This window comes from Ruegeria sp. BG10 (assembly GCF_056538575.1).
This window is the reverse complement of sequence record NZ_JBQFTI010000002.1, coordinates 230,687-461,372: the sequence shown is the minus strand read 5'-3', so window position 1 is coordinate 461,372 and position 230,686 is coordinate 230,687. Positions and strand designations below refer to the sequence as shown.

Below are 230,686 nucleotides of genomic sequence, written 5' to 3'. Positions count from 1 at the left end.
GCAATTTGGGCCGGCTCACTGTCCCGGGGTGCGATTTGACCAATCCCCTCAATCGCCAGATCCAAGTCGGAACGCTTAGGTGGTCGAATCCTTTGCCCTGACCTAAAGTTACCTGGCGAACAGGACAGGGGAGACCAAACATACCCAACCCCGAAAACGTCGATCCGAAACGCATTCGAGACCAGCTTGAGCGCGTTCTCGAAAGCGATTACTTCGTGCACGGGGAACGCCACGGCAGGTTTTTGCGTTACATCGTCGAGGCGGCGATTGAAAACCGGACAAAAGACCTGGGCCAATACAGCATTGGTATCGACGTTTTTGATCGGAGCCAGGAATTCAACCCGACCTCGGATTCCATTGTCCGGGTCGAGGCAGGGCGGCTTCGCTCCAAGCTTGCCGAATATTATGCAACGACCGGCGCAGACGATCCGATCGTCATCGATCTGCCGCGCGGCGGGTACGAACCGGTGTTTTCCCGGCGTGTCGATAAGGCTGACGCCCCGGATGCGCGCCCTGATCGGCTGTCAGACAGCAGCCCGCCGCGTCGGACAGCGGTCTACCTGGCCGCAGCTGTACTGGCCTGCGGGGCGGCTTTGGCGCTTTGGTTTGTATTTGCCACTACCAGCGGCCCTGTCCTGACGCCGCGCGACGCCGGCGGCAAAATCTCAATCGCCGTTCTGCCCTTTGACAACATGAGCACCGATCCAAGCCAGGACTATTTCAGCGATGGGATTTCGGAAGACATCATAACGGATCTGTCCGTAATCTCAGACCTGCGCGTGATCGCGCGGCATTCGACCTTTGTTTACAAGGGCAGGCCCGTCAGTATCAGTAAAATCGGCGATGACCTGAACGTCCATTATGTTCTGGAAGGTAGCGTTCGCCGACAAGGGGAGAGGCTCAGAATAACGGCCCAGCTGATCGATGTTGCAACCCAGGCGCATGTCTGGGCCGCGCGGTTTGATCGCGACCTGTCGGATGTTTTCAAAGTTCAGGACGAGGTGACCTCGCAGATTGTATCAGCGCTGGAAGTGGTGCTGTCCGACACCGAGGCCGAGCGGCTGATCCACAGAAACACGGCAAGCGTCGAAGCGTACGACCTCTACCTGCGGGGGCAGGAACGTTTCTGGCATCTGGATGCGACGGGCGTGAACGAAGCCGTCGCGTTGTTTCAGGCCGCCATTGATGCAGACCCGGACTTTGCCGAAGCCTATGCCTGGAAAGCCCGCGCACTGACATTCGCCTTTCTGGGCGGCATAATCCCGTCAGAACACGCCCCGGTCGACAAAGCCAATGCGCTGGCCAAGAAGGCCATCAGCATAGATCAGGGACTGCCAATGGCGCATGCCAACCTTGCATGGGCACTCAGGTGGCAGGGTGATCTGCAAGGCGCAGCCGAGGTCGTCAATAAGGCGATCCGGCTTGATCCGAACGCGGCGGATGCGCTGCTGTGGAAATCCATGATCCTGTCTGCGGCCGGGGACGGCGACGGGGCGCTGAAAGCCATCGACCGGGCAATCGCGCTCAACCCGAATTACAGCGTAACCTACACGCTTGCACTTGGCAGGGCCTATATCGCGCTGGGAGATTACGAAACCGCCCTGTCGCATTTTCAGCGCACCGTTGCCCGCAATTCGAAATTCCTGCCCGGGCGCATTCATCTGGCCTTCGCCCTGGAACGGCTCGGCAAGAGCCAGGCCGCAAAGGCTGCGTTCTTGGAAATTGACGCCGAATTTCCTGCATACCGACAAAGCCCCAGCTACAGGTTCTTTCTGTCCGAGTGGCCGGACGATGGCTGAGCCAACGGAATTGATCGCAGCCCCTCGGGTACCAAGACGCTTTACGCAGCTTCCTCAATCCCGATATACCCATGCGCAAACAGCAGGCAGGCAGGATCATGGCAGCAGAAGATTTGGGTTTCTCGTATAAGCGCCTTAAAGGAGGCGACCTGAAAATAACGCATCACGGGAAGCCGGCAACAACCCTCAGGGGCGAAAAGGCTGACTGGTTTCTGGAAGACATGGAGTCCATGGACTTTGCGTCTCAGCAACAGGAGATGGCCCGCATCACGGGAAATTACCGCCGGGGCAATGAACGCCTGGCAAAATCCCATCCCCGCAACAGGTAGCCGCGTGCGGCGGCGAGTTCCGGTACGAGTCACGAAGTTGAAATCGTCCGGGATCCGGGCGCGTTGGTTTGGCCGCGCAAGAACTTCTATTAACATAATCATCCTTATGGGTTACATTGGTCCTCAGCTGTTGCCCCTAAAGCGGACCTGCATCTAAATCCCAATAAGGCACGTCGCGCCCGATACGTCCCACGATGAAATCCAGAAAAGCCCGCACTTTCGCCGGCATGTGCTTTCGCTCGGGGAAGACGGCGTAAAGCGCCTGTTCAGGCAGGCGATAGTCGGGCAGCACCCTGACCAAACGGCCACTGGTCAGGTGGGCCCCGGCGATAAAGGTCGGCAGGCGACCGATGCCGAGCCCGTCAAGAAGCGCGGTGCACAGGGCTTCGCTGTTGTTCACGCGCAGAACACCGGATGTCTGAACGCGCACGTCACCCGCGGGACCGGCCAAGCGCCATTCCGAGGGGTCACGCGAATAGGCGTAGTGAAGGCAGGTGTGCGTCAGAAGATCCTCGGGTGTTTCTGGCGTTCCGGACTGCGCAAGATAATCCGGCGAAGCGACAATCACGCTGTGGATCGGGGCGAGTCTGCGCGCGATCAGGGCCGAGTCCGGTAGCGTGCCTGCGCGCAAGGCCACGTCGATGCCCCCTTCGACGAGATCGACAAATTTGTCATCCATCGTCAGATCAATTCTGATCCCCGGATATTGCCTGAGGAATGCAGCAATCAGAGGCGCAACATGCAGCTGTCCAAAGGACATGGGTGTACTGAGCCGTAGTAATCCAACCGGTTGCCCCTGCAACGCCGCAACCGCGTCTTCGGCGTCCTGCGCTGCGCCAAGCGCCTGCGCCGCATGGGCCAGATAGATTTCGCCCGCCTCGGTAAGGGAAATGGACCGCGTCGACCGATGAAAAAGCTGCGTTCCCAGATGGGCCTCCAGCACGCCGATCCGCTTGCTGACCGCTGATTTCGTCAGACCCAGATGCCGGGCGGCGGCTGCGAACCCGCCATGGTCCGCCACAGCAACAAAAACGGGGATAGCGCCAATTTCAGTCATGTTTAAGTTCCTTTGGGCGAGTTTTTCTCGCCTATAAGTTTCCGTATCACACGATTATCATCGAAATAGAAGGTAAATAGGTTGTGGGCATGTCCTGTTAATGCCGGAGGCTGACATGCCCAAGATGCTCATCAACGGAATACTGCGTGATAAACCGCCGGCCTCGGACGGCCGTTTTCACCGCCTGCAAAGCCCATTCAGGAGCCACATCAGCGCGCAGCCGGGCGCCCCATTCCCGAATACGGCGGGCCGGTATCACCTGTACTTATCCAAAGCCTGCCCCTGGTGTCACGGCGTCGATCTGGTTCTGACTTTGAAGGCCCTGCGCGATGCGTTCAGCATCACCTGGATGGACCCGATCATGTCGGAAAACGGCTGGGTCATCGACCAGACCCTGTTCAACGACCAAAGCGGCGTCGAGCGCACCCGCTTCCTTTACGAAGTCTATCAGCACGCCAAGCCGGACTACACGGGTCCGATTAGCGTGCCTGTGCTGCTGGACAAGGTGACGGGCCGGATCGTCAGCACCGAATCGGCCGAGATCATGCGCATGTTTCAGACGGCGTTTCCCGATGCTGCGGGACCCGATCTTCGCCCGTCCCATCTTTGCGACGAAATCGACCGGATCGCCGAACAAATTCAGTCACCGATCCGCGAAGGCGTCTATCGCGCCGGGTTTGCAACCAGCCAGATCGCGTATGGCGAGGCCGTAACGGCGCTCTTTGCCTGCCTCGACGCGATTGAAGAAACGCTTGGCCAACGCCGGTTTCTGGCTGGAGACGTGCTGACAGAGGTTGACCTGAAGCTGTTTCCGACACTTCTGCGGTTTGACCCGGTCTATGTGACCCACTTCAAGACCGACTACAAACGCATCAGCGACTATGTTGCCCTGTCCCGCTATCTGGCCGACATCATGCGGTTGCCGGGCGTGGCTGACGCTGTGGACATGGCCCATATCCGTCAGCACTACTTCCTCAGCCATCGGCACATCAACCCCAGCGGAATTATCCCGATCGGCCCGGCTTCTCTGCGCTTAACCGATGTGCCGGAAATGGGGGCCGCGTGATGCCTGATATTGTCAGAAGATCCCCTGTATCAGCGCTGATCATGGCCATCGGTGTCCTGGTGGGGGTCAGTTTCACTTTGTCCAAATTCGTCTCGATGGCGGGAATATCAGCTCTGACCGCGTTGTTCTGGCAGGTTTTGCTGGCAAGCATCGCGCTGTTGGCGTTGTGTTTGCTGTCGAAGAAGCGTGTGGCGCTCAACACGCGGCACATTCCCTATTATGTCGGTGCCGGAGTTTTCGGTGTCAGCGGCCCCGCACTGATCGGGTTTCTGGTGCTGGAGCACGTGAGCCTTGGGTTCTATTCCGCCCTCGTCACGCTGTCACCGCTGTTTACCTTTGCGATAGCGGCACTGATCGCGCGCAGGATGCTGCCGTTGCATCGCCTGGTTGGTATTCTGATCGGCCTTGCCGGGGTCAGCCTTGCCACCATGGGTGGGTTTGACCTGTCGGGTGTCGAGCCGGCGTGGATTGCCCTGTCGCTTTTGGGGCCCTTGTTTCTGGCCTGCGGCAACGTCTTTCGTAGCTATGCCTACCCGCCCGGCGGCGATCCGTTGGGGCTGGCGACCGGAACGCTTCTGTCACAGCTGTTGCTGATTTCCGCCCTGCTACTGGGACGCGGCAGCACAATCAGCGACGTCTCGGTGCCCCCTGCCCTGCTTGGCGCAATTTTCGGCATCGGATCCATCACCGCGCTCAGCTATGCGCTGACCTTCGAAGTTCAGCGGCGCACGGATGGCGTTGGGTTCGCGCAGGTCGGCTATTTTGCCACGCTTTCCGGCATCGCAATCGGGGCAATTGTCTTTCGCGAACCTCTTGGCCTTGGGCTGCTGGGGTCCCTCGCAATCCTGTTCCTTGGGCTTGCCGTCACCAACCGTCACCTGAAACTCCCGCCGGTCCTGCACCGACGGTCACAGGCCAACCAGACTTAGACCCACCGATAACTTTCAAACAGAAAAGGAAACCAAAACATGCAAATCACGGCCCCCACCACAGCGGCCCACGCGCCCCGGATCGCGTCCCTTTATACCGCTGTTGACGCGCTGGACGAAGCCGGCGTTGTCGAGCATGTCACCGAAGACGTTCAATTCCAGCTTGGCAATTTCGAACAGATTGACGGGCGCGCAGCCGTGCAAGCCGCGAACGCGGGGTTCTTTGCCACGATCCTGGGTATGCAACATACCATCACCGGCATCTGGTCCAGCGGCGATACCGCGTTCTGCGACGGCACCGTTCACTACACGCGCAAGGACCAAAGCACGCACGACGTGCGCTTTGCTGCACGGTTCAACTTTCGCGAGGACAGGATCGCGGATTACCGGGTGTATGTGGATATCTCGGGTCTTTGATGCCTGTGATCAGGGCGGTGCGCTTTGCCTGCCGCTCTGGCCGACACGGGCAGAAACAGCCATAATTGCGATCCAGCTTCGGAAGAGGGTTCGATGACCGATCGCAGCATTCTGGAACAGCTCATGTCGATGTCCGACGACGTCTGGGACCGGCACACCAACCCGTGGAGCGGCTGGAGCCGCCTGAGCATCCCGCCCCTGTTCGTTCTGGCCGTCTGGAGCCGGGTTTGGCTGGGCTGGTGGTGCCTTGTTCCGATCGTTGTTGTTGTCTTTTGGACTTGGTGGAACCCGCGCGCCTTCCGCAAAACGGGCAACCCGGATAACTGGATGTCCAAAGGTGTACTTGGGGAACGGATCTGGCTTGCGCGGGCGAAATCGCCGATCCCTGCAAGGCACCGCCAGATGCCTCTTGTTCTGGCCGCAGTCAGCGCGGTCGGTATCGGCCCCTTGGTCTGGGGGCTTTGGCAGCTTCAATTCTGGCCGACGCTTCTGGGGTTGCTGCTGGTTATGGGTGGCAAGCTGTGGTTTCTGGACCGCATGGTCCGGTTGTTTGAAGACACCCGGGCGGAGGGCAAGGTAAATAGCAGCGCAGCCCGACAAAAACAGAAAGCAGGAGCATCAGATACCCCTGCCATTCCGGGTCCGCCGGGACACGCTTAAGCTTGTGGCCCCCCATGCGCCGAGGACCGCTGCGACAGCCCCAAAGACATCAAGGACACACCGGCGAATATCAGGTTCAGGCCGGCAAGAACCCCCAGCAGAACAAGGGACGAGCCATTGACGATACCGGTCAGGATCAGCCCGCCAAGCAGGATGGCCATCGCGCCGGACGCAATCATCAGCGCCATGGGCCGTTCCTGACGCGACCGAATGGCAATTACTATCCGCAACACACCTTCGGCCAGAAAAACCGCGCCAAGCGCAAGGGTCAGTGCCAGAACGCCGCCGAACGGATCAAGCAACAGAAAAAGCCCCGCAAGCGCGTTCAGAACACCGATGGCCAACAGCCAGAAGAACCCTTTCCACGCCTTTTCCGCAAATGCCTGAATCGCTGTGACGATGCCTCCGCCCAGCAGGGCCACGCCGACAAAGGCTTCGACGGCCAGCGTGGACATCAGCGGGAAGGCTACGGTGCACAGCCCGACACAGAGCATGGCGACGCCGAGCACGATCAGCCAGACTGGTCGAGGCTGCCAACCGGCGGCCTCTTCCATGAGCGCGGGATTCGGCACGGTTTCATTAACTGAATCAGTCATGTCGACCTCCGGGATCAGGGTCAGGCGACCGACTTGTCGAGATGATCGCGATAGGCGGCAACGGCGGCGTGCAGGGCCTCCCAATGGTTCTTCGCCTGATCATGCGCGTCCGTCACGGCGTCTTCGCCTTCTTGCTGGATGCGGTCGGCAAGTTCGGTGACCTTGTCTTTTGCTTCCTGCAGGTCGGATTTCAGCTTTGTCACCTGTTCCTGGGTCCACTTGTCGGTCGCGTCGCCCGCGTCCCTGACCTTCTGTTCGAACGATTTCAGCTCGTCCTCGACACGGGAATAGTCGTCTTTGGCTTTCTGTACGAATTCGGAAAATTTTGTCATGGTTCAGTCCTTTCATGGGTCATGTGTTTGCTGGGCCCGTTTGAGCGCCATGACCCGGACCCTCGCAAATCCCCGGCCCGCGTCCGAGTGAGTCACGGTTAAACCGCCGCGCTGTCTTGTGACGCGGCCCGTCATCGGACAAAGTTGAGCGACGGAGGGAAACATGCTTGCCGAAGTAAGCTCTGCCATAGATCCGCGCGCTATTCAGGAACAGCTGAAGCGCGTCCTCGTCAGTCCGCATTTCGCGGATACCACGCGCCTGAACCGCTTTCTGTCGCATATTGTCGGCGAAGCGCTGGCGGGCCGGTCCGAGACGCTGAAAGGCTATGCAATCGGCATTGACGTTTTCGACAAGCCCGAGGATTTCGACCCCACCTTCGACACGATCGTTCGGGTTCAGGCCAATAAAATGCGCAGCCGGCTGGATCTCTATTACGCTCAGGAAGGGCGCGAGGACCCGGTGAGGATCCATATTCCCAAGGGGTCCTACGCCCCGGTTTTTGAGATCGCGTTTGACCCCGAACGCCGGACCGATGCCGAAACGCCCCCGGCGGCAACCGGACGGGTCGCGGTGGCCGTGATGCCCTTTGACAACCTGAGCGGAGACCCGTCGCAGGAATACCTGGCCGACGGGTTCACCGAGGAAATCATCTCGGCCATCGCCCGGTTTCGCGAGGTGAGCGTGCTGTCCCGGCACGTCACCTTTCGCTTTCGCGGGCGCGGCCGCGATCCGCGCGCGGTCGGAAGCGAACTGGATGTTCAGTATCTGGTCGAAGGCAGCGTGCGCCATTGGGACAACAAGCTGCGCGTGACCGCCCAGTTGATAGATGCAGATACCGGCCAACAGGTTTCCGCGGACACGTATGACCGCGACCTGAGCGCGGACAGCCTGTTTGAAATTCAGGACGACATTGCCGCGCGGATCGCCACGGAAATCGCGGAACCCCATGGCGTGATCCACCGAACGGGTGCCGTGCAACGCAGGGCGCAGACGCACACGATGGACGCCTATCAGTGCCGGTTGCTGGCCACCGAATATTGGCGTGAGCCTACGGCTGAAAAACACAAGAAGGTCCGCGACCTGCTGGAGCGCGCCGTTGAGATTGATCCCGAATATGCCGGAGCCTGGGGGATGCTCGCGATTGTCTACGGCGACGAAGTGCGCGGCGGGTTCAATTTTCGCAAGTCCCCCCCGCCCTTCGATCGTGCGCTTGAGGCTGCGCAGCGTTCAGTCGCTCTGGATCCGCTGAATGCCACCGGCCAACACGCATTGTTTCTGACCCATTTTCATCGCGGCGAGTTCGAAAGCTTTGAAGAAGCGGCAGAAAAAGCCTTGCGCGCCAATCCGAACTATCCGGACATGTTGGCCGATCTGGCGGCCTGCTTTGCCCTGCGCGGCGATCTGGAACAGGCCGCGAGACTGAGCGCCCGGGCGATCGAGCTGAGCCCCAACCCGCCCGGCTGGTACCACGCAGGCACGTTCCTGATCTGTTTCATGAACGGTGACTACAGCGGTGCGCGGTCAGCGGCGCGCAAGGTCGGTGGTGGCATGTGGAATGGCTCTGAAGTGCTTGAGCTTATGTGCGTCCCCTACACGGAACCGGACGCTGACCTGGGTTCAACCCTGTCGGCCTTGAAGACCAACATTCCCGATGTAGACCGGTTTATCCGAACACTCTACGCGATCTGGCATGTGCCATCGGACATCTCACAGAAAATGACCGAGGCGCTGCGCAGAACCGGGGCGTTGGACTGAGGTCCGGCCGTCACGGATTTAACGGTGACTCACTCTGCCCGTTCCACCGCTGTGCCGTAGGAAGGTCCTGACATTGCAGCAAAACCCGGAAACGACCCATGTTAACTCTGCCTCAGCGCCTTGATCTGATGAAACTTGCGACGGATATCGCAAAAACCAAGGCCGGCTGGTCCGAAGACAAGCCGGCCAAACTGGAAGAAGAGATCCTGTCCATTTATGAGCGGCTCAGGCCAAGCGTCGAAAGCGGCAGCGCCTTTGAGAACACCAGCATGTCCGATGTGAAAACCGCGGTTGATGTCGCCTCGACCATCGACGGTTTTCTGGAATAGCCTGTCCTTCTTTTCTATCCCAATGGATGCCGCATCGCATCAGGATGTTGCGTGTTCGCTTGCCGTCCGGGGGCGGCAGGACATCAGGATCAGGACCAGAAATGACAGGTTCAGAACGACGTTGAAGGGTGCGCCCACCAGAACAGAGCCTGAGCTGTCGACGCAAAACCAGGACCATGCCGCAATCTGTGCGGTCCTGGCCGCGGCCACCGCCGAAACCGGGGCAACATAGGTTCCCAGCGCCCACTGCATCCCCCCCAAGCCTACCGTAAGGCCGCCGGAGATGACCAGCAACAAGGGCGACGGAACCGTCAGTTCCGAGGGAACGTCGTGAATTGGCCAATACGCAATTTGCAGAAAGATATGCGCGACGGGGTGCAGGAACGGCAGCGCCGCCAGCGCAAGAAGCACCCCGGTCGCGACAAGAACACCGCCAGATATCCGCATCGCGGACTGTTGTTGGGTCATGATCGTCTCCTTTCGATATGCGTCCTTCATGCGACGCGCGGCGGATGCAAATCAATTACCTCAGAGGTAAGTGATTTCTGTCCGGTCTCTTGCTAAGCTCGGTCCATGACACCCTACCCCGGCATGCTGAAAGAGTGGCGAAAGCGACGCAGGATGAGCCAGCTGGACCTTGCGGTCGAAGCCGAAGTCAGCGCGCGCCATATCTCGTTTCTTGAAACAGGGCGGTCCCGGCCCAGCCCGGACATGATCCTTCACCTGTCCGAGGTCATGAACGTTCCGGTCGATACCCGCAATCAGATGATGCGCGCCGAAGGGTTTGCGCCACGTTTTGCGGCAACGCCGATTGATGACGCGGCGATGTCGCCAATCCGGGACGCGGTCGAATGGACGCTTCGGCAACATAACCCTTACCCGGGAATGGTGCTGGACCGGCTCTGGACGGTTGTAATGCTCAACAGCGGTGCGCAAAGGCTGTTCAAGCCGCTGGGGATCGGCGAGGGGCAAAGCCTGCTGGAACTGGTGACCAGCCCGCTGATGGCTGAACTTGTCGAAAACTGGCCCGAGGTCGCGCATCACACGATGTTGCGTCTTCGCGCCGAAAGCGCCAATGCGGGCGGTATACCCGAACTGGATGCGGCGGCGCGCGCGTTGTCGCAACAGGGACACGCCCGCAGTGACGCGGTGATCGGGCCGACAATTTCAACGATCTACCGGTTTGGGGGTCAGCGGCTTTCCCTGTTTGGAACCATTGCGCAATTCAGTACGGTCACGGATGTCACGCTGGACGATATGAAGATTGAACTGTTTTTTCCGGCCGACGACCAAAGTGCAAAATTCCTGCATGACCTTGCGCACGCGGCTGCCAATTAGAGGCTGGTCTGGCCAGTGCCCCCCACAACATACCGGCAAACACCGCGCAATCCTGACATCACCAGGGTTCGGCAAACAGCCCTGCAAAAGCAATCTGGACGCCGGTCAATTATTCCCTTAGAACCTTACACGTTAACTTGTCCCCAAAAGGACCAATCTCATGGTGTTCCCGTCGCAGGGCTGAGCAGCCCCTCTTCCTTCCGAGCATAAAGCTCCTTACCGCGACTTTTTCGCCGGACCTTGTCCGGCAGGTGACCCATGACAGACCAAATCCTGATTTCGCAGGCGCCCACCCGCGCCGAGTTCATGCCGCTGATCCGGCTGGCCGTTCCGCTGATGGTCGGGCTGGCCGCCGCGCTTTTGATTGGTGTCGTAGATACGGCGATGATTTCTCCGCTCGGGACGGTCCCGCTGGCGGCGGCAGGCGTGACCACAGCCGTTCTGATCATCCTGATTTCCGCCCTCTGGGGCGTGATCACCGCAATTTCCGTTCAGATCAGCCAGGCCGAAGGCGCGCGCGATGCCGCGCGGGTTGCGCTGGCGTTGCGCAGCGGGTTGTTGTTGTGCCTTCTGGGCGGCGGCGGCGCGACATTGGTGATGATGGCACTCTATCCGCTGCTGGGTCCTTTGGGACAACCCAAGGAGGTTCTGGCAATCCTGCTGCCGTACTGGATGTCGATGGCGATCTGGATCGTGCCTTTTACGCTGTTTTTTGGCCTGAAGGCTTTGTTCGACGCCGTCGGACGGCCCTGGACGGCTGTGGCGCTGTCGTATCTGGGGGTCCTGTTCAACGTACCCGCAAACTATGCCTTCATTCACATCCTTGATCTTGGAATTCTGGGCGCGGGTCTGGCCAGCATACTCTCACAATGTACGTCGCTGGTTGCCGGGATTTATGTGCTGATGCGCGCGCCCGGGCTTGCCGCCTTTCGTCAGCGGGTGACAGTTGCCTGGGCGGATGTCTGGTCACAGGCCAAGGACGCCCTGCCGCTCTGTCTTGGATACGCTGGTGAGGGCGGGGCCTACGCTGTGGTGGGCTTGATGATGGGCTGGTTGGGGGCCGAGGCGCTGGCCGCCCATCAGATCGTCAACGCGCTTGCGGGGCTGGCCTATATGATCCCGCTTGGCATGGCGGGCGCGGCCTCGATCCGTGTCGGTCTTGCGGTCGGCGCAGGAAGTCAGGAGAGGCTCAGACCGATCCTGAAGGCGTCTTTTGTGATGGTCACGCTCTGGCAGGCGGTTGCCGCCATCGTCTTCATTACCGCTGGCCGTGTGATGGCGGAAACCATGTCGGATGATCCGGCCGTCATTGACCTTGCGGTCACGCTGTTTTTCATCGTGGCACTGCTGCAGGTCGCAGATGGCGTTCAGGGCACCGCGCTGGGTGCGCTCAGGGGGATGTCGGACATGAATCTGCCGACGATCATTACCCTGACAGCCTATTGGCCGCTTGCTTTGCCGGCCAGCTATGCGCTGGGATTCCTTTTTGATCTCGGAGCGGTCGGCGTCTGGATTGGCTATACTCTGGGTCTGGTGGCAGCGGCGATCGCCCTGCCCCTGCGGTTCTGGGCGCTGACACGGCCCTGAGTTTGGAGGCGGTGGTTTCGTTCCGCAAAGACCGCCTTGAAACTTTTGTGCCGACTTCGGCCGGCGAAGACGGCAACCCTCAAAATCTTTCGGACCGGATCTCAAAGGACCCAGCATAGGCCAAGAGCATTCGCACTGATAATGTGTCGATAAGTTCCGAGCGCGTCTATCGCCTGATGCCAGGCCAGAGCTAGGATATCGGCCTCGCCGGCTACATCCCGGAACTGGCCGCCGAGTCGTCGATTTTGCCAACGGAGCTGTACGAATTTGCCTGTCATTTTCACGCGATTTAAAGAAAGAACCCGCGCAGAACTGAAGGCAGCGCAAAACATACCTCTGGAGTAGAATGGTGAAAGGCGACATGGGTGGTACCAAAATATTTTCGCCTGCATGTCACACATCGCCCCTCTGCCGCGTCCTGTATTCAAACACCACAGAAACAGGAGCTATGCATGCAACCCCGTCTCAATCATTTCGCCGTTGCCCCGCAACTATTACAACCGATGCTCGATATGGAAGAAACCCTGAAAAAGTCGGGCCTGGAACACAGCCTGATCGAGCTTGTCAAACTGCGCGTGTCGCAGATCAACAGCTGCGCTTTTTGCATCCATATGCACACCCATGACGCCCGGGCGCATGGCGAGAGCGAGGACAGGATGCACCTTTTGAATGCATGGCGCGAGTCGTCGCTTTATTCCGAGCGTGAACGCGCCGCGCTGGTCTGGGCGGAAACCCTGACCCGCATCGCGGATGAAGGGGCCCCGGATGACGCTTATCAGGCAATTTCGGCGCAGTTCTCGGACCCGGAAAAGGTTGCATTGACGCTGGTCATCACTGCGATCAACGCCTGGAATCGCATTGCCATCGGCTTTGCCATCCCACATCCTGCCACAAAGGAGGCCTCTGCCGCGTGAACACCAAGACCCCCGATCTTGAGGACCTGACTTTTGTCGATCTGCAACCGCGCCTGTTCGCGGTTGCCTATCGGATGCTGGGAGCCGTCAGTGATGCCGAAGACGTGGTGCAGGACGCATTTCTGCGCTGGCAGCGGGTTGATCAGGGTCAGGTCAAAGATCCCGTCGGGTATCTGATCCGGGTCACGACCCGTCTGTGTCTGGATCACCTGCGGGCCGCCCGGTCCCGGCGCGAGACCTATCCCGGAGAATGGCTGCCGGAGCCGTTGATGACCGACGACGCCACGGAACGGCTGGACCGCGACGTTTCGGTGGCGCTGCTGCTGGCACTGGAACGTCTGACCCCGCTCGAACGGGCGGCTTTTCTGCTTCATGACGTGTTCGAACATTCCTATGGCGAACTGGCGCAAGCCCTGGATCGCGGGCCTGACACCTGCCGGCAACTAGTCAGCCGCGCCCGCAAACACGTACAGCGCAACAAGCCGCGCGCACCGGTGGAACCAGACCGTGGCGAAGCCCTGACCCGGGCCTTTTTTGTCGCATCCAAAAGCGGTGACACAGCCGCACTGACCCAAATGCTGGCGCAGGATGTTGAATTGTATACGGACGGCGGAGGTAAGGTGCCGGCGACACTCAACCCGATATTCGGCCGCGACAAGGTGATCCGGCTGTTTCAGGGGCTGGCCCGCAAGCGGTCAGATAAACGCATCCGGCCCTGGCAGTTCTGCCGGCTGAATGGCTTACCTGCCGTATTGAGTCTGGAACCGGGGGACATTCTGCAGGCCACATCGCTGGACATCGACCACGGACAGATCACAGCGATCTACAGCATCCGCAATCCGGACAAAACGCGCCATCTGGCCGGAATTCTGCCAGAATACCCATGAAACACGCCGCTGTGTATTAGCCATATGCAGATCGCACGCGGACCGGGCGACGTCAGCATCACTCCGCTGGCAGCGCCTCTTGCAGAACAGTGCCCGCGGCACCGCTTGGCAATGTGGTGCCGAAGATACGGCTCAGCGTGACGGCAACGTCAATTGTGGCAACCCGGTCATGAACGCGGCGCGGTGTGATCCCGGGACCCGAGAACAGGATAGGCACATGGGTGTCGTACCGCCAGGGCGAGCCATGCATGACCGCCACCGCGCCCTGATCCAGCAGGAACGCATAAGGGGACTGAACCACATAGATATCGCCGGACCGGCCCGGGTGAAGGTTGTTTTTGATTGGGGTCTCGAAAAAGCTGCCAGCCTGATCCGCAAGCGGGTCGCGCGGCATCGCCATTGCAATGCCCGACCGGGCCATCAGGCTTTCGGCCACCAGTGTTTCGATGTCCCGTAGGTCCGCCCCGGCCAGTGCAATGGCTTCATGATCCAGATAGATATAGGGGCGAAAAAAGGCTTTGATCGCCTTTTCCACGCCGAACTGCTCCGCCAGTTCCTGATTAAGTTCTTCCAGCAACACCGAGGGCTGATTGCGCGCGCTTTCAAAACCCTGATCGATCATGAACTCGGCAAATTCGGGCATTCCGTGATCGGCGGACAGCACATAAAGCACGTTTTCCGCCCCAATTTCGGTATCCATGAAGGCAAAGAACTCCGCAAGGGTCCGGTCCAGCGCGCGCACCATCTCTTCGTTTTCCAGGCTGGAAGGGCCAAAGAAATGGTTGGTCGCATCCACACCCGAAAAGCTGACGCTGAGATAGTCGGGATACGCGCCCTGCCCCAGACTTTCTGCCAGAACCGCCTCTTTGGCCAGCGATGCAACCAGTTGGTCGCCCAGAGGCGACAGTAGGACCTGCGTGTAATACAGCCCATCCTCGGGAGCGCCATAGGGATGCGGGAAGGTCCGGCCAAATCCCTTCAGATCCGCCTCATAAGGGCGGTCATCATTGTCGGCCAGAAGATAGCTTTCCACCGGGTCTGCCAGTTCCCAACTGGTGCCGATGGCCGCGTCCGCGGGCCGGACCACGTTCCAGTTCGCCACCCATTCAGGGTAGGCGTCGTAATAATAGGCACTGGTTTCAAACGCCCCGGTCGCAGCCGACATCCAGAACGCCTTGCCGAAATGCCCGGCCATGGACACTGCGGACCGGTCCTTGCCGGAAAGAGCAATGATCTTGGACCGGCCATTGTTTGACTTATAAAGCTCGTCGCCAAAAGTGGTCACCAACAGGTTGCGCGGCGACCGTCCACCCGCTTCAGCTGCGGCCTGCGCCGGGTCGGTCTGGTCCACTTCTCCGGCAAATCCCTGCACCGGCAACAGGGGGTAATCGGGGTCTTCGATATTGTATCCGATCCGGCCGGATTCGCGGTTGTACCACGCATTGCCGATCATCCCGTGTACCGACGGATGCGCCCCGGTGGCCAGCGTTGCATGGCCGACGATGGTTTCGGTATTGGCGTGAAGATGGTGGGCATCCGTATACCAGACACCGCCATCCATCATCCGCCGAAAACCGTCCGGTCCGAAGCTGGACCCGTAGCGTGAAAGAAGATCGCCGCGCAGTCCATCTACCGTGATCTGCACGATCAACCGGATGTCCGCAGGCCCCTCGGCGCGTGCCTGTAAGGGCGATTGGGCCATCGCAGCGGCAAGCAGGGCAAAAGCCGTAACAAGTCGTGTCATGAATTCCCCTTCCCTTTTCCCCCATAGGCCACCGCGGGTATCAATCCGCCCAGCCCAACCGAAACAGCATGTGCGTCCCTTCAAACCCCTTCAATTGAACGTCGACCGGATCGTCGAAGTCAAATCCGCGGTTGGTCCCCGCCATCAGGCGCGTGATGTCCGACAGGCGGATTTCATCCGGGGCAGCCGCGCTGGTGACGCGGGCGGCCTTGTTCACCACATGGCCGAAAAAGTCGTCTTCCGTCTGGACCACATCGCCGCTGTGGATACCGATCCGCAGCGACAGCGGCGGTTCGTGAACCTCGGCCGCGTTTTGTTGCTGGATCATCAGTGCGGCCGTCAGGGCAGCGTGGGCCGACGAAAAGGTCGACATCGTGCCGTCCCCGAGGGATTTGACAAAAACCCCTCCGGCATCGGTCACGATACGCTCAACCAGCGCCAGATGCCGTCTGACGGTTGCCGCCCAGCTCTGATCACCCATCGCGTCGGCCAACGCGGACGAGCCGACGATATCGCTGAACATGACCGAAGCCATGCCCTCCTTTTGGCCGATCGTGAAATTTTCGCGTGCCGCCCGGACCAGAGCATCCATCGCGGTTTGTTCGATCCCCATCTTCTCGATATTGGGCATGGCATTCGAGCCATGAAACTGAATCATCCGCCACATTCCGTCCTCGATCACCAGAACGAAAGTGAAGCGGCACGGAACCAGTTTGCCGTTACTGTGAAACCTCAGGTTGGCAAGGCAATGCGCCCATCCCACCTCGCCCAGCTCGAAGGCGCGCAGACTGGACTCCTCCCAATCGAATTCGGGAATTTCACGCGCATGGGCTGCAAACCCGTCGCGCAGAACCTTACCCCACCAGGTCTCGCCCTCGGCGCTGCCCTGATAACAAAGGTGCTCAGAGGTCGACAGCATGTTGGTCAGAGTCCGGCCGTCCTTGCGCCGCATCGCTTCGTTCCATCGGCGAACGACGGCAACCAGTTCGGGCGACGCGGTGGGTATGTTTGCCATTACTGTATCGGCCTGCCAGTTCTCAAATCCCGGTCTCCTTTCAGGTGGAAACTGCAATGCGGTCCATATGCCAACGAAGATGCTAAGTAGACCAACACTGCCCGCCCCGTTCGGACCGATCAAGTCAGGCGTGCGCTTTGACGGGCTGACAAGGCCTGAATTCAAATGGAACGACCGCTGCGCGCCCGTCCGCGTTTATACAAAGAAGATGGTGAGGCCGCCAAACGCGCCGTTCCTGACAACCAAATCCCGGGTGTTTCGGCGGCGAACTTAGGGCGGGCAAAAACGTGAAGCTTGTCCACGCAGTTCGCCCGCCGCATTTGATGCAATGCCACGCGGTTTGGAATTACCCCGTCAATTCAGGAAAGATCGTCGACACGCGCGTCTGGCGCACTTCGTTTGACGGACTCGATCCCGTTATCCCGCCCTGATGTGCTGGTATAGCTTTCGCTGGTGCCGATGACCTGACCGTTGCTGGCCTTCAGGTTGAACATATGACCACCGGATTTGGTTTCCTTGCGCTCATACCTGTCATCATTCGGCGCATTGTTCTTGACCGACTCAATGCCGTTCGTGGCTCCTGCTTTCTGCGCATATCCTTCGCTGGCCAGAATGGTTTCACCATTTCCGGCTTTCAGGCGAAACCGAAACTCACCGGCCTTGTCTTTGTATATTTCGAACTTCGCGGCCATAAGACGCCATCTCCTCTGTTCTACTATCGGTTTTTCCAAAGACGTTCCTATAATTGCGCAAATGTCTCAAGAAAAAAGATGAATCCAGTGTTCAACTGGCGGCACCCCGAAGCCTTCAGCCCGCGTCCGAGGGCGTCAGATTTCCAGTGCCGCCTCGCGTTTCAGGCAGCCTGCGGCAAAATCGACAAACGCGCGAACCTTTGCGGACACCATCCGCCCTTCGTGGTGCACGATGTGAACCGGCGCCGGGGGCGGTTCGCAGGTGGCGAGAACAGCCCGCAGACGCCCGTCAGCCAGATACGGTGCGACTTGATAGGACAACAGTCGCGCCAGACCCTGACCCCGAAGCGCCATTTCGATCACCGCATCATTGGTGTTCATGCTGATCCGTGGAAGAACGCGCACAGATACCAGCTTGCCCTGCTTCTGAAACTGCCACTGGCCCGACGGTGACAGGGCTTGCGAGTTGATCAGGGCGTGCCGGTTCAGGTCTTCCGGGCATTCGGGTTCGCCGGCCTGCTCCAGATATTCGGGTGCGGCAAATACAACTTGTCTGACCAAACCGCAGCGCACCGCCATAAGGCCGGAATCCGCAAGCGGACCTATCCTGACGCCAACATCAACGCCCTCGTCTATCAGGTTGACAACCCGGTCCACGTATAGCGTTCTCGCCTCGATGCTTGGATGCTGCGCCAGAAACTCGGCCAGAATTGGCGTGATGAACATCTTGCCAAACAGAACAGACGCAGTGAGGTTAAGCAGCCCTTTGGGTTCCTTATATGTCCCGAGTGCCGCGCTTTCCGCCTGTTCCAGATCAACGAGAATGCGCTTGGCATCTTCCAAAAATCTGCGCCCGCTCTCGGTCAGCATGACAGACCGCGTTGTTCGCACGAACAACCGAACGCCCAGATCACTCTCCAGCATCGAGATGGTGCGCGTCACGGACGGCGGCGACATGTTCAGATTGCGCGCCGCGACGGCAAAGCCACCCAGATCGGCCACTTTCGAAAAGACCAGAAGCGCGTGAAATTTGTCCATGCCATTATTCCAAATACTTGAATAATAAATTCACCTTTATCATCATTCCGCCAATTTGTGAAACGGCCTATGTTGCAGCAGACGGCAGCGAACACGCCACCAAGGCACAAAACGCCTGCGGGATTTGGGAGAAATGCAATGAACGTAAACAAACCCATCGGCCGAAACGTGACCGTTCAGATCGTGCACGGATTTGTGGACAACGGACAGGGTGGCAATCCTGCCGGGGTCGTTCTGGATGCCGACGGCTTGACCGAGGCGCAGATGCTGAAGGTCGCGTCACAGGTTGGCCTGTCCGAAACCGCCTTTGTCTCGCAATCCGCGACCGAGGGCTTTAAGCTGGATTTCTTCACCCCGAACCGGAGGATCGCCCATTGCGGTCACGCGACCATCGCGGCGTTTTCGCATCTGGATGCGCTCGGTCGCATTCCCGAACCCGAAACTTCTAAAGAAACCGTGGATGGACCCCGGCGGATCAAGATGAAGGATGGCGCCGCGTTTATGGAACAGTTGGCCCCCAAATATGAACCGCCTGAGGACTGGGCCGCCAAAGGTGTTGGGCTGCAGGACATATTGGGATCACTGGGTTTGTCCACAGATGACCTGGACCCTGACCTGCCGCCGGTGCTGGTCAATACCGGCAACAGTTTTGTCGTGATCGGAGTGGCCGACAGGGAAATCCTGGCTTCGATCAATCCCGATTTCGACCGGATCACCGAGATCAGCGACCGCCTGGACCTGATCGGATACTATGTATTCACAACGGCCCAATGCACCGACGGGCGCGATGCCACCACGCGAATGTTTGCCCCCGATACGCGATTCAGGAAGAGGCCGCGACGGGAATGGCAGCGGGACCGTTGGCCTGTGTGCTGCATGACCTAGGCCACCGCCGGCAAAGTGAATTTCTGATAGAACAGGGCGTGTTCATGGCCCCCCCTCGCCCAGTTTGATTCAGGTGGAACTGGAGCTTCAGGACGGCGCAATTGCCGGCCTGATGGCCGGCGGGCATGGCAAAGTCATGCGATCCTTTCAATTGTCGGTGTGACTAAAACTGCGTTTGGGGCGACATCACAAAACACGGATGCCGCCCCAAATTGAAAACAATTGCAGATTGTCGAGGCAATTCACACACCGGACCGGATGGCGGTAAACTGCCGGAGAAAACGTAGGCGCTGGAACTAGGCCTGTGACTTCAGCAGATCCCGAATTTCCGCAAGTAGCTCTTCGGTGCCGGGACCTTTGGGTTCTTCAGGCGCCTCTTCTTCCTTCTTCATGGCGGCGTCCTTAATGCGGTTGACGGACTTGACCAGCATGAACACCACCCAGGCAATGATCAAAAAGTTGATAACCGCCATGATAAAGGCACCATAGGCGAATACGGACGCACCGGATTCCCGCGCTGCTTCCAATGACGCTCCTTCGGGAACGTCACCCGCAAGCACCGCATAATTGTTGGTAAAATCCACGCCGCCGGACACCAGTCCGATTATGGGGTTGATCAGATCTCCGACCAGCGAGGTTACAATGGCGGTAAAGGCCGCGCCGATGATAATGCCGACGGCCATGTCCATGACATTGCCCTTGGCGATGAAATCCTTGAATTCGTTCAGCATGCGTAATTCTCCCTCGATTTACTTTTTCATTGGTTCGTTATCTTTCGAATTTCCGTCAATATAGCGCGAAATCAGAGATGTGTAACGTCTGAGAAACAATGGGTTTCTGCCCGGCGGGAGTGGACACCCCTGCCCCATTGGTTAGTTTTACCAAATTCCCGGTCCGGGCGAGTGACGCTCGCGGCAATGGGCAAGAACTCGCCTGTACAATAGACGAGCCGTCTTCCGGACCCGCTGACCCACGTCGACCTTCCTTTGTTTCTTTTCCCGACAAATTCACCGCATCCCTCTTTACAAACCGACCAGCGGTCTCTAACTACCGACTTCCGGTCTGTTATCGGCGGATTTGCTGCGGCCGACCGGGTTTGACTGTGTTCTCCTGCCGTGAACCGCCCATCTTTTGCGCATCAGCCTCTCTACGAACACCACCCCGAGGAGTGTCCAACTGCGCCTGACAGAAAAGGATTGAATCATGCTTCGTGAAACCATTCGCGCACCGCGCCTGATCCTTGCATTTGGCACCTTCAACTTTGGTCGGGTAAGGCTGTGGCCGGCATCGGGCCGAACGGCGAGAGACCCCAAGATCACCGCCAACCTGCCCGACCACCTGCACCGTGACGTCGGCCTGATCGCGCCGGCCCCAGAAGATCGCGAACTATGGTGGAGGTACTAATTCCCTCGGTCCAGCCGTACTGGCGTCGACCAAATACGGGAAAATAAAGCCCGGCCAGAGTTTCGGCTCTGGCCGGTTGCCGCCTAACCTTCCGGCGGAGAAGCAGGAGGTTCCGTCGCCATCGTGACCTCTACCGCTTCGGGCCATCCGAAGTTTGTCGTGCCATCCGGCAAGCCCAGAATACGGTCGAGGGTTAGGAACTGCATGTCGATGGCGGCCTGCAGTTTTTTTGCGGCATGGTCCGCCGCATCGGTGCCCCGCGCGTCAATCGCCCTGATCAGCGCAAGATCCAGGAAGGTGCTCAGAAACAGGATCAGTTCAACGGCGGTATCAACATCGGCGACGATAAACGTCCCGTCATCACAGCCTTTCTGAACTATTTTGGTCAGCACAGGCGTCGCGCCCGCCCTGACCCGGCGCTTGAACTGTTCCATCAGGACCAGGTTCTTGTCCTGATTCATGACCCGGAAAAACTCGACCTGACCCGGGTAATCATGTTCGCGCAGATAGTTCGCCCGCAGGTGTATAAAGTTGAAAAGCAGATCCAGTGCCGAGGACGTCTCATCAGCGGCGACAACCGTCACCTGCGACAAGACAGCTTCGGCCATTCCATCCAAAACACCGAACAGCAACTCGTCCTTGGACTTGAAGTGATGGTAGAACCCGCCTTTCGACACGCTGGCCAGGTCAAGTACATCCTGAATGGTTGTATCCTCGAAGCCTTTGGAAAAGAACAGCATTTGCGCGCAACCAAGCAACTGACCGCGCCGTTCTTCGGGTTGCATGTTCTTGCGCTTCGTAGTTTTCATCCATTTTCCTCTTGAAAACCGACCGACAGTCTGTAAATACAGACCCACGGTCGGTTTATACTCCGACTCACCGGGCAGGGCAACGCAATTCCCCTGCCGACCCGATTAATACGACGCGCTGACGCAGCCCGAAACCGTAGGCACCACGCTTTACGGACCTGGTCGGGTTGTGTCCACCAGACAGGATGGAATGCCATGTATGCGCTTGCTTTTGGACCCGTTTCACCGTCGCAATTGCGGCGCATGTCGCGGCTGAACGGGCTGCGGGACCTGCTGCAGCTTATGCGCGCAGGATCGCTGAAACAGGTCGAAGTTTCGCATGCGGTGACCTCGGTAAAGGTGCAGCGGCGTGCCTGACTGCCATTCTCACTCCATGCCCCATTGACCAAAACACAACTCTCAAAATTTGTGGAAAACCCATGAAACGGAACAGAATACCTACGGTGGCGGCCAATGTCGAAGCCGCCGAAATCAACCCTTTGCACCATCGTGCGGACCAACCGGTCCGGACCTGTTTCCGGCACATGGGCAGGATGGTCGCGGCGCTTGCCTGCGGTGCCGCGCTGAGCGGATGCGCCGCCAACATGGCCGCGACCGGCAGCAACGGGCCAGACCTGAACGTTGTGGGGCAAGAGACCACCCGTCTGAACGTCGAACGCAGCCTGGGTTCACCCGAAAAGCTGCAGCAACAGGCCAACGGAGATTGGGTGGCGGTCTATGAGGTCGAACCCAGGACGAAGCCAAGCCTGGCACGCGCAGCGGGTCACGGAACGCTTGATCTGTTTACCTTCGGGCTTTGGGAAGTTGTTGGTGGCCCTGCGGAAATGGCACATGCGCGAAGGGTGCTGGTTACCGCCAGATATGATCAGGCGGGAAACCTGCTTCAGATGACCAGCAAACCGAAGCCCATCCTCTGATCGGAACCCCGTGAAGTTGGCGGCTCGCAACGGAACCACTGACACCCTCGACCCTTGAACACTACCGCTGGCACGTCACGTACGGCCAGCGCACGGATACCCTTTGTCCACAAACAAGAAAGCGAATGAAAACAATGAAAACGATCACGGTGATCATACTGGCTGCGATGGCGCCGTCTCTGGCCCTTGCAGATGAAAGCTGGACAGGGTTCAACGCAGGGATGCAGCTGTCGTCCATAGATGTCTCTCAACGCGATGACGACAACGGAAACGCGTCGCTGGGCCTTCATGTGGGATATCTTCACGATTTCAGTGGTTACGTGTTTGGTGGCGAGCTGACCTATGACGCGGGTGCCGAGCTTGACGCCAGTAACGAAACCGAGAAGGTGGACACCGTCCGCCTGAAATTCAAAGGCGGCCACGTGATTGGCAGAACCTACCTGTACGGGGTGATCGGTTACGCAAGAATCGACGGCGGCTCGATAGATGAGGGCGGGTATTCCGCAGGTATCGGTGCCACCTTCCGCGCAACGGACAGGATACTGCTGGGGCTGGAATACCTGCGGGACACCTACGACTCATCCGATGATGTCGTAACCGCCGACTCTGTTGCGTTACGGGCGACTTACCGGTTTTGACCCTGATTGCATGATGGTGAGGAAAGGGAACGGAGGACCCGCGCCCTTCCCTTGCGGCGACAGAATGCGCCACGCGCCCCCTTTATTCAGCCGCGATTGCACCGGTTTCGCAGGTTTCTTCAACCATCCTTTCCCATGTGAGGTTGCCCCGATAGCGCCAGGACAGCCTGCCGTCGCCATCCATTGCAATCAGATGCAACCAATTGTTGTCAAACAACGCGCGCACGAAGGGGTGGCGTTTCAGGATGTCGGACATTGCCTGATGCGGCGCTTCGATAATGACCGAAAGACGCAGCGGGTCGTGCTGAAACCCGTCGCCGTCATGAACGGATTGCCAAGGCAGACCGGGGCGCGGGGCTCCGTTGTTGCCTTCCAGCACGCCGATGCCGCCGACGACGTTGTGCAGCAGCTTGTTGCCCCCGCCCCAAAGGTCCGGGGCCACGGTCGATCCGTAATATTGCAGGCTGATCCAGCTGGCGACGACCACCGGAGCCGTCATTATCAGTTCGAGAACGCCGAAGTCTTCATCGCAATGCCAATCGTAGTCGTGCAGGAACGCCTGACCTGACAGGCTGGCCCCGTGCGTCCGATGGCGCGGGGCCGCCACGAAAGCCCGGCACCCTGCAAGACCCCATTCCGGGCGGGTTTCGGCCCAGTTCCGCGCGCGCCGGGCGATGTCCGATGCGGCGTCGGCGCGCGGCAGGCGTCCCGCGCGTTCCGCACGCGCCAACCTCCCCGCGGCATCCAGCCAGGACTTCAGCCGGGCAAGATCCGGCGTGGGCCGATCTTGCGGCAGGTCCTGATCGTATAGGGTGATCCGGTCGGTCGTCGTGTGGTGCATCGCGGGCAGAAAAACCGTGTCTTCCGGGATCGTGATCCCGTGTTCCTGCAACCCTTTCCGCACCTCGCCGTCATTCAGCAAACCGGCCAGCAGACGTGCGTTCACGTCGCCTGCATGGCCGCCACAGGCCCCGCATTGCAACGCACTCTCATGCGGGTTGTTTGTCACATCCGCACCATGCCCGGCGAGCAGCACGACCGGAGCGAAGTTTTTGGTCAGAGACATCGCTGTCAGAATGGACCGGGCCATTCCGATGCGTGTCGCAAGATCGACATCCATATCCAGTTGCGGCGCGGGGTCGGTACCGGTCGTTCCGCCCAACCCCAACGCATCCCGGACAAGTTTGCCGGCATAGACCGGTCCCGTCGCTTCGACAAAGGCAAAGGAGGAAACGGCCGCCTGCTTGAACCGTCCCCATGCGCGCCTGACGCGGGCCGCGTATCGACGGTCAAGATCGGCTATTACCGGTTCAGCTGCCTGCGAGGTCACCCCCGGCTGCAACAGCACCGGACCGCGCAGTTCCACCATGTCCGAGCCTGCGGCCCGATGCGCGCTGGCAAGGCCAAAGAACCCGGCGAAACCGATGGTTTCGATGGTGCTGTCCTGTGTCTCAAGCGCGCGGCGGAAAATCTCGGACCGCACATCGATGCAAAAGGCGGCTTGCAGGGCCGTGCGCCCATTGGCCCCTCGCGGTGCGACCTGCGCCAACTTCTGAGACAATCGGCGCTGTTGCGCGCGTTCAGCGGCCTCTTGCAGTACAGCATCGATCACCAGATCAGGTGATGGCGCAAGGGGGGATTCATGGGTTGCGACCACATCGGCCCAACGCGTCGCGATCTGATCGCGATACAGGTGGAAAAGCGCCTCGTCGAATACCATGCGAATGGCCAAAAGCTCGGTCACCGTATTGTCCTGTTCACCACCCAGCTCGGCCTGCCATTGCAGGTAGCGTGCGTATTGCGCCCATCCTCCCATCGTGATCAGCCAGCGGTGGAATGCCGTTGTCGCACCCCTGGCGGTCAGCCCCAACGCCTCTGACGCGCGTCCCAGCGCCCGCCAATGCGACCGGCTGGTGGCGGCGACAAACGCGCCGAAGCCGGCCAGCCCGTGGATTTCCGGGGTCAGATCGCGCGATGCGAACTCGCGCCAGGACGCAAACGCGCCACCAGCGCGCGCCGGTTGCCACAGGGCCTGACCCTGATCGAAATGGCTGGCGGCCCATTGCCCGATCCGGTCTTCGATCAGCCCCGGCCAGTCGACACCCGACACCTCGGCGGCCAGTTCAGCCACCGTAGGCAAGGCGCGGGGTTGGTCCGCTTCGGCACACACCGCAGCTTGGATCGCGGCAAGGTCCGGAATATTGAACTTTCCCTTCAGCGCTGACAGCGCACCCAGAATGTCGGCGTCGGTGATTTCACCGGCGTCCAGCTGTTGCGCCCAATCGGCCCGCGCCGGCATGATCCGCGCGCCCGCGACCCTTGCAAGGCGCGCGGCCGCAACCGGTAACGGCTCGGCGGTCTGACCGAGGAAGGGGTTGACGGCAACACTTGACGCCAGCGGGAACATCGGCGGGATGGCAAGGGCCGCTTCTCTGGCCACGGTCACCAGTTCCAGAAGAGGCGCGGGGTAGGATTCGAGTTTTGCAAACATCAGATAATTCCTTTCAGGCTTCAGACCGTTTGGACCAACCGCCCAGAAGCCTGTCGAAAACCGCATTGGCATAAAGACCGTTGGACAGGTGAACCCGCAAACCCGCCGCCGCCGGATGCTGCGCCCAAAGCGGGAAGGTCGCCTGCGCCACGGCAACGATGCCAAAGCTGAGCAAGGCAAGGAGGATCAGCGCCCATTCCAGCGCCCCGGGGGCCGGGGTCGCCGGCAGCGTTCCCGCAGTGATCTGTTGCGCGCTGATCTGAAGCACGAAATAGCTGACCGAGGTCACCAATGCGTAGAGCACGGTGCGTTGCGTCAACTGGCGCGGCGCGGCATCGGCAAATCCCTGCGCCAGCAGGTACGCGACGCCAAAGATCAGGATCACCCCAAGCGCGATGGCCTGTACCGACTTTCCGTCAAAACCCAGCACAAGACCAACCAGCGCATAGATCACGATGGCCGTGGCAAAGGCCTTCAGAACATTGCCCGCACTGGGGACGGCAATCGGTCCGGGCCTTCGGATGGCCGCGACCTGTCTGACCGCCTCGCCGGAACTGAGAAAGGCATGCGCCTTGTAGAGCGAATGCGCAACGATGTGCAGCAGTGCCAGCGGGAACAGGGCCAGACCGCATTGCATCACCATGAACGCCATCTGCGCGATGGTGGACCATGCCAGCGAGGTCTTGATCGCAGGCTGTGTCAGCATGACCAGCCCCCCGAACAGTGCCGTGAACCCGCCCAGAATGACCAGAATGGCCATGACGCCCGGTGCCGCCAGCATCACATCGGCAAACCGGATCAGAAGAAATCCCCCGGCATTGATGACACCGGCATGCAGCTGCGCGGATACCGGCGTTGGTGCCTCCATCACTTCGGTCAGCCAGCCATGTACCGGAAACTGCGCCGAGGCCAAGACTGCCGCAAGGGCGAGGCACCCGGCGGCCCCCATCCATTGCCAATCAGGTTCGGCGGCGGCAAGGATGGTGTGGATGTCGGTGGTGCCGGTGGCCGCGATCAGCAACAGGCCCGCGCCGGCCAGCGCTGCTTCGCTCAGGCGTGCCACGACGGCCTTTTTACGTGCCGCCCGCCGTGCCGTCGCGCGATCGGGATAGAACAGCAGCAACCGGTGCAGGGCCAGGCTGGTCGCGATCCAGGCCGCCAGCAGCTGGATCAGATTGCCGGACATCACCAAAAGCAGAACCGAAGCGAGCGTCGCCGCCATCCAGCCGGTGATCATCCCCTGCCTGTCCTCACCATCCATATAGGTCGCCGCGTAACGCAGCACGATCCAGCCAATGAAGCTGACCAGAACCAGCATGACGGCACTGACCGCGTCCAGCCTGACGGAAAGCCCAACCCCCGAGAACCCGATCAGACCCGATGTGCCCGGACCATGAAGAACCATCAGAACAGCAGACGCCGCAGCGACCAAAAAGGCCGCAAGAGCAGCCGCTTCCGTCAACCTCGGAATGCGGCCCGGTCGCTTACCCGGGCGGCGCGCCGCGAGCAGAGCGGCCGCGATCAGGAACAGTGGGCTGAGAAAGGGCAGATAGAGGTAATACATGATAGTGTTTCCTTGGTCATGCGGGCAAACGCCGCTGAACCGTCAGTTAGGACAGAAACAATGCCATTAAAAATTCATTGTTATTCAGTAATCGTTCTAGTAATTGAAACGATATGCCGCTCAACTATCATCACCTGCGCTATTTCTGGGCTGTCGCGCATGACGGAAACCTGACGCGTACAGCGCAGCGTCTGAACCTGTCACAATCGGCATTGTCGGTGCAGATCAAGCAACTGGAAGAACGGCTGGGTCACGCGCTGTTCGAACGCCGCGGCCGACAGTTGTATCTGACCGAGGCGGGGCGCATCACACTTGACCACGCAGATGCGATATTTTCCACCGGTCAGGAGCTTGTTGCCACGTTGAATGAATCGGTGCGGAACCGAAAGGCGCTGCGCGTGGGGGCTCTTGCCACCCTGTCGCGCAACTTTCAGATCGGTTTCCTGCGCCCAATTCTGTCACGCCTGGATGTCGAGGTGATCCTGCGTTCCGGCAGCCCCACCGAACTGCTGGAGGGTCTGGAGACACTGAACCTCGACCTCGCTCTGATGAACCGCCTGCCACCGGATGACAGCCTGACGCCATATGAGACGCATCAGATCGCCGAGCAGGCCGTCAGCATTGTCGGAACACCACGGCGCCTCGACCCCGACCTTTCGGTCAAGGAACTTTTAAGCACGCAACCCTTCGTGCTGCCCACAACCGACAGCAGCGTGCGCACGGCTTTCGACGCGATGGCGAGCCGGCTTTCCGAACGGCCGCAGATTGCGGCCGAAGTGGATGACATGGCGATGATGCGGCTTTTGGCGCGGGAAGATATCGGGCTGGCGCTGGTTGCGCCGATTGTGGTGACTGACGAACTGACCTCCGGCCGGCTGGTCGAGGCGAAGGAACATCCCAAGATCAAGGAAACCTTTTACGCTGTAACCTTGCGGCGGCGCTTTCCCAACCCTTTGGTCCGGGACCTGCTGTCGCTCAGCCAGGATCCGGCGTTCATGACCTGAGCAGGTGCCATGAGGGCCTTGGATATTGCGTTGCGGATATGCTTTGTTGTCCGCGGCAACGACCATACCGCAGCCAATTTCGTTCACTGTCCAAAAACAGGATTGATCCGGACATGAGCCATCACCCGATCCTCTGGAGTTTTCGCCGCTGCCCCTATGCGATGCGGGCGCGCCTGGCCATCCTCAGCGCCGGGGTCAGGGTGGAATTGCGGGAAGTTGTGCTCCGAGACAAACCGCACGCCTTTCTGCAAACCTCTCAGACCGGCACAGTGCCCGCGCTGCGCCTGCCGGATCAAGTTTTGGACGAAAGCCTGGACATCATGATCTGGGCGCTGGAACTGAACGACCCGCAACAGCTTTTGAACATGCCGGACGAAGGCTGGGACCTGATTGCCACCAATGACGGGCCCTTCAAAGAGGCGCTGGATCATACCAAATATGCCACGCGTTACCCGGATCTGGACACCGAATCCGAGCGCGCAAAGGCCGCCGAGCATTTGTTCCGGCTGGACAGTCACCTGCAGGGCAAAACCTGGCTGTTCGGAGAGCGGACGACTTTGGCCGACCTCGCACTGTTGCCGTTTGTGCGCCAGTTTGCCCATATCGACAGAGCGTGGTTCGACGCGCAGGACTGGCCAAACCTGATAGCCTGGCTGGATCGGTTTCTGGACAGCGACGCATTCGGGCGGGTCATGGGCAAATATGCACGCTGGGCGGAAGGCGACTCTCAAATCTGGTTCGGCAACCGCTAAACGCGCAAGGTGCCCTGCCCCGACCCTGAGGTGGCGAGCCCAAACCCAGGGTCTGGATCAAGGCAGACCAGGTAAAGTCAGCTCACCAGTCAGGTGATGTGGTAGCCCGGCGTCGATTGCGAGATGTTGTTCTCTTCGTCCGTCATCTCGACCGCGATACCGTCGAACAGCGGCGTGCTGAGGTATCGTTCGCCGGTGTCAGGCAGCATGCACAACACGGCAGAGCCCGCCTCGGCCTGTTCGGCGACGCCAATCGCAATCGCGAAGGTGGCACCACCGGAAACACCCGTCAAAATCCCCTCCTGACTTGCCAGTTTCCGGGCCCATTCAATCCCGGTCGGACCTGACACAGGGATCAGTTCATCGAAATAATCCTCGTCAATCGCCTCCTGCAAAACCGCGGGGATAAAGTCCGGCGTCCAACCCTGAATCACATGCGGCTCGAACGCCGGGTGGCTGGACAGCGGATCGTCATCCGCGCCCCGGTCGGTGGCAACACCGCTCGCGACGAGCTGTGCGTTGGCGGGTTCAGACAGGATGATGCGAGTATCCGGACGCTTGTTTCGCAGAACGCGGGTGACGCCAGTCACCGTTCCGCCCGTTCCATACCCGGTAACAAAGTAGTCCAGCCGCCGACCGTCGAAGTCACTCAGGATTTCCTGCGCCGTCGTTGAGGCGTGGATTTCCGCATTGGCCGGCGTTTCAAACTGGCGCGCCAGGAACCACCCATGTTGCTCGGCCAGTTCAACGGCCTTGCGATACATCCCAAAACCCTTTTCGGCCTTGGGGGTCAAGATAACCTTGGCCCCCATCATCCGCATCAGCTGACGGCGTTCGGTGGAAAAGCTTTCGGCCATGGTCACCACCAACGGATACCCCTTTTGCGCGCAGACCATTGCCAGCCCGATTCCGGTGTTGCCGCTTGTGGCTTCGACAACGGTCTGACCCGGTTTCAGCGCACCGCTGCGTTCGGCCGCTTCGATGATATTGACGGCCAGACGATCCTTGACCGAACCGGCCGGATTGAACGCCTCAAATTTTACGAAGAGATCGACATCCTTCGGCCCCAGATTATTGACGCGGATCGCAGGTGTGTTTCCGATTGTGTCGAGAACACTGTCAAAGATGCGGCCATTTCCCGATGTGGTTCTGAGTTTCTGGTCGGTCATTGGATTTCCTTACCTTGTCGAACAATCGCAACGGTCACATGTCCGGCGACGCGCCAGCCATACGAGGTCTCATCCGCCATCTTTAACACGCGCCCACGATAAAGTCGTGATCGCCTTTACCGCTGGCATCTGTGCCGAAACCACCTTTGAATTGTTTGCCTGGATCAATCTTAGAAACCCTGCGCCTTTCAAGTTTCCGCAACATCGGAAACCAGATCGGGATTGCTGGTTGCAACTGTGTCTACCTACTAGTAGGTTGTTGCCTGACACATGATTCTTAACGGAGGTTCCTCAATGAAAATCTATGATGTCGAAGGGTTCCCGAATCCTGCTCGCATTCGCATTGCGCTGGCCGAAAAAGGCGCGTCGGATCAGGTTGAATTCGTCCCCGTGGACGTGATGGGCGGCGAACATCGCAGCCCCGAGTTCAAAGCCAAAAACCCCGACGCAGTAGTGCCATGTCTCGAACTGGCCGATGGCTCGCACATTTCCCAATGCAACGCGATAACCGAATATATCGACGCAGTGTTCGACGGCCCGTCCCTGACCGGTGAAACAGCCAGAGCGCGCGCGGAAATCTCGATGATGAACCTGCGCGCCGAAAACGGTCTGCTGAATGCGGTCGGGGCCTATTTCCACCATGCCACCCCTGGTCTGGGTCCGGATCTGGAAACCTTTCAATGTGCGGAATGGGGCCAAAAACAGAAAGAGGTCGCCGGCGAGACAATGGTCTATCTGGACACGGTGCTGGCAGAAAACGAATATCTGGCGGGTAACGATTTCTCGATGGCGGACATCACAGCGTTTGCCGGGCTGATTTTCGCCGATTTCGCCAAGGTTGAAATTCCGCCGAACCTGACGAACCTTCTTGCATGGCAGGAAAAAATGTCCGCCCGTCCATCGATTGCCGCGTGACCAAGCCCGTGCCGCCACCGCCGAAAAGGAAATAAACCCATGGAACTCAACTCGGACTTTTCCGCCCGCGTCGTCGTCCACTCGGACCAATTGGAATGGCAGGCCTCGCCCATGAAGGGCGTGGACCGGCGCATGCTGGACCGAATTGGCGGCGAGGTGGCGCGCGCCACCACCATTGTGCGCTATGCGCCCGGCAGCCAGTTTTCGGCCCACACCCATACAGGCGGTGAGGAATTCATTGTGCTGGACGGCGTTTTTCAGGACGAGCACGGGGATTTCCCGGCGGGCACCTATGTGCGCAATCCACCGACCACACAACATACCCCCGGATCAGAGCCGGGCTGCACAATTTTCGTCAAGCTTTGGCAGTTCGACATGGAGGACCGCACCCAGTTCCGCAAGAACATGGCGGATGAACTTGCCGACCCGGTGAACGGTGTCGCGACCGCGACTCTGCACAAAGACGCGCGCGAGATCGTCAGCTACAGCCACATCGATCCGAAGGCGGCGTTTACATCGGATGCCGTGGGCGGCATCGAACTTCTGGTCATCGACGGGTCGATCACGACCGGGGATGACGATCTGGCCAGAAACGACTGGTTGCGTCTGCCCGAAGGGGAACCGCTGTCCGCCACCGCCGGACCCGAGGGCGCCAAGGTCTGGATGAAAACGGGCCACCTGCCCTTTGCGCAACCGCCGGCGGTCTAGCGGATGTCGGACCGAATTGTATCTGCTATTCAGGACGCGAAAGCGATCGGCAGCCGGAATATGCTCATCAAGTATATGCGCAGCAGCGGATTTGGGACAACCGCCTGATCTTTGCCGGAACCGAGGTTGCGGAACACTTTGGCGGCTTTGTTGAGGGGGCATTGGAGGCGGCGGATTACGCCCTGGCGCTGATCCGGAATGATAAGGGTTGAACGACAATGACGACCGACACCAAAACCGCCCTGCTGGATGTTGCCGAACGCGCGGCGCGGGCACAGGGGTTTGACGGGTTCAGCTATGCTGATCTGGCGCAGGCAGTCGGCATCCGCAAAGCTTCGATTCATTATCATTTTCCTACCAAGGCCGACCTGTCCGCTGCGCTGATGGATCGATATCACGCCGCCCTTGAAAGCGAATGCAACCGTATTGAGGCCGTCTCTGAAACCGGGGCTGAACGTCTGCGGGCCTTGATCGCTGTCTACCGGGACGCCCTCAACAACGGCAAAACGCTGTGCCTGTGCGTGTCACTGATCAGCAGCCGTGAAAGCCTGTCACACATGGTGATCGAAAAGATCAAAGCCTTCCGTGCGATGATGATCGGTCAGATCGAGGCGATATTCGAACAGGGCAAACAGGATCAGTCCATCGCAGGCGTGACGCTCCCTGCGTCCGAGGCACGGGCGGCGCTGGCCTTGCTGGAGGGGGCGCAACTGACGGCACGGGCTGAAGAGGACAGCGAAGTTTTCGACGCGGCGGTGGAGGTTATGAAATCCCGCTGTTGACGCGGTGCCTGAGGGATCGGATCGTTACCGGTGTGCAGTCAACGCGCATCTTTGCAACATGGAGGTATTCTAATGTCCAAAGTCATTCTGATCACCGGCACGTCGACGGGTCTGGGCATTCAGATCGCGGTGCAGGCTGCGCAGGCCGGCCACAGCGTATATGCCACCATGCGCAACCTGTCCAAGCGCGGCGCGCTCGACGCCGCCGCCAGCGAAGCCAACGTGACGCTCAACGTCCTTGATCTGGACGTTCAGGACAGTGACAGCGTGAACGCGGCGGTTGACCGGATCATTTCGGCCGAGGGACGCATCGACACGCTGATCAACAATGCCGGTGCCGGTTTTGTGCGCACGACAGAACAGGCCAGCGAGGCGGACATCGCCTGGGTCATGGATGTGAATTTCATGGGCGTGGCCCGCTGCACCAAGGCGGTGATGCCTCATATGCGCCAGGCGCGCGCCGGGCATGTGATAACAATCTCATCGGTTGGCGGGTTGGTCGGCCAGCCGTTTAATGAGGTCTACTGCGCCGCGAAATTTGCGGTCGAAGGATATACCGAGGCTTTGGCCTGTTATGTGACACCGAATTTCGGCATCAACTTTACCGCTGTCGAGCCGGGCGGGATTCAATCGGATTTTGCCGCCAATGTCATGAAACATGTCGAGGCGACCGGTGGGATGCTGGACGACGAATACCTGCCCATTCTTCAGAAATATGTCGGTGGCGCGCAGAGCCGGATGGGCGGAGGTGATATCTACCAGACCGCCGAACAGGTGGCCGCCGTTGTCATGAGCGTGGTCGATGCCGCCGACCCGCCCATTCGCCTGCGCACGTCCAATTGGGCCGAGGATTTCACGAAGTTGAAAACCCAACTGGACCCTGATGGCAAAAAACAGCAGGCCGCGGTCATCGAGCAGTTTCTCAGCTGACCGGTCTTACCCTGAACACGGCCTGCAGGAGTTTCGAATGCGCTTCCTTGCCCTGGTCCTGCTATCCGGCCTGACAGCGTTCGCCGCAGCAGCGCAGACCGAGGTTGAACTGGAGCTTGTTCTGCTGGCGGACGCCTCCTCCAGCATCAAGGGCGATGAGTTCGAATTGCAGATCAACGGGTATTCAAACGCGTTCCGGGACCCCGAAGTCATTGAGGCCGTCCGGAACCTTGGCGGAAACGGCATCGCGGTCACTTTCATTCAGTGGAGCGCACAGTTTCAGCAATTCGACATCGTTCCATGGCGCCGCGTTCACGACACGTCCAGCGCACAGGAATTCGCGTCGGCAATAGAATCGCAGGCCCGGCAGGTCGTCAGCTTTGGAACTGCAACCGGCAGCGCCCTTATCTACGGGTTTCAAAGCATGGGTGCCAATGGCTTTTCCGGAAAACGTCGGGTGATCGACGTCACCTCGGATGAGCGTTCAAATTCCGGCCCGCATCCCCGCTCTGTCCGCAGGGACCTTGTGGCCGCCGGTGTGACGATCAACGGGCTGGCTATACTCGATGACGCTCAGGATCTGGAAACCTATTTTCGAGAGTCCGTGATCGGTGGGCCGGGTAACTTCGTGCTGGTCGTCGATTCTTACGCAGACTTTGCCTGGGCCATTCGGCTCAAGCTGGAACGCGAGATTTCCGGCACGCCCCTGTTTTGACAACCTTTTTCGCGCGCGGTTCCGCGACTTGACCGATTCGCGGCCAACCCACCAACAAATCTCCAGAGCACGCGCTTTGTCGCCCATGCGAAGAATAACACTTGATCTTTGCACATACATTCTCATCCTATGAGATATCGTCTCATAAATATGACGGATTCTCGTCACGATGCACCTTGAGCGCCTGATAACCATTCTCGAAGTCATCGCCGTCGTCGGGCGGCCGGTAACTGCGGGCGAGGTTCAGGCGGCCAGCGGTCTTCCGAAACCCACCTGCTACCGGCTGGTGCAGACATTGCTGGATCAGGGGCTGGTCGAAGACCCGAATGGCGATGGGCGATATGTGATCGGCGACCGGTTGATCCGCATAGCGCTGCTCGGAAAGTCCGATGTTGATGTCAGGCGAGTCTCGGCGCCCTTGCTGAAGGCCGCGGCCACCACGTTCAACGAGACTGTGTTTCTGGCACGCTTCCGGGAAAGCAGGATCGAGATCATCCATGTCGAAACACCCGAGGATCCGGGTCGCGCATTCATCCATCCCGGTATCGGCGAACGCCCGATGCACGCCTGCTCTTGCTCAAAGGCGATTGCCGCCTTTGCCGAACCCAGCTTCCGGGATACGATTTTGAACGGTACGCTCAGGGCGTTTACGGAGCACACGAAAACCACGCGTGAGGAGCTGGAGGCCGAGTTCAGCCGGATACAGGCCCAGGGATATGCCGATTGCGATCAGGAGATCGACATCGGCATCTCAAGCGTTGCCGCGCCTGTCGCAGTTGGCAGGATCGGAGTGACATTCAGCGTCGGGGCCGTCGGCCCGGTGCGGCGTTTTGGAACCGAATACAGAAAGGAAATCGGCACCCAGCTGAAGGAACTGGCGACCAAGGTCAGCGGGGCCATACAACTTTGCAACGTCGGGAACGTGTAGGAGAGACATCTTTGCGACGCTTGCAGGCGCGCCCCAGGGAGGTGGGGCAAAATCACTTTAGGGAGGAATGCAATGAATTTACGACCAGATCCGACGTTTCACGCGTCGCCCAAACTGGCAATGGAAGCGCCGGTCGAGAACTTTGCCTTCACCGTGATGCTGGGCAAGGACGCCAGCCACCACGACGGGCTGGCCGTTATCGACCTGCGCCCTGATTCCGATACCAGGGGCCAGATCGTGCACACGGTCATGACCCCCACAACCGGCGACGAGTTTCACCATTTCGGCTGGAATGCATGTTCGTCATCCCTGTCCCCGTTGTCAGGCCACGCGTTTCTGGAACGCCGCTATCTGATCGTGCCGGGCATCCGGTCGAGCCGGGTCTACATTTTTGACGTCAAGGACCCGCTGCAGGCCAAGATCCACAAGATCATCGAACCCGAAGAAGTTTTCGCAAAGACCGGGTATTCCCGCCCCCACACGATCCACTGTGGCCCTGAGGGTATTTATGTGTCCACGCTGGGCGGGCGCGGACCGGACGGGACTGACGGCCCTCCGGGCATTTTCATCATGGATTGCGAAAGCTTCGAGATCATCGGCCAGTACGAAATGGACCGGGGCAAACAAGACAAGCATTACGATTTCTGGTGGAACCTGCCGCAGGACTACATGGTCAGTTCGGAATGGGGCTTGCCGCCACAATTCGAAAACGGCGTGGTACCCGAGGATCTGCTCAGCAACAAATACGGTCACTCAATCCATTTCTGGGACCTGCGCGCGCGCAAGAACATCCAGACCATAGACTTCGGTGACAACTACCAGATGGCGCTGGAGATCCGCCCGGCGCACGACCCGACCAAATCCTACGGGTTCTGTGGCGTCGTCGTCGATACCACCAATCTGCAGGGCGCGATCTTTACATGGTGGCGCGACAATGACGGCAAATGGCAGTCGAAAAAGGTCATCACAATCGACCCGCGCCCCGAAGATCCGGAAAACCTGCCAGAGTTGCTCAAGGGGTTCAGCGCGGTGCCGCCGCTGGTGACGGATATCGACCTGAGCCTCGACGACAAATACCTTTACGTCGCCTGCTGGGGTCTGGGCGAGATGCACCAGTATGACGTTTCGGACCCGTTCAACCCGGTACTGAATGGCAAGGTTGAACTGGGAGGCATCGCGCGTGAGACCAAACACCCCAACGGCGAAGACTTCGTCTATGGCCCGCAAATGGTCGAGATCAGCCGTGACGGCAAGCGGGTCTACTGGACAAACTCGCTGTACTCGAACTGGGACAACCAGTTCTACCCGCATCAGGAAGGCGGGCAAATGGTGATGGCCAATGTCGGTGAAGACGGCAGCTTCGCGCTGGACCCCGATTTCTACATCAACTTCCCCGAAGGCACCCGCGCCCACCAGATCCGTCTGGAGGGAGGTGACTGCTCGACCGACAGTTTCTGCTATCCTTCGGTCTGACACGTGATGGACGGACTGTCCCTGACGGCCCTTTGGTGGGCCGTCATTTTTTCTGGGTTCTATCACGGCATCAATCCCGGCATGGGATGGCCGCTGGCCGTATCCGCCGCTCTGATGGAACGCAGGCCGGCGGCCATGGTCAGGGCGCTGGCAATGCTGGCGCTGGGGCATTTTCTGGCGATGATCGGCATCCTGTTGCCGTTCTCGATGATGATCCTTCTGGTCGAGCGCGAGGCAGAAATCCGGCTGGGGGCAGGTTTCATAGTTGTCGCCATGGGCGTCTATCTGCTGATCAACCGCAAACACCCCAGAATACTGGCCCGCATCCACCCGGCGCGGCTGGTCCTGTGGTCGTTTCTTGCGGCCATGGCGCACGGGGCCGGGCTGATGCTGGTGCCGATCTATCTTGGAATTTGCGGCGTACTGACGCCGGACGGTGTCGCCGCCACGGGACACGCCGCGGCGCAGACCCTGATGAACAGCGATGTCATGACCGCGTTCCGCGTCGCTGCCGTTCACACGCTGGCCATGACAGCCGCCGGTGCCGTCATCGCAGTGGTCGTCTACCACTGGCTGGGGCTGAAGTTCATCTCGAAAAGCTGGTTCAATCTGGATGTAGTCTGGGCGCTCAGCCTGATCATCGTCGGAGGATTCGGCATGTATTCCGCCTATACCGGGCACTGACCCCACACGACGGGCCATGCGCCTTTTGCCGGAAGCAGAAGATCAACCGGGTTCAGGAGGCAAGCAGGCTCGAAAGTTTTTTTGCCCCATCCTGCAAAACACTCAGAAACTGCATCAGACTGCGTAAATCGTGGCGCTGGGTCGGCGCATGCACGGATAGCGTGGCGACCAGCCTGTCTTGCCCGTCGACGACCGGAACCGCGATCGCCGTCATCCCGGGCATGAATTCCTCGTCATCTGTCGAATGGCCAACTTGTGCAATGCGCCCGATTTCGTCGCGTAGCGCTGATGGATCGGTCAGGGTGCGCTCGGTATGGGCGTGCAGCCTGCGCGCCGACAGATACCCGCTCAGCGTTTGCGGGCGCAGCGTCGACAGATACATCTTACCGCTTGCCGTACAGTGAAAGGGGACCTGCGTGCCTATGGGCAACTGAATCCGCAGCGGCCACTTGGTTTCCACGCGGTCGAGATAGATCATGCCTTCGCGGTCCGGAATGGCCAGGTTGCACGTCTCTCCGATTTCATCCGCGACGCCACGCAGGATCGCAAGGCGCGCAGTGCGCAGATGTTCCGAAGACACGGTATCAACGGACAGCTTGCGCAGGCGCGGGCCGGGACCATAGGACCGCCCGTCCAGATCGCGTTGCAGGAACCCTTCGGCCTCAGCGGTTTGCAGCAGACGATGGACCGTGGGCTTTGCTAAACCCAACGCATCAATCAGGTCGGACGGTTTTACAGCGACCCCGCGCTTGGCGACCTCTTCCAGGATCAGCAACAGGCGCAGGTTTGTTGGTATCTGAGTTTCTTTGACTGATGCGTCCGTATGGGCCATCCCGCTACATTCTAGCTGTTTGGCAGCAGGATCAAGGCCAGATCAGGAACCAGTGACACCAAAATCCAAACCGACAGCAGCGCAGCCAGATACGGCACGGTATAGCGCAGCAGACGGAAATAGGGCACGCCGGTCACACCCGATGCCACATACAGATTCAGGCCGTAAGGTGGCGTGATGAACCCGATCGATGCACCAACAAGGAAGATCACCGAGAAATGGATCGGATCAACCCCGACCGAGGCCGCAATCGGCGCAAGGATCGGCGCAAGGATGATTGTCACCGGCAGGCTCTCTAACACCATACCCGAGAAAAAGACGATCACCATTGATGTAAACAGCACCGCATAATACCCGCCCATCGACGTCACGAAATCTCCGATTGTCTGCTGGGCGCCCAGCAGCGACAGGATCTGCTGCATCACAACGGATATTGCGATCAGAGGCGCAAGAATACCGGTGATCTGGGCCGAGCGGATGACAATCGACGGTATCTCCGGGATCGTGAATCCTTCGACAACCAGCATTTCGGCATAGCTCTTGTCCGTAGGCAAAATGTCATCCCGCGCACCCATGATCCGGTTGATGGGATAGCTGACAAGCCCTGCGATGACGCAGAACCCAACAGTCACGCCTGCGGCCTCGGTCGGAGAGAACTTGCCCGTATAGATACCCCAAAGCACCAGCCCGATGGCGAAAAAGCCAAGCCACGCCCCAAAAGCGGTTTTCAGGATGCGGTTCAACTGCAGCGGGATCAGATGGCCCCAGCCATTCATGCGGCAAATGACCCAGCAGGCAAACTGCATGCCGAAAACCATCAGCGCACCGGGCAAAATACCCGCGACGAACAGTTCGGAAATAGGCAGGTTCATCAGGAAGCCGTAAACGATGAAGATAATCGAAGGCGGGATGATGATCCCGACGGTACCGCCGGCAGCGGCGGTCGCCGCGCTGAACCGTTCGTCATAGCCGCCCTTGACCATTTCAGGGTGCAGCATCGACCCGATGGTGGCCGTGGTGGCAGAGTTCGACCCCGAGATCGCCGCAAACAGGCCACAGGCCCCCAGCGAGGCCATCGCCAGCCCGCCGCGAATCCAGCCCAGACAGGCATAGGCAAAGTCGCTCAGACGGCGCGCGATGCCCGACTTGTTGATCAGGTCCCCGGTCAGAATGAACAGCGGCATCGCCAGCAGCGCGAAACCCTTGTTGAAGACGTTCAGCAGTTCAGCGCCCATGTTGTCCAGCGTCAGGCCCAGAACGAACGAGCAGCCAATGACCCAATAGCCGATGACCAGCAGCACAGGTACGCCCAGCATGAACAGGAACGTCACACCCAGCGAAATCAATGTAACCAGCGTTCCGTCTGCCATCAGTCTGCCCCTATCACGGCCTGCTGGATCAGCGGCTCTCCGGTTTTCCAGTTGTGCAGGTCGTCTGCCAGATTCTGAAACACGCGCCCGACCATCAGAAAGAAGGACAGCGGCGCCGCCAACAGGAACCACCACTGCATGATATTGTCGGTCCCCAGCACGATCTGGAAATTCGATGCCGACAGGGCCACTAGCCGCGTTGTCGTGACGATGACAATGACAGCAAAGATGAACCACAGCACTGCATCCAGGATCAGGCAGGCCAACTGCCCGCCACGCGGCATCGAAGTGCGGAATTCGCTGAAACTCAGATGGGTGCGAAGGCGAACGTTATATGAAGCGCCAAACCAGGCCATCACCATGAACAGAAGCGGAGGAATGGTAGTGGACCAGGGTTCCTGATCATTGAAGACAAAACGGTCGATCACGCCCCAGAAGATGATCAGAGCAATCGCCAGATACGAATACACCATGACCGAGCGTTCCAGATGCCGCTCGATCAACGGCACCTTGCGATAGATCAGCATGACCAGAAGACCGCCAAGCGCGGCGACAACAGTGCCAACAACCCATGCGGCGTCGGACTCCAATGCCAGTTGAATTTCAAATGAATCCTGGCTGAGCAACGCGCTGAAGATCGCGCCGATATCGGCCCAAAATGACATGAATCCCGTCCTCCCAGTCGGTGTTCTTGGTGAACCGGCCCACGCGGGGCCGGTTCGTTTTGTTTATCAGGCCTGACCCATCCACCAGCGGCGCGGCTCGACGTTTTCCGGCAGGGTATCTGCCGGAATTTCCCGCGCAATATCATAGATTTCCTGATACGTGTCGATGCCGCCAGCCCATTTGTTAAGCCGCTCGCGCCACTGTGCCCAGGGCTCGGGGTTGAAGTTCGGGGCGCACATCTCTTCGGCCAGCTTGATCTGATCGTCCGCCAGGAAGGCCGGCCGCACACCGTTTTCGGCAAAGATCGTGCCCGGCAGTTGCGGATCCGAGAAACCGACCGTATTCAGCAGCGCCGCTTCGTTGGCACCCTGAATCAAGGCCTGCGTGAAGTAGGACGACTCCATGACCGCATCCTGCAACTCGCCACCAAGGCTGTCGAAGACCTTGGCCGACATTGAGGTATGTTCAGTGCCACAGAAGAATTTCAGGTTCACCGATTGCGACACCACCGGCGACATGTTGGCATAAGCCACGGCAGACGCCCAGGTTTCGGCACCGTCAATCAGACCGGTTTTAAGCGCGTCCAGCGTTTCTTCCCACGCGACCGGAACCGGGTTCAGGTTCAGCAACTGCATGGCGATACGACCAAGCTGCGTGCCCGTCACGCGGTTTTTGGTGCCGAAGAGCTCTTCCAGTTTGGTCACAGTGGGTTTGTCGGCAAAGGTCGACCCCATTTGCAGACCGCGCAGTTCGCAATGCGTAAACAGGAATTTTAGACCGTGCCGCTTTTCCAACGGCTCTCGCAGAATCCGCTGGCTCGCGGGGCTGTAGAAGAAATGATACTGCGCCGCGCGGCTTGGGAACATGTAGGCATAGTCCAGCACGTTCAGATAGGGCGCGCCACCGGCCGAGTTCTGGGTCGAGGCGGCATAGATATCGACGATTCCCTGCTGAGTCTTCTCAACACAGCTCAGCTGACCGCAGATTTGGTTGTCGCCGATGAACTCGATGCGAATCTCACCGTCTGTCCGTTCTTCCAGGTCGCGGGCGAATTCGATGGCCCCTGCCCGTTCGATCAGCAGGTTGCGTGTATTGAACCCCGATGCGCCGAATTTCAGAGTGTGCTTCGGCTCTTTCGAAAATCTCTTTTCATACGTTGATTCAGCGGCTTGCGCCAGATTTGCCAGGCTCATCGCACCACCAAATCCACCCGCCGCCAGCAGAGTTGAACTCATGCCATAGCGCCCGGCGACGCGGAAAAAATCCCGCCGCGAAATCCCGCTTAGTTTTCGACCGATCTCCATTGCTTTCCTCCCAGTTCGCTATTATTGAGACGTTTTGTATCAAAAAAAGCTAGTATAGTTCGAGCAATTTGCATAGGTTTTTTTTACAAATCGCGGAAGGAGACCGTCATGGAGGTAGATTATGCAGTCGTCGGAGCCGGTTCATCGGGCTGTGTCATTGCTAATCGACTGAGCGCGGACCCCAACACTTCGGTGGCCTTGGTTGAGGCAGGCGGCCGCGACACCAACCCATGGATTCACATCCCCGTCGGGTATTTTAAAACCATGCATAACCCGTCGGTCGATTGGTGCTATCGCACCGAACCCGACCTCGGCTTGAACGGGCGTTCAATCGACTGGCCGCGCGGCAAGGTTCTGGGCGGGTCCTCTTCCCTGAACGGCCTTCTGTACGTGCGCGGCCAGAAAGAGGATTATGACCGCTGGCGGCAGATGGGCAATGTCGGCTGGGGCTGGGACGATGTGCTGCCCCTGTTCAAACGCAGCGAAGATCAGGAACGCGGCGAAGACGATTTTCACGGTGTCGGCGGCCCGCTTTCCGTTTCCAACATGCGCATTCAACGCCCGATCTGCGACGCGTGGGTCGCAGCGGCGCAGGCGGCAGGCTATCCGTTCAACCCCGATTACAACGGGGCAAATCAGGAAGGTGTGGGTTACTTTCAGCTGACCACACGAAACGGCCGCCGATGCAGTGCGGCGGTTGCCTATCTCAAACCGATCCGCAACCGGCAGAACCTGATTATCATAACGCACGCGCTGGTGACCCGGATTGAGCTGGACGGCAAACAGGCCACAGGGGTCGTCTATCGCGACCGCTCGGGCGAGCAGAAGACGATCCGCGTCCGGCGCGAGATCATCCTGTCGGGCGGTGCAATAAACTCGCCGCAGATTCTGATGTTGTCGGGAATCGGCGACCCCGATCACCTGAAAGACAACGGCATCGAACCGCGCCATGCCCTGCCCGGCGTAGGGAAAGGGTTGCAGGACCATCTGCAGGCCCGTCTTGTCTTTAAATGCAACGAACCAACGCTGAATGACGAAGTGCGCAGCCTGTTCAATCAGGCAAAGATCGCCCTGAAATACGCGCTGTTCCGCGCCGGTCCGATGACGATGGCAGCCAGCCTTGCGACCGGTTTTCTCAAGACCCGCCCCGAAATGGAAACCCCGGATATTCAGTTCCACGTCCAGCCCTGGTCGGCCGACAGCCCCGGCGAAGGCGTGCACCCGTTTTCGGCCTTCACAATGTCCGTGTGCCAACTGCGCCCGGAAAGCCGCGGCGAGCTGCGCCTGAACGGGCCGGACCCGTCCCGATATGTCAGAATTTTTCCCAACTACCTGTCGACCGAGACCGATTGCCGGACCATCGTCGACGGCGTGAACATCGCACGGGATATCGCACGGCATAATCCGCTTGCCTCCAAGATTTCCGAGGAGTTCCGGCCCAGTGCCGAACTGTCCTGCTCTGATTACGAGGGCACGCTGGACTGGGCGCGATCAAACTCCGTTTCGATCTACCACCCCACCGGAACATGTGCGATGGGCACGTCCGATGCCGCTGTTGTCGATCCCGGCCTGAAAGTGATCGGCATCAACGGCCTGCGGGTTGCCGATTGCTCGATCATGCCTGAGATCGTCAGCGGGAACACCAATGCGCCCGCGATCATGATTGGGGAAAAGGCGAGCGATCTGGTTCTGGCAAAACCCTGATTACAGGTGACCGCGTTCGCCACTCCGGTAATCCGCCGGCTTGACGGCCCTCGCCCGGCAGGCTTGTCTTCGCCCGACGGCGCCAGGATGCGTCGAATCGATCATCACCAACAAGGGCAACACAATGGGGTTCCGGCTGTTGAGAATGTGCGCCGCAGGCGTCGCTGTCCTTGTTTTGATTTTCGCCGTGACCTGGGTGATTTTCATGCCCACAAAAACCATGCGCGGTGTCTGGGCAGCCCCGGCATACGGGCAGATCCTTCGCATATCGGGACTGCGCGCCGAGCTTTACCGGGTGACATCTGTCAGCTGCTTTCGCGAGCTTACATTCCCCGCCCATCTTGGTCTGGTTCAGCTATTGGCCGGGGCGACCCTGAAGCTGGAAGGAGGAACTCTGGCCCTTCGCGTGGATGGCGCGCTGGAACCCATCAATCATGACCGCGCCGATTTTCCGCGCCCGTGCGAAAATCCCGACCATTCAGACGGCGGGGCACGGCACACGTTCGATGTTTTCTGGACAGCGATGGCCGAACATTATCCGTTTTTCGACCTGCACGGGGTCAACTGGCCTGATCGGCGTTCGTTGGCACCCAAGGCGGATGACATCAGTGATGCCGAACTGGCGGCGATACTTGTCGCGGCCACGCAGGGTCTGGATGACGGCCATGTGCAACTGACCATGGGGGCAGAAGGGTTTCATTCCCCAGAACGTTCCCCCGGATGGTTGCAGGAATACCCCGGCCTCAACCGCCACGCGCTGTGGGACGTGGCCGCGGATACGATTGGGGTGGACTTGACGAATGTCGAAGGCACCCCGTTCTGGTACGGGCTTCGCGCGGACGGCATTGGCTATGTTCAGATCAGAGAGATGGAAGTGCAGACGCGCCCGGGACAGACGCTTGGCGATGTTGCATCAAAGGCAATGGAGTTGATTGCCGAACAGTTTGAAACTGCCGGGTCGGTTATCGTGGACGTGCGGTACAATCCCGGGGGATCAGACAGCGCCGCAATGGCTATTGCCGGGCATTTCGCCGCCTCGCCCACCGCCGCGTTTCACAAAGCCGTCTGGACACCGCAGGGACTTACAGAGCCGTTCGATTATGTTCTGACGCCCGCGCCAGACCGCCGTTTAAAGCAGCCGGTCGTTCTTTTGACCAGCGAGCTGACCGGAAGCGGGGCTGAGATATTCACCCTCGCGATGCGCAACCTGCCACAGGTCACGACCATGGGCGGCCGGACATCCGGTGGGTTGTCCGACATCCTGGAATTCACCTTGCCGAATGGATGGACGCTTGGCCTGTCTTTTCAGGAATACCGTTCAGCGGACGGCGACCTGTTTGAAGGCACGGGCATCCCGCCGGATAAGGGGATCGCGACGGATGGCGCCAAGCTGCTGGCCGGGCAGGACAGGGTTCTGGCCGCCGCAATCGGGTTGTTTGAATAAGTTTCACCTTTTGGCGGGTGAACTCCGCCTCCGGATCCCACGTTCGAATTTCCATTCAGAAGACGGGCAGGAACAACCTAACGGACCCAAGACAACCCGGAACCTTGGAGCGACTGTCTTCACAATGCTCGTTTCCCAATCGGTTCACACGATGGTGCAATCTGGCATGCCCGGATCGCTGGGCTGGATCATGCAGGAACGCGCATTGACCATCCAAACCCGTCCGAATTTTCGCAATAAAACAGCACGCTTCCGCCGATCCCAGATAAGAACTTTACTCCGCGTCAATTCAGGCGCACACTTATCAAGCGAGTCTCTCAGCCAGCCCCTACCCCTGGGAGTTTTTCAAAGTGTCGCAGGTCCAGGAAGCCTCACCGCTGAGTGCTGCGGTGGATTACACGATTGCCGCTGACAGGTTTTCCGGGGCAGCGTCAGTCAGCGTGACACTGGATCTTCCGTCCTCCAGAAACGGTTTTGGGCCTGCTCTGTCCCTGATTTACGGGTCGGCGCGGCGGCAGGGTATTTTTGGACGCGGCTGGTCACTGGGCGGCTTGCCGGTCATCGGCGTTGATACTTCAGAAGGGTTGCCAGCCTATGACGGGCGGGACGGGTTTGCATCCTCGGTCGCAGGATCACTGGTGCGCGAGCGGGACGGCGCGGGCAATCCGGTGCGCCGAACCGACGGCGGATTCGTGGTCGAGCGGTTCCGGGCGCGTAATGACAGCGTTCGGATGCGCTTTGAAAAATGGACCGAGACAGCCACAGGCGATGTGCACTGGCGCTCACGCGATACCGGCAATGTCCTGACGATTTATGGCCGGTCCGGTGCCGCCCGAGTGGCCGACCCGGATACGCCCGGACGGGTCTACCAGTGGTTGCCTGAAATCACCGCCAATGGTCGCGGCGACGCGCTGGACTATGAATATGCCGCCGAGGACAGCCGCAATCGGGATAACAGCCGCGTCTACGAAGCAGACCGACCCACGGGTGCGCAACGTCACCCCAAACGCCTGCGCTGGGGCAATGCGGTCCCGGTTGCCGATGCCGCCGCGACGGACCCGAATGCAATCGACTGGGCCTTCACCGCCGTGTTTGACTTTGGCGACCATGATCCTGTTGCACCCGGGGTTGCACCTGACGGTGCCTGGCCGGCCCGCCCCGACCCGTTTTCCAATGGGGCAGCCGGATTCGAGTTGCGCACCTGGCGGTTGTGCCGCCGGCTGCTTGTATTTCACCGGTTTGATGCGCTGGGACCGGACCCGGTCCTGACCCGCGCGATTGAGTTGAATTATGATGAACGCACCGATGGCACCCGGCTGATCTCGGTCACGAAAACCGGGTACCGGGGCACAGGTCCCGCGCGCGAGGAGCGATCCGTTCCGCCATTGACGTTCGCCTATACGCAACCCGATCTGGCCGAAGTATTCACCCCAGTCACGGCAGAACTTCAGGCCACCGCCCCCGAGGGCGTCGCCCCAGCCGGGGCGCGTTTGGTGGATCTTTATGGCGAGGGTCTGCCGGGCATTCTGCATGAGGACCGCACCGGCTGGAATTTTCAGCGCAATCTGGGCGGCGGTCGCTTTGCCGCGCCGCGCAGCCTCCAGGCCCGTCCGGCCCACAGCCTTGCCGCGGTATCTATTGGTGATTTCGACGGCGACGGGTCGATGGACGCCGTCGTCATGTCGGGTCAGGGTGCCGGGCATTACCGCTTTGACACCGAGACAGACAGTTGGAGCGCCTTTCACCCGTTCGAGGCAATGCCGGCCGAGGCCGCGCTTGGCGGCGGCGAGCGGCTGGATCTGACCGGCGACGGGCGCTCGGATCTGGTACGCCGGACGGATAACGGCCTCAGGATATACGAATCCCGCGGCGCACAGGGGTTCGCGCCCCGGTCGAAAGACGTGCATCTGGCCGCCAGTTCGGCCCGGGGGCCCGGCGGCGCGCCGCCTTTGCAGACGGACACGGAAACGGATTTCCTGTTTGCCGATATGACGGGCGATGGCTTGTCCGATCACGTGATGGTTCGGGACGGATCCGTCGTCTATTGGCCCGGGCTTGGGCACGGCCGGTTCGGGGCACCGGTCACGATGGAGAATGCGCCACGGACGTCGACGCAGGGGCGTTTCGCAATCGACAGGGTTCTGTTTGCGGATCTGACCGGAAGCGGAACCGCCGATCTGATCCATATCGGCGCGGGCGAAATCAGCATCTTTTACAATGAATCCGGAAACCGGTTTTCCCAGCCCCGTGTCCTGAGCGGCCTGCCCATGATCGACACCACCGGAGTCCTCGACATCCGCGATGTGCAGGGCAACGGGCGGCTGTCACTGGTGTGGGCCGAAAAACGGGCGGGACGCATTGCCAGTTATCAATCCCTTGCTTTGTCGGGACCCGTTCCGCCGGGCCTGATGCAAACGATTGAGAACGGCATGGGCCGGCGTGAAAGCGTGACCTATGGCAACTCGGCCGCGCATTACCTGCGCGATCAGGGCTCTGCCCGCCGCTGGACCACCGCCCTGCCCCGGCATGTGGCTACGGTCGACAGTATCGCGCGGGAAGATCTGATCACCGGCCTTACGGTCGACACGCGGCTGGAATACCGCAACGGTGCGTTCGACGGGCGGCAACGCGTGTTCGCAGGTTTTGGCGAAGTTGATGCGATTGACGCCGAATACCTTGAGGACGCATCAACCGGGATGGTTGCAACCGCCCCGCTTCTGACCCGTGCGTTTTTTGATCACGGGACAGGTCAGGATGTCCGCGACCGGTTCTGGCAGGGCGACAGCGAAGCGATTTCGTTGGACGTTCATACGCTTGACGCCAGTGGCATCGTGGTGCCGCTGGATTCGGACAGCGCCCTTGATGCAAGAACCGCGCTGCGCGGGCGCGAGGTTCGGACCGAACTGTTCGCGATGACGGAAGCCGGGCCGGAACCGGCTCCGATCGTTGTGGAACAGAAGGGGTATGTTGTCCGGATCGAACAGGCGGCAGGGCCAGCGGGCAGCGACAGCATCCGGCATCCTTTGGACAGGGTGGCGTTTTCCGTGATCGACCGCGAATCCGCCCGGTCGCTCTACGAGCGCGTCGCGGACGATCCGCGCGTTTCTCATGACATAGTTTTGGACAGCGATGCGCACGGTGCCATGCAACTGGCCGCGCAGATATCCTATCCACGCCGTTCGGGCCACGCGCGCGAGGACCCCGGGCAGAATCGACTGGGCTGCCTGATCAAACGGGTTGAAATGGCCCACGACACGGATACCGATCTATGGGCTTTGAATCGGCCGGTGTCGCAAGAGGAATTTGCCATAACCGGGCTTTCGGCCCCGGGTCGCGGTTGGTTCCTGTTTGACGAGATTGCGCCCATCGTAAACGGCGCGCTTGTGTCACCGCTGAACCACGACGCCGCGCCAGTGCCCGGACGGGCCATCCGCACCAGCCGGTCCCGCTGGATATATGTGAGCGCAAATGGTGTTGATCCCGCCCCCTTGGGTGATGCCGCGCACCCCGCGCGTTTGCACCATACGGAAACCGCCTGTTTTACGGATGCCTTCGCTTCGAACCATTTCGGAGCCGGGATCAGCGCCCGGCTGCCGGGTCTGGGGTACAGCTTTGACGACGGCTATTGGTGGAACGCGTCCGAAGTCCAGCTTTATCATGCCGCCGACCGGTTTTTCCTGCCTGCGGGACACCGGCTGTCGGACGGGCGCTCAGTCGATATCGCCTATGATGTCTCTGCCTTCTATCCCACTCGTGTTACGGACGCATTTGGCGCAATCGCTACAACGGAAATCGACTATGTCTCCCTTGCGCCCCGGCGCACCGAAAGCCCGACAGGCGCGTGGACGGAGACCGCCTATGATCCTTTGGGCCTTCCCGTGCGAGCCAGCCATGGCGGAACCGTGCTGGATGCGGGTGGCATCGAACAACCGTGGGGGTTCGACCCTCTGGCACCGGGGGCGGCCCCAACCTTTGCCGCGACAATAGCGGACCCGGACGCTGCACTGGCGGCGCAGAGCCAGATCCTCGCCCATGACATCGACGCGTTCCAGCGCGATGGCAGCCCGCCCGCCGTCCTGAGCGTTTTGGCTTCCGATCTTGCGCATGATGGCACCGGCGGCACCCAGACCGGAGGGCACGCTGCGGTCGAAGTGACCTATTTCGACGGGTTCGGCCAGAGCGCCCTGTCCAAGATCCGCGCCGAAGCCGGAGACGCGTTCTTCCGCGACGGAACAGGGGCGTTGTCCCTTGCCCCGGATGGCGCACCGGCGACACGACCTGCGGCGACGCGCTGGCGAAGCTCTGGCTGGTCGCGGCGAAATGCCAAGGGCGAGCCAATCGAAAGCTTTGAACCCTATTTTGGCGAAGGCCCGGACTACGAAGATGATGACGCCCTGCGCACCCATGGCCGCGCCACGCACCGCTTTTACGATGCGGCGGGGCGTCTGGCGCAGACCCTGCTGCCCGGCGGTACGGTCGAACGGGTGGATCACGGCGCATGGGTCGAACGTTTCTACGACGCCAACGATACGGTTGCGACCTCGGCCTGGCGTCTTTCGCGGGGAATCCTGCCCATTGGCGATCCGGACCGGCATGCGCTGGATGTCACCCTGCCCCATGCGGACACACCGGTTGAACGCATCTTCGACAGTGAAGGACGGCAGGTGCGGGTCCGCGAGGCGGACGGGCTGGGCGGGGTGCATGAAACCCGGTCAATCCTGCTGGAAACCGGTGAAAGCGCGCGTGACATTGATGCCCGGGGCATCGAGTCGGCCCGGCATGTCTATGACATGGCAGGCCGGAAAGTCGTCGAATGGTCCGCCGATGCCGGAGAGACGCGCGTGCTGTTCGATGCCCGCGACAACCCGGTGGAAACCATAACACCGGGAAACATCACGCGAACCACCGAATATGACGCGCTGGACCGCCCGCTGTTCGTTACCGTCGATACCGGTGCGGGTGTGCGCCGGATCGAAGGGATCGACTATGCCGACGATCCCGCCGATGTGGATGCCATCGGGCGCAACCTTTACGGGTTGGCGGTCGAGACGCGCGACGAGGGCGGTCGGCACCGCATTCTTGATGCCCTGCCCACCGGTCAGGTCAACCGTACCGCCTGGGAACTGGTGTCCGACCCGGTCGCGGATGTGGACTGGACCGGCGGGGTGGCGCTGGATGGTGAATTCTTTGAGATTTCCGCGCGCCACGACGGACAGGGTCGGCAGGTGCAGCTGCGTAACGCTGATGGGTCCGTGGTGCGCACGGCCTATTCCGAAGGCGGCGCGATTGCCCGGCTCAGCGTTGAAACAACAGACGGGCAGGTCAGCGAGACTCAGGTTCTGAGCAACGTCCGACTTTCCATTTATGGCGAGCGGGAGCGGGTCGAATACGGCAATGGCGTCACTGTCGCGCGGGAATTCGACGGCGGAACGCGGCTGGTCCGGCGCATCCACGCAACCCGGTCTGCCGCCGGGGGCCGGCCACCTGTGCTTCAGGATCTTCGCCTGACCTATGATCCGGTCGGCAATGTCACCGGCAGTGCCGATCTGGCGCACAGCACCGGCACAAGGGCCGTGTTCTCGGCCACGGCCGGCGCGGATGCGGCGCGCAGCTATACTTACGATGCGCAATACCGCCTAACCCGGGCCGAAGGGCGCGCGCATGGCGCCCTGACGGCAAACCCGGGGCCAAGACCCGTATTGCCGCTGTCGGACGGAACCGGCACCGAACGCTTTGCGCAGACCTATTCCTACGACGCAGCCGGAAATCTGACGCGCCTGCGCCATGTCGGGACAATCGCCAATTTCACCACCGATTTCTGGATCGACCCCGCCAGCAACCGGTCCCGTGCGACAACGCGTCCCGATGGTACGCCCGTCAGCCCGGCTGCTGCCGCCGCCGAGTTCGGTGCGGGCGGGGAACTGCTGGTGGTCGATCATCTGCAAAGCCTCAGCTGGCGGCACGATCAGCGGTTGCGCCGCGTCGTCATCATTGACCGCAGCGCCCAGTCGCAACCCGATGATGACGAGATTTATCTGTATGACGGTGGCGGCACACGCCTGCGCAAGATCACCCGCAGGATGCTGGGTGACGGCAGTGTTGAGCGGATCGAGGTGACCTATCTGGGCGGGGCAGAGCGTCGCAGGATTTATCGCGGCAACACTCTGATCCTGGAACGGCTGGTCACCCGCCTGTCAGATGGTATATCCGAGTTTGCCGAACTGCATCGCTGGACCATCGATTCAACCGCCCGCGAAACCGCTGACCCCAACGCCGTCCGGCTGCGCTATACGTTGAGCGATCATTTAGGGTCGGCAACCCTTCGGCTGGATGAGGCCGCGCGGGTCGTTAGCTATGAAGAATTCATGCCCTATGGGCAGACCGCCTTTGCCGCAGCCGACAGCGCCCGCGAAACCGCGTTGAAGGCCTATGGCTTCATTCAGCGCGAACAGGACGGGACAACAGGGTTCCACCATATCGGACAGCGCTATTATGCAAGCTGGCTCTGTCGATGGATCTCGCCCGATCCCGGAGGCGCGATTGATGGCCTCAACCTGTATATTTATGCGCGCTCCAACCCGGTTTCGCATTTTGACCGATCGGGGCTGCAGACAACGCGCACCCGTCGCGGGCGGCGCATCGCGGCTCCGGCACGGCCCGATCCCCCGGTCGTGACCGCAGCGCTTGGACGACAATCGGCGGCGGTTCAGCTGAAATACGCGATGGGGCAGATCACCTGGTATATCGACAGCGAAGGTGCGGTTCATTTCGGAACCCGTGCCGATCTGGAAAGAATTGTCTCGCGCGATCAGGCCAATGGGGCCGATATCCTTGTGCTGGGTGCGGCCGGTCGCAGGGGCGAAGGCGACGGCGGCGAAGGGGGTCAGGCGGGCGGCGGCGATCCCGAGGCACCGACCGGCGATCCGGCAAGCGACACACCGGATGCGCCGCCCGACCCCGGCGGCGGAACCGGAAGTGCACAGGCCGACGGCACCGGAACCGATACAGATACCGACACGCCCCCATCGGACACCGGCGGGCAGGACGGGGGTTCTGACACCGGAACCAGCCCTGATGGAACCGGTGAGAACGAACTTGGTGCCGAGGATGGCGATCCCGACGGCACCGGGACGGTGCAGGGCTCGGACCAGCAGGGCCCCGGCGGTGGCGGCGATTCCGAAGACCCCAACGCCTTGGGCCGCGGCGACACAGGCGCGGGCCGCGGTGGTGGAACCGGTGATCCGCAAAGCCACGGCACCGGCCACGAAGACAGCCCCGCACATCGCGAAGGCGGCACCGGTCGCGGCACCGGAACCGAACCGGGCGGGACCGAGGGCGGTACTGCGACCGAGGGCGGCGGCACCAATCCCGACGCGACCGGAACAAACCCCGATGCAACCGGCACCGCACCCGGCGGCGCCGAAGGCGGGACCGGAACTGAACCGGGCGGCGGCCCCGGGGGCGGACCCGGCGGAGGCGAGGGCGGTGGCCCCGGGGGCGGCAGCGAAGGCAGCGCCTCGGGCGACCCCGACGGATCCGCGCCAGCCGGCGAGGAAGGCGGCGGATCCGGTGGCAACGGTGGCGACCGCAGCGCCCCGCCCGGCGACGCGCCGCCCGAAAATTCGGGTGGACAGAACGGCAACCGCGGCTCGGGTAATCCGGGCAGCAACCGGCCGCCGGATCAGGAAGGTCCGGGCAGCGGCGATGGTCCCGGCGGTCAGGAGCCCGCAACGGTGATGGACCACGTCGTGCGGGCCGCCGGTTGGTGGCACCTTGAATTCGGATCGGACGAACCCGGCGAATCCGGCGGCATCCCGGGCGGAATGGGCAGCCTGAATCTGGGGTCCTGGGGTCAGGCGGCCTTTCTGGCGCTGACCGTCGTCGACATCGTGTTGACGGTGGCATCCTTCGGCAGTCTGGCCGCGCTCAAGGTCAGTCTGAAACTGGCGCTCAAGGCGGGCATGCGGGCACTGGCATCAGCAGGCCGCCGGGCCATGGCTGCGCTCAGCCTCAAGAATCTGCGCCAATTGGCAATGCGCACGGGATTGCGGTCCGGCATCAACTGGAACCCCTTCCGCAGCCGGATGCTGCGCGAGTTCTTTCCACAGGTGGCCAGCCGGCTTTCGCCGGGCGCGTATCGCATCGACATCATCCCGCGACTCTGGTCGATGGTCAAAAGCAAGGTCGTGAACTGGCGCGCATTCTCCAGCCCCACGGGCAGTCGTATCTGGACTTCGGCAGAAACCGTTGCCCATTCCCACGTGGACGACCTTGTCCGGCATCTGGACAACATGCCCGGAAACGGGGTGATCAATGTTCTGACAGGCCGGCACGGCACGCCGGCAGGGTTCGATCTGGCGCAGCGCGAGATGAAATTCTTTGTGGATGACCTCGTCAATCTGCCGTCCAGCGCACGCATTGATGTCCACGACGTCACGCGCCTGACCGACAGCCAGCTGACGGCAATTCTGGAACATTCTGACGACGTTGTACTTGCTTGGTGCCATTCGGAAAGCACGCGCCGCGTTCTGCGGGCGCTGGGGCTGAATTTCCGGGGCGGCGCACCGTTTTAAATCTCTGCCGGTCGGCGCGCGCCCGGCGGATCATCACTCCGGCGACAACAGCGCCGGAATATTGGGGGCAAATCGTGAGTTGCGTGACCCTTACCCAATTCACCGGCCCACGCCACAGCGGCCATTCGCTGCGGTGCTTTTCGTTCAGTGCCCGGATTTCGGCGGCTGAACCTGATTTCCAGACGGAGGACACCTCATGCCCGATCCCATCCTAGATCTTAAGAACCTTCGTACGCTGGCCGGACTTCGCGACCGCACGCTGCACGAGTCGAAGGATGAAAAAACGGTAATTGCCGCATTGGCGGGGATCCGGCTCAACGGGCTGTTGCAGGCCATGACAGACGCGACACCCGGGCATGAGGACGCCGTTCGCGATGCGCTGAAAAAAATGAAGCCCAAAGACCTAGCAAACAGCACCCCCGAAAAGATTGCGCGCACCGTTCTGGATACCGTGGGCCTTGAGGAGGAAGCGCGGGCAAGGGCCGAATCCGTCTTGCTGGACGGTGGCAGGCTGGCTGGTGTGTTCGGCCCCGAAATCACCGATCCCGCGGCTGTGGCGATTGCCGATCTGCCGGAACTAAAGGCCGAGATCGCGCGCGCCAACGTTGCGAAACTGACCGGCATTGCCGGGCTGCGCGACGGCGCGGCAAAGGCGCTTGTGGCGGCCGTGCCGAACAGCGAATTGCTGACCGATCAGCGGGTGGGCACGCTGGTCATCGATCAGGCGCTGACGCAGGCGGAAGGCGAACGGATCGGATTGGTGGCCGGAATGGCCAAGGTTCTGGGCGATGACACCGACGCCGTGGAACGGGTGATCGGAACCGACTATTCCGCACTGCGCGGGCGGATCAAGAAACTGACGGATGTTCTGCGCGTTGAGGACAAAGAACTTGCCAAATCCGTGGACCCGAAACTGGCCGCCAGCGACCGGGCCGAAGCGGTTGCCCGCGCCCAGTCGATCAAGGTCAGGATCGAAGAGAGATACCCCACCGAAGGTCTGGCGGCGCGGCTAAAGACCCCGCCCACCGACCAGCTACGGCAGGCATATGGCAGCGTACGCGCGCTGCTCAAGGACGATCCCGCGGCGCTGGACACCACACCTCCCGGCGCGGACGAGGCCACCGCCAGGGGGCTGTCGGAGGTCCGCGCGATGGTCAACGCGTATCCCGGTCTTGGCATGCGCGAGATCGTGGCACAGGGCGCGGCGGTTCAGTCGACGGTAACCAAACTGAATCAAAGGGTTGCCGTATTCGAGGACTTTGCCAAAACCAACGACTCGATTGACCTGCGCAGCATGGATTTCACGCCCGGTTCGAAAGACATGAAGACGCTGGAATTCGGCACCATGTCAGCCGCCGATCAGGATGCTGTTGTCGGCGTTCTGAAAGCACGCGCGCGGACCCTGAGTGTCGGCGGGTCGGTCCGCACCAGTGCCGCGCTGATGAAAAGCGGTCTGCATTCCGGGCTGAACATTGCGGACATGCACACCGACGAGCTTGTTGCCAAGGCAGGCGTTACCGATGCCGAGGCGAGCATCATCATCTCGTCAGCCCGCGACATGCGGCTGGGCGTCAGCAACATTGTCGGAGCCCTGGCCGATGAATTGCGGTGGGAACGGCCTGACTGGACCTGGATCGGACCGCTTCTGGAAGATGTCACCGACGGCCTGAAGGACCTGCCGGGATATGCCGACCTGTTTGGCGATCAAAGCTATTGCGACTGCGCGCATTGTGACTCGATCCTTAGCCCCGCAGCTTATTTCGTGGACCTGATGACCTTTGTAGATGAGAAGGTCACTCAAAAGGAATTCACCGGCGCCAAGACGGATCACGCCCTGAAGCTGCAGAACCGGCGGCCCGACCTTTGGACGGTTCCGCTGACCTGCGACGCCACACATGATCTCGTTCCGACGCTGGAAATCATCAACGAGATACTCGAGGCCGCAATCGCCACACGTGCGGATGCCACCATCAGTGGTACCGACATTCCGGCCATACTGGACAAGGTCTATGGCGATCTTCTGCCCACAGCGATCCGATCCTTCGTGACGCCCTTCGACCGCCGTGTCGCTTCGGCCGACCTCAATCTCAGGGATTTCGATACGGACCGCGCGGAAATCGTGCTGCTGACGGACCCGGATGCCGGTCCGGCGGCCAGAAACAGCGCCGCCCTCGGCCTGTCGGTTGCGTCCTACGAGATGATTACGACGCGCCGCAGCCAATGGGCCTATCTGCGCGCGCTCTACCGCAACAGCTTCCCCAGATCGGGCAATACCGCCGATCCCTTCGACGTACAGGAGCTGCTGCCCGTCATGGAAGTCGACCGGGAAACGCTGGGTGCGATGATCGAGACGGACTTTGTGCAGGGCAGCGACAATATTCGCATCGTGGCGCAGAAACGGTCGATAGACAGTGTTCAGAACGACATAGAACGCGTGACCGGCATGACCCGGGATGCGCTGGACCGGATGCACCGGTTCTGGCGGCTGGCGCGCGCGGTCGGCTGGCATCCGCGCACGCTGGGGGTCGTTCTGGAACGGCTTGGCGGAACACTGAACGATGCAACGCTGTCACGCATCGTGGCAATCGCGCGGCTGGGTCAAAGCCTCGGCCTGGATACCGATGAAGTCCTGTCCTTGTCGGGTCCAATTCCAACAGATCCGGTCGGACCGGACCCCGACGAGCCGGGTTTGATGGACCGGCTGTTCAACGGCGCGGCCGCCGGCGTTGGTGCGGCCCCCTTCCCGGCCCCGGCGCTGCGCTTTGTGCATCCGGCGCTGCGCGACGATGCCGCGCTGCCGGAAACCGGCCCGAATGCCGGCGTCTTTGTCTCACAGCGTCTGCGGGTCGCCTTTGGCATTTCGGATGAAGACCTTCTGGAACTGATCCTGATGCTTGCAACGGACCTTGGTATCGACCCCGAGGCCGCAGCCGAGGAGGACCGCGGGTTTCTGCTGTCCGGCGATGCGCTGAGCCTGCTCTATCGTCACGCGTTGCTGGCGGATGCGCTGCGGCTGAGTTTCGGCGAGCTTTGGCTTGCCATTCGCATCGCCACAGGCGGCAGCGCCGTGACCAACGCTGCGGAATTGTTGCAGCTTGTGATCCTTCACGAACGGTTCGGCCAGCTTTCCGTCGATCTCGAAGTGGCGGCGGCCCTGATGGGGTTGCTGGATGATCCGGTCGAAGACGGGTTGTTCGCCGATGCGGACGTCCTTGCGCTTGACGTAACCGACCAGATCGCCACCGAAGAGCGCACGATCTTCGCCCCCACGGTCTTTGCCTTCCTCGACGGCGTAAGCGAAGACCAGTCGCGCGCCATCGTCGCGGCAAACCCGGCGTTGTTCGACGCAGCGCCGCGCGACATGCTACGGCTGGCCGCTGATGTGGGATTGGCACCTGCCATCGCCGCGCCTGCGGGCGGTTTCCCCAGCGGCATTGCCGAGGCGGACCTTCAGGGTGTGCTTGACCCCTACAATCTGCGCCTTGTCATCCCTGAAGTCACAGCCGCCGCACTGGACATGACCACCGAAAAGCTGAACGCAATATCGACGCTGACCGGTGCGGACATCGTCGCGCAAGCCGTGATTGACGGTATCATTGTGTCGGACCACATTCCGCTTAGGGATGCGGTAGCCCCGATGGTCCGGGCGCTGGCCGCGTTCCAGCACGAGGCTCTGACCGCGGATCGCGTGGTCTTTGCCGATGCCAACCGCGGACTGTTTGATCTGGCCGATCCGGTCGCGCCTTATTCGCGCGACGCCATCCTGTCGCTTGCGGCCTATCTGGACGCGCTGCTGGACGATGACGATCTGCCGGATCATGCCGAGACGGTTGAAACGGTTCTGCTCGCCCATACGCCAGCCGGTGGTTTCGCGGCCGCCGATACAGAACAGTTTGCACGCGCAGCCGGGGGCGATGTCGCTACGATCCGCGTGTTCGAGGCCGGGGCCGACCTGCCGGCAAACGCCCTTGGTGCGCTGGACCGGTTGCGCCGGATCGTCTCATTCGCCGATGACCGCGGCCTAGCCGCCGACGCCATTGCGCTGCTGTCTTCGCCCGATCCCGTAGCACTGGGTGAAGCCGCCGAAAGCCTGAAGGCCGCACTGCAACTGCGGCTGGTCGACGCCGAAAGCTTTAGCAAAGCAATGGAGGTGCACGAGGACGCCCTGCGCGGGCGGCGGCGGGACGCGTTGACCGACTATATCATCCGCGACAGCAACGGTCGGTTCGAGGACCGCGGCGACCTTTACAACTACTACCTGATCGACCCCGATATGGAAGGCTGCGCCCGCACCTCGCGCGTGGTTTCAGCGATCGGATCGCTGCAAAGCTATGTGCATCGGGTGGTACTGAACCTTGAACAGGACAGGCGCGACCCGGATGCGGGCAACCATGTCCATGTCAGCCCAACCCGCATTCCCGCCGATGAATGGGAATGGCGCAAGAATTACCGGGTCTGGGAAGCAAATCGGAAGGTCTTTTTGTGGCCCGAGAATTACATGCTGCCGGAATTGCGCGACAACAAGACGCCGCAGTTCGAGGAACTGGAAAAAACACTTCTGCAGCAGGACATTACCGAACAAACGGTGCTGGATGCCTATGCCACCTATCTTCGTGGTTTCGAAGAGGTTGCCGGCCTGCGGATCGCCGGGGCCTATCACGAACATGTCTGGAGCGACGGGCGCGATGTGCTGCACATGTTCGGGTGCACGTCTGATGACCCGCCAACTTACTACTACTGGACCGTCGAGAACCTGACCTTTTCGAAGCTCAGGGATGACCGGCGCGTTTCCTATTCGGCCCGGCAAAAGCTGGGAATCGCCATCCCTGTGCGCGACGTGTCGCCCATCATCTACAACAACCGGCTGCACGTCTTCTGGCTGGAGGTCAGCACCAACCCCTGGACCCGCGTCCGCGACGGCGAAAACGAGTTCCGGGGCTATAAACACACGCTGCGCCCGCGCTTCTCCTTCCTTAAACTGGATGGCACCTGGAGCACGCCACAAACCATCGAACTGAAGGGCCGCTACTTCACGATGCACGATCAGGGCGTCCTTTTCGAAGGCGTGTACGAACGCGGGACATCCTGGGACGTACCGGCCTGGACGGATGATTTCTCGACCAGCCATACCGAGGCCCAGGACGGGCACACGCTGGTAACGCCGGCCTGGAACAAGGTATATCCGGGCCTTCGGGATGGTGACCTGTACCTCAGCGTGGGCGGGCATCATGTTCCCTACCGCATCGATATGTTCGAACGCATCGGCTATCCGCCGACCGAGGCCGAGCGCAATGGGCTGAACATCTACTGGAACCAGGACCCGACGATCATGCACATCGCCGGGTCTCGCAACGCGCGGCGCATCTATGAACAATCGGTTGAGGGGAGCGCCTTCTGGTTGCCCGGTTCGACGGCCGCAAGACAGGATTTCACCACTGCGCGGTGGAATTTCGAAAGCAATATCTATGGCTTGTCCTACAGTCAGGGCAGTGTGGATGTGGCGGATGATTCCTGGAACCTCGACTCCAGCGATCTTGGCGCCTCGGTGGCCCGGGTCAACGATGAGGAACCGCATGTGGTGGTTCCCGTGTCGGACTGGGGCTTTCCCGCCGCGTTGGTCCAGAAGGATTCGGATGTCAGCTTCTTTCACTGGTCCTTTGACTGGTCCGGGCGCCCATACGAGGCGCGGCGGCTGGGAACGACCGTGCTGGGTGACCTGAGCCGGACGCTGTTCTATGGCGGGGTCGATGGTCTTCTGGACAAGAAAGCACAGGCGGATTACGCCGAGAAATCCCACCTGATCACCAGCGCAAACAACCGCACGCGCGTGGTCGGGCCGACCACGCGTCTGGATTTCACCGGGCCGCTTGGGGTCTATTTCCGCGAGCTCTTCTTTCACATCCCCGCCCTTCTGGCCGCGCATCAGAACAGCCGGGGGGATTTTGCCGCCGCACAGGGATGGTATCAGACGATTTTTGATCCCACCGCCAAGTTCGACAGCGGCGTGGACCTTGGCAGCCTGTCGGACTCTGCCCGGTTACAGGCCGAACGGGATCGTGTCTGGCAGTACTACGAGTTTCAGGGCGTCGCACCGCCAAGCCTGCGCGCCATTCTCACGGACGAGGACGCACAGGAGGCGTATCGCAAGGACCCGTTCAATCCCTATGCGATCGGACGGCTCAGATTGTCGGCGTTCCAGAAAAACATCGTCATGCGCTACTGCGACAACATTCTGGACTGGGCGGACGGCCTGTTCCGGCAATTCACGCGTGAAACGGTGGACGAGGCCCATATCCTTTACGATCTGGTCCGTCAGATTCTGGGGCCGCGCCCCGCGGATGCAGGCGATTGTGGCGAGGGCATCGTGCGTCCCCGTACCTACGAACGCATCAAACCGCATATGGAAAAGGGACAGGACTTCCTGATCGAAGTCGAAAACTGGATCATCCCGAACCGGCCCTACTGGGTCGGCTCCAATGATCTTGTCATCGCGAACCGCACTTATGTGAACTACGAAAGATCCGATTCACTGGGGGCCGAACTGCGCGGCAAGGTCGAATCCGCCGCCAATCTGGATATGCGCTTTGACCAATCGCGGCCCCCGCTGGCGGCAGACAAGGTCGAAATGGCCAGCCTGGGCGCGACCGAACTGATGCTGGGCGACGACAAGACGGTCGCCAACCTGCCGGATTCCGCAACCGCCAAGCCCGCACCCAAGGCCGTGTCGGCCCATGTCGCAGAGGCGCAGCGGTTCGAATTTGCGGTTGCCACCGATGGCCGCCCCGGACAGCAGCTTGACTGGAAACGGACCGGGCGCGTCGATGCCGAACGCGCCAACCTTCGCTATATCGGGGGCGGCGGGCGCAACGGCCGCGTCTGGGGGCGCATACGGCCCGACCGGTTTACCTGGCACGTCGTGCGCCAGGTCGGTCCCGTCTTTTGCATCCCGCGCAACAAGGACCTGCTGGAGCTTTGGAACCGGGTCGAAGACCGGCTCTACAAGATCCACAATTGCCGCAATATCGAGGGCGAGCGCGTCGATCTGGCCCTGTTCGCGCCCGAGATTGACCCCATGGCGCTGGTTCGCGCCCGCGCGGCCGGGCTGAGCCTGAGCGACATTCTGGGCGCGTCCGCGGGCAACCTGCCCCCCTACCGCTTTACCTATCTGGTCGCCAAGGCGCGCGACTATGTGGGTCTGGTTCAGGGGTTTGGCTCCAAGCTTCAGTCGGCGCTGGAAAAACGCGATGCCGAGGAACTGGCCAAGCTGAGGCTGACGCAGGCGATCAACATGCAGAACCTGGTGACAAAGATCCGTGAAAACGAGGTCAAGATCGCCAAGGAAAGCCTGGCAGAGCTGGAAAAACGCAAAGAGATGTTCGAATACCGCGAAAGCCATTTCCAGCAAAAGATCGACGATGATCTGCTGCCCTGGGATCGGGCTGAACAGGTCCTGACCCATGGTGCCGGCGTCAGCAAAATTCTGGCGGCCATTTTGAACGGAACCTCGGGCATTCTGCACCTGATTCCGCAGCTCGGATCGCCGTTTGCGATGAAATATGGCGGTCAGGAACTGGGCCTGTCGGGCGAGAAATGGGCCAAGGTGTTCAAGGACACCGGCGATCTGCTGATGATCGCCGCCAAATCTGCATCGCTTGAGGCCAAATACGCCAAACTGCGCAAGGAGTGGAAGCACGGGCTCAAGCTTGAAGGCTTTGAACTCAAGCAGATCGAAAAGCGTATCAAGGCCGCGAAAATCCGTGTCGAGATTACCGAAAAGGCGTTGTCGAACCATAAGCAGGCGATTGAAGATCAGGAAGAACTGCTTGAATTCTACGAATCCAAATTCGCCGGCGAGGCGCTGTATTCCTGGATGGCGTCCACGCTCCAGACCATCTTCCGGCAGGCCTTCAACGCGGCCATGTCGATGGCGCGGCTGGCGGAACAGGCCTATCGCTTTGAACGACCCAGCGATCAGGCGCAGCTGCTGGAGCTGACATATTGGGAGCCCGGCCAGGCTGGGCTGCTGTCAGGTGAAAAACTGGCCATCGACCTGATCGAGATGGAAAAACGCTATCTCGAAACCAACTACAGGACGCTGGAAATCACTCAGCCCTTCTCGTTGAACCAGCTGAATCCGGCTGCTTTGATGGCGTTGCGCGAAGACGGCGAATGTGAATTCACCGTACCCGAGCTTGCCTTTGACCTGCTATATCCCGGCCAGTACCGCCGGCGTATCCGGTCGGCGCGCCTGTCGGTCGCCTGTGTCACGGGGCCGTATGTCAACATTCCGGTGACGCTGACGCTGACCGGGGCAAAAATACGGGTCGAGCCAACGCTTGACGGCGCAGCCGGGCTGTCGGATTCAGTGCTGCGCCACACGGTGCAGATTGCAACCAGTACCGCACAGAATGACTCGGGCACGTTCGACTTCAGCTTCTCGGACCCGCGCTATATGCCGTTCGAAGGGGCCGGGGCCGTGGACAGCACATGGAAGCTGACCCTGCCCAAGACCTTTGCGCCGTTCGACTATGACACGATAACGGATGTCGTGCTGCACTTGTCCTACACCGCCGAGAACGACGGTGTCCTGCGGGAACGGGTCGAAGCCGAAAACGCCGCCCTCGAAGGGGCGCTGATCGGTGTGCTCGAAAACACGGGCCTGCCACGGGCTTACAGTCTGCGACAGGAGTTTGGCACTGCGTTCCATCAACTGACCACCGGGCCTGCGAATGTGGACGCGGTCGTCACCCTGGACGAACGCGCCTTGCCCTTCCCGCTGCGCGGACGCGACCTTGCGATAGACCGGGCGCTGCTGCTTCTCAAGCCGTCCGAAGGGCGCAATGCGACCGGCACGGAACTGACGGTGAACGGCACGGTGCTGTCGGGCTTTGCCGCAACGCCGGAATTCCCGGGCTATGTCCTGACGGACGCAACCGGCGCTCTGGCCGCGGGGATCACCGGGGATCACACGATCGCCGTGACCGATGCCGGCGACCTCGGCCCCGGTACGGCACCTGCGGCGCTGGCCGAAAACGCGCTGGAAGACATTGTCGTTTATGTGGAACTGACGCTCGACTGATCAGAGGTTTCGCTGAACCAAAAGGAACAAGGACCGGTTGGGTGGATGAAGCCCAACCGGACCGATGCAAGATGTTGGACGTCATTTGTAGCCCGCCCACGCCGCGCCACTGGCGGATGGACATGGGGACTGCCCCCTTTGACCATCGGTTTCGACAAGCCACCCCGAAATAAACGAAGAACCCGCAAGCCAGACACCTCACCATATCTGAGGCCCATATTGCATCTGGCTTGCAACGCAGCGAAAGTCCGGCTGAACCGAGAGGTAGGGGAAACGCTGTGAACATCATGTGCCTGAACGGTTGGGGCGGAAAACTCCACAAACAGTTGTTGCCGTATCTGAAGGAAACCGCCCCGGACATTCTCTGCCTTCAGGAGGTGGTGCACAGCCCGGCATCGGACAAGGATTGGCTGACATACAGGGACGGCGATCACGTCCTGGCTCAGCGTGCGAACCTCTTCCGGGACGTTTGTCATGCCTTGCCCGAACATGAGGCTGTATTTTGCCCGGCGGCGCAGGGCGAATTGTGGGACGAAGATCAACCGATCCCGTCACAATGGGGATTGGCGACTTTCGTTCATCGCTCGTTTCCGATCATCGGACAGGTGCAGGGGTTCGTGCACAAGGACTATTCTCCGGGCGGTTATGGCGATCACCCGCGATCCAGAACGGCGCATGGCGTTCGGGTGTATGACCACGCCCGAACCCGGTTCGTGAGCGTGACGCATATGCATGGTCTGCGCGACCTGAACGGCAAGATGGACACGCCGGAACGTACCGCGCAGGCGCACAGGTTGCTCAGAATCTCCAATCAGGTGTCCCAGCCGGGTGATCTTCGGGTCATTTGCGGTGATTTCAATGTCGCGCCGGGCAGCGAGACCTTAAGGCTCTTGGCCGAGGCCGGGTTCTCTGAGCTGGTAACCGGTCGCGATTTTACCGGCACGCGAAACTCGCATTACAAGAAGCCAGGCAAGTTTGCCGACTACATGCTCATTGATCAGAAAGAAGCTGTCCTCGGATTCGATGTGATCAGCGATCCCGAGGTTTCGGACCACTGCCCGCTTGTTCTGGAGATTTAGCCCGGATCGGGGCTTGGGCATCACAGACCGCCACATTGTCGGCCGCTGATGCTGCGCGGGCCTTCATCCATGGTCAGTTCAGCAAAGCGAGCACCTGTGCTGCTATCGCATCCTTCTCGGCGTCGCTCGGGGACAGGATACCGCGAATGGAGAGGCCGCTGTCTATCGTCACCAGCAATTGCGCAAGCACCTGCACGACCCGGTCGGCCGGTAACTCTCCGTTTTCCTGCGCGGCGATCAGGTTTTTCAGGAACAACTCGCCGGCCTGATCCATGACCTTGCGCGCCGCATCAAAGGCAGCCGGGCTGACGACATTCTGTTCGGTCAGCGTGTTGATCATGAAACAGCCGTGGTAATCATCTCCGTAGCTCAACGCCTTGAAATAATTACGGATATTGTCCAAACCCAGCGGTTCGGCATCCAGCGTCGCCCGGTACGCCACAAGCGTTTGTTCCAGATACAGATCCAGCGCTTCGCGAAACAGGCCGTCCTTGCCGCCAAATTCTCCGTAAAGGCCAAAGCGGTTGACCCCCGTGACCTCTACCAGTTCGGCGAGATGTGTGCCCTCGAATCCTTTCGCCCAGAACAACGCCATCGCGTTTTCCAGAACCTTGTCGCGGTCGTAACTCTTGTGCCTGCCCATGATCTGAATATGGGCCATCGGCTGTCGACGTGCAAGTTTTATCACGCATCGTTCAGAAAAATCTTGACGGCATCCGCGCCGCCGTGATTTATCACCTATCGTTCAGAAAAGGAGATTCCCATGTTCAAAACCCTTGCAATGACCGCTGCGCTGGCTGTGGCGGGCCTGAGCGCCCAGGCGCAAGACAGCACAATTCTGGAGATCGCGTGGTTCAAACTGCACCCCGGTACCGATGAGACCCGCATGCTTGACGGGGCGCAGCATGTGCAGGATCACTTCCTGCCAAGGTTCGACGGCCGGCTCTATCGCGAGCTTATGGTGGATGATCAGGGCAGTTACTGGATCGACTCGATCCATTGGCGCTCGGTTGGCGACTTTGCCAAGGCGGCCGCCGAAATCCTGACCGATCCGGACGGTGCACCGATCATGGAACTGATCGACCCGTCCACAATGGCATGGTTCCACGCCGACCGGGTGCGCCACTGGAAGACGACGGACATCCCTCAGGGCAACGGGTTCACGGAAATCCACGTCTTTCGGCTGGTTGCACCGGGATCAGAGCTTGAATACCTGACGCCAACTACGGACGAAGCGTTCCTGTCCGCTGCCGACTCGGTCCAGCACGTCATCGCGGCCCAACCCGGCTTTGCCGACCGCGAGCTTTTCCAGACGGCGGATGGCTGGTGGATCGATATGACCCACTGGCAGTCGCGCGCCGATGCCGAGGCGGCCGAGGGCGCCCTGGTGGCCGACATGGCTGACCCGCAATCGCCGGCGATGCAATTCATTGCCCAGATCGATCCGAAAAGCCTGAAAACCTTCAAAATGAACCAGAAACGCGTCTGGTGACACTATGGAAAGCCTGCAAACGCGGGCTTTCCCATCCGGGCATCGGCCGACCCCGCGCCCTGCCTTACCGACATTCCAGACCCGAACTTACCGGCCCTTTCAGAGACGCTGCAAAGTTGACCCTGGGGCGGAATTGAACAAACATCGAAATGGCACCCAACCCAAACGCGGCGAGGATGGCCAACTGATACGATTATTCATCATTGCCCTTGCGGTCACCATACTGAATACGATGCCAATCTGGCTGGCCGAACTGGCGGTCAAAAGCGGGATTTCCGAGGTTGCTGCCGGCCTTTTGGCCAGCGTTGTCCTACTATCCGCCGCGTTCGGATGTGCGATTGGTGCCGAAACCGAAAATGTGACATTGCCAAGAACCGCAGCACTTGTTGCCTTCGCAGGCATTGCAGGCGCGGCGACGGTTCATGCAATCGCAGCAGCAGCGCTTTTTATCGGAGCTGGAATCGTCGGCCTGTCGCTGGGTATTGTTTTGGCCTTGCCCTTGTCGCGCAGTTTCAGCGCGACAAAACTATTGCGACTGATCAGCAATGGCATGGCCATCGGCTGTGCCGCCTCATTCCTTCTGCTGGCGGGGATTCACGCAATCGAAACGCCGTTGCTGCCCCTGATGGCGCTTCTGGCGGCGGTTCAGGCGGTCCTGTTGCTGCGGCACCTGCCGTTGGCAAAGAAACAAGAGGCCCGGCACTTTGACTGGAAGCAGGATCTGAGCCTGCTGCCATTCTTTGTCTGCATGGGTGCCTACTGGGCCTTTCTGGAGATCTATTCGGTCGAGCAAAACCTGGGCAGCCTCAGCGCCTGGCTGGCGGGCAGCCTGCTGCTGTCGGCATTGGGATCGTTTCTTGCCGGAACCCTTCCCGAGCGGCTGAACCTGCGTGCCCGAATTCTTGGTCTGCTGCTGGCCGCGCTTGCGGGCGGTCTGACCTATTTGTCTAGTAGCGAGATGTTGATTGGCGTGACGATCCTGATCAACGCCTTTGGCCTGTTCCTGCTATTTCCGCTTTATCTGGACCGTACGGACGCGCCAGCGGCGGGTATGGCCCGCTATCTTCTGGGGTTCGCGATGGGTGGCGGGATCGGGGGGCTTGCAATCGCTTTCGGTGGTTATCCGGCGTTGGCCGCCGCGGTCGCCATCTCGGGTCTGATCGCCCTGCCCGCTTTGATGCGCCTGCAACCTAAGACGGATATTCCGGGATTCTGAGCCCGGCTTTGCGCCAGCCGCGAACGGCCATCTCGCCGTGTTCCGGCGTGATTCCTGTCAATGCAAGCTCGTCATAGGCGACCTCTTCGAAGACAGGAAACATCTCTCGCATGATTGCCGCGGCGGCCTCGGCTTTTTCTGTGTCGCCCAATTCGCCGTGAAGCCATGCCAGATGCGCCTGATACCAGAAAAACTCGGGCATGGGGACCTTCTCAATCTCGACCAGCGCAGCTTCGGTGAAGCCTTGCGATGCATAAAGCCAGCAGCGGGCATAGTGATACCAGCCGGGGTGGACCGGGCTCAGGTCCATCGCACGGTCCAACAATTCCACTGCGCGGTCATATTCGCCCAGAAACAGGTGGCAGGAGCCGATCTCGGCCAGAACATCACAATGACCGGAATTCAGTTCCAGCGCCCGATCTGCAGCGGCACGAAACCCGGCAACATCCATTTGATAGAACAGCGTCAGCGCCAATGTCATAAGGGCAAAGGCGTTCAGCCCATCGCAATCCACCGCCCGGCGCGCGGCCTCTGCCGACAGGTCCAGAGCATCAACTTCGGGACGCTGATTGATATGATAGCGGTACTCTTCCAACAACAGCATGGCATAAGCAGCCCACCCGTCGGACGATTGGGCATCAATGGCCAGCGCGTCCTTCAGCCGGTCCCGGATATCTGCGTGAAGGGAATGGTTGTAGGACCTGTAATATTCATAAAACTGCGCAACCAGTATGTATGTGTCCCAGGAATGGGTGCGCCCGTCAGGAACCGAGCGCGCGGCCTGCTTGGCCATCAATCCGTGGCGGCTGCCCAGCCTGCCAGCGATGAGGGCCGCGATGTCCTGCTGAATGTCGAACAGGCTCTCGGGCCCGCCACCCCGATCAAACTGTTCTGTTGCGACCAGCCGGCCGCCCCGGGCTTCGGTCACCTGCACGGTAACCCGCAATTGGTTCTGCGACCTTCGAATGCTGCCTTCGACGACATGCGTGACTGCATATCGTTCCGACATCTCCATATTCGGAACCCTCTCGGCAGCCAGTTGTGCGGTTGTGCGATGCGACAGCAGAGTCAACTCGCGAAACCGGGACAGGTTCGTGATCGTGTCTTCGGTCAGACCTTCAGCCAGAAACGCGTCATCGGGGTTCGAACCAAGACTTCGGAATGGCAGAACGGCAAGAACAATTCCGTCCGACGGCGGCGCGGATGTGGCAGTGTTTCTGGCGTTGTCGATATCCGCGACAAAGCGGAACCCTTTGCCATGTATCGTACGGATCGTGTGCTGATCCCGCCCCGTGTCGCCAACGGCCTGCCGCGCCTCTTTCATCGCCGTCGATAGCGTGGCGTCGGTGATGAACCGGCCCTGCCACACCTGTTCGACCAACTCGTCCTTCAGAACCACCCGGTCGCGGTTTGCGATGAGGAATTCCAGAATTTCCAGGGTCTGGGGCGTCAGGCTTTTGCGATCCGCGCCGCACGATATCTGAAAGAGGTCGGTATCGATTACACAGTCATTGAACGCGTATTTCATGGCCCGGAACCGATCATGCTTGAAACAATTCTCGTTTGAAACAAACCTAACCCTCATGCTTTCTCAGGAAAAGCTCAGATGCGGCTAAAGGTTCGAAACCGCCGCGCTGCTATTCCCGTTTCATTCCAAACGGCCCGCCTGCGGCCCAGAAACAGGAGAATAGCAATGAAGTATCGCAATGCCCTGCCCCAGTTGAACGGGACCCAGATGCTGGCCGATGGTGGCCTGGAAACCACCCTTGTCTTTCATGACGGGATCGACCTGCCGCTGTTTGCCGCCTTTAAGGCGCTGGATAGTCAGGACGGCATCGACGCCATCGACCGGTATATGCGCGGGTTTGCCGAACTGGCGGTACAAAACCGCCGCGGGTTTGTCATGGACACCCCGACCTGGCGCGCCAGCCCCCGGTGGGCGGCCGAGCTGGGGGTGGACCGCGATCAGCTGGGGGAAGTGCACCGCGAGGTCATCGCGACGCTGGTCGAGATGCGCAAGAATCACGAGACGCCGGAATCGCCCTTTGTGATCAACGGGGTGATTGGACCGCACAGCGACGGCTATGCCCCGACCGAAATTCTGAGCGCGGCAGAGGCCGAAACCTATCACCGGACACAGGTGAACTGGTTTGCCGGGATGGGCGCGGACATGGTCTCGGCCATCACAATGACCTATGTCGATGAGGCCATCGGTATCGTGCGCGCCGCGCAGGAAGCCGACATTCCGGTGGTGATTTCATTCACTGTCGAGACCGACGGTCGCCTGCCTTCGGGTCAGGGCCTGCGCTCGGCCATTGAACAGGTCGATACTGCCACAAACGGCGCTGCGGCGTATTTCATGATCAATTGCGCGCATCCAGACCACTTCCGGCCCGTGCTGGAACAGGGTGGTGACTGGACCGCGCGGATCATGGGAGTGCGGGCAAACGCGTCACGCCTGTCCCATGCCGAGCTGGATGCGGCTGAGGAACTGGATGACGGAAACCCGCAGGAATTCGGCGAGCTTCATCAGGAACTCGGGCGGCTTTTGCCCAATCTGACCGTTATCGGCGGGTGCTGCGGCACCGACCACCGTCATGTCGAACACGTCTGCAAGGCAGCCCGGCAACCCGCCGCAGAAACCGTCTGACCGCCAGGTCGGACACGCAAGTCCGGGCCCCCTAGCCCGCAAACCATCGCGGCACACCAAAGGTTCGGTGAAACCTGGTGAGAGGGGGGCCCGGGCAATTTCGGCGCAATCGCGCCAATTTAAGGAGAGAAAAATGTCCATTGATCGAAATTCCTTTTTCAGAGCCCACGGCGTCCCGATTCCACGTGATTGCAGCTGCATGTCGCTGGAACCGCAGCACGGGTTCAACGGCCCGGTTCGAAAACTGATCAGCCTGTGTGCGCAGTTGTTCAGAGCCCTCATTCGCAAATACCGGCTGCGGCGGGATATCCAGCACGTCAACAAGTTGGACAAAAGACTGCTGATGGACATCGGCCTTGAGCCGGACCGGTTCGTCGACGCCTTGCGCTATGGGCGCGACTTCAATTGGAAGGGCTGAGACGACAACACTGTCTTGCCGCTGCAAAGCAGTGGCAAGAATCCTGAAGGGCGTGCTTTGTATTTCCGAAGCACGCCCAATCTTTTCAGCCGCGACAATTTTCTGGCCGGCACTTCACCCTTGCTAAGAGCCAAAAAGTTGCAAGCCGATTAGATCGCGGACCCAAGGATTTCGGCTCAATACCGGTCAGTGAGCGCCAAAATTGCCCAAAAAATGTTCAAAAACTCTCGGGTCAGCAGGGCTGACGCAGCGTCGCTCCCCGCCGCCAAGGAAAATACTCAGGTTCAGGTCTTTGATTTCGCTCGGTTCCTTCGGATCAACGGAAATCCCGGCCCTTTGGGTCTTTGACAGACCGTTGTCTGATATGATCAGTTACTCGGGCAGCACGCCCGCAATGACCACACAGGAATTCTGAAATCGAAAATTTAAACCGCTTTGACTGGCTACACGCGCCCTATGACCATTCGGGGAATGGGGTCGTTGTTACGACGTGGTGCAGGCGCATTCGTCCGCAGGGCCAAGACTGGAAAAAGCGGAACGTTACCTGCAGTGGCGGCAGAACACACAGCACCCGGGGACGATGATGAACAGATTCTGAGAATGTGAAATCCCTGTCCGACCGAGAAGGCGCAGCCTTCACAACCAATCGCCCCCGAACTCTTTCTAAAAAAGTCGACAATGAAATCAGAAATCCTCAAACACCTCACTTACTCGCTTGGCAAGGACGCCGAGCACGCTTCGACCTATGACTGGCGGATGGCCCTTTCGCTGACTTTGCGGGACCGTATCGTCGACTCGTGGTTCGAAAGCACACGCGCGACATACCAGTCCGGGGCGAAACGCGTCTATTACCTTTCGATGGAATTCCTGATCGGCCGCATGATCGAGGATATGGCCGCCAATCTAGCGCTGACAGATGACATCCGGGCTGCTCTGGACGAGTTGGGTCAGGACGCAGATGTCATTTTCCACGATGAACCGGATGCCGCGTTGGGCAACGGTGGGCTGGGCCGGCTGGCGGCCTGTTTCATGGATTCGCTCGCAACGCTGGGCATTCCCGCGATCGGCTACGGAATCCGGTATGAGCACGGGCTGTTTGAACAGAGCTTTTTAGAAGGACGGCAGATCGAAGGTGCGGAATCCTGGCTGAGACAGCGGTTCGCTTGGGAGTTTGAACGCCCCGAAGTGCGCTACAGGATCGCGTTCGGCGGGTATGTCGATCACAATGGCGGCAAGGCCGAATGGCACCCGTCTGATACCGTTGTCGCGCAGGCGTTTGATGTTCCGGTTGTTGGCTGGCAGGGCAAATGGGGCAACACCCTTCGTCTGTGGTCGGCACAGCCGGAAAACGACTTCGATCTGGAAAGCTTCAACAAGGGCGATTACCTGGCGGCCAGCCGGTCCGAAGCGTTGGCGCGGACAATCTCGCGGGTTCTCTATCCCGACGACACGACCGAAGCAGGCAAGGAACTGCGGCTGAAGCAGGAATATTTCTTTACCGCCGCCTCGATCAACGATCTGGTTCGCCGGTTCCTGACAGACCACGATGACATCCGTGAATTGCCAAATGCCGTCGCCATCCAGTTGAACGACACCCATCCCGCCATCGCCGGGCCGGAACTGGTGCGGATTCTGGCTGACGATCATGGCCTGCCGCTGGATGCGGCGATCTCGCTTGCACGAAACTGTCTGGGTTACACCAACCACACGCTGTTGCCCGAAGCGCTGGAAAGATGGCACGAGGGGCTTCTGGGCCGCGTCCTGCCCCGGCATCTGGAGATCATCCGGGTCATCGACGACATGCAACAGCAGGAATTTCCCGGCAGCCCGCGCATCCTGCACCACGGCGAGGTCAGAATGGGAGAGCTGGCGTTCATCATGGCCCATAAGGTCAACGGCGTCTCGGCGCTGCACACCGATCTGGTGAAAGAAACGGTGTTTGCCGATCTGCACCGCATTCACCCCTCGCGAATCGTCAACCAGACCAACGGCATCACGCCGCGGCGATGGCTGCATACGTCCAACCCCGCCCTGTCGGACCTGATCACACGGGAAATCGGCGACGGCTGGGTTGCGGATCTTGAACAGTTGAAACAACTGAAGGATCGCGCCGGAGATCAGGCGTTTCTGACGGATTTCCGCGCAGCCAAACGGCACAACAAGGAACAGCTTGCAGGCTGGATTTCTGAGAAATGCGGGGTTTCCGTCGACCCGGACGCCATGTTCGATGTGCAAATCAAACGTATTCACGAATACAAGCGCCAGTTCATGAATATTCTGGAAACCATCGCGCTTTGGAATGAGATGCGGGATGAGCCGAACAGGGACTGGACCCCACGCGTGAAAATCTTTGGTGGCAAGGCCGCGCCGGGCTATCACGTGGCCAAGCGGATCGTGCACCTGATCAATGACGTGGCGAAGGTCATCAATGCCGACCCTGCCACCGCTGACCTGCTCAAGGTGGTGTTCCCGCCGAACTACAACGTGACCATGGCGGAACAGCTGATCCCGGCTGCCGATCTGTCCGAACAGATTTCAACCGCTGGTAAAGAAGCGTCCGGCACCGGAAACATGAAATTCGCCCTGAACGGCGCTTTGACGATCGGCACTCTGGACGGGGCCAACGTCGAAATTCGCGAGCATGTCGGGGCGGACAACTTCTTTCTGTTCGGCCTGACCGCATCGGAAGTCATGGAGCGGCGCACCCAGCATGAATACGCGCGCCGGGCGATTGCCTCCAGCCCGCGGCTGCAGCGGGTGCTGGGCCAGATATTTGACGGCAGGTTCTCTCCGGAAGAGCCGGGGCGCTATCATTCGCTGATCGGAACGCTGTACGACCATGACTATTTTCTGGTGACATGCGACTTTGACAGTTACTTTGAAGAACAGCGCCGGGCCGATGCGGCCTATCGCGACACCGACCGCTGGACTGCGATGGCCTTGCAAAACACGGCCAGCATGGGATGGTTTTCGTCGGACCGGACGATCAAAGGATATGCGCGCGACATCTGGCATGCCGAAAGCGCCGAAACCTTGGCTTTGGGGAAAACAGCATGAACACCGAACTGATCCCTCGTGACACGGTACTGGCTATTGCCGGCGGCGCGCACGGGGATCCGTTCTCGGTTCTTGGGATGCACAGCGTCGATGGGCGTTTGTCGATCCGGTGTTTTCATCCTGAGGCGGACACTGTCGAGGTACTGGATCAAAAGACCGGGCGCAAACTGTGCGCCCTGTCGCGGGTTGAACCCGAAGACGGCGGCGTGTTTGCCGGAACTGTTCCGCGCCGGAAAAAAAGGTTCTCTTACATTCTGCGCCTGACCCGTGGCGACGATACCTGGACCGTGCAGGACCCGTATGCGTTCGGGTCATATCTGGGCGAGATTGACGAATACCTTCTGGGCGAAGGCACGCATGGGCAGCTTTGGCGCGCCCTGGGTGCGCATGTCGTCGACCACGGCGGTTCGGACGGCGTTCATTTTGCCGTTTGGGCACCCAACGCGCGGCGGGTGTCGGTGGTGGGCGATTTCAATGGCTGGGACGGGCGGCGGCACGTGATGCGCCGACGGGGCCAGACAGGGGTACATGAGATATTCCTGCCCGATCTCGGCGAAGGTACAGTCTATAAATACGAGATCGTGGGCGACAACGGTCAGCTTCTTCCGCAAAAGGCCGACCCGGTCGGGTTCGGCGCCGAGATGCCGCCCAAGACGGCCTCGGTGGTGCGCGATCTGAAAGGCTATCAATGGGGTGACGACGCATGGATGTCGTCACGCAAGGGGCGGCATGGGGTCGATCAGCCGATGTCCGTTTATGAAGTGCATCTGGAAAGCTGGCGGCGTGTGCCGGAAGAAGGTGGGCGCGCCCTGTCCTACCGCGAACTTGCGGATGTTTTGGTTGGGTACGTCCGTGACATGGGATTCACCCATATCGAGCTGACGCCGATCTCGGAATACCCGTTTGGCGGCTCGTGGGGATATCAACCCATCGGCCTATTCGCGCCGACCGCCCGTTTTGGCCCGCCCGAAGATTTTCGCGCATTTGTGGACGCGTGCCATCAGGCTGATCTGGGCCTCATCATTGATTGGGTTCCGGGCCATTTCCCGACGGATCAGCACGGTCTGGGGCGGTTCGACGGCACCGCGCTTTATGAACATTTCGATCCCAAGGAAGGTTTTCACCCGGACTGGAACACGCTGGTCTATAATTACGGCCGGTCAGAAGTGGCCAACTACCTGACTGCCAATGCAAAATTCTGGATGGAAGAGTACCACATCGACGGGTTGCGGGTGGATGCGGTCGCCTCGATGCTTTACCGCGACTACTCGCGCAAAGAGGGCGAGTGGGTGCCCAATGTCCATGGCGGCCGGGAAAACCTTGAGGCAATAAGCTTCCTGCAGCGCATGAACGAGGCGGTTTATGCCGCCTATCCCGACGCCATGACCATTGCCGAGGAATCGACCGCATTTCCCGGCGTTTGCGGCATGACCTCTGACGGCGGTCTGGGGTTCGGGTTCAAATGGAACATGGGCTGGATGAACGACACCCTGCGTTACATGGCTGAAGACCCGGTGCACCGGAAATACCATCACGACAAAATGACTTTTGGTCTGCATTATGCGTTCTCCGAGAACTTCGTCCTGCCGCTCAGCCATGACGAGGTTGTGCATGGCAAGGGGTCGTTACTGGACAGAATGCCGGGCGACGACTGGCAGCGCTTTGCCAATCTGCGGGCCTATTACGGGTTCATGTGGGGACATCCCGGCAAAAAGCTTTTGTTCATGGGGGGTGAGATTGCGCAGGCCTCGGAATGGAACCACGAACAAAGCCTCGACTGGCACTTGTTGGAACACGGCCCGCACGAGGGCGTGCAACGGCTGGTGCGGGATCTGAACGCGCTCTACCGTGCGACGCCGGCGCTATACGAGAAAGACTGTCAGGCCGACGGGTTCCAATGGATTGACGGCGGCAATGCCGATGAATCGGTGTTTTCGTGGGTGCGCTATGGCACTGACGAAAGCAAACCGATCCTTGCCGTGGCGAACTTCACGCCTGTACCCAGAACCGGTTATCGGATCGGAGTACCCGCGCCAGGGTTCTGGGCCGAGCGGCTGAACACGGATTCCATGTTTTATGGCGGCAGCAATCAGGGCAACGGGGACGGCGTGACGTCCGAGCCCGTTCCGGCGCATGGCTGCGATCACTCGATCGCCTTGACCGTGCCGCCGCTGGCCACCGTATTCTTTGAGCTACGATAAGAATAATTGAAAGGCTTCATTGGGAGGGGACATTATGGAACGAGACCGTTACCGACTGGCACAGCAAACGATGGCTTACGTCCTTGCTGGTGGTCGAGGAAGTCGCCTCAAGGAAATGACGGATGTGCGGGCCAAGCCGGCCGTGTATTTCGGCGGCAAGACCCGGATCATAGATTTCGCTTTGTCCAACGCAGTGAATTCGGGCATCCGGCGGATCGGCGTCGCCACGCAATACAAGGCGCACAGCCTGATCCGGCACCTGCAACGGGGCTGGAGTTTCTTTCGCGCCGAGCGCAATGAATCGCTCGATATACTGCCCGCGTCACAGCAGCTCGATGAAGAGAACTGGTACAAAGGCACCGCCGATGCGGTGACTCAGAACATCAACATTCTGCGCGGCTACGGTCCGAAATACATTCTCGTCCTGGCCGGTGATCATGTCTACAAGCAGGACTATTCCCACATGATCGAACAGCATGTCCGGTCCGGGGCCAAGGTAACGGTTGGATGTGTCGAAGTACCCCGGGAAGAGGCCAAGGGGTTTGGCGTGATGGCCGTGGACGAAACCGACAAGATCCTGGATTTCGTCGAAAAGCCGGCCGACCCGCCGGCAATGCCCGGCAATCCGGATCAGTCGCTGGCCAGCATGGGGATTTACGTATTCGAAGCGGAGTATCTCTACAGCATCCTCGAAAAAGACGCCTTGAACGCGGAGTCCAGCCACGATTTCGGCAAGGACATTATCCCGGACATCGTGGCCGAAGGCGGCGCGATGGCGCATCCCTTCAGCCGCTCCTGCGTCATGTCGGGTCTGGAGGACGAGCCATACTGGCGCGACGTCGGAACGATTGACGCCTATTGGCAGGCGAATATCGACCTGACCGATTTCAAACCCGGGCTCGACATCTATGCCACCGACTGGCCGATCTGGACCTATTCCGAACTGACCCCGCCGGCTAAGTTCATCCACAACGAAGAAGGCCGGCGCGGTCAGGCGGTGTCGTCAATGGTGTCCGGTGCCTGCATCGTCTCCGGTTCGTCGCTCTATCGGTGTTTGTTGTTCACCGGCGTTAAAACACATTCCTTTTCGCAGCTTGAAGGTGCGGTCGCGCTGCCTTACTGCGAGGTCGGGCGTCGCGCCTACCTGAAAAACGTTGTCATCGACCGTGGCGTCAAGATACCACCCGGGCTCATTGTCGGCGAAGATCCCGAACTGGACGCCAAACGGTTCCGGCGTACCGAAGGCGGCATTTGCCTGATCACACAGGCCATGATCGATCGATTGGAAATGTGACATGAAGATACTGATGGTTGCGTCGGAATGCGCACCATTCATCAAGACCGGCGGACTTGCGGATGTTGTTGGCGCGCTGCCAACGGTCTTGGCTGAACACGGGGTGGAATGCCGCACGCTATTGCCGGCCTACCCTTCTTTGCAGCCGCTGCTGTCCAAGGGGCGTCAGATCGCCAGTTTTGACGATCTGCCGGGCGGATACGGGCAGGTGGTGCATGTAACGGCCGAGGGCCTTGATCTGTTACTGCTGGATGCCCCGCAGCTGTTTGACCGCCCCGGTGGACCCTATTCAGGACCGGACGGGGCGGATTGGTCCGACAATCACCAGCGCTTTGGCGCGCTTGCCCAAGCCGCGGCGCGGATCGCGGTGAACGGGTCGGGAGATTGGGTCCCGGATATCGTTCACGCGCATGACTGGCAGGCGGCCCTGGTTCCGGTCTATCTGAAACAGGCTGGTCACAAGGTACCGAAATCGGTCCTGACGATTCACAACATCGCCTTTCAGGGCTTATTCTCGCCCCACGTCATGGGCGATTTGGGATTACGAGGGGATTGGTATCATCCCGATGGGCTGGAATATCACGGCGCGCTGGGATTTCTTAAGGGCGGCCTTATGTTTGCCGACCGGATCACGACCGTCAGCCCAACCTACGCCAGCGAGATCCTGACCTCGGAATATGGCATGGGGCTTGAAGGCGTCCTGCGGGCGCGATCCACCGTCTTGTCCGGCATCCTGAACGGCATAGACACCGGCGTCTGGGACCCGGCCAGCGATCCCACATTGGCGCGCACCTATAATGCCCGCAGTCTGGCGCGCAAATCTGAGAACCGCGCCGGGATTGCGGCCCGACTTGGTCTGGCCAGCGACAGTTCCGGCCCCTTGTTTTGCGTGATCAGCCGTCTGACCCGGCAAAAGGGGCTGGACGCGCTGGCCGGCGCGATCCCGCACATCGTCAAGCGCGGCGGTCAGCTCGCGGTGCTGGGCACCGGCGAGGCCGACCTGCAAGGCGCCTTTGCGGGCGCCGCCAAGGAATACCCTGGTCAGGTTGGCGCCCTGATCGACTATGACGAAGGGTTCGCCCATCTTTTACAGGGCGGCAGCGACGCCATCCTGATCCCGTCGCGGTTCGAGCCGTGCGGCCTGACCCAGCTTTATGGCCTGCGTTACGGCACCCTGCCCGTGGTTGCCCGCACCGGCGGGTTGGCCGATACCGTGATTGACGCAAATGCTGCCGCAATGGATATGGAATGTGCCACCGGATTTGTGTTTGACCGCGTGACTGCCGACGGCATCACGGCGGCACTTGACCGGGTGTTCGACGCCTATGCCGACACAAAGACCTGGCAGACGATGCAACGCGCGGCGATGCGACAGCCTGTCGGGTGGGACCGGTCTGCATCCGCCTATGCGCACCTGTATAATGAGCTGTGCGCATGAAGGATATGGGCCGTAAGGACATGGCGATCAGGCCGGGAAACCCGGCGCGCTTGGGCGCGCATTTCGATGGCGAGGGCACAAATTTCGCCCTGTTCTCAGAACATGCGTCCCGCGTGAATCTGTGCCTCTTTTCCGATGACGGGAAAACCGAATTGGAGCGGCTGCCACTGCCGGAAAGAAACGGCGCGGTCTGGCACGGCTATGTTCCCGGCCTGAAACCCGGAGCCTTGTACGGTTATCGGGTCGACGGCCCCTTTGCGCCCGAGCGGGGGCATCGGTTCAACGCGAACAAACTGCTGCTCGACCCCTATACCCGAGAGTTCTTTGGCGGCTTCACTCATCATCGCGATGCGCTGGGATACCTGCCCGACTCCCCATATGGCGACCTGTCATTCAACGAGGCCGACAGTGCGCCACATGTTCCGAAATCCGTTGTTTCGCACCCCGACAGCTTTGTGCCTGACGCGGTTACGCTGGGCCGCGGCTGGGACGGAACGTTCATCTATGAAACCCACCTGAAAGGCCTGACCAGACAACACCCCGACATTCCGGAGCATTTGCGCGGCACCTATGACGGGCTGGCATCGCAACCTGTTCTCGATCACCTGAACCACCTTGGTGTCACGGCAGTTGAGATCATGCCGGTCCAGGCATTCACCTCCGAGGGTGCCCTGAACGCGCGTTCGCTGAAAAACTACTGGGGCTACAACTCCATCGGTTTCTTTGCGCCCGACCCGCGATACTTCGGGCCGTCGGGTGTGTTTGGTTTCCGGGCGATGGTCGACCGGTTTCACAAAGCCGGCATCGAAGTCATTCTGGACGTCGTCTACAACCACACCGCTGAAGGTGATCATCTGGGTCCGACCCTGAGCTTCAGGGGCATCGACAATGCCTCATACTATCTGCTGCTCGACGGTCAGCCCCGCTATTATGTGAATGACACCGGCACGGGAAACACTCTGAAGGTCAGCCATCCTTTCGTGCTGCGTCTGGTGATGGACAGCCTGCGTTTCTGGGTACAGGCAATGGGTGTGGACGGGTTCCGTTTCGACCTTGCGACCACGTTGGCGCGCGAAGTGCACGGGTTCGAGGCCAACGGCGGGTTTCTGGATGCTCTGCGACAGGACCCGGTGCTGGCAGGCGTGAAGCTGATCGCAGAGCCCTGGGATATCGGACCGGGCGGCTATCAGCTGGGGCGCTTTCCGCCGGAATTTGTCGAATGGAACGACCGTTTTCGCGATACCGTGCGAAAATTCTGGCGCGGCGACGGGCACTCGGCACAGGATATGGGCTCGGCCCTGCTAGGATCGGCGGACTTGTTCGACACAAAGGGGCGTCAGGCATGGTCATCCGTGAACTTTGCGGCGTCGCATGACGGATTCACGCTGGCCGACACGACACGTTACCTGCACCGCCACAACATCGCCAACGGCGAAGACAACCGGGACGGTCACCACAGCAACTACAGCGATAATTTCGGCGTCGAGGGCGACAGCGATGATCCCGACATCATCACCGCACGCCGCCAGCGGATCCGGAACATGCTTGCAACGGTCATGCTGTCACAGGGCACCCCGATGCTGCTGGCTGGTGACGAGGGTGGCAACTCGCAGAACGGCAACAACAATGCCTATTGTCAGGATAACCCGACAAGCTGGATCGACTGGGAGGAGATGGATCAGGACCTGGTCGACTTTACTGCGGCGCTGTCACGGTTCCGCGCCGGCCATCCGGCGCTGCGGCAGAACCGCTTTCTGCACGGGGCCGAACGGGCGGACGGCAAACCGGACGTCGAATGGCGGGCGATGGACGGATCGGCGCTGAACTGGCGCGACCCGAGCTTGTCCAGCCTTTGCCTGATCCTGCGCGGATGTGCCGAAAGCGCAGCGGGGGACGCTTTGTCGGACGTGGTGCTTCTGGCGTTCAACCGTGAAGCTCAGGCGCTGGACCTCACGCTGCCGTCGGCGGGGGACAGGCAATGGCAGCAGGAGATCGACACCTCGTCAGACTTGCAGCAAACCCAATCGATCACGACGTCAACGACCAGGATTGCGGCCAATTCGGTCGCGGCCTTTGTTCTGGCCTAGCGCCCGCCATGACATTGACTTCGGACGATAAGCTCAGGCTCCTCGCGCAGGAGTGGGGCATTCACCTGGAATATGACGGCTGGAGCGGGCATCGTCAGGTCAGTGAGCCGCCGACGCTGCGGGCGCTGCTGACCGCATTGGGCATCCCGACCGACACCGACGCCGCAATCACGGAGGCGCTGCACGCGCGACAGGCGTTCGTCGCGGCCAGACACCTGCCCGGTGAACAGGTGGTGCAGGCAGGCGCACCGGTGGACATTCCAGTTCCGGTTTCCTGTGAGTGGCTTGTCCTCGACACGGATGACAACGAGGTGGAGGCGGGGCGCAGCGACGCCCGGATCACACTTCAGGCGTTGCCCGTCGGATACTTCACACTGGTGGTCAAATGCGCGGACTGGACCGAGGAGGTCTTTATCCTCAGCCGTCCTGCGGCGGCACCGGACATCGCCACGCTGGCCGGAACCCAATCAGCCTGGGGGGTGTCGGGCGCGCTTTATGCTCTGCGGTCATCTTTGAATGGCGGGCTGGGAAATTACTCCGATCTTGCTACTGCCATGTCGGCGTTGGGCCGCGCCGGGGCGCGGTATTTCGGGGTCAACCCGATTCACGCACTGGGCTGGGCAGCCGATGACACGATCAGTCCCTATTCGCCCAGCCATCGCGGTTTCCTGAATATCGACCACATCGCCACCGAAGATGGGTTTGGCCCGACACCCGAAGGTGCATTGGTGGATTATCCGGCCTTCCGCGCGCGTCATCGCCGGGCGCTTGAGGCGGAATTTGCGGGATTCAAGCAAAACGCGACTGCATCCAACACCATCTCTTTTCAGTCTTTCTGCGAAAGAGAAGGGGCAGAGCTTGCCCACTTTGCACGCTTCGAGACCACCAGCGAAATCTACGGCAGCGACTTCCGGGATTGGCCAGACCACCTCAGGGAGCCCAACGGACCCGGGTCTGATCCGCGGGATGTGTTTCACAAGTGGCTGCAATGGCGGGCGGACACGCAGATCGAATCCGCCCAGAAAACTGCACGCGAAAACGGCATGGCTTTTGGGCTCTATCTCGACCTTGCGGTCGGTGCACGGCCGGGCGGCGCCGAGGTCTGGATGCATCAGGACATCGTTGCCGAAGGCGTATCGATCGGCGCCCCGCCGGATCATCTGAGCCCCGGCGGACAGTCCTGGACCCTGGCCGCCTATGCGCCCAACAAGCTCAGCCGCAATCGGTATCAGCCGATCCGGGCACTGCTGGGGAAACTGATGGCGCGGGCGGGCATCGTCCGGATCGACCACGTGCTTGGCCTCATGCGCAGCTTCTGGGTGCCGGATGATGGCAGCCCCGGTGGGTATGTGACCCAACCCTTTGACTCACTTCTTGCCGTGGTGGCCATCGAAGCATGGCGCAATCGCTGCCTTGTCGTGGGCGAGGATCTGGGCCTCGTCCCGCCCGGTTTCCGCGAGCGGCTCAACGGTTCGGGCCTCTACAGCTATGCCGTATGGCAATACGAGGCAGAGACCGACGGGGCGCTGCGGCCCGCGCAGCACATGCGGCCGTTCAGCATGACGTGTTTCGGCACCCATGACACACCAACGATCAAAGGTTTCTGGCGTGGTCGGGACATCGAGTGGTGGCGCGAGCTTGGCTGGTTGTCTGTCGACAGAGCCAATGGAAGCCATGGCAACCGCGCGCAGCAGCGCAACAGCCTGCGCACACATTGCAATATACCGCCCGACGCAACCCAGAATGACATTCGCAACGCAATCCACGCGGGCCTTGCGCAAAGCCCCGCCGCCCTGGCGACGGTACAACTGGATGATGTATTCGGCTGCGAAGACTCGCAGAACCTGCCAGGCACCGTGGACGAACACCCGAACTGGCGGCGACTGCTGCCTGTGGCCGTTGATGACTTTGCCACCTCACCCGCTATTGTGAAAACATGCGCGCTGATGGCGACAGCGCGGGGAGCCCCTTTGCCTGAGATCAGCAAGGAACCAGACACATGCCTCACGTGACTCAATCATGTACGCCTTTCCCGGGGCAAAAACCGGGCACCTCCGGCCTGAGAAAGAAGACACGGGTCTTTATGGAGCCCGGTTATCTGGAAACCTTCGTTCAGTCAGTTTTCAATGCCATTGGCGGGGCGTCGGGCAAAACCTTCGTTGTGGGTGGCGACGGGCGGTTCTTCAATGCCGAGGCGATCCAGACCATCCTGCGCATGGCCGCCGCCAACGGCGCGTCCCACGTGATCGTCGGCCAGGGCGGGCTGCTGTCGACACCGGCGGCATCGAACCTCATTCGTCAGCGAGGTGCGGATGGCGGGCTCATACTGTCGGCAAGCCACAACCCCGGTGGGATCGATGCCGATTTCGGGCTGAAATACAACACGTCCAATGGTGGCCCCGCCCCCGAAGGACTGACGGAAAAGCTGTACGCCGAAACTCAGCGTATTGCCGAATACCAGACGCTTGATACCGGGGATATCGATCTGGAACAGATCGGAACATCCAATCTGAATGGCATGGTTGTCGAAATTGTCGATCCGGTGGCGGACTACGCCGCCCTGATGCGGCAACTGTTTGATTTCGACCGGATCCGGGCGCTGCTTTCCGGTGGATTTTCCCTGCGCTTTGACGCGATGCACGCGGTAACCGGGCCTTATGCGAAAGTGATCCTTGAGGATGAACTGGGCGCCCCCGCAGGGTCGGTGATCAACGCGGTGCCATCGGTCGATTTCGGCAAGGGGCATCCCGATCCGAACCCGATCTGGGCAAAACCGCTGGTGGATCTGGTGATGTCGCCGGACGGCCCCGATTTCGCCGCCGCCTCAGATGGGGACGGCGACCGCAACATGATCCTCGGGCGGGGCATCTACGTGACACCTTCCGACAGTCTGGCGGTGCTTGCAGCCAATGCCCACCTTGCTCCGGGGTATGATCGGGGTCTCGCCGGCGTGGCGCGATCCATGCCCACAAGCACAGCCGTGGACCGTGTCGCCGAAGCGCTGAGCATCGAATGTTTCGAAACGCCCACCGGGTGGAAGTTTTTTGGCAACCTTCTGGACGCGGGGCGTATAACGCTGTGCGGTGAGGAAAGCGCCGGGACCGGCTCGGATCACGTACGCGAGAAAGACGGCCTGTGGGCGGTACTGCTGTGGCTGAACATTCTGGCAGCGCGCAACACATCTGTTCTTGAAATTTTGCAGGATCACTGGCGGACCTACGGGCGCAACTACTATTCCCGGCATGATTATGAGGCGGTGGAAAGCGCGAAGGCGGCGCAGATGATGGACGAACTGACAGCGCGGTTGCCCGATCTTCCGGGTACCGTCGTGGGCGGATATGTCGTCGCATCGGCAGACCAGTTTTCCTACCACGATCCGGTGGATGGATCGGTCAGCAGCAACCAGGGCGTCCGCCTGCAGTTCGAAGACGGAAGTCGCGGCGTGCTGCGCCTGTCAGGCACCGGAACCGACAACGCAACGATCCGCGTTTACCTTGAGCGCTACGTGCCCAAAGACGGCGCACTGGACATCGAAACGCAATCGGCCTTGCAGGGCGTCGCAGAGGCAATCGCGGAGATATCGAGGCTCCGCGAAATCTGTGAGAGGCAAGCTCCGGACGTTATGACCTGAATCGGCCTGCGGGCAGGGCAATCAAGAGTTTGGCACCGGCCTTGTGCCGCCAGCTACACGCCCAATTCTCGGATATCTTCAGAAAAGGGTCTGACGCCGCGGCGCCGACGAGGTTCCAACTATGAACTCCGACTCCACGAGATGTTGCTCGTGTTCTGCGTCCGGCGTTCGAATCCTGCGGATCAGAGTTTCGGCGGCAAGATTGCCGGCCTCGCGTACCGAAGACCGCGTTGCGGTGAAAAACGGCGGGTTTCCGTCGTTAGCCATATAGTAAAGATCGTCGTCATGCGTCACCACAGATACATCGACCCCAATCTTCAGGCCGGCGGCATCGATCGCGCGGCGCACACCCCAGGCAATTATAACCGAAGAGGTCAGAAAGGCTGTCGGCGGGTCAGAAAGGCTGAGCATTTTCGACGCTGCGCTGAACCCGTACCCTTCCGTCATCTCGTCACTTGTATGCAGGTCCGGGTCGACGGCAAAGCCGTTGAGACGCAGGACTTCTTCATACCCCGCGCGCCGGCTTGAGGCGAAACTCAGCACTTCGCGCCCGTTGATCAGACCAATGCGCTGATGCCCGAATTCAACAAGATGTTCCGTTGCGCGCCGAAAACATTTGCGGTTCTCGATATCCACCCAGCTGTAGGGTTGCGAAACTTCGGACACCCGACCGTGGACCACAAACGGAAGGCCGATATCGCTGAGCAGCGCAATCCGGGAATCGTTGGCAACGGGCCAGTGCACAATGACACCGTCAACGGTTCCCCGCGTTTTCAGGGCGCGGAACACATCGCCCAGAAAATCGTCTTCGACCAGCGACAGGTTCATGTCAAAACCTTCGCGGGCGTAGACTTCATTCGCGCCCACCAGAAAATCTCCGAACACCGGATTCAGCGTTTCGCGTTTGTTCGAGATGGACACGATATGGCCAATCGCGTTGGCGCGACCGGTGGCCAGACCGATGGCGCGGGCGTTGGGTCTGTAGTTATAACGCGCCGCCGCCGCAAGGACGCGTTCCCGGGTCGAAGAACCGACTTCGGGGTAACCGTTCAGCGCCCGGCTGACGGTTGCTTGCGATAGATTCAGTCGCTTCGCCAGGTCTTTTAAGTTCATATTCCTTTAGCCACCACGCTCGGACCCGACGGGTCCGGGTCATGTGTATCAATTTCAGTTGCAACGGAGTTTGACAGAATCGTCTGCATCCGTCACGTTTGAAACAATGAAAGCGCTTTAAATGGCCTGTCACGGCACAAAACGACAGTCCGTGCGATCATGCTAGGGAGGAAAAAATGAGAAGACTGTTGGGTTGCAGCGTTGCTGCAATGGCATTAACGGCGTCCAGCGCAGTTGCAGAACAGGTAACGGTCTTCGGCCCGTGGCTGGGGCCTGATCAGGAAAATGTCGAGGCCGTTCTCAGCGCCTTTGCAGAAGCATCTGGTCACGATGTCCGCTATGTGGGTTCGGACAGCCTGGAGCAACAAATTCTTGTCGACGCCGAGGCCGGATCGGCACCAAATGTCACTGTATTCCCGCAGCCGGGTCTGGCCGCTGATATGGCAAGCCGCGGATTCCTTACGCCGCTGGCCGAAGGCACCGGTGACTGGATTCGCGACAATTACGCGGCGGGTCAGTCCTGGGTCGATCTGGGCACCTATGCGGATGCCGACGGCAACGATCAGCTCTATGGCTTTTTCTACAAGGTCGATGTGAAATCCCTGGTCTGGTACCTGCCCGAGAACTTCGAGGACGCCGGGTACGAAGTGCCAGAGACCATGGAAGAGCTGAAGGCGCTGACTGACCAGATTGTAGCCGATGGCGAAACGCCATGGTGCATCGGTCTGGGTTCGGGCGGCGCCACCGGTTGGCCGGCAACCGACTGGGTCGAAGATATGCTGCTGCGCACGCAGACACCTGACGTTTATGATGGCTGGGTGGACAATTCGATCCCGTTCGACGACCCGAGAATCATCGCCGCCATTGAAGAATTCGGCGCCTTTGCCCGCAATGACGACTACGTGGCCGGCGGGGCCGGCGTTGTGGCTTCGACCGACTTCCGCGACAGCCCCAAGGGCCTGTTCGACAGCCCGCCGCAGTGCTACATGCATCGCCAGGCATCTTTCATCCCGTCGTTCTTCCCGGAAGGGACGATTGTCGGCGAGGACGCGGATTTCTTCTATTTCCCGGCCTATGCGGACAAGGACCTCGGAAAACCGGTACTGGGCGCGGGCACGCTTTGGGCGATCACCAGCGAAAATCAGGCCGCGCATGATCTGATCAAGTTCCTGCAGGAGCCCGAAGCGCATGAGATCTGGATGGCCCGCAAAGGGTTCCTGACGCCGCATAAGGGCGTCAACCCGGACGCCTTCAGCGATCCCACGCTGCGCAAGATGAACGATATCCTGCTGGGCGCGACCACCTTCCGCTTTGATGGCTCGGACCTGATGCCCGGCGGCGTTGGCGGCGGAACGTTCTGGACAGGCATGGTCGACTATGCCGGTGGCGAAGATGCCACGGCGGTCGCACGTGAAATCCAGTCCAGCTGGGACGCTCTGAAATAACAATGCCGGACCCGGGCCACCCTGGTCCGGGTTCCATTCGCACATTCCTGGCGCCTGATGTGCCTCAAAAGACCGGGATCAGTCTCGGTCCAGCAATGGGAATCCTGCCATGCATCCTTCTCTTCAAGGTTTGATTACAATCATTGTCGGTGTTGGTGGGTGTATCGGGTATTACTATTTCTCGAACCAGTTTCTGGATAAGGTCCTGTTCCCCGCCAAGGGTCCCAATGCGGGGCGCAATATCAATCGGGCCAACAGGATAAGACCCTGGCTGTTTCTCTTCCCGGCAATGTTCGCGCTTGGCCTGTATCTTGCCTATCCGGTGGTGGAAACGCTCCGCCTGAGCCTGACGGATCGCAGTCAGGGCGGTGCCTTTGTTGGATTGGCAAATTACAACCAGATGTTCAGCGAAGCGAAGTTCTGGGAAGCCATGCGCAACAACATGCTTTGGCTGATCGTAGTGCCCGCGGCGTCGACGGCTTTCGGCCTTCTGGCCGCGCAGCTAACCGACCGTATCAAGTGGGGCAGCATCGCCAAGTCACTGATCTTCATGCCGATGGCGATCTCATTCGTAGGGGCATCGGTGATCTTCAAGCTCATCTACGACATCCGGCCGATTGAATCGAACCAGATCGGCGTTCTGAACGCGGTATGGCTTCAGTTCAACGGAGGGGTCGGATCCTTCCTGCTTCTGAAGCTTGTACCGGGGCTGATGGTGCTGAGCATTGCGGGCATTTTGCTCTATGCCGGCTGGGTCCTGTATCAGCTGATACGACAGGGCAGCGGCGACAATTCCTCATCAGGTTTCCTGTCGACCATACGGTTTGCGGGCATTGTCGTGGTGGGTTATTTCGCGGTTCGCGCGCTGGTGCTGGTCGTAAACATCTTCAGCGCCGATTTGCCCTATGGCCAGCCCCAGACCTGGCTGACAATTCCGTTCTTCAACAACTTCTTCCTGATGGTTGTGCTGATCTGGATTCAGACGGGTTTTGCCATGGTGATCCTGTCTGCCGCGCTGCGCGGCATTCCAGAAGAGACCATTGAGGCCGCGATCATTGACGGGGCCAACCCGTTTCAGGTCTTCTTCTCGATCAAGATACCGCAGATCATGGGCACCATCGTCGTGGTCTGGACAACCATCACGCTGGTCGTTCTCAAGGTTTTCGATATCGTCTTTGCGATGACCAACGGCCAGTGGGAAACGCAGGTTCTGGCCAATTACATGTTCGATAAACTGTTCCGCGCAAATGACTGGGGCGTCGGCTCGGCCAGTGCGATCATCATCATGCTGCTGGTCTCGCCGATCCTTGTCTGGAACGTTCACAACGCACGCAAGGAGATGAGCTGATGGACGGCATGGCAGGAACCAAATCGTCCCTCACATGGGCGGTGCATATTTCAGTTGTCCTACTGGTGGCTCTGTGGTTGTTCCCGACCGTTGGGCTTCTGGTGTCATCCTTCCGGACTGCCGATCAGATCACCAGTTCGGGTTGGTGGAACGCGATGTTCCCGGCCCAGCAGACCTTGCAGATGCGCACGGGTGGTCGGGATGCCGCCACCCAGCAGGACGGGCTGTATGTGGTTGAAGGCAACCTGCTGACCGACGCCGAAGATGGCCCCGGAACCGAAGTGACCCTGTCCAGATACGGCGTGTCCTCGCGTGATGTTTCGGCCTATGAGATCGGTGAAAAGGCCGAGTTCGGCGAAGAAACCATGGTTCTGAACGCAGATGGCAGCTATCGCTATACCAGTGTCGAGGAACCCGGACGCCGCGGCCAGCGTGTGTTCATCCAGGCCGAGGTGCCACCCGAATTCACGCTCGAAAACTACAACCAGATCCTGTTCAGCGGTTCCAGCACGGACAGCATGGCCAAGGCGTTCTTCAACACGCTGACGGTGACGATCCCCGCAACGATCATTCCGATCGTGGTCGCGGCCTTTGCGGCCTATGCGCTGGCCTGGATGCAGTTTCCCGGCCGGGCACTGCTGATCGCCTGCGTTGTGGGCCTGCTGGTTGTGCCCCTGCAACTGGCGCTGATTCCGTTGCTGAAGCTGCATCTGGGGATCGGCATCGGCAAGGGATATCTTGGCACCTGGCTGGCGCATACCGCGTTTGGCATGCCGCTGGCGGTCTATCTGCTGCGCAACTACATGGTTGGGCTGCCGCGCGACATCATCGAAAACGCCAAGGTCGACGGAGCGACGGATTTTCAGATTTTCGTGAAAATTATCCTCCCCCTGTCGTTCCCGGCCTTGGCGTCCTTTGCGATTTTCCAGTTCCTGTGGACGTGGAATGACCTGCTGGTTGCCAAGGTGTTCCTGATCGACGCCACCGGTGAGACAACTGTGATGACCAACCAGATTGTCGAGCTTCTGGGCACGCGTGGCGGAAACTGGGAAATTCTGGCAACCGCTGCGTTTGTTTCGATCGCCGTACCCTTGTTGGTTTTCTTTGCGATGCAGCGATATCTTGTTCGTGGCCTGCTGGCCGGTTCGGTGAAGTGACCCTGACATGCACGGATCAGTCTCCCCCTCCCCTCAGATCGAAAGCCGGATCGACCCGGACTGGTGGCGCGGCGCGGTGATCTATCAGATCTACCCGCGCAGCTTTCAGGATTCCAACAATGACGGCATTGGCGATCTGCCGGGGATCATCCACCGGCTGCCCTATATCGCGGAACTCGGCGTCGACGCGATCTGGATTTCGCCGTTCTTCCGGTCGCCGATGCTGGATTTCGGGTATGACGTCACCGACTACCGCGACATCGACCCCATGTTCGGAACTCTGGGTGATTTCGGCGCGTTGGTTGAACGGGCGCATCAGCTTGGCCTGAAGGTTCTGATCGACCTCGTGCTCAGCCACACCTCAGACCAACACCCCTGGTTCGCCGAGAGCCGCACCGACCGCGATAACCCGAAATCGGACTGGTATGTCTGGGCAGACCCGAAACCGGACGGCTCGCCCCCCAACAACTGGCTCAGCATTTTCGGCGGTTCCGCCTGGGAATGGGACGGCCAGAGGATGCAGTATTACCTGCACAATTTCCTCAAAGAACAGCCGGACCTGAATTTCCACTGCCCGGATGTGCAGCAAGCATTGCTGTACATCGTGCGTTACTGGCTTGATCACGGGGTCGACGGGTTCCGTCTGGACACCGTGAACTTCTACGTTCACGACGCACAGCTGCGCGACAATCCGGCCCTTCGGCCGGACCAGCGCAACGATGAGACCGCCCCGGCGGTCAACCCCTACAACTTCCAGGATCATCTTTACGACAAGACCCAGCCAGAGAACCTGGAATTCCTGCGCCGTTTCCGGGCATTGCTGGATGAATACCCCGCAGCGACATCCGTAGGCGAAGTCGGCGAGAGCCATCGCGGCACGCAGGTGCAGGCGGACTATACGTCCGGCGGTGACAAACTGCATATGTGCTACGATTTTTCGTTTCTGGCCAACGCGCACCCGTCTGGATCGCGGGTTGCCCATGTGCTGGAACACCTCGACGAGGTTGGCCCGGACAGCTGGGCGTGCTGGGCCTTTTCCAACCACGATGTCGTGCGTCACAAATCACGCTGGAATCTGACCGATCCGGCCTATCGCGCCTATCTTGCGCTGCTATGTTCCATCAAAGGGTCGGTCTGCCTGTATCAGGGCGAAGAGCTTGGCCTGAACGAGGCTTATGTCGGGTTCGAAGACCTGCAGGACCCCTACGGTATCCGCTTTTGGCCCAAGTTCCGCGGGCGCGACGGCTGCCGCACGCCGATTCCCTGGCGCCGGACCACCCCCAATGGCGGATTTTCGGATGCACGCCCATGGTTGCCGGTTGCTGTCGAACATACCGAACGGTCGGTCACGGTTCAGGAAGACGATCCGAACAGCACACTGAACTATTACAGGTCGGTACTGGCCTTCCGCGCGCAACACCGGGCTCTGGCCAAAGGGCAGTATGAACCGGTCGCTGCACGGGACGATTTCCTCAGCTTCATCCGAAGCACAGACGACGAACGCATCTTTTGTGCCTTTAACCTTAGCGACAGCGAACAAGCAACGGACTTGCCGGGTGAAGACTGGGCGACGATCGCGGATGCGCCCTGCGCCCCGCAAGACGTGTCCGGCCGCACCGTGACCCTGGGTCCGTGGCAAGCCCTGTTCGCCAAGGCAGCAGTGACTTCCAAGGGGAGAGCAAATGGCTGAAATCAAACTAACCGACGTCCAAAAGGTTTACAGCGGCAAGGTCCATGTGCTGCACGATATCAACCTGGATATTAAAAAAGGTGAGCTGATCGTTTTTGTCGGCCCTTCCGGCTGCGGGAAGTCCACTCTGCTCAGGATGATTGCGGGGCTTGAAACCATCACAAGCGGAACGCTTGAGATCGACGGTCAGGTCGTCAACGACGTTCCCCCGGCGCAGCGCGGTATTGCGATGGTGTTTCAGTCCTACGCGCTCTACCCTCATATGACAGTGCGCGACAATATGTCGTTTGCCCTGAAGCTGGCCAAGAAAACCCCGGAAGAGATCGACGCCGCGGTCACCAATGCGGCGCGTATTCTGCAACTTGAACCGTTTCTTGACCGTCTGCCCAAGGCGCTGTCAGGTGGTCAGAGACAACGGGTCGCCATTGGCCGCTCGATCGTTCGGGACCCCAAGGTCTATCTGTTCGATGAACCGCTTTCGAACCTGGATGCGGCGCTGCGGGTTGCGACCCGTATCGAGATTGCTCAGCTCAAGGAATCCATGCCCGACAGCACGATGATCTACGTCACGCATGATCAGGTTGAGGCGATGACGCTTGCCTCGCGCATTGTTGTTCTGACGGTTGGCGAAGGGATCGGACAAGTTGGCACACCGCTGGAGCTTTATGAAAGGCCGGAAAACGAGTTTGTTGCGCAGTTCATCGGGTCCCCTGCCATGAACCTGTTGCCGGGCGAAATCACCGCGACGGGCGAACAAACAACGATCCGGATGGAAGGCGGCGGAACCGCTGTCTCAGCGGCGCCATCAACCGAGGCGCTTATGGGACGGAAGGTCAATGTCGGCGTTCGGCCCGAGGATCTGGTTGAGACAACCGGTGATTACATATTCGAAGGCAAGGTGAATATCACCGAGGCGCTGGGTGAAGTTACTCTGCTGTATTTCGAAAGCACCGGCGACAGGGACCCGCTGATCGGAAAACTGACCGGCATCCACCAGGATCGGGGCAAAACCCTGCGGATGACGGCTGAGCCGGAGAAGGTGCAGGTCTTTTTGGACGGACGCTCGCTGTATTACATGTAATCGCGCCGGCGTCTCTGACGGCATGCGATACTCCAGTGCCAGCCCGTTCGTCATGGCCTCAATTGCCGGCGGTGAACGGGTCGCACGGGGGTGAATGTTCCATCAAGGTCGGGTTCGTTATCCTGACGTCACGGACGAAATCGGACAAAACCGCCATGTTCCGGATTACCTAAGACCAATTTGAAGCTGCCCCAATGCCACGAAACAAGGTCCACAACGCCTCTGACGACATAGGCGAAACGCTTTTTGACCTGCGCTATCAGCGCAGCCAAGATGACTTGTGGCCGATGCTGGAGCGGCTTTACGGCCATCGCGACGACTTTGACCAATTCCGGAAGGCGCTGGACAGATTGCTCCGCAGAGCCTGGAAAAACCGCCCTGAAGACTTGCGTATGCTTGATCTGAAACGGGATCTGGAACCGGATTGGTTTCAACGTCAGGACATGGCGGGATACGTCTTTTATATTGACCGCTTCTGCGGTCACTTTCGCGACGTCTCAGGCAAGCTGGATTATCTAAGCGACCTCGGCATCAATTACGTGCATTTCATGCCCTGCCTGAAACCGCGCAAGGGCGACAATGACGGTGGCTATTCTGTTCAGGATTATCGCGCGATCAATCCCGCCTTTGGTACGATGGAGGATTTTGAAAGCGCAGCCCGCGCCTGCCGCGCGCGTGGGATCAGTGTCTGCATCGACATGGTGTTGAACCACACCGCAAAGGAACACGCCTGGGCCAAAAAAGCGCGCAAGGGTGATGCGAAATATTCGGACTACTACCTGATGTTTTCCGATGACACGCTGCCGAAACAGTACGAACAGTCACTGGTCGAAGTCTTCCCGGATGGCGCGTCCGGCAATTTCACCTGGTATGACGATTGCCAAAAATGGGTCTGGACCACGTTCAACGAACACCAATGGGACCTGAACTGGGCCAACCCGCAGGTTTTTCTGGAGATGACGGACATCATGCTGTCACTGGCCAATCGCGGGGTCGATATCCTGCGATTTGATGCGGTTGCGTTCATGTGGAAGCGCATGGGCACGCGTTGTCAGTCTGAACCCGAATGCCATGTACTGCTGCATGCGCTGCGCGCCGCCAGCCGGATCGTCGCGCCATCGGTCATTCATCTGGAAGAAGCCATTGTCAGCCCTGCTGAGATGTTGCCCTATCTCGGGCGCGGTGAGCACGATGGCAAGGAAGGCAACCTGGCCTACCACAACTCGCTTATGGTGCAGTTCTGGTCATCGCTTGCGTCCCGGGACACAAGGCTGATAACCCATGTGCTTGATACGCATTTCCCCAAGACGCTTACAAACGCCACCTACGCGACCTATCTGCGTTGCCACGACGATATCGGCTGGGCTGTGACGGATGAAGATGCCGCAGCGGTCGGGCTCGGCGGTCAGCCGCACCGGGCCTTTTTGTCGGACTTTTTTGAGGGCGTGTTTCCCGGAAGCTTTGCCAAAGGTGAACTGTTCCAATTCAACCCCGATACCGGCGACAAGCGGATCAGTGGCACCTGTGCGTCGCTGGCCGGGTTGGAACGCGCCATGGAATCCGGTGACGGCCCAACAATCGACCGCGCGATCGACCGGATACTGATGGGTCACGCGATTATCGCCAGCTATGGCGGCATTCCCCTGATTTATATGGGCGATGAAATCGCGTTACTGAACGACTGGAGCTATCGCGACGATCCCGCAAATGCGCATGACAGCCGCTGGCTGCACCGGCCCATGATGGACTGGGATCGTGCGGGCACAGCGCAGACTGAACCGGATGGCGTGCCGGGTCGTGTCTATTCCGGGATACGGGAAATTCTGGACCGCCGTGCCGGAACAAAGGAGTTTCATGCCGCCAACCCGACAGAAATTCTGAACACGGGCACATCCGCTTTGTTCACATTTGCCAGACGGTCACCGATCGGCAGCGTTGTCTGCGCCTTCAATTTTTCCGAAAACGCGGTCGAAATGCCGGTGTCCTGGCTTCGCCAGCAAGGCGCATCCGGTCTGCATGACCTGCTATCCGATACAGCGATCAACCCCGTTGATGGGCGCATTACCTTGCCGCCTTACGCACGTCTCTGGCTTCGTTGAAGCGCTTCGTCAAACCTGACACATTCAGATCGACAGCAGCAAGGAAACAGACGGGAATGCGATAAGCAATGCCAGACGAAGGATGTCGGCCACCCAAAACGGCAGAATCCCCGCAAACATCGTCCGGATCGGGATATCCGGCAGGATCGTCCGCAGTACGAATACGTTCAGTCCGATGGGTGGCGAAATCAGGCTGATCTCGGTCACGACAACTACGATGATCCCGAACCAGATGGCCACTGCCTCGGGGCTCGACAACAGGCCGTCTCCGAAATCCAACGCCATGATCATCGGAAAGAAGATCGGCACCGTCAGCAGGATCATCGACAGGCTTTCCAGAAATGCGCCCAGCAGAATGTAGATCAGGACCAGCACAAACATCACGACAAAGGCATTGACGTTCAGGGACTGCACAAAGCTCAGGATCGCGTCGGGCAGGCCCGCAAAGCTGACAAAGTTGGAAAACACCTCGGCCCCGATGACAATCGCGAAGATCATGGCGGTGGGCCGGACCGTATCGATACCCACCTGAATGAGGTCGGGGAACCTCAAACCTCCCATGCCAATGGCGATCAGCAGAGAAAGGAAGGCACCCACAGCAGCGGCTTCGGACGGGGTAAAGAACCCGCCATAGATACCGATCATGATCAGGGCAAACAGCCCGACCACCGCACAGACCCCGACGATATCCCGCGCTGTCAGTGGATTATCGTCGGAACCCGCAGGTGCCAGTTCGGGCTTTACCTTTACCGCCGCAAAAACCGCCGCCATGTAAAGCAGCACGCCCAACAGCCCGGGAAGCAATCCTGCCAGGAACAGCTTGGCAATATCCGCTTCGGTGATGATGCCGTAAATGATCAAGATGACCGAAGGCGGGATCAGAATGCCCAATGTCCCGCCGGCCGCGATGGACCCTGTCGCAAGGCTGTCGGCGTAGCCGACCTTGCGCATGGATGGCATGGCCACCTTTGACATTGTGGCAGCGGTGGCAAGCGACGATCCGCAAACCGCGCTGAACCCTCCGCAGGCCACCACCGTCGCCATTGCCAGACCGCCGTGCAGATTGCGCAGCAGTCGTTGCGCGGCGGCGAACAGGGAATGGCTGACACCCGATGCAGTCAGCAGGTTTCCCATGAGAATGAACAACGGAATGACCGACAGGGTGAACGAGAGGACCGTGTCAAAGGTTGTATTGCCCAATAGGGTAAAACTCGCCTTCCAGCTGCGCAGCAGGGCAAACCCGACCGTACCGACGCAGATCATGGCAAATGCAATTGGCACCCGCGCCAGAACCAGCAGAAACAGGACGGCGATACCCAAAAGTGAGGCGATCATTCATCAGAGCCTTTGAAAAACGCAACCGCCGCGGCAAAGACCGATACGGTGCAGGCCGCAGAAACGAGGAATGCAACCAGATAGACAGGGATGGATAGAGAGTTCGTCACCGTGCCCCGCTTCTGCAGCTTTGCGGCGTGTTCCCAGACCTCCCACGCCATGGCTACAAACGTGCCGGCCACGATGACGAAACCAACGAGAACCAGAACTCTGGACATCAGCGCGCGGGACGGCAGCGTGAGGAGATCGACTGTCACATGTTCGTTGGAAGCGGTGGTCAGGGGCATGGCCAGAAACACCAGAACAGCAAGACCGATTTCCGTCAGCTCAAACGCGCCTTTTATCGGGCTGTTGAAAACATAGCGCGCTACCACATCAGCGGATGTCAGCAGCATCATCGCCAGCAGGACCACCACAGAGCCGACGGCCATGGCGCGGAACAGCATCACGCTTTTGCGCGGACGGGTCGCCGTGTCCTGCTGGCGCATGACGGTTCAGTTTCCGGCCTGAGCGCGCATTTCCTTCAGCGCAGCCGTCCCGTCAAACCCGGTGGCGGCCACCGCTTCGGCCCAGGCCGCTTCGTGCTTGTCCGCGAAACCGCGAATGGTGTCGAGAACCGCATCCGGCGCTTCGTAAACCTCGACCTGGCTTTCGGCCACATATTCGGCGCCCACGGCATCTGCTGCATCCCAGGTCCTGCCGGCAAGCGCGGCAAAGGCTTCACCGGATACGGCTTCAATCGCCGCCTTGTCAGCGTCCGAGATATCGTCCCAGCGGTCTTCATTCATGATCAGGAACCAGGACGTGTTATACATGCCGCCCGGAATACGCATCGTGTGGGTCACGTGATCTGTAAGCTTGAACGCCTTCAACGCTTCCATCGGGAAAGTGACGCCGTCGATGACGCCGGTGGACAATTTCTCGAACACCTGACCGGGGCCCATGAACTGTGTGGTGATGCCCAGATCTGTTGACAGATCTGCAATATACCCGCCCGGGGTACGAATTTTCAGACCGGCGAAATCGTCGGCAGTTTCGATCTTGCGCTGGTTATTATGGAACATGCCCGGCCCGTGAACGAACAGGCCAAGCAGCTTGGCGCCTTCGTGTTCAGCCTGTGCATCCAGATCCCCGGCATAAACGTTCCAATATGCCACAGACGTGTTTTCCGCCGAGTCCCCCAGAAACGAAAACTGCCCGATCCGCGAGCGCAGGAACCGGTCGTCGCGGGTAAAGGAATGCAACCCATAGGTAATATCCGCGACCCCATCCACGGCCAGATCATAATGCGCCGGGGGCGGGCCAAGCGGTTTGGGAAGAATACGCACGGTCACCCGGTCCTCGGTGGCTTCGGCGACGGAATCGGCCCATGGCTGGATGACGTTCGCAACGACCGGATGCTGCGGCGGCAACCATGAAGACAAGACAAACTCTTCGGCTGATGCGACCGAAACGGTCAACCCGGTGCTTATCAGCGTGGCTGTCAGAAGTCCGCCGATCTTGGTTCCAGTGATCATGTCATTCTCCTCCCCAGAGATAGCAGTGCCCAGATTGCAACTAGTTACTATCGAAACTATATTGCAAGTATTGGTTTCATGTGCAACGATGTCAACTAAAATCACGACAGCCTTTGCCATCCGCATTTGTGGTTGGTGGGAGATACCGCATGGGACAAAAGTCGAAGATTGAAACCTACGAACCAGCCAAACCGGCCGAGCTTGATCTGAACAGTTTCTTTCCCTATCAGCTGCGCCGGACCTACGCCGCCGTGAACGACCTGGTACGTGCCATCCACCAGGACAAGTTTGATCTCAGCTCAGCCGAATGGCGGGTTCTGGCAATTCTGGTGCGCGACCGGAAGATCACCAACCGCGAAATCGTCGCTGCCGCGACCATCGACAAAGTTGCCGTCAGCCGCGCCGTGGGAAAACTGGAAAGCCGGCACTTGCTTGAACGGCACCCAAACCCCGACGACGGCCGAAGCGAACTGCTTACGCCATCGCAAAAAGGGCTGGACCTGTACAAGGCGATGTCCCCCCATCTGGCCGCACTGGAAGAGCAGATCCTTGGCGCATTAGCACCGGATGAGCGAAAGACACTGACGAAGATGCTGGGCAAGCTTGAGCAGGGCGCGCGTGCGCAACGGTGACTTGGGGCAGATGGATATAGTCCGTGTGCCAAAATGCAGGCTGTCCGCAGGATAAATTCCCGCCCCGAACGATCCCTCGGTTCCGACATAGGTGCTTAGTGGACCCGGAGTGTTCTTAATTTTGCAACAGAGTCGGCGAATAAACTGCGGTTCCAGTTCTTTTCGGGAATTTGAAGGCTTTACGCGTATATTCCTGTGCTTAGAAAAGTAAGAACCATATTTGATGAGTTTAGTGAGTAAGGCATGGGACAACCAGCCCCGGTGGCTGTGACTTCAGGATGACAGAACAAGCGCTGAAATTTGACCGGAGCGGATCGCTATGATTTCTGCCAGCGACCGGGACGCCACATTGATACCTGATCCGTGTATGGAGTGCGGCGGATGAACCGGCATTTCTCGCGAAATGTGGCCTGGATCACCGGATCCAGCCTGGTCGAGAACCTGACCGGGATTTTCGTCTTTATTCTGGTGGCCCGGATCATTGGTGCCGAGGCTTTTGGCATCGTCATGATGGCCTTCGCCTTTGTATTCATTGGCGAGGTTCTGGTTCGCGACACCATGACCGAGGCGATCATCGAGCGTCACACGATCGAGGAAGGGCGGCTTGAAGGCACATTCGTCGCCCTCATGTTTGTCTCGCTTGCCATTGTCGGCCTGTTGATCCTGTTTTCGCCGGCGATCGCCGCGCTATACGGCCAACCAAAGGTTGCCGGTTTGCTGACAGCTGCAAGTCCGGCGATCCTGTTTCTGGGCGCTGGCGGAGTATCCAGCGCCATCCTCAGACGCAACCACGATTTCCGGATCATCGCAATTCGCAACGCGGTGGCCGTTGTGGCGGGCGGCATTGTGTGCATCACGCTGGCGGTCAATGGCTTCGGAGCCTGGAGCCTGGTCGGGCAGCGATTGGTGCAGCTTGGCGTCAACTCGGCGATCTCGATTGTCGCCGCGGGCTGGTTGCCCAAGCGGATTCCGACACGCGCCGATCTCGCGCTTGTGCACGGGCTGGGCCCAAACACGCTTGTCCTGCGGACATCCTCACTGGTCATCGTCCACACACCGACCATCGCACTGGGCCTGACAACCGGCCCCGTCGCGGTCGGTCTTTATTCCTTCGCGTTTCGGCTGGTGGAGTTGTTGACGACACTGGTTTCGTTTCCGCTGAAAGGCGTCGCACAGTCGAGCTTTGCGGAACTGCGCCGCCAAACGGGTGACACGGCGCGCTTCCTGCTCAACGTGTCCCAGATCGCGGCGCTGATTGCTTTTGTGGCCTTTGCCGGGCTGGCCGTGGTCGCAAAACCCGGCGTTCTGCTGACTGTCGGTCCGGACTGGACCGGTGCCGGACAGATCCTTCCGCTGATGTGCCTTATGGGGGCAGTGAATGCGCTTGTCGCCATACAAGAGGCCTATTTGCTGGCCCATGGCAAACTTTCGCGGTTTCTGGTTGCCGCAGGGATCGAGGTCGCGGTTGGTTTCGCCCTGATTGGTGTCGCGGCGCAGTTCGGTTTGTTTGCCGTCGCGGTCGCTGCCACGACCCGAGCCGTAATCGCGTTTCCGATACGTTCGAATGTAGCGCTGGCGACCGAGGCCATCGGGTGGCGGCGTTATCTGGCGAAGCTGGTCGCACCCTTGCTGATCTCTGCCGCAATGGCTTTGGTCGTGCTTGTGTGGCAACAGCTGGTCGGTGGGTCCTTGGGCGTTGCGGCGCTGTTTTTCAGTTCCATCGGCATCGGAGGATTGGCGTTCTTTGCCCTGATGCCCGTCGCCATGCCCGGCTCCATTTCCCAAGCGTTGCGGATGATCCGTGGCGAGACGTAAGCCAAGGAACCGCCACTAGGCCAATGTGGCAATCCGGTGCGCGTTGGCCATGACTGACAGGGTGATTGTGCTGGCCGGGATCGCCGGCATGACTGAGGCATCGACCACATATGTCCTGGTGGCGCCGTGCGGCCGTCCGAGTGTGTCGGTGTCGCCCAGCCCGGGATTATTCTTCATGGGCAGGGTCGCGCCGCAATGAAAGCTTGAACCCGGCAGGCCGATCTGACCCGCCTTGGTAATTGCGATCAACCCTGCGGGCCGCAGGTATCTTGCCATTGCGCGCCGGATTTGGCCAACCCGTTTTCCAAAGTCCTCTGCCTCTTCGACCTCTGCGCTCAGACGTCGCTCAGGATCGCCTGGCGCGGGCCGCAGGTGAATTTTGGCACAGTGGTCCGAGTGCAGGAAGCTCTGCACGACAATCAAACGACGCGCGACGCGGTCGAATACCGGCCGCAACAGGCCAATGCCATGCCCATATTTGTTGAACATTTCGCGCGCGTAGAAGTCATTCCAGCCGTAAAGCTGCGAGTGTATGGTCCAGGGGGATATCGCCTGGTCGCGCAGTTCCACAAACGCTAGCGCCAATGTGTGATGGGGTCCGGACCCGATATTTCCCGCCCCCCAGGTCGCCAGATGAGGTGTGAACATATGCCGGCTGTCGCGGAGAACCACGCCGCGCCCCGCCAGTTCGCCATTGCTTTCAAACATAAGCCGCGCGGTTTCGAGCACGCCGGTCGCGACAAAGACGCGCGCGCCTGAAATCGGCGAACGCCCGTCCGCGATATCCAGTGTTACGCCGTCTGCGCCTTCGCGAATTCGAACGACTTCGGCTTGTTGGTATGCAATCCGGCCTTCCCGCAGGTGGGCGGCCATTTTAGCCGAACTGTTGAAAATCTGACCGTAGGGGCAGCCGTACAGGCAAAGCCCGCAAGCGCGGCAATCGGGTCCGGCCGCCTGACGCGCGGGACCCGGCCAGTACTGTGCTCCGCCCGGTGTGGTTTTCGGTTTCAGGCGGCGCAACAGCGTCCTGGCCTGTCGCGTGGCGGGTAACAGATGCGCAAGCGGCAGGTCGCCCGAGGCCAGAATGTCGTCGAATGAGGCCGCGCTGCCGGCAACAGACACCAGCGACGCGACCTCGGCATAATGTGGTTTCAGATCGGTCGCGGTGACGGGCCAACCCGCCAGATCATCAGGAGCCCAGGGCAAAACTGCCGACCCCCACACATTGCTCAGGCCGCCAAAAGCCCGCGACGACTGCAACACCACATCAGGGTTTTCGGGAAACACCACTTCGTCCCGCGCGCGCAGCGCAAAGCGTGATCCGAAACGCGCCGCACTGTCGGTGATATCAAGCTGACGGGCACGGAGTTCAGTCAGCGTGCCCTGATCCCAGCCTTCCGGTTCCGTCGCACCCAGAGTATCGCGGAGCGCGGCGCGGTTCGGTTCAAGCTTCCGACCCGCATCCACAACGGTTACTTTCCGGCCCCTCGCCAACAGACCCTCAACCGTTGCCAGCGCCGAGGGACCAGACCCAATAACAATATCGGTCAGCCCCTCCGTCATGGATACCGTCCATGCGGGCCGTTCCCGTCATCAAAAATGCGCTTCGTTTCCAATGGTTGGCGCCTGTCTCAAAAGTCCGGACCAGATTGTAGATCGGATACCATATGTCAACCGCCTGACTCCGGCCGCATCGGCAGGTGGCGGTTGGGGATGGGAGGTGTTGCATATTGTCGGAATTGCCGGCCCCTGTCTGGAAACATTTTGCCAATCTACGTGCCATTGTTCACTTTGCAGAGCACGTGCGAAGGCGCTTTCCCCTGCGCCTTGCAACGCTGTGCGACCTGTGAAAGTGATGTAGATACGCAGCGATTACCCGCGCGCAGTTCTGATACGGCCGGAGAAAATCCCATGACGACCGAACAGTCGCAAAATGGTGACCAGCCACCTCTGTCGGTTCTTCAGATCGGCACGCAGTTCAACCTTGGCGGCATCCCAAGGCACATGCTGGCGCTGACTCAGACATTGCGCGAACTTGGACATAACATCACGCTGTCGGGCAACGCAGGCGTCTGGTACGGGGGTGATGACGACGACGGCTTTCTGCAACTTCCAATACGCTATGTGGCCAGCGAGGGGGGGGGCATCCCCGCGCGACTGAAACACCTTGCTCATTCGGTTCTTGGATTGCGCCGATGGCTTGGGCGGAACCGCGTCGATCTCATCCACGCGCATGAATCGGCACCTGCGTTGGTTTCGCTGATGGCCCGCACAGGACGGCGCATTCCTGTTGTGGTGACCTATCACGGCTCCGAGCCCGAACGCGTGAAGACGTTTTCCCGCGTTGCCAGGCACTGCGATCTGGTGATCACGCCCAGCCATGCCTCGGCGCGGGACCTGATCGAGATCGGTGGAATCCCCGCAGCACAGGTTCAGGTCCTCGGCCTCGGCGTCAAACCGGCACCGGTGGATTCGGCCGAAGCGATTGCCGCCGTGCGGCAGAAATATCTTGGCGACGGCGAAAAGCTTATCGTGACCGTGGCGCGCCAGTCGCACCAGAAGGGCATCGATATCCTGATCGAATGTGTCGCTCGCATGAAAGACAGCCATCCGGGTTACCGGTTCCTGCTTGTCGGTGATGGACCACTGGAAGAAACCTACAAGGCGCTGGCGGCGGAAAAAGGCGTGCTCAGCCATCTGACCTTTGCGGGCCGCACCGAACAAGTGCATCTCCACGTGCGCGCGGCGGATGTGTTCGCCCTGACCTCGCGCTACGAGGCGCTGCCCTTTGTCATTCCCGAAGCCTTTCAGACCGGAACCCCGGTCGTAGCGACCGCCTGTTCGGGGGTTGTCGAACTGGTCGATGACAGCGTCGGGCGTGTTGTGCCCGTCGGTGATGTGGCCGCGATCTGCAATGCGCTTCATTCGGTTCTTGCGGATGAGGCCGCGCTAGAGCAGATGGGGGCCGCCGCTCTGGAAAGAAGCCGCGAGGACAGGTTCAACCCGGATTGGGTCCACCAGCAATTTATCGACACATATCGAAGGCTGGCCGCGAACCGCTAGCTCAGGTGGTTCGGTCCGCTATTTGTAATAAGCGGCCACGTCTTTCATCCGGTCCTGTATATCGGCACCGCGCGTAAGACCCAGCTCAGCTTTGGCCCGGGATACGTCGATTTCACCGGACGAGGTGTAAAGTTCGAACAGGAAACGATCGGGAAACTGCTCGGCTGTGCCGCTTTGACGATACTTGCGGAGCTTCCGCCCGACCATGTCGATGGTGTCGTTTCCGACGATTGTTCGCAGTTTCGAGCTCACGCGGGCCGCAAGGCTCGGCCCCTGATCGACCGGCCCATTGACCTGCGGCGGAAGCCGGGCCTCCATTTCGGCGAAGGGCCGCGTTTCCACCGTTCCGGTGCCAAGCGCACTCGACAGCGCCCGGTAGTAATCTGGCCAGGTGATCGGTGATGGATCGGAAATCAGATAGGCGCGAACCCCAGGTTTCTCTATAGCACCCGCGTTCACGGCCGCCCTGGCCAGATCGTCCACGTGGACAAGATGGCACAGGCCAAAGGGGCGCCCGGCCGGATGATCCGCAGGCGCATCCGGAACAAGGATCGGCCCGGATCTGAGGCGTTCGACGACGGCCTCGCTCCACATCCGGCTGCCTGGCCCGTAGACAAGCGTGGGGCGCAGCAGGGTTGCGGATGCCAGTTGCCCGTTATGGACGGCCTCGGCAATCAGGTTTTCCATGGCAATCTTGGCACCACGATAGCTCGAACCAATGTCCGGCGCGGTTATCGGAGCATCCTCGACAAGCGCTCCGGAAGGCCAGCCATCATGGACGACAACCGAGCTTGCGTGTACAAGATTGCGCACACCTGCCTCGGCAATTGCGTCCAGAAAACTGCGAAAGGCCGACAGGTTATCCAATCCCGAAGCGCGCAAATCATAGGCAAGGTGAAACACCGTGTTGACGTCCTTCAGCGCCGATCCCGGGCTGCTGATGGAGCCCCGCGAAACCTCAACCCCAAGCTGCGAAAGCGCGCCGGTGCCCGGGCTTCGCGCCAGCGCACGTGTGCTGGCCCCGGATTTTATCAGGCATCGCACAACCGCGCGGCCGATGAAGCCGCTCGCGCCGGTCACCAGAACCGGCGCGTCGCCCTGCGGCCATTTGGACGTGCTATTTGCGTCTTGCTCGGTCATTGTCGGCCCTTTCCGGTCAGCCCCTTCCGGCAACTGAGCCCCACTGCCGCGCCCGATGCAAGGAAAACCGGCAAGCTTCATCGCTGCTTGGCGTGTGTTTGGCCCGGCGGATGCCCCGATTTCGGGTTACAGAGTTCTTTGCAAGTTTCGCGTTCCGCTTATCCTGCGTGACGGGAGAAATTGGTATTGCGGACTTACTGCGTTCACTTTATGTTCTGCTCAGGTAACAGTCGGACACGTATTAATGACAAAGATTGCGGTATTGCTGACACAGGGATTTGCAGACTGGGAATACGCGTTGATCGGCGGAGCCGGCAGGTCTTTTTACGACCTGGATGTTCAATATTTCTCTCCCGACACCGGAGAAGTCAGTTCAATGGGCGGGCTGCGCGCCTTCGTATCTCAGGATCTGGATGCGCTGTCAGGCTGGAAACCGGATGTGGTCGTGGTTGTTGGCGGCACGATCTGGGAAACCGCGGAAGCACCAGAAATCGGCCCCCTTCTCGCCGGGCTGCATGAGGGCGGCGCAGCGGTTGGCGGGATCTGCGCCGGGACGCTGGCTGTGGCTCGCGCGGGGCTACTGAACGACGTTCAACATACCTCGAACGCAGCTGATTTTCTGATCCAAAACGTTGAGGACTATCAGGGCGCTTCCCGGTATCAGGACAGCGCATCGGCGGTCTCTGCCGGCCGGGTCATTACGGCACCGGGCACCGCACCCGTGAGTTTCACTGCGGCCGTGCTGGAGGCGGCAGGTGTCCCGGATGAGGCGATTGCGAAGTTCAGGGGCGCCTTGTCCGCTGAACACGGGTAGACTGCGAACAGCAAGTTCGCGCCGCGCCCAAGGGGTTGGGTTTCTCTCACATCACTACTGTCAAAACAAATACTCTCAATCAGGGGTTGAGCACTGACGGCAAGCGTGCAATGCTCCTACCTATCTGTTTCCACAGTGTTTTTTGTATTGCGCGCAGCTTATGAGATTAAAATCGGTATAACCCGAACATATGCGCCATTACGTTCATAGTTTTGACTGGGTGCGGTTTGGAATGACGCGATTTAGTGGCCGGCTTACGGGCAAATTCAGCGGGCTTTGCCGAAAGAGGTTTGAACATTGCCTAAGCATCGCACTGGCCGCGTCATTCTGCGTTGTGCATCCTGCGCAGGCTCAGAACAGTTGCGGGTATCCAGGCGGGGCCGCACCCCGACAGGTTGAAACCGTCGCTCTAGGTCCGCCCGGTTCGGGCAGTTTCCACGGAGGCGGCGGGTTGGATACGGTCGCGCTGGACGGGCCGACCCATCTGGTTGCCGGACGCGGGCGTCTGGAATCGGTCGAGCGGATTGACGTGGAAAACGGACAGTTTGACACGGTGGTGGTGCTGGGCGATCTGCTGAAAACGGCCGATGAAGGCGAAGTGGATGTGCGCGCCGACTGGTTCGACATCGTCATCGTTGATCCAAGGCTGCAATGGGAACGTACCCCAAGCGAGTCCTTTGCCGATGAATTGCTTAAAACCCGGATCGACGGCATCCACTTGCAAGTCCGGGTTCCGATCGGAACCTATGTCTTAACGGGAAGAGACAAACCTGCCCTTGTCGCAACCTCGAGCCCGGCCGGAGACTTCGTCTGGGCCCCGAGCATGGTTGCCAGTTCGCAACCCAAAACGCTCAACGCGGGGCCGCAGGAGGTCACGCTGCGGTGGGCAGAGGCCGGGATCGCGCAGCCAGACCTGTCTGCTTTTCAAACCGGGGTAAGGCGGGTCAATCTGGACCTGCAGAATGACGCTGCCAATATCGTCGAAATTTCAACGGCTCAATTGTACAGCCGGGATATCGACGAAATTCATCTGAAAACGGATGCCATCGACCGCGTTTTTGTGTCTGATCCGCAGTGCTGGACGCGTCAGGGCCATACGGATACCGATCTTGCCCGGCTGAGCTCCGAACACGACAGCGGTCGATCCGCCGAGATACACCTGTCCCGATTCCATTTGTCCCGCAACAGTTACGGACGAAACCGGCACGGGCGCGCTGAAAACCCCGGTGTCTGGCACCTGAGCCGTGACGCGCAAAAGGCACTGGATGCGATCGACTTGCGAAATGGCGGGAAGGACTTCCTTATTCTGCGCAATGATGGGCGGTTGCGGCGCGCCACAACCGCCCTGATCTTTGGCGACCCCGGCGACGAAGTATGGCTGGACGGCACGGCGGGCTGGTCGATTGGGTTCGACGATCTTGGGCTGACCGCGCGGCTACCGGCCGATTTCCGGAACGCCCCGCTTATAATCGGCGTCAATCCCGGGGTTGTCTTGCGACAGATGCCTACGCCGGCTTTTCTGGGCAACCCGGCGCTGCTCGACCTTTCCCACTATCCGGGTTCCAGGAACGAATCCGATTTATCCAAAACGCTTTACGTCACGCGGGGCGGCTATGTCGGGTTTTCGGCTGAACAGTTTGCCAACCGGCAACTGATCGACCTGACCAATGGGGCCCAGAACATATTGCGGCTGCACCCGGATGATCTGGCCAAGGCCGCGTCCAGCGTTGAGATTCAGGGCGATTCCGATTTGGACATCCTGTTTGCCGGGGAAATGCCCGCGCCCGAAATTCAGGCCGACGGCACCTACGTCTGGCGACTGACCCGCAACGGCGCCACCCAGACCATCACCTCTAAACTGCTGAATGTTATAAGATAAAACCAGGTTTCAGGGATTTTCACCATGTTCCAAGACCCAGACACCGCGACTGACCAAAAGGCCGGCGGGATTGGCCGGATCACCCTGGCGGCCTGTGCCGCCCTGATGCTATCGGTCAGCGGATCACCGGCACAGGAGCAGGATGACCTGTCCGCCTTTGCCAACCGGCTGTCCCCGGACATACTGAAACAGTTGGGGCGGGCAAAAGGGCAATACCTGCAACAGGCGGCGACGCAGATCTACTCCTACGCCCCGGACGGCGTATTGACCAAAGACGCAATCGACATCGTCGAACAACAGCACGCCGCCAAGGCCCGGGCCAATCATCTGACGGCCATTCTGGGGCATGACCTGAACGGGGATTTCCGGATTTCGCAGGACGAAATCCAAAAACAGGCCCATCTGATCAACCAGCACACAAAAGGTCAGCTTGCACTGGCCTTCGCGGGGTTCGACGCCGATGGCGACGACATTCTGACCGCGGCAGAGCTGAGCGCCTTTTTCGACAGTCTGGGCACAAACCGCTTTCGCCGGGAGCAGCTGGATCAGTATCTGGCTTTCGATTTCAACGAGGACGGTCAGGTAGACGTCGCCGAAATCTCGATGGTGGCCAACGCGATCAACCCGGACGTTCTGGAAGTATCTGCCAAAAGGAAAACGTCGCGAAAGAATGCGATCACGGCCAGGTGCCTGGCTCCGGCAGTGCCAAGCGGGCATGACGTCGTGCTGGTGTCGGGATATCAGGGGCCGGCCACGTCCAACATTGCCTTAAACGGGCAGGACAGCACGACAACGGTTGCCCCAATCATCGTGGAACCGGGCGACACGCCGCTTTATGTGTTTGCCGTCGCGCGCGGCCCTATCGTCTGGAAATTCGAAGGTGCCACAGATCGGATCAAGCAGATCGTGGTTCAGCCCGGCAACCACGCGGCCGGACCCGGGGCGGCGGTTCACGGTGTGGATGCCAAGGCTGTCACCTTTGTCGCGCCGCGCAGTTGTGTGGGCAAATACACCAGCAAGACAGGGCCGGAACTAAATGCCCTGACCAAAGAGCTTTCGGCAAAGCTGTCGACCCGGGTCGCGTACCCGGTCGCGACCTACACGCTGGATCATGTTCAGATTCCGTCTGGCATTCCGGCCGAGGACCGGCAAGCGGGCGCCGGACGGCCTTACCGGACACCGGTGGACATTTCCGTTGGGTCGAACCGGTACCGTTTGGACGTGACGGGCATGGTCGCGCTGGACGCCGAAGGCAACCCGAAATCCGAACCCGGCCCTGAGCGCCAGACCATTCGTGAGATGATCCGCTTTTTCCGCGGCGGGTTGACGCCTTTTTCCGCAGAAGAACTGATCGCGCCCGCCAAAGTTGAACCCTATGACGTGCTGCCGGATCAGGCTGGCCTGCTGCAACTGATCGCTGATGGCAAACTCCAGGTCCTGCCGAACAGAACCTACCGTATTGTTGCGAACATTCCCCGGTATCCTGCGGGGCTGACCGGCTCACATCTGGTGACCTTTGTGGTTGCCGAAGGGGTGCAACTGCCGCCGGGACGCCCCGGCCATTCCTCGGTTATCCTTGAGGAAACCGGCACCTGCATTATCGGTGCAAGATGCTGAAACGGCTCAAAGGTGGTTAGAGCAAACCCTGCTTTGGAACCGGCGGGGTCAAAACCTGCAAAGGCTTTGTCCCCCGCCGGAGTTCAATAGGACACTTTCAGGGTGTCCCCATCGATCACAAATTTCGGGCTGGCGTGATGTATCTCGTTCGCCTCGAACGCGTTTGCGTCCAGATCGGCCATATTCGGGGCCTGCAGAACGGGATATTCCACACCCGGCTCGAAACTGTGTCCTTTGGGGAAAGTAAAGAACATCCGCACCGGCGACAGTTTGATTTCCAGCGCTTCTGCAACGGTCAGAGTGGTGGGGTCCGTTCCCAACTGGATATTCACCACACCATTGGTCAGGTCCAGTTGGCCAATGCGCAGCCCGCCCTTGTGATCGCTGACGTCCAGCGTGCCGTTGCCGAACAGGCGGATCTTCGCGGTTCCACCGGAGGAGCTGTCAGAAAACTGAATTTGCCCCCCTGCCCCGCCATGGGTTCCGCCATAGGCAATCAGCGTAGCATTGCCCGCCGTTCCGGTATCCGTAAAGGACGTGTATCCGCCCTGTTGTTCCGGCGTATCGCTGCCCAGATTGAAAATCGTGGCATTCCCGGCGGTTGGCGGTTGGTTTGGCGCGCCGGTGCCGTATGAGGATTCGAAGACTGTAAACCCTCCTGCCTGCCCCGGATGGTTCCAGATGGTCGCGTTGTCAGCGCTGGAAAAGAAGGCGTTCGGCGGCTTGATCGAAAAGATCGTGTGACCGGCGGTCGAGGCGCTGTTCAGGGCGCTGCCGAAGTTCAGGATTTTCGCGCTGCCCGCGGTGGCATAGCCAAAGCGGGCGGTGAATTCGGTATGTCCGCCGCCGCCGGGGCTGTCCTTAGTAGCACCGTAATTGATGTATGTTCCCTCACCCCCCGAGGCGCCCGCGTTCTCCATTTCCGGGAAATTGGGGTTGTTGTTAAAGCTTGTCACGCCGCCATGCGCGCCGTCGATCGTGGCCGGATAATTGTAAAATAACCCCTGACCGCCCGTCGCCGCGCCGTCAAAGGCGACATCCCCGCCATTGGCCCCTTTCCAGTCGGCATTCACCGCCGCTCCGCCGTGATTGAGATACGTGCCCTGTGCCGCCGAGGAATAGTCATAGAACTGGGTATTGCCACCATCGCCGCCCGGCACCGTTCCGCCACGATTGATGAAGGTCGCGCGATCGGCCGAGGCTGCCTGATGAAACACCGCATTCGCGAAAGTATCCCCGTCACTGCCCAGCGTACCGAAGATCGAGAATGTGGCGGTTCCGGCGCGTGCACGCTCGCTGAACTTGACGGTGCCACCAAGGGTGCTCTGACTATTTGGGGGGCGCGCTTTGCCGGTTCTCAGGATAAAATAAGCCGCCCCTGCGCTGGCATCGTCGTGAAAGGCGATGGTGCCACCGCCATAGGTCGTCTCCAGGTCGGGCGGACCTGCGTAAAAGCTGACCGGTCCCTCGCCTGCCGAGGCCGAACCGGTGAATTTAAGCTGCGGCTGATTGTAAGTGCCGAAAGATGCCACGACAAAGCTCTGCGTGTTGAGCGAGCGGTTCACGATGCCCGCGCCGGTGATGGTCAGGGCAGGCTGCTTGCCCAGATCCCGCACAGTGAAGGAATAGGGTGCGGCGGTTTCGGCAAACTCGATTTGTTCGATCTCAGCCGCGGACTCGGCTGCGAAAGTGATCGTTGTCCGGGATGAGGCGTCGAACAGGGCACCGTTGTCGGGAACCTGTCCCGCGTCCCAGTTTTCCGCCGCGTTCCACTGATCAGATTGCGGATTGGCCTTCCAGCGAGATGTCGTCACGATCCGTCCCCTTCCGAAATTGAAGTTTCAGCCGTCGATCCGGCTTTCTAATGATCATCGCGCGCGCCCTTACCCGACGCGAGGGCGCAGGCGCGATGCCTTAAATGTCAAACAGGCGCTGGAATGTTGCCGTGTAGGCCGCCGAAGCACCGTCCAGCACCGGCGCGCCGTGACCGCAGAACACATGCCTGTATTCCAGCATCGCAAGGCGACGGAAATCCTCGGCACCGGGTTCCGCGACCTGTCTCCAGACCGGGCCGACATTCGCCGGGGTGAAAAAACCCATCCCGGTCATCATCTCGGCAGAGTCGTTGCTGAAAAACTCATCCGGCGCCAGATAGTTTTGCAAGGCATCGCAGGCGATCAGCACTCCGCCATCGCGGTCCAGCCGGAAAATGCATTCGGGCGTCTTTGTGGTTTTGAAGGTGAACAGTTCGGCCCCGGACACCGGCAGCGGGCCGCCTTCAACAAGCTCTTTGTCCATCGGCACACCGTCCTGCCCGGCACCGGGCTGCGCCCAATAGGTCGCGCCGAATGTGTCGCGGTAAAAGGCGTCATCGGCACCGTGCAACCCGCCCACCTGCACCACATTTGTGATCCGACCGAGGGCCTCCAGCGCCTTCAGCCCGTCCTCGGACAAGCGCACCGCATTGAACAGCGTCAGCTGATCACCCTCACGCAGGACAGTCATGTTGCGGCTGAACTGCCAGTCGATTTCGTTGAAATGCATCTCGCGCGTGCCGGTGACGAAAAAGATGTCCTGCAATGGTTCCGAAATGGCACCATGTGGTGCCGCAGCCAAATGCTGGGCGTCCGAAAGACTCATAATATTTCCCCCAAAAAATACGCTATCCTAGCCTTTTTTCCGCAGGCAGGGAAGTATAGTCGAACTGTCCCACATAGGCGTACTCGTCGTCGAAAGCGTGCAGATAGGTGTTCAGACAATCGCGCTGATCCGGGCGCAGGCGGCCAGCCAGAACATCCGCAAGACGTTCCGATCCGTCGCTTGTGTCCAGACGTTTCAGCAGGAACAGCGTCACTTCCTTGCCACCGAACCAGTCCTTGCCGATGGATTGGGCCGCGCGGGCGCCGGACATGTCAAACACCGATCCCGCAAGCGCCGTCAGATGCGGCGCCAGCCTGGTATGGTCCAGGCGCAGGCCGGTCGGCGCGGGTTCGAAGGGGGCCAAATTCGGGGGGCGCAGGACAGGCCGCGCGTCCAACTCGGCGATATAGGCGGGGTCCAGCCCAGCGTCGATGGCACCACGGGTCAGAATGTTCAGATACCGCCGGGTCGGCCGGCAGGCATCGTTCACGAACTCCGGCAAGCCGACATAGGCCAGCGCCCTTTCCGCGCCCTGCACGGTGTCAACCGTGACCTCGACCCGGTCGTAGCCGACGCCATAAGCTTCCATCTTGTCCAGCGCCGCAAGGTCGCTTTCGTCGCAGCAATGCAGAACCCCCAGCACCCGATCGCCGGGCGCGCCGGTGCGTTGGATATTCCCGACCCCGCCTTCGTGACGAAAGAAATGTTCGACATTGAATGCCAGCCGCCACCCGCTCAGCGCCGCCGCGCGCGACGCGGACGGGATGACCCCCTTGGCCCTCAATGAAGTAAAATTCATATTTGAGCCGTATCCAAAATACTTAATCAAGGCTATGCTCTGAACCGGACCCGCTTTGCGCAATATGGCAGCCTGCGGGGTCCGAGTCATAGTTTAATTAATTGGTGCATTTGAAGCTTGCGAAAAGGTAGTTTCTGCCTTGAATGCTGAAATAGCCGGATATCAGATCGAACAACAGATCGAGGCCTTCTACTCGAGCACGCTTTTCCGTGCCCGCAACAGCCGGAACGGACAGCCGGCGATCCTCAAGACCCTTTCCGCCGAATTTCCCGATACCCGCGACGCGAAACGGTTGGAGCGGGAATACTGGCTGCTGACCGAGTTCGGGGAAGGCGACGGAGTTCTGCCGGTCTCGGGCATCCATTTCCGCCGCAACGGAACCCCGGTCATGATCAGCCCGGCGACCGGCTGGCCGCTGTCGCATTTCCTGCGCGAAAAGCGCGCGGCCACCTGGCCGCTGGACAGGATCCTCGGCATCGTCATCGACCTGACCACCGCGCTGAGCGCCGTCCATGACCGCAACATGGTGCACAAGAACGTGGCCCCGCAGAACATCCTGCTCGATGACTCCGACTGGAGCATCCGGCTGATGAATTTCGAAATTGCCGCGGCGCTGACGCGCGAACATCAGGGCCGGGTCGCCTCGAAACTGGTCGAGGGCCATCTGCCCTATATCTCGCCCGAGCAGACCGCGCGGATTTCGCATGATGTCGACTACCGGTCCGATTTCTATTCGCTGGGCGTCGTATTTTTCGAGTTGCTGTTCGGCCACCTGCCTTTCACCGCAGAAACCCAGCTGGAATGGGTGCATGCCCATATCGCCAAACTGCCGTCCATCCCCGACGACGCCGGGGCGCATGTGCCCGCGCCCGTCATCCAGATCGTGCTGCGTCTGCTCGCCAAGGACCCCGAGGACCGCTATCAAAGCTCATATGGGCTGCTGCATGATTTGCGGCATTGTCACCGGCAATTGGCCGACACCGGGCGGGTCGCACCGTTCGAGATCGCGCAGCGCGACATTTCCGAAACGTTTCGCGTCCCGCAACTGTTGCTGGGTCGTGATGCGGAGCTGGCTTTCCTGACCGGACTTCTTCGCAATGTCGAACGCGGACCGACCGAGCTGTGCCTGATTTCCGGCAGTTCGGGCGTCGGAAAATCCGCTCTGGTGGACGCGCTCAACAAGCCGGTCACTCAGGCCCGGGGGTTTTTCCTGCGCGGCAAGTTCGATCAGTTCGAACGCGCCAAACCCTATAGCGGCATCGCCGCCGCCTTTTCCGGGCTGGTACAGGAATTGCTGGCCGAACCGCCCGACCGGCTGGCCATGTGGAAGAAAACCATCCTGGACGCGCTGGGGCGGAACGCGCAGGTCATGCTGGAAATCCTGCCGGGGCTGGAGCAGATCACCGGACCTCAGCCCCCGGTCCCGGCATTACCGCCGACTGAGGCGCAGAACCGGTTGCAACTGACGTTCCTGAGCTTTGTCAGACGGCTGGCCAGTGCCGATCATCCGCTGGTACTGTATCTCGACGATCTGCAATGGGCCGATGCGCCGACGCTGAACCTTGTGCAGAAACTGGCGACAGCGCGGGATGTCGGCCATTTGTTCATTCTGGGCGCCTACCGGGACAACGAAGTTGACGGCAATCACCTGCTCAGCCTGATGCGCAACGATGTCACCAAGCTTCGCGAGGTGCACGATCTGTCACTGCCACCGCTTGCTCTGCCCGTGGTGAACCAGATCGTTGCCCGCACCTTCCGTACCGACGAACAGGAAACGCAAAAGCTGAGCGCCGAGCTGTATCGGACAACCGAAGGCAACCCGTTCTTTGTCAAAGAGCTTTTGCAGTCCCTCTTCGATGACGACATGATCCGGTTCGACCGGGCGCGCGGCCGGTGGCAATGGGATCTGGCCGCGATCAGCCGGGCCGAGATCGGCGACAACATCGTCGATTTTCTTGTCGGCAACCTGAACAAACTGCCCGAGGACACCAAGGACACGCTGCGCATGGCGGCCTGCATCGGGCACGAGTTCGACATGGCCAAACTGTCGGTGATCCATCAGCGCTCCAAGGAACAGCTTGGGCTGACGCTGATGAGCGCACTTGCAAGCAATATCATCTTGCCGCTGGACGACAGCTATCAGCTTTTTGATCAGATCGCCGCCCAGACCGCCGGCAAGGCCGACGCCACGATGAATCCGCGCTATCGGTTTCAGCACGACCGGCTGCATCAGGCCGCTTATGAGCTGATCGACGCGGCCGACAAGCAACCGGTGCACCTGTCGATCGGCAGGCTGCTGCAGAAAGAGGTCACCGACGAACCACCCGAGGAACGCGCGGTCAAGATCGTCCGCCACCTGAACGAGGCGCAGGACCTGATCCGGGAGCGGCAAGACAAATGCGAACTGGCGCGCCTGAACCTGACCGCGGCGCGTGTGGCCCATGACGCCTCATCCTATCATGTGGCGCTAAACTATCTGCGCGTGGCCCGGTCGCTATTGCCCGAACATCCATGGCGCGACGCCTATGACCTGACAAAGGCGCTGTCTTCGCTATATGCGCAAACCGCTTATCTGAACGGGCTGCATGCCAAGGCCGATGCCGAGATTTCCGACGCCCTGGACAACCTTTGGACTCCGCTAGAAAAGGCGCGGGCTCTGTCGATGCGAACCCGGCATTATTCGACGCTGGGCCGCATGCGGGAGTCCATCGATGCGGCCCTCGAAGGGCTGGCCCTGCTGGGGATCAGGTTCACGGCGGATGTGTCGCAGGCCGAACTGGACGCCGAGATCGCCGAGATATCGACCAACCTTGGCGGCCGTCAAATCGCCGATCTGATCCACGCCAACCGCATGACCGACGACAAGATGACCACGGCGATCGGATTATTGATGGAAATCTTTCCCGCCGCATTCCTGTCGGGCGCGGGAAATCTGTTCCGCCTGCTGGTCCTGAAATCGGTCAATCTGTCGCTGAAATACGGAAACTCGGCCGAGACGGCCTTTGCCTATTCTTCTTACGGAATGTTGCTCTGCGGTGGCATGAACCGCCCGGCCGAGGCGCTGGAGTTTGGCAAGCTCGCGCTGGCGATGAACGAAACCTATGACGACATCGCGCTGAAATCCCGCATCCTCTACGTCTATACGATGTTCATCCATCACTGGAGCCATCACTGGACGACCATGACCGACTGGTTCAAACGCGGGCTTGAGGCCGGGTATCAGTCCGGCGATCTGCTGTATCTGGCCTATAACGCACAGGACTGCATCATCTGGGACCCGCGGCTGGATCTGGAAACCGCGATTGCCGAACAGACCCGGTATCTGATGATCGTGAAAGACTGCAACTATGCCGACAGCTACGATTCCGGCAGCCTGTTCCTGCAGATGCTGCAGAACTTTGCGGGCAACACGCGGGACATGTTCTCATTGACCGATGAGGCGTTTGATGAGGAAGCCTGTCTGCTGCGGATGCAGGACCGCAAATTCATGACCGGAGTGGCGAATTACCATATCTACAAAGCCGAAGTGCACTGCATGTATCGCGATTTTCAGGGCGCCCTGCCGCATGTGACCGCGCAGGAACAAATGATGGACAGCGTCATGTCCCTGCCGCAATCCGCCCGGTTTCGGTTCATCGCCTTTCTGACCTATGCCGCGATGTATGAGGCCAGCCCCGAGCCGGGGATTTGGCAAAAAATGACCCCACACGCGGATCAGATGGCCAGTTGGGCGCAGCACTGCCCCGAGAATTTCCAACATCTCAACCTGGCCATACAGGCCGAAATGGCACGGCTGCGCGGCAATAGCGTGGCGGCTTTCTCGGATTTCACCAAGGCAATCTCCAGCGCCGGGGCAAACGGCTTCACCCGCGATCAGGCAATGATCCATGAACTGTGCGCCGTGGCCTTCCAGCAGATCGGACAGACCCTTGCGGCCCAGGCTCATATCAACGCCGCCCGCCACCTGTATGGCCTGTGGGGCGCCAGGCGGAAGGTCGGGCAACTTGACAGTCAGAACCCGACGGTTTTGCCTGGTGCACCTGACGGGCAAGCCGGTGGGGACCGCGAGGATAACCAGTCAGCCTTCGCCATCTCGCACAGTGCGCTGGACCTGCAGGCCGTCATGAATGCGGCCCGCGCGATCTCGGGTGAAATCGTGCTGGACAACCTGCTGTCGCGCACCATGCAGATATTGCTGGAAAGCACTGGCGCGCAGCGCGGCGTTTTCCTCAGCCAGAATGACGGCGATTTGTGGGTCGAGGTTGAATGTATCGCCGAGCCAGGCGGTCTGACCACGCGGGACGACCGGTTCCAACCGGGGCCGGACACAGTGCCGCTGTCGGTGGTCAACTATGTGTCGCGCACCCGCAAGCCGCTGGTTTTGGACGACGCATCGGCGCTGCCGCGCTACAATTCTGATCCTTATGTAGCCCAAAACGGCACCCGGTCTGTCATGTGCGTGCCGATCATCCGGTCGGACCAGTTTGCCGGCATTGCCTATCTGGAAAACGGTCTTGCGGCCGGCGCCTTCCCCGAAGCCCGGGTTTCGATTGCCGAATTGCTGGCGGCGCAGGCGTCAATCTCAATCGAAAACGCCAAGCTTTACGACGGGCTGGAACAAAAGGTCGAACAGCGTACCGCCGAGCTGAGTCAGAAGACCAACGCGCTGGAAGCCGTCGCCAACCAACTGTCAAAATATCTGTCGCCGCAGGTCTACCGTTCGATCTTTGACCGCGAGAAAGAGGTCAGGCTGACCTCGGAACGCAAACTGCTGACGATCTTCTTCTCGGACCTTGTCGGATTCACCGAACTGGCCGAGCGGATGACCTCGGAAGAACTGAAGTCGCTGCTCAATCACTACCTGTCTGAAATGTCCGAAGTGGCGCTGTCCTTCGGGGCCACCATCGACAAATATGTCGGCGATGCGATTGTCATCTTTTTCGGCGACCCGGAAACCCGGGGGTCGGACAATGACGCGATCGCCTGCGCCGAAATGGCAATTGCAATGCGCGACCGGCTATCGGCGTTGCGCAGGGAATGGCGCGACGCCGGTATCGAAAACCCGCTGGAATGCCGCATCGGTATTCATACCGGGTACTGCACCGTTGGGAACTTTGGCAGCGAGACGCGGATGGATTACACAATCATCGGACGCGCTGTGAACCAGGCCTCGCGACTTGAAAACGCAGCGCGCACCGGCGGCATTCTGATTTCGCAGGATACCTATGACAGGATCAAATCCCGCATCGACTGCGTCCCTTGCGGGGCGATCGACCTGCGCGGCATCGCCGAGCCAGTCCAGACCTATGAAATCCGCGGTGTGAAGCACGATGCGGCGAGCGACACGGAACCCGAATAAGGTGACCGGGAAGCAGACGGCGTTTCGTCACCCATCTTGGGGATGCTTCATGCTGTTCTTAGGCCCCGGCGGCGGCCCGATTTTGCAGCTGCAAGGTGCATTATCCGCCCCTTCGCACCGCTCCATCGCCTGATCGAACGTATATTTCGGGTGCGGCGGCGGCCCGGCGCAATAGAACAGATCCATCTGAGCCAGGGCGCACATGACCTGCGCGTCCCGCGTGTCGGCGGGTTTGGGCGGGCCGGTGCCGTCCGTGTTGCCGAACCACCGTTTGCAGGCCCGCGCCCTTGCCTCCTCTGGCTCGATATCCGGGGTCTGAGCGTATTCATACAGAAACGAGGCGGCCACCAGATCCTGCGCTTCATACATGCGGATATCGGGAATTTTCCTGGCGTGGTCGGTGCATTTTCCGGTCACACCAGCCGCGATCATGTGATTGGCGATCATATAGGGCGTCTCGCGCGGGTCGTCGGGGGACAGCCGCACCTTGCCCACTTGCAATACCGGTGTTTCCGGGGTGCCGTTCTTATCCGTGGGCATGTCATCCTTGAACGCCACCCGGAACCAGCCGGGCGCCTGCGGGTCGTAAAGCGGCGAACCGCAGACCAGCAAAGGCAACGTATGGCGCTGGCCGGTGGCGTTGGGCCCGTTCAGATACAGGCCCAGCATCGTGCGGATATAGGCGCGTTCAGGCGGACCATCGAAAAACCCCGAGGCCATCATGATCGGAAAATAGTCGTTGGGATACTCGCTCTGCCCCGCGCCGGGGGCGGCGATGGGATTCACGTCCACGATGGTCCGGTAGAAACTTACCTCATCGGCGGGAATGCCACTGGCGCGCAGCACCGTGTCCCAGCGGTGCATGGTCATGCATTTCAGGAATGTGCCCTGCTGCAAAACCTGCCATGGCGGGTAGTGCATCAACAGCAACCCCCTCTGCCCCATCACGTTCAGCCCCAGCGGTGGAAACAGATGCCATTTGCACAGACCGTCATCCTTGTCATTGTTGACGGGATAGCCCGCCATCGGGTTCCAGACCCCAAGCTCCTGCAACAGCGCCTTGCCCACAAGCGCCTTGCCCGCCGCACCGGGCGCCAGCAGCTTTTGGTGATGTTCCCCAAACTGCGCCAGCGCCGCCTCCGGCGCGTCCGCCGTGAGCGAGACCCAATACTGCCCTTCGGACCGGGTGACCGCGACCTTGGCCGCCGCGAAACCGTCCGCCTCAAGCGAGTTCCGGGTGTAATGGGCGATGACGCTTGCGCGGTCGGTCAGCCCGACATCGCGATTTGCCAGATCCGCGGGCGGAAACAACTCGTCCAACAGATCGGTTGCGCCCAAGGAATAGGAATGGCGTGCCACCCGATCAGCCCCCGGACCCTTCGGGCGGAAAGTTCTTGTCATATGGCGGGGTGAATGCCGGTTTGTCCGAGCGCGGTTCTTCCAGTTCAAAGACCGACTCGAAGGTCGGCGCCATCTGCACCCGGTCGCCAAGCCCCCAGCGGGCCCGCGGGATGCCGTACCATTCCAGCACGGTCGACAATAGCGAGGTGCCCTCGTAAGGGGTCGGCTGACCGCTGCGGAACACGGTGTTGGCCTTGACGTGTGGCGAGACCACGATTGTCGGCACGCGCGGCCCAAGCACATCGTATTTGAACCCGTCGTTTTCATCCTGCGGCCAGGCGGGCTGTGCGGCGGGCGTGGCTTCGTGATCGTAGAGGCCACCGCCCTTGCTGAAGGTGATCACCAGTGCGGTTTTGTGCCATTGCGGCCCGTTGCACAGCGCTTCGTATATCTGGTTCAGCGTCCGTTCGCCGGGCACCATGTCCCCGGACGCGCCGGGGTGGTACGAGGTCGCCCCGGTCGGCGCGATCCAGGCCGGTTCGACAAACGAGAACTTCGGCAGCATCCCCGCCTTGGCATCCGCGATGAACGCGTTCAGCGTCTGCACATACTCGTACTTGCTCGCATCCACGCTGGGCAGTTGGTTGCGCATGTACAGATGGTAGGTGAAGACTTGTTTCTCCCACTCGACCGAGTAGTAGATTTTCCAGTCATTGTGGCCGTTGTTCTGCAGGACCTTCCAGATTGGCTGCCGCAGGGGTTGGTCGGCATATTGGGTATATTGCGGCTCGCCCTCGCAATTCACCGTGATGTTGTAGTTTGATCCCGACAGGGCAAATCCGCGATTGGCCACTGTTCCGCCCGGCATCGGCGAGAACCAGTAATCGCTGACCGCAAAATGCTCTGCCAAACCGTTCAGAACCGGCAGCTGGGTCGGACTGAAGGACACCATCGCCTCGGGGCTGACGTTGTTCGACACGAACCCGCCCATATCCGGAACCGCACCGCTCTCATAAGCTGAAAATCCGCCGCTGTATTGCTGATCTATGCAGTCGGCCGTGGCGTGGAACGGATCGATCTTTGGCGAGGACAGCACGATATCGGCGCTCAACTCACCTTTGTTGTACTGATGCACGGCGTAGTTTTCACCGTCATAACTGTTGGTATGGGAATAAGAATTCGCCTTGAAAGGCGGTTCCGCATTCACATAGTTCAGATGCGGCGCGTCCGCCTCGTAAAGCCAGCCCAGAACGCTGTCCATTGTCCGGCTTTCCAGCATATAGACGACCACATGTTCGATGTTCGAACGCATGAAATCCATCGTGCCCGGCACCGCCGCCCGCGCGGCATCAACCGGAACCTCGGTCTGCACAGGGGTCAGATCGCCGGTAACGTCAAAACCCTGGGGCAGCGTGCCGGATTTCAGCGGACCGACAAGGGGGTCGGACCGAAACGGGTCAAAGCCCCACAGCCGGTAGCTGCTGTCGCTCGTGGCAATATCCAGAATGAATTCACCCAGCGCGATCAGCCGGTGAGAGGCGTCCATATCCGCGCGTTCGCCCTCGGATATCGTGGGCAGCGCCAACGGGTGCCAGTTCTGCGGGTCAAAATTCCACACGCGGTATTTCGAGTGGGCCGGAATCCACTCCAGCACGTAATTGCCCATCGGCAGCAGCTCGCTGCCTTCTCCGATCTCGGCAAAGGCATCCTGCGGACCCATTGCGTTCGGCAGCGGATCAGGGGGTTTCACCGGGCTGGGTGCCGGGTCGAAATTCCACAGCATATAGGTTCCGCGGGCCGCGGTCGGCATATAGGCCATGACATATCCGGTCATCGGCACAAGCTGCACGATATCCGTGTCGCTCGCGTCCCAAGTGTAATGACCGAAATACTGCCAGAACTTCGTTTTCTTCCACTTGCCCGACTGCAAGGGCGCCACGTTCAGCGGGTCGGGCAGCGTTGGATCGAACCTGAATAGGTCATAGGCAACATGGGGTTTATGCGCGTCCTGTAGCGGCGCCAGATCGTAGGCGAACATATAGCCCCCCACCGGGCACAGCTTTTTTCCCGCGGCAAATGATGCCCCCGGCTCCAGCTCCATTGGCTGAAACAGGTCCGGCAGATCCGAATTCATCCGCCAAAGCGCATAACTGTCGCCCTGGGCATTGTGGCTGATGACATAAGTTGGGGCTGCGTTTGCGATAAGGTCCTTCTCGGTCATGGTCCGTCCAATCGATACAAGGTTAAAACTTTAAAAATTGAGATTTGGGAAACGATTTGTTGACCAATGTGCAACAAACGGCAGTTCACAAAAAGAAAAATTGCAATACGTGCACGCACCTCAAATCTGCCCGCCGTGGTGCAAGCCGCCGGATTCGCAAGGATGGTTCGCATTGCCCAACCGTCGAAAAACCGCGGCGCTCACGTCGTCAGCGGCGCTCTTTTGTTTGCGCAACTTTGGTAACCAGCGACACCTGTCGCGTGGAATATTGGCACGCAAACAACAGCTTGCCGATTATCTGTCCTTGCAGAGCTGATCGACATATCCGGGACTCAGAGCCGAGCAGGCCCGCAGGCGACACCACCCCTTGCCGACCCGCGCACAGCAGCGCCTGTACTCCTTCTGAGCCCACCGCCAAATTGACCGTGACCCGCACAACCAGACTCTGGAATCGAGGTCACGACGCCGAGAAATCGCAGAGAATCACCTTTCAGAGGTTTCGTCTTGGGTCCGTTCAGAAATGTGGCCGCCACCTAAACGTCGAGACCATTTGCCTTTCCGAAATCGGTGTAAAAGGACGCACTGCGACACCTGGCCAGCGTATCCTCATCTGCGCTCTTCGGATCGCCTCCGGGACTCAGGACACCTGTGCCTTCGATGAACCGGTTCACCAGATTGAAGACACCACAAACCTGGATTGCGTCAAACAGCGCGGTTTCCGACCACCCCGCCTCATAGATCGCAAGCGCGTCGGCTTCGGTTATTCGGGTTGGTGTCAGAGTCAGTTTCTCAACATATGCAAGAACCGGCTTCAGCTTTGGCGGAACCGGCGCGGTTTCCCGGTCCTCCATCAGTGCTTCAATCGTCTCGACATCAATTCCGTATGCCCGGGCAAAGACGGTGTGTGCGTTGTGGCAGTAATCGCAGGCATTCAGCCCCGAGACATAGGCCGCAATGAGTTCACGTTCTCCAACCGAGAGGTCGCTTTCACCTCTCATCACCAGACTTTCATACTCACACCAGGGGCCGAGCTTGTCCGGAAAAGCCTGAAAGACACTTCCCAGAGTCGCATCCCTCGGCAAGGAAGGGAACAGACGCTTCATTCAATGTTCTCCCCAAATGATCGGAGGACCAATCTCGTCATTTTGACGAAAGTAAATTGTTCCGCGCAACCCTGATAATCGCATCCAAAGCCTACGCTTTACTTCGATGCGGCCCGGTTCATGCCTCATCAGGTCAAAGTTGGTGCTGAACAGACCAAAGTCGCGCACAGTAATTTCGGAACGCTGCTTGATCATAGCCAGCGCCATTCAGACCGCGAAGGATGAGATGCCTCCGGCGAAGGAGGCAAGGATCGGTGCGACCAGCGCAAATCCGGCGCGCAGGATTTCTCCGGCCCCTTCCTTCAGCCCGTGCGATGCCTTCCAGCCTTCGACATCGAAGCTGTCGTCGCTCTTTACGCCGCGGCCAGCGATCCGCGACAGTTTCTTGACCCTGCCGTCCAGAATCAGGGCCACCGGAAGGTAGAAGCTCAGCATCAGCAGGCAGAAATAGGTTCCGGTGAACAAGGCCGACGCGGTCACAAGCGCAGTGTAGTCAGCCTTGGCGGACTCGGCGATCAGGGGTAAAGGCCAGTACATCCAGCTTGAGGCAAAAAACATGCCAAAGGTTAGGATCAGACTGGTCAGGTACAATTGCTGCCGCATCTGATGCAGGTTTCTGCCCAGTTGATCGGCGGTATCTTCAACGGTTTCGCCGTCGCCGGACGCCAGACACAGGATCATGCCCGCAATCAACGCGCCAACCGCAAGCCCGGCAAGGGCGTTGATGATGTCCAGCACCCGCCTGAACATGGTAAATACCGGTATGTCCCCGCAGCGCCCCAACAGCCAGTAATCGTCAGGCGACAGACAGCCCGGTAGCGTCCCTTTGGACAAGGCCGTTTCGAAAACCTCCTTGCCGACCTGATGATAAATCCGGGGCGTGCTTGCCATTGCGTATTGCTGGATCGTCGGCAACAGGGCCAGGGCAAACACGGCCAAGGTGGTGGCAATGGCGGCAAGTCTGGTGTTTCGGTCGGTTAGGCGCATCAGGTTCCTGACAAGAACCGCGACGGCCAGAATAGCAAGCGCTGCAAAAAACCACGATGCCGCCAGAAACCGAAAACGTCCGACGGCTTCCAGCCAGATGTCTTCGTCCTGAAGTATCTCAAGCGGTACGTCCAGGTCTTTGGCGATCAGGTGCGTTTGCATGATTTCGTGAATAGCGAAGATCAGCACCGGTAACAGCGCGATCGTGAAATAACGCAGTTCTACTCGACGGTTAGACACGCCTGACCTCTTGCGCTGCTGATGTTCCCTGTATTTTCCCTAGCATAAATAGGGGCCATCGGCATCGGTCCGGCAGCATACTCTCTGGATCCTGCGGCAATTTGGGATCAGGCCGGGTATGTCCGACACGACGTTCCGGCATGGGTCATTTGCTGTCTCCCGGCGGTATTCTTCTGAATTCAGCCGTCTTGTGATAGGGTTACGCAAGCCCACAGGCGTCGCGACGCCTGGCACGGAATGGCCGGAAACGGTGCACATACGCCCGAAGATGAAGCCTCTGACCAGTCAGAGGCTCTCATTCTCTATACGCGCAGTCGCGGGAGTGCAGAGCAGACCGAAACCGGGAATCCCGCAGCAAAAGACAGCCGGGCTGGTGCTTGGTTTGCGGAATTGCTGATGTCGCTGACCAAAACCTCGGTCGCCTTTTTTCTGGCCTATCTGCTGGTTCAAAGCGTCGAGCTTGATCTGAAACGCGACCGGTTCACGGCTGATGCGGCGGACAAGCTCAAAACTTATGTTATCGATCTGAACAGCCCGGAACTGGAAAACGACGCTGAAAAGTCCAAGGCAACAGCACTTGCACTTGGCGGGTTCGGAAGCGTTGCGGCCTATCCGCTTGTGCAATTCATCGATCACGGCAACGAATTTCAGATCGGTTGGGGAAAGCTTGGGCTGGAACAGGCCGGACTGATCACAAATGACGCCACCTGCGACGTCATCGTGCGGGTCATTGACGACCCGACCGAGACTTTCAAATGGCGCACGCGCAAAGCGGTGGCTGAAATTGCAGGCACAGTGGGATGTCGCGACGCGGTGGACCCGCTGACGCGACTGAGCGCGGGTTTGCCGGGTGCTGGCGTGCCGTCGGGCGCGCAGCCGGATTTCGAGACGGCGATCCGGACAGCGCTGACGCAGATCGAAAGAGCCAATCAGAGGGCGCAACCATGGTGGAAATTTTGGTGACCCAAATAACCGATGCGTGCCGCTTGTGGCTGACCAGAGCTGCCTTTGCCGCTGCGGTCTGTCTTGCGTCGCAGGCGCAGGCCGAGCTTCAGGGCTGTCCGGACGCGACCGCGCCGAATGACAAGTTGCTGATTGGCTCGATGGATCTTGTCAGTTCGATCAGCGAACGGAAGAGGCGCGCATTGCTTGCCGCCTTCGAAATGCATTTCGACAAAGCCGATGCGTCGCTGGGGTCGCTTGCCAAGGTCATCTATTGCCCGCAACGGCAGATGCGGGACCCTAACAATTACGACGCAAGCGTGACCGGGGTGCTCAATGACGAAAGGGTGCTGCTTGAGGTCGGGGCCCGCGTCAGCGGCGGTGACATCATCGTGGCCTATGTCGTTGTACCGCTCCGCCACTACGAATACCACAATGCCCGCCCGCCCCGCATGCCCGGCTATCACGAAGCCCTGTACGAACAGACGCAGATCGATGCCGGGTTGGCGGAGTTGTTTCGCGGTAATGCCGAATTGCGCCTTCTGGCCGCGCTGGCGCTTGGTCTCAGGCATGAAAAGGTGGCCGAGGCGTCCCAGACGCAGGAGCGCAAGACGATGCTGCTGCGCGCGCGCGGCTTTTATTGCGACGCGATCGGTACACTCGACGCTGCGCGGCCCAGGCCGGATTTTCTGGGTTTGGATCAGGATGAATGGGAGGCGCTTGGCGATTTCGCACATAACGGTGCGGATCGGGTCTATCAACAGACGGTTGCCGAATTTGGCGATCAGAGCACACTTCCAATTCTTCAGGAAATTCGTGGTGGTGACGGTACGGACAGCGGCGTTTGCGTGGATCTGCTTCCCTCTCAGACTGACGGCGTTGGAGGTCAGTGATGAAACACCCAACCGATGTACTCAGGACAGTTTTGGCAGCGGTTTTCCTTTGTGGGCCGAGCGTCCTGCCCGGATTACGGCAGGCCGAAGCAGGCGGCTTTACCGCATGTGACAACCCCTACATCTTTGACGGGTCCGCCGCGAATATCGTGCCGCTGGAATATCTTGCAACCGCGGCCGAAACAACCTCATCCGATGGCAACCGGCTGGAAAGGTTGCAGAAAACGGCGCAGCGGTTTTCGTGGCTGTTCAAGCTGGACAGCTGGCACCAGCCGACCTATGGCAGTCTGGGCGTGGTCGCGCATATGTTTCTGGAGCGGCGCTGTGACCCTGACGAGGTTCTCGGCATGCTGCTGACCGAGGGCGCGTCACAGCCGCTGCGTACGGATCAGATCCTTGTCTTCCTGCAAGGGCGGATCTTCATCGAAGACGAACAGATTTTCGTGCAATCCAGGCTCAGAGGGTTTCGCCGCCACTCACCCCAATACGAGTTTCTGCAGCCAATGCCGCGGAACTTTGCGGAAGAAACCCTGCAGATGCCCCTTGCACGGTCTGATCGGAGATTGTCTCTCACAGTACCAGTGCTGGACGTGACCTTTGCGCCGCGCGTTATTTCGGCAGAGCTATTCGACAGCATCGACAGCGCGTTTCTGGAGGCCAGCCGGGTCTTTGCCGAGCCGGATCTAAATGCGTCCAGCGAAGAGTTGGTGTTCGAACCAGAGCGGCCAAGGGCGTTCAGCGTGCGGATCACAAACGAACCGGGCTGGATCGAGGTGACGGATATGATGGGTGGGTATCCCGATCACGGCTTTATCCGGGCGAACCCGGACGCCTCCCGGATGTTTCACAACAGCCTGCCCGAGCTTGACTTTCTGAATGGGACCCTGGGGTTCCTGCGGCTCAGGCAGGTTCAGGAATCGATCGAGTATCCGCCAGTGCCCGGACAGGCTCCGTTACAGGCCATGGCGGCGTTCAGGCGCTTTCTGGATAATGAACTGACCGGTGACGAGCCGGAACTGCGTGCGCTGGCGCATGGGTTGACCGGGTTTATTGCGGCGTCGGAACTGGAGGACTGGTCCGCGGCGCGCAAATCATTTCTGCGCGCGGCTGAGCTGACGCCGACAGATACCCACTATCGCAATGCTCTTGGTGTGGCAGACGCGATGCTGTGCTGTTCCGGGGATGCGCTTCCCCCCTATCGCGACCCGGCAAGGTGGTTCGCAGATGCGCTTTCGGTCGATCCGGAAAACGGTGAAGCCCTGGGTAATCTGTTACAATTCCTCGAATTTCTGACCTCTGCAGAACGCACGCCCCAGGGGATCGACACTTCAAACCTGCCGAAAGCGCTGGATGTGGTGCGAAAGGTCGCTGAACAGAACCCAGACCTTCTCCGTAACGACCATCGGTAACGGCTTTGTTGCAAAGTTCTGAACGCACCAGATTGTCTTGCCGTGTTGGTCCACTGCTCGGTAGAGACAAACCCACGCGCCTTTCACCTTTTTGTAAGTCTCGTCCATTCTCCACGATCGGTCGCATGGCCCATTCCGTCAACGCGCTGCTTCAGAGATTGCAGTATGGCACGCCAAACCGAGCATAGACAAAGAACGCGAACAGGATCACATTCTTCGGATATTGTGTGCCCTCGAAGGAAGTCACGAGCGGGCCTCCAACTGGTTAATACCGGGGCTCAGTCGCCCGCAAACCTTGGGACCGTCAATTGCAAAAGTTTGCTACAGAGCCATTGGTGACACAGCCCTCAGATGAGCGATACCTGGCCCAGTTCATAATGAGCCGTTTGACGGAATCAGGGCCGGATGGTACCATTTCACCATATTTTTTAGTCCTAATTCTTTTACGCGCAGACTTGATCTGCGCGCGTTCAAGTTGATGAGTGACAGCAATTTTCGAAGGCTGGCCCCAACAAATCGAAGTGACCTCAAACATCTGGCAGGTCTCGTGATACTGATACTTTAGTGTCGGCCAAACGGAAACCGGACAGTGTCGCTCGTTATTCAGGACCTCAGTTTCAGAGGAGCAACTGGTAATGGCGAATTCCAAATCGACGAAACCAAAGACACGAAAACCAGGTAAAAAGGGCTCGGGCGGTTCCGGTGGTGGGAACGGCCGGGGATATGGCGGCGGCGGTGGTGATGATGAACCAATCGGTGAAGTGCCTGAAAACCTCGATGTCCACGAAGCCTTTTTGAAACATCGGCTCGAAGGGGGTGAAAAGCCCTCCTCACAGGCCTATGCCCGTGCTGCCCAGCAATTCAAAAAACTTCCGGGTGCCATCCGTGGCAAGCCTGCTTTCATTCCTCCCGCACCTCCCAAGGACGAAGAGGAAGATAGCGGTGATACCAGCGGCGGAGCGGAGGGCAAGAAATGATACCGGGAACAGTTTGGAAACCCATCGGCCCGAGCCCGATCACGGGCGGGCGCGAAGATAACGGTCTGATCACATCGATTGCGACGCATCCCAGCGATCCGGATATCGTCTATGTCGGCACTGCCGACGGGGGCGTCTGGAAAACCGGTGACGGCGGTGACAACTGGCTGGCCCTTTTTGACGAAGAGCTGTGCCTGGCGATCGGAGAGCCAAATTGCGTGGCCATCGATCCGGGGGACACCGATGTGATCTATGTCGGCACAAGCACGAGAGGTGCGGTCTCGGTTCAGCAGAGGGTCGGCATTTTCAAATCTTCTGACGGTGGGTCGAGCTGGATACTGCTCGGTTCGGGTTACCCCGAGGGCAACGATGGTAACGCAGATGATTTCGCGAACCGCAATGTCAATTCGATCATCGTTGATCCGGCAAACTCGCAGATCCTCTATGCCGCAACGAACCGTGGTGTCTGGGTCTCGAATGATGGCGGCCAGAACTGGGTTCAGGGTACCGGGACCGCGAATTTCGACGCCCGCTCGCTGGAGCTGGACACCACCTCACCGGCCGGTGCACGCATACTTTATACGGGCATGAGCCGTCAGGGCGTATTCCAATCCACCGATGGCGGTGCAAACTGGGCACCGATTATGACGGCAGCCACCCCGGCGGTAGCGGCCGTTCTGGGTGGCGGTGTGGTAATGGGTCAGGTCCTTGCGCGGCTTGCGCCACCGGCGTCGCCGCCCGCAGCGGGTGGTATTCAGGTGATCTATGCCGTCATTGCGCATAACGTTCGCGGCTCCAACCCCGATCCGATCGGTCTGTTCATGAGCACGGACCAAGGCGCGACATGGACTCAGCAGGCCGCAGCGGGCGCTGCCGCCGCAACGACCTTTGCGGGCTATTGTATGACGCTTGCGGTTGATCCGGCCTCGCCCGGGGATGGTGCCAACGACATCTTGTACTGGGGCACGCAAAACCAGGTTCGCTCGGCTGATTCCGGTGCAAATTTCTCCAATGTCTCGAACGGACTGCATGCCGATACCCATGCCTGGGGCTTTTATCAGCCGCCAGCGCCGGCGACGACCACGATCTATTGCGGCAATGACGGCGGTATTTTCCGTTCGACGGATGATGGTGCCTCCTGGACAGCTTTGAATTCCGGCGGCTTCCAAACGACGCTGATCTACAACATGGACATCAAACCCGGAGCCACGGGCGACGTGACCGTCGCGGGCTTTCAGGACAATGGGCACAAGCGCACCGACGGCGCGCTTGGGTGGACATCAATCGGTGGGGCCGATGGCTGGGACATCGTCTATGACGGTGTGACCGCAGATCGCATGCTGTTCACGCGCAACGGCGGCAACCCCGCCACTCGGGTGCGCCGATCAACCGATGATGGCGGCAGCAACAACGATGTGACGCCGTGGGCAGCAGGCAGCGCCGAAGACGCCTTTTATTTGGCCAGCCTTGCGGCCGATCCTGGCAATGACGGGATCTTTTACGTCGCGAGCAACGCAAATATCTGGCAGAGCCTCGATGGCGGCGTCACCTGGCGTACGATCTTTCCGATTGCCTCGGGCTTTATTACGCCACGGATCGCTGTGTCGCCGACCAACGGCAACAACGTGGTCGTTTCCGCCGGTGGGCAGGTCTTTGTGTCGACCAACGCCATGGCGGCGACGGTTGGCCTTCCGAATGGCGTCACTTTCGCCAATATCACACGGAACCTGCCGGGTCGAAATGTCACCCGGTCGGCCTTTGATCCCAACGATGAGACGGCGATCTTCAGTGTGCTTGGCGGTTTCGCTACGGTTGGCGCGCCTGGCCACGTTTTTCGCACAACGATTGGCGGCACCCAATGGGCCGATATATCGCCCGACGTAAACGTGCCGTTCGGCGCCATTGCACTGGACGGGGACGAGACACCGTCGACAATCTATGCAGGCTGCGACCTGGGCGTGCTGCGCTCGGTGGATCGGGGCAATACTTGGTACGTGCTGGATGACCTGCATTTCCCCAACGCTCCGGTGACCGATATCGTTGTCGGGCGCGGATCAAACGTGTTGCGTGCGGCAACCTATGGGCGTGGCGTCTTCGAATTTGCCGCGCCCGAAGGTCCGGTCATTGCCGTAAACCTCGAAGACAGGTTCGAGTTTGGAACAGTCTGCGAAGGCCCGGTGTCGCTGACGTTGCAGGTGTTCAATGTCGGCACCGACGACCTGATCATAAAAAGCGTGCAGCGTATCCTTGGCTCGACCGCGTTCAGCATCGAAGCCTTCCCATCGACGCCCCTGTCGATCGCTCCCGGAGGAGAGGTTGATTTCACGCTGACCTATACGCCTTCGGCGCCAGGCGCAGCGGATCTGGCAACCATCCGGATCGCAAGCAACGACGCGGAGTCGCCAACCGTGGATCTGCTTGCAAGCGGCGAAGGCGGCACTGCGACAGCCGAGCTGTCGATTGCCGATAGCGGCGATTTTGGTGAGGTTTGCGTTGGCAAGTTCCGCGATCAGGGACTTGTGATCAACAATTCCGGCCTCTGCCCGCTTCTGATTAGCGGTATTGTGTCTTCTTCGCCGGTATTCTTTGTGCCCAACACTGTGTCCTTCCCCCTGAAGATCGCGCCTGGTGCCAGCATGGTATTGCCGCTGCGCTATCAGCCAACGGCGTTCGGCAGTGACCTGGCGGTGATCACGGTCAGCAGCAACGATCTGGATAGCCCGGCGCAGCTTGAAGTTTGCGGAACAGCGCCGCCTCCGCGGCTGGTCCTGTCCTTCGCCGATGATGGTGATTTCGGAAAAGTATGTGTTGATCATTTTAGCGACAAGCCGTTGGTGCTGTCCAACAGCGGCAAATGCCCGCTGACGATCACTGCAATCTCGTCGAATTCGGCAGAATTCATCGTGCCACAGGTCCTGACCTTCCCGATCGTCATTGCTTCGGGGGCTGCTGTGCCGGTGACCATTCGGTTCCAGCCGACCTCTTTCGGCGCGAAAGCAGGTACGATCACGGTGGTCAGCGACGACCCGATGAGCCCGGCAAACATCGATCTCACCGGGTTGGCCCCAAGTGGTAAGCTGAAGATCACCGGAACGGGGTGCTTCGGCGGAGTCGAACTGGGAACGCACGCCCTGACCACTTTTGCCATCTGCAACACCGGCGATTGCGATCTTCATGTGACCAAGGTGGGCTTCAAGCAACCCAGCCGCTGCGAAGAACTCTCTCACTGTGATAGTTGCGGATGCGATTGTGATTGCGGGTGTGACTGTGGATGCCAGGACGACGGTAATGACAAACACAGCAAGAAAAAGCGGCACTGCGACCAGAAGTGTCTCAACTTCAAGATCGTCAGCAATCCGTTCCCGGCGACGGTCAAGCCCGGCTCTTGTCTGGATCTGATCGTGAAATACACGCCGACCTGCAACAACTCAGCTTGTTGCAAGCTTGTGGTCAAGACTGACGATCCAGACAACAAAAAGGTATCGATCTTTGTAACCGGTCACTTGAAACGCACATTGCACTCGGCCCTGAAGTGTTGGGCCGGGCAAGAGTTGAGTGACATGATCAAGGCGGGGAAATCCTGTTGACTAATCGCCGACCGATCACCCGTTTCCAAGGCACAATGCCGATGAAGCACCAGCGTCCCAGTTGTGGGTCGCTGCTTACTCTATCGCCCGGGCTCGCGGTGCTTCTTTCGGCCTTTCTGGTTGGGGCAGTTGTCGCCATGTTGATCATGAGCGTATTTATCCTGGCAATCATAATATTGGTTCTGGGTTTGTGCGCCTTCGGATTTGGCAGGCGTTTGCTTGTTCGCCGTCGCAGTCCGACCCGGCGGTCACTTCACGACACAGGCCGAGGTTAATTTTGTTGCCGGGAAGCAAGGTCACGACCGGTGGGTCGGCGCTTGTGGCTCTGTTCCTCGCCGACCTAATAGTGCGGACAAGTTATCAGATCGGCAAAGCGCCAGTGCTGCCTGTCTTTGCGCATGGTCTTGGTGCCTCGCCATTGCTGCTGGGCGCCATCATATCGGTATCGACCGCAACCGGGCTGTTCATTAAGCCGATTTTCGGGTTGCTGTCGGATTATCGCGGTCGGTGGATCTGGTTGCTAACAGGAACTGCTCTTTTCACAGTTATCCCGTGCCTCTATCTGTTTGTCGAACACCCCTCTGACCTGTTTGTTTTGCGGCTTGTGCACGGGCTCGCGACCGCGATCTATGGTCCGGTGACCATGGCCTATGTCGCCGCCTGGCGAAGCGAAAAAGCGGCCGAAGCCTTTGGCTGGTTCGGGCTGGCTCGCACCGCGGCCTACATCCTTGGCCCGCTTATCGGTGGTGTCGCGTTAACGTTCGCCGCGCCGGAAATGATCTATGCCGCAACCTGTTTTCTTTCAGCATTGGCGTTCATTCCTACGCTGCATCTGAAAAATGCGGATCACGTCGCAAGCCCCGGAAAATGGTCGCTGACCGGCGCGTTGCATTCCATCGCGTCCAGCCGCCCCCTCATCGTCCTGGCTTTGATCGAGGGCACGACATACGTTGCGATCTATGCTGTCAGGGCGTTCATGCCGGTTATGGCTCTTGTGGCCGGTCACCAGCCTATTGCGATTGGCACATTCCTCGCGATTCAGGAGATTGCAAATGCATTGCTACGCCCGCCGATGGGCCGGCTCGCCGATCGGACCCGTCCGGTTTTGCCGCTTCTGCTCGGTCTCGGAGCCCTCGCCGCAGGGTTGTTGGTGCTGTCGGCTATAGGCCCGACGCGTTTTGCAATGCTGACGGCAGCGATTTTCATCGGCGCAGGTCAGGGCGCGTTCGGCCCGGCGACGTTGTCGCTTGTCGCGGGCGCAACACCGTCGCAGCACCTCGGCCTGGCCTTCGGCAGCATCGGCGCGATCCGGAACGCGGGCAAGATCGCCGGCCCTATCGTGGCCGGTGCGCTGGTCAGCACCACGTCCTTTCAGGCTTCGTTCGCAAGCATCGCAGCGATCCCTTTGATGATTGCATTGTGGATTCTGTGTCTATCCCGAACCTCTTTGGTGCTCCATGCCAAAGCCGTGCGCTTCGAACGGGTGGAGGCACAACGGGGGAGGCGTTAGGTGGCCTTGTCAGGTTCCTTTCGTCCCCCATGACTGTGTCTCGAAATCAAAAATCACGCAAAACTCCTGTCAAAGTCGTCACATCAACAACGACAACCTGCGCCGTTTCACAATGAACCGCCTTCGACCGAAACATTTGAAGGCAGTTCTGATTTAGATGCGCGCCGAAAGCAAAACCCCGCCAACTGCACCCTCTGCGCCCTGCCGAAATTCAGAAATACGCCCATATGTGGTACCTTAGGGCATTCGATTTCACGCATTGGGAGAGGTAAATTGGCAGATCGCACAGTTACCCGTGCTGCCCGCAACGCTGACGGCAACATAATCGCAATCGGAAACCCATCCTCGGACTGGCAACAGCGCGACGCAAAATGGGCCATTCAGGACATTCTTGAGGACCGGCACCGCTACCTCATCGAATCCGCCACGGGTGTTATGCGGCCCATACAGGTGGTGAACGACCCCGACGGGCTGTATTTGCGTTCGCAGGCCGATACCACGGAAGAAAACAATCTCGACAATATCGAAGAGCTCGACCTCTCACCGTGGGAGGTTGCGCTCGACAGCACCGAGATTTTCGCGATCCATGCCGCTCTGGTCCCGCATGGTCACGAAGGGCAGGTGCTGATGATGGGCGGGGACGAGCATGACCCCAGCATGGCCGAGAATGACGATTTCCTGAACACCCGCATCTATGACGTGCGCAATAATCGCATAATCAGCATCAACTCGCCCGAAGCGGATGTGTTCTGCTGCGGCCATGCCTTTCTGGCGGATGGCCGTTTGCTGGTCGGCGGCGGGACCGAACACTGGAACCTCAGGCCGACCCCGCCGGATGACGAAGGCGAGGGCGGGATGCCGGACCCCGACCCGCATGTCGACATGCACGGGCAGCCGCGCGATCACTGGAGCGGCGCAATCGAATGCGCAATTTACAACAATGACGGAACCTGGACCGCAGCGGCGGACATGTTGTTCCAACCCGATCAGGATCAGGAGCGCGGCGGCGGGCGCTGGTATCCCACACTGCTGACATTGCCGGACGGGCGCGTGCTTGCCGTTGGCGGGCATCCGCGCCTTTCCGATGGCCGCCACGGCGCCTGGCTGCCCGAGACATACGATCCCGCCGATGACAGCTGGACCTATCAGCCCGGCCATTGGATTTACGTCAACTGGCAGGATGTCCCGGTCGAACGCGAAGACCCCGAAGGTGACGACGAACTGGGCGAACCGATCCTCGATGTGGACGGCAATCTGATCGAACTCTTCGAATTTCCCGAAGGGCAGACACGCCCGGTTGTGGAAACCGAAAACGGACCGGTGCAAGATCCCAACAGACGGTGGAATTACCTGTACTATCCGCGCATGTTTGTCGTCCCCGAAGGCCGAGTGTTCATGGCCTCGCCGAATGACGGCAACTGCCGCTGGTATGACATTGAAACCGGTCTGCCCACCGGTCCGGTCATCGACGGGCCCACCCACGGGGGCGCATATGCCGAAACCAACCACACTGCGGTGCTGCTGCCGCTTCTGCCGGATGAAGACGGCAACTACGCCGCGCATGTTCTGTTCATGGGAAATTCCGGGCCCCGTCGCCTCAGTATGGGCACCAGCGACGCCACCGAAGCTCCTGCATGGCAGGAGACACCGCCGCGTGACTGGCCCGATATCCCGCCACCCGAATGGCCGCAGATCCCGCCCAAACGCCGGCACGGCATCGCCACGCTGCTGCCGACCGGCCAGGTTCTGTTTTCGGGTGGGATCAATGAGAATGCGGATGCCGGCCTGCCCGATACTGCTGCGGTTCACGCAGCCGAAATTTACACGCCCGGGATCGACTGGGACACGGGGCGCATCACTTTTGAGGACGAAAATTGGGTCACGACGGCCGAGGCGAGCATTACCCGCAACTACCATTCCGTGGCGCTCCTGCTGCCCAACGGCCGGGTGATGACGGCCGGGTCGAACATCAACGGCAGCTCGGGCGGGGATTCGGTCAAAGAGTTCGCGCTCGAAACCTACACACCTCCCTGGTTCCACAGCACCTCCCGGCCCGAAATCCTGCAAGCGCCGGGAACGATCGGCTACGGCGACTCCTTCTCGGTCCACTGCACGCGTGCCGACCGGATTGAACGCGTGGCGCTGATGCGCTGCGGCTCTGTCACTCATGCCTGGGACGGCGACCAGCGCTATGTCGGGCTGGAATTCAGCCGGGGCGATGACGAACTGACTGTCACCGCGCCGCCCAATGGAGCAGTGGCGCCCCCGGGGCCCTATATGCTCTGGGTGATCGCCGAAGGCGGCCCCGACTCAGCCGGCCTGCCCTGCGCCCTGGCGCCGTTTGTTTTGCTGTCTTGAGGGTTCCGTGTTTTTGTCTCACCTCCCCTCCTTGGTGGCTACGATGTGCCAGAAACCTTCCCTTATCAAACCGACCTAAACTGTCACATCGGCGCTGACGTCAGACGTGTTCCGGAGCCTGCGCCAGTACCGCACCTGTCTTCTCCATTAAGCCCGGAACGAGTTGCAGATCAAAGCTGAGACCGCGCCGACCAGCTTCCTGCAACCCGCCCAAAAGAAGCGGATCGTCCAGTAGAGAATTAGTGCCGGTCTTCGCATCCTCTCCGAGTGCGCGGCCGACGATCTGGCGCACGCCGCGTACCGTTGGAAGGGCCTGAAACGCGTCAAGCTGAGCGGACAGGTCAACCGAGGTCAGATCACAGAACGCAACCTGCGCCATCGGCCAGTCCGGGTTGGCATCGGCGACGGACTGAACCCATCTGACTTCGTCCAGACCGTTTTCGGCCCCCACCTGAATGTGGACTGAGGCGTGGACTCCGCAAGGCGCGGCTTCGGACCGGAATTCGTTGTGCAGGTAATTCCGCTGAATTGGCGTCGGGTCGCCAAAGAACCTTTCCACTCCGCGTGCCATCAGCCACCGATAGTGCACTGCCTCAAGGTCACAAAGGTGGTGATGCGCGTCGATCCAGCCGATCATGTCCGCGGCACCTTCGCCATGCGCCCCAGAATATCGACACCCTGTTGCTTCCAGAAATGCAGCAGGTCGATAAAGATCCAGTTTTCGGCCAGCTTGTCACCCTCGCGTCGATAGATGTCGATCACACGGAATTCACCGGCCTTGTCGGTGGCGGGCATGCCCATGAACCCGCCGGTGGGCCGCGCCTTGAAATTCGGCCAGCCAAAAAAGCCGCCATAGTGACCCTCCGCCATGCGGCAAATGTGCTTGGTCTTTGAACGGTCCACGAATGATGCGCGGAACGGGCCTGAGTGCTGCTTTGCATAGCGCTCGATCGTATAGGTCGCACCAATCCCTGCTGGTCCCCACCAGATCATGTCTTCGCACCACGTCCGGCGCAATTCGTCCTCAAGGCTCAGGCCGCTGTTCCACTGGCCGATATCAGATATCATGGCATTAATCGTGCTGAGGGTATTCTCGCCTTCTTCGGCGGGTTGCGGGCCGAACATCAATCCGTCATGCGTCATCGGTCCGGGTTGAACCAGATGGGCGGCGGTCTGGGGAGGGAAGGGCTGCAGCCCGGCCTGCATCATGAGATGAGGGATGTCGAAATACATCGCTGTCTCGGTGATCTTGCCGTTCTCGACCTTGTTGAATTCGCAATAGCGCAGAAGCGCCATCTTCCCTGTTGGGGCGATACCCAGCCATGCATTGTCGAACAGGCCCATGAGATGCCCCATCGAAACAACCCAGATCGAACTGAATCCGTCCATCTCGTTTTCGCCAGCCATGAAAACGTCCATCCGACGTTGCAGGTGCTGTAGGCTTTGCTTCAGTGGGTGCCAAAATTTCTGCGCCACATCTTCAATGCCTTGCTTCTCATCAAATGGATGAAACCCACGCCACAGGTAGTCTTCTACGCAGAACTCAGACATGGCGTCGGCGACATCCGATTCTTCAGCGTTGCCTAGTGCCTTGTAGTACTCAAGAACGACTTCTTTTTCGGTCTGATAGGGCATTATCTTTTTCTTTCAGTGTCTTACCTTCTACATTGGCGAAGTTGTAGAGCGGCCGGGACTGCTATTGCATGCGCATGCAAAAAAAAGCTTGCCAGATGTTTCTTTTGCTGTCTATGCTTTTTGCAAACGTATGCACGGCGACCCACAGGGAGGGACTCAATGGCCGAGATTCAACTTCGCAACGTTGGAAAGCGCTGGGGTTCATTTGTCGGGGTCGACAATTTCGATCTGACAATTTCCGACAAAGAGTTTCTGGTTCTTCTTGGTCCGTCAGGCTGTGGCAAAACAACGACCATGCGCATGATCGCCGGTCTGGAAGACGCCAGCGAGGGTGACATTCTGATCGATGGCGCCCGAGTAAATGACATGGAGCCCAAAGACCGCGACGTCGCGATGGTGTTCCAGTCATACGCCCTGTACCCCAACATGAACGTCTACGAGAACATTCGCTTTCCGCTTAAAGTTCGCGGTATTGACCCTGCCACCCATGACGAAAAAGTACGGCGCGCTTCGGCCATGGTCGAGCTGGATGACTTTCTACACCGCAAACCGGCGGAATTGTCAGGTGGTCAGCGTCAGAGGGTTGCACTGGCGCGTGCCATTGTGCGGGAACCGAACGTGTTCTTAATGGACGAACCGCTGTCAAATCTTGACGCTAAGCTGCGTGTCTCAACGCGCGCGCAGATTAAAAATCTCAGCCACGAACTTGCGGTCACCACCATTTACGTGACCCATGACCAGATCGAGGCAATGACCCTGGCGGATCGCGTGGTGATCATGAAACAGGGGGTGGTTCAGCAGGTCGGCTCTCCGACCGATATTTACGACGAACCCGCAAACACATTTGTGGCCAGCTTCATTGGAAACCCGGCAATGAACCTTGTTGATGGAGAGGTTCAGGGTGGCGTGTTCCGGGCCCAAAGCACCGAGGTGCACGGGCTGAATGCTCCGGACGGTCCTATTACACTGGGCTTTCGCGCCGAGGATGCCAATGTCGTGGAAAGTGGTGGCGAGATCAATGCACCGATCTATACGCAAGAGCTGTTGGGCGACAGTACCATGGTCTCGGTTCGGATCGGTGGTGCGCTGGTCTCGGTTAAGGCCGACAAGACCTATCGGGCCGAAATCGACGACAAGGTTTCGATCCATATCCATACCGATCACTGCCACTTGTTTGATGCACAAACAGGCGCGCGCTTGAATGGCTAAACGTTAAAATCCGTACCCGTCACATCGGGTTCAAACAAGGGTGCAGACTTCGAAGATGCACCCAAACATCCAGGGAGGAATACTTATGTTTCTAAAGAGAATCGCATTGGCTGGCTCGATGGCCGCCTTTGCCGCGAGCGCAGGATATGCCTGTGAAATCGACGGTCGGGTTAATATTGTTGGTAACGAATTTGCGGCCATTCAGGCCGTCGCGGCCGGTGCCAAGGAATGCACCGGGGCATCAGTAGAATCTAACCTGACATCGGAGCACCAAACCATCAACGTGGCTGGTTTGTCCGGAAACCCGTCTGAGTATACAAGTGCCATCATCGCCAACAGCTCGATAGTGGCGCTGATGAATGAAGACGTCATTCGCCCGCTAAACGATCTTGTGGAACAACATGGTCAGGACCTGCAGCCAGGACAGCTGATCAAAATTGGCGACAATATTATGGCCATCGCGTTCATGGCCAATGCGCAGCACCTGATGTACCGCAAGGATGTTCTGGAGCAGGCTGGTGTTGAAGTGCCAACCACGTATGAGGAACTGCTCGAAGTGGCTAGCGCTATACGCGAGCAAGGGATCATGCAAAATCCGGTGGGCGGCGCCTACGCATCGGGTTGGAATCTGGCACAAGAATTCAACAATATGTTCCTTGGCTATGGTGGCCAGCACTTCAAGCCCGGCACGGCCGAACCCAACGTGAATTCTGAAGCCGGCGTAAACGCGCTGAACATGATGAAAGCGTTGTCGGAATACATGAATCCCGACTTCCTGACCCATGACTCGAACGCAACCAACGCTGAATACCGCGCGGGTAACGTTGCAATTATGAACATGTGGGGGTCGCGTGCGTCACAGCAGACCACCACCGAGGGCGTGTTGCAAGAGGTGATCGACGGTCACGCAATTGGCGCACCGCTGACAGTTGGTGGCGGGGATACCCCGGCATCGACCCTGTGGTGGGACGGCTGGACTGTCGGAAAAAACATCTCGGATGAAGAGGCCGAGGCCACATTCATCGCCATGAAACACGGTATCCGCCCGGACATGTTGAACGATGAGACCACGCCGCTAGCGGTTTGGCTGATCGAAGGCTACGAGCCCGCTGCAGATGCCGAAGGCGTTTTTGCCGCAGCCAAAATGGGCACACCCGCTTATCCGATGCTGCCCTACATGGGTCTGATGCACAGCGCGCTTGGCAACGAACTTGCGGACTTCATGCAAGGCAAGGAAAGCGCGGAACAGGCACTTGCCGATGTCGAGGCCGCCTATCGCGCGGCTGCCATCGAGCAAGGCTACTTGCAATAAGAAACCCATTGCGCGGGCGCCTTTAATATTCGCCCGCGCAAACCCACTTACGCGAGGATTGCAACATGCGCCATAAGACATTCCTTTGGTTCTTCCTGCCCACAGGACTCGCGATGCTGCTGTTCATCGCTATGCCAATTGTCTCGGTGGTGACTCAATCGATCTTCGCGCCCCACCCGGCCGTTCTGTTAGAGGTCGAAAACTGCACCCCGCTTATCGGATGCACAACTGAGACCACTGTTGATCAAGAGGCCACTGCAGCGCTTCGCGCCGAGCAACCTTTGGGCAGGTTTGTGGGATTGGACATTTACTTTAACCGAGGCCATCTGGCGATACAGGAAATCGGTCAAATCTGGACCACGAATGAAACATGGGGCGGCTTTTTCACCGAGCTTGGCAATCTGCCGTTCTACCGGGCGATGGCATTTACGCTGACCTTCGTGGCCGTCGTGACACCGCTCACTATTGTTTTGGGGTTGGTGATTGCTCTGGCGGTCAATTCTCTGCACAGGCAACTCAAAGGTCTGATGATCTTTTTCTCTCTTCTGCCCATGATCGTGACCCCGCTGATCGGTTCGCTCATCCTGTTTTGGATGATTGACAGTCGCGGCGTAATCGGCAACGCCCTTGTATATTTGGCCGGAGATCCGAATTTCAGCCTAAAGGCGTCAACGGGGCTGATGTGGGTGGCACTGATGGTTTATGGTGTATGGCACGCTGCTCCTTTTGCCTTTGTCGTGTTCTATGCCGGGCTGCAAACGTTGCCTCGAGACCAGATAGAGGCCGCTCAGATCGACGGGGCTACGCGCTGGCAGCAAGTTAAATTCGTGGTTGTTCCCCATCTCATGCCACTGGTCACATTTGTTGCGCTGATCCAGTTGATGGACAATTTCAAGGTGTTTGAACCGATCATCGGGTTCAGCGCACAGGCACATGCGCAATCGCTCAGCACGTTCATCTTCTACGATCTCGGCGGCGAGACCCGACAGCTTTCATCCGCAGCCGCTACCTCTGTGATCACGATAATCGGGGTCGCCATTCTTCTGTCGCCCGTGCTTGTCCGCACCTGGCGCGATTTCAAAGGAGCACGATAATATGGCTAGCCGCGCACAAAGAATGCCCAAAAGTCTCCGGATCGCCTCGTCCCTGTTCGTGCTCCTTTGGTTTATACTCGCCGCCTTCCCGTTTCTCTGGACGGTCTGGGGATCCTTCAAGGTCGAGTTGGATTTCTTCTCGATTGCCGACTGGACCAACACCCTGACCGGCGCCCGGACCGAAGCTGTTTATGGCTCTCCGTTCACGACGACCGGGTATGAAGGCGCGTGGATTAAGGAAGAATTCTGGCGCAATGTTCTCAACACCGGGATCGTCTGTTTCTTTGTTGTTACTATCTCACTGACCATCGGCACGCTGGGGGGCTATGCCCTGTCGCGGTCAACTTACAACTACACGTTCTGGCTTTTGATCACTGCATTGATTTTCCGCGCAATGCCGCCGATCACCTTGGTCTCGGGCTATCTGCTGCCCTTCTTCGAATGGAATGTCTGGGGGGTTCTTCCGACCACGATCATCGTTCTCGTGGCGATCAATCAGCCATTCACATTGTGGATGCTGCATTCCTTCTTCAAGAACATCCCCAGTGAGCTGGACGAAAGCGCCAAGGTCGATGGCTGCAACCAGTTTCAGGCATTTCGTCGCGTGATCATTCCAGTGATGTGGCCGGGTGTGATCACCACCGGGCTGTTTTCATTCCTGCTGGCCTATAACGACTTTGCCGTGGGCGCGATGCTGCTGTCCGAAAGCAACCGAACCATGGTGCCCGCTATTGCCGCATTCCTCGGTACAACGCAGACCGAAGGCAACGTGATGTTTGCTGTTGCAGCCGTGGTTTCGGCCACCGTTCCACTGTTCATTCTGGTGATGTTCTTCCAGCGTCAGATTGTGGGCGGCCTGACCGCCGGGGCTGTGAAAGGCTGACACGAATGGGACGTACACATGCTCACTCCGTATCTGCGCATGTGCGCGCAGCCAGCCTGAACTTGGCTGCGTGCCGGGCCCGGCGGCCGGGACGAATTCCATTTGCTTTGATGCGCGCGGGTCTGTTCGGGGCGCTTCTCCGCAGACGCCCCGAACAGACCCGATAGAGACAGAGACAATGGAAATCCTCGACCGTACACCCTTTCTGAAATTCACGGGCGCACAACGTCATCCTGGCAACTTTCGGCCGGCCTTTGACGCCTTCTTCGCCCCCGGTGCACGCGTCAACGTGGTGCATCCTTTCAACGAGGTCGCGGGTGGACTCGGGCTGCACAATCATGTCATCGCCCCGCTCGGTGCTTCCTTCGACGGGCTTTTTCGGCGCGACGATATCGTCTTGGCCGGCGAATTTAACGGACAGGGCTGGATCAGCGCAACCGGCTATTTCGTTGGTCGCTTCTCGCGTGACTGGCTAGGCATCCGCGCCACAGGCGAACTTGCCTATCTGCGTTTCGGCGAGTTCCACCGCATGCAGGATGGCAAGGCGGTGGAGAGTTATATCTTCTTCGACATCCCAGAGCTGATGCTGGCCGCTGGGCAATGGCCGATCACCGACAGCCCAGGCAAGACCCGTGGCTTCACTGGCATGAGTCATGGCCCAGCCAGCCAAGATGGCATCTTGACCATCCCGCAAGAACCTGCCGAGGGCGCCAAGAGCTATCATATAGTCACAGAAATGCTGGCCGGGCTTGCCACCGAGAACGAGGCCTGGCGCCCCTACTGGCATGAAAACATGGTCTGGTATGGCCCCGGTGCCTTCGGTTCTTTCGTCGGCCTCGAGAGTTTTGCCAGCTTCCAGGTGCCATTCGAAGCCGCCTTCGAGGGCTGGTCCGGAGGTAGTGCGGGCAACGGCATGACTGCACATTTCACCCGATACGGCGAAGGCCACTACGTGTGCTCGGGTGGCTGGCCTTCATTGACTGGCGTCCAGGTGAAACCCTTCCTCGACCAGCCCGCAAGCGGCAAACGCGTCTTCATGCGGGTCTGTGACTGGTGGCGCCGCGAGGGCGATCTGCTGGTCGAAAACTGGGTTTTTGTCGACATCCCGCATGTGCTGTTGCAACTGGGTTACGACCTTTTTGCCGAAATAGCTGAGCAACCCGCATGAGTTGTTCCGCCAGACATAACGCCGTTGCGCGCCATCCGGCGCTCAACCGGATGCCAAGGGATTTTCTGACGGCCGATTGACCCTCCCAGTCCACACAGAAAGTCCCTTGGTAGCCATAAAAGGAAGAGAGATATGAAGGGCTCCCGCCCAGAACAGGCCGTGCTGACACGTGACACGGACATGAGCAAAACCGATGAGACCTGCGCGGTAATCGAAGCGATGGTCGACGGTCTGAACGACCACCGTATCGACGATATTGGTGAGTTTTTCTCGGAAGGGTTCCGCTGGCTGGGCAATCAGGGCTGCGGTACCAAGACCGGGTTGAAAGAGTTTCAGGAAAACTGGCAACGCCCGTTTCAGGCCGCCTTTTCGGATAAGACCTGCATCGACGAAGCGCGCCTCTACATGGGCGAATGGGCTGCGGCTTTTGGCCGGCAAGAGGCAACCCATTCCGGTGAATTCCTGGGCATCGCCCCGACCGGAAAGCGGGTCGAGATCCGCTATATGGATTTCTGGAAAGTCGTCGACGGCAAGATCATCGACAATTGGGTGAATGTCGATTTCGCCCACGTCGCCGCGCAGCTTGGCGTTGATCTGTTCAATGGCGAAGGCTGGGAAGCATTCGACCGGGGAGAGAAAACTCCGCCCCGGCCCGACAATTGAGGATAAGGACAATGGCAATTGATTATCTGAAACACGGCAAACCCGAAGCCGATCGGGCCGAAGATGACGCGAAGACCCGCGCCGTTGTCGAGGCGACGCTGAAGGATATCGAAACCCGCGGTGACGCGGCAGTGCGCGAGCTGTCGGAGAAATTCGACAGCTACTCGCCTGAGAGTTTCCGCCTGAGCCAACAGCAGATCGACGACCTGATCGCGTCGCTGACCGAACGCGAGCTAGCCGATATCAAATTCGCCCAGAAGCAGGTGATGAACTTCGCGCAGGCGCAGCGCAACTCAATGCTGGATATCGAAGTTGAAACGATGCCCGGTGTGATTTTGGGTCACAAGAACATTCCGGTGCAGTCGGTGGGCTGCTATGTGCCGGGCGGCAAGTTTCCAATGGTGGCTTCGGCTCATATGTCGGTCGCAACCGCAAAGGTCGCAGGTGTGCCGCGCATCATCGCCTGCACCCCGCCGTTTCAGGGCAAGCCGAACGCGGCCGTGATCGCAGCGATGCATCTGGGCGGTGCGCATGAGATCTATGTTATGGGTGGGATCCAGGCCATCGGCGCCATGGCGATTGGTACGGAAACCATCGACCCGGTCCACATGCTGGTTGGCCCCGGCAACGCCTTTGTGGCCGAGGCCAAGCGCCAGCTCTTCGGCCGAGTCGGCATCGACCTGTTCGCCGGTCCGACCGAGACCATGGTCATCGCCGACGAAACCGCTGCCGATGCCGAGCTTTGCGCGACCGATCTGCTGGGTCAGGCAGAACATGGCTATAACAGCCCCTGTGTTTTGGTCACCAATTCGCGCAATCTGGCCGAGGAAACACTGAGCGAGATTGATCGTATTCTCGGTATCCTACCCACCGCCGGCACCGCGAAGGTCAGCTGGGAAGAATATGGTGAGATCATCGTCTGCGACAGCTATGATGAGATGCTGCACGTGGCCGATGATATAGCGTCTGAGCATGTTCAGGTCATGACAGACCGCGATGACTGGTTTCTGGAAAACATGACCTGCTACGGCGCGTTGTTTCTTGGGCCACGCACCAACGTAGCCAATGGCGACAAGGTGATCGGCACCAACCACACCCTGCCAACCAAAAAGGCCGGGCGTTATACCGGCGGGCTCTGGGTGGGCAAGTTCCTGAAAACGCACAGCTATCAGAAAGTCGTCACTGATGAGGCTGCGACGATGGTCGGCGAATACGGCTCGCGCCTGTGCATGCTGGAAGGTTTTGTCGGCCATGCCGAGCAATGCAACATCCGCGTCCGGCGTTATGGGGGCATCAACGTTCCCTACGGCGAAGGCGCGACTTATCGCGAGACAGCGGAAGCGCCCTCATGACCGCCACATAGCTTGCGCCCGGGATCGCCAGGGCGTTGCGAAATTTGAAAGAGAAGCAGATAACACAATGCGAGATTTCGCAATGGACACACATTCTACTCACAAGGCCCTGATCGGGCCCTTGCGCGAGGCCATGTACAACTTTGACGAGAGCGGCGTCCGCGCCGCGTTGCAGGCGGTGATTGCGCCCGATGCCGTCATCCATATGCCGCATCCATTCGGCGACCTGACCGGGCCGCAGGAACTCTACGACACCTGCTACGCACCGCTTTCAAAATCCATGCCTGATTTGGAACGCCGGGATTGGATCGTGATGGGCGGGGTTACGGAACATGGCAATGACTGGATCGGCTGTGGCGGCCATTACGTTGGGACCTTCGTGACCCCCTGGCTGGACATCCCGCCGACCGGGCATCTGACCCATTTGCGGTTCCACGAATTCTACCGCTTCGAAAATGACAAAATTGTCGAGATCCAGACGCTTTGGGACATTCCCGAAGTGATGATGCAGGCCGGGGCATGGCCGATGGCCCCGTCGCTAGGGCTGGAATTTTGCATTCCCGGCCCGGCGACGCTGGACGGCATCGTGCCCGGGCCTTGGGATGAGGCGAATTCAATGGCCTCGTGTACCCATATCGTCGATATGCTGAACCATCTGAAGAAACACCCCAGTCAAGGTGGGCCCGAAGTGATGGAGATGGAGAAATTCTGGCATCCGCGCATGAACTGGTACGGCCCTGCGGGGATTGGAACGGGGCGCGGCATCGCGGGCTTCCGCAACTGGCACCAGATACCCTTTTTGAACGGTATGCCCGACCGCGGAAAATACGTGGACGAGATCACCTATCACTTCTTTGGCGATGGCGACTATGCCGCTGTGACCGGTTGGCCCGACATGATCCAGACCGTAACGCATGATGGCTGGATGGGCATTGCACCCTCGGGCAGGCGGATCACCATGCGCAGCCTTGATTTCTGGCGATTGGAAAACGGGTTGATCCGTGAAAACTGGGTCATGGTCGATCTGCTGGACGCCTACCGGCAACTGGGCGTAGATGTCTTTGCCCGCCTGCGCGAGTTCAACAAGGCACGTGTTCCGGGCACAATTCCGTTCCCGGTCGGCGAGGTCTGATATGCCCCAATTCCCCAGCACACCCAGTTTCGACCTGAGCGGCAAGCGCGCGTTGGTTGCCGGAGCCTCGTCCGGCATCGGTATGGCCTGCGCCGTGGCGCTGGCGGAACATGGCGCTGTGGTCACTCTGGCAGCGCGACGTACCGGCGCGCTGCAGGACATCGCACAGGATATGTCGGCGCGGGGCTGGTTGGCAGAGGTTCTGGAACTGGATGTCTCGGACGTGGCGGCAACAACTGAAGCCGTGGCACAGAATGGGCCATTCGATATTCTGCTGAACTCCGCCGGGCTTGCCCGCCATAGCAAGGCCGTGGATACGCGACCGGATGATTTTGACGCGGTTATGGGAGTTAATGTCAAAGGGGCTTATTTCCTGACCCAGGCCGTTGCCAAGGGCCTGCTCGACGCCGGTCGCCCCGGATCGCTGATCAATATCTCCAGTCAGATGGGCCATGTCGGCGGTCGCGAACGCGCCGTGTACTGCGCATCGAAATTCGCGGTTGAAGGGTTCTCAAAAGCGATGGCGCTGGAATTCGGTCCTTCGAGGATCCGGGTCAACACGATCTGCCCCACCTTCATCCTGACGGATCTGACAAAGTCGACTTTCGACGATCCCGACAAGCGGGCCTGGATCCTGGACAAGATCAAACTTGGTCGCCCGGGAGAGATTGAAGACATCATGGGGGCCGTCGTTTACCTGGCCTCGGATGCGTCGGCGTTGGTGACTGGTACGGCATTGATGGTGGACGGAGGTTGGACGGCAGACTGATGGCGACAAACAAGGTTACATCCATGGAAGTTGCCCGCCTCGCAGGGGTCAGCCAATCCGCGGTCAGTCGCGTTTTCACGCCTGGTGCATCGGCGTCCAAGAAAACCGTGGAAAAGGTGCGCAAGGCCGCCAAAGAACTGGGCTACCGCCCAAACGTTCTGGCCCGAGCCGTGGTGTCCGGGAAAAGCCGGATCATCGGCCTCGTCGTGGCTTACCTGAACAACCAGTTCTACCCCGAAGCGCTGGAAAAGCTGACGAACGCTTTGCAGGAGCGTGGATACCACGTGCTGATCTTCATGGCCTCACATCAGGCTGGCAACATTGACAGTGTCGTCGAGGAAATACTCGATTTTCAGGTCGACGGAATCATCGCTGCTTCGGTGGCTTTGTCGTCGGATCTGTCCGACCGCTGCCGAACCGCAGGTGTGCCGATGGTGCTGTTCAACCGGGCGCAAGACGACACAGCAATGTCGGCGGTCACATCCGACAACGTCGCCGGAGGACGAAAGGCCGCCGAATTCCTATTGGCCGGAGGGCATAGGAAGATCGGATATATTGCCGGATGGGAAGGCGCCTCCACCCAGCGTGACCGCGAAACGGGCTTCGTTGCGGCCTTGCAGGAGGCCGGTGTTAACCTGCACGCCCGCGGCGTCGGAAATTTTGTGGCCGAAGAAGCCCGGCAAGCCACGCTAAAGATGTTCGATTCCGACCCGCCCGATGCCGTTTTTGTCGCCAATGATCACATGGCCATTTCCGTGATGGATACTTTACGGTTCGAATTGGGGTTGTCTGTTCCGGGCGATGTTTCGGTCATCGGGTATGACGATGTGACCGTCGCCTCATGGCCAGCCTACAACCTGACCACAATTCGACAGCCCGCCAACCGTATGGTCGCGGAAACGGTGGATATTCTGCTCAGCAAGATTGAGGACTCCGATGCTGGACCGCGCAGGGTCGAAATTGACGGACCGCTAATTGTTCGCGGCTCGGCCCGCATACCTGAAGGATGGAAGACATGAAGGGATTTGATCCCAAATTCAAAGATTTCCCCGACTATATCATCGGGATCACCAAAGAGATTTGGGAGGATCGCGGCATTGCCACCCTGCACCACTATTATGCGCCGGATATCGTGGTGCGTTCGCCCGGTTCAGTTGTGGTCGGCAATCAGGGGGTTATCGCCGCCACGATGGCGACTTTGGCCGAGTTTCCGGATCGAACATTGCTTGGCGAGGATGTGATCTGGTCGGGCACACCGGAAGAGGGCATGCTGTCGTCGCACCGCCTGCTGTCCACGGCAACGCATTTGGGCGACGGAGTTTATGGCAAGGCGACCGGCAAAAAGCTGGTCTATCGCATCCTCGCCGACTGCCATGCCATCAACAACCAGATCAACGATGAATGGCTGATCCGCGACCAGAGTGCGATTGTCCGGCAGATGGGCTGGGAACCCAAGGAATATGCCCGTGACCTGATCGCGCGAGAAGGCGGGCCTGACGCCTGTGTTCAGCCCTACACGCCCGCAAACGATCAGCCTGGTCCTTATAAAGGCCATGGCAATGACAACGAATGGGGCCAGAAATACGCTGACATCCTGACCCGGATCATGAATGCCGATATGGGTGTAATCGAGGAAGAGTATGACCGCGCCGTCCTGTCGGAATATCCCGGTGGCACCACAGGGCATAGCTGGGGGCCGGTGGATCGGTTCTGGATGGGGCTGCGCGCGTCTTTCCCGAACGCAGAATTCAAAATTCAGCACCAGATTGGCCGCGACGATCCGATGATGCCGCCGCGCGCCGCAATCCGCTGGACGCTGCATGGCAAGCATGACGGCTGGGGTGTCTTCGGCGTGCCGACCGGTGCCGAGGTTTTTGTGCTGGGTATCAGCCAGGCCGAGTTCGGTCCTTGGGGTCTGCGCAAGGAATACACCCTGTTTGACGAAACCTCGATCTGGAAACAGATTCTGCTAAAAACCGGCGATCTCTAAAATGTCGCGCCCTGTCTCAAATCTGGATGCCGGGCAGGCGTTGCGGCGGTTCCACGCCCACCGCGCCAGCCTGCGCGCCCGGCGGCTGAACAATCGCCCGCCGGGCCTTGGGGATTGATCCGATCAAACCTCAAAGCAAAAGGAAGAAAGAAATGAGCACAATTCAAAGCCGCATCGTCCGTTATGGCGAACTGAAGCCCTGCAAAACCGCTTTCATCGACGCGCACACACCGGGCTCGGACCAGAAAGAGAACTTTACCATCATTGGCGGCGGCGTCAGCGAAAGCCCTGATCAGCACGTCCACATCACCGACAAGATCGGGTTCAACATCGGCGCAGCAGGGCAACCGCCGAAATGCCGTAACTCGCTGCATAGCCACACCACCGCCGAGGTGTTCTTTGTCGCCAAGGGGCGCTGGCGGTTCTTCTGGGGCCGTTACGGGACCGCAGGTGAGTTCATCGCCGAAGAAGGGGACATCTTCAACATCCCAACCGGCATCTTCCGCGGGTTCGAGAACGTGGGCCAGGACTATGGCATGATCATGTCGATGCTGGGTGGCGATGACGCGGGTGGCGGTGTGACCTGGGCTCCGCAGGTCATTCAGGACGCGCAGGCCCATGGGCTGGTGCTGGGCAATAACGGCGTACTTTATGACAGCAAAAAGGGCGAAGAACTGCCGCACAACGTGCAGCCCATGCCATTGCTGACCGAGGAGGAGCTGAAAGCGTATCCCGAAGTTCCCGTTGATGGGGTGATAGGCAAATATGTCGCCCGCTACTGGGACCTGATGGCGTTGTCGGCGGACAAGCCGGCGATTGTGATCGGCGAAAATGGTCTGATCAAGGACAAGCCCGGTTTCGAGGTTGATTTCCTTACACGCGGTTCGGCCGTGACTGAACAGGTCGAGGCTGTAAAACCCGTGGTTCTGATGCCGGCCAGCGGCCATTGGCGCATCAAGATCAATGAGGTCGAAACCACCCTTTCCAACGGTGATACCGCACTGGTTCTGCCCGGTGAGAGCTACAGCGCCGAGCCGTCGATGACCGGGCAAGCGGGTTTGTACCGGATCACTGCCACCGACGACCCGGCAGGCGCGACCTGGACAGGTGCATAACACCAAATTTACGTGTCCCGGTTTCGATCGGGGCGCGGTCAACACATCCTGCATCGGATATCCGGTCCGGTGCAGGAACAAGACTTGAAGGGAGATAAAGACATGACCCGCATTTTAACCACTCACGTGGGAAGCCTGCCGCGCAGTCAGGAGGTCGTTGACTTCATCTTCGCGCGCGAGCGGGAGGAGCCGTTCGATCAGGCTGCATTTGATGCCTGCATGACCGCTGCCGTGTCTGAGACAGTGCGAAAACAGACCGAGGCCGGGGTTGATATCGTCTCGGACGGTGAGACCTCAAAAATCTCCTATGCCACTTATGTGAAGGACCGCTATACCGGCTTTGCCGGTGACAGCCCGCGTAACGCGCCGGCGGACCTCAAGATGTTTCCGGGCTTTCTGCAACGTTTGGCGGATGACGGCGGAACGCCGCAATACGCGCGGCCCATGTGCGTGGGCGAGGTGCGCTCGAAAGGGCAGGGCGAATTGCAGATGGACATAGACAATCTCAAGGCCGCGATGGCCGACCACGGGGTCCAACGCGGATTTATGAACGCCGCCAGTCCCGGGGTGATTTCCCTCTTTCTGCAAAATGATTTCTACCCAACGCGTGAGGCCTATTTGGCCGCGCTGGCCGACGCGATGAAAGAAGAATATGAGACCATCGTTGGTGCGGGTCTGGATTTGCAGCTGGATTGCCCGGATCTTGCCTTGTCGCGCCACATGCTGTTCACCGATCTGTCCGACGATGAGTTCGTGAAAATCGCCGACATGCATGTCGAGGCGCTGAACCACGCGTTGAAGGATGTGCCCGCGAACAAGGTGCGCGTTCACATTTGCTGGGGCAATTACGAGGGTCCGCATTGCTGTGATATCGGCATGGACAAGGTGTTTCCTACGCTGATGTCCACCAAATCTCGCTATATTTTGTTCGAAACTTCGAACCCGCGACACGCGCATGAATGGACGGTGTTCCGGGATCGCAAGGAAGAAATTCCGGATGACAAGGTACTGGTTCCCGGCGTGGTCGACACCACGACCAATTTTGTCGAACACCCGGAATTGATAGCGCAGCGTGTTGAGCGGTTTACGAACATCGTCGGCACCGAACGTGTTATCGCCGGATCAGATTGCGGCTTTGGCACCTTTGCCGGCTTTGGTGCGGTAGATCCGGACATCGCCTATGCCAAGTTGGGCGCGCTTGCCGAAGGGGCTGCCCTGGTCAAATGACGCCGCTTATCCTCCTGCCCGGAATGATGTGCGATGCGCGGTTGTTCACCCCGCAGATCGACGCTATGTCAGGCAAGTACCCGATCCTGTGCGCACCAATCGGAGGCCATGAAACGATGCAGGCGCTGGCGGCCGATGTGTTGGCCTATGCGCCCGAACGCTTTGCTCTGGCGGGGCTCTCAATGGGTGGTATCGTGGGGATGGAAATCCTGCGTCAGGCCCCGGACCGTGTGGCTGGTCTGGCGTTGATGGACACGAACCCGCTTGCTGAATTGGGCGAGGTCAAAGCCAGGCGCGGCCCTCAGATCGATGCGGTCGGACGTGGCAACCTACGCAAGGTCATGGCAGAAGAGATGAAACCGAACTACCTGACCGACGGCCCACGTCGCGCCGCCATTCTGGATTTGTGCATGGATATGGCCATGGATCTTGGGCCGGAGGTTTTCATCAATCAGTCCAAAGCTCTGCGTGATCGCCCTGATCAGAGCAATACCCTGCGGGACTTTACCGGCGCGGCACTGGTTCTGTGTGGGCGCGACGATGCACTGTGCCCCGTCTCAAGGCATGAATTGATGCACGATCTGATGCCGCAGAGCCGGTTGGAGATCGTCGAAAACGCCGGCCATCTGCCGACTCTGGAACAACCGCAACAAACCACGGCGGCTCTGGCCCGCTGGCTGGAGACGATATGAAACAATCCCTGCTGGACCTGCTGAAAAAGGTCGACACGCCGACTGTTTGCAACGCAATCGAAGTCGCCCAGGGCAAGCGCGGGTTCAATGATTTTACCCGGGGTACAATGCTGTGCTCTGATCCCGATGCGGGCGCGATGGTGGGACATGCCCGTACCGCGAAGATTGCTGCCGTGAACCCGCCGACCGAGGCACCTGACGTGATCCGAGCGCGCCGTATGGATTACTATCGACACATGGCCGAAGGCACAGGTCCGGCCGTGACCGTGGTGGAAGACACGGATTACCCCGACTGCATAGGCGCCTATTGGGGTGAGATCAATACGACCGTCCACAAGGGCTTTGGCATCAGCGGCGCGCTGACCAATGGCGTGATGCGGGACCTCGACGACCTGCCGGACGGATTCCCGGTGGTGGCCGGATCTGTCGGGCCAAGCCACGGGTTCGTGCACGTGAAAGAGGTTGGAACTCCGGTGACAATCTTCGGCCTGTCGATTAAGGACGGTGACCTTTTGCATGCCGACCGGCATGGCGCTCTGGTGATCCCGCCCGAGGTGGTAAACGAGCTTGAACAGGCGATCGTCAAGCTGCTTGAAACCGAAAAATTGATCCTGGATCCCGCCCGCGCGTCAGGGTTCGATATCGACACCTTTGAAAAAGCATGGGCGGCGTTCGAAGCCGCGCGCACATAGAGGCAAGAGGCGGCGTAACGGGAAAAGTAGATCGGTCGAGACTCGGTATTCTGGAAGCGGTTTCGCTTGGACGCAAGGTCCGTGCCAGTTTCGTCTCGACGTAAAGATCGAATGCGACCCGGTTCATTCGGCCATCAAGCACCAAAAGCCCTCTGAGTTCATCAACACGCAAGCTTTCAATAAAGTTCTGCGTCGTTTAGTGACCGAAGGGCGCATCCGCCTGCCAGGGTCAGGATTCATACCCAGTATATTATAGTTGCGACAAGTGCGATTGCTGATAGGAAGCCTTTTTGGGTACCTGTCGTATCGGGTTGCGCCGTGCCGCCAGTCCTTCAGCATTCCGAACACAATCTCGATGCGGTTGCGGCGCTTGAATCTGCGCTTGTCGTTTTTGACCGGTGTTTTACGCTGCTTTTGGCCGGGGATGCGGGCGCGTATCCCTTTGTCTTTCAACGCATCTCGGAACCCGTCTGGTGGTAGCGAAGAGGCTGAGCGGACGACCTCGTCTATCACAGATAGCGTGCAGTTTAGTATTCATGCCGACCTTGGATTGACCGATCAGGCCTCCACACCCCCCTTTTCGCGGCCATAATGGTCGCACTGCTGTGCGCCTTGAGAAAGGTCGCGTCAATCATGATCGTCTTCCGTTCGCCGTGCTTGGTAGTCAGGCCGGTCAATATCCGGGCGGAGTACCTTTCTCGTTCCAACGCTTCCACCGGCTGTAGAACGTCTTGTGTGGTCCGTATTCCCTGGGAAGGTTTCGCCAGCGCAACCCATTGCGATTGACAAAGATAATCCCGCTCAACACCCGTTTATCACAAACCCGAGGCATGCCATGCGACTTCGGGAAGAAAGGGGCGAGCTTCGCGAACTAATCGTCGGCTAGCCAATAATGGGCTCTCATGTCACGGCACCGGTTTGGGAGCCGAGAATCACGCAGCGAAGCAAAATCAATGCATCCCGACCCTAATTGAGTGAGACCAGTCAAATACAAACCCAATCCGGTCATACGCTTTGAAGACTATTCAATGTTGCAATGAGAGTTTGTTAAGCAATCAAGGAATAAATTCAACCGCCGACCTTCGGAGGCGCTTTTCCGCACGATTGCTGCCATGGTGGTAGAAAACCTTGCAACCTTACAATTTATTACTCGAACCAGATCGGTTTCCAGGAAGGGACGGGCTGTGTGGGTTGGCAAGAACCCGAGATAGCGGCCCGACAATATCAGAAGGGCCAATGCCTCTTCATTTTGCACAAAGGCGGACTTTCGCAACTTTAACTTTTGATGCACCGCCATGTTGGGCGAGTTGATACTCAGCCCCGCAAATGAGTGGCGTCTCAGCTCTTTGATGTTGAACTCATAGTTTTGGTGTTCAAACAGCTCATGACCCCGGCCACAAAACAGCAGCATATCTTCTGTATAGAGATGCGTGTAAGTCAACATCGGTGATTGACGATGTAGAGGTACAATTCCCAGGTTATAACCGCCGTTTATGACACCTTCTTCAATAATGTTTGGCGGTTCCATCGAAATGTCCAGCGTGACGCCCGGCGCCTTGTCGCGGAACATTTGAATTGCGCCATATACATTTGCCATCGGGTTCGAAGAAGAATGATCGAAGAAAGCGATCTTAAGCTTGCCAGTCAGTTCCGTTCGCGCTTCAGCGATCTGTTCCTGAAACTTGTCGATGGAGGCAAAAAGGATCTCCGATGATTCAAGGACATGCTGCCCGTCAGACGTAAGTGAAAATCCCGCCGGGCCTCGGTGACACAGTTTCAGTTTTAAACGGGTTTCCAGGTCGGAAATGTGTTTGCTGATTGTTGAGCGGCCAATGTTCAGCTCGAATTCGGCAGCGGTGAAACCACCGCACGCCACAACAGTCTTGAAGATATTCAGGAGCCGAATATCTGCGTCAGATACCCGATGTAAGGCATGTTTCTTGGCCATGTTAAAGTTTCCAATTTATCGAACCATGGGTCAATAACTTTGTATTAACTGCGACCTTTCCGCAAACTATAACCCGTACAATGATCGGCGTCCGTAAGCGACACGGCAGCCGGGGCATTTCTGCCAAGGCTAAGAAAAACAAAGGGAGAACCTATTCATGAAAATGTTCAAAACACTATCGGCTGCGACAGTTGCGGCGTCGGTTGCCGCGTTGACATTCGCGGCTCCGGCATTTGCGAAGAACTTCAAGATCGCGGTTGGCGACAGCGGCGGCTCCAGCCAGGAAGCAACCGGTTTGGGTTTCAAAAATGCCCTTGAAGAACTGTCGGGCGGAAAGCATACAGCGACATTGTTCCTAAACGGCCAGCTTGGCTCGGAGCAAGACACTGTCAACGATGCGGCCATCGGTACGCTGGATATGTCGCTGCTGGCAATCAACAATGTGACACCGTTCTCGCCCACCGTCGGCGTTTTCACCCTGCCTTACGTTATTCTTAGCCTGGAAGATGCAGAAACGCTGACCCAGGGTCCTATTGGCCAGGAACTGACCGAGAACACCATCAATGACGCGGGTGTTCGTATCATCGCCTGGACCTATACTGGGTTCCGCCGCCTCACGAACTCAAAGAAGCCGGTCAAATCGGTTGCGGATCTTGAAGGTCTGGTCATACGCGTTCCCAAGAACGAGATCATGATCGACACATACAAGGCCTGGGGCATCAGCCCGACGCCGATGGCATGGTCGGAAACCTTTGCCGGTCTGCAAACTAAAGTTGTGGATGGTCAGGACAACCCCTACACCACCATCAACGCGATGAAGTTCTACGAAGTACAGAAGTACGTCACGAATATTCGTTACATCTTCTCGATCGAACCGCTGATCATTTCCGAGCAGGTGTTCCAAGACCTGTCACCCGAGGATCAGGCCATCGTACTGGAAGCCGGTAAGGCAGCCACCGCAGCGTCGGCCCAGTTCCTGCGCGACAAGGAAGCTGAGATCAAGCAAATCCTGCTCGACAAGGGGATGCAGATCGATGATCCGGAGAATAACGAACAAGAGTTCATCGACCTGGCAACCGCAGCCGTATGGCCGAAGTTTTACGATAGCATCGGCGGCGTCGAAAAGCTGAACGAAGTGTTGGCCGCTATTGGTCGCGACCCTGTCTCGGAATAATCTTCCGGTAGCAACAAATGGAAAGCGCCTTTGGGCGCTTTCCTCAAAACAGCGAGGGGCCAATGACAAAATTCTGGGGTATACTCAATAATATAGAAAGCTACATTTGCCGCACTCTCCTTGCGCTGTTTGTCTGCCTTCTGTTCTTGCAGGTCGTCGTCCGAACTCTCTTCAATTTTTCCTTTTCCTGGGTCGAAGAGCTTTCGGTCTATATGTTTGTCTGGTTCGTCTTCTTCGGGGCCAGCTACGCGGCCAAAATGAATGCCCATAACCGGGTAACATTCCAGTTCAAATTCCTGCCACCGCGTGCGATCAAGTTCATCGAAGCATTCGCGGATCTTTTCTGGCTGTTTTTCAACGTCTACTTCATCTACCTGGCGATTGATTTCATCTTCAACAGAATGAACCGTTTCCAGTCTTCTCAGACATTGGGGTTCCATCTCAGCTGGGTCTATATCGTTCTGCCCATCGCCTTCACGCTGATGACGATCCGCATCCTTCAGGTGAACTACAAAAAGATCATCCTTGATGAGGATCTGGCCGATCCCGATGCTATCGACCTTGATGAAGTGCGCGCCGAAACCGGCGCCACCGAAATCGATCTCGACTCAATTACTCAAGATCAGGAGAAGAAATAGTGGGATCCGAAATCGTACTCCTCCTGTTTGGAGCATTTTTGCTGCTGCTGTTTATCGGCGCACCGATCACAGTTGCTCTGGGTGTCTCAACCCTGCTCACATTCCTTTACCTGGGCGAAAACCCGATCAAATTCGTCCAGATCGCCTTCACTTCCGTGGGATCGTTCCCGTTGATGGCCTTGCCGGCCTTCATTCTGGCTGGGGCGTTAATGGAAGCCTCAGGTCTTTCCCGAAGGCTGATAAATGTCGCGGAGAGCTTTGCCGGCCCTTTCACTGGCGGCATGTCAGCCGCAACCGTCTTCGCCTGCCTGTTCTTTGGCGCGATCTCGGGTTCGGGCCCGGCGACAACGGCCGCCGTAGGCATGCTCATGATACCGGCGATGATCGAACGCGGTTATAGCCGCAGCTTTTCATCTGCAATCACCGCATCGTCGGGTGGACTGGGTATCGTGATCCCGCCTTCAATCCCGTTGATCATCTTCGGAATTGCGGCTTTGGGTATGCCTGCACCACCCGAAGCGGTAGCCGAACATGGTCAGTTCCAGACCGTTTCGATCCCGAAACTGTTTATCGCCGGGTTCATGCCCGCCTTCCTGATCGCAGGCAGCCTGCTGACTATGAACTATTTTCTAGCCAGGAAACGCGGCTACAGAGGTTCAGCCGAAGGATGGTCTGTGCGTGAGATTTGGTGCGAAATGTACAGAGGTTTCTGGGCCCTCATGGCTCCGGTCGTGATCCTCGGCGGTATCTATTCCGGGTTCTTCACGCCAACCGAAGCCGCGATCGTTGCGATTTTCTATACTTTGGTTGTCGGCGCGTTCATCTACCGCGAACTGACATGGGAGAAGCTGTTCACCTCGTTGGAAACCACCACCTGGCTGACCGGGCGTGTTCTGCTGATCATGTTCACTGCCACCGTGTTTGGCCGCCTTTTGGTTGAAAACCAGATCCCGGCGGTGATCGCGGATGGCATGCTGTCGATCACTGACAACATTTATGTGATTTGGACATTGGTCATTTTCTTCCTGCTCTTCGTTGGCATGTTCATGGAGACACTGGCCACCATCCTGATCCTGGTGCCGGTGATGCTGCCGGTGGCTTACAGCATGGGGATCGATCCGATTCACTTTGGTGTCGTTATGGTCTGTACCCTGGGTATCGGCTTTCAAACGCCGCCGCTTGGTGAGAACCTGTTTATCGCATCGGGTATATCCAACATCTCAATAGAACGGATATCGGTGGCGGCCCTGCCTTTTGCCGCCATCAACACAGTCGCGATTTTCATCATTGCGTTCTTCCCGGAGATCGCGCTGTGGTTGCCACGCGTGATGGGCTACTGATCGTTGGAACGGAAAGGATTTCCTAATGCTACCTGAAATCAAAGATATTCTGTTCGCAACTGACTTGTCCCGGAACTCTGACAACGCGCTGCGCTACGCCCTGTCGATTGCGCGCGCCCATGGAGCAAAAGTTCACGTCTTGCACGTGACCGAACCTCTGTCACAGGACGCCATCGTCACGCTGCAGATGTTCTTGCAGGATGATGAATCCCGCGCGAAGGCAATCGGCGAAAGGCATAATTCAGTGAAGCAGTTGCTTAAGAAAAATCAGAAGGACTTTTTAAGCTCACTGTCTGACGACGACAAGGATGCCTATCAAGCCGTTGGATCAGTCGAGCTGGTTGACGGCCATTCCGCTGAAATGATCTTGCAGCGCGCAATGGAACTGCAATGTCAGCTGATTGTGATGGGTACCCACGAACAAGGCACCGGCCACACGTTTATCGGGACTGTTGTAAAACGGGTTCTCAGGCGATCAACGATCCCAACGCTGGTCGTGCCCAACAGCAAGTAATGATACCACCCTCCCTGTTGGAACTTATGGCGGCCTCGTGCCGCCATTTTTTGACACGTTCTTTCAGTTGTGCCGGAAAGGATGATGCCGTGAAACTTGCCCGGTGGAGCGTTTCAAACAACAGTCAGTCTTGCAAAATGCAGCACCTGTTGAAACGGGGCTGTTCTTCCCCTTTCATCGCACAGAAAGCGGACGGAGGTTAACTGAATAGTCGTTGATTTTAAATCTTTCGGGCTTCAGCCTTCTCACTGACGATCTCAAGTATTCTGTTTCTTTGAATTTTCCCCGACGGTCCCTTCGGAAGATCCAGCAAGATATGAACTTTGTCGGGCGACTTGAAATGGCCCAAGTGGGTCTGGCAAATCTCCGACAAGTCCTGAGAAGTCAACTCGGAACCTTCTCGAATTTTGACAGCGGCTTCAACAGTTTCACCGTAGCTGTCGCAGGGACGTGCGAAAGCTGCGGCTTCGACAACGTCGGGATGAGAATAAAGCGCCTCGTCAATTTCGCGCGGCGCAATATTTTCACCACCCTTGATGATTAGCTCTTTCAGCCGCCCGGTGACGAACACGTATCCGTCCTCATCCATCCGTGCCAGATCGCCTGTTCGCAACCATCCGTCGGAGCTAAACGTGCCTGCGGTGGCGTCGGGGTTATTGAGGTATTCCAGCATCACATTCGGTCCGCGAATGACCAGTTCGCCTTCCGTTCCGTGCGGAACAGGGCGCAGGTTCGCGTCGAAAATGGCTGCCTCGTTTCCGTAAGGGATGCCAGGGGACCCAATCTTGCGAACGCCCGGAGGCAGGGGATTGGACAGGATTTGTGCTGCGGTTTCGGTCAATCCCATCGTTTCCACGATGGCAATTTCGAAACGGTCTTCGAAGGCCCGCTGCACGTCCGGTGCCAATGCCGAAGATGCGGAGCGACCAAAACGCACGCGCTGGCAGACATGGGCATCCGGCGTGGCATCCGAGTGCAGCAAGTGAGAAATGATGGTTGGTACAACCGAAAACCAGGTCGCCTGAACCTTACCCAGATTGTCCCAGAACCGGCTGGCAGAAAATCGTTCGCACATGGCCAACGATCCCCCGGACACAAGCGTGCCCATAACTGTCACGCACAGCCCGTTGATGTGATAAATCGGCAATACGCAAAACCCGCGATCAACCTCGGTCAACTCGTGCGCTACTGTTGTCGTCCAGCCACCTGCCAGCAGGCTGGAATGCGTGTGGACCACACCCTTGGGGCGACCGGTCGTTCCCGACGTGTACATCAACAGCGCATGGCTATTGGACGAGATGTTATGCAGTTCACCTTCGGCATCAGCCGCATCAGTAACTTGCAACCGGGTGATGTTGTTGGGATCGGCTGTGCGTTCGAACAATTCCGTTTGTCCGGAATGCACAAAACCGTAGCGAGCACCACTGTGTTCCAACGCATAGGCGACGGCGCTGTCGCCCGCGACAAGGTTAATCATCGTTGCGCGAAATCCGCCGTAGAGAACGCCGAACAAAACCTCAAGCGCCTCACGGCAATTGGGGTAGAGGATCGCAACGCTTTCGCCTTTTGCCACACCCTTTCCGGTTAACATGACCGCAACACGGCGGGCCGTCTCGCGCAGTTCTCGCCAGCTCAGATCCGGCGCCCCGTCCGGGAAAACGAACCCGGTTCCCCCCTGACTTGCTCGGTGATCCAGCCAGTCGCGGACGGTTCCTGTGGGCGGATCCATCATTGGCCGGCCTCCGACCAGTAGTCGCCGAAAATCTCTTCCAGCGCGGGTTCTCGCAGAGGTATTTCACGCACGATCTTGGTGGTCTGGACGAAATGCCGCCAATGCAGGTTGGTGTCGATGGAATTCCCGCCCCAGCTGCCGCAGCCCATCGAGAGTGAAAAGGGCATGCCATTTGTAAAACTGCCGCCAGTGGCAAAGGTATGTGCCTGGTTTACGATGACCCGACAGGTGGGCAGGTCGCATCCCAACCCAATCGCACGAGTGTCGTCATCCGTATGAATGCCGACCGAATGCCCGGCTCCCTGATGCTTCAGGATGCGCGTGGCGATGGCCTTGGCCTCTTCAAAATCCGCTGCACGGTAGAGCGCCAATACCCGGCTGAGTTTTTCACCGGATAACGGGTGATCCGGGCCTATGCCCTCGGTTTCGACCGCCAGAAACCTGGTCCCTTCAGGTACCTTGCCTGCCATCCCCAGGGCTTCGAGCATTTTGTCGGCATCCTGCGCTATGGCTGAACGGTTGAGATGACCATCGGGCCAAAGCCTGGTGATGATGGCACTTGCTTCGTAAGACGGCACCAGGGCGCCGCCTTCAGTGGTCATCGCGGCGGCAAAGGCGTCATAGACGGCGTCCACCACGACCAGAGCATTTTCCGATGAGCAGGATGTTGCGTTGTCAAAACACTTCGAGGCGGTGATCTTGGCCGCCGCTGCCTGCAAGTCGGCGGTCTCATCTACAATCACAGTGACATTGCCGGCACCAACCGCCACGGCCGGCGTACCGCAGGATTGCGCACGATGGACGTTGTTTTGACTGCCGGTGCAGATCACCCGGTCAACAGTTTCCATCAGCCGTTGTGTCCTGGCTTTTGAGCCCGGCGCGGGGATCATTTGAACCAGATCACGATCCAGCCCCAGCTTGTCGAATTCAGAGTGGATATAGCTGACTAGCAACTCGCAAGACGCCACGCCTTTGGGCGACGGTGCCACAACGATGGAGTTGCCGCCTTTGAGCGCATTGATGATGTTGTTTGCGGGCGTTGCGGCAGGGTTGGTCGACGGCACAACCGCGCCAATCACGCCGATAGGACGGGCAATCTCGGTGATACCGGTTGTCGGGTCGTCACTGATGATGCCGTAGGTTTTCGCGCCGGCTATGTCACGCAGCAGGCCGAGTGTCTTGCGGTGGTTCTTTGTGATCTTGTCGGGCACATTGCCCAGACCGGTCGTTTCCACCGCAATCTCGGCCAGGGTCCGATTGCGGGCAGGTTCCATGATGGCCCAGCCCGCCGCCAGCGCCGCTTTGTCATACAGTGCCTGGCTGCCGCAATTCTCATAGGCTCTTTGAGCGGTCCGCGCGCGTGCAACGATACGATCTACTTCAGCGATTTCTGGGGAAATCCCGTCCTGAGCGTTCATCTTGGTCCTCGATTGTTAATTCGGGGCGGACCGGCTCCGCCCCGGAAAGGTTGGTCAGATCAGAGCCCTGCCAGCAGTTCGTTCAGTGTTTGCTGGCGTTGCGCCCACATCTCGATCACCTCATCGCGCGTCATGATGTGCATGGGTGATCCGCCAGCCTCCATCTTTTTGGCCACACGGTCGTTGCCGAACATCGCAGGTACCGTTGCCGCCAATTTCTCAATCACCTCGGTCGGAGTCCCCTTGGGCACCATCACACCCCGGAAGTTGACCGACGAATTGTCGACGTCCAGTCCCTGTTCCATCATCGTCGGAACATCCGGCAGGAACGCGTTACGCTCAAGATCTGCGACACCAAGGATTTTGACGTTGCCCGCCTCTTGAGCGCGGAATGCATCCGACAGATTGTTGATACCGCCCAAAACTTCACCGGCAATTACCGCCTTCATGGCCGCGGCCCCGCCACCTTTGGTCGGGATATAGGCCATCTTGGTGCCCGCAGCCTTGTCGATCTGCAGCGCCGCGATGTGGTGACCCACAAAAAGGCCAGCGCCGGACACCGTAAGCTTGCCGGGGTTTTCCTTGGCATACGCAACGACATCTTCCATCGAATTGAACGGGCTATCCGCACCAACAACAAATACCGCGGGGTCCGCACCCCAGTTGGCAATGGGTTCAAAGCTGTCAGCCGAATACTCGACCCCACCCTTGATCGACTGGGCAATGAAGTGCGGCACGTTGTAAGCAGCCAGTGTGTAGCCATCTGCGTCAGCCTGGGTTGCGAACCAGTTCCAGCCTACGCGCCCGCCGGCGCCGGGTTTGTTGATGATGGCAATGGGCATCCCCAGCGCATCCTCGTTTCCAGACGTCATGGTGACAATCCGCGCCTGAAAGTCGGTCGCACCACCCGCGCCATAGCTGACCATCATCATGATCGGTCGCTCGGGGTATTCCTCGGCCAGAGCCGCGTTTGTCAGGCTCATAAGGACTAATGCCGCGCCAGCAATAATTCGTTTCATTTGCGTTTCCTCCCTATTTTGGTTCACCCGCATCCTCTGTGCGGTCAGAACAGAATTTCCCTTGGTGTGTAGACGTTCAGAAGCTTGGCAAAGAGGCCGTACATCACCGCCACAAAGATCGCCGTGATGACGCCGCGCTTGACCCAGGTTTTTGTTTCGGAATGCGGGGCCGGATCGTAAGTCGACAGCAGAATGAAAAACGCGATTGCCGTCGCCGTGTAAAAGCCCAGCGACTTTGCCGCCCAGAAGACGTAGATCAGCGTAATGATCAGCCCCGGCAGCATGTTTACAAACATCGTGCGTGTCACACCGTTCCCGACTTTGGACAATCCCATGATCGCTTTGCCGAAGGTCCACCCGGCCAAAACCACGAAGACCGATGCGATAAGGCGCGGGAACAGGAACGCCTCGGCAGGTTGCTGTGTATAGCTGACCCAGGTCACCCAAAGGCCCACTGCAAAAACCAGACCGGACCCGAAAACATGCTGTGAGCGGTTCATGCCTGTGCCTCCTCTTTGGTGGTGTAGCGACGGTGGCGCAGTTCCATCCAGACCGAGTAGGCAACAGAGGCCAGCACCACCGCGATCAGCAGCAGGTTCAGTCCGCCGGTCAGAAAATACGACGCCTTGCCCACGGTCGCGTCAGCGATCATCCCGCCTTGAATGAAGTTGGCCTCGGCGATGGGTCCAAGGATCAGACCCAGAACAAGCGGCGCGGCAGAAAAGCCGAAACGTTCCAGAAAGAACATGCCAATGCCCAGGCACGCCATGACATAGACATCACCCATCGAGCCCTGAACCGAATAGGCTCCAAAGACCGACAGGGCCAGAACGATGGCCGCCATGACCGATTGCGGCACCTGCGCGACGCGCGCGGCCAGACCGGCCACATAGAGCCCGAAAATGCACATCAAGACCTGCCCGATCAGCATGGAGTTGATGAAGGTCCACGCCACGTCCGGGTGATTGTCGAACAGATCCGAGCCCGGAAAAATCCCGTGGATCAGCAACCCGCCAAGCAGAACGGCAGCAGTTGGGCTGCCCGGGATCGACAGTGTCAGCAACGGTACCAGCGACGGGCCGACCATCGCGTTATTGGCGGATTCCGCGGCAATCACGCCTTCGGAATGCCCTGTGCCGAACTTGTCCTTCTCTGCCGAAAGCTTCTTGGTCTGATCATAGGCAACCAGCCCGGCAATCTGCCCACCAACACCCGGGATCAGTCCGATGATCGAACCAGTCAGTGTTCCGATGCTGAGCGCGCGGGTACGGCGGAACAGCTCTCGAAACGCCGCCAGGATCGAATGGCGCTGAACTTCGATGACCTCGGCACCCGTGTTGTGGCGACCCTTTGCAAACATCGTCAGCACCTGAGGGATCGCAAACAAACCAATCAGCGCGGCAATGATGTTGATGCCCCCGCCCAAGGCCGGGTGAAAGATAAAGCGCTGCGCCCCCATAATGTCGTCAAACCCGATGGTCGCCAGCCACAACCCGATACAGCCCGACAGCAAACCTTTGACCACCGAAGCGGAGTCCAGCGTCCCGATCACCGTCACGCCCAGAATGGCCAGCCAGAACAGGTGCGAGGGACCGAACGCCAACGCCCATTTGGCCAGAACCGGGGTCAGAAAGATCAACAACAGCACGCCAAAGATGCCACCCACAGCCGAGGCCAGAAACGACAGTTGCAGCGCCCGCGCACCCTGACCCTGCTTGGCCATGGTGTGCCCGTCCAACGTCGTCGCAATGTTGGCCGGCGCGCCGGGAATCTTGAGCAAAATGGCACTGACTGCACCGCCCGCCACGGTTGAGGTATAGGCGGCGCCCAGCAGGATCAGCCCCTGCGCCGCTTCAAGTTGGAAGGTGAACGGGATCAGCAGAGCAACCGCCATCGTGGGTGACAGACCGGGCGTCGCGCCCAGGATCAACCCTCCGATCGTGCCGCCCAACAGCAGCAAAAACGACAGCGGCGTGAACACATCTCCGAAGTAATAAATGAATTCCATTCAGGGCCTCCCAACCCGTCGGGTCACACTTTTACTTTTGTTGACAAATCAGGTTAGGCGATGAAAATAGTATTGCAAATGTTTTCATAAGTTCGACCAAATGGAAGAATATTATGGCTGATTATCAAAAGGATAAGGTGGATATTGTAGCAGTTGCAAAGGCCGCCAAAGTGTCACCGTCCACAGTATCACGCACCTTCAATCACCCGAATTTGGTCAGCCCCGCGACTCGGAAAAAGATCAATCGGGCAGTGCAAAGGTTGGGGTATATCCGAAACCGGGCGGCGCAGACGATGCATGGCAAACGCTCTGGTACAATTGGCCTTGTTGTCCCTACGATCAACCACGCCATTTTTGCCGAAGTCATTCAGGCCTTTTCGGATTCCATCGACACAGCCGGATTCAGTCTGTTACTTGCGTCGCATAGCTATGATCTCGATCGTGAATACGCGATGGTCCGCAAGCTGTTAGAGCATCGCGTGGATGGAGTAGCGCTGGTGGGATTGGAACATTCCGAGGCCACCGCCCGGCTGATCGAGCAGCAGAGAACACCTGCGCTTGCCATATGGAACTACTCGGAAGATTCACTCCTACCGTGTGTCGGGGCTGACAATCGCTTGGCAGGGCGCCTTGCGGCAGAGCACCTGCTGGCCCTGGAACACCGTGACATTGGACTGATCTTTCCCAAAACCACCGGCAATGACAGGGCCCAAAACCGGCTTTCCGCCGTGCATGACGTGCTTGACGAATGGGGTATATCCGTTCCGAGTGAGCATGAGTACGAGGCCCCATACAGTGTATCTCAGGCCAAGCAGGCAGCCATGTCCCTTTTGACTGAAGGCTCTCGTCCTACGGCTCTGCTGTGCGGAAATGACGTCATTGCGCAGGGCGCTTTGTATGCTGCCCAGTGTCTTGGACTGAAGGTTCCCGATGATCTGTCCATCATCGGCATAGGAGATTTCAAAGGATCAGCGGATGTTGAGCCAGGGCTCACCACTATTCGCATCCCGGCAGAAACCATAGGAAAACTCGCCGGCGAAAGGTTCACCGACTACATTACCTCGGACGATCCGGAGCCTTTTAGAATCTGCTGCGAATTGGAGCGCATCGTCAGAGGAACAACTGGTCCGGTGGCGGTATGCCACCCATCCGAGGCAACCCAACTTCCCCGCGGACCGTAATCGCATTGTACGTTTGGCGGGAAACTGTCCGTCTTTAGGGGTTTTGGAACAGATGACTGCCTGTACTAAGAGAGTGTGTGGTTCGTCTGGTACGCGTGAATATGCGGCGGATTTGCGTTGAAGCAAGCGCCGGGTTTCGATAGTTTTTCGTGTGATCCTTTCTCGTTGTTCCAAAATAGTCTGACCCCGACCGAAGTAGACGTCAGCGGGCGTGAGGTTTTGCAGGCTCTCGTGATAGCATCGGTGATTGTAATGATCGACAATGGCATCGATCTTCTGCCTGATGTCGCTGGGCAGGCGTGGTTTGTGCAGGACCGTTACCTGACCACAGCCTGAGGCCCGCAATGCGAGGACCAATGTATATCGGTCACATCCTCGGTCTTCATCGTCACTCAAAGCCTCCAGTCGATGATGTATCGGCTGTAATCCCCCAGGATCGTGCTGAGGTACAACCAGCCCCAACCGATGATCTTGAGATAAGTGAAGTCGGTCTGCCAGAGCTGGTTCGGCCGTGTTGTCTTTTCCCGGAACTCATCCGCAGCGGATAAGACCACACAAGCCGGGCTGGTGATCAGACCGCAGGACTTGAGAATGGATATCCGTTCGGCGCCAACCCGGAAAACTCTGAGGCATGCCAATGGCGAGGTGTATGCGATCGAAGTAGCTGACCATTTCAAGTGAACAAACGGTGACATCGAAACTTGGAGTTTTGGAGCGGTGCCGGCCGCGGAGAAGGAACTCCATGCGCCCTTCGAAGTCCCAAGATTTCACCGACCACTTAGCGACTGGGTTTGCATGATCCGAGAAGCCGGGTTCAAAATTAAATACCTGCAAGAACCTGTCGCTGATGGCGAAACCGCAATAATGTATCCTGATGCCGCAGACACGCAATTCGCGGCGAGAGTTTCATAATCCACCTGTTGAGAGTTGTGCGGTCATCCCGCGAAAAACTCCGGAATCCGCATTCGCATCGACTTTAACTCCAAATTTTGCGACACAGCCCAGATAGCCAATCAGCGACAGATGTACGACAGTCCTGTTCTTGCCAGAGCCGCCGGTGTCAGGCGCGCGAAGGCGGTTTAGTAGACCGATTTTTTCGGCCACTGCACTACTTAGGCGCGAGTTGACTCCCAGACTGTTTCTAAAATCGGCAATTTCTGTTATCATCGGCGGTTATTGTTGAGACCTTTTATTGGATGGCATTAGATGCGGGTTTACGACGCGGTTGTTGCCGCTCTCGAAACTATTGGGGTTGATGCTGCATATGGCGGGGCCGGCGAAAACGCCGCGGGGATGATGCTTGCCCTGGACGCATCGGAAAAAATCCGACCCATAATCGCAAAGAATGAACAGGGTGCATCCTTTATGGCCTGTGGGCACGCAATGTTCACCGGCAAGCTGGGTGTGTGTTTCGCCACGGCCGGACCGGGCGCGTTCAACCTGATTTCGGGCATGTGTGTGGCTTTGACCGACAGCTATCCGTTACTGGCGATCAGCGGCTATTCGACGGTTGCGTGGCAGGGGCGTGGCGGGTTGAACGAAACATCCGGGCTGGCGCGTACGCCGGATTCGCGGATGATGTTCCGCGCCGCCACCAAGAAAGACCCGGAAACCGGCGAGCCTGCGGATTTTCTGGTCACCGACCCGGATGACCTGATCGACACGCTGCAAAAGGCGATCGACATCGCTTTTGAGGGACGGCCCGGCCCGGTGCATGTTGCGATCGCCGAGGACATCACCGATCCGAAGGTCGAAGTGACAAATTTCCGGCCGCTGAGCCAACCCCAAACCGGTGTAACGCCCGAACCTGATGCCCTGGACAGGGTGTCGGGCGTGCTTGAACAGGCGATCAAGGCAGACAAGACCGTGGTTATGCTGGCCGGTTTCGGCGCGATCCTTTCCGGGGCCAACGACATCACCAAGTCGTTCGTCGAACGGTTCCAGATTCCTTTGCTTACGACGATGGACGGCAAGGGTATCGTCGCCGAGGAAAACCCGCTTGCGATCGGGCTCTATTGCGATTCAGGGCACAAGGCGGCGTGGGAATTGTTCTCGGACGCGGATGTGGTGCTGGCGGTTGGCAACTCTTTCGCGCAGCACGCGACTTTCGACTTTTTCGACGGGCTGTTTGACGACAAGACGCTGATCCATATCAACGTGGATGCGGGTGAGTTCGACAAGTTTTACAAGGCGGATCACGTGATCCTCGGGGACGCGCGGCAAGCCTTGCAGGGCCTGTATGAACGCCTCGACGCGGTGATCGGACCGGTGCCCCAGCGCGATTACCGGCCAAAGGACTACGACGAACGTTTTATCATTTCGCCGCAGAAACAGCTGCATCCGGGCGAAATGGTACAAAAGATTTCGCAGTTGCTGCCGCCAGGCGGGGTCGTGCTGGCGGATGCCGGTGCTCATGCCGCTTGGGCCGGGTATTACCTGGAACTCAAAGAGGGTCAGAACTTCCGCAAGCCGGGGACGTACGGGCCGATGGGCATCGGTGTTTGCGGAGCGATCGGCGCGAAATATGCGGAAATGCACCGTCCCGTTGTCGCCGCGGTTGGCGATGGCTCGTATCTGATGAGCGGTTTCGAACTGATGACTGCGGTGCAATACAACATTCCCGTGGTCTGGGTCATTTTCAACGACCGCGAGTTCAAGCTGATCAAGCTTTACCAGCTATCTGCCTTCTTCAAGACCGGACTGGTCGAATTCGACAACCCCGACTATGCCGCCTATGCCCGCGCCTGTGGCGCCGACGGCTATGTCGCCAACCAGCTGGACGAGTTTGAGCAGGCGTTTGCCGCGGCCCTGGCAAGTGGTCGGCCATCCCTCATCGATGCGAGGATCACACGATTGGCTTTGCCCAACTACTCGCCTCATCCCGAAGGCGTTCTGGCCGCGATCTGGAATGGCATACGCACGCGGTTTGGATTGTAGCGAAGAGGAGGCCCCCATGGACGGCAGCTCGGAACCCCTGCGCAAGTGGCGAGAGGAATACGTGGGCGGGTCGCCCGAGGCTGAACTGAAGGAAACCAAGGCACTTGCCGAAATGATGATGGCCGCGCAGCTGAAGTCCATGGCAGCAGGCGGCGCGCGCCAGGTTGACCGGGCGTTTCACAAAAAGCCCATCGCGGCCTTCAAGGGCGCAAAATTGCGGTTCGCTGATGACCTGCCGGATGATCTGCAGGTTGGATTTGCCCGGCCCGGCAGCACGTACCCGGCAATCGTACGGTTTTCGAACGCATCCTCGCAAACCCAATCCGATGAGGACAAGGATCTGCGCGGGCTGGCCGTGCGCGTAACGGAAGCCGACGGTATCGATCACGACCTGCTGGCTACAAACTTCCCGGTGCCGCACGCCCGGAACGCCCGGCAATTCGTGGTGTTTGCCCACGCCGTATCAGGCGGGCGGCTTTCCAAACTGATCGGGCTGGTGCGCCTGTGTTTTGTGCTGGGATTTGCCGAGACCCGACGCATGCTGGGCAATGTGCAGACGGCGCTGCGGGTCTGTGACAGCGTAGCGCTGGAAAGCTACTGGAGCCGCGGCGCAATCGCCTGGGGCAACGAAGCGGTGCGCTATACCTTCAAGCCGGCAAAAGACGCAGCAGGCGTTTCGGGGACCTATGCTGGTGCCGCCCGGCTGTCGGCGGAATACGCGGCACGCCAGGCAAACGGAGATGTCGTATTCGACCTTTTCGTGCAGCGGTTTGTGTCCGAGGACCAGACCCCGATCGAGGATGCGGCCCATGAATGGGACGAACTGGTCAGCCCGCCGATCAAGGTTGCGGAACTGGTTCTGCCGCAACGCGATCTATCCACGCCCGACGCATTGTCTGAGGCGCTGGACATCGAATCCATGGGGTTCAACCCCTGGAATACGACAGAGGATTTTCGCCCGCTGGGAAATCTGAACCGGGCGCGCAAGGCCGCTTATGACGCGTCTGCCTCCCATCGACAGGGCAAGCGGTTCAAGGCACCGCCACCGCCCCTTCAGAACCGGATATTCGGCACGGCCGCCCGATCCATACTGCGGGCAGTGAACCGACGCGTGCCATGGCACCGGATTCCGTTTCTGCTGGTGCAGCTTCTCAATCTGGATGCGCTGCGGTACGATCTGCGGCAAAAGAACCTGATCGACACGGACCCCGAAGAAACCGTTCCCAGCGCCCGGTCCGTGCCACCCGAACCCTCGCCCGAACATCGCGTGTTCCGCACCCATGACGGCAGCTATAACGACCTGTCCGATCCCAAGATGGGTGCTGCAGGCGCCACGTTCGGGCGCAATATGCCACCGCAGGTGCAGCCCGGAGATAGTCCGAACCCGATCGAGGTTGCGCGCAAACTGATGGACCGTCAGGCCTTCATCCCGGCCAAAATCCTAAACATCCTGGCCGCTTCGTGGATTCAGTTTCAGGTTCACGACTGGGTCGCTCATGAACGCCGCAAGCTGGACGAAGACGATGATGTCGTCCCGATCCCGGACGGCTATCCTGAATGGAAGAACCGGCCTGGTGGCGACCCCGAACGCAACATGCGGATTGCAGGCAACATTCCCAAGCAGGGCGCGGACGATCCTTTCCTGTTTGCCAATGAGAATTCGCACTGGTGGGACGGCTCGCAGGTTTACGGTGTCAATTCCGAAGCCGCCAGAAAACTGCGCGACGGGCCGAAACTCAAGCTGACGAAAGAAGGCTACCTGCCGCTGAACACCAATGGGTTCGAATTGACCGGGTTCAATGAAAGCTGGTGGCTGGGCCTGTCGACGCTGCACACTTTGTTCGCCCGCGAACACAATGTGTTGTGTGACGCGTTGCAAAACGCCTATCCGAATATGGATGAGGAACGGGTGTACCAGACCGCGCGCCTGATCGTGTCCGCCCTGATTGCCAAAATCCATACCGTCGAATGGACCCCGGCCGTATTGGGAACCGAGGCGCTGGATATCGGCATGAAGACCAACTGGTACGGTCCGCCGAAATCCTGGCTGACACGGCTGGGCATCTGGCTGACGGAGGTGCACGCGCTTAAAGGCATTCCCGAAACGGAACCGGATCACCACACCGCGCGCTATGCCCTGACCGAAGAGTTTGCGACCGTCTACCGGATGCATCCTCTGATCCCGGACGACTATATCTTCTATGATTTCGCCACGGGCCATGAAAAGGCACGCCACGGATTTCTTGAGATTCAGGGCGAACAGACGGATGAGCAGTTGCGCAATCTGGGACTGCGCGACTGCCTCTATTCACAAGGGATCGCGCATCCCGGCGCAATTACGTTGCACAATTTTCCGAAATCCCTGCAGAATTTCGAACGGTTTGGCGAGTTGATCGACCTTTCGGTGGTGGACATCGTGCGCACCCGCGCCCGTCGCGTTCCGCGCTATAACGAATTCCGCAAGGGCCTGCATATGCCGCCGGTGACCGAGTGGGACGATCTGACCGCAAGCCCCGAAACAAACCGGATACTGAAGGAACTCTACGGAGACATCGATAAAGTCGATACCGTGATTGGCCTGTTGGGGGAAACCCCGCCAGACGGGTTCGGGTTCTCGGATACCGCGTTCCGGGTCTTTGTCCTGATGGCATCGCGCCGGTTGCAGTCAGATCGGTTCCTGACCACCGATTTCCGGCCTGAAATCTATACGCAGCTCGGCATGGACTGGGTCGCGCAAAACGGCATGAAATCCTTGCTGTTGCGGCACTTCCCGGAATTTGCACCGGTGCTGCCGAAAACCGCCACGGCCTTTGCGCCCTGGCACAAGGTGCAGGAGGGCTGAGGCATGCCGGATGACAAGGCCCGAAGCGGGTTGGATTCGTTCCTGAACGCACCGCTTGCACGGACATTGTGGAACCGGCGCACCAAGCGGGTCAGCCGCGGGTCGAACGTGGTTGCCGGCTCGTTAAGCTGGACTTCCCAAAATGATCGCGCGCCGCTGTCCCCCCTGCAGGAAGCGATCCTGATCGCCGCGACCGGGGCCAGTGGCATCACCATGCCCGACCGTCCGTTTTTCGATGACGAAAGCGGCGACCCGATCATGTCCAAGCCAAATCTGGTGATGGAGGGACGGACCGCGGGCAGCCCTGACAACGCACAGGGCACCCATTTCTTCATGATCAACGACAGCGGCACCTATTTCCTGCGCCGCCTGGACCCGCTGGACGGCGGAACCGCGAACTGGACGCCCGAAGTGCTGATCGACCGCGCCGAACAGGCGAAGGTCCGCATCCTCGACCGTCGCATTGATGTGCCGGAAGGGATGCGCGATTTTCCGGCCTATCTGGACTCGAACCGGTTCTTGTCGAACACGCCCGGTTCGACGATTTTCTTTCCCGTCGTCGACCTGTCCTATCAATACATCAACGCCTTGATGTATATCCTGACACAGCCCGACAAGGCGCGGCCCGTCATTGTCGATGACCGCAATTTCTATCGCCCTGCCGGGGTGAAAAAGTGGATCGACAAGGGTTTTCTGAATCCCGACATCAAAATCCCGCTGGGCGTGCTGGGACAGATGCGGACCCAGATCGAAGCCGACCTGCTGATCCAGAACCTGTTTCTGGTGACCGAGGCGTTGGGTCTCGGCGGCTGGATTCATGCCGCGATTTCTCCGCCGGTTCTGATGGGTGATCCGAAGTTCAGTGACCGGTTCGGCACCATGCTGAGCTTTGATTATGTCACTCCGAAATGGCGGCTGATGGATTTGTTGCGCTGGCATACTCTGCCGATCGCGGCGATGAAGCATGTGCGCGCCCATGCGGTCGGCCTGCGCCATCACGGAGAGCATCTGATCAAGGGCAAATGCCCGCCCTACTATGCCACCATGTCCGACGCCGTCGATGCGGTGGTGTCCGGCAAGTTCGGGCCTGACGGCATCTATAAGAACGAGGCGCTGTTTGAGCGTATCTACAAAGGCGATTTCGGAAGCAAGTATCTGGAGGAGGCCGGAGAATACGAGCAAGACATCATTGAATGCGCCCGTGACATCTGCACCTATATCTACGACACCCATGGCCGGTTCCCGGCCCATTGCGAGGCAATCCACGCCCCCGGCATCTGGCTGCAAACCCATCGTGTGGAAAATGAATACTACGACACTTTCTTTCAGAACGGGCTGACGACAGCTCAGCGCGAACACGACTCGAACTGGGAATAGGATTGCGTGCTATTGCGTGTGTTGAACTATGTGTCTTCCGTTGCCCCGCACAGCTTTGGGCCGTGTGCACCCGAGGCATCATCATTCTGTGGAAACCAATGTTCCCCTCTTTCGGCATGGACTAAACGCAAAATCAACCGGTTTCCGGAACCCCCAGTTTACGCAGATCTTCCAGCCATCGATCCCGATAATCATCGCTGGCAAACGGCGCTTTCTGTGCCTCTTCAATGGAATACCCCGGGTTGGCGGAGAGAAACTCGCCAATAATGATTTGCGCATCTCCTTCGCGCCCGACGTGCAGCAAGGCGGGCGCAAGAGTGCGTTTCACGCCGTCCGGGATCTCGTTCATTTTTTCAAAGGATGCCACCGCAGCCGCGTAATCTTCCGCGAAATACTGGGCCCACCCCAGATTCCACAAATACCAGTCCTGATGATGGGGGTTCAGCCGGATCGCAAGTTTCATCCGCTCGACGGCCCCAGGCGCGTTGCCGCCATACACCAGCGGGTCGATAGAATCCGCCAGAACCGACGCCGAGTTCGGATTGAGTGATATAGCCTTGTCATAAAGCGCGGCCGCGCGGTCCAGATTGCCCGTCTGCGTGGTGGCATTGGCCAGAACCCAATGGCCCTTAAAGTTGAAGGGCTCCAACTCAATCGCCTTCCGAGCCATCTGAAAGGCGCGGTCCAGCGACGCGTCCCGCGTCAACGTGCTGGTCCAGCCCCAGCGGTAGCCGTTGATATGCGCCCAGGCGTTTTCGATGTACGCCCCGGCATAATTCGGGTCGAGTTCAATGGCCTTCGCGCTCAGTTCCTCGGCCCGGATGTTGCCTTGTTTGGTGAAGGTAAACCATTCCTCCTGCGCCTTCTTGCGCAGCTCGTAGGCCCCAAGGCTGTCGGTGGGTTGCTGCTTTAGCCGGTCATATTCGGCCAGGTCAATGTTCGCTGAAAGCAACGACGCGATGGTTCTGGTGATTTCATCCTGGACCAAAAAGATGTCCTGCAGGTTCCGGTCATAACTGTCGGCCCAGATGTTTTGGCCGGTCGTCGCATCGATAAGCTGAGAGGTTACACGCAACTGGTCACCGGCAATCTGAACACCACCTTCTACCAGATAGCGAACCCCCAGTTCCCGGGCCACCTGTTCGACCTCGATCGGCTTGCCCTTGTAGGCAAAGCTTGAATTGCGGGCGACCACGAAGAAATCCGAGAACCGGGACAAGGCAGTCAGGATACTCTCGCTCAACCCGTCGCTGAGGTAGTCCTTGCTGGGGTCATTGTTCAAATTGTCGAAAGCCATGACCGCAATGGCTGGCTTACCGGCCGCAGACAGAGTCTGGCCGCCAACTTCGGACGAACCCGTGACAGAGGTCTGTGTCTTCCACCAACCTGCGACGCCTAGGATCAGCGCGAGCAGGACAACAGATGCCAGCGCTATCCAACGCCGCGCCGGTTTTGCTACAACTCGGGGAATTGGCGACACCATAGAGGTCGCGTCTTCATCCAGAACCAAACTGTACACATGGATCGGGTCAGCAATGTTCTTGACCTTATGCATCCCCAGATCATCGAAATTGAGTTCAAGTTTATCCTTCACCTGCTCAAACACGCTCGCCGACAAACAGATCGTCTCGGGCCTGGCCAGGGTTTCAAGGCGCGCAGCAATGTTGACGCCGTCGCCGTGTATGTCGTCGCCATCGACGACTATATCCCCCAGATTCAGCCCTATCCGGTATCGAACTCTGGCGTCGTCCGGAGCTGTTTCGTTCTCGCGCCCTACGAAATGCTGCATTTCAACGGCGCATCGAACCGCTTCGACGGCGCTGGCAAATTCAATCAGCAAACCGTCACCCATCAGCTTCACAATACGCCCGTTTCGCGCCGATACGATCGGTTCGAACAAGTCTTCCCGATGTGCCTTTACCTTTGCCAGAGTGCCAGCTTCGTCATTCTGAATGAGGCGGCTAAAGCCAACTACGTCGGCGGCAAGTATTGCGGCGAGACGGCGTTCCAATTTCCTACCTCCGTGAGCCTGTGCCCAGACGACCCTGAAAGCACGCTCCGAATCTCAGAGCGTGGATGGCCATAGTATCCGAAGGGCGTTTCTTAAGGTCAGCGCTTCGGCAACCAGCATCAAACAGACCAAACGCTTTGACATCAAAATCCGTCATATGACCTATGTATCACAGTGAAACGCTTAACATATATCCCCGGTGCGCCAGTGTTGTGCCGCGTGAGGATACGCCCGGGAAAACAAGGTTCCCTTTCCACTTCGGCGCGCTGCCCCGAGGGTCAGAACATTGCGGATCTCCTCACACTAAAGCAGGCACGATTGGAAACTCTCGGAATTCTATAAGTGCACGAAAACTAAAAGGGGGTGGAAGCATCTGCGCCTGTTCGGTAGAAATATCCCGTTACGTTAACGCTAACAAACCTGCGTAGGCTCGCAATGACCACCATTCTGACGATCACGCTCAATCCTACCGTCGATTTTGCAACGACCGCTCCGCACGTGTTGCCAGGTCCAAAACTTCGTTGCTCGGAAGCTGAATTTGATCCGGGCGGTGGCGGTATAAACGTGGCCAGAGCCGTTCGTATGTTGGGCGGTGAGGCAACGGCACTGATTGCTATCGGCGGCCCAACGGGTGCGCAGCTTCTGGAATTGCTTGCTTTTGAAGGCGGGTCAACCGTTGCGATCCAGGGCCCCGGCGAAACACGGCGGTCTGTATCCGTCATTGACGAAAGCACTGGAGAGCAGTTCCGGTTCGTGATGCCCGGTCCGGTCTGGGGCGAAAGCGATGTCGGTCGGGCTCTGGCTGCTGTCGACAGGGCGGCCGGTGCCGGGTCGCTTGTGGTGCTGTCGGGCAGCCAACCGCCGGGTGTCGCAAAGGACTTTCCGTCGATATTGGCGCGCCATGTCGAAGGCCGGAATGCGCGGTTGATCGTGGACACATCCGGACCAGCCCTGAAACATCTGGCCGGGACATCGCATGAGGCCATACATCTGCTTCGTATGAACGTCGAGGAAGCCGAGGAGCTTGCATGCCGCGAATTGCCTGCCGTTGCCGACACCGCCACTTTTGCGCGTGAACTGGTGACCCGTGGTGTCGCACAACAGGTAGTTGTCGCACGGGGCGCTGACGGTTCGGTGCTTGTGACCGGGGATGCGGCTTGGCACGCCGTTCCTCCCGAAGTCGAAGTTGTGAGCGCGGTCGGCGCAGGCGACAGCTTTGTTGGCGGTTTCACGATTTCAGCGGCACGAGGCGAGCCGGTCCAGGAATGCCTGTGCACAGGTGTCGCAGCGGCGGCAGCGGCGGTCACCTCAGAGGCGACCCGTTTGTGTGACAAAACCGCGACTGAAAAACTGCGCAACGGGACAAAACTGACACGGATCTGAGCGTCCGTGGATACCAAAAGCTGACAGTTTGCATCAAATTGCCGGGCAGCTTAGTGTTCACGCCATGCCGTGCATCGACCTTTATTTGTCGCTATACGCGCGGCACCACATTGCTCAAAAGGCGCGCGTCCGGATCGTGGCGATACTGAAAAGGCGATTTCCGGTTACGGAATTCCAAAGTAATAACGGATCAGCGAAATCAGCGCGTCGCCAACAATCTCTTTTGGTGTCACATCGTCGGCAACGACAATCATCGGTGGCTCTGAGCAGCCTCATCTGGCTGAACCAAATTGATAGTTAGCGCGTTTTTGGCGCTCGATTCATGGAGAAAGTACTTTCAGGCACAGGCGGGAGATCGCTCAAGGCAACGTTGAGCCTCCATGTTCAACCAAGATTTGTTCTTTGATTTTCTTCTTGCGTTCGTCAATCCTCTCTTCACAGTGCCTGTCTTTGTCAGTATGACCCAGGACTTCTCTAGTGAGGAGCGTCTACGAACATCCGTTACTGCCGCAGCAACAATGTTCTGCGCGCTAATCGTTACGGTCATCGTCGGAGATCAACTCTTGCTCTTTCTGGGCATCAATGTGCCGTCATTCAAGATTGCGGGCGCCTGATCATTCTGGACCTCGCATTTAAGATGCTGTTTGTTGCAAAAGACAAAGTTGAAAAACGCGTCTCAACGGTTGGGGTTTCTAACGCTTCAAGGAACAGGAACATTGGTGTTTATCCCTTGACCATCCCGCTTCTTGCCGGCCCCGGAATGTTTACGACAGACATCATTTTCAGCATCCGCATAAATTCGCTCAACCATTTTTTAACAGTACTGGCCGTCGCAGTAGTGAACTCTTTGAAATTCTGGATCTCCATGGTCTTCGCAGGCGCCGCTGCGCGGTATTTAAACGAAACGACGGTTCAAATTGGCACCAATTTTCTGGGTATACTGTTGGCCGCCGTCTCTGTTGACCTGATGCTTTCCGGCATTTGAGAATATGTTCAAACGCTCCCCTTGCGCAATTGACTTCCCATCAGCGCCAATCAGCGAGGTGTCCTGATGTTCGGTAAGCCCGCAGTTGGAAACTGTGACCATTCTTTGCTGAACAGCGCCGCAGTCCGCACTTTCGACCTGCCTTCAAACTGTTGCAAACACAACCTGCGTTACTGACATTCGACGCGACGGCAAAGCCTGGCATGGCTCGAACGCACACTGCGTCCATCAAATACGCCTTGTGCAACCGCGGCTGTTGCTTATGCAACATCTATTCGCAGTAGCTTTGCCTCTGTTTTGGCTATGCAGTATGGCTCGCCGTACCGGATCTTCGCTACAGGTTCAGGATTAAGTTCGGCAGGAATTTGAAAGGGCGCGGGATTAACAAACCGGTCGGAACAGGGAGTGCAAGAGCTAAAAATGAGCCGACCGCAGACTTGGGACACGAGTTGATGGTGGCACAGGAAAGCAACCCTCTCGCGCAACGAGGATCCTGCTAAATCTATTTGTAATTGATTGGCAAGCAGCCAGAGCTATTGCAGAGCGACAGCATAGAATAGAATGGCTTATGCCGTGAACAGGTCGCGCGGCAGGTTCGACAGGATGCGGCAACCATCGGCGGTGACGACAGCGACTTCCTCCAACCGGACGCCAAACCGGCCCGGCAGGTAGATGCTTGGCTCAACCGTAAAGACCATGCCTTCCTCCAGAACCAGGTTGCTATTGCCGGTCAGGTAGGGGGGTTCGTGTATTTCGGTCCCAAGCCCATGCCCGGTGCGGTGGGTAAAGAATTCGCCATATCCCTCCGCATCAATGACATCGCGGGCGGCCTTATCTATCATCCCCGCTTCGACACCGGGTCTGATGGACGCCAGCGCTGCCTTGACCGCAGCATCAACAATGTCGTGAATTTCCTGATACCCATCCGGTGCGTGACCCATGCAGGCCATGCGTGTGATGTCCGAGAAATAGCCGTCCTTTTGACCACCGATATCGACAAGGATAGCATCCCCCAATCGCACCGGCGTGTCACCGGATTGATGATGCGGAAACGCGGAATGAACACCTGCCCCGACGATCCCGAAATTAAATCGAGCACCATCCACTTCGAACCGGGATTTCGCGACCTGAACCAACTCGCGCTCGGTTATGCCATCGCGCAGAGCTTCGCGAATGGCGGCATGTGCGGCATCGGCAATGCCTGCGTTTTCCTGCAGGGCAGCCAGTTCGCCGGCGTCTTTTACCATCCGCAGGGCACCGATCGTGCCCGAGGCAAAGCCGCGCCTGGCGTCAGGCATGGCATCCAGCAACAAAAGCGCATGGTCAGCGCGCATGGCCTCATCAACTGAAACGCTTTTGGGTCGCGCGTTTATGGTGCGTAACGCATCCGAAAACGCCGCATCCGGGCCTTCGTCGTCGCCCCATTCCCAGAACGGCAAATCGGTGTGTTGTCTCGCATCCTGAGCATTCAGCGCAGGCATTAAAAACCCTGCTTTGTCGAGGCCAATCAAAAGGAGGCACGGACGCTCGTCAGGGTGCGGTGAAAAGCCCAATAGCCAGTGCATATGCGCGCCGGGTGACAGCGCAACAAGGTCAACCCCGGTCGCCACCATACGATCCCGCAAACGTTCAAGCCGTGTCATAGGTCTTCCTCCAATCGCGCGTCGCCGAAAGCTGCGTGCAGATCTGCCTGCGCCCCCGTGACCAGTTGTTTCAGCACAGCGACGCGCTGCTGAGTGAAATGCCCTGCTTTATCAAGGATATTTACGGTGCCAACTACCAACCCCTCCTTGCGCACCGGGATGTTCACAGCTGCTTCGCACCCCAGCTCATTGATAAGTTGGTGGTCCGAAAAATAGGGCGCGAAATCGGCGGTTTTGTTGGCGACAAACGTTTCGCCGCGCTCAAGTACCATTTCGGTCCAGTCATTGCTGCCCATCGGCTTGGTCCCCGTGACGGGATAGTCCAACGGGTGCGAGGAATAGGCACGACGGGCAAGCTTAGCCTTTCTGTCCAAAATGGTGACCGTGAACAGACGCGCACCGCATGCGGCGTCAGCCGCACGATGCAACGCGGCAAATACTTCATCGGGTGTCATGAAACGCTTTCAATTAGAATGCCGGGAGCGAAAACCGCTCCCGGTTGGTCCATCAGTTTTTTTCGACAAGGCGGTAATAGACGTAATCCGCGTTTGCACCGTTCACGAAACCCTCGACATTGTCCGCCATCGCAACCTGCTTGACCGCCTGGAACATGATTACGAATGGGGCTTCGTCCTGCATTGATTTCTGCAGTTCGATGTACATCTGGTTGCGCTTGTCCGCGTCCTGTTCTGCCAGGGCCGCCTTGGTCTTGTCGTTGATCTCGGCAGGCGGCATCCATGCGTTACGCCAGGTTGTTGTCGATGCGTATTTGTCGTCCGAGTTGTCGGCGTTATAGGCAAAGGCCTTGGCGTTCGAATGGGGGTCCATGAAATCCGGGCCCCAATACAGCAGCATCCCTTCGTGGGTGCGTGCGCGGTACTTTGTGATCACTTGCGCACCTGTACCCGGCAGGATCTCAAAGTTGATCCCGGCTGGCGCGAAAGTCTGCTGCAAACTGGCCGCCATATCGGTAAACGGCGCGGCGTTGATCACGTCAAGCTCGATGGTCAGGGGCAGTTCGACGCCCGCTTCCTCAAGGATCGCTTTGGCCTTGTCCGGGTCATAGCTGAACGGAGTGTCGGTCAGAGAGCCGGGGAAACCTTCGGGCCAAAACGCCTGATGCACCTCCATCTGACCTTTAAGGAAACTGTCGGCCATACCATTGTAATCCACCAGATAGCGCGAGGCCTCCCACAGCGCAGGGTTGGTCAGCGGTTCGTGTTTCTGGTTGAAGCTGAACCAGTGCACCGCGGTCTGCGGATAGGTTTCAACCTTGATATCGGCATTACCTTCAAGACCGGCCACCTGATCGGGGGTCAGGTTCTTGGCCATATCCACATCACCGGATTCCAGCAACAGCCGCTGGGTTGCCGCTTCGGGCGCATGGCGGATCATCACCCGCTCGGTCTTGGGCGCGCCGTTCCAGTAATTCGGATTTGCCTCAAGCATCAGAACTTCGCCCGGCGCGTATCGGGCAAGCGTAAAGGCTCCGGTTCCGGCACTGTTCTGGTTCATCCAGGCGTGGCCCATATCGCCATCAACCTCATTTGCCATCGCGGTTTCAAAATCCACGATAGCTGCCGGACGTGAGGCGAGAACATTCAGCACGAAAGACGGCGCGAAATCACCGTCCCAACGAACCGTGACAGTGTTCCCGTCCACCGTGACCATCTCTTCGAGATTTTCAGCGGACCAACCCAGGTTTTCCAGAATGAAGGCCGGCGCCTTTTGCAGAACCAGAACACGCTTCCAGCTTCCGACCACGTCTTCACCACGCAAAGGATTGCCCGATGTGAATTCTACGCCATCGCGCAGCTGGAACGTTACGGTCTTGGCATCCGCATCAATCTCCCAGCTTTCCGCCAAACCCGGTGCCAGAACAGTGGTGTCTTCGGCGTCATACTGGACCAGCTGGTCATAAGTATTCGTTACGTATTCGCCCGAGGTAAACTCATAAGCCGACGCGGGATCAATGGTCACGATGTCGTCGATATTCTGCGCGATCACCAGCGCATTGGCAGGTGTTTCCGCCAATACCGGAGCGGTCGAAAGGGCAACAATGCTCACCGCCAGCGATCTGGCAATGTCAGGGACGTGTTTCATTGGTCTCTCCTGTTGATGTCGTGATTGTTTTGTGCGCCCGGCTTGGGGCCAAGCAATCTGGGCGAGGTGCCGGTCCACAAGAGTTTGGCCGGCCCATCGCCTACGTTCTCAAAGGCATGCGGGGTATCGCCCATAAAGTGCAGACTGTCGCCCGGGTGCAAAACGAAATGCGTTTCGTCCAGCGTCTGGCGCACGGTTCCTTCCAACACGATAATAAGCTCTTCGCCGACATGAGCGGTGACCTCTGACGCATATCCTGCAGGGATGTGGATTATCAGCGATGACAAGGTTCCGCCGGGCAAAACCGTCGAAATATGTTCGTAAGACAACGACGAATCCGCCAGCGCGAACCGGGGGCGTTCACCTTGCCGGGTTACACTGTCGGCAGGTTTAGGCGTGGAGATGAAGGTATCCACATTCACTCCTAAAGTCGCCGCAAGATTGGCCAGTGTTCCAAGACTCGGTGTCGCCTTGTCCCGCTCAACCTGACTTAGAAAGCCCACCGAGATGCCGGCCTGATCCGCAAGTGTCTGCAGCGTCATGTTAGCCTTGCGGCGCAAATCCCTGATGCGACCACCAAATGCAGGCGGGCGCGCAGAATCTAATTTGGGCATGGGTTGGGACATGAACTCTCCTGCAACAATTTTTGATATTAGTAAAAAAATTTTGATCAGTCAAAAAATCTTGATATTATGGGTGAAACGGAGCCGAACTTGACCCGATCAATCCCCGTCTTCCAGTTCCTTATGACGCTGGTCGTGACCTTTCTCGGCCTGCTCGCGATTACCTTTGTGATCGGGCGGGTGGTTCCGATTGATCCGGTGGTTGCTATTGTCGGCGACAGGGCCAGCGCAGAAACATACGAGGCGACGCGACTGGATTTGGGTCTGGATGATCCCCTTGCCGTGCAATTCATGCACTACGTGACTCAAGTGCTTCGTGGCGAGCTTGGTATGTCGGTTTCCACAGGCCGCCCGGTGGCCGAAGACCTGGCACGCGTGTTCCCGGCAACATTGGAAATGGCCACGATCGGCATCATCATCGGCGTGCTTCTTGGCGTGCCAATGGGTGTTTTCGCGGCGTCCCAGCAGGGAAAGCTGGCGGATCAGGTCATCCGCGTGATCGGTCTGGCGGGTTATGCCATCCCTGCATTCTGGCTGGGGCTTGTTGGCTTGGTGGTCTTTTACGCCAACCTGCGTTGGGTTGGCGGCCCGGGCCGGATCGACTTCTTCCTCGACGGTACGGTGCCGACACGCACCGGGCTATTGCTGGTCGACAGCGTCATCGACGGAAACTGGGACGCACTGGCAAGCGCCATCCATCATATCATCCTGCCAGCGACAATCCTCGGTTTCTTTGCCCTTGCCTATATCGCGCGAATGACTCGCAGCTTCATGCTTGAACAACTGAGTCAGGAATACATCATCACCGCCCGTGTCAAAGGCGTCCCCGAACGGCTGGTCCTGTGGCGTCATGCGTTCCGTCCCATCCGCGTTCAACTGATTACGGTGATCGGGCTGAGCTATGCCGGATTGTTGGAAGGCTCGGTGATGATTGAAACCGTGTTCAGTTGGCCGGGCATTGGCAGCTATCTGACGACGGCCCTTCTGAATGCCGACATGAACGCCGTACTTGGCGCGACATTGGTGATCGGTGCGGTCTTTGTCGGGATCAACAAGACATCTGATGCACTTTATCGCCTGCTCGACCCGAGGGCGCGGTCATGACCGTCCGTCACTATCTGCTTTCCGACGATCCCGAAACACGGATGCAAGCTCGGTTGGGTCAATCCTACAGGCTGGCCCGCGCATTGGCCCGCAACCCGCTGGCCATGGTCGGGCTCTTCATCATTCTGATGTTGTTGATCGTAGCGGCGCTGGCACCGTGGCTCGCCCCTTTTTCACCCATCGAAGGCGATCTGGCGAACCGCCTGCAACCACCATCCGCAACCCATTGGATGGGCACCGATGAGCTGGGCCGGGATATCCTGTCCCGCGTCATTTACGGTGCGCGCATTACCCTGATGATCGTTCTGCTGGTGGCGGTGATTTCCGCCCCGCTTGGCTTGTTGATTGGTACGGTCGCCGCCTATTTCGGCGGCTGGATCGATCGCATCCTGATGGGGCTGACGGATATCTTTCTGTCCTTGCCCCGGTTGATCCTTGCCCTGGCTTTTGTCGCGGCGCTGGGTCCGGGGATCGAAAACGCCGTCATTGCCATCGCCATCACCGCCTGGCCGGTCTATGCACGGATCGCGCGTGCCGAGGTGCTGACATTCCGAAACGCCGAGTTCCTTGATGCCGTACGCATGCAAGGCGCCTCTTCTTTGCGTGTTATCGCGCTTCACGTCGTTCCCTTGTGCCTGTCATCGACCATCGTTCGTGTCACACTCGACATGGCGGGGATCATCCTGACGGCCGCCGGACTGGGCTTCCTTGGCCTGGGCGCGCAACCTCCCTTGCCGGAATGGGGCGCGATGATTTCGCGCGGGCGCTCGTTCATACTTGACCAATGGTGGGTGGCCACCATGCCGGGTTTTGCAATCGTGATCGTCTCGCTGGGTTTTTGCCTGTTCGGAGACGGGCTGCGTGACGTGCTGGACCCAAAACAAAGGTCACGCGGATGAGCCTGCTTTCGGTTGCAAATCTGCGCGTTACCTTCCCCTCGGACCACGGCCCGGTCGAGGTTGTGCGGGGTCTGTCATTTGATCTTGGCCGCGAACGGCTGGGCATCGTCGGAGAAAGCGGTTCGGGCAAAAGCATGACCGGAAGGGCCATCATGGGGCTGATCCCGCCCCCAGGACGCGTGTCCGCGGACCAACTTGAATTCGATGGGACTGATCTGCGCAATCTGCCCGAGGCTGAGATGCGCCGGATGCGCGGCGCGCGCATGTCCATGGTGCTGCAGGACCCGAAATTCAGCCTGAATCCGGTCATTCGTATCGGCGACCAAATCGAAGAGGCCATGGCCGTACACGGTACCAACCACCCGGGTGAACGCCGCCAACGCATGTTGGACGCCTTGCGAGATGTGCGCATCGAAAACCCCGAACGCGTCGCAAAGCTGTATCCGCATGAAGTGTCCGGTGGCATGGGACAACGGGTAATGATTGCCATGATGGTGGTGATGGAACCGGCACTGATGATCGCGGATGAACCCACAAGTGCGCTGGATGTCTCGGTGCGGGGACAGGTGCTGCAGATACTCGACGACCTCGTTCAACGGCGGGGCATGGGCCTGATGCTGATCTCGCACGACCTGAACATGGTGGCGCACTGGTGCGACCGGATACTGGTGATGTTTCAAGGCAAAATTGTCGAAGAACTGGGTTCCGGCGAACTCTACAAGGCCCGGCACCCCTATACCCGCGGATTGGTGGCCAGCCTGCCCAAGATCGATGAAAACCGCACACGCCTTCCGGTTCTGGACCGAGGCGCGCTATGATTCAGGTTCAGAACCTTGCAGTAAAATATGATGAAACCACAATTCTGCATGACGTCTCGTTCAGTGTTGCGGCAGGTGAGAGCTTTGCGCTTGTCGGTGAATCCGGGTCCGGCAAATCGACCATCCTCAAAGCGCTTGCCGGGCAGGTCAAACCGTCCAGCGGCAGTGTGCAGATTGGTTCAAATCCTCAGAAGGGCGCAGATCGCCTGACATTGGCGCGACAGGTTCAGATGGTGTTTCAGGACCCATATGGCAGCCTGCACCCGCGTCGCACGGTCGACGACACACTCAGCGAGCCGCTTGCCATTCACCGAATGCCAGATCGGGACCAGAAAGTGCTGAACATGCTGGATGCCGTGGGATTGCCCCGACGCTTCCGCTTTCGCCTGCCACATCAGCTGTCCGGTGGACAACGTCAACGGGTTGCCATCGCCCGCGCGCTGATGCTTGATCCTCCGGTATTGCTGTTGGACGAACCCACCAGCGCCCTGGATGTCAGCGTTCAGGCAGAGATTCTGAACTTGCTGAAGTCCCTGCACGAAGAAAAAAACCTGACGTTCCTTCTTGTCACACATGATCTGCCGGTTGTCAGTTTCTTGTGTGACAGGCTGGCGATCATGAAATCGGGTCGTATCCTGGGACTTGCGGATGTAGCCACATTGCGTACCGGCAATTTCACGTTTGACTACGGAAAAGAGCTTTTCCAACGATCAGTCGGATACTAATTGAAGACCGCGTGGCTCTGCTTGGTTCCGGGTTTCCTTCCCTTCTCCATCCCTTGGCGGTCACGATGTGCCAGAAACCATCTATTGTCAAATCGACCTAAACTGTCCCATCGGCGCCTATGTCAGACAGGATACTCTACAGTTTCACCTCGAGTTAACTGGTAAGCCGTCAACAGGGCTCTTTGGATGCGAAATTCGTTCCTTCAAAAACCCTGCAAGAGCATGTCAGTGGCATTTGTGATCCGATCAAATTCGTTTCCCAGGTTACCCACTGGTGACTTTAGGATTCCAAATGGAACCGCCGCAAGAAACTGGGTCACCATCACAACCGGTTCGCCGTCAACTTCAAAGATTGGATTGAGACGCGTTGCCGGCTTTGGCGCCTTCGACACTGGCAGGAGCGGCACAACAACTCGGGTGTTCAGATCACTGAGGAGATCAGTCTGGATATCCAGAAGGAAACCATCGCCGGCTGGATTCGTAAAAACATCGTATTTTGGCATCAGAACTGACGAAACCCGTCCAGTGGCAGCCCATGCTCTTCAACAAAGTCATTGGAACTCTTGAGAGCAGCGGCGTTTTCCGCCCTCCATTTTTTTACCTTTGCCACAGTCACCGCCGCACGAACTCCCTCTTCCGCCGCCCGGGACAGATTCACCTTTAATGCCTTAGCCTCGGACAGCAACGCGCTGTCGAGTGACAAATTGGTCGGTTTTCGGGATTGGGCATTCATTTAGCTGGCCTCCATTTGCAGCAAGAATACCGCCACGAGGTATGCGCGTCAAATATGCGTATATTTTGCCTGTATGTCGCTTGATCACCAATGCCTCGACCCTGACACCCGACTTCAAGCGCGATATCAGGTTGGTCTTGACCCCTGAAACTGGTCAGAACGGAGAGTAAATTTTTGGGTATTTTCCGGCACGGGAGGAGTATAGCGATACCGGAGAAGAAATTTAGCGACGAGCAGATTGCCTTTGAGTTGAAACAGGCAGAAGCCGGATCAACGATTGGTGAAATCTGCCGTAAGATGGGGATCACCGACGTCACGTTCTACCGCTGGAATAAGAACTATGCTGGGATGGGCGTGCCGGAGATCCGGCACCTGAACCAGAACAATGACAAGAACACCAAATTGAAGCCGCCGTTCGCCGATCTAACGCACGAAAAGACGATGCGGACACTCTGGCGGTTTTGACTCAATGGAGCATGATATTGTCGGCAGTGGTATCCGAAACCGGTCGATTCTCCGGAATGCGAGTCCATTGGCGTGGGGAGGAGCGGCCACAGGAGTCTGGGCTACGGAGTGCGACAGTCAGCTTCTAACTAGGCTTAGTTACAGCTCGTTACCTTGAGCTTGTGGGACACGAAGGTTCCGTGATCATCGAAGGACCGTTCGCACGAAACTCAGCGTACCGCACAATGTTCAGGCCGCGTCGTCGTCACACGTGATCCCTACGGATAGCGCAACGGGAACAAGCCACTGTGCTGCCCTGCCTGTCGCGGATGGTGAAGCTCAACAAAGTCAGATGCCAACTTTTCCAATTCCTAACAATCAGATAAGGGGTGCATGTTTGAGCCATGCGTATGAGTGGAATGCCTGTCTTCCAGAAACCTGAGCGAGCGGCAGTCCGTTTCTCAGAGCCGTCATTCGAATGTCAATAATTGATAGTCCAACGACCGCATTGCGGACAATTCCGCCATTAGAAATGACCGAAGATATGTCCACATTTTGAAGTGCGTGGGTTTCCCAATTCACCGCGGTTTTGCACCACGACAGTGGTCACCTGTGCGGATCGGTCGGGACTGGATTGAGCGGCACAAATAGGTACTTAACTTTACGTTCGTTGATCAAAAGATGTACCAGCGTGCTTTCCATCTCCGGCGTTGCCGCGGACCGGGTGCACAGATGAAACACATCGCCGACGGCCTGCACAATACGTGGATCGCCGTGGCGAATTTGCGTTTTCAGGTTGCGGATATAATAGCCGTCGGGGTTGGCTTGGATATCCTTCGGCGAAACAGCCTCATTCACATGGCCCGGCCCGCATAACGCGTCGATCCGGCTTTCAGAGTGGGCGACGGCAGCTGTAAGCATCAGAGCGGCGGAAATAATCAGTTTCATCCTGTTTCTCCTCTCGTTTCCCGGACTGACCCGCGCCGCCAGAAGGCTGGTGAGCTTGCCAGCAGCGCGCCGGTTTCGCTAAACTAGGACACGTGGAGGAGCGTGATTTGTCCCGAAAAGGCGGCGAAATCGGCACGAATTCTTCTGAAATCGTTCACCTTGGCGATTTCACCTTCTCTGTTGAAACTCTGGAGATTCAAGACGCTGCCGGAGAAACTGTTGATTTGCGCAGCCAAAGCGCCGACGTACTGGCGGTTTTGGCACGGCATGCCGGGGAAATCGTCCCGAAAGACATCCTGATTGAGAAAGTTTGGGCCGATACTTTTGTGACCGATGACAGCCTGGTCCAGTGCATCGCCGATATCAGGCGGGCGCTGGACGACAAGGATCACAAGCTGGTTCAGACCTTTCCAAAAAAGGGATACAAACTCAACGCGACCCGGGTCGATACCGTTGAAGAGCCCGCTTACGCTGGTGTAGCGCCCTGGACAGGTCTCTTAGCTGGGCGGCGTGGCATCGCAGCGTTTGTGTCGCTGGTCACACTGGCGCTGATCGGCGCAATCTATCTGACGTTCGGTGATCCGCGGCGCAGCGAAAGCAACCATCCTCCCCGCATTGCCGTGCTGGCGTTCGACGATTTCAGCGCGGGCGAGGATAAGGGCTACCTGTCTGACGCGATCGCAGAAGGGATTATCAGTGAACTGGCCCGGTCGCGCTTTTATGACGTGATCGCCCGCAATTCCAGTTTCCGTTATCGCGGCCAACCCATCGACATTCATCAGATCGGCGAAGAACTTGGAGTGCAATACGTCCTAGAGGGCAGCCAGCAAAAGTCAGGTGACAAGCTGAAGGTCACAGCGCAACTCATCGACGCCACTACCGGAGAGCATCTTTGGGCGCACACCTACGATCAGAACATCGGGGATCTGTTTGTTGTGCAGGACCAAATCGTACGTACGCTTGCCGACCGCGTGGGCGAGCGCCTCATGCGCCCAAGCCCGGTGAGCGACCCGGATAAGGTCACCGCCCAACATCTGTTTCTTACGGCCCGTCAGTTCGTCGTCGATGATTTTTCCGAAGCAAGCAACTGGAAAGCCTACGAAACTGTACGAAAAATCTTCGAAGTGGATCCCGACAGCCATTATGCACATCTCGGTATGGTGTTCGTGTATCGTCATGCCGGCGAATTCGGCTGGCATGGCTGGGATCGGCAGGAAGCCTTCGATACAGCGCTGAAGCATGGCCTAAAGGCGCTGGAGATTGCCGCGGACGATCCAAGCACACACTACTTGTTGGCATTGCTCAGAGGCTCGCGCGGCGAAAATGAAGAAGCCCTGGCGCATTACGACAAGGCAGTGGCACTTAATCCCAGCGCGTCACGGTATCTGGCGGCCAGCGCAACTCCGTTGCTTAATGTTGGCCGTACTGACGAGGCCATCGAACGACTGGAACGGGCCAAGGGTATCGACCCTTTCCACTCTCGGAATGTCCATTGGCGGATGGGCTGGGCGCTTTGGCAAAAGGGCGACTGTGAAGGCGCGCTTGATGCTTTTCTGCAAATGGACAAGATCGTGAAGGGCGCGCACCGCATGCTGGCCGCGATCTATGCGTGCCTCGGCGAGGTCGAAAAGGCGCAGGACGCATACAAGGTGTTTTACACCGATGCGCATGAGCCAACAATTGCCGAGCAGCGCGCCGAAAGTATCGACACCTGGACCGCGCCCGGCGCGTTGGAGCGCTACCTGGATCACATGCGCATTGCCGGGATGAAAGACTGACACTGGGCTTGGCGCTCAGGTTCACTCTCGCGTGAAATTCAATCAGTAATTTCAATCACAGCACACATGACCGATCTCGTAACTTCGATGCAGATCTGTCGTTGTGCACCGTCTGGCACAGAGGCTGATCTTCATGCGTCGCGCAGGATTGCTCGAAATGGACTCGCAGTGGCAATTGGCAACAGCGCAGCTCATGCCAAGCACCCTGCCGGGGATCCCGGGAAAACGCGGCCCACACACGACCATCAGGACGTCTTAGGATTTCTTCGGATGCCGCCCACTTTTCGGACATTCGACGCAGGTGCAACATTTTGGAGGCTGATGAACTCACGCATCGAGGACATATCCAACGTTCGAGTTGGACAGAATATCTTTCGAAAAGGAAACTTCTTAACTCACGGCCGGGTTACGACAAAGTTCGGTACTATCCCTGCCTTCTTGATCGCGGCTTCGACGTCATGCTCAGCGAAGAACCCAAATCCGGAGATCAGCGCCGAAACTACGCCGGCATTTCGTGCGCCCAGAACGTCGGTGTGCAGGCTGTCGCCAACCATCAGTACCCGGGACTTGTCGATGTGCCCGAGGCGTTGGAACGCAAGATCAAAGATGTTGCCGAAAGGCTTTCCAAAGAATTGTGGGGCGACACCTGTCCGGTCTGCCAGCCGGTGCGCGAAAAGACCGGGCTCTTTGGAAAATCCGTACTCGCGCGGGGCGACAATGTCGGGGTTGCCGACCATTACCGGGCGGGGACGCTCCAGCAAGGCGGTCTCCAACATGGCTTGGCGCGTTTCGGTCCAAGCTGCTGACCCGATCATCAGAAACCCGTCGACAGATTCGTAAGGTTTCGGGTCATCCTCTAGGTAGGATAGTTTCAGCCCCTCCAAATCGCGCAGTCCGGCGCTGGGTGTCGCCATCAATCCCCAATGCAGCCCATTTTGGCCGTTTAGTTCAGACAACAAGGTGGCCCGGCTGGTGATCACGTCCTGTGGCGCGAAGTCATAACCAAGCCTGGTGTATTTTTCTAACAGAGTCGCGTGCGGAAAACCTGCAGCATTCGACACGACCAGAACACGCTTTCCGGCGGCTTTCAGTGACCTGACCCGATCTGGAGTGTCCGGGATCGCCGTATCTCCAATATTGAGGACCCCGAAGGCGTCGAGGAGGAAGACGTCGAATTCATCGGCTATATCCTCCAGCGTCTCAGCCTGACGATAACTCAACTCAGCAGGTCCGGTTTCCGGAAGGCGATGCCGCACAGCCTCGTAGGCATCAAAAGCCTCTTGCGCTGAGAACCCGGTCAAATGATGGCCCCTCGGACTTTCGCCGAAACCCATTCACTGATCATGACCGCGACAAGAATAACAATCAGGATCAGGCTGACTTGCGGCCAGGCCAGAACATTTAGCGAAGCCGACAATTGCAATCCGATGCCCCCGGCACCAACCAGCCCCAAAACCGTGGATTCGCGGATGTTGATATCCCACCGGAAGACCGCGATGCCAGCAAAAGCGGGCAGGATTTGCGGAACGATCCCGTAAGCCATGACTTGCCAGCGCGACGCCCCTGTTGCCGTGATCGCTTCGACCTGCGTGTGATCAATTTCCTCAATCGCTTCATAAAGAAGCTTTGCACAGAACCCGATTGAACGGATGGCGATTGCTATGACACCGGCAAAGACACCCGGACCAATAATCGCGATCAAAAGCAGTGCCCAGATCAGCGAATTGATCGAACGGGTCGAGACAATGATCAACAGGGCAATGGGCCGGATGAACAAAGCCGATGGCGTGGTGTTGCGGGCCGCCAGAAAGGCAACCGGCACCGCCATGCACAGGGCGATGATTGTACCCAGGGTAGCGATGTTCAGAGTGTCCCAGATTGGGCGACCCAACTGGGTGATATAATCCCATTTGGGAGGCGTTGCGCGGGTCCAGATATCGTTGGCAATGCGGGGCGCGTCCCAGACGAAAAACCAGGTCGTCGATTCCGAGATAAGCTGCCAACAGTAAACAAAGACCGCCACGCCCAACAGCCAGCCGAACCATCGAACCAGGCTCTGACCGGTCGTCCGCCGGCGCCAGATCTGCGTAACGTCGCGTTCAAGTACCGGCATTACTGTACCCTCGCCCGGATAATTCCGGAAAGGTATTCAAGTGCCATGACGATCCCGATGATGAGGATCAGAATGGCCGCTGCCGTGTCGTATTCATAGCGATCAAACGCCGTGTTCAACGTTGCACCGATACCGCCGGCCCCCACGAGACCGAGAATTGCGCTTTCGCGAAAATTGATGTCGATCCGGTACATGGAAAGCCCAACAAGTCGCGGCATCACCTGCGGCTGAACCCCATAGTTGATCCATTGTGGCCAACGCGCGCCAGACGCTTTGATCGCCTCGGCCTGGACCTTGTCCATCGCTTCGATATCCTCGGCCAGAAGTTTGGACAGGAACCCGATTGTCGCGAAGGACAGCGTCAGAAATCCGGCCAGTGGACCAAAGCCGAAGATAGCCACCAGCAGAATGGCGACGATGATCTCTTGCAAAGCCCGGCTTATCGCGACAATGCCGCGGCAAATCATGTAGATCGGCAACGGGGCAATATTGCGTGCGGCCCCCAGCCCAATCGGGATCGAAATCAGGATGCCCACGACCGACGCGGCCACGGTCATTACGATGCTCTCCAGAAGGCCGCTCCAAATATCTGACCACCGCGAAATGAAGTCCGGGCTGGTGAACGCAAGGACGAACGCCCATCCCCGGTCCAGCCCTTCATAGACCCGGCCCCAATCAACTTCGATGGTCATAAAGGCCGCGATCAGGTAGGCGAAAAAGCCAAGAAACAATGCCCAGCGGAGCAGTGGGTTTTTAACAAAGGCAGGCTTACGCCAGCCTTTTCCAAGCATGTCGTCCAGTTCCGGGTGGCTCATTCCGCAGCCTCGACATCTTCATCTTCGTCTACTTTTTCGATGGTCGCTTCCCAGTCTTCCTCCCCATAGATTTCGGTCAGCTTCTCGGGGGTAAGACCAGTTGGCAGCCCATCATATACGATTTCGCCAAAGCGGAGACCCACGACACGGGGAACAAACATCTGGGCGAGTGCCACATCATGGATATTGATAATGGCCGCCAATCCTCGTTCCTGACACAGCTCGGTGATCAGGCGCATAATCTGGCGACTGGTCTTTGGGTCCAAAGACGCGGTTGGTTCATCGACCAGCAGCAATTTCGGGTTTTGAATCAAGGCGCGGCAGATGCCAACCCTTTGGCGTTGACCACCCGACAACTCATCCGCTCGTTTATCCGCCATGTGCAACAGTCCCACCCGATCAAGCAGGCGGAAGGCCTCATCCACATCCGACTGCGGGTAACGCCGCAGGAAGCTGCGCCAGAACCCCACATATCCCAGCCGGCCGGACAAAACGTTTTCCATCACCGTGAGGCGTTCTACCAAGGCATATTCCTGAAAGATCATACCCATTTCGCGGCGCGCTTTCCGCAGCGCGCCCGAGCCGAGTTTGGTCAGGTCCACGTCATCCAGAAGGACACCGCCGCTTGTGGGTTCGACCAAGCGGTTTATGCAACGGATCATGGTCGACTTGCCCGCGCCCGAGGGTCCAATCAACGCAAGAACCTGTCCTTTTGGAACCTCAAGATCGATGGCCTTCAGCGCCTGATCTCCGGTCTTGTATGTTTTCGTCAGCTTTTGAAGACGCAGCATAAAATGCCCCAGATTAGGGTGAACAGCGGGCCCCGTCAGGCCCGCCGGATGAGTCAATTGTCACTGGCAGGCGTAAGAGACGCCATTTGCTGCGTCAATTTTACGAATGACGTCCCAAAATTCCTGATAGGTCATCTCGAGGAACTGACCTTCGTTCGATTTCGAGAACTCAGCTTCCAGTGTCGTGCCCTCCCAGTCGAAATTGAAGAAGGCATTGCGGATCTTCTCCTGCAACTCGGGTGTCAGGTTGTAAACGGTGCCAAAGCCCGTCGTCGGGAAAGTCTGCGACTTGTATATCGTTATGACATCATCTTCGTTGATCACATCGCGCGAGATCATCCGCGACTTTACCGAATTCGCAATTGAAGCCGCCAGGTAATCCTTGTTTGCAACACCCAGGATCGAGTTGTCGTGTTTGCCCGAATAGACCGGTTCAAAATCGCGTTCAGGCAGAAGATCAAAGTCGCTTTTCAGGATGGCTGAGGGCGCTTTGAACCCCGAGTTGGACGTGGGCGACGTAAACGCCAGCTGCTTGCCCTTGATATCCTCAACCTTTTCGATGCCCGAGCCCGGATAGGTGATGATTTCCATCTCATAACCGAAATTGCCGTCTTTCGAAGCCATAATCGTGAACGGGCGGAACCCGGCGCAGTTTACCGCCAATGGATTGGAGCCGGTGTTGAAGCCCGCGATATGCAGACGCCCCGAGCGCATTGCCTCGATCTGGGCGGCATTGTTCTGGACGGGGAAAAAGACAACTTCCTTGCCGGTTTCCGCTTTTAGATGGTCCAGAAAATCAGACCACGCGGTTTTATATACGGCGGGGTCTTCAACCGGCGTATATGCAAAGATCAGGGTGTCAGGGTCAATTTGCTCGGAAGGATCTGTTGGGATATCCGCGATCAAATCCCCATCTGCGTCACAAAAACGCTCGTCCAGATCACCGCGCGGACAATCCTGCGCCGACGCCGTCCCGCTCAGAGACATGAGCGCGATTGCGGATGCCCCAACCAATAGTTTGATATCGATCTTCATGTTTTCCTCCCAGTCATGTGCGGTCAATTTTGATCCGCAGTTAATCAGTCTTCCAATGCTTGCCCGGCGACGAGAACATCGACCTCGGCCCCCTCAATCGCGTTACGCAGTTCTTCTGTTGGTTTTTTGTCGGTAACGATGGAATCCAGACCGTCAAGGCCGCCCACTTGAGACAAGTCTTTGCGGCCGAACTTCCCGGAATCAATAAGAAGATGCCGTTTCTCGGCGCGCGTCAGCATCATCCTCTTGACCGCAGCAAATCCCCGCACTGTTTCTGAAGGCCCTTCGGCTGAGAAACCCGAGGAACCGATCATGCATCTGTCGACGTTGAATCGAGACAGAAATTCCAGCGTTTCAGTTCCGATCGTTGCAGATTCAGTTGCCAAATATTCCCCCGGGCATAACAGGACCTGGGCACTGCCATGGCCAAGTGTCATCGCGACGGGAATTGAATTGGTGATCACCGTGCAATGGGTGCCGAGATAAGCCAAAGCGCGTGCCATCTCGATTGTGGTCGAGCCGGAATCGATCATGACCGTTTCACCGCCCTGAATCAGTTCTGCCGCTCTGACGCCTATCCGCTCGCGCTCCTCAACCTGAGCGTTTGTCCGTTCATCCAAACCCGGATAGTGCCCTTGCGCGGGGGCTGATGCCCCCCCGTGGGCGCGCGCGATCAAGCCGTCACTCGACAGAGCGTCGAAATCCCTGCGTACCGTTTCGTTGGAGACGTTGAACCGCTGTGCCAGTTCGTTGATGCGAACGTGCGGGCGCAGCTTCAACTCCAACAGTATCTGTTGGCGCCGGTCGGACTTCTTGACCCGGTTCTGGTTCTTTTCAGACATTTTGCCGCGCGTTTTAGTTTTGGACATCCGGCGACCCGACTAGGTTTCGAAACCTACCTTTGTGGGCTTTCGGGCATTTTGCAATAATTTTTGTTGCAAAACCCTCGGAACGTTGTGAAAATTCGAGAGTTAGTAAGTATTTCAAGGCGCAGAGCAAAAATGCACAGGCTGATCAAATTCAGACTAGGAATCGAGAGAGCGTCTTAACCGGCCAACTTGCCATCAAGACAGGTTCCATTTGGTTTTTTGATCGTGTGGCATTGAGGGACAGCATGAGCGACAGCGAAACAGCAGATCAGATTGCGGCGCTTCCGATGCGCTGGGACAAGGCTGGCAAGTTGCGTGTGCTGATGGTCACCTCGCGGGATACTGGACGGTGGGTTATTCCAAAGGGATGGTTAATGGACGGCAAAAAGCCATGGCGTGCCGCTGAAATAGAAGCTCAGGAAGAAGCGGGCGCAGTCGGCACCATCTCAGATCGGGCAATCGGACAATTTTTCTACGACAAGCGATATGCGGGCAAAAGCAGCGTTCGTTGCCGCGTTACCCTCTATCCTCTGGTCGTTGAAAAACTGAAGCGCCGCTGGAAGGAAGAAGGTGAGCGGACGCGTCACTGGTTTTTACCGGCAAAGGCGGCAAAGCTGGTCGAAGAAAAAGACCTGTCACAACTGCTGAAAAACCTGACAGACAATCAGGAAGTCAAATCGGTCGTAAAGAAGCTTCGAAAGGCTGCTTGAGGAAGGGCATTAAAGAACCGGGAAGCCCGGACGCATAAAGCACAATGGGAGGAAAAAATGAGAAAATTGACAACCACGGCGTTTGGGTCGGTGATCGCCCTGGCCGCATCACTGTCGGCAGCACAGGCCGACAAGCTGACACTTTATTGTTCGGCGCAAGAAGATTGGTGCCAACTCATGGCACGCAGCTTTGAAGATGCGACCGGCATCGACGTCAACATGACCAGAAAATCGTCAGGCGAGACCTTTGCACAGATCCGCGCAGAAAGTTCGAACCCGAAGGGCGACGTTTGGTGGGGTGGCACGGGTGATCCACATTTGCAGGCCGCCGAAGAAGGCCTGACAATGGAATACATGTCGCCAATGCGTGACCAACTTCACGATTGGGCGATATCTCAGGCTGAAAGCGCGGGCAACAAAACGATCGGCATCTATTCAGGCGCGCTCGGGTATGGCTACAATGCCGACCTTGTCGCTGCAAACAACCTGCCCGAACCTACGTGCTGGAAAGACCTGTTGAAGCCCGAATACAAGGGCCACGTCCAGATGGCGAACCCGAACTCATCAGGTACGGCCTATACGACGCTGGCCTCGATGGTGCAGATTTTCGGTGAGGATGAGGGCTTTGAGTTCATGAAGGGTCTGCATTCGAACATCAACCAGTACACAAAGTCAGGCTCGGCGCCTATCAAGGCCGCTGGGCGGGGCGAGAACACAATTGGCATCGTCTTCATGCATGATGCTGTAAAGCAGGCTGTTTCAGGATTCCCGATCAAGGTCGTCGCACCATGTGAAGGCACCGGGTACGAAATTGGCTCGATGTCGATTATCGACGGTGCGCGCAACGAAGAAGAGGCGAAGAAGTTCTATGACTGGGCCCTGTCGCCCGAAGCTCAGAACCTTGCCCTTCAGGTCAACGCGTTTCAGGTGCCGTCGAATAAAGGCGCGGATACTTCGGAAAGCGCGCCTGACATGAGCCAGATCAAGCTGATTGACTATGACTTCAAAAAGTATGGTTCCTCGGACGAACGGAAGCGTCTTCTGCAGAAATGGGACGAAGAGGTTTCGACTCTGCCACAGTAAATGACTGACCAGACCTCAAAAACGACCCATCCGGTCCTGATCTTCTGGGTCATCGCTGGGTGGGTCGGATTCTGCCTGCTGCCATGGTACATGGTTGACGGCGGCCTGTGGTCGTTCGAGTGGCTGGTGGACGGCTACCCGTTCGACGAGGATTATGCCCCCGCCGCGTTTATGATCGGGCAAGGCGAAAAACTCTGGCTTGCTCCACTTCTGATAGCGCTGGTATTGCCGCTTCTGGTGTTAAAGCGCGCCAAGTCCGACCCGCTTTATGCCCGCATTCTGATCCTGTCCGGTGCGCTCGGCTTTGGCTGGCTGATCGCTCAGGGCTTCAGCATTGGCATCAGAGGTTTCAACTTCAATTGGCTGGAAGCATTGTTCGGTGAGCTTGGCGACCGTCAGTTTGGAATGGGTTATGGCGCGATGATATGCGCCTCAAGCTTTCTGTTCCTGCTCACTCAGGGGATCGCGGCAAGAGGTGCTATTAACGGCGACGTCTTTGTCGTCAGCGCCATTGGCGGTGTGATTACAATTGTCACGGCCTTCGTCTTTTTTCCCATCGCCAAGATGCTTTTCGCCGCCTTCATCACCGAAGATGGCGCTTATTCTATTGCAGTTTTCTTCTCAAAATTTTTCGATGATCGACTTTGGGGTTTGGGGTGCTTTCAGGGCGCGCGTTGTGGCGCCGCTTGGAATTCCCTGTTCCTTGCCATCCTCGTTGGCGTTATCACCACGGTCCTGGGTCTTTGCTTTGCACTGGTTGTCACGCGCTCAGGTTTTCACCATAAGCGCGCACTGCGGGCTCTGACCGTTCTGCCAATAATCACCCCGCCATTCGTGATCGGCCTGGCTCTGATCCTGCTTTTTGGCCTTTCCGGTTCTGTCACCCGGTTCTTTGCCGAGTTGTTCGGCACGCAGCCGACACGCTGGCTTTACGGAATGCCGGGTATTCTGATCGCGCAGACACTCGCGTTTACGCCAATTGCGTTTCTCGTACTTATCGGTGTGGTTGAAGGCGTCTCTCCGTCGATGGAGGAAGCGGCCCAGACCCTTCGGGCCAGCAGATGGCAGACGTTCAAGACGGTTTCCTTGCCTCTGATGCGGCCCGGTCTTGCGAATGCGTTTCTTCTTGGCTTCATCGAAAGCATGGCTGATTTCGGCAACCCGCTTGTATTGGGCGGGAATTTCGACGTGCTGTCGACCGAAATATTCTTCGCCATCGTCGGAGCTCAATACGATCAGGGCCGGGCTGCGGTTCTGGCCATGGTTCTGCTGTTCTTCACCCTTTCGGCCTTTTACGCGCAGCGCGTCTGGCTGGGAAAGAAAAGCTATACAACCGTCACCGGCAAAGGCGATGCGGGCGTTCATCCGCTGATGCCAACCGGCCTTTCGGTTCCTGTGCTGCTCATCGCCTTGGGCTGGGCCCTGTTCACAATCATTGTCTATGCAATGATCATCTACGGCAGTGTGGTCGAGCTATGGGGGGTCGATAACTCGCTGACCATCAAACACTACATCACCGCATTCTCGGTTCGCTTCGAAGAAGAGGGTATTCGCTGGACCGGAGCCGCCTGGGACAGTTTCTGGACCACCATCACAATTGCAGCCATTGCAGCACCATTGACTGCCGCCGTCGGGCTAGTAACGGCTTATCTGCTAACCCGGCAGAGTTTTGCGGGCAAGAACGCTTTCGAATTTGGAACCATGTTGTCTTTCGCCATCCCGGGCACAGTGATCGGCGTCAGCTACATCCTCGCTTTCAACGTTCCGCCAATCGAAATCACGGGTACAGGTGTCATCCTCGTGGTCAGCTTCATCTTCCGTAACATGCCGGTCGGCGTTCGCGCCGGCATCGCAAGCATGTCGCAGCTGGATCGCAGCCTGGATGAATCCTCGCTGACCCTTGGCGCAAACTCGTGGCAGACATTCCGAAACGTCATCCTGCCGCTTTTGCGCCCTGCGATACTTGCGGCCCTTGTCTACAGCTTTGTTCGCGCCATGACGGCGATCTCGGCCGTCATCTTTCTGGTCAGTGCGGAATATGACATGGCGACCAGCTACATCATTGGTCGGGTCGAGAATAACGACTATGGCCTTGCGATCGCCTATTCGACGACGCTGATCTTCGTGATGCTCGCGGCGGTCGGCTTATTGCAACTTCTCGTCGGCCGGGTCCAGATTGGCCGGCGCACGCAGCACGCAACGGAGACATCGCCATGACCGACACCAAAATCGGTTCCAAGGCCGCCCCGGTACGCTTTGAAAACGTGTCGAAGGTGTTCGGCAAGGATGTCGTCGCCGTGGATAACATCAATCTGCACGTAGAGGCGGGAAAGCTCGTCACATTGCTTGGTCCGTCGGGCTGTGGGAAAACAACGACATTGCGCATGATCGCCGGGTTAGAGATGGCGAGCTCGGGCAAGATCCTGATTGGTGGTCGGGACGTGACCAAATTGCCGGCCACCGACCGGGACGTATCCATGGTGTTCCAGTCATACGCGCTTTTCCCTCATATGAGCGTGCTGGAGAACGTGATGTATGGCCTCACATTCTCGGGCTTTGCAAAGGATGAGGCCCGCAGCCGCGCCTTGTATGGATTGGAGTTGGTTGGTCTTCAGGGCTTCGACAACCGCCTTCCCTCGGAACTATCCGGCGGCCAGCAACAGCGTGTTGCCGTCGCCCGCGCGCTGGTTCTTGAACCGCAGGTGCTGCTGTTCGACGAGCCGCTGTCCAACCTCGACGCCAAACTTCGCCGTCAGGTGCGCGAGGATATTCGGGCGATTCAGCAAGACCTTGGCCTGACCGTTGTCTACGTGACCCACGATCAGGAAGAGGCGCTGGCGGTCTCGGATGAGATCGTCGTCATGCGCAACGCCGCGATCGCTCAGATGGGCACACCACGCCAGCTTTACGACGCCCCGAATGACCGGTTTGTTGCCGATTTCATAGGTGAGGCAAACCTTCTGAGTTGCCAAATCGTTAGTATCGATGGCGATGCGGCAACCATCGAAATCGAAGGTTACCGCCACACGCTGCCACACCGAGGTTTGTCCAAAGGGCCCGCAACCATTGCCGTGCGACCCTCACGTCTGGTGATCGGCTCTGACCAGGGCATACCGGCCACGGTGGCCAAGGCGACCTATGTTGGTGTTCGGATGGAATACACGCTAACCGGTGAGTTTGGTCAGGTTTTCGCTGTCCACGATGATGTCGATGCGCCGCTTGAACCCGGTGCTCAAATCAGGATGGGTTTTACCGACAAGGGGCCGGTGCTTTTGCCCGACTAGATGGCAAACCTTTTGATCTTCACACATCCCGAAGTCTTTGTTGATCCGAGCGTCCCGACCACAGACCGGGGCCTGAATGCGACGGGCCGCAAACGCTCTACTGAATTTGCTTTTGGTGAAGTCTTGTCGAATGTCCCGCAAACCTGGTCCAGCGGCGAGCGGAAGGCCCGCGAAACGGGTGAGGATCTTGCTGCAGCTCCATCTCGGCCCGTAAAAACCCACTTGGGTCTTGGTGAGACCGACCGCGGCGCCAGAGGGTATTTGCTTCGTGAAGATTTCGAGGCCGCGGCTGATGCTTTTTTTGCTCAGCCGGAAATCAGCTATCGAGGCGCAAACACGCATTCGTCGGACCCTTACCGAGATTATCCGGATGCATGATACTGACGATCTTGCAATCGTGACCCACGGAGCGGTCGGCATGTTGCTGTGGTGTGCTCTTTCGGAGCGCCCGATAGACCGCAAGTCTGACCGGCCCTCAAAATGTCATTTTTGGCAGGCAGATTTATCGACGCTCAAATCTCATTGATGTTGGATGCCGTTGGCGTAGACGTTAAGCGCTCCAAGCGTTCTCTGCGACCTCAAGCAGCGTCTCGAACACATCCGGAGTGCCCACGATCACACGCCCCCCTTCTCGGATCATCGCGTCGGCGTTCTGATCCTCAACAATGCCGCCCGCTTCCGAGACCAGCAATTGCCCAGCCAGACAATCCCAGGCATTCATGTGTTCTTCCACGTAACCCAAGAGGCGCCCGGCAGCGACATAGGCCAATGACAGCGCTCCGCTGGCGTTTCTGTGGAACATAGCCCCGTGCTCGATCAGGTTCTCGACAACAGGTAAAACATGGCGTGTCTCGACCCGGTTCGAATACCCTACGGCGACGGTTCCGTCCCGCAATGCCACCCCCGACGCGACGCGCATCGGTGATCCGTTTAGTGTCGCTCCTTCTCCGCGCATTGCAACAAAGGTTTCGTCCATGTTTGGATCGTGGATCACGCCAACCGCCGTGTGCCCCCTGGTGACACCGGCCAGAACAATGGTCCATGCCGGAATGCCGTTCACGAAATTCGTTGTCCCGTCAATTGGGTCAATCACCCAGTCAAAGCCACTCTCTCCCGCTGCCGCGCCGTGCTCTTCACCAAAAATCCCATCCTCGGGCCACGCTTCCGCAATTCTTTCACGAATGAAGGTTTCAACATTCTTGTCTGCCTCGCTGACCCAGTCCTGAGCGCCTTTTTGATCAACAACAAGATTACCCCGATCGGCGAAGTAATTTTTGGCAATTTCCCCGGCCTCCTCGCAAACTGCGACAGCAAAATCTCTGCGTTCTGAAAGTCGAGACATGGGTGATCCTTTTTCGGTTGGAGAGTTGCCATGCATCATTGCAGGCTAAGCAAATGCCAGGCAATCACAGAGTCATTTCGCTTGTTTCCGGGAGTAATTTCGGGGCCGCAAACCTGGAGATTCCTGAGCTGACGATCTCTTCCGCAATCAAACTTCAAGTTGAAAGATCAGTAAAAATTGTTCGCATTGGGCCCGTTGCGGACCTCGGAACACACGAAGAATGGGCTGCTGCTTTGTCATCCACTATCCAGCCAACGGTCCCGAGTGGCCATTCCACGCGACGCTGCGATGCGGCACGGCTCGTGAGACCGGACGTTCGCCGCAAGTTCAATCCACGAAGCCAATTTGAACAGCGCGGACTCAAACGTCAAATCGACATGAGCCATTTCTTGAAGATTCTCACCGTGACCCGCTCCTGATCGCCGGGTCGGCAGACGAAGTAGAGCCCACGGTCCAATGGAACACTGCTTTCATCGAGACGGATCAGCCGACCAAGGCTTAAGTCTCTCTCTGCCAAAAGATGTCTTGCCAGTGCCACGCCCTGCCCGTCTATCGCGGCCTCCAAGAGAACGGCGCTGTCAACGTACTTGATGCTCCGCGCGTTGATCCGATCAGCAGTCAAACCAACTTGCGAGGCCCAGCTTTCCCATCCGACATTGAAGGCATCGTGCAACAATGGGAGATCAGCGACATCTTCGGCGCGCATGGGTAGCCGCACCTCATCAATAAGAGACGGCGCCGCAACAACAACCAATTCTTCCTGTCTTATTTGCTCATGGTATAGCCCGTCCCAACCGGGTTCTCCAAACCGCAGGGCGACATCGACCTCGGATGTATCGAAATCCGCAAACGCATCATTTGTGTCCAGTAGCAATGCGATACCCGGATGTTCCTGCTGAAACGAACTTAGTAGCGGCACGAGCCATTTGAGCGCCAGCGACGTTGACAAAGACACCGTAATCGACTGGCGGTGATGCAATCGCTTCACCTCCATCACGCCCAGTTGCAACGCAGAAAATGCCCCGCGCGTCGATTGATACAGTCGTTCCCCGGCATTAGTCAGTTCAACGCCGTTGGGACGACGATGAAAAAGCGTCACGCCAAGATGCAGTTCCAGCAATTTGATTTGCCGACTGATCGCCCCGTGAGTGACGTTAAGCACATCCGCTGCTTTGGTCAGGCTGGAGTGGGTCGCGGTTTCGTCGAAAACCTGTAGGGCACGAAGATGTCTGAGGTTTTCCATCATGTGAGAAAACCTAACAGCAAAGTGCCAAAAACTCGATAGGGCCCGACGATCCGTAGTGGCTACACTAATTTCGGATCGACAAATTTCTCACACCGTTTGCAAAAGGAAGGGAGTAGCAATGCCAGATACCAAAGTCGCGCTGATGACAGGCACAGGTCAAGGCATTGGCCGCGGCTGCGCCATTGAAATGGCGAAGGCTGGCTACAAAGTTTCGCTGATTTCCCCGTCCAACCGGTCTGTGGAGCTGGCGGAGGAGCTTGGGGGCATTGGCCGCCGCGGCTCTGTGCTGGATGTCGATGATCTGCAAGCCATGATCGACGACACCATGAGTAAATACGGACGGATTGATGCTATCATCAGCAACATGGGACATGGTGGAACGGTACCTGAAGCCATCAAAACAGTAGGCTTCGATCCTGACTTTGACGGACCGCTATTGGAGCTCAGCGACGAGTTGTGGCACGAAAGTCTGGACATGTATGTGCTGAACGTCGTCAAGATTGCCCGTATCGTCACGCCCATACTGATCGAACAGGGCGGGGGAGCTTTCGTGAACATCTCGTCCATGAATGCGGTCGAGCCACGAGCGCCCTACCCCATGAGCATGCTACGTGGTGCCCTGCACAGTTTCTCAAAGCTCTATGGGGATCGCTATGCGCGGCACAACATTCGCATGAACAACCTGCTCCCTGGATTTTGCGAGAATGTGAACCTGTCCGAGCGGGCCCGTCGGGAAATCCCTGCGCAGCGGCCCGCAACATTCGAAGAAATTGGGCAGGCTTGTGTGTTTCTCGCCAGCGACGGAGCCCGCTATATCAATGGTCAGAGTATACTGTCCGACGGCGGGATGAACCGCGCGGTGCGATAGAGAAGATGCGGTGAAACATGATTGTTAAGGCACTCAAGGATATCATTGGAACAGATCGCGACGTTTCCGGTCCGGGTTGGAACAGCAGAAGGCTATTGCTGGCGTCTGATGGCTTGGGGTTTTCGCTCACGGATACGATCATCAAAAAGGGTGCATCGCTGGAGCTTGAATACACCCATCATTTAGAGGCGTGTTATTGTATCGAGGGCGGAGGCCAGATCAGGGCATCCAGCGATGAAACCTGGCATCTCCTTGAGCCATTTACTCTTTATGCCTTGGACCAGCACGACCGGCATGTGGTTCGCGCCACAGACACTGACCTGCGGCTTGTCTGCGTATTCAACCCGCCGCTCAACGGACGTGAGGTGCACCGCAAAGATGGAAGCTATGCTCCCTCTGAACTTTGACAATAAAGCGGATACTTGTCTTTACACGACATTCGGCACGTTGGGCAGATGCAATCTTCGAAAGGGCGGGGAATGTCGCATCAAGGCCGCCGAAGGTTCTACACTCTGCGTTTCGCAGCAAGTGATCGCAAGCATCAACAAGAGATCCTCCCCTCGAATGCCCGTACAGGGCCGTCCAACGTCACAATCATAGTTCGGATCGGCTGCTGCGTGTTTTGGCAAATCCGGATCAAAGGTCAAAGCGCGCAACGCCGACAACATCTGTGACACCGGTGAGCTTCGCGTTCGCTGGTTGATTGTCGCACCCCGGTCATCGCGGGGCTTTCGTAATTGCCACCCGAAATCTTGATCAGATCAATTTCTTCCGAAGACAATGCTGTGGCGAGTTCTGTCCGTCATCAGGTCTCGTGCCAAGCTGGTCTACCTTGCCGACACAAACTTGTTTCATGCCAATCACCCGATGTGATCCCCGTGTGTTGACACGGCCTGTCTAACTGGCACTAAGGTATCACAGAAGCAACTCGCAAGGCACAAAACACTGGATCAGTCCACTATGAGTCTGAAGCGCCTCGAACCTATCGCACGTAAGTCTATCGTTTCTTGTTAGTGCTAGTAACTGCGCTCCAATCACTCGGTGGTGGATTCTCCAAAAGAACCTGGGCGCGGGACATCATCGCGGCTGAGGCAGGATCTCCGTTTCGTGCCAGATCAGCGGTCTTAAAGGCAGCAACAGCTTTGTCAAACTGCCCTGCACGATAATGTGCAAGGCCCTGTTCGTAGGCTGCAATCCACTCAAACGATCCGTTAATTTCATCATTCATGGCGATCAGTTCGTAGACCACGACTTCTTTGACACGTCCAAATACCGTTAGCGTGTCCAGTTCGCGTACCACGATTTTCTCAGCTGCCTGGCGTCGGGTTTCCGGGCCAATCAGGATTAATGTGCCGTAATCCTTATTGGCCTCCTCCAACCGGCTGGCGACGTTCACTACGTCGCCAATTGCAGTGTAGTTCAAACGCTGCTCTGACCCAATGTTACCGACCAGTGCCTCGCCGCTGTTCAGCCCGACCCTGACCCGCAAGGGATTGCCAGCTTCGTCTTTGATTCCGGCCTCTTCCACAGCTGCAATAAGGTCCAGTGCTGCGCGACAGGCGTTTTCGGCGTGGTTGGCATCCTTGCGTGGCGCGCCCCAGAACGCCATCACAGCGTCGCCTATGAATTTGTCGATAGTCCCACCGTTACGAGTAATGGCTGCCGAGGTCGCGCTGAAGAAGGGTTCCATCAATTGGACAACTTTGGGTCCAAGTTTCTCGGAAAGCCCGGTGAAGCCGGTGACGTCGCAAAACAACACGGAAATCTGCCTGATGTCTCCGCCTGGCTGTGTCTTGATGCCCTCGGCAACCAACATGCGCACCAACTCGGTTGGTACATACTTTCGGAACGCTGACAGACCCGCAGCCATGCTTGCTGTCGCAGCAGAGAGATTAGCAAGCTCAGACAGTTTAGAGGGCCTGCGCGAGATGCGTTCCACGTCAAAGCGTTCGATTTTGCTCAGGTCTTCGGCGATATATGCCAATGGATCCGCGACGACTTTGCGGACCAGCCAAATCGCCAACACTGTGGCAACAGCAACCACGCCCATAAGAATATAAACCAGCTTTATCAGCGTTTTGTCGATTTCCGAAAGAAAGGCAGCTTCAGGAATGACCGTGGCAACGCGCCAGCCGTAAAACCCCAAAGGCGTCAGAGCGACCGCATAAGGCACACCTCCGATGACAACGCGCTTTGTCAAAGTGCCGGGGGCATTCGCTGCGGGGCCACCCAGCAGGTTTTCCCCTGCGATCATAGCAACCTCGTAAAGCTCTCCCTCGCCCATGCGGGCCGGTGTAACCTCATCCGCTTCCGCATCGGGTACCGCAATCACTTTACCATCGGCATCCAAAACAAACGCTGCGCCAAATTCGCCGGGTGCAAGGGTCGCCAGAAAGCGCGAAAGCCGGTCCGTTTCGATCGCCACGGCCAGGACACCCTGCCGTTTTCGGTTGACATCGATCGGGCCTGCAAAGGTGTAGACAGTTTTATCGCTGCCCGGGAGGCTGCCTGTTTCAATCCACCCAGCGGTTTCGAGGCCCATAAAGTTTTTAAACCAGGCATGTTCGCGCGGATCATAGGAGGTGTCTGAAAAAGTGCGCGCTTCGAACTGGATGTCACCTGGGATGAAGATATAGCGGTCTTTCCGCAACATCCGATCTTGGATGTTTTTGTCGATTTCAATCATCTCAAGCCCGTCGTCACCTAATCGACGCGAGGCAAAAAAGTTCCCGTCCGGCCACCCAAAGAATATCCACGAAATATTCGGTTGCGCCTGTATTTGCGACAAGAACACAAACTCCCGTTTGTCGGCTTGTCGCGTTGCGATGACATTCTGGACAAAGATCGTACGCACAGCCGCCCAGGCGGCTTCGGCCGACCTGAGCGTAAGGCCCACTTCGATGCGGACGGTATTTGCTATTTGACTGTTGATTTCAGCCGCGAGCATGCGGCTATTGTCGCGCGCGGTCGTCCACCACAAGGAATGGACAATAAGGGTCGACACGCCGATGGACATGGCAACCAGTATCGACACAGCGATGCCTACGCTAATTCGCATTTTTGCTCCGCAAATAGCGACTTGTGCTTCAGTATTGAATTGAGATGACTCTAAGAGCAAAGCTTACTTTGCGATTGTGCTGAAAACTCACGCAAGTGTTAGGCTTTAGCGAGAAAAGCTGCTTCCGAAGCGACCACCTCAGCAAGTAATCGCTATATCCTGTCTTTGCCGCCAACTAGGAAGCGTACCGCCGGTGAAGGTGCAGTGCGATGTGCAATCGCCTTGAGGGGCTCACCGAAGGCCCGTTTCGGTCGCAAGACGAATTGCCCGGCGTGACTACGACGTCAAGTGAAGCTGAGCTGCCGCTGCGAATGCCCTGCGACTACTGGTATCAACCAGGTAGAGAGCACCACTACGAGTCGGTTCCCACCGACGAACAAACAATTCTGTTGATCCAGTGGGCGGATCGAATGGACGTACACTTTCACCCGGCAGAATAGAGACAAATTTCAGATGGAGGGGTACATGCTCCTCATTTTTTTCACCTTAGTGCGGACATGGGCGCAATGTTCGACATCGATTAAAATAGGTCTCTTTGCCTACCTCGGAGACATAGCGGTATGCGGATTGTCGTGCACTTCGGATCCGACTCAGGGGTAACTCGGAAGACACCATTCACACGGTGTCTTCCGATCGCTCAGCGGGCTTCAAACTACCGGTTTCCTTAATCGAAAATGCCTTCACCCTGCTCGTCGATCACCTGCTTCGCTTTAGAGATGCTGAAACTTTCGGCCTGATCCCGGTTGTCAAAGACATCCGCCCGGATCATCGCATAGGTCTTGCGATCACCTTCGACGGTCTTTTCGATACGGGCCGACAGGCGGTACTTGCCACCCTCGTCTATCAGGTCGGGGAAGATGTCGAACCCCTTGTATGCGACCGGCTCCGGATCCGACTTTTCACCGCCGCCGAAGAGTTTTGAGAAGAGTGACACGGAGTGGCTCCTTTCAGCGTTGCTCGGATCAAAGACTAGCTCTGCTCGGTGCTGAGGTGAAGCGCGTGTTGTCAATTCAACGTTTCCGCGATCCGATAGCACTCTCCGCAGAAGACATGAACATTCAGATCCGCACCGAAAGACCGGAAGGGATCGAAACCACTCTTCGTGACAGACCAACTCGCTTATGTGCATGGGCTCGTCCCCTTATGCACAAAATCCAGACCGATATCGAGACAGGGTGCACTGTGGGTGATCCAGCCCATGGAAATCAGATCGACTCCGGTTTCCGCCACCGCCCGCACACTATCCGGGGTGATCCCGCCCGAGGCTTCGGCAACAGCCTGCCCGTCGATCATACGTACAGCTTCGCGCAGGGTTCCCGGATCCATGTTGTCAAGAAGCACCGCGTCAACACCGATTTCCAAAACCTCGGCCAGTTGCTCCAGCGTATCGACCTCAATCTCGATTTTGACCATATGACCGACGGCCTGCTTCGCCCTGGTCAGGGCCAGGCCTGCGCCTCCGGCAACGGCAATGTGGTTATCCTTGATCAACACGGCGTCACTCAGAGAGTAGCGGTGGTTCATCCCGCCGCCTGCACGCACAGCATACTTTTCGAGCGCGCGTAAACCAGGGGTCGTCTTGCGGGTGCAGGCGATAGCGGCGCGCGTGCCCTCCACGCGGCGCACCAGATCGGCGGTCACACTGGCGACACCAGATAGATGCCCCATGAAGTTGAGCGCAGTGCGCTCGGCGATCAACAGGCTCTGCGACGGGCCTTCGAACGTTGCGATGACCGTGCCGGGCGCGACAGGATCACCGTCTTCGACATGTCGGATCACTTTGATCGCTGGATCAACCAGTGCACAGGCCAGTTCTGCGCAATCCAGCCCGACGATGCGGCCAGATTGACGCGCGCGGGCCACGACACCCGAAGTATGTTCTGGCGGGACAACGGCTGTGGAGGTGATATCACCGGCCAGCCCCAGATCCTCATCAAGTGCGCGTCGGATTATTGGTTCCAGCATGGTCCGTGGCAACGGGGCAAGGGAAATGTCGGTCATGATTCAGGCAGTCCTCAACAGCAGGTCTTGGCAGGCCGACTTCGCATGGGCAAGAATGCCCGGCAGGGTCATCAATTGTGATAGGGCCTTGGGCTTTGTTTCGGGGAAATCGCTGCGGTAGTGCCCGCCGCGTGACTCGTGACGCAGGATGGCAAAGACAGCAATTGAAAGCGCCACAAGCGCCGGATCAGCGTCGCGCCCGTCGGCTTCAACCAAAGGCAAAAGCTCTGAAATAGCATGTCGCAAACCCCTTCCGTCACGGATCACCCCCAGATGCTTCGAAACCAAAGGACGAACGGATCCAAGATCGGGAGTGGGCAGAAAATCGGCCTTGGGCGCGGTCGGCAAGTCTCGCATCTCATGGCCGGCTATCGCATGCGCGGCGCGACGCCCCATCACCACCGCCTCCAGCAGCGAGTTGCTGGCCAGGCGATTGGCGCCATGCAGCCCTGAGGCCGCACATTCGCCGATCGCCCAAAGGCCGGGCAAAGTGCTTCGCCCATCCGCGTCTGCCGCGATACCACCCATATGGTAATGCGCAGCAGGGCGAACAGGGATCGGATCGCGCGCTGCGTCAATCCCATTGGCTGCACACAACGCATGAATGCCGGGAAACCGGAGAACAAAACTGGATCCAAGCGCCGCCCGTGCATCCAGGAACGCTCGTCCACCGTCCGAACGTATTCGATGCACTGCGCGGGCGATCACATCACGGGGGGCCAATTCGGCGCCTGGAACATGTGCCATGAAACGCCTGCCGGTTTGGTCAATCAGACTGGCGCCCTCACCCCGCACGGCTTCGCTGATCAAAGCCAGTGGCGCCCTTGGCGTATCTAGGGCGGTAGGATGAAACTGCACAAACTCCATATCACGCAAGGCCGCCCCAGCGCGGGCGGCCATCATCACGCCCTGTCCAAAATTGCCCGAAGGGTTGGTGCTCGCGTCGAACAGGCCACCGCAGCCACCGGTCGCAATGATGACGTTGGCCGTACGCAGAACCTGAACATGACATTCGGTCTGCAGATGAATGCCGGTGACGCGTCCGTCAGATGTCGCCAACCTCCGGGCCTCGACACCGGGCAGGCACGTTATGGACGGGCACCGCAATGCGGCGCGTGTGAGCGCAGATGTTATTTGGCGACCGGAAAGATCACCGCCTACATGCAGGATACGATCTCGTGAATGGACGGCTTCGCGCCCAAAGTCGAAGGTTCCGTCTGCCTTTCTGTCAAAGTAAACGCCGTTTTTTTCCAGTACGGCGATCCCGTCTTGCGCTTTTGAGACAATAGCCGAGGCGACAGTTTCGTCGCACAACCCGTCCCCTGCCCGCAATGTATCGGCCAAATGTTGCGCCGGATCGTCATCTGCACCCAACGCGGCAGCAATCCCCCCTTGCGCCAAAGCGCTGGAACATTCCTGTCCCAACCCCGCGCGGGTCAGCAGTACCACCGGCTGTGGCGCCATTTCCAGCGCTGCCACCAGTCCTGCAATGCCACCTCCGATGATGGCGGTTTGGCCGTGAAGACCCTCAAGCCGGATCATTTCACCGCCAACATCCGTTCCACCGAGCGGCGGGCATCTGCGGCAATGGCCGGATCGACAGTGACTTCGTGTCGGCCATGTTCCAGCGCATCACGGATGTTACGCAGGCTGATGCGCTTCATGTGCGGGCACAGATTGCAGGGGCGCACAAACTCCACGTCCGGGTGGTTCAGAGCTACGTTATCGCTCATGGAACATTCCGTCAGCAGGCAGACGCGCGCCGGTTTTCTGTCGCCAACGAATTCTGACATCGCGGCGGTAGAACCCGAAAAATCCGCCTCAGCCACAACTTCGGGCGGGCATTCTGGATGCGCCAGAACCGTAACGCCCGGCCATGTCGCGCGCATCTCGCGTATGTCGTCAGGAGTGAACAGCTCGTGTACTTCGCAATGCCCGTGCCAAGCAATCAGCTCGACATCGGTTTCCTTGGCGACGTTCCTGGCGAGATATTCGTCAGGGATCATCAGCACCCGCGGCACGCCGAGGGATTCCACAACCTTCACTGCATTGCCCGAAGTGCAGCAGATGTCCGACGCCGCCTTCACTGCGGCCGAAGTGTTGACATAGGTGATCACCGGAACGTCGGGATAGGCTTTGCGCAGCAAAGTGATATCCTCAGGGGTGATGGAGTCCGCCAACGAGCACCCTGCTTCCATATCGGGGATAAGAACGGTCTTTTCAGGGTTCAATAACTTGGCTGATTCAGCCATGAAGTGCACGCCCGCCAGCACAATGACATCAGCGTCAACTTCGACGGCTTTGCGCGCGAGGGCAAGGCTGTCCCCCACGATATCGGCCACGCAATGGAAGATTTCCGGTGTCTGATAATTATGGGCGAGAATGACGGCGTTCTTCTCGCGCTTGAATTCGAGGATGGCTGCCACATCCTCTTCAAACAACATCCATTCGGGTGGCGGAACGACTTGCTTGACACGGTCATACAACTCCGGAAGTCGAAAGTCTTTCATTGGCATCTCCAGCTTATACTCGATCTGAGTACATTTAGCCGGTACTTATTCTCTACACGAGTTTATGTCAAGTGAAGCTCAGGTTCTGGAAAGAGGTAATCTTGCGCCCGACAGCATACGGGCCTCAAGAACGGCTGTCCGATAGCGAAACAGACGCGCCGGGCGGCCACCGGTTCCGCTGGACATTTCACCGGTCTCTTCGACCAATTCCTGCTGGTCGATCTGGCGGCGGAAATTTGGCTTGTGCAGATGCAGGCCCGACAAGGCCTCGACCGTGCGCTGAAGCTGCGACAGGGTGAAGCTTTCTGGCAGAAGCTCGAACACGACCGGAGAATACTTAATCTTGGCCCGCAGGCGCGAAATGCCGGTGGCAAGGATACGACGGTTATCGCCGGCCATGGGTTGGCCGAACTCCGTGTTGTCGACTAGTCCGGCTTCATACATCAGTTCATACCGTTGCAACACCAGCTCTTCATTCCACGTCTTTCCATTCAGGCCGAACAGATAGTCAACACGCTGAACCCTTAGCTGATCCCTACCCGCCCAGGCTGTGAGGCGTTCGGCAATGCGCGGCAATTCCACTGGGGTGCTGTCGCGGTGGTCTTCCCAGGGGAAGTACTGATACCACCTTCGCCATGCCGGGCGCCCGACCCCTGCTGCGTCCTGTTCCCGCACCAGTCCCAGATAGCTGATTGAGATACGCTGCGTTGTGTCGGCATCATCGGATCGCGGATCGCGATCCTTGTCGGCAAAAGTGTATAATTGTTCAAGATAGCCCACTGGATGGCCGGTCTGAGCCTCAATCCAGGCCCGCAAGCCACTCTGCAAGCTGCGGTGAGAGGATTCGAACGGTCCTGATGGTAGCGCCTCACCGCCACGCAAGGTCATAACACGCGGCTGATTGTCAGTCACTGCGGTTAGAATGGCGATAAGTTCGGCAGGGGCTAATCCACTTGGCAAAGAAATTCCTGTGTTTTGAATGTTGCTAAACATCGGTCTCAGAGTTGCGTTTTAACCCAAATTCAAAACCTTTGCTCGGAGAAAATGCCATGAGAAAGGTGCCCCTTCGGGGAAGGAGCATCTGTGGCAAAACTGATCGACGTGCTGAGCATACGCCGACCTACAATTATCGGGTGACGTCTTTGAAAGACGACTTCACACGCAATTTCGTCTTACGTTGTGTGGCAATACGTCGGATGTGACGGCCCAACCGTGCCGTTAACGGCCGCATTGCTACGCTGCAATGCGGCCGTTCTAATCTGTCATTCGCACAACCACACAAGCAAATTGTGCAGCTCTGCATTACGCGATCAGGTTGTGATCGATCACCTCAAATGCAAATTCATCGACCGTGAACATGGTGTCGCCGCTTGCGGACAGTTCAACCGCATCAAAACTCGTACGGCCCAGCGAACCATGGAAATCACCGTCGGTGGCATCCGCCATGAGCGTTCCCACAAGTTCTCCGTCATCGTAAAAGGCAACCTCGACTATGCCGCTGCCGTGGCTTTCGCCAAAGCTGAAGATGAACTCCACTGCCTCAACGTCCGAATCCTCAAGCGCGATCCTCAGGCTCTCGTCTCCGTCAACCGTTCTGGCCTCGCGCCCAAAGATGGGATCATCGAAGGAATAGACGCCGATCGCGCCGTTTTTAATGGCGACAAGCTCAAAATTGGTGGGGTCGATCGCATCGACATTGATACCCACATCCGAAAAATCGAGGCTTTTGCGCACGGGGCCAAGCCGGTCGACATCCACAACTTCGCCATCGATACTTTCCAGAGCCTTGGTTCGGAACCACCGCCCGGCTTCGAACTCGACCGCCAGAGTCTGCGTGTCAGGCAGGAACAGGCTGGTCAGCATCGGGTCATGATCAGACGCCCGTGAACTGGTTGCGGCGAACTCGGAATTGACATGGACGATGTCCATCTGCGCCCCGGAGTACAAGTTATCGGACACCAGTATGTGGTCCAATGATTGGCTGTTTCCCTGAAACTCGAAAGTATAGCGTTCGTCTTCCGGGATATCGTGTGTCAGGTTGACGAGGTTGGTGTTGCCCTCGAGATCGGCAACGGGTGAGACAAACTCGAACTCGTTGAAATCACCCAGAACAACGGCATTTGCACCATTGCCCAAACCGTTGACGAAGTCCTGCACCGCCTGGCTTTGGGCCTGACGCTCATCAAGACTGCCGTTCACTGAGACATCTTCCTGACGTGTGGTGAAATCCTGTTCGGTCCCAAGAATGGGCGCGGACCCGCCTTTGGACGAGAAGTGGTTGTTGACCACCGTTACAGTCTCGCCGTTGAAGACGAAATCAGCGACCAGCGGCAGACGCGCGCCCTCGAACGCTTCACCCGGTCCTTGACCGCCGATGGTTTGCACAGATCCTTCGACCAGCGCGACACGGTCAGGGTTATATAGGAAAGCTGTGCGGATGTTGCCGCCGGGCTGACCGCCCGACGTCCCGTCGCCGATGAACGTGTTGTCGATCACCTCATAGGCCGGACCGCCTGCCGCAAGGATTGCCGCGGCCAGTTCCGCAAGGGTTTCTGACGCCGATACAGTTCCGTCATTGTCCGACCCTGAATTGTCCTGCACCTCTTGCAGGCCAATAATGTCCGGACTGTTGAGGTTGTTCGTGATCTGCGCGGCAATCGCGTCAAACCGGCCATCGGCGATATCCTGATCGCCGTCGCTATCATTTGGGTCGAGGTTGAGCACATTGTAGGTCGCGATCGTCAGTTCATTGACCGATCCGGAAAGGGTTGATGTTTCCGGCTGCAAACCGGCGGATTGGATGTTAGGCGTGAAATCCTCGGTCGGCAGAATTTCGTAGTTTCCAAAACTGTATCCAACCACGCCGGTGACATCGCCAAGTTGGTCGCCGACATTCACCGTCGGGAAATCAAAGTTGAAAATCCCGCTATCTTCGTCGATCTGGATTTTCTCGGGGTTGAAATCATCCGGCGAAATATTCAACGTGCCGCGCTCGGAAAGACCCGTTGCATCAACGCCCTGATCGGCAACCGCGAAAATCTCACCAAACCGGCTGGTTCCGCTGACAGCAATCAAATCGGTTGCGGTCACGCGCATTCCTTCAAGGCTTTCGAAGAAGTCGATACCATCCTGCGCGGGATCAAAAGAAGCAAAGGCATCATCGTCGATGCTCTGGTTCGGAACCGCGCGTTCACCTGGATCGTTGCCGATCAGAACCGCATCCGGCAGGTCGTTGCCCGATGACTGAACCTCAAGATCGAAGATGTTGGTCAGCTGCGTGGTTGGCAGGTTCCGACTGCCTGTGCCGCCGGGGAAAAATTCGGCAACTGTTCCACCGACGGAAACGGCGTCCCCGACCGTCACGGCCGGGCTTGATCCGGTAAACACGAATATCGCGTCCGATGTTGCATCATCGCCGTCGCCGTTCGGGTCCTGCAGATAGAACCCGTTGGAATCCACCGCCGTGACAATGCCTCTGGTTGAAACTATATCGCCAAAGATGTTCGAAGCACCGGCAGGCAGGGCGTCAAAGAACTCGGCAACCGATTGCCCGTCGGCCAGCACAAAATCCGACACATGGCCCGCGCCCTGTATCTCATAGATCGCCACGATTTTGATGTCGCTGGCCGAGATGGACACCTCGACAACCGGGGCAAGGATGCCATCATAGGCGGGGTCATCGGATGTGACAGTGTGCAGGATGTCCGCAACCTCTGCGGCTTCCGGCAGATCGTCGTCCACGGCGGTAACCGCAACCTGCTGCGGCTGATCGAAATTCGTTGCGTCAAACACAAGCGCAGCAGGCACCACATCCAGATCGGCACCCGCCGCGATGGTGATGGTTACGGGTTGTGTGGGTGCGACGGACAAAGTGACATCGTAGAAATCCGCCATGCCGCCTTCGTCGGCGGCGAGATTAAGATCATTGATTAAGACTGACGGTGACGGGGCGGCGTCCGTGACCGTAAAACCCGCCGGTTCAATATCGTCGATCCTTGCGTTGTTGGTCACCCAGTTGGCGGGGCCGTTGATGGCCGTTTGCAATTCGGCCTTGGTGCCACTGAGCGGCCCCTGATAGACCCCATTGTCGGCCTCGGGGATGGCTATCGCGCTGGTGCCGACAGTCAGCCCGGCGGGCAGCGCCGAAGTGTTCGACGATGTTGCGTCAGCCTCATAGCCCGTGCCGTTGAAATGGACTGAGGCAACAAATGACGGTGCCACCTCGTCTCCCTGATATGCATGGATCTGATCCCCGCTGGCCGAGAGGGACGGTCCGGAAAACGCCGGATTGATTACAGTTCCCGCCGGGATGTTTGCGGGCGCAGTCCACACGAAAACACCCTCGGTATTGCGAAAGCCGCCTGCTGCCAGCCAGCCATTATCGGTAAACCTGATCTCGGTCCCGGCCTCGATATCTGTCAGCGCAACAAAGGTGAATTCATCGGGGTTGTCAGAATTGAATCCCGTAAAAGCAATATCGCCCGCAGCTAGGATGGTCGGCATGTCAGTCCCTCTTTTTGATCAGAAAACCGGCGGCGGGCCGTTGTACGACTCGCCACAACACAACCTACGGTAGCTCAATCCAACGATACTGGTTAATTGGTTGTACGTAGCGGACCCAATACGGCGGAGCTTTGCCGCTCGATGCCAAACGCCCCTTTGGATCAGCGGATATCTTCCGAGAAAACAGTTGATCAGGACTGAAGGACATGCGGTTGAATTGAGGTGCGATACGGACGTTCCTGCACCAGTTTATAGCGTTCTGCATTTAGATTGGGGTATGACCAGATACTCTCAATTCATGCACCTTTCCCAAACCTGCAAGCCGCATTGCAAACTTGTGTTTTTCGGCGAATAACGGTTTTGGTCGCTCACAAACATCCAGTTACGGGGCACGCGCCTTCTCAGCCAGCCCCTGAAGGTTCGCATCGATGATCTTGCTCATCATCATCTTCATCATGGTCTGCCCCATCAGCCACCCAAGCGGTCCGTATTTAACGCGATAGTCGAAGGTCCAGGTTACCCTGGACTTCCCGCCCGTTGGGGTGATGCGAATTTCCGAACTTGCTTCATGCAGAGGCATTGCAGCCATATCCGACAACCGAACGGTGTATCCAGTACCGGGTTTCCACGCCGTCACCTCCTCCACCACCGATGTGCCATTGGCGAAGTTGTTGCGCCGCTTTGAGCCCACACCGGCTTCGCCGTCTGTCAATGCATCGACGGATGTGATCTGCGGGGCAAACTCGTCGATCCGCATATAGTGGCTGAGAACGGCCCACACGGCATCGGGCGCTGCGTCGATAATCAGGTTGCGTTCGTAGTGGATCATTGTTGGCTCCATTTAATTGCGCGATTGTCGCGCTGTCTTGGTTTCTGAGCCTGTCCTAGAACTCCTCTGCTCTCACCGTTATGACAGTAGTGTGAGAGGAGAAGCAATAAATGCGTCGCACTGAACGCCTGTTCCAGATTATCCAGATATTGCGGTCCACAAGGTCGCCGATCACTGGACGGGAATTGGCGGATGAACTGGAAATCTCACTCAGCACGCTGTATCGCGACATGGCCGAGCTTCACGCACAGCGCATCCCGATCACCGGCGAGGCCGGGATTGGATATGTCCTCGATGACGGATATGACATGCCGCCGCTGACGCTGACCGCAGATGAGTTGGAGGCCGCCGCCCTCGGCGCGGCCTGGGTTGCCTCTGAGGCCGATCCGTCCCTCGCTCGGGCCGCTCGTGACTTGGTGTCGAAACTGTCTTCGGCCATTCCGAAAGAGCTGCGCCCGGTGGTGCTGGATGGGAGTTCCAAGCCAATTCAAACCCGGGCCAGGGTATCAGAGCGTTTTGACAGCGCGCTGCTGCGCCATGCCATTCGTGAGCGGTATCGCCTGCAACTCATCTACACGGATCGCAACGGAAGCACGACAGACAGGATCGTCTGGCCCCTATTGATCGCTTTTCTTGATCGCACGCGATACCTCGTCGGATGGTGCGAAACCAACGAAGATAACAGGCATTTCAAAACAGAGCGGGTCGAGGAATTGCGCGTGCTTGGTCAGAAGTACCCGGGGCGCAGAGCGGCACTTCTCAAGGTATGGGAAGAAGCGACCGATCAACGGTAATCGGGGCTCCATCGGCACACAGTCGAATTTACACAGGGCAGGGTCATCGCTGCGTTGCGGCCCTTCAAAAGAGACATTCGACGCAGGTGCGAAATCGGACAACGCCCTAATTTATCCCTACCTATGAGCTAATGATCATCCACTCGGATGTGTCGAGACATGCCGTATGACGATCTTAGCAGCAGGAACGTCCGATAAAGTTCATTGAACAAACGTTTGGCGAAAACATCTCGGTCAATGCCATACAGTCGCGCCAGACCGGTCAATCCTGCCTGCGGTTTCGCCCATTCAAGGCGCGTTGGTTCGGTGACAAAATGATCAGGCCGCTCAAGCGTCCTTGGCCCTGCTGTCCGTGCCGCTCGCAGAGCCTCACACGCCCACGTGCTCCGCGATTTGGACCAGCCGTAGAAGTTCGTCTCGGGTCATGAGTCTTTCGGTGGAATTATTGGCATTGGTGAGGAAAATAAGGCGTGTTGGGGGTTATACAGAAGCCTCAATCGCACCAAGCGGCAAGGCCCATTCTGAGGCCTCATCGCGGTCGACCACCTTAATTGTAACGCCAACTGTATCAGCCAGCACGCCAACTGGTGGCGAACCGGGACGCTCGGTCACCACTTCGTCACCTGGTTAAACCAATTGCATGAACGCCAGGTCATTGGCTTGCGCAGCGCCAGCCGTAATCAGAACGTCATCTGGCTGACAATTGCCAGAGAGATCAGCCCTGTCCAAAACACGGTGTCTCAAGGCAGGAAAACCGCTAAAGTTTGTCTGGTTCCAATCCAAGGGAAGATCGGGATCCAGCGCGTCCAAGAATACACCTGGCCGGGGCGATTCAGACAGGAAACCCCAACAAACGCTTCAGGATCTGACTCGTCGTGTCGAGCAGGTACTGAAAGAGCGTATGTATCTTGACTTTCATCCCCCACCCTAAATCCTTGAGAGCAGACAGGGGGAGAGCGCGTGCAAGCAGAGGGTTTTGTCAATGGGCGTCCATGTGAACTGGCCGTGCTGGATTATGGCCTCTTCAAGGTCCATTCCAACAGCAGGATCATAGGGATTTGCGGATTTGTGATCCGCACAGATGCTGGCGAGGTCATCCTGATCGACACCGGCTTTCCAGCCAAATACGCAACCGACACCGACGCCGCGGTGAAAGAAGACCAGCTATTTGAGTTTGGTGAGGTTCTGATATGCGGACCCGACAACCTGCCGCAAGCACAGCTTGCCAAGTTGGGGATCAAACCCACGGACATCACATTGCAGATTTGTACGCACACTCATATCGATCATATTGGTGGCTTGGGTGATTTTCCAACCGCACCTATCCTGATATCAGCCGCAGAGCGAGCCCTGCAGCGTCCGCTTTATTGGGGAAATGTGCAGCCGCTGGAATGGCCGGATAGGGAGTATCTTGAGATAGAAGGCGATGTTGAAATTGGACCGGGATTTAGGGTCCTAGCAGCCCCCGGCCACGCACCCGGTCAGATTGCCATGATGATTGACCTTCCCTCCGGAGCAGTTTTGCTGACAAGTGATGCGATCTCCCGGCCGGCGGAGATTGACGAAAGGTTTGCGGGGTCCTGGGATGAGGACGCCGCAATCGCGAGTGCTGAGCGCCTCATGAGTCTGGCATCTCAGAGGGAAGCCTTTGTGATCTATGGGCATTGTCCAGAGCAATGGCCAAAACTGCGAAAAGCGCCAGAACTCTATCGCTGATCCCAAAGGACTTTTTGCCTCGATACCGAAAAACCTTCCACTTGCCTGCAGCCTACCGCACGTCGCGCCCCTGATTGAGCATGATCACATTTCCGCTGGAAAAGTCATCTGCTGGAGAGATTAGAAAGCTGACCCACAAGGCGATTTGTTCAGGCTGCATCGCTTGACCGGGCGGCATGGCATCGACCGCTTGTTACAAGACATCTTCAGTGAGAACGCCAAAAAGCGGAGTCTCGACCACTGCGGGGCCAGAGAGTTCACACAGATTTTATCTCGCGCGTAACGCGGCACAAGGTCCGTCGTCAGCGTGTCCATCGCCGCCTTGGACGCCCGGAGTTGAGATGGGTCGAAGACATTAAAGTTTTGGGACGCCAGTCAGGGGGCTTCGATCTGGGCGAAATCATACGACCGGGATAAGGCAGACATCTTTCGGGTGCGTGATGAATTCACGGCCTGCGTGGCGGCGGCCATAGAAAACCAGGTTGGTATCGTTGAACAGGCTGAAGCGGTACGGGCGAGCCCGGAGAACTTGGCCGCCTGGTCCTACTATCAGCGCGCGATGTCGCGCCTTCGCAACGATGCGGCTTTCATGGGACGAGAGGAAATAGCCGATCTCTTGGATCAGGCGATTGAGCGAAACCCGGTGTTTGCGTGGCCTATGCCGGGCAGACCTTCTGGGAGATTGGATTCATACCGAAGGCCAGAGGCAGGCAGGTTTTGACCTTGGCTTTCGCTATGCCCAAAAAGCATTGAGCTTGATCCAAGAGAATCGTTCGCATCCACGCCCTTGGTGCGATGTAATTTATCGTCGGCAACCAGGAAAGCTCTATGATGTCGTTTCAGCGGGCCATCGAGCTGAACCCCAGTTTCGCCCGGTCGTATCACCTGTTGGCGACGACGAAAGTCCATCTTGGCCATTTGGATGAGGCCAGCGACCTCCTAGATACTGCGATCCGCACCAGCCCGCGTGATACGCTGATCGGCATTTTTCTGGCCCGGATATCTCTTATCGAGTTTTTCCGATTGAACTATGACGGCGTCGTTGTGTGGGGCGGCAAGGCGATAATGTACCCCAGCCGAGATGGGTGCATGCCTTTGTACTGGCGGCACTTAGTCATCAGGGGCGCAGGGAAGAGGCCGAGGAAGTCCTCACAATCATTTCGCACCTCACACCTGAATTTACCGTCCACTATATCGAAATACACTTCGGATACTGAAGGTTGAGGCGAAGTCGCTGCTGTTGACCAGCCTGAAGCTTGGCGGATTGCCGGAACGTTAGGAGGTTGCTTGGGCGTTGGGGTAAGTCGACCATCTGCCCTCGCGGGCCATGCGCAAAAAGATCCGAAAACGGGCGATTGAAAAAGCCGCCCCCCTGTGCGTCGTGTTACCCGACTTCGGTCCGGCCCTTTTCGTGCGGCGTCCCGCACCCTTGCCCGACTGGCGTATTAGGCGCACAATATGGACTCACACACTCATTCGCGCCCTGGATGCGCACGGTGGTTCGTTTCGCGACCGGGACGCCTTCGACGATACGGAGGGCACCATGACTATTGCAACTCGTCTGAAACATCATCTGGACGCCCAAGGGCTGCCGTTTGACACTGTCCCACACCCCTATGCCGCCACCGCCAGCGAATGCGCCGAGGCGGCGCATGTGCCCGGTGATCACCTTGCCAAATCCGTTCTCATCCACATGGAGGAAGGTCCGATGCTTGCTGTTCTGCCCAGCAATCACCAGGTCGACCTTACCGCCCTGCAATCAATGATGAACCGCCGTCTCGGGCTGGCCCCGGAATCCGAAATGCGCGATCTGTTTGATGACTGTGCGCTTGGCGCGGTTCCCCCTGTGGGTGAAGCCTATAACCTGCCTACGGTCGTCGACAACAGCCTGACCGGGCTTGATAAAATCTGGTTCGAGGCCGGAGACCACAAAACCCTGATCGAAATGCGCGGCGAAGATTTCGACACGTTGATGAAAGACGTCCAACACGGCGCATTCTGCTGCATGCATTAGGTCGGTCTGGCTATCCACGTGGCACCGCAATCCGGACCTGCGGACGTTTGGGTCCGAAAAAAAGCCTAATACACGGGGCCAGTCAGGCCCCGTCAGGTCAGCAAGGCCAAATCGCTTCCGGTTGTCTTTCTTCGGGTCGGCATAGTCTCTGAGTCTTTGCCCCCAATCGTCAACGCGAGGTCCTTGTAAAACCCGTCATTGTCGAACCACCAGCGATGCGAATAGATCCGGGTCCGCTTTGGTTTGGGCACATCGCGTTTGTATTGCTCGTTGCAGTAAATGTCCCAATGACCTTTTGTCGTGAGGTCCGGCATTCCGACGTGACCCGCACGATCGCGACCGCCGTTTATCAACCCTCCGGACAACGCCAGAACCTTGTCCCGCCCGCTGTGGTAATTCGTGAAACGTTTGCTGCGTTTCTTCAACACCAACCCGCCCCAGGCGCCTTTCTCAAGCCAGGTTGAATCCACGTCGGCTGAGGCGAACATGACCTGGTCCGCGCTCCAGGTGTTGCCCGGCCCGGCGGAATCCCCGAAATCGGAGAAGGCGCGCAGGACAACCAGAGCGCCCATGGAATGCGCTATGATGTGAACCTTTGGACGCGGTGACATGGACAGCAAAGGCAAAATGCCGTCCTGGACCAGAAATGGCGCAACCGTTTTTGCGTCGGAACGGTCCCTGTCATAGGCATGCACAGACCCGTCGCTTGGCCAGTCGAAAGCCACCACGGCACCCCGATAACCATTGGATCTGACGCCCGCTTCGATCTTTGCCAACCGGTCCAGCATGCCCTTTTGGGACGTGTTAAACCCGTGAACGTAGATCAGGACCTCATTGTCGCTGCCCTGGTGGCCAACAAGCTCAAGCCACTTTGCCCTTTTGACAATGCTTCCCTTTCGGATACGCCCATCTGAACTGGATTGAGTGATATTGACATAGCGCGTCTTGGCCGCGGGCTTTATGGTAAATTTCTTCTTTGATGCATTATAGGTACGACGAGAAAAGAACAGGGCCATCCGGATTACTCCTTTCGTTCAATCCGGGAAGTCTGCCACGAAACTTGTTTTCCGCAAAGGCATCGGGGCTAGTCGCATTGGCCTCTTACAGAGGTCCGTGTCTTGGAATTGCGACATGCCTCATGGAACCAGCGGATTCTGGTTACGGCATGAATCGTCACTGCTTGCCCAAAGTGCCGGTAAACCAGATCCGCAGGATCTAGCCGCTGGACAATTGAATCCAGCGTTGCACCCAGCCGTTCGCCTGCGGTGCCGGAGGCCGAACAATCAATCAGAACAGGATGTATGCGTCCTTCTGGCGCCAATTCAGGTGAGGGGGTAGCGCGCCAATACGTCGTGTCGGGCGCCTTCGGGGCGCAGGGTGGATTGGTAGAGTGCGAAGCTGGTGACCATAACATCCGGCAATGGGTCCGAATTGAGGTCTATCAGGCTCTGCCGGCCCATTTCGGGTTGACCGGGTCTTAACCGGATGATCGTGACATGCGGGCGAAAACGTCGCCGAGGCAACACGATCCCGGCCTGCCGCGTGGCGGTCTGGACCTTCCTGTGCAAAGCGGTCAGCGCATCGCAACTTGCAACCCCGACGGCCAGAACCCGCCCCAAACGCTCGATCCCCGTGAAAGAGAGGCTGAAGGGCGGGGCTGACAGCGTCAGAAGCTCCTCATGCAGCGCTTCCAGCGCTTCTTCAGGCTGATCGTCCAGAAAGGCCAGCGTCAGATGCAAGTTATCCGGCGTTACCGGTCGACCGATCGGCAATGCGCGCTGCAGCGGTGCAAGGGCCGCCTTCACCTCGTCGCAAAGTGAAATGGCAACGAAGGACCTCATGGGCTTCTCTTGGTTAGACTGCGGGATCGGGTTCGTATCACACTAACCGTTCCACTGGGCACTGTCAGGTCCGGACCCAGATAATGCGTACGCATTGGCATCGTGAATTTGCACCAAACCCGAGTCAAAGTGAGTGCCGTACGAGTGTGAGTGGTCATGCCGATCGCGAATCTGAACGGCGCGGAAACTGGTGAAAGCTCGCACGTTTGTGGTCTGAAACCCGGGTGAACGACAGCGCATGGTCTTTGCGGCTGTCCACCCGACGCCAATCCGGTTATGCGGAAAACTGCCCATATGCCGCGATCAATACCGCGATGATCAGAAACTCAGCGAGCAGAGGCGGCAGAACTGCTTTGTCGAACCCATCGGCCAGAATGCCGACGATGCGCCCGAAAACCACGACCCCCATCAGGATCGCCACTGCAAGAAAGCCCAGCGTCTGACCGGTCATCAGGGCAGTAACCAGTAAGGCCACCGAGGCCAGAAACAGCCCGCCGATCACCGAGCGGATGGTGCTGAGCCCTGCCGCGCCCACCGGTTCAATGGCAAAGTTATCGACCATGCGCCGGGGCGCGAACATCGACATGATGCCAAGTCCCGCCAGCATGAGGGTCGCGAGGATGACAAGAATGTTCAGAGTGGTTTCCATTTCATTTCTCCTTGGTTTCAGGCGAATTGGCGCAGAGCCTGGTTGGCATTGTCCTGAGTGGTGATGTCCGACAGAGCCGCATCGATGCCGGCCTGATCCACGATCGGCCCTGTCGGATACCCCGCTTGACTGGCGTAGAAATGGCCGGACTTGAATTCCGGGTTCAGCAACCCGTCCAGATACCGTTTTGCCCCGGTTTCGACGCTGTGCATCATGCCGAACAGCGGCATCAGCACGCCGCCCACATGTTTGAAAAAGATTCGTTTCATGAGGGGCAGATCGTCAAAGCCCGCCGTGCCAGCCGTGCCGCCCGGGCTCATGGTGACAAAACGGATATACGGGTGCTGGCGAGCCATCGCCCCCATCCACAAGGTCGCGGTGAGCTTGGCATAGCCATAGGTCTGCATCGGATCGCCTTCGGGGCCAAACTTGCTGCCGTCAGCGATAGACCTGAACTCCTCGACTGTGCCGTCGGACAGGTCGGGGCGGTGCATTCCCATCTTTTGAATGCCCCGGGCGGCTTCGGACCCGGCGTAAAGCACTGTGGACGTCACCAGTTGACGCTCCAGCAACTCATCCACCAGCACCACATGGCCCAGAACATTGGTTGCGAATATGTTCGTCACACCCGTATCGGTAAGGCTGTTGGGCTGCCGCCCGCCGGTGCCGCCCGCATTCAGCAAGACAGCGTCAACGGGGGTTTTGAGGCCCCCCACGGCGGCGCGGACCGAGGCGGGATCAGTCACATCCATCCGGACAATCTCGAAAATCTTGCGTCCGGTTTCGCTCTCCAGCCCGGTTTTTGCGGCCTCGGCTTTGCCCCGGTTGCGGCAGGCCAGATAGATCCTGTCGATGCCCTTCTGCAGGGCAAGCTGCCGGGCGGCCTCGCGGCCCAGCCCGGCATTTGCGCCGGTAATCAAAACGGATTGAATTGGTTTCATGGGTCGGTTTCCCTGGTTTCGTGTTTGGCGGGTCCAGGGTAAAGCGGTCGAAAATTGAACTGTAGATGGCAAATACTGGACACAATGGTTCAAAAGTGAAACGATGCCTCCATGTCGATACAGGAAGGCCATTCCTTCAACTGGGACGATCTGAAGTATTTTCTGGCCGTTGCCCGGACCGGAACCCTCAGAGGGGGCGCGGAAAGCATCCGGGTGAACCACACCACGCTGACGCGCCGGTTGTCGATCTTGGAAGAGCGCGTGGGCAGCCGGCTCTTCGATCGCTCAAAATCCGGTCTGGCCCTGACCCAGCTTGGCGAAGACCTGATGCCGCATGCCGAGCGGGTCGAGGCAGAGATGACCGCTGCGTCGCGGGTCATCGTCGGCCGCGATGCGCAGCCGTCTGGCACGATCTACGTCACTTTGCCTCATGGGCTGGCGATGACATCCCTGATGGATGACTTTGCCGCCTTCGCCGATCTCTACCCGGACATCACCCTCAACATGAACTTCACCAACGATATCCGCGACCTGATGCGCCGGGAAGCGGATGTGTCCCTGCGTGTCGCGGACGAAGTGACGGATGATGTGGTCGGGAGAAAGCTCGTCCAGATGTCTCAGGCAGCCTACTGCACGCGCGACTACGCCGAACAGATCAGAGACAATGACGGAGAGGGGCTGCACCTTATCGGGTGGCACGAACCCGAAGAAGCGACCACCGCAAATTGGGTAAAGGCCAGCTACTATCCCAAGGCCACGCTGAAACACCGGGTGTCGGAACTGGTGCCCTTGATCACACTGGCGGCATCCGGTTTGGGCATGGTCTATCTTGCGTGCAACCTCGGCGACCGCCATCCCAATCTGATCCGTGCGCCTTTCCAGAAGCCAATTCCGTATCGGAGCATCTGGCTATTGCTGCATCGCGATCTTCGAAACACGGCACGGGTTCGGCTGTTCGTCGATTTTCTGGCCGAGCGGGTCAGGTCGAGGCGAAACGAGTTCTGGGTCTCTGGTACCGTGCCGACCGGCTAGCCGACGTTCAACGAACCCACTGAATCATCGTCTCTTAGGGCGCTATTGATGGGATCAATCCGACACTGCCGGTCCCGTGTTCGGCACGGCTTTTTCCTCAAACTGGTAACATTGCTATTCGAGGCATCGACGTTGATTTCCCAGCGTCATTTTACGCACAGGGCCTATCGAGCCTTCCATCCTTCGATGAGCCCAACCGCTGCCTCGGCGTAGCTTTGGGGGAACTGATCCGATGTGCGCGCCTTCATAATCGTGTGCAGCCCCAGCAAGAGACTTATGAGCAGCCTCGCAGATTCCTCCGGATCGACTTCGGTCCGGATAGCGCCCTCGGTTCTTGCGCGGCTCAGGATCTCAGCAAACCGGCCTTCCAGCGCGTTCAGGTATCTCTCGATTCGGGTGTTAACCTCAGAGTCCGAGCGATCAAATGCGCTGATTGAATTGAAGGCGAGGCATCCGGCATCGTCGATCCTGGGCATACGTTCGCGCGACGCTATGCCTCTGAACCAGTTGCCCAGATCATCCAGCGAACAGGTATCTGGGTCGGGGAAGTGCCGCGCCTCCGCGTTGTCCAGGTAAGTATCTAATGTCTTTAAGAAAAATTTCTCTTTTCCGCCATAGGAGGTTTGCAGCGTGAAGCGGGTCAGCCCAGTCTCCTGCTCCAGTTCCCGCGTACTGGCGCCGTGATATCCACGCCGCCAAAACAGGTCGAGCGCGCCCGCCACCGCGCTGTCGTGATCCGTCTTGCGTTTACGCGCCACAGAAATCTCCTTGCTTTTTCTATCCGTGCGGATAGTAATTAGTTTCTATCCAGTTGGATAGCATTCCGGGCGCACGACGGCAAATGCTTGTCGCAACGCCGTTCCAACAAAAAAAGGGAGATTTGAAATGGCCGCCATCGACCCGACATCCGGGGCATCAAAGCCTGTAACCTTGCGCGTCATCTTCATTCTGAACGCGCTCAAAATCCTGCTCGCCCTTGGGTTTTTCGCCGCGTTCAAATTTTTCGGGCTGCAGGTCGGAGAACTGGCAGGCACGCCAGCGGCCAATTTGATGCTGTATACGATGCTGGGGTACATGCTGACATTTGCCTGTATCGTCGCGTCAATCCTTAAGCGCAGCATGATCGGCATTCGCGCGGCAATCGCCCTTGATTTTCTGGTGTCGATCCCAGCGACCGCGATCATCGGCTTTGTGATCGCGATCATCAGCATGGCGGTGACCTTTACCGCATCTGTGCGGGCGTATTTTGCCTATCGCGGCTGAAGCAATCGCAAAGCACGAGGCGCACCGATGATCAGTAGACATAGAATAGACGGGCAGTGCATCTGTAGAGCGGTACGCTTTCGGGTGCAGGGCAACATGACCGCGTTCAAGCTATGCTACTGCAATTTTTGTCAAAAAGCGTCGGGATCGGCCCATGTTGCAAATGCGTTCACAAGGCCCGATCAAATCGAATGGCTTGAGGGTAAAGACTTGCTGACATCCTTCGACGTACCCAATTCGCAGGTGCGGCGGGTGTTATGCCGGGTCTGCGGAACATCCCTGCCCTTCGAGACGCAAAATGGGAGGTTTCTTGTCGTTCCAGTAAGCAGTCTGACCCGCCCGCCATCCGGCGCCGTTGACACGATTGCCGGATGGGCGTCCCGGCCCGCGTGGTACGATGACGCGCTGGGTATGATCGAAGAGACACGAAAATCCAAAAGGACGGTTCAATGAGTACCGAACAGGCGATTTCACCCGATTTTCCGTTTGAATCCAAATTCGTCGAGGTGAACGGGCAGCGCATCCACTATGTCGACGAAGGCCAAGGCGCGCCGGTTCTGTTTCTGCATGGCAATCCGACCTCCTCCTATCTGTGGCGCAATATCATTCCCTATACTGCCCGGCAGCATCGTGCCATCGCGATGGACCTGATCGGCATGGGTAAGTCCGACAAGCCCGACATTCCCTATCGTTTTGTCGACCACGTCCCGTTCGTGGACGGGTTCATAGACGCGTTGGGGCTGAAGAACGTCACGCTTGTCATCCATGACTGGGGCTCGGCCCTGGGGTTTCACTATGCCTGCAGGCACCCGGAGAACGTGCGCGGCATCGCGTTCATGGAGGCTGTAATCCGCCCGATGACCTGGGCTGGATTCCCACCCGATTTCCGCGCCGGGTTTCGTATGATGCGGACCCCCGGGCTGGGCTGGGTTATGATCTCGGGCCTGAACATGTTCGTAAACAAGATACTGCCAAGCGCCATCGTGCGTGATCTGACACCACAAGAGATGGAGCAGTACCGCGCTCCGTTCCCCACCGCCCGCAGCCGCAAACCAGTTCGGGTCTGGCCCTGCGAGATTCCGATCGACGGAACACCGGCGGATGTTCATGACATTGTCAGCCGCTATAGCCGCTGGCTCGGTGAAACCCGGACACCGATGCTGATGTTCCATGGCACGCCCGGCGGCACAATCGGCCCTGACGAGGTCGCCTGGTGTCGTCAGACCATTCAAAATCTTGAGGTAGTGGATATCGGCGCAGGTATCCATTTCCTTCAGGAAGACAATCCGCATCTGATCGGTGAAAAGCTGGAAGATTGGCTGGGTCAACTTGCCATTTGAGCATGGGCGCGGGCGCCGACCGGACCGTATATACAAAATGGATTTCCTGATTGTATGCTTTGATAACTGCCTCAACACGACCAGAGGCCGGTCACGGGAGTTGAACCTTGCTGAACATGACGATCCCAATACCCTTGATACTCGCAGCGGTTTTGCCAGCTTTTCTGGACAGATGCTCCGGTTCCGATACGAGTTTGGCTCTGGGCATATTGGCTCGTGACCGTGTCGCCTTGACCGCAACGGCCAACGAGATCGTCGTGGATCTGCCGGTAGCCGAAGGGACCGTCGTCAAAGCCGGTGATACGCTGGTTCAACTCGATGCCACCTTGCAGACCGCAAAGCTGAATCTGGCGCAGGCCGAGCTTGAAAAGGCTCAGGCCACGCTTCTGAAGCTACAGGTCGGCCCGCGCGTGGAAGAAATCGCCATCGCCGAAGCCAAGGTCGCTGGCGCAGTCGCGCGATTGGCCGATGCCGAGGCAACGTACCTCCGAAACGCGAAACTGGTCGAAAACTCGGTCGTCACCGAAGCGCAGGTGGCAAATGATCTGGCACTGCGCGATTCCGCGCAGGCCGAACTGTCCAGCGCGAGGGAGTCGTTGAAGGAACTGCAAAATGGCACGCGACCCGAAGACCTCGCCGTGGCCGAGGCCAATGTGCGGGCGGCTGAGGCTTTGGTTGATGCAGAACAGACCGTTCTGGACGATCTGACCGTTGTTGCGACCCGCGACGGTGTGCTGGACTCGCTCCCCTGGAACCTCGGAGAGCGTGTGACCACAGGAAGCCCGGTGGCGGTGCTGGTCAGTGGACAAGTTCCTTATGCGCGCATCTACGTTCCGGAACCGCATCGCGTCAATCTGAAGCCGGGCGACACGCTTGAAGTGCGCGTCGATGGGCTTGAGGCGCCCCTGGAAGGCGTCGTCAGGTGGATCAGCGACGACGCATCGTTCACGCCCTATTACGGATTGAACAAGGATGATCGGACGCGCCTTGTGTATCTGGCCGAAATTGACCTGCCAGCCGCATCTCCGGATCTACCTGCTGGCGTGCCGGTGCAGGTCCGCATGCCATGAAGGATGTCGTCGTCGCGACGCAGGGGCTGACCCGGCAGTTTGGGGACAATACAGCGGTCAACAATCTGGATCTGGAGATCAGAACCGGACAGATTTACGGATTTCTCGGCCCTAACGGTTGCGGCAAGACAACAACAATGCGCATGCTGACCGGGTTGCTGACCCCCAGCAGCGGATCAATCTCGGTTCTGGGACGCTCTATGCCCGAGGCGGCAGAGCCCCTGAAAAACGAAATTGGATATATGACCCAGATCTTTTCCTATTACCGTGACCTGACCGTGCTGGAAAACCTCAGGTTCGCTTCGGAAATCTACGGCATCCACCCGAAAGACGCGGCAACGCGAATTGACGAGTTGCTGCATACCTATGATTTGACGGCGAATGCCCATCAGCTCAGCGGCAGCATGAGCGGCGGCCAGCGGCAGAAACTGGCCCTTGCGGCAACCGTCATGCATCGACCGAATCTGCTGTTTCTGGATGAACCGACATCGGCGGTCGACCCGGAAACACGCCGGACTTTCTGGGAGCAATTGTTCGATCTGGTCGATCAGGGTGCAACCATGATTGTGTCCACCCATTTCATGGACGAAGCGGAACGCTGTCACCGTCTGGCCATTCTTCAGCACGGCGTAAAAAAGGCCGACGGGTCCCCGCGTCAGTTGATGGATGATCTGCAGGCCGACGTCGTCGAAGTCGAAGGTCCGGACTTGCGAAAGATAAAACACGCGCTGGATGGAACGCCCAAGGTTTTGTCGACCGCGCAGGTCGGGTCTCGGCTGCGCGTTTTGGTGGATAAGTCTGAACCGAAACCGGTGGATATGCTGCGCACCCGGCTGGACGCATTTCCGGACCTGTCCCTGGTGCCGCAGCGACCAAACCTCGAAGACGTGTTCGTCAGCGCAACGCGAGGGCCGGAGTCATGATTTCTCCGCGTCGCATCACCGCCGTTCTGAAGAAAGAACTGCTTCAATTGCGGCGGGACAGGATGACATTTGCGATGGTTATCATGATCCCGTTGATCCAGCTGTTGCTGTTCGGTTACGCGATCAACACCAATCTGCGCCACGTTCCCGTTGCACTTGTGGACCAATCCCGGACAGAGCTGTCCCGAACGCTGGCGCAATTGGTTCAGGCCACACAAGTGGTGACAATTACCGAAGATTTGACCACCCCGCAGGATGCCGAACGCGCGATTACGGAATCCCGTGTGCGCGCTGCGCTGATCATTCCGCCTGATGTGGCCAACCGCGTCGCACGCAGCCCTTCTGTCGGGCTGGGCCTGCCCAACGCAACTGATCAGACCAGCAGCCGGCCTGTCGCCCATTGGATCGTGGATGGCTCGGACACGATGGTCGCCAGTGCCATCAAATCCCTGCGGATGATGCCCCTAACCGAGTTACTGAAACTACCGCCGAACCGGCAGGTTCCCACCTTCGAAGTGACGCTCTACTTCAATCCCGAGCAGCGGTCCGCTGTGAACATCGTACCCGGGCTTGTGGGCGTCATCCTGACCATGACAATGATCCTGTTCACCTCGGCCGCAATCGTCCGGGAACGCGAACGCGGCAATATGGAGATGCTGATCAATACGCCGATCAGATCGATCGAACTGATGATCGGCAAAATCATACCCTACATCTTTCTGGGGCTTGTGCAGGTCGCGATCATTCTGGGCCTTGGGCACGTGTTGTTTGATGTCCCGATAAATGGCGGGTTGGGCACGCTGCTGGTGGTGACACTGCTGTTCATCATCGCCAGCCTGTCGCTGGGGCTGGTGATTTCCACCCTCGCCCAGAACCAGCTTCAGTCGATGCAGATGACGATCTTCGTTCTGCTTCCGTCAATCCTGATGTCCGGGTTCATGTTTCCCTTCGACGGCATGCCGCAACCGGTCCAGATCATCGCACAGGTTCTGCCTGCAACCCATTTCATGGATATGATCCGGGGTGTCGTTCTGCGCGACGCTTCGCTGTATGAACTGCGCTGGGAAATCCTCTGGATGGTCGGGTTTGCTGTCTTCGGGTTGGTTGCTGCGACCCTGAGGTTCAAGAAACGGTTGGGTTAGCAAGTGGCCCAGGTTTTCTGAGCTGAAAGCGAAGGACCCTTTGCCCGTCTTGCGCAATTTTTTCCGCGCTTGGCTCAGCGTGCCAGCCTGTCGTTAACGGCTTTTCTCGACGAGAAAATCAATCATCGCACGGGTTTTTGCCGGCAGGTTGTCGCGGCTTGCGTAAATCACGTGGACGCCGAGCGGAGGTTTTTCAAATTCAACAAGTATTGGAACCAGATTACCGGCATCCAGTTCCACCTGACATGCTACCTCGGGTAAGCGCGTGATGCCTCTGCCTGCGACAGCAAGGGCTTTTTCGGTATGTGCATCGTCACAACGAATTCTTGGTGAAACAGGCACAGAGAATATTTCTCCTGCCTGCCCGGCATAGCTCCAGCTTTGATTTCTCATGTGAAAGGAAAAATCAATGAGCGCATGATCTCGCAACTCTTCCGGGTGAACCGGCGTTCCATGCCGTTTCAGATAGGCAGGTGACGCAACCGTAAGACCACGGGTCTCAAACAGCATTCGGGATATCTGGTCGGTGGAGGGTAACACGCCTATACGCACCAAAAGGTCGAAGCCTTCGCCGATCATATCTGCATGCCGCTCAGAAATGTCGATATGAAGATCGACATCCGGACATCGCTCAAGAAACTCGGGCAGCCATTGATTGAGCCAGCCATGCGCAAAGACGACCGGCACACTCATCCGCAATTCTCCGAAGGGCCGGTCTCCGATTGACTGCAACCGGTCCTGCATGGCGTGCGCATCCTTGATCATCCGCAAGGCGTTTTCATAGTAAATCCGACCGGATTCCGTAAGGCTGATCCTGCGGGTCGTCCGGTTCAGCAAGCGGGTTCCCAACCGGGTCTCCAGCCGGGCGATTTCCTTGCTCACATGGCTGGGCGTGTGTCCCAGCCGCTTGGCTGCCGCGCTCATACCATCTTGTTCCACCACCGCGCAGAACAGAACCATGCCGTCAAAAAGTTCCTTACTATAATCCATTTGGAAAAGATGCCGTTCTTTTTGCGCTATTAAAGTTCAATACAGGTCCTACTACCTTCATGGCAAGCAAGGAAAGGGCTATGCCATGTTGGACATCAGAAATTTCGATCACATCGGTATCCGGATCAGCGAGCGCGACGCGTCTGTTGCCTTTTACGAACTACTCGGGTTCGAACTGATCGCCGATGGTGGCTATGACGCGGGCCATCCGCTGGTGATGCTGCACCCGTCCGGCATCAACATCAACCTGCTCGGTCCTGCAACGGCCAAAGCCGGTAAAAACGTCCTGATGGACGAAGCCGAAAAATACCCCGGCATCACGCACCTCGCACTAAAGGTAAAGGACGCCGAAGCAACCGAAGCATTCGTCACCCAGAACGAAATTGCGATCACCGGGCGCCGCGAGTTTCGCGGCACCAAGACGATCTTTATCCGCGATCCTGACCGCAACGTGTTGGAGCTTGTCGGCCCCGGCCCCTCGGTCGCGCAACTGATCGCCGAACACGTTCACGCAGAATAGATGACTCCGGGTAGGACCCGGGCAGAAAGGAAAATAATGTACAACCTCATCCGAACAACCACACTGGTGGCCATAGCCACTTTGACCGCAGGCTCGGCCATCGCGGATGTCGCATCCTCCGACACGCTGCGCGCCCAACGCCTGGAGCGCTTTGCGACCCAGACGATGATCCAGACCAAGGACCGCATCGGTCAATACCCCGAAGGTTACCAAGGCACGCCGATACGTCCAGCCAGCGAAGATCCGTTTCTGTCGCCACTGAATTCGGCGCTGATCCTGATCGACTACCAACCGCCCATCTTGCGTGGCGTCAACAGCATTGATCATGAGGATCTGATCAACAACACAACCGGGCTGATCAAGACTGCCGTCCTTTACGACATCCCGATCATCTTCAGCCACGTGTCCGTCGGCTACGAAGGGTATGAACCGATGATCGAAGAGCTTCGCGAACTGGCCCCAAACGCTGTTTTTGTCGACCGCACAAATGTGAACGCCTGGGAAGAGCCGGAATTTGTTGCGGCCGTAGAGGCCACTGGTCGCAGAAAGCTGATCATGGGCGGGCTGTGGACAGATGTCTGCCTGGCCTATCCCGCTATCGAAGCCGAACGGGAAGGGTATGACGTCTACGTCCCCGAAGACACCGTTGGAAGTATTTCGCAGAAAAGCCATGAGAACGGGATGAAACGGATGATCGCCGCCGGTGTCGAGCCGATTACCTGGAACGTGGTTCCGGCAGAGCTTTCCCGCGATCACGCGCGCTCGGAAAATACCGAAGGGCTGATCCCGATTTTCATGGAGCATCTGTTCAAAGTCGACCCCAACGCCGAGTGGAATTGAAGGAATGGCAGGGTCAGGCCATGTGGCTTGGCCCTGCTTCGAACCACAAAACGTCACGATCGCCCCTAATCAAAACAAGGAAACCACGGTATGAAACTTTACTCGGCACCCGGCACCTGTGCCACTGCGATGCATATTGCCCTTGAATGGATCGGCAAGCCTTACGACGACGAGCATCTCGATTTTGCAGGTATGAAGTCACCGGACTACATGAAGCTGAACCCGTCCGGGGTGGTGCCAACATTGGTGGATGGAGACCTCGCCCTGCCCGAAGGTATGGCCATTCTTCTTTACCTGATAGACCAGAACCCGGATGCCGAAATCGGCCCGGCTGCTGGTTCGCCGGACAGGATCGAATTGCACAAATGGCTGGTCTATTTGTCCGGTACGCTGCATC

At 58.5% G+C, this 230,686-nt stretch carries 186 protein-coding genes and 5 pseudogenes (1 of these 191 only partly in view); 117 read left to right on the top strand and 74 right to left on the bottom strand.

Going from position 1 to position 230,686, the window contains the following annotated elements; all coding sequences use genetic code 11:
- The first annotated feature begins 215 nt into the window (after positions 1-215).
- Together ACR0D8_RS13055 and ACR0D8_RS13050 are read left to right on the top strand one after the other, a co-directional pair.
- Positions 216-1,799, top strand: coding sequence for a tetratricopeptide repeat protein (locus ACR0D8_RS13055; protein WP_480647043.1), 1,584 nt, complete (start codon positions 216-218; stop codon positions 1,797-1,799).
- Between the two features lie 71 nt (positions 1,800-1,870).
- Positions 1,871-2,128, top strand: a complete 258-nt coding sequence (locus ACR0D8_RS13050) for a hypothetical protein (RefSeq protein ID WP_475164184.1) — start codon at positions 1,871-1,873, stop codon at positions 2,126-2,128.
- 136 nt (positions 2,129-2,264) lie between these two features.
- Here ACR0D8_RS13050 and ACR0D8_RS13045 read toward each other — a convergent pair whose 3' ends face one another.
- The gene (locus ACR0D8_RS13045) at positions 2,265-3,185 is read right to left on the bottom strand and encodes a LysR family transcriptional regulator (RefSeq protein WP_480647041.1); all 921 of its coding nucleotides are present in this window, start codon (positions 3,183-3,185) and stop codon (positions 2,265-2,267) included.
- Between the two features lie 115 nt (positions 3,186-3,300).
- Here ACR0D8_RS13045 and ACR0D8_RS13040 point away from each other — a divergent pair, with 115 nt between their 5' ends.
- From ACR0D8_RS13040 to ACR0D8_RS13025, 4 genes are all read left to right on the top strand, one after another.
- Entirely contained in the window at positions 3,301-4,251 is a 951-nt protein-coding gene (locus ACR0D8_RS13040) for a glutathione S-transferase family protein (protein WP_480647039.1), read from the top strand.
- Positions 4,251-5,180, top strand: a complete 930-nt coding sequence (locus tag ACR0D8_RS13035) for a DMT family transporter (protein ID WP_480647037.1) — start codon at positions 4,251-4,253, stop codon at positions 5,178-5,180. The genes ACR0D8_RS13040 and ACR0D8_RS13035 overlap by 1 nt, the downstream gene beginning before the upstream one ends.
- Positions 5,181-5,219: 39 nt before the next feature.
- Positions 5,220-5,597 (top strand): nuclear transport factor 2 family protein, encoded by a 378-nt coding sequence (locus tag ACR0D8_RS13030; RefSeq protein WP_480647035.1) that lies wholly within the window; start codon positions 5,220-5,222, stop codon positions 5,595-5,597.
- A gap of 93 nt (positions 5,598-5,690) precedes the next feature.
- A complete protein-coding gene (locus ACR0D8_RS13025; protein WP_480647033.1) occupies positions 5,691-6,257 on the top strand; it encodes a DUF6653 family protein in 567 nt (188 codons plus the stop codon).
- Here ACR0D8_RS13025 and ACR0D8_RS13020 read toward each other — a convergent pair.
- Both ACR0D8_RS13020 and ACR0D8_RS13015 read right to left on the bottom strand, forming a co-directional pair.
- Positions 6,254-6,853 (bottom strand): HdeD family acid-resistance protein, encoded by a 600-nt coding sequence (locus ACR0D8_RS13020; protein WP_480647031.1) that lies wholly within the window; start codon positions 6,851-6,853, stop codon positions 6,254-6,256. The genes ACR0D8_RS13025 and ACR0D8_RS13020 overlap by 4 nt on opposite strands.
- 20 nt (positions 6,854-6,873) lie before the next feature.
- The gene (locus ACR0D8_RS13015; protein WP_480647029.1) at positions 6,874-7,185 is read right to left on the bottom strand and encodes a hypothetical protein; all 312 of its coding nucleotides are present in this window, start codon (positions 7,183-7,185) and stop codon (positions 6,874-6,876) included.
- Between the two features lie 163 nt (positions 7,186-7,348).
- Between ACR0D8_RS13015 and ACR0D8_RS13010 the strand changes: the two genes are divergently transcribed.
- Positions 7,349-8,941, top strand: a complete 1,593-nt coding sequence (locus ACR0D8_RS13010; RefSeq protein ID WP_480647027.1) for a tetratricopeptide repeat protein — start codon at positions 7,349-7,351, stop codon at positions 8,939-8,941.
- A gap of 98 nt (positions 8,942-9,039) precedes the next feature.
- Positions 9,040-9,270 carry a hypothetical protein gene (locus ACR0D8_RS13005; RefSeq protein ID WP_480647025.1) on the top strand — a complete coding sequence of 77 codons (231 nt, stop codon included), beginning with the start codon at positions 9,040-9,042 and terminating at the stop codon, positions 9,268-9,270.
- A gap of 39 nt (positions 9,271-9,309) precedes the next feature.
- Here the strand turns inward: ACR0D8_RS13005 and ACR0D8_RS13000 are convergent, their stop codons facing one another.
- Positions 9,310-9,738 (bottom strand): hypothetical protein, encoded by a 429-nt coding sequence (locus tag ACR0D8_RS13000; RefSeq protein WP_480647023.1) that lies wholly within the window; start codon positions 9,736-9,738, stop codon positions 9,310-9,312.
- A gap of 105 nt (positions 9,739-9,843) precedes the next feature.
- Here ACR0D8_RS13000 and ACR0D8_RS12995 point away from each other — a divergent pair, with 105 nt between their 5' ends.
- From ACR0D8_RS12995 to ACR0D8_RS12980, 4 genes are all read left to right on the top strand, one after another.
- Entirely contained in the window at positions 9,844-10,608 is a 765-nt protein-coding gene (locus ACR0D8_RS12995) for a helix-turn-helix domain-containing protein (protein WP_480647022.1), read from the top strand.
- Positions 10,609-10,866: 258 nt separating this feature from the next.
- A complete protein-coding gene (locus tag ACR0D8_RS12990; RefSeq protein ID WP_480647020.1) occupies positions 10,867-12,195 on the top strand; it encodes an MATE family efflux transporter in 1,329 nt (442 codons plus the stop codon).
- A 452-nt stretch (positions 12,196-12,647) separates the two neighbouring features.
- The gene (locus ACR0D8_RS12985; RefSeq protein WP_480647018.1) at positions 12,648-13,109 is read left to right on the top strand and encodes a carboxymuconolactone decarboxylase family protein; all 462 of its coding nucleotides are present in this window, start codon (positions 12,648-12,650) and stop codon (positions 13,107-13,109) included.
- Entirely contained in the window at positions 13,106-13,996 is an 891-nt protein-coding gene (locus ACR0D8_RS12980; protein WP_480647016.1) for a sigma-70 family RNA polymerase sigma factor, read from the top strand. Before ACR0D8_RS12985 ends, ACR0D8_RS12980 begins: the two co-directional genes overlap by 4 nt.
- 58 nt (positions 13,997-14,054) lie before the next feature.
- On the opposite strand, the gene ACR0D8_RS12975 is transcribed toward ACR0D8_RS12980, so the two are convergent.
- The 4 genes from ACR0D8_RS12975 to ACR0D8_RS12960 all read right to left on the bottom strand — a co-directional run bounded on the left by ACR0D8_RS12975 (position 14,055) and on the right by ACR0D8_RS12960 (position 18,485).
- Positions 14,055-15,740 (bottom strand): alkaline phosphatase family protein, encoded by a 1,686-nt coding sequence (locus ACR0D8_RS12975; protein WP_480647015.1) that lies wholly within the window; start codon positions 15,738-15,740, stop codon positions 14,055-14,057.
- A 40-nt stretch (positions 15,741-15,780) separates the two neighbouring features.
- Positions 15,781-16,755, bottom strand: coding sequence for an adenylate/guanylate cyclase domain-containing protein (locus tag ACR0D8_RS12970; RefSeq protein ID WP_480647013.1), 975 nt, complete (start codon positions 16,753-16,755; stop codon positions 15,781-15,783).
- Between the two features lie 359 nt (positions 16,756-17,114).
- Entirely contained in the window at positions 17,115-17,447 is a 333-nt protein-coding gene (locus tag ACR0D8_RS12965; protein WP_480647012.1) for a YegP family protein, read from the bottom strand.
- A 135-nt stretch (positions 17,448-17,582) separates the two neighbouring features.
- A complete protein-coding gene (locus tag ACR0D8_RS12960; RefSeq protein ID WP_480647010.1) occupies positions 17,583-18,485 on the bottom strand; it encodes a LysR family transcriptional regulator in 903 nt (300 codons plus the stop codon).
- Between the two features lie 138 nt (positions 18,486-18,623).
- Here ACR0D8_RS12960 and ACR0D8_RS12955 point away from each other — a divergent pair, with 138 nt between their 5' ends.
- A complete protein-coding gene (locus ACR0D8_RS12955; protein ID WP_480647008.1) occupies positions 18,624-19,370 on the top strand; it encodes a PhzF family phenazine biosynthesis protein in 747 nt (248 codons plus the stop codon).
- A gap of 296 nt (positions 19,371-19,666) precedes the next feature.
- Here the strand turns inward: ACR0D8_RS12955 and mscL are convergent, their stop codons facing one another.
- On the bottom strand, positions 19,667-20,101 hold the full coding sequence (gene mscL, locus ACR0D8_RS12950; RefSeq protein ID WP_475164212.1) for a large conductance mechanosensitive channel protein MscL: 435 nt from the start codon (positions 20,099-20,101) through the stop codon (positions 19,667-19,669).
- Positions 20,102-20,573: 472 nt separating this feature from the next.
- Here mscL and ACR0D8_RS12945 point away from each other — a divergent pair, with 472 nt between their 5' ends.
- On the top strand, positions 20,574-20,774 hold the full coding sequence (locus ACR0D8_RS12945) for a hypothetical protein (protein WP_475164214.1): 201 nt from the start codon (positions 20,574-20,576) through the stop codon (positions 20,772-20,774).
- 83 nt (positions 20,775-20,857) lie between these two features.
- Here the strand turns inward: ACR0D8_RS12945 and ACR0D8_RS12940 are convergent, their stop codons facing one another.
- Positions 20,858-21,583 carry a TetR/AcrR family transcriptional regulator gene (locus ACR0D8_RS12940; protein ID WP_480647006.1) on the bottom strand — a complete coding sequence of 242 codons (726 nt, stop codon included), beginning with the start codon at positions 21,581-21,583 and terminating at the stop codon, positions 20,858-20,860.
- A gap of 195 nt (positions 21,584-21,778) precedes the next feature.
- On the opposite strand from ACR0D8_RS12940, the gene ACR0D8_RS12935 reads away from it, so the two are divergent.
- From ACR0D8_RS12935 to ACR0D8_RS12925, 3 genes are all read left to right on the top strand, one after another.
- Positions 21,779-21,940: a hypothetical protein gene (locus ACR0D8_RS12935; RefSeq protein WP_480647005.1), complete on the top strand. Its 162-nt coding sequence runs from the start codon at positions 21,779-21,781 to the stop codon at positions 21,938-21,940.
- A gap of 62 nt (positions 21,941-22,002) precedes the next feature.
- Positions 22,003-22,500: a hypothetical protein gene (locus ACR0D8_RS12930; protein ID WP_480647003.1), complete on the top strand. Its 498-nt coding sequence runs from the start codon at positions 22,003-22,005 to the stop codon at positions 22,498-22,500.
- Between the two features lie 125 nt (positions 22,501-22,625).
- Positions 22,626-23,138, top strand: coding sequence for an outer membrane beta-barrel protein (locus tag ACR0D8_RS12925; protein WP_480647001.1), 513 nt, complete (start codon positions 22,626-22,628; stop codon positions 23,136-23,138).
- Between the two features lie 82 nt (positions 23,139-23,220).
- On the opposite strand, the gene ACR0D8_RS12920 is transcribed toward ACR0D8_RS12925, so the two are convergent.
- Entirely contained in the window at positions 23,221-25,629 is a 2,409-nt protein-coding gene (locus ACR0D8_RS12920) for a YbcC family protein (RefSeq protein ID WP_480647000.1), read from the bottom strand.
- Positions 25,630-25,642: 13 nt separating this feature from the next.
- Entirely contained in the window at positions 25,643-27,193 is a 1,551-nt protein-coding gene (locus ACR0D8_RS12915) for a proton-conducting transporter transmembrane domain-containing protein (protein WP_480646998.1), read from the bottom strand.
- 113 nt (positions 27,194-27,306) lie between these two features.
- On the opposite strand from ACR0D8_RS12915, the gene ACR0D8_RS12910 reads away from it, so the two are divergent.
- Positions 27,307-28,197 (top strand): LysR family transcriptional regulator, encoded by an 891-nt coding sequence (locus tag ACR0D8_RS12910; RefSeq protein ID WP_480646996.1) that lies wholly within the window; start codon positions 27,307-27,309, stop codon positions 28,195-28,197.
- Positions 28,198-28,310: 113 nt separating this feature from the next.
- Complete coding sequence (locus ACR0D8_RS12905; RefSeq protein ID WP_480646995.1) at positions 28,311-28,949, top strand: glutathione S-transferase; 639 nt, start codon at positions 28,311-28,313, stop codon at positions 28,947-28,949.
- Between the two features lie 89 nt (positions 28,950-29,038).
- Here ACR0D8_RS12905 and cysK read toward each other — a convergent pair whose 3' ends face one another.
- Positions 29,039-30,118: a cysteine synthase A gene (gene cysK / locus ACR0D8_RS12900; RefSeq protein ID WP_480646993.1), complete on the bottom strand. Its 1,080-nt coding sequence runs from the start codon at positions 30,116-30,118 to the stop codon at positions 29,039-29,041.
- Positions 30,119-30,412: 294 nt separating this feature from the next.
- Between cysK and ACR0D8_RS12895 the strand changes: the two genes are divergently transcribed.
- The 8 genes from ACR0D8_RS12895 (at position 30,413) to ACR0D8_RS12860 (ending at position 37,253) form a co-directional block, all read left to right on the top strand.
- Entirely contained in the window at positions 30,413-31,033 is a 621-nt protein-coding gene (locus tag ACR0D8_RS12895; protein WP_480646991.1) for a glutathione S-transferase family protein, read from the top strand.
- Between the two features lie 39 nt (positions 31,034-31,072).
- Positions 31,073-31,741 carry a cupin domain-containing protein gene (locus ACR0D8_RS12890; protein ID WP_480646989.1) on the top strand — a complete coding sequence of 223 codons (669 nt, stop codon included), beginning with the start codon at positions 31,073-31,075 and terminating at the stop codon, positions 31,739-31,741.
- Positions 31,742-31,959: 218 nt separating this feature from the next.
- Positions 31,960-32,523: a TetR/AcrR family transcriptional regulator gene (locus tag ACR0D8_RS12885; RefSeq protein WP_480646987.1), complete on the top strand. Its 564-nt coding sequence runs from the start codon at positions 31,960-31,962 to the stop codon at positions 32,521-32,523.
- Positions 32,524-32,595: 72 nt separating this feature from the next.
- Positions 32,596-33,453 (top strand): SDR family oxidoreductase, encoded by an 858-nt coding sequence (locus ACR0D8_RS12880; protein ID WP_480646985.1) that lies wholly within the window; start codon positions 32,596-32,598, stop codon positions 33,451-33,453.
- A gap of 37 nt (positions 33,454-33,490) precedes the next feature.
- Positions 33,491-34,168 (top strand): DUF1194 domain-containing protein, encoded by a 678-nt coding sequence (locus tag ACR0D8_RS12875; protein WP_480646983.1) that lies wholly within the window; start codon positions 33,491-33,493, stop codon positions 34,166-34,168.
- Positions 34,169-34,337: 169 nt separating this feature from the next.
- Complete coding sequence (locus ACR0D8_RS12870) at positions 34,338-35,096, top strand: IclR family transcriptional regulator (protein WP_480646981.1); 759 nt, start codon at positions 34,338-34,340, stop codon at positions 35,094-35,096.
- 72 nt (positions 35,097-35,168) lie between these two features.
- Positions 35,169-36,569 carry a selenium-binding protein SBP56-related protein gene (locus ACR0D8_RS12865; protein ID WP_480646979.1) on the top strand — a complete coding sequence of 467 codons (1,401 nt, stop codon included), beginning with the start codon at positions 35,169-35,171 and terminating at the stop codon, positions 36,567-36,569.
- Positions 36,570-36,575: 6 nt separating this feature from the next.
- Positions 36,576-37,253 carry a hypothetical protein gene (locus ACR0D8_RS12860; protein WP_480646977.1) on the top strand — a complete coding sequence of 226 codons (678 nt, stop codon included), beginning with the start codon at positions 36,576-36,578 and terminating at the stop codon, positions 37,251-37,253.
- Positions 37,254-37,305: 52 nt separating this feature from the next.
- On the opposite strand, the gene ACR0D8_RS12855 is transcribed toward ACR0D8_RS12860, so the two are convergent.
- The 4 genes from ACR0D8_RS12855 to ACR0D8_RS12840 form a co-directional block, all read right to left on the bottom strand.
- Positions 37,306-38,085: an IclR family transcriptional regulator gene (locus ACR0D8_RS12855; RefSeq protein WP_480646975.1), complete on the bottom strand. Its 780-nt coding sequence runs from the start codon at positions 38,083-38,085 to the stop codon at positions 37,306-37,308.
- 11 nt (positions 38,086-38,096) lie between these two features.
- The gene (locus tag ACR0D8_RS12850; protein WP_480646973.1) at positions 38,097-39,455 is read right to left on the bottom strand and encodes a TRAP transporter large permease; all 1,359 of its coding nucleotides are present in this window, start codon (positions 39,453-39,455) and stop codon (positions 38,097-38,099) included.
- Positions 39,455-40,120 carry a TRAP transporter small permease gene (locus ACR0D8_RS12845; RefSeq protein ID WP_480646971.1) on the bottom strand — a complete coding sequence of 222 codons (666 nt, stop codon included), beginning with the start codon at positions 40,118-40,120 and terminating at the stop codon, positions 39,455-39,457. Before ACR0D8_RS12845 ends, ACR0D8_RS12850 begins: the two co-directional genes overlap by 1 nt.
- A gap of 66 nt (positions 40,121-40,186) precedes the next feature.
- Positions 40,187-41,425, bottom strand: coding sequence for a TRAP transporter substrate-binding protein (locus tag ACR0D8_RS12840; protein ID WP_480646969.1), 1,239 nt, complete (start codon positions 41,423-41,425; stop codon positions 40,187-40,189).
- Positions 41,426-41,533: 108 nt separating this feature from the next.
- On the opposite strand from ACR0D8_RS12840, the gene ACR0D8_RS12835 reads away from it, so the two are divergent.
- The 5 genes from ACR0D8_RS12835 (at position 41,534) to ACR0D8_RS12815 (ending at position 63,304) form a co-directional block, all read left to right on the top strand.
- On the top strand, positions 41,534-43,129 hold the full coding sequence (locus tag ACR0D8_RS12835; protein WP_480646967.1) for a GMC family oxidoreductase: 1,596 nt from the start codon (positions 41,534-41,536) through the stop codon (positions 43,127-43,129).
- Positions 43,130-43,334: 205 nt separating this feature from the next.
- Complete coding sequence (locus ACR0D8_RS12830) at positions 43,335-44,573, top strand: S41 family peptidase (protein ID WP_480646965.1); 1,239 nt, start codon at positions 43,335-43,337, stop codon at positions 44,571-44,573.
- A gap of 350 nt (positions 44,574-44,923) precedes the next feature.
- Entirely contained in the window at positions 44,924-53,146 is an 8,223-nt protein-coding gene (locus ACR0D8_RS12825; RefSeq protein ID WP_480646964.1) for a SpvB/TcaC N-terminal domain-containing protein, read from the top strand.
- A gap of 196 nt (positions 53,147-53,342) precedes the next feature.
- A complete protein-coding gene (locus ACR0D8_RS12820; protein WP_480646962.1) occupies positions 53,343-62,225 on the top strand; it encodes a Tc toxin subunit A-related protein in 8,883 nt (2,960 codons plus the stop codon).
- A gap of 287 nt (positions 62,226-62,512) precedes the next feature.
- A complete protein-coding gene (locus ACR0D8_RS12815; RefSeq protein ID WP_480647120.1) occupies positions 62,513-63,304 on the top strand; it encodes an endonuclease/exonuclease/phosphatase family protein in 792 nt (263 codons plus the stop codon).
- A 73-nt stretch (positions 63,305-63,377) separates the two neighbouring features.
- On the opposite strand, the gene ACR0D8_RS12810 is transcribed toward ACR0D8_RS12815, so the two are convergent.
- On the bottom strand, positions 63,378-63,965 hold the full coding sequence (locus ACR0D8_RS12810; RefSeq protein WP_480646960.1) for a TetR/AcrR family transcriptional regulator: 588 nt from the start codon (positions 63,963-63,965) through the stop codon (positions 63,378-63,380).
- 102 nt (positions 63,966-64,067) lie between these two features.
- Between ACR0D8_RS12810 and ACR0D8_RS12805 the strand changes: the two genes are divergently transcribed.
- Together ACR0D8_RS12805 and ACR0D8_RS12800 are read left to right on the top strand one after the other, a co-directional pair.
- Positions 64,068-64,796, top strand: a complete 729-nt coding sequence (locus ACR0D8_RS12805; RefSeq protein WP_480646958.1) for an antibiotic biosynthesis monooxygenase family protein — start codon at positions 64,068-64,070, stop codon at positions 64,794-64,796.
- Positions 64,797-64,929: 133 nt separating this feature from the next.
- Entirely contained in the window at positions 64,930-66,012 is a 1,083-nt protein-coding gene (locus ACR0D8_RS12800; RefSeq protein ID WP_480646957.1) for a hypothetical protein, read from the top strand.
- Here ACR0D8_RS12800 and ACR0D8_RS12795 read toward each other — a convergent pair.
- Positions 65,987-67,540, bottom strand: coding sequence for a winged helix-turn-helix domain-containing tetratricopeptide repeat protein (locus tag ACR0D8_RS12795; protein WP_480646955.1), 1,554 nt, complete (start codon positions 67,538-67,540; stop codon positions 65,987-65,989). The two genes, ACR0D8_RS12800 and ACR0D8_RS12795, sit on opposite strands and share 26 nt — an antisense overlap.
- A gap of 165 nt (positions 67,541-67,705) precedes the next feature.
- On the opposite strand from ACR0D8_RS12795, the gene ACR0D8_RS12790 reads away from it, so the two are divergent.
- The 9 genes from ACR0D8_RS12790 to ACR0D8_RS12750 all read left to right on the top strand — a co-directional run bounded on the left by ACR0D8_RS12790 (position 67,706) and on the right by ACR0D8_RS12750 (position 82,788).
- A complete protein-coding gene (locus tag ACR0D8_RS12790; protein WP_480646953.1) occupies positions 67,706-68,662 on the top strand; it encodes a homocysteine S-methyltransferase family protein in 957 nt (318 codons plus the stop codon).
- A 133-nt stretch (positions 68,663-68,795) separates the two neighbouring features.
- Positions 68,796-69,080 (top strand): hypothetical protein, encoded by a 285-nt coding sequence (locus ACR0D8_RS12785; protein WP_480646952.1) that lies wholly within the window; start codon positions 68,796-68,798, stop codon positions 69,078-69,080.
- Between the two features lie 678 nt (positions 69,081-69,758).
- Positions 69,759-72,137: a glycogen/starch/alpha-glucan phosphorylase gene (locus ACR0D8_RS12780; protein WP_480646950.1), complete on the top strand. Its 2,379-nt coding sequence runs from the start codon at positions 69,759-69,761 to the stop codon at positions 72,135-72,137.
- Positions 72,134-74,338 (top strand): 1,4-alpha-glucan branching protein GlgB, encoded by a 2,205-nt coding sequence (gene glgB / locus ACR0D8_RS12775; RefSeq protein WP_480646948.1) that lies wholly within the window; start codon positions 72,134-72,136, stop codon positions 74,336-74,338. The genes ACR0D8_RS12780 and glgB overlap by 4 nt, the downstream gene beginning before the upstream one ends.
- Positions 74,339-74,372: 34 nt before the next feature.
- Positions 74,373-75,632, top strand: coding sequence for a glucose-1-phosphate adenylyltransferase (gene glgC / locus ACR0D8_RS12770; protein ID WP_475164274.1), 1,260 nt, complete (start codon positions 74,373-74,375; stop codon positions 75,630-75,632).
- Between the two features lies 1 nt (position 75,633).
- On the top strand, positions 75,634-77,070 hold the full coding sequence (gene glgA / locus ACR0D8_RS12765; protein WP_480646945.1) for a glycogen synthase GlgA: 1,437 nt from the start codon (positions 75,634-75,636) through the stop codon (positions 77,068-77,070).
- The gene (glgX, locus tag ACR0D8_RS12760) at positions 77,067-79,157 is read left to right on the top strand and encodes a glycogen debranching protein GlgX (protein WP_480646943.1); all 2,091 of its coding nucleotides are present in this window, start codon (positions 77,067-77,069) and stop codon (positions 79,155-79,157) included. Before glgA ends, glgX begins: the two co-directional genes overlap by 4 nt.
- Positions 79,158-79,165: 8 nt before the next feature.
- Positions 79,166-81,169: a 4-alpha-glucanotransferase gene (gene malQ, locus ACR0D8_RS12755; protein ID WP_480646941.1), complete on the top strand. Its 2,004-nt coding sequence runs from the start codon at positions 79,166-79,168 to the stop codon at positions 81,167-81,169.
- Positions 81,157-82,788, top strand: a complete 1,632-nt coding sequence (locus ACR0D8_RS12750) for an alpha-D-glucose phosphate-specific phosphoglucomutase (RefSeq protein ID WP_480646939.1) — start codon at positions 81,157-81,159, stop codon at positions 82,786-82,788. Before malQ ends, ACR0D8_RS12750 begins: the two co-directional genes overlap by 13 nt.
- A gap of 78 nt (positions 82,789-82,866) precedes the next feature.
- Here ACR0D8_RS12750 and ACR0D8_RS12745 read toward each other — a convergent pair whose 3' ends face one another.
- Positions 82,867-83,901 (bottom strand): LacI family DNA-binding transcriptional regulator, encoded by a 1,035-nt coding sequence (locus ACR0D8_RS12745; protein ID WP_480646938.1) that lies wholly within the window; start codon positions 83,899-83,901, stop codon positions 82,867-82,869.
- A 209-nt stretch (positions 83,902-84,110) separates the two neighbouring features.
- Here ACR0D8_RS12745 and ACR0D8_RS12740 point away from each other — a divergent pair, with 209 nt between their 5' ends.
- From ACR0D8_RS12740 to ACR0D8_RS12715, 6 genes are all read left to right on the top strand, one after another.
- A complete protein-coding gene (locus tag ACR0D8_RS12740) occupies positions 84,111-85,346 on the top strand; it encodes an ABC transporter substrate-binding protein (RefSeq protein ID WP_480647118.1) in 1,236 nt (411 codons plus the stop codon).
- 109 nt (positions 85,347-85,455) lie between these two features.
- Positions 85,456-86,694: a carbohydrate ABC transporter permease gene (locus ACR0D8_RS12735; protein ID WP_480646936.1), complete on the top strand. Its 1,239-nt coding sequence runs from the start codon at positions 85,456-85,458 to the stop codon at positions 86,692-86,694.
- Positions 86,694-87,851 (top strand): carbohydrate ABC transporter permease, encoded by a 1,158-nt coding sequence (locus tag ACR0D8_RS12730; protein ID WP_480646934.1) that lies wholly within the window; start codon positions 86,694-86,696, stop codon positions 87,849-87,851. The genes ACR0D8_RS12735 and ACR0D8_RS12730 overlap by 1 nt, the downstream gene beginning before the upstream one ends.
- A 7-nt stretch (positions 87,852-87,858) precedes the next feature.
- Positions 87,859-89,541 carry an alpha-glucosidase gene (locus ACR0D8_RS12725; RefSeq protein ID WP_480646932.1) on the top strand — a complete coding sequence of 561 codons (1,683 nt, stop codon included), beginning with the start codon at positions 87,859-87,861 and terminating at the stop codon, positions 89,539-89,541.
- Positions 89,534-90,622 (top strand): ABC transporter ATP-binding protein, encoded by a 1,089-nt coding sequence (locus ACR0D8_RS12720; RefSeq protein WP_480646931.1) that lies wholly within the window; start codon positions 89,534-89,536, stop codon positions 90,620-90,622. Before ACR0D8_RS12725 ends, ACR0D8_RS12720 begins: the two co-directional genes overlap by 8 nt.
- A gap of 194 nt (positions 90,623-90,816) precedes the next feature.
- Positions 90,817-92,721 carry an amylosucrase gene (locus tag ACR0D8_RS12715; protein ID WP_480646929.1) on the top strand — a complete coding sequence of 635 codons (1,905 nt, stop codon included), beginning with the start codon at positions 90,817-90,819 and terminating at the stop codon, positions 92,719-92,721.
- A gap of 24 nt (positions 92,722-92,745) precedes the next feature.
- Here ACR0D8_RS12715 and ACR0D8_RS12710 read toward each other — a convergent pair whose 3' ends face one another.
- The 3 genes from ACR0D8_RS12710 to ACR0D8_RS12700 are packed head-to-tail and all read right to left on the bottom strand — an operon-like array spanning position 92,746 to position 95,573.
- Positions 92,746-94,056 carry a TRAP transporter large permease gene (locus ACR0D8_RS12710; protein ID WP_480646927.1) on the bottom strand — a complete coding sequence of 437 codons (1,311 nt, stop codon included), beginning with the start codon at positions 94,054-94,056 and terminating at the stop codon, positions 92,746-92,748.
- Positions 94,053-94,544 (bottom strand): TRAP transporter small permease, encoded by a 492-nt coding sequence (locus tag ACR0D8_RS12705; protein WP_480646925.1) that lies wholly within the window; start codon positions 94,542-94,544, stop codon positions 94,053-94,055. The genes ACR0D8_RS12710 and ACR0D8_RS12705 overlap by 4 nt, the downstream gene beginning before the upstream one ends.
- Positions 94,545-94,550: 6 nt before the next feature.
- Positions 94,551-95,573 carry a TRAP transporter substrate-binding protein gene (locus ACR0D8_RS12700; RefSeq protein ID WP_480646923.1) on the bottom strand — a complete coding sequence of 341 codons (1,023 nt, stop codon included), beginning with the start codon at positions 95,571-95,573 and terminating at the stop codon, positions 94,551-94,553.
- Positions 95,574-95,722: 149 nt separating this feature from the next.
- On the opposite strand from ACR0D8_RS12700, the gene ACR0D8_RS12695 reads away from it, so the two are divergent.
- Together ACR0D8_RS12695 and ACR0D8_RS12690 are read left to right on the top strand one after the other, a co-directional pair.
- Positions 95,723-96,205 (top strand): MarR family winged helix-turn-helix transcriptional regulator, encoded by a 483-nt coding sequence (locus ACR0D8_RS12695; RefSeq protein ID WP_480646921.1) that lies wholly within the window; start codon positions 95,723-95,725, stop codon positions 96,203-96,205.
- A 381-nt stretch (positions 96,206-96,586) separates the two neighbouring features.
- The gene (locus ACR0D8_RS12690) at positions 96,587-98,020 is read left to right on the top strand and encodes an oligosaccharide flippase family protein (protein ID WP_480646919.1); all 1,434 of its coding nucleotides are present in this window, start codon (positions 96,587-96,589) and stop codon (positions 98,018-98,020) included.
- 15 nt (positions 98,021-98,035) lie between these two features.
- On the opposite strand, the gene ACR0D8_RS12685 is transcribed toward ACR0D8_RS12690, so the two are convergent.
- The gene (locus tag ACR0D8_RS12685) at positions 98,036-99,583 is read right to left on the bottom strand and encodes a GMC oxidoreductase (RefSeq protein WP_480646917.1); all 1,548 of its coding nucleotides are present in this window, start codon (positions 99,581-99,583) and stop codon (positions 98,036-98,038) included.
- A 348-nt stretch (positions 99,584-99,931) separates the two neighbouring features.
- On the opposite strand from ACR0D8_RS12685, the gene ACR0D8_RS12680 reads away from it, so the two are divergent.
- Positions 99,932-101,083, top strand: coding sequence for a glycosyltransferase family 4 protein (locus ACR0D8_RS12680; protein WP_480646915.1), 1,152 nt, complete (start codon positions 99,932-99,934; stop codon positions 101,081-101,083).
- Positions 101,084-101,101: 18 nt separating this feature from the next.
- Here the strand turns inward: ACR0D8_RS12680 and ACR0D8_RS12675 are convergent, their stop codons facing one another.
- Positions 101,102-102,223, bottom strand: coding sequence for an NAD-dependent epimerase/dehydratase family protein (locus ACR0D8_RS12675; protein WP_480646913.1), 1,122 nt, complete (start codon positions 102,221-102,223; stop codon positions 101,102-101,104).
- A 244-nt stretch (positions 102,224-102,467) separates the two neighbouring features.
- On the opposite strand from ACR0D8_RS12675, the gene ACR0D8_RS12670 reads away from it, so the two are divergent.
- From ACR0D8_RS12670 to ACR0D8_RS12660, 3 genes are all read left to right on the top strand, one after another.
- On the top strand, positions 102,468-103,037 hold the full coding sequence (locus ACR0D8_RS12670) for a DJ-1/PfpI family protein (RefSeq protein WP_480646911.1): 570 nt from the start codon (positions 102,468-102,470) through the stop codon (positions 103,035-103,037).
- A gap of 451 nt (positions 103,038-103,488) precedes the next feature.
- Complete coding sequence (locus tag ACR0D8_RS12665) at positions 103,489-104,916, top strand: hypothetical protein (RefSeq protein ID WP_480646910.1); 1,428 nt, start codon at positions 103,489-103,491, stop codon at positions 104,914-104,916.
- 24 nt (positions 104,917-104,940) lie between these two features.
- Positions 104,941-106,533, top strand: coding sequence for an EF-hand domain-containing protein (locus ACR0D8_RS12660; protein ID WP_480646908.1), 1,593 nt, complete (start codon positions 104,941-104,943; stop codon positions 106,531-106,533).
- A gap of 83 nt (positions 106,534-106,616) precedes the next feature.
- On the opposite strand, the gene ACR0D8_RS12655 is transcribed toward ACR0D8_RS12660, so the two are convergent.
- The 3 genes from ACR0D8_RS12655 to ACR0D8_RS12645 all read right to left on the bottom strand — a co-directional run bounded on the left by ACR0D8_RS12655 (position 106,617) and on the right by ACR0D8_RS12645 (position 110,062).
- Complete coding sequence (locus ACR0D8_RS12655) at positions 106,617-108,347, bottom strand: hypothetical protein (RefSeq protein ID WP_480646906.1); 1,731 nt, start codon at positions 108,345-108,347, stop codon at positions 106,617-106,619.
- A gap of 100 nt (positions 108,348-108,447) precedes the next feature.
- On the bottom strand, positions 108,448-109,173 hold the full coding sequence (locus ACR0D8_RS12650; RefSeq protein WP_480646904.1) for an MBL fold metallo-hydrolase: 726 nt from the start codon (positions 109,171-109,173) through the stop codon (positions 108,448-108,450).
- A gap of 22 nt (positions 109,174-109,195) precedes the next feature.
- Positions 109,196-110,062: a gamma-glutamylcyclotransferase family protein gene (locus ACR0D8_RS12645; RefSeq protein WP_480646902.1), complete on the bottom strand. Its 867-nt coding sequence runs from the start codon at positions 110,060-110,062 to the stop codon at positions 109,196-109,198.
- Between the two features lie 49 nt (positions 110,063-110,111).
- On the opposite strand from ACR0D8_RS12645, the gene ACR0D8_RS12640 reads away from it, so the two are divergent.
- Entirely contained in the window at positions 110,112-115,331 is a 5,220-nt protein-coding gene (locus ACR0D8_RS12640; RefSeq protein ID WP_480646901.1) for an AAA family ATPase, read from the top strand.
- A 27-nt stretch (positions 115,332-115,358) separates the two neighbouring features.
- On the opposite strand, the gene ACR0D8_RS12635 is transcribed toward ACR0D8_RS12640, so the two are convergent.
- From ACR0D8_RS12635 to ACR0D8_RS12615, 5 genes are all read right to left on the bottom strand, one after another.
- Complete coding sequence (locus ACR0D8_RS12635) at positions 115,359-116,690, bottom strand: hypothetical protein (protein ID WP_480646899.1); 1,332 nt, start codon at positions 116,688-116,690, stop codon at positions 115,359-115,361.
- A gap of 4 nt (positions 116,691-116,694) precedes the next feature.
- Entirely contained in the window at positions 116,695-118,893 is a 2,199-nt protein-coding gene (locus ACR0D8_RS12630) for an alkaline phosphatase family protein (protein ID WP_480646897.1), read from the bottom strand.
- Positions 118,894-119,426: 533 nt separating this feature from the next.
- Positions 119,427-119,996: a carboxymuconolactone decarboxylase family protein gene (locus tag ACR0D8_RS12625; RefSeq protein ID WP_480646896.1), complete on the bottom strand. Its 570-nt coding sequence runs from the start codon at positions 119,994-119,996 to the stop codon at positions 119,427-119,429.
- On the bottom strand, positions 119,997-120,191 hold the full coding sequence (locus ACR0D8_RS12620; protein WP_480646894.1) for a hypothetical protein: 195 nt from the start codon (positions 120,189-120,191) through the stop codon (positions 119,997-119,999). It abuts the gene before it with no gap.
- Positions 120,192-120,203: 12 nt separating this feature from the next.
- Complete coding sequence (locus ACR0D8_RS12615) at positions 120,204-121,223, bottom strand: hypothetical protein (RefSeq protein ID WP_480646892.1); 1,020 nt, start codon at positions 121,221-121,223, stop codon at positions 120,204-120,206.
- A 396-nt stretch (positions 121,224-121,619) separates the two neighbouring features.
- Here ACR0D8_RS12615 and ACR0D8_RS12610 point away from each other — a divergent pair, with 396 nt between their 5' ends.
- Genes ACR0D8_RS12610 through ACR0D8_RS12600 form a run of 3 tightly spaced genes read left to right on the top strand, consistent with a single transcriptional unit; the run spans position 121,620 to position 124,467 of the window.
- Positions 121,620-122,186: a hypothetical protein gene (locus ACR0D8_RS12610; protein WP_480646891.1), complete on the top strand. Its 567-nt coding sequence runs from the start codon at positions 121,620-121,622 to the stop codon at positions 122,184-122,186.
- Complete coding sequence (locus ACR0D8_RS12605; protein ID WP_480646889.1) at positions 122,183-123,058, top strand: hypothetical protein; 876 nt, start codon at positions 122,183-122,185, stop codon at positions 123,056-123,058. The genes ACR0D8_RS12610 and ACR0D8_RS12605 overlap by 4 nt, the downstream gene beginning before the upstream one ends.
- A complete protein-coding gene (locus ACR0D8_RS12600) occupies positions 123,058-124,467 on the top strand; it encodes a tetratricopeptide repeat protein (protein ID WP_480646887.1) in 1,410 nt (469 codons plus the stop codon). Before ACR0D8_RS12605 ends, ACR0D8_RS12600 begins: the two co-directional genes overlap by 1 nt.
- A 30-nt stretch (positions 124,468-124,497) precedes the next feature.
- On the opposite strand, the pseudogene ACR0D8_RS12595 reads toward ACR0D8_RS12600, so the two are convergent.
- Positions 124,498-124,714: pseudogene (locus ACR0D8_RS12595) on the bottom strand (DDE-type integrase/transposase/recombinase); the annotation flags it as partial.
- Between the two features lie 388 nt (positions 124,715-125,102).
- Here ACR0D8_RS12595 and ACR0D8_RS12590 point away from each other — a divergent pair.
- From ACR0D8_RS12590 to ACR0D8_RS12575, 4 genes are all read left to right on the top strand, one after another.
- On the top strand, positions 125,103-125,444 hold the full coding sequence (locus tag ACR0D8_RS12590) for a hypothetical protein (protein WP_480646885.1): 342 nt from the start codon (positions 125,103-125,105) through the stop codon (positions 125,442-125,444).
- On the top strand, positions 125,441-129,031 hold the full coding sequence (locus ACR0D8_RS12585; protein ID WP_480646883.1) for a choice-of-anchor D domain-containing protein: 3,591 nt from the start codon (positions 125,441-125,443) through the stop codon (positions 129,029-129,031). Before ACR0D8_RS12590 ends, ACR0D8_RS12585 begins: the two co-directional genes overlap by 4 nt.
- A gap of 319 nt (positions 129,032-129,350) precedes the next feature.
- Positions 129,351-130,541: an MFS transporter gene (locus tag ACR0D8_RS12580; RefSeq protein ID WP_480646881.1), complete on the top strand. Its 1,191-nt coding sequence runs from the start codon at positions 129,351-129,353 to the stop codon at positions 130,539-130,541.
- A 273-nt stretch (positions 130,542-130,814) separates the two neighbouring features.
- Positions 130,815-132,899, top strand: a complete 2,085-nt coding sequence (locus tag ACR0D8_RS12575; RefSeq protein WP_480646879.1) for a galactose oxidase-like domain-containing protein — start codon at positions 130,815-130,817, stop codon at positions 132,897-132,899.
- Between the two features lie 100 nt (positions 132,900-132,999).
- Here ACR0D8_RS12575 and ACR0D8_RS12570 read toward each other — a convergent pair whose 3' ends face one another.
- Together ACR0D8_RS12570 and ACR0D8_RS12565 are read right to left on the bottom strand one after the other, a co-directional pair.
- Positions 133,000-133,536: an amidohydrolase family protein gene (locus ACR0D8_RS12570; RefSeq protein WP_480646877.1), complete on the bottom strand. Its 537-nt coding sequence runs from the start codon at positions 133,534-133,536 to the stop codon at positions 133,000-133,002.
- Positions 133,533-134,534, bottom strand: a complete 1,002-nt coding sequence (locus tag ACR0D8_RS12565) for a nuclear transport factor 2 family protein (protein ID WP_480646875.1) — start codon at positions 134,532-134,534, stop codon at positions 133,533-133,535. Before ACR0D8_RS12565 ends, ACR0D8_RS12570 begins: the two co-directional genes overlap by 4 nt.
- A 159-nt stretch (positions 134,535-134,693) precedes the next feature.
- Here ACR0D8_RS12565 and ACR0D8_RS12560 point away from each other — a divergent pair, with 159 nt between their 5' ends.
- The 15 genes from ACR0D8_RS12560 to ACR0D8_RS12490 all read left to right on the top strand — a co-directional run bounded on the left by ACR0D8_RS12560 (position 134,694) and on the right by ACR0D8_RS12490 (position 149,832).
- Positions 134,694-135,743 (top strand): ABC transporter ATP-binding protein, encoded by a 1,050-nt coding sequence (locus ACR0D8_RS12560; RefSeq protein WP_480646873.1) that lies wholly within the window; start codon positions 134,694-134,696, stop codon positions 135,741-135,743.
- Positions 135,744-135,828: 85 nt separating this feature from the next.
- Entirely contained in the window at positions 135,829-137,055 is a 1,227-nt protein-coding gene (locus ACR0D8_RS12555; RefSeq protein WP_480646871.1) for an ABC transporter substrate-binding protein, read from the top strand.
- Between the two features lie 65 nt (positions 137,056-137,120).
- Positions 137,121-138,149 (top strand): carbohydrate ABC transporter permease, encoded by a 1,029-nt coding sequence (locus ACR0D8_RS12550; RefSeq protein ID WP_480646869.1) that lies wholly within the window; start codon positions 137,121-137,123, stop codon positions 138,147-138,149.
- Between the two features lies 1 nt (position 138,150).
- Positions 138,151-139,032, top strand: coding sequence for a carbohydrate ABC transporter permease (locus ACR0D8_RS12545; RefSeq protein ID WP_480646867.1), 882 nt, complete (start codon positions 138,151-138,153; stop codon positions 139,030-139,032).
- Positions 139,033-139,210: 178 nt separating this feature from the next.
- A complete protein-coding gene (locus ACR0D8_RS12540; RefSeq protein ID WP_480646865.1) occupies positions 139,211-140,200 on the top strand; it encodes a nuclear transport factor 2 family protein in 990 nt (329 codons plus the stop codon).
- A 132-nt stretch (positions 140,201-140,332) separates the two neighbouring features.
- Positions 140,333-140,863, top strand: coding sequence for an ester cyclase (locus ACR0D8_RS12535; protein WP_480646863.1), 531 nt, complete (start codon positions 140,333-140,335; stop codon positions 140,861-140,863).
- An 11-nt stretch (positions 140,864-140,874) separates the two neighbouring features.
- Positions 140,875-142,215 carry a histidinol dehydrogenase gene (gene hisD / locus ACR0D8_RS12530; protein WP_480646861.1) on the top strand — a complete coding sequence of 447 codons (1,341 nt, stop codon included), beginning with the start codon at positions 140,875-140,877 and terminating at the stop codon, positions 142,213-142,215.
- A gap of 82 nt (positions 142,216-142,297) precedes the next feature.
- Entirely contained in the window at positions 142,298-143,347 is a 1,050-nt protein-coding gene (locus ACR0D8_RS12525) for an ester cyclase (protein WP_480646859.1), read from the top strand.
- 1 nt (position 143,348) lies between these two features.
- Positions 143,349-144,116, top strand: a complete 768-nt coding sequence (locus ACR0D8_RS12520) for an SDR family NAD(P)-dependent oxidoreductase (protein ID WP_480646858.1) — start codon at positions 143,349-143,351, stop codon at positions 144,114-144,116.
- Positions 144,116-145,135 (top strand): LacI family DNA-binding transcriptional regulator, encoded by a 1,020-nt coding sequence (locus tag ACR0D8_RS12515; RefSeq protein ID WP_480646856.1) that lies wholly within the window; start codon positions 144,116-144,118, stop codon positions 145,133-145,135. The genes ACR0D8_RS12520 and ACR0D8_RS12515 overlap by 1 nt, the downstream gene beginning before the upstream one ends.
- Positions 145,132-146,106, top strand: a complete 975-nt coding sequence (locus ACR0D8_RS12510; protein ID WP_480646854.1) for a nuclear transport factor 2 family protein — start codon at positions 145,132-145,134, stop codon at positions 146,104-146,106. The genes ACR0D8_RS12515 and ACR0D8_RS12510 overlap by 4 nt, the downstream gene beginning before the upstream one ends.
- A gap of 152 nt (positions 146,107-146,258) precedes the next feature.
- Positions 146,259-147,221 (top strand): cupin domain-containing protein, encoded by a 963-nt coding sequence (locus tag ACR0D8_RS12505; RefSeq protein WP_480646852.1) that lies wholly within the window; start codon positions 146,259-146,261, stop codon positions 147,219-147,221.
- A 102-nt stretch (positions 147,222-147,323) separates the two neighbouring features.
- The gene (locus tag ACR0D8_RS12500) at positions 147,324-148,448 is read left to right on the top strand and encodes a cobalamin-independent methionine synthase II family protein (protein ID WP_480646850.1); all 1,125 of its coding nucleotides are present in this window, start codon (positions 147,324-147,326) and stop codon (positions 148,446-148,448) included.
- Entirely contained in the window at positions 148,445-149,140 is a 696-nt protein-coding gene (locus ACR0D8_RS12495; protein WP_480646848.1) for an alpha/beta fold hydrolase, read from the top strand. The genes ACR0D8_RS12500 and ACR0D8_RS12495 overlap by 4 nt, the downstream gene beginning before the upstream one ends.
- Entirely contained in the window at positions 149,137-149,832 is a 696-nt protein-coding gene (locus tag ACR0D8_RS12490) for an RraA family protein (RefSeq protein ID WP_480646846.1), read from the top strand. Before ACR0D8_RS12495 ends, ACR0D8_RS12490 begins: the two co-directional genes overlap by 4 nt.
- Before the next feature lie 236 nt (positions 149,833-150,068).
- On the opposite strand, the pseudogene ACR0D8_RS12485 reads toward ACR0D8_RS12490, so the two are convergent.
- Both ACR0D8_RS12485 and ACR0D8_RS12480 read right to left on the bottom strand, forming a co-directional pair.
- Positions 150,069-150,736: pseudogene (locus ACR0D8_RS12485) on the bottom strand (IS5 family transposase).
- A gap of 117 nt (positions 150,737-150,853) precedes the next feature.
- Entirely contained in the window at positions 150,854-151,780 is a 927-nt protein-coding gene (locus ACR0D8_RS12480; protein WP_475164530.1) for a LysR family transcriptional regulator, read from the bottom strand.
- A gap of 157 nt (positions 151,781-151,937) precedes the next feature.
- Here ACR0D8_RS12480 and ACR0D8_RS12475 point away from each other — a divergent pair, with 157 nt between their 5' ends.
- From ACR0D8_RS12475 to ACR0D8_RS12460, 4 genes are all read left to right on the top strand, one after another.
- The gene (locus tag ACR0D8_RS12475; RefSeq protein ID WP_480646844.1) at positions 151,938-152,954 is read left to right on the top strand and encodes a TRAP transporter substrate-binding protein; all 1,017 of its coding nucleotides are present in this window, start codon (positions 151,938-151,940) and stop codon (positions 152,952-152,954) included.
- Between the two features lie 62 nt (positions 152,955-153,016).
- Positions 153,017-153,592, top strand: a complete 576-nt coding sequence (locus ACR0D8_RS12470; RefSeq protein ID WP_475164809.1) for a TRAP transporter small permease — start codon at positions 153,017-153,019, stop codon at positions 153,590-153,592.
- Positions 153,592-154,932, top strand: coding sequence for a TRAP transporter large permease (locus tag ACR0D8_RS12465; protein WP_475164535.1), 1,341 nt, complete (start codon positions 153,592-153,594; stop codon positions 154,930-154,932). The genes ACR0D8_RS12470 and ACR0D8_RS12465 overlap by 1 nt, the downstream gene beginning before the upstream one ends.
- Before the next feature lie 25 nt (positions 154,933-154,957).
- Positions 154,958-155,446, top strand: a complete 489-nt coding sequence (locus tag ACR0D8_RS12460; RefSeq protein ID WP_480646842.1) for a universal stress protein — start codon at positions 154,958-154,960, stop codon at positions 155,444-155,446.
- Positions 155,447-155,666: 220 nt separating this feature from the next.
- Here ACR0D8_RS12460 and ACR0D8_RS12455 read toward each other — a convergent pair whose 3' ends face one another.
- From ACR0D8_RS12455 to ACR0D8_RS12435, 5 genes are read right to left on the bottom strand one after another with little or no spacing between them, the layout of a single operon-like run.
- Positions 155,667-157,178 carry a class I adenylate-forming enzyme family protein gene (locus tag ACR0D8_RS12455; protein WP_480646840.1) on the bottom strand — a complete coding sequence of 504 codons (1,512 nt, stop codon included), beginning with the start codon at positions 157,176-157,178 and terminating at the stop codon, positions 155,667-155,669.
- The gene (gene sauS / locus ACR0D8_RS12450; RefSeq protein WP_480646838.1) at positions 157,175-158,596 is read right to left on the bottom strand and encodes an acylating sulfoacetaldehyde dehydrogenase; all 1,422 of its coding nucleotides are present in this window, start codon (positions 158,594-158,596) and stop codon (positions 157,175-157,177) included. Before sauS ends, ACR0D8_RS12455 begins: the two co-directional genes overlap by 4 nt.
- Before the next feature lie 59 nt (positions 158,597-158,655).
- A complete protein-coding gene (locus tag ACR0D8_RS12445) occupies positions 158,656-159,615 on the bottom strand; it encodes a Bug family tripartite tricarboxylate transporter substrate binding protein (protein ID WP_480646836.1) in 960 nt (319 codons plus the stop codon).
- Positions 159,616-159,659: 44 nt separating this feature from the next.
- Complete coding sequence (locus tag ACR0D8_RS12440) at positions 159,660-160,115, bottom strand: tripartite tricarboxylate transporter TctB family protein (protein WP_480646834.1); 456 nt, start codon at positions 160,113-160,115, stop codon at positions 159,660-159,662.
- Positions 160,112-161,623: a tripartite tricarboxylate transporter permease gene (locus ACR0D8_RS12435; RefSeq protein ID WP_480646833.1), complete on the bottom strand. Its 1,512-nt coding sequence runs from the start codon at positions 161,621-161,623 to the stop codon at positions 160,112-160,114. The genes ACR0D8_RS12440 and ACR0D8_RS12435 overlap by 4 nt, the downstream gene beginning before the upstream one ends.
- Positions 161,624-161,736: 113 nt before the next feature.
- Between ACR0D8_RS12435 and ACR0D8_RS12430 the strand changes: the two genes are divergently transcribed.
- Positions 161,737-162,804, top strand: a complete 1,068-nt coding sequence (locus ACR0D8_RS12430; RefSeq protein WP_480646831.1) for a LacI family DNA-binding transcriptional regulator — start codon at positions 161,737-161,739, stop codon at positions 162,802-162,804.
- A 102-nt stretch (positions 162,805-162,906) separates the two neighbouring features.
- On the opposite strand, the pseudogene ACR0D8_RS12425 reads toward ACR0D8_RS12430, so the two are convergent.
- Positions 162,907-163,397 (bottom strand): annotated as a pseudogene (locus ACR0D8_RS12425) (DDE-type integrase/transposase/recombinase); the annotation flags it as partial.
- A 613-nt stretch (positions 163,398-164,010) separates the two neighbouring features.
- Between ACR0D8_RS12425 and ACR0D8_RS12420 the strand changes: the two are divergent.
- From ACR0D8_RS12420 to ACR0D8_RS12410, 3 genes are read left to right on the top strand one after another with little or no spacing between them, the layout of a single operon-like run.
- Positions 164,011-165,741 (top strand): thiamine pyrophosphate-binding protein, encoded by a 1,731-nt coding sequence (locus ACR0D8_RS12420; RefSeq protein WP_480646829.1) that lies wholly within the window; start codon positions 164,011-164,013, stop codon positions 165,739-165,741.
- Between the two features lie 16 nt (positions 165,742-165,757).
- A complete protein-coding gene (locus ACR0D8_RS12415; RefSeq protein WP_480646827.1) occupies positions 165,758-168,583 on the top strand; it encodes a peroxidase family protein in 2,826 nt (941 codons plus the stop codon).
- 3 nt (positions 168,584-168,586) lie between these two features.
- Entirely contained in the window at positions 168,587-169,960 is a 1,374-nt protein-coding gene (locus tag ACR0D8_RS12410; RefSeq protein ID WP_480646825.1) for a hypothetical protein, read from the top strand.
- 133 nt (positions 169,961-170,093) lie between these two features.
- Here ACR0D8_RS12410 and ACR0D8_RS12405 read toward each other — a convergent pair whose 3' ends face one another.
- Positions 170,094-171,971: an adenylate/guanylate cyclase domain-containing protein gene (locus tag ACR0D8_RS12405; RefSeq protein WP_480646823.1), complete on the bottom strand. Its 1,878-nt coding sequence runs from the start codon at positions 171,969-171,971 to the stop codon at positions 170,094-170,096.
- Between the two features lie 435 nt (positions 171,972-172,406).
- Here ACR0D8_RS12405 and ACR0D8_RS12400 point away from each other — a divergent pair, with 435 nt between their 5' ends.
- Both ACR0D8_RS12400 and ACR0D8_RS12395 read left to right on the top strand, forming a co-directional pair.
- A complete protein-coding gene (locus tag ACR0D8_RS12400) occupies positions 172,407-173,354 on the top strand; it encodes a 1-phosphofructokinase family hexose kinase (RefSeq protein WP_480646821.1) in 948 nt (315 codons plus the stop codon).
- Positions 173,355-173,734: 380 nt separating this feature from the next.
- A pseudogene (locus ACR0D8_RS12395) lies at positions 173,735-174,339 on the top strand (MarC family protein).
- Between the two features lie 566 nt (positions 174,340-174,905).
- Here ACR0D8_RS12395 and ACR0D8_RS12390 read toward each other — a convergent pair.
- Genes ACR0D8_RS12390 through ACR0D8_RS12375 form a run of 4 tightly spaced genes read right to left on the bottom strand, consistent with a single transcriptional unit; the run spans position 174,906 to position 178,627 of the window.
- Positions 174,906-175,982, bottom strand: a complete 1,077-nt coding sequence (locus ACR0D8_RS12390; RefSeq protein WP_480646819.1) for a M24 family metallopeptidase — start codon at positions 175,980-175,982, stop codon at positions 174,906-174,908.
- A complete protein-coding gene (locus ACR0D8_RS12385; protein ID WP_480646817.1) occupies positions 175,979-176,437 on the bottom strand; it encodes a GAF domain-containing protein in 459 nt (152 codons plus the stop codon). Before ACR0D8_RS12385 ends, ACR0D8_RS12390 begins: the two co-directional genes overlap by 4 nt.
- 52 nt (positions 176,438-176,489) lie before the next feature.
- Positions 176,490-178,085 carry an ABC transporter substrate-binding protein gene (locus ACR0D8_RS12380; protein ID WP_480646815.1) on the bottom strand — a complete coding sequence of 532 codons (1,596 nt, stop codon included), beginning with the start codon at positions 178,083-178,085 and terminating at the stop codon, positions 176,490-176,492.
- Positions 178,082-178,627, bottom strand: a complete 546-nt coding sequence (locus ACR0D8_RS12375) for a helix-turn-helix domain-containing protein (RefSeq protein ID WP_480646813.1) — start codon at positions 178,625-178,627, stop codon at positions 178,082-178,084. The genes ACR0D8_RS12380 and ACR0D8_RS12375 overlap by 4 nt, the downstream gene beginning before the upstream one ends.
- A 204-nt stretch (positions 178,628-178,831) precedes the next feature.
- Between ACR0D8_RS12375 and ACR0D8_RS12370 the strand changes: the two genes are divergently transcribed.
- The 4 genes from ACR0D8_RS12370 to ACR0D8_RS12355 are packed head-to-tail and all read left to right on the top strand — an operon-like array spanning position 178,832 to position 182,254.
- A complete protein-coding gene (locus ACR0D8_RS12370) occupies positions 178,832-179,812 on the top strand; it encodes an ABC transporter permease (RefSeq protein ID WP_480647116.1) in 981 nt (326 codons plus the stop codon).
- Positions 179,809-180,711 carry an ABC transporter permease gene (locus tag ACR0D8_RS12365; RefSeq protein WP_480646812.1) on the top strand — a complete coding sequence of 301 codons (903 nt, stop codon included), beginning with the start codon at positions 179,809-179,811 and terminating at the stop codon, positions 180,709-180,711. Before ACR0D8_RS12370 ends, ACR0D8_RS12365 begins: the two co-directional genes overlap by 4 nt.
- Positions 180,708-181,529 carry an ABC transporter ATP-binding protein gene (locus ACR0D8_RS12360; protein ID WP_480646810.1) on the top strand — a complete coding sequence of 274 codons (822 nt, stop codon included), beginning with the start codon at positions 180,708-180,710 and terminating at the stop codon, positions 181,527-181,529. The genes ACR0D8_RS12365 and ACR0D8_RS12360 overlap by 4 nt, the downstream gene beginning before the upstream one ends.
- Positions 181,526-182,254, top strand: a complete 729-nt coding sequence (locus ACR0D8_RS12355) for an ABC transporter ATP-binding protein (RefSeq protein WP_480646808.1) — start codon at positions 181,526-181,528, stop codon at positions 182,252-182,254. The genes ACR0D8_RS12360 and ACR0D8_RS12355 overlap by 4 nt, the downstream gene beginning before the upstream one ends.
- 203 nt (positions 182,255-182,457) lie before the next feature.
- On the opposite strand, the gene ACR0D8_RS12350 is transcribed toward ACR0D8_RS12355, so the two are convergent.
- Together ACR0D8_RS12350 and ACR0D8_RS12345 are read right to left on the bottom strand one after the other, a co-directional pair.
- Positions 182,458-182,757: a CcdB family protein gene (locus ACR0D8_RS12350; protein WP_480646806.1), complete on the bottom strand. Its 300-nt coding sequence runs from the start codon at positions 182,755-182,757 to the stop codon at positions 182,458-182,460.
- Positions 182,757-182,987 carry a type II toxin-antitoxin system CcdA family antitoxin gene (locus ACR0D8_RS12345; RefSeq protein WP_480646804.1) on the bottom strand — a complete coding sequence of 77 codons (231 nt, stop codon included), beginning with the start codon at positions 182,985-182,987 and terminating at the stop codon, positions 182,757-182,759. Before ACR0D8_RS12345 ends, ACR0D8_RS12350 begins: the two co-directional genes overlap by 1 nt.
- A 174-nt stretch (positions 182,988-183,161) precedes the next feature.
- Here ACR0D8_RS12345 and ACR0D8_RS12340 point away from each other — a divergent pair, with 174 nt between their 5' ends.
- Positions 183,162-183,452 (top strand): transposase, encoded by a 291-nt coding sequence (locus ACR0D8_RS12340; RefSeq protein ID WP_480646802.1) that lies wholly within the window; start codon positions 183,162-183,164, stop codon positions 183,450-183,452.
- A 143-nt stretch (positions 183,453-183,595) separates the two neighbouring features.
- Positions 183,596-183,706 (top strand): annotated as a pseudogene (locus ACR0D8_RS12335) (hypothetical protein); the annotation flags it as partial.
- A 331-nt stretch (positions 183,707-184,037) separates the two neighbouring features.
- Here the strand turns inward: ACR0D8_RS12335 and ACR0D8_RS12330 are convergent.
- A complete protein-coding gene (locus ACR0D8_RS12330) occupies positions 184,038-184,379 on the bottom strand; it encodes a hypothetical protein (RefSeq protein WP_480646801.1) in 342 nt (113 codons plus the stop codon).
- A gap of 92 nt (positions 184,380-184,471) precedes the next feature.
- Here ACR0D8_RS12330 and ACR0D8_RS12325 point away from each other — a divergent pair, with 92 nt between their 5' ends.
- The gene (locus ACR0D8_RS12325; RefSeq protein WP_480646799.1) at positions 184,472-186,157 is read left to right on the top strand and encodes a winged helix-turn-helix domain-containing tetratricopeptide repeat protein; all 1,686 of its coding nucleotides are present in this window, start codon (positions 184,472-184,474) and stop codon (positions 186,155-186,157) included.
- Positions 186,158-186,552: 395 nt separating this feature from the next.
- Here ACR0D8_RS12325 and ACR0D8_RS12320 read toward each other — a convergent pair whose 3' ends face one another.
- The 6 genes from ACR0D8_RS12320 to ACR0D8_RS12295 are packed head-to-tail and all read right to left on the bottom strand — an operon-like array spanning position 186,553 to position 191,753.
- A complete protein-coding gene (locus ACR0D8_RS12320) occupies positions 186,553-187,491 on the bottom strand; it encodes an HAD-IIA family hydrolase (RefSeq protein ID WP_480646797.1) in 939 nt (312 codons plus the stop codon).
- Positions 187,455-188,270: a phosphonate ABC transporter, permease protein PhnE gene (gene phnE, locus ACR0D8_RS12315; protein ID WP_480646795.1), complete on the bottom strand. Its 816-nt coding sequence runs from the start codon at positions 188,268-188,270 to the stop codon at positions 187,455-187,457. Before phnE (ACR0D8_RS12315) ends, ACR0D8_RS12320 begins: the two co-directional genes overlap by 37 nt.
- Positions 188,270-189,085 carry a phosphonate ABC transporter, permease protein PhnE gene (gene phnE / locus ACR0D8_RS12310; RefSeq protein WP_480646793.1) on the bottom strand — a complete coding sequence of 272 codons (816 nt, stop codon included), beginning with the start codon at positions 189,083-189,085 and terminating at the stop codon, positions 188,270-188,272. The genes phnE (ACR0D8_RS12315) and phnE (ACR0D8_RS12310) overlap by 1 nt, the downstream gene beginning before the upstream one ends.
- Complete coding sequence (phnC, locus tag ACR0D8_RS12305; protein WP_170352080.1) at positions 189,082-189,876, bottom strand: phosphonate ABC transporter ATP-binding protein; 795 nt, start codon at positions 189,874-189,876, stop codon at positions 189,082-189,084. The genes phnE (ACR0D8_RS12310) and phnC overlap by 4 nt, the downstream gene beginning before the upstream one ends.
- Before the next feature lie 60 nt (positions 189,877-189,936).
- Entirely contained in the window at positions 189,937-190,911 is a 975-nt protein-coding gene (gene phnD / locus ACR0D8_RS12300) for a phosphate/phosphite/phosphonate ABC transporter substrate-binding protein (RefSeq protein WP_480646791.1), read from the bottom strand.
- A gap of 44 nt (positions 190,912-190,955) precedes the next feature.
- Positions 190,956-191,753 carry a DeoR/GlpR family DNA-binding transcription regulator gene (locus ACR0D8_RS12295; protein ID WP_480646789.1) on the bottom strand — a complete coding sequence of 266 codons (798 nt, stop codon included), beginning with the start codon at positions 191,751-191,753 and terminating at the stop codon, positions 190,956-190,958.
- Positions 191,754-192,025: 272 nt separating this feature from the next.
- Between ACR0D8_RS12295 and ACR0D8_RS12290 the strand changes: the two genes are divergently transcribed.
- From ACR0D8_RS12290 to ACR0D8_RS12265, 6 genes are read left to right on the top strand one after another with little or no spacing between them, the layout of a single operon-like run.
- Entirely contained in the window at positions 192,026-192,490 is a 465-nt protein-coding gene (locus tag ACR0D8_RS12290) for an NUDIX hydrolase (RefSeq protein ID WP_480646788.1), read from the top strand.
- A 57-nt stretch (positions 192,491-192,547) separates the two neighbouring features.
- Positions 192,548-193,573: an ABC transporter substrate-binding protein gene (locus ACR0D8_RS12285; protein WP_480646786.1), complete on the top strand. Its 1,026-nt coding sequence runs from the start codon at positions 192,548-192,550 to the stop codon at positions 193,571-193,573.
- Positions 193,574-195,790, top strand: coding sequence for an ABC transporter permease (locus tag ACR0D8_RS12280; RefSeq protein ID WP_480646784.1), 2,217 nt, complete (start codon positions 193,574-193,576; stop codon positions 195,788-195,790).
- Positions 195,787-196,857 (top strand): ABC transporter ATP-binding protein, encoded by a 1,071-nt coding sequence (locus ACR0D8_RS12275; RefSeq protein WP_480646782.1) that lies wholly within the window; start codon positions 195,787-195,789, stop codon positions 196,855-196,857. Before ACR0D8_RS12280 ends, ACR0D8_RS12275 begins: the two co-directional genes overlap by 4 nt.
- A complete protein-coding gene (locus tag ACR0D8_RS12270; protein WP_480647122.1) occupies positions 196,858-197,235 on the top strand; it encodes a hypothetical protein in 378 nt (125 codons plus the stop codon).
- A complete protein-coding gene (locus tag ACR0D8_RS12265) occupies positions 197,150-197,383 on the top strand; it encodes a histidine phosphatase family protein (protein WP_480646780.1) in 234 nt (77 codons plus the stop codon). The genes ACR0D8_RS12270 and ACR0D8_RS12265 overlap by 86 nt, the downstream gene beginning before the upstream one ends.
- Positions 197,384-197,407: 24 nt before the next feature.
- On the opposite strand, the gene ACR0D8_RS12260 is transcribed toward ACR0D8_RS12265, so the two are convergent.
- Both ACR0D8_RS12260 and ACR0D8_RS12255 read right to left on the bottom strand, forming a co-directional pair.
- Positions 197,408-198,199: an inositol monophosphatase family protein gene (locus ACR0D8_RS12260; protein ID WP_480646778.1), complete on the bottom strand. Its 792-nt coding sequence runs from the start codon at positions 198,197-198,199 to the stop codon at positions 197,408-197,410.
- Between the two features lie 367 nt (positions 198,200-198,566).
- The gene (locus ACR0D8_RS12255; RefSeq protein ID WP_480646776.1) at positions 198,567-199,445 is read right to left on the bottom strand and encodes a LysR substrate-binding domain-containing protein; all 879 of its coding nucleotides are present in this window, start codon (positions 199,443-199,445) and stop codon (positions 198,567-198,569) included.
- A 118-nt stretch (positions 199,446-199,563) separates the two neighbouring features.
- Between ACR0D8_RS12255 and ACR0D8_RS12250 the strand changes: the two genes are divergently transcribed.
- Both ACR0D8_RS12250 and ACR0D8_RS12245 read left to right on the top strand, forming a co-directional pair.
- Positions 199,564-200,313: an SDR family oxidoreductase gene (locus ACR0D8_RS12250; protein ID WP_480646774.1), complete on the top strand. Its 750-nt coding sequence runs from the start codon at positions 199,564-199,566 to the stop codon at positions 200,311-200,313.
- A gap of 17 nt (positions 200,314-200,330) precedes the next feature.
- Positions 200,331-200,720, top strand: coding sequence for an ectoine synthase (locus tag ACR0D8_RS12245; protein ID WP_480646773.1), 390 nt, complete (start codon positions 200,331-200,333; stop codon positions 200,718-200,720).
- A gap of 590 nt (positions 200,721-201,310) precedes the next feature.
- Here the strand turns inward: ACR0D8_RS12245 and ACR0D8_RS12240 are convergent.
- The 8 genes from ACR0D8_RS12240 to ACR0D8_RS12205 form a co-directional block, all read right to left on the bottom strand.
- Entirely contained in the window at positions 201,311-203,371 is a 2,061-nt protein-coding gene (locus tag ACR0D8_RS12240) for an adenylate/guanylate cyclase domain-containing protein (RefSeq protein ID WP_480646772.1), read from the bottom strand.
- A gap of 664 nt (positions 203,372-204,035) precedes the next feature.
- Positions 204,036-204,305 carry an HlyU family transcriptional regulator gene (locus tag ACR0D8_RS12235; protein WP_480646771.1) on the bottom strand — a complete coding sequence of 90 codons (270 nt, stop codon included), beginning with the start codon at positions 204,303-204,305 and terminating at the stop codon, positions 204,036-204,038.
- 185 nt (positions 204,306-204,490) lie between these two features.
- The gene (gene nadC, locus ACR0D8_RS12230; protein ID WP_480646770.1) at positions 204,491-205,372 is read right to left on the bottom strand and encodes a carboxylating nicotinate-nucleotide diphosphorylase; all 882 of its coding nucleotides are present in this window, start codon (positions 205,370-205,372) and stop codon (positions 204,491-204,493) included.
- 3 nt (positions 205,373-205,375) lie between these two features.
- Positions 205,376-206,914 carry an L-aspartate oxidase gene (locus ACR0D8_RS12225; protein WP_480646769.1) on the bottom strand — a complete coding sequence of 513 codons (1,539 nt, stop codon included), beginning with the start codon at positions 206,912-206,914 and terminating at the stop codon, positions 205,376-205,378.
- Positions 206,911-207,882 carry a quinolinate synthase NadA gene (gene nadA / locus ACR0D8_RS12220; protein WP_480646768.1) on the bottom strand — a complete coding sequence of 324 codons (972 nt, stop codon included), beginning with the start codon at positions 207,880-207,882 and terminating at the stop codon, positions 206,911-206,913. Before nadA ends, ACR0D8_RS12225 begins: the two co-directional genes overlap by 4 nt.
- A 78-nt stretch (positions 207,883-207,960) precedes the next feature.
- Positions 207,961-208,698 carry an NUDIX hydrolase gene (locus ACR0D8_RS12215; RefSeq protein WP_480646767.1) on the bottom strand — a complete coding sequence of 246 codons (738 nt, stop codon included), beginning with the start codon at positions 208,696-208,698 and terminating at the stop codon, positions 207,961-207,963.
- Positions 208,699-209,184: 486 nt separating this feature from the next.
- A complete protein-coding gene (locus ACR0D8_RS12210) occupies positions 209,185-212,385 on the bottom strand; it encodes an endonuclease/exonuclease/phosphatase family protein (RefSeq protein WP_480646766.1) in 3,201 nt (1,066 codons plus the stop codon).
- A 382-nt stretch (positions 212,386-212,767) separates the two neighbouring features.
- Positions 212,768-213,214 carry an SRPBCC family protein gene (locus ACR0D8_RS12205; protein ID WP_480646765.1) on the bottom strand — a complete coding sequence of 149 codons (447 nt, stop codon included), beginning with the start codon at positions 213,212-213,214 and terminating at the stop codon, positions 212,768-212,770.
- A 110-nt stretch (positions 213,215-213,324) separates the two neighbouring features.
- Between ACR0D8_RS12205 and ACR0D8_RS12200 the strand changes: the two genes are divergently transcribed.
- From ACR0D8_RS12200 to ACR0D8_RS12185, 4 genes are all read left to right on the top strand, one after another.
- Positions 213,325-214,008: a helix-turn-helix transcriptional regulator gene (locus ACR0D8_RS12200; RefSeq protein ID WP_480646764.1), complete on the top strand. Its 684-nt coding sequence runs from the start codon at positions 213,325-213,327 to the stop codon at positions 214,006-214,008.
- Between the two features lie 960 nt (positions 214,009-214,968).
- Complete coding sequence (locus ACR0D8_RS12195; RefSeq protein ID WP_480646763.1) at positions 214,969-215,724, top strand: N-acyl homoserine lactonase family protein; 756 nt, start codon at positions 214,969-214,971, stop codon at positions 215,722-215,724.
- 828 nt (positions 215,725-216,552) lie between these two features.
- Positions 216,553-216,948 carry a tetratricopeptide repeat protein gene (locus ACR0D8_RS12190; protein ID WP_480646762.1) on the top strand — a complete coding sequence of 132 codons (396 nt, stop codon included), beginning with the start codon at positions 216,553-216,555 and terminating at the stop codon, positions 216,946-216,948.
- A gap of 319 nt (positions 216,949-217,267) precedes the next feature.
- On the top strand, positions 217,268-217,738 hold the full coding sequence (locus tag ACR0D8_RS12185; protein ID WP_475164558.1) for an aminoacyl-tRNA deacylase: 471 nt from the start codon (positions 217,268-217,270) through the stop codon (positions 217,736-217,738).
- A gap of 92 nt (positions 217,739-217,830) precedes the next feature.
- Here ACR0D8_RS12185 and ACR0D8_RS12180 read toward each other — a convergent pair whose 3' ends face one another.
- The 4 genes from ACR0D8_RS12180 to ACR0D8_RS12165 all read right to left on the bottom strand — a co-directional run bounded on the left by ACR0D8_RS12180 (position 217,831) and on the right by ACR0D8_RS12165 (position 221,169).
- Positions 217,831-218,754 carry an alpha/beta hydrolase gene (locus tag ACR0D8_RS12180; protein WP_480646760.1) on the bottom strand — a complete coding sequence of 308 codons (924 nt, stop codon included), beginning with the start codon at positions 218,752-218,754 and terminating at the stop codon, positions 217,831-217,833.
- 306 nt (positions 218,755-219,060) lie between these two features.
- Positions 219,061-219,579, bottom strand: coding sequence for an RNA 2',3'-cyclic phosphodiesterase (thpR, locus tag ACR0D8_RS12175; RefSeq protein ID WP_480646758.1), 519 nt, complete (start codon positions 219,577-219,579; stop codon positions 219,061-219,063).
- Between the two features lie 274 nt (positions 219,580-219,853).
- Entirely contained in the window at positions 219,854-220,228 is a 375-nt protein-coding gene (locus ACR0D8_RS12170; RefSeq protein WP_480646756.1) for a DUF4345 family protein, read from the bottom strand.
- Positions 220,229-220,245: 17 nt separating this feature from the next.
- Positions 220,246-221,169, bottom strand: a complete 924-nt coding sequence (locus tag ACR0D8_RS12165; RefSeq protein WP_480646755.1) for an SDR family NAD(P)-dependent oxidoreductase — start codon at positions 221,167-221,169, stop codon at positions 220,246-220,248.
- A 111-nt stretch (positions 221,170-221,280) separates the two neighbouring features.
- On the opposite strand from ACR0D8_RS12165, the gene ACR0D8_RS12160 reads away from it, so the two are divergent.
- Entirely contained in the window at positions 221,281-222,201 is a 921-nt protein-coding gene (locus ACR0D8_RS12160; RefSeq protein WP_480646753.1) for a LysR family transcriptional regulator, read from the top strand.
- A gap of 164 nt (positions 222,202-222,365) precedes the next feature.
- Here the strand turns inward: ACR0D8_RS12160 and ACR0D8_RS12155 are convergent, their stop codons facing one another.
- Positions 222,366-222,959 (bottom strand): TetR/AcrR family transcriptional regulator, encoded by a 594-nt coding sequence (locus ACR0D8_RS12155; RefSeq protein WP_480646751.1) that lies wholly within the window; start codon positions 222,957-222,959, stop codon positions 222,366-222,368.
- Between the two features lie 127 nt (positions 222,960-223,086).
- On the opposite strand from ACR0D8_RS12155, the gene ACR0D8_RS12150 reads away from it, so the two are divergent.
- From ACR0D8_RS12150 to ACR0D8_RS12125, 6 genes are all read left to right on the top strand, one after another.
- The gene (locus ACR0D8_RS12150) at positions 223,087-223,464 is read left to right on the top strand and encodes a hypothetical protein (protein WP_480646749.1); all 378 of its coding nucleotides are present in this window, start codon (positions 223,087-223,089) and stop codon (positions 223,462-223,464) included.
- Positions 223,465-223,491: 27 nt separating this feature from the next.
- Positions 223,492-223,917, top strand: coding sequence for a GFA family protein (locus tag ACR0D8_RS12145; RefSeq protein ID WP_480646747.1), 426 nt, complete (start codon positions 223,492-223,494; stop codon positions 223,915-223,917).
- Positions 223,914-224,804, top strand: coding sequence for a haloalkane dehalogenase (locus ACR0D8_RS12140; protein ID WP_480646745.1), 891 nt, complete (start codon positions 223,914-223,916; stop codon positions 224,802-224,804). The genes ACR0D8_RS12145 and ACR0D8_RS12140 overlap by 4 nt, the downstream gene beginning before the upstream one ends.
- A gap of 230 nt (positions 224,805-225,034) precedes the next feature.
- A complete protein-coding gene (locus ACR0D8_RS12135; protein WP_480646744.1) occupies positions 225,035-225,874 on the top strand; it encodes an HlyD family secretion protein in 840 nt (279 codons plus the stop codon).
- A complete protein-coding gene (locus ACR0D8_RS12130; RefSeq protein ID WP_480646742.1) occupies positions 225,871-226,797 on the top strand; it encodes an ABC transporter ATP-binding protein in 927 nt (308 codons plus the stop codon). Before ACR0D8_RS12135 ends, ACR0D8_RS12130 begins: the two co-directional genes overlap by 4 nt.
- On the top strand, positions 226,794-227,939 hold the full coding sequence (locus tag ACR0D8_RS12125) for an ABC transporter permease (RefSeq protein WP_480646740.1): 1,146 nt from the start codon (positions 226,794-226,796) through the stop codon (positions 227,937-227,939). Before ACR0D8_RS12130 ends, ACR0D8_RS12125 begins: the two co-directional genes overlap by 4 nt.
- A 93-nt stretch (positions 227,940-228,032) precedes the next feature.
- Here ACR0D8_RS12125 and ACR0D8_RS12120 read toward each other — a convergent pair whose 3' ends face one another.
- Positions 228,033-228,929 (bottom strand): LysR family transcriptional regulator, encoded by an 897-nt coding sequence (locus ACR0D8_RS12120; RefSeq protein ID WP_480646738.1) that lies wholly within the window; start codon positions 228,927-228,929, stop codon positions 228,033-228,035.
- 85 nt (positions 228,930-229,014) lie between these two features.
- On the opposite strand from ACR0D8_RS12120, the gene ACR0D8_RS12115 reads away from it, so the two are divergent.
- The 3 genes from ACR0D8_RS12115 to ACR0D8_RS12105 form a co-directional block, all read left to right on the top strand.
- Positions 229,015-229,449, top strand: coding sequence for a VOC family protein (locus ACR0D8_RS12115; protein ID WP_480646736.1), 435 nt, complete (start codon positions 229,015-229,017; stop codon positions 229,447-229,449).
- A gap of 36 nt (positions 229,450-229,485) precedes the next feature.
- Positions 229,486-230,289, top strand: coding sequence for an isochorismatase family protein (locus tag ACR0D8_RS12110; protein ID WP_480646734.1), 804 nt, complete (start codon positions 229,486-229,488; stop codon positions 230,287-230,289).
- A 90-nt stretch (positions 230,290-230,379) separates the two neighbouring features.
- A protein-coding gene (locus ACR0D8_RS12105) for a glutathione S-transferase family protein (protein WP_480646732.1) crosses the window boundary here: on the top strand, positions 230,380-230,686 show its 5' portion. It continues 200 nt past the right edge of the window; only the first 307 of its 507 coding nucleotides appear in the window; the start codon lies at positions 230,380-230,382; the stop codon falls past the right edge of the window.

Coding starts and splice junctions, on each gene's coding strand:
- ACR0D8_RS13050 (WP_475164184.1), top strand. CDS start 1,871: ATGCGCAAACAGCAGGCAGGCAGGATCATGGCAGCAGAAGATTTGGGT.
- ACR0D8_RS13045 (WP_480647041.1), bottom strand. CDS start 3,185: ATGACTGAAATTGGCGCTATCCCCGTTTTTGTTGCTGTGGCGGACCAT.
- ACR0D8_RS13040 (WP_480647039.1), top strand. CDS start 3,301: ATGCCCAAGATGCTCATCAACGGAATACTGCGTGATAAACCGCCGGCC.
- ACR0D8_RS13035 (WP_480647037.1), top strand. CDS start 4,251: ATGCCTGATATTGTCAGAAGATCCCCTGTATCAGCGCTGATCATGGCC.
- ACR0D8_RS13030 (WP_480647035.1), top strand. CDS start 5,220: ATGCAAATCACGGCCCCCACCACAGCGGCCCACGCGCCCCGGATCGCG.
- ACR0D8_RS13025 (WP_480647033.1), top strand. CDS start 5,691: ATGACCGATCGCAGCATTCTGGAACAGCTCATGTCGATGTCCGACGAC.
- ACR0D8_RS13020 (WP_480647031.1), bottom strand. CDS start 6,853: ATGACTGATTCAGTTAATGAAACCGTGCCGAATCCCGCGCTCATGGAA.
- ACR0D8_RS13015 (WP_480647029.1), bottom strand. CDS start 7,185: ATGACAAAATTTTCCGAATTCGTACAGAAAGCCAAAGACGACTATTCC.
- ACR0D8_RS13010 (WP_480647027.1), top strand. CDS start 7,349: ATGCTTGCCGAAGTAAGCTCTGCCATAGATCCGCGCGCTATTCAGGAA.
- ACR0D8_RS13005 (WP_480647025.1), top strand. CDS start 9,040: ATGTTAACTCTGCCTCAGCGCCTTGATCTGATGAAACTTGCGACGGAT.
- ACR0D8_RS13000 (WP_480647023.1), bottom strand. CDS start 9,738: ATGACCCAACAACAGTCCGCGATGCGGATATCTGGCGGTGTTCTTGTC.
- ACR0D8_RS12995 (WP_480647022.1), top strand. CDS start 9,844: ATGACACCCTACCCCGGCATGCTGAAAGAGTGGCGAAAGCGACGCAGG.
- ACR0D8_RS12990 (WP_480647020.1), top strand. CDS start 10,867: ATGACAGACCAAATCCTGATTTCGCAGGCGCCCACCCGCGCCGAGTTC.
- ACR0D8_RS12985 (WP_480647018.1), top strand. CDS start 12,648: ATGCAACCCCGTCTCAATCATTTCGCCGTTGCCCCGCAACTATTACAA.
- ACR0D8_RS12975 (WP_480647015.1), bottom strand. CDS start 15,740: ATGACACGACTTGTTACGGCTTTTGCCCTGCTTGCCGCTGCGATGGCC.
- ACR0D8_RS12970 (WP_480647013.1), bottom strand. CDS start 16,755: ATGGCAAACATACCCACCGCGTCGCCCGAACTGGTTGCCGTCGTTCGC.
- ACR0D8_RS12965 (WP_480647012.1), bottom strand. CDS start 17,447: ATGGCCGCGAAGTTCGAAATATACAAAGACAAGGCCGGTGAGTTTCGG.
- ACR0D8_RS12960 (WP_480647010.1), bottom strand. CDS start 18,485: ATGGACAAATTTCACGCGCTTCTGGTCTTTTCGAAAGTGGCCGATCTG.
- ACR0D8_RS12955 (WP_480647008.1), top strand. CDS start 18,624: ATGAACGTAAACAAACCCATCGGCCGAAACGTGACCGTTCAGATCGTG.
- mscL (WP_475164212.1), bottom strand. CDS start 20,101: ATGCTGAACGAATTCAAGGATTTCATCGCCAAGGGCAATGTCATGGAC.
- ACR0D8_RS12945 (WP_475164214.1), top strand. CDS start 20,574: ATGCTTCGTGAAACCATTCGCGCACCGCGCCTGATCCTTGCATTTGGC.
- ACR0D8_RS12940 (WP_480647006.1), bottom strand. CDS start 21,583: ATGAAAACTACGAAGCGCAAGAACATGCAACCCGAAGAACGGCGCGGT.
- ACR0D8_RS12935 (WP_480647005.1), top strand. CDS start 21,779: ATGTATGCGCTTGCTTTTGGACCCGTTTCACCGTCGCAATTGCGGCGC.
- ACR0D8_RS12930 (WP_480647003.1), top strand. CDS start 22,003: ATGAAACGGAACAGAATACCTACGGTGGCGGCCAATGTCGAAGCCGCC.
- ACR0D8_RS12925 (WP_480647001.1), top strand. CDS start 22,626: ATGAAAACAATGAAAACGATCACGGTGATCATACTGGCTGCGATGGCG.
- ACR0D8_RS12920 (WP_480647000.1), bottom strand. CDS start 25,629: ATGTTTGCAAAACTCGAATCCTACCCCGCGCCTCTTCTGGAACTGGTG.
- ACR0D8_RS12915 (WP_480646998.1), bottom strand. CDS start 27,193: ATGTATTACCTCTATCTGCCCTTTCTCAGCCCACTGTTCCTGATCGCG.
- ACR0D8_RS12910 (WP_480646996.1), top strand. CDS start 27,307: ATGCCGCTCAACTATCATCACCTGCGCTATTTCTGGGCTGTCGCGCAT.
- ACR0D8_RS12905 (WP_480646995.1), top strand. CDS start 28,311: ATGAGCCATCACCCGATCCTCTGGAGTTTTCGCCGCTGCCCCTATGCG.
- cysK (WP_480646993.1), bottom strand. CDS start 30,118: ATGACCGACCAGAAACTCAGAACCACATCGGGAAATGGCCGCATCTTT.
- ACR0D8_RS12895 (WP_480646991.1), top strand. CDS start 30,413: ATGAAAATCTATGATGTCGAAGGGTTCCCGAATCCTGCTCGCATTCGC.
- ACR0D8_RS12890 (WP_480646989.1), top strand. CDS start 31,073: ATGGAACTCAACTCGGACTTTTCCGCCCGCGTCGTCGTCCACTCGGAC.
- ACR0D8_RS12885 (WP_480646987.1), top strand. CDS start 31,960: ATGACGACCGACACCAAAACCGCCCTGCTGGATGTTGCCGAACGCGCG.
- ACR0D8_RS12880 (WP_480646985.1), top strand. CDS start 32,596: ATGTCCAAAGTCATTCTGATCACCGGCACGTCGACGGGTCTGGGCATT.
- ACR0D8_RS12875 (WP_480646983.1), top strand. CDS start 33,491: ATGCGCTTCCTTGCCCTGGTCCTGCTATCCGGCCTGACAGCGTTCGCC.
- ACR0D8_RS12870 (WP_480646981.1), top strand. CDS start 34,338: ATGCACCTTGAGCGCCTGATAACCATTCTCGAAGTCATCGCCGTCGTC.
- ACR0D8_RS12865 (WP_480646979.1), top strand. CDS start 35,169: ATGAATTTACGACCAGATCCGACGTTTCACGCGTCGCCCAAACTGGCA.
- ACR0D8_RS12860 (WP_480646977.1), top strand. CDS start 36,576: ATGGACGGACTGTCCCTGACGGCCCTTTGGTGGGCCGTCATTTTTTCT.
- ACR0D8_RS12855 (WP_480646975.1), bottom strand. CDS start 38,085: ATGGCCCATACGGACGCATCAGTCAAAGAAACTCAGATACCAACAAAC.
- ACR0D8_RS12850 (WP_480646973.1), bottom strand. CDS start 39,455: ATGGCAGACGGAACGCTGGTTACATTGATTTCGCTGGGTGTGACGTTC.
- ACR0D8_RS12845 (WP_480646971.1), bottom strand. CDS start 40,120: ATGTCATTTTGGGCCGATATCGGCGCGATCTTCAGCGCGTTGCTCAGC.
- ACR0D8_RS12840 (WP_480646969.1), bottom strand. CDS start 41,425: ATGGAGATCGGTCGAAAACTAAGCGGGATTTCGCGGCGGGATTTTTTC.
- ACR0D8_RS12835 (WP_480646967.1), top strand. CDS start 41,534: ATGGAGGTAGATTATGCAGTCGTCGGAGCCGGTTCATCGGGCTGTGTC.
- ACR0D8_RS12830 (WP_480646965.1), top strand. CDS start 43,335: ATGCCCACAAAAACCATGCGCGGTGTCTGGGCAGCCCCGGCATACGGG.
- ACR0D8_RS12820 (WP_480646962.1), top strand. CDS start 53,343: ATGCCCGATCCCATCCTAGATCTTAAGAACCTTCGTACGCTGGCCGGA.
- ACR0D8_RS12815 (WP_480647120.1), top strand. CDS start 62,513: ATGTGCCTGAACGGTTGGGGCGGAAAACTCCACAAACAGTTGTTGCCG.
- ACR0D8_RS12810 (WP_480646960.1), bottom strand. CDS start 63,965: ATGGCCCATATTCAGATCATGGGCAGGCACAAGAGTTACGACCGCGAC.
- ACR0D8_RS12805 (WP_480646958.1), top strand. CDS start 64,068: ATGTTCAAAACCCTTGCAATGACCGCTGCGCTGGCTGTGGCGGGCCTG.
- ACR0D8_RS12795 (WP_480646955.1), bottom strand. CDS start 67,540: ATGAAATACGCGTTCAATGACTGTGTAATCGATACCGACCTCTTTCAG.
- ACR0D8_RS12790 (WP_480646953.1), top strand. CDS start 67,706: ATGAAGTATCGCAATGCCCTGCCCCAGTTGAACGGGACCCAGATGCTG.
- ACR0D8_RS12785 (WP_480646952.1), top strand. CDS start 68,796: ATGTCCATTGATCGAAATTCCTTTTTCAGAGCCCACGGCGTCCCGATT.
- ACR0D8_RS12780 (WP_480646950.1), top strand. CDS start 69,759: ATGAAATCAGAAATCCTCAAACACCTCACTTACTCGCTTGGCAAGGAC.
- glgB (WP_480646948.1), top strand. CDS start 72,134: ATGAACACCGAACTGATCCCTCGTGACACGGTACTGGCTATTGCCGGC.
- glgC (WP_475164274.1), top strand. CDS start 74,373: ATGGAACGAGACCGTTACCGACTGGCACAGCAAACGATGGCTTACGTC.
- glgA (WP_480646945.1), top strand. CDS start 75,634: ATGAAGATACTGATGGTTGCGTCGGAATGCGCACCATTCATCAAGACC.
- glgX (WP_480646943.1), top strand. CDS start 77,067: ATGAAGGATATGGGCCGTAAGGACATGGCGATCAGGCCGGGAAACCCG.
- malQ (WP_480646941.1), top strand. CDS start 79,166: ATGACATTGACTTCGGACGATAAGCTCAGGCTCCTCGCGCAGGAGTGG.
- ACR0D8_RS12750 (WP_480646939.1), top strand. CDS start 81,157: ATGCCTCACGTGACTCAATCATGTACGCCTTTCCCGGGGCAAAAACCG.
- ACR0D8_RS12745 (WP_480646938.1), bottom strand. CDS start 83,901: ATGAACTTAAAAGACCTGGCGAAGCGACTGAATCTATCGCAAGCAACC.
- ACR0D8_RS12740 (WP_480647118.1), top strand. CDS start 84,111: ATGGCATTAACGGCGTCCAGCGCAGTTGCAGAACAGGTAACGGTCTTC.
- ACR0D8_RS12735 (WP_480646936.1), top strand. CDS start 85,456: ATGCATCCTTCTCTTCAAGGTTTGATTACAATCATTGTCGGTGTTGGT.
- ACR0D8_RS12730 (WP_480646934.1), top strand. CDS start 86,694: ATGGACGGCATGGCAGGAACCAAATCGTCCCTCACATGGGCGGTGCAT.
- ACR0D8_RS12725 (WP_480646932.1), top strand. CDS start 87,859: ATGCACGGATCAGTCTCCCCCTCCCCTCAGATCGAAAGCCGGATCGAC.
- ACR0D8_RS12720 (WP_480646931.1), top strand. CDS start 89,534: ATGGCTGAAATCAAACTAACCGACGTCCAAAAGGTTTACAGCGGCAAG.
- ACR0D8_RS12715 (WP_480646929.1), top strand. CDS start 90,817: ATGCCACGAAACAAGGTCCACAACGCCTCTGACGACATAGGCGAAACG.
- ACR0D8_RS12710 (WP_480646927.1), bottom strand. CDS start 94,056: ATGATCGCCTCACTTTTGGGTATCGCCGTCCTGTTTCTGCTGGTTCTG.
- ACR0D8_RS12705 (WP_480646925.1), bottom strand. CDS start 94,544: ATGCGCCAGCAGGACACGGCGACCCGTCCGCGCAAAAGCGTGATGCTG.
- ACR0D8_RS12700 (WP_480646923.1), bottom strand. CDS start 95,573: ATGATCACTGGAACCAAGATCGGCGGACTTCTGACAGCCACGCTGATA.
- ACR0D8_RS12695 (WP_480646921.1), top strand. CDS start 95,723: ATGGGACAAAAGTCGAAGATTGAAACCTACGAACCAGCCAAACCGGCC.
- ACR0D8_RS12690 (WP_480646919.1), top strand. CDS start 96,587: ATGAACCGGCATTTCTCGCGAAATGTGGCCTGGATCACCGGATCCAGC.
- ACR0D8_RS12685 (WP_480646917.1), bottom strand. CDS start 99,583: ATGACGGAGGGGCTGACCGATATTGTTATTGGGTCTGGTCCCTCGGCG.
- ACR0D8_RS12680 (WP_480646915.1), top strand. CDS start 99,932: ATGACGACCGAACAGTCGCAAAATGGTGACCAGCCACCTCTGTCGGTT.
- ACR0D8_RS12675 (WP_480646913.1), bottom strand. CDS start 102,223: ATGACCGAGCAAGACGCAAATAGCACGTCCAAATGGCCGCAGGGCGAC.
- ACR0D8_RS12670 (WP_480646911.1), top strand. CDS start 102,468: ATGACAAAGATTGCGGTATTGCTGACACAGGGATTTGCAGACTGGGAA.
- ACR0D8_RS12660 (WP_480646908.1), top strand. CDS start 104,941: ATGTTCCAAGACCCAGACACCGCGACTGACCAAAAGGCCGGCGGGATT.
- ACR0D8_RS12650 (WP_480646904.1), bottom strand. CDS start 109,173: ATGAGTCTTTCGGACGCCCAGCATTTGGCTGCGGCACCACATGGTGCC.
- ACR0D8_RS12645 (WP_480646902.1), bottom strand. CDS start 110,062: ATGACTCGGACCCCGCAGGCTGCCATATTGCGCAAAGCGGGTCCGGTT.
- ACR0D8_RS12630 (WP_480646897.1), bottom strand. CDS start 118,893: ATGACCGAGAAGGACCTTATCGCAAACGCAGCCCCAACTTATGTCATC.
- ACR0D8_RS12625 (WP_480646896.1), bottom strand. CDS start 119,996: ATGAAGCGTCTGTTCCCTTCCTTGCCGAGGGATGCGACTCTGGGAAGT.
- ACR0D8_RS12620 (WP_480646894.1), bottom strand. CDS start 120,191: ATGATCAAGCAGCGTTCCGAAATTACTGTGCGCGACTTTGGTCTGTTC.
- ACR0D8_RS12610 (WP_480646891.1), top strand. CDS start 121,620: ATGTCGCTGACCAAAACCTCGGTCGCCTTTTTTCTGGCCTATCTGCTG.
- ACR0D8_RS12600 (WP_480646887.1), top strand. CDS start 123,058: ATGAAACACCCAACCGATGTACTCAGGACAGTTTTGGCAGCGGTTTTC.
- ACR0D8_RS12590 (WP_480646885.1), top strand. CDS start 125,103: ATGGCGAATTCCAAATCGACGAAACCAAAGACACGAAAACCAGGTAAA.
- ACR0D8_RS12585 (WP_480646883.1), top strand. CDS start 125,441: ATGATACCGGGAACAGTTTGGAAACCCATCGGCCCGAGCCCGATCACG.
- ACR0D8_RS12570 (WP_480646877.1), bottom strand. CDS start 133,536: ATGATCGGCTGGATCGACGCGCATCACCACCTTTGTGACCTTGAGGCA.
- ACR0D8_RS12565 (WP_480646875.1), bottom strand. CDS start 134,534: ATGCCCTATCAGACCGAAAAAGAAGTCGTTCTTGAGTACTACAAGGCA.
- ACR0D8_RS12560 (WP_480646873.1), top strand. CDS start 134,694: ATGGCCGAGATTCAACTTCGCAACGTTGGAAAGCGCTGGGGTTCATTT.
- ACR0D8_RS12555 (WP_480646871.1), top strand. CDS start 135,829: ATGTTTCTAAAGAGAATCGCATTGGCTGGCTCGATGGCCGCCTTTGCC.
- ACR0D8_RS12550 (WP_480646869.1), top strand. CDS start 137,121: ATGCGCCATAAGACATTCCTTTGGTTCTTCCTGCCCACAGGACTCGCG.
- ACR0D8_RS12545 (WP_480646867.1), top strand. CDS start 138,151: ATGGCTAGCCGCGCACAAAGAATGCCCAAAAGTCTCCGGATCGCCTCG.
- ACR0D8_RS12540 (WP_480646865.1), top strand. CDS start 139,211: ATGGAAATCCTCGACCGTACACCCTTTCTGAAATTCACGGGCGCACAA.
- ACR0D8_RS12535 (WP_480646863.1), top strand. CDS start 140,333: ATGAAGGGCTCCCGCCCAGAACAGGCCGTGCTGACACGTGACACGGAC.
- hisD (WP_480646861.1), top strand. CDS start 140,875: ATGGCAATTGATTATCTGAAACACGGCAAACCCGAAGCCGATCGGGCC.
- ACR0D8_RS12525 (WP_480646859.1), top strand. CDS start 142,298: ATGGACACACATTCTACTCACAAGGCCCTGATCGGGCCCTTGCGCGAG.
- ACR0D8_RS12520 (WP_480646858.1), top strand. CDS start 143,349: ATGCCCCAATTCCCCAGCACACCCAGTTTCGACCTGAGCGGCAAGCGC.
- ACR0D8_RS12515 (WP_480646856.1), top strand. CDS start 144,116: ATGGCGACAAACAAGGTTACATCCATGGAAGTTGCCCGCCTCGCAGGG.
- ACR0D8_RS12510 (WP_480646854.1), top strand. CDS start 145,132: ATGAAGGGATTTGATCCCAAATTCAAAGATTTCCCCGACTATATCATC.
- ACR0D8_RS12505 (WP_480646852.1), top strand. CDS start 146,259: ATGAGCACAATTCAAAGCCGCATCGTCCGTTATGGCGAACTGAAGCCC.
- ACR0D8_RS12500 (WP_480646850.1), top strand. CDS start 147,324: ATGACCCGCATTTTAACCACTCACGTGGGAAGCCTGCCGCGCAGTCAG.
- ACR0D8_RS12495 (WP_480646848.1), top strand. CDS start 148,445: ATGACGCCGCTTATCCTCCTGCCCGGAATGATGTGCGATGCGCGGTTG.
- ACR0D8_RS12490 (WP_480646846.1), top strand. CDS start 149,137: ATGAAACAATCCCTGCTGGACCTGCTGAAAAAGGTCGACACGCCGACT.
- ACR0D8_RS12480 (WP_475164530.1), bottom strand. CDS start 151,780: ATGGCCAAGAAACATGCCTTACATCGGGTATCTGACGCAGATATTCGG.
- ACR0D8_RS12475 (WP_480646844.1), top strand. CDS start 151,938: ATGAAAATGTTCAAAACACTATCGGCTGCGACAGTTGCGGCGTCGGTT.
- ACR0D8_RS12470 (WP_475164809.1), top strand. CDS start 153,017: ATGACAAAATTCTGGGGTATACTCAATAATATAGAAAGCTACATTTGC.
- ACR0D8_RS12460 (WP_480646842.1), top strand. CDS start 154,958: ATGCTACCTGAAATCAAAGATATTCTGTTCGCAACTGACTTGTCCCGG.
- ACR0D8_RS12455 (WP_480646840.1), bottom strand. CDS start 157,178: ATGATGGATCCGCCCACAGGAACCGTCCGCGACTGGCTGGATCACCGA.
- sauS (WP_480646838.1), bottom strand. CDS start 158,596: ATGAACGCTCAGGACGGGATTTCCCCAGAAATCGCTGAAGTAGATCGT.
- ACR0D8_RS12445 (WP_480646836.1), bottom strand. CDS start 159,615: ATGAAACGAATTATTGCTGGCGCGGCATTAGTCCTTATGAGCCTGACA.
- ACR0D8_RS12440 (WP_480646834.1), bottom strand. CDS start 160,115: ATGAACCGCTCACAGCATGTTTTCGGGTCCGGTCTGGTTTTTGCAGTG.
- ACR0D8_RS12435 (WP_480646833.1), bottom strand. CDS start 161,623: ATGGAATTCATTTATTACTTCGGAGATGTGTTCACGCCGCTGTCGTTT.
- ACR0D8_RS12430 (WP_480646831.1), top strand. CDS start 161,737: ATGGCTGATTATCAAAAGGATAAGGTGGATATTGTAGCAGTTGCAAAG.
- ACR0D8_RS12420 (WP_480646829.1), top strand. CDS start 164,011: ATGCGGGTTTACGACGCGGTTGTTGCCGCTCTCGAAACTATTGGGGTT.
- ACR0D8_RS12415 (WP_480646827.1), top strand. CDS start 165,758: ATGGACGGCAGCTCGGAACCCCTGCGCAAGTGGCGAGAGGAATACGTG.
- ACR0D8_RS12410 (WP_480646825.1), top strand. CDS start 168,587: ATGCCGGATGACAAGGCCCGAAGCGGGTTGGATTCGTTCCTGAACGCA.
- ACR0D8_RS12400 (WP_480646821.1), top strand. CDS start 172,407: ATGACCACCATTCTGACGATCACGCTCAATCCTACCGTCGATTTTGCA.
- ACR0D8_RS12390 (WP_480646819.1), bottom strand. CDS start 175,982: ATGACACGGCTTGAACGTTTGCGGGATCGTATGGTGGCGACCGGGGTT.
- ACR0D8_RS12385 (WP_480646817.1), bottom strand. CDS start 176,437: ATGACACCCGATGAAGTATTTGCCGCGTTGCATCGTGCGGCTGACGCC.
- ACR0D8_RS12380 (WP_480646815.1), bottom strand. CDS start 178,085: ATGAAACACGTCCCTGACATTGCCAGATCGCTGGCGGTGAGCATTGTT.
- ACR0D8_RS12375 (WP_480646813.1), bottom strand. CDS start 178,627: ATGACGCTGCAGACACTTGCGGATCAGGCCGGCATCTCGGTGGGCTTT.
- ACR0D8_RS12370 (WP_480647116.1), top strand. CDS start 178,832: ATGACGCTGGTCGTGACCTTTCTCGGCCTGCTCGCGATTACCTTTGTG.
- ACR0D8_RS12365 (WP_480646812.1), top strand. CDS start 179,809: ATGACCGTCCGTCACTATCTGCTTTCCGACGATCCCGAAACACGGATG.
- ACR0D8_RS12360 (WP_480646810.1), top strand. CDS start 180,708: ATGAGCCTGCTTTCGGTTGCAAATCTGCGCGTTACCTTCCCCTCGGAC.
- ACR0D8_RS12355 (WP_480646808.1), top strand. CDS start 181,526: ATGATTCAGGTTCAGAACCTTGCAGTAAAATATGATGAAACCACAATT.
- ACR0D8_RS12350 (WP_480646806.1), bottom strand. CDS start 182,757: ATGCCAAAATACGATGTTTTTACGAATCCAGCCGGCGATGGTTTCCTT.
- ACR0D8_RS12345 (WP_480646804.1), bottom strand. CDS start 182,987: ATGAATGCCCAATCCCGAAAACCGACCAATTTGTCACTCGACAGCGCG.
- ACR0D8_RS12330 (WP_480646801.1), bottom strand. CDS start 184,379: ATGAAACTGATTATTTCCGCCGCTCTGATGCTTACAGCTGCCGTCGCC.
- ACR0D8_RS12320 (WP_480646797.1), bottom strand. CDS start 187,491: ATGGGTTTCGGCGAAAGTCCGAGGGGCCATCATTTGACCGGGTTCTCA.
- phnE (WP_480646795.1), bottom strand. CDS start 188,270: ATGCCGGTACTTGAACGCGACGTTACGCAGATCTGGCGCCGGCGGACG.
- phnE (WP_480646793.1), bottom strand. CDS start 189,085: ATGAGCCACCCGGAACTGGACGACATGCTTGGAAAAGGCTGGCGTAAG.
- phnC (WP_170352080.1), bottom strand. CDS start 189,876: ATGCTGCGTCTTCAAAAGCTGACGAAAACATACAAGACCGGAGATCAG.
- phnD (WP_480646791.1), bottom strand. CDS start 190,911: ATGAAGATCGATATCAAACTATTGGTTGGGGCATCCGCAATCGCGCTC.
- ACR0D8_RS12295 (WP_480646789.1), bottom strand. CDS start 191,753: ATGTCTGAAAAGAACCAGAACCGGGTCAAGAAGTCCGACCGGCGCCAA.
- ACR0D8_RS12290 (WP_480646788.1), top strand. CDS start 192,026: ATGAGCGACAGCGAAACAGCAGATCAGATTGCGGCGCTTCCGATGCGC.
- ACR0D8_RS12285 (WP_480646786.1), top strand. CDS start 192,548: ATGAGAAAATTGACAACCACGGCGTTTGGGTCGGTGATCGCCCTGGCC.
- ACR0D8_RS12280 (WP_480646784.1), top strand. CDS start 193,574: ATGACTGACCAGACCTCAAAAACGACCCATCCGGTCCTGATCTTCTGG.
- ACR0D8_RS12275 (WP_480646782.1), top strand. CDS start 195,787: ATGACCGACACCAAAATCGGTTCCAAGGCCGCCCCGGTACGCTTTGAA.
- ACR0D8_RS12270 (WP_480647122.1), top strand. CDS start 196,858: ATGGCAAACCTTTTGATCTTCACACATCCCGAAGTCTTTGTTGATCCG.
- ACR0D8_RS12265 (WP_480646780.1), top strand. CDS start 197,150: ATGCTTTTTTTGCTCAGCCGGAAATCAGCTATCGAGGCGCAAACACGC.
- ACR0D8_RS12260 (WP_480646778.1), bottom strand. CDS start 198,199: ATGTCTCGACTTTCAGAACGCAGAGATTTTGCTGTCGCAGTTTGCGAG.
- ACR0D8_RS12255 (WP_480646776.1), bottom strand. CDS start 199,445: ATGATGGAAAACCTCAGACATCTTCGTGCCCTACAGGTTTTCGACGAA.
- ACR0D8_RS12250 (WP_480646774.1), top strand. CDS start 199,564: ATGCCAGATACCAAAGTCGCGCTGATGACAGGCACAGGTCAAGGCATT.
- ACR0D8_RS12245 (WP_480646773.1), top strand. CDS start 200,331: ATGATTGTTAAGGCACTCAAGGATATCATTGGAACAGATCGCGACGTT.
- ACR0D8_RS12240 (WP_480646772.1), bottom strand. CDS start 203,371: ATGCGAATTAGCGTAGGCATCGCTGTGTCGATACTGGTTGCCATGTCC.
- nadC (WP_480646770.1), bottom strand. CDS start 205,372: ATGACCGACATTTCCCTTGCCCCGTTGCCACGGACCATGCTGGAACCA.
- ACR0D8_RS12225 (WP_480646769.1), bottom strand. CDS start 206,914: ATGATCCGGCTTGAGGGTCTTCACGGCCAAACCGCCATCATCGGAGGT.
- nadA (WP_480646768.1), bottom strand. CDS start 207,882: ATGAAAGACTTTCGACTTCCGGAGTTGTATGACCGTGTCAAGCAAGTC.
- ACR0D8_RS12210 (WP_480646766.1), bottom strand. CDS start 212,385: ATGCCGACCATCCTAGCTGCGGGCGATATTGCTTTTACGGGATTCAAT.
- ACR0D8_RS12205 (WP_480646765.1), bottom strand. CDS start 213,214: ATGATCCACTACGAACGCAACCTGATTATCGACGCAGCGCCCGATGCC.
- ACR0D8_RS12200 (WP_480646764.1), top strand. CDS start 213,325: ATGCGTCGCACTGAACGCCTGTTCCAGATTATCCAGATATTGCGGTCC.
- ACR0D8_RS12190 (WP_480646762.1), top strand. CDS start 216,553: ATGATGTCGTTTCAGCGGGCCATCGAGCTGAACCCCAGTTTCGCCCGG.
- ACR0D8_RS12185 (WP_475164558.1), top strand. CDS start 217,268: ATGACTATTGCAACTCGTCTGAAACATCATCTGGACGCCCAAGGGCTG.
- ACR0D8_RS12180 (WP_480646760.1), bottom strand. CDS start 218,754: ATGGCCCTGTTCTTTTCTCGTCGTACCTATAATGCATCAAAGAAGAAA.
- thpR (WP_480646758.1), bottom strand. CDS start 219,579: ATGAGGTCCTTCGTTGCCATTTCACTTTGCGACGAGGTGAAGGCGGCC.
- ACR0D8_RS12170 (WP_480646756.1), bottom strand. CDS start 220,228: ATGGAAACCACTCTGAACATTCTTGTCATCCTCGCGACCCTCATGCTG.
- ACR0D8_RS12165 (WP_480646755.1), bottom strand. CDS start 221,169: ATGAAACCAATTCAATCCGTTTTGATTACCGGCGCAAATGCCGGGCTG.
- ACR0D8_RS12160 (WP_480646753.1), top strand. CDS start 221,281: ATGTCGATACAGGAAGGCCATTCCTTCAACTGGGACGATCTGAAGTAT.
- ACR0D8_RS12150 (WP_480646749.1), top strand. CDS start 223,087: ATGGCCGCCATCGACCCGACATCCGGGGCATCAAAGCCTGTAACCTTG.
- ACR0D8_RS12145 (WP_480646747.1), top strand. CDS start 223,492: ATGATCAGTAGACATAGAATAGACGGGCAGTGCATCTGTAGAGCGGTA.
- ACR0D8_RS12140 (WP_480646745.1), top strand. CDS start 223,914: ATGAGTACCGAACAGGCGATTTCACCCGATTTTCCGTTTGAATCCAAA.
- ACR0D8_RS12130 (WP_480646742.1), top strand. CDS start 225,871: ATGAAGGATGTCGTCGTCGCGACGCAGGGGCTGACCCGGCAGTTTGGG.
- ACR0D8_RS12125 (WP_480646740.1), top strand. CDS start 226,794: ATGATTTCTCCGCGTCGCATCACCGCCGTTCTGAAGAAAGAACTGCTT.
- ACR0D8_RS12120 (WP_480646738.1), bottom strand. CDS start 228,929: ATGGATTATAGTAAGGAACTTTTTGACGGCATGGTTCTGTTCTGCGCG.
- ACR0D8_RS12115 (WP_480646736.1), top strand. CDS start 229,015: ATGTTGGACATCAGAAATTTCGATCACATCGGTATCCGGATCAGCGAG.
- ACR0D8_RS12110 (WP_480646734.1), top strand. CDS start 229,486: ATGTACAACCTCATCCGAACAACCACACTGGTGGCCATAGCCACTTTG.